Raw genomic sequence first — 230,686 nt, 5'->3', positions numbered from 1 at the left:
GAAGGCTTTCCGGTAAGCCATCACCACGATTTAGCATTAGGAATAGCCATACATCACCTGCCTATCGCTATTATTTTGACTACGTTTTTCATTAACGGAAATCTCAATAAAACGGCCATCTTTTTCTTCATGATCACTTTTTCGGTCATGACACCTTTGGGCACCTTTTTATCGGATTACCTGCCTATTTTAAATCAGTATTACGCCGAGCTAACCGCCATTGTGATCGGAATTTTATTTCACATTTCCTCCACCATTATTTTTGAAAGTAGCGAGGGCCACAAATTCAATATCGCCAAGGTTTCCATGATTGTAATTGGTATTGCATTGGCATATTTTTTATAAATTTACAAGGTGGGCGTGCCCGCCAAAAAAAGGCGGTCGGGCTATCCGTTGCAATCTTTTTTCATTTCGCTACCGCTGCATGATAAAAGGATTTCCGCTTTTATCCCTCACGCGCGACCCGAATCAATAGAAAATTTTGTGCTTTGGCACTCAAAATATAGTAGCAATGGAATTTACAAAAACCACCGAACAAGCCTCCAAATACGACCATTTAGAAAAAATGTCGGTTCAGGAATTGTTAACCAACATCAACCAAGAAGACCAAACCGTACCACAAGCAGTGGCAAAATCCATCCCGCAAATAGAAGCGTTAGTTCAAGAAATTGTGCGCAAAATGCAGCAAGGCGGGCGTTTGTTTTACATAGGCGCAGGAACATCCGGCCGATTAGGAGTAGTTGACGCCTCCGAGTGTCCGCCTACTTTTGGAGTTCCATTTGATTTGGTTGTAGGTATCATTGCAGGTGGCGATGCTGCGATACGCAAAGCCGTTGAAAACGCCGAAGACAATGCCACACAAGCTTGGCTTGACTTACAAGCTTTCAAAATCAATAGCAACGATGTCGTTATCGGAATCGCTGCTTCAGGCACTACGCCCTACGTAATTGGTGGTTTACAGGCTTGCAACCAAAATAACATAACAACCGGAAGCATTTCGTGCAATGCCAACAGTCCACTTTCTAAAACCGCACAATTCCCAATTGATGTGGTTGTAGGTCCTGAATTCGTAACCGGAAGTTCACGCATGAAAGCCGGAACAGCGCAAAAACTAGTGCTAAACATGATTTCGACTACAAGCATGATTCAGCTCGGAAAAGTAAAAGGAAACAAAATGGTTGATATGCAACTCAGCAACAACAAACTTGTTGATCGTGGCATTAAAATGATCATGGACGAAATTCTAGTTACCTATGAGCAAGCATCTGCCTTATTGTTGGAACATAAAAGCGTAAGACAAGCGGTGTTGAATTATGTTGCATCAAAGTCGTAGATAGCTTCCTGTATCCTGCAAAATAATCAATTCAAGAAACTAAAACAGCGATGAACGAAGAATTTATCACATTTGAAAAATTTAATGACCAAAATTCCGCAAAAGAATTTGGCGAATTGATAGCTGGACAAAATATTGAATTTGTATTAGTAGATAATTCTTTAAGTTTCGACCCAACTTTTGCCAACAATGGCTTTGGAAAAGAATACTGTATCAAGCTCAAGAAAAATGACTTTGAAAAAGCTAACAAGATACTTGCAGATAAATCGGAAAACGAAACAAATGAAATAGATAAAGATTACTACTTATTGAGTTTTAACGACGACGAATTAATTGAAGTTATTACAAAAAGTGATGAATGGAACAAGTTTGACATTTATCTTGCTAAAAAATTACTTAAAGATAAAGGCAAAGAAATTACGCCAGAAAAAATTGAAGAAATAAAAAGGCAGAGAATTATAGAATTATCAAAACCAGAAGAAGGACAAAAAGGATACATAATTTTGGGATATATAACTGCTTTTTTAGGCGGATTATTGGGAATTTTTATTGGGTGGCATTTATTAACTTATAAAAAAACATTGCCTAATGGAAACCGAATTTATGCTTATTCAGAAAATGACAGAAAACAAGGAAATCGCATTTTAACAATTGGATACATATTTTTGGCGTTTTGGTTAATAATTAGAATTTTGATATAAACAACATAAAACGACAACTGTTAATACGCAATACCAACGATTTCCTTTTTCAAATTAACGAAAATATTGTTTTATGTTTAAAAGTTGCAAAAACTAAGACCTCAAAATTACAAACTGCAAAAACTATCACTATGAGCACCAACAGAGTACTTTTATCCAAAGGAGTTAAATATTTAGCGGGTTCGTTGCCGTTACTATTTATAGGACCGTCCTTGATTTACAATGCCTTCATGAACCAAGGAAATGTTTGGCATTATTTAATTCTTGCTATAGGTATTACAGCCTGCGGTGCCGCGATGTACTGCATGTTTAAAGGCCTAAAAATAATCATGCAAAGCTTATTTAACGATTAATGGAAGAGTTACTCTATTTTCAGAAAAAATTCGATAAAATCGTGCTGCCTTCTTACAAACTCACCAACCGTGAATTTGAAGATTGTGTTTTTACTAACTGCGACTTCTCTTCAAGCAATTGGTCACAAACCACTTTTATGGATTGTGAGTTTATCGATTGTAATTTAGCACTAATTCAAACCGCTGGCTGCAGTTTAAAAAACGTACAATTTACCAATTGCAAATTGCTAGGCATTGCTTTTGACCAATGTGCTGATTTTTTGTTTCAAGTTAGTTTTCAGGATTGCAATCTAGATTACGCCTCTTTTGCCAATAAAAAAATGCCGAAAACTAATTTTATTGCCTGTTCCCTCAAGGAAGTTAGTTTTGTTAGCAGTACTCTTACGAGCTCTAGTTTTGAAGACAGTATACTGGAAGGCGCAATTTTTAACAATACGCAACTAGCCTCGGTAGATTTTACCAAAGCAAGCAATTATAAAATTGACCCCGAATACAACCCTATGCGCAAAGCCAAATTTTCGGCGCAAGGAATTGTGGGATTATTGGATAAATATGATATCAAAATAGTTTAATTTTACCCCAGATGGCAGTGAAAACAGGGTTGCTATTTTTTGCGTTCTTTTTCTTGGCCAAAAAGAGCGACCAACGGAAGCTCCTTTTGGGACAGTAGAAAAAAAGCAAAAAACGCAGCACGTTGTAACGAACAGCTGGAATAGGTTCTAAAAAAAATTAAGAATGAAAAAAATTATTGCATTAGTAAGTATTTTTATGTTGGCTTCCTGCTACGAGCAAGAACGCAATTGTAAGGATTTTAAAACTGGAAAATTCAAGTTTGAATACGAGGTAGATGGCGTTAAAAAAACGACTGTTTTTGAGCGCAACGACAGTATTGAAATTGAAACTTTTGAGGGAAAAACAGATACAGCTAGTATTAGATGGGTGAATGATTGCGAATATGTTTTGCTCAAATTGCATCCAAAAAATATGGCCGAAGAAAAAGCGATTGGTATGAAAATTTTAACCACTACTAAGGATTCTTACACATTTGAATTCGGGATGGTAGGCTCCGATGCTAAGCAACGCGGTACGGTAACTAAAATTAATGATTAAAGTAGACTTTTAAACACTATAAAATGGAAGTATTTTTGAACCCAGATGCTTGGGTAGCCTTATTAACGTTGACTTTTCTTGAAATTGTATTAGGAATTGACAACATTATTTTTATTTCGATTGCAACGGGTAAATTGCCAGTAGAACAACGCAAAAAAGCCACCAAAATTGGTATGTTTTTGGCCATGTTCATGCGTATTGCACTATTGTTTGGTATCAATATTTTGATTCAAATGAAAGAGCCTTGGTTTCATATTGATTTGCCTTGGTTTTCGGCAGGAATTACAGGACAGAGTTTGATTCTGTTTGGCGGTGGATTGTTCTTAATTTACAAAAGCACCAACGAAATTAGAGAGAAAGTGGACGAAAAAGGCCATGAAGAAAAAGAGCTTGGAAAAGCGGCTACTAAATCGTTTCAAAATGTAATTTTTCAGATTATTTTAATTGACCTTGTCTTTTCTTTTGATAGTATTTTAACTGCCGTGGGAATGACCAATGGCGTTGAAGGTGCTCTTTATATAATGATTACTGCTGTAGTAATTTCGGTACTTATAATGATGCAGTTTGCAGTTCCTGTTGGGAATTTTGTAAACAAACATCCGTCGATTCAAATTTTGGGATTGTCATTTTTGATCTTAATTGGGATGATGCTACTTACTGAAAGTGCGCATTTATCTAACGCTTTGATCTTTGGAAGTCATGTGACTCCTGTGCCAAAAGGTTACTTGTACTTTGCGATTTCGTTTTCATTATTAGTAGAAGTACTGAATATGAAAATGAATAAAAGTAAAAGTAAATCGTGAGAAGTGAATCGTGAGAGTGAGTTGTGAGAAGTGAATGGTGAGTTGTGAATGGTGAGTTGTGAGAAGTGAATTCGAATTCATTTATTAATAGAATGCCCCCAAGTAGTGTAACACTGTTTGGGGGCATTTTTTATGGAGAATAAATTAATCTAAACTCATGGTGATTTGACCATCATCGTCAAGTTGTACCGGACCGGCGTCTTCATCGCTTAAAACAGCTGTTTCAGGAACCTCTTCTACGGGTTCTTCATACGGCAGTGGATCTAGCAAATTGACTTGTTTTAATTTATCAGTAGTCAATTGATTACCCTGTGCTTTGAATCCTTTTACGGCGATAAAAGCCTCTACGTCTACAATTTGATTTTCTTTTTGAACGCCTTTTACCTTTGCAAAAATCAATTCAGCCACGGGTCTATAATCGGTTGAAACAATTTCGAGTCTGGAATTAGCATGCTCTGAGATGAAAGCTTCTTCTTTGTTCTCGGTTTCTACTAAAAAGCGTTTGATGTAATAGCGTTCTTTTTCGCCGTCGTAATAAATAGCCGAGATAGGTTTTTTAGGATTCCATTTCTCTAAAACAATCATGTCTTGATCAAAATGTGTGGTTAATTCAGGTGTAATCACTTTTAATTTACCTGATTGCGACACGATTAAAATTTTGTCTGAAGGTCTGAATTCACCCAGTAATTCGCCACGTCCGTCTACATTTAAACGTTGTACCGTATCGTCAAACCAGACTTTACGAGGCAACAAAGTAGAAATTCCTTTTTCTTTCAGTTCAATCTTTTTGATTGGGTATTTGGTGACTAAATTTCCTTTTGAACTTCGCCCTTTGATGGCTAAGTTAGCAAAGTCAATATCAAATTTTAATTTTTTGATCGTTCCCACCTGACGCAACAAAATGGTAATTACCTCAGCCTCTCCGTTTGGATTGCATGAAAAGTATACTATTTGAGATCCGGCAGTTTCATTGGTTAAATCATACGCTTTATCACGCGTAACGCCCGATACATTAAAACGTTTGATGTACGATGGACCCGATTTTCCGTCGCGGTAAATCAAGTTGTAAATCGTACGCTTGTCGCTTTTGTCAAAAATAGCTACGTGAATAATATCTTTTCCTACGAAAGTCTTTGCATCGACTTTGGTGATCATCATTTTTCCATCGCGCATAAACACAATAACATCGTCAATATCAGAACAATCAGTAACGTATTCGTCTTTCTTTAAACTCGTACCCACAAAACCTTCTTCGCGGTTGACATACAGTTTGGTGTTGCGTAAGACTACTTTTGTTGCTTCGATATCATCAAAAATGCGCAATTCGGTTTGGCGTTCGCGTCCTTTACCGTACTTCTCTTTTAACTTTGTGAAATAAGCAATTGCAAAGTCATTTAAGTTCGCTAAATGATGCTCTACTTCTTGCATTTCAGCTTCTAACTTGGCAATCATATCGTCAGCCTTATCCGAATCAAAGCGTGTAATACGAATCATCGGAATTTGCGTTAAGCGCTGTAAATCGTCATCATTAATTTCTCTGACAAATGATTTTTTGAAAGGCTCAAAACGATCGTATAAGTATTTGTAAAGCGATTCTCTATCCGAATACAATTTGAAATCGATGTACATTTCTTCTCGAATAAATATCTTTTCGAGCGTAGAAAAATGCCACTTATTTTTTAATTCTTCAAGCTGAATTTCGAGTTCTTGTTTTAATAAATCAACTGTTCTGTGTGTTGAAATACGCAACATTTCAGACACTCCAATAAACAAAGGTTTGTTATCTTCAATCACACAGCCCAAAGGCGCAACTGATGTTTCGCAAGCTGTAAAGGCAAACAAGGCATCAATGGTTTTATCTGGAGAAACTCCTGGAAAAAGATGAATTAAAATTTCAACTTCGGCAGCAGTATTGTCTTCAATTTTTTTGATTTTAATTTTGCCTTTTTCATTAGCTTTCAAAATACTATCAATCAAAGTAGTCGTATTGGTCGAAAACGGAATTTGAGTAATCACCAACGTATTCTTATCCAACTGGGCAATTTTAGCACGAACGCGTACACGTCCGCCACGCATTCCGTCATTGTAATTCGATACATCAGCAATACCTTGCGTCAAGAAATCTGGATATAAGGTAAATGATTTTCCTTTTAATATTTTAACCGAAGCATCGAGCAATTCGTTGAAATTGTGCGGCAACACTTTCGTGGAAAGTCCTACAGCAATACCTTCTGCTCCTTGTGCCAAAAGCAAAGGGAACTTTACCGGAAGATTGTTTGGTTCTGCACGACGACCGTCATACGAAACACCCCAATCGGTAATTTTTGGAGAATACAAAACCTCCAAAGCAAACTTAGACAAACGCGCCTCAATGTAACGCGAAGCCGCAGCACCATCACCTGTTAGGATATTTCCCCAGTTTCCTTGGCAGTCAATCAACAAATCTTTTTGACCAATTTGCACCATGGCGTCACCAATACTCGCATCTCCGTGTGGGTGATACTGCATGGTATGCCCTACTACATTGGCTACCTTATTATAACGACCGTCATCCAACTCTTTAAGCGAGTGCATGATACGGCGTTGAACGGGCTTGAAACCATCTTCAATAGCTGGTACGGCGCGTTCCAGAATTACATACGAAGCATAATCCAGAAACCAGTCTTTGTACATGCCCGTAACCTTGGTTATGGTATCGCCTTCTTCGTTATTGTTTTCGTAAAAATGCTGCATGCCACTCGAGGTTTTTATGTCTTCGAAACCAGATTCACTCGTGGTCTCATTCGACTGTTCGTTATTCTCGTCTTCGTTTGGAATGATGTTATCGTCTTCTTCGTCTTTCATTTATTGAAATATTTTCTAATGGAAGTTGGAACTTTCACATTCCATAAATTTTCGTCGAGATGAAAAGCGTGAAATGTATTTTCATTTGTATTTTCATCAGGAAATAATATGTATTTTTGGTTTGATAAATCGTCAAAATTCACATGAAAACTAGCTCTTTTTCTTAAATCAAAAATTGCGAAATCAAGCAAATCTTGTGATTCTTCATCCGTAGTTAATAATTGTGATTCACCACTTTGTGCAAGTATTAAGGTTCCATTATTTTTTCTCCTACCATGTTTTGTATAATTTGGATTGAAATTCCTTTTTGGCAATTTTGAATTTATAAAAGACCATACTTGTTGAGCATTATTGAATTGACCTATTTCCTCATTAACTGTTTTTGAAAAGTTAATATTGATTTTATTATCTTCATAAATAAAATTTTCAACACCTTCAAATTTACCAAAAACATCTTTTATTTTATCTTTAAATCTTGGTTTGTAGTTATCCCCTTCAATATTTTTCATTGCATCTTGGAATGCTAATTTGTTATAAAATGTTTGAATATTTACTTGGAGAGGCACTTCAAACAACATCTGAAAATTTTTGATAGTTTCAATATCCAATCCTTCAGTAAAAAAAATATCATCTATATAAAACACAAAATTATGCTCCATTATTATAAGTCAAATAAAAAGTCAGTATCAATTGTACTTTGATCAAAAAATCCTTCTGGTGCAAAGCTAATTCTTCCACCTTCTTTCACTTCCACTTTATTAGCTACAGAACAATGATAATTTTCATCTCTTTCAAATTGATAAATACTAACATTATCTTTATCTATTCCTCTTTTAGTCTCTTCGAATAATTTAGATTGCACTAAAATTCCATTAATAATGTGATCCGAATGTGTTTCTATAATAATTTGAATGCCTGCTTGCGATGCCAAACATATCAATTCATTAAGTTTTGAAATTCCTTTTGGATGTAAATGTGCCTCTGGATTTTCGATGATAATTAGAGCACCTTTCTTGGCTGAAAGGATAGCTACTAGAATAGGTAGAGTGTAAGAAAGTCCGAAACCAACGTTAGATGAAGAAAACTCTTGTGTTTGCCCATAATCTGGCACATCAAAACTGTATCTAATTTCATAATTCTCCCCAACTTTTTTAGGCAGAACATTTACCCCCTTACTTATTTCTCTTTCCCAAGCCGTAACCTGACTCAATAAGTATGGGTCGCTTTCTGACCAATGATGTAAATCTTGATTTACTTTTAAATCTTTTTGATATTCATATAAAAAGTGGGCAGTCAGTTCTCCCTTTCCTAACCTGATAGAAATTTGTTTATTGGATGAAACTTCGTAATCATCTGACTCATATTCAGCTATTCTAGCAGCACTTATATATTGAAAATCATTGGTAAACAGTGAAAGATTTTCATAACCAGAACTATCATCAATATCATTTATTCTATTCAAAAAGTCATACTCTTTTGAAGCATCAAACATCCAAGAATATTCCTTATTTTCATCTGCTATAACAAAAACAATTTCATTCTTGTTTTCGCCATCATTAAACTCGTGTAAAGCATCTTTTGTTTTTCCGATATCGCAAAGAGGTTTATTTAGGCTCAAATGTTCTTGCAACTTACTTTTATTATGTGTTTGCTTTAATAACAAAAGACTTTGAATTAAGGAAGATTTTCCTACACCATTTTCTCCACAAAATACAGAGAGATTTTTTAATTGAACCGTTGTATCTTTATGCGATTTAAAATTTACTATTCGTAATAAATTAATCATTTTCTACTGTTTCTTTAATAATTCTTTCAATGTCGGAAAATCGTTGTGTAACCAAATCTTTTTGTGCTGTCCCCTGAGAAATGGATCGCACAAACTTTCCGTCTTTAGCATTATGAAGTTCAATTAATTTTTGCTTAAAAATATTTTTTTTAGCCTTAATTATTTCTCGATTACCTAACGATAATTTTGCCAAATTAACACTTAAAACCTCAAAAAGTGCTTTGTTTATTGGCTTTCGCTTATCTGTTTTACTAAATCTTTTTCGGAAAGCATCATTGCCAAAAATATGATAAGCTAAATTCATAGCACTTTTAAAATCGAATTTTAAATTTTCAATCTCCGCTTTATTTAACTCTTTTATTCTTTCCATTCCTTTATTCAAAAAAGAATCTAAATCTGGTTTGTATTCTTGATATGGAATAAGATAAAAAGCAACAAATCTTGTTACAAAATCTCGATCTTCCATTCGTGTTGAGTTAATTCGATTTTCTGTTACTTTAACAAATGCTTTGCCTTCGTCCGTTGCTTTTAAATCTACAACTGTTCCGTCGCTATTTTTTCGAATACGAATTGCTCCATCTGAAGTGTTGTTATTTACACCTCTAGCCAAATCAGCAATTAACTCTGCGGGTATTCCTTGATTTATGGCATGGCGTATTTCTTGTGGAGTCAGCATTAAACCTCCGGTATTTACCCTTTTAAAAATATGAAATTTTACCTCTACGGGAGTTGTTTTCTCGATGATATAAATTGTTATACCAAATCTTGTAATCCTTTTTTGCAACGGATTCGGTAAATCGTCAAATTTAAAACCATTATATTCTGTCAAAAATTCTAAACCTGTTAGAACAAGATTCTTCTCAACCAAAAAAGCATATATAGTGCTTATACGCTGCAATCCATCAATTACTTCCCAGTTATTTTCTTCTTTTTCATTAAAATAAAATGTTGGAATTGGTAAATTTAAAAGTAACGATTCTATAAATTGACTCTTTTTTTCATTATTCCATAAACCCGGTAATCTTTGAAATTCAGTATCTAAATCAATCGTTTTATCTTCTAAATCTTGTACAATTTGTCCAACAGAATAAGACTTTGTTACTACTTTAATTTTGTTTGGATCAAAAGGAATTTCGATAATAACATCTTCATTTCCTTCTTCAACTTCAATATCGCTTTCTAATTCTTCTTTATCTAAAATCATAATTATAAATTTTATTTATTTAATTTTCAAAACCCATTTGAAACAAAAATAACATACTAAGATCTTAAACCTCCTCTACCAAAGCATCCAGCTCCACCTTCAAGTTCTTAATAATAAAATCTTGTCGGTCTGGTGTATTTTTACCCATGTAGAAAGACAATAACTGCTCAATCGACGTATTTTTATCCATCATAATAGGATCTAAACGAATGGTTTCTCCAATAAAATTCTTGAACTCATCTGGCGAAATTTCTCCCAAACCTTTAAATCGGGTGATTTCTGGTTTTGGTTTTAGTTTTTCGATGGCATCTTTTCGCTCTTCTTCAGAGTAACAATAAATGGTCTCCTTCTTGTTTCGAACTCTAAAAAGTGGTGTCTGCAAAATATACAAATGTCCTTCTTTGATTAATTCTGGGAAGAATTGCAAGAAAAAAGTAATCAACAACAATCGAATGTGCATTCCATCGACATCTGCATCGGTAGCGATGACAATATTGTTGTAACGCAACTTTTCGAGACCGTCCTCGATATCCAAGGCTGCTTGCAGTAAGTTAAACTCTTCGTTTTCGTACACAATTTTTTTACTCATTCCGTAGGAGTTCAGCGGCTTTCCACGCAAACTAAAAACCGCTTGCGTATTCACATCACGCGATTTGGTAATGGATCCCGAAGCCGAATCTCCCTCAGTAATAAAAAGTGTACTTTCTAAGTTTCTAGGATTTTTAGTATCCGGCAAGTGCGCACGACAATCTCGTAATTTTTTATTGTGTAGATTGGCCTTTTTAGCACGATCTGTAGCTAGTTTTCTAATTCCAGATAACTCTTTTCGCTCACGCTCTGCCTGCAAAATTTTACGCAATAACGCTTCTGCAGTGGGTGGATTTTTATGTAAATAGTTATCTAACTTATTCTTGATAAAATCGTTTACAAACGTACGAACAGAAACTGGCGGCGTGCCATCATCTGATCCCATATCTGTGGAACCTAATTTGGTTTTGGTCTGAGACTCAAAAACGGGCTCCATTACCTTGATACTAATGGCACTCACAATCGATTTTCGCACATCCGATGCTTCGAAGTTTTTGTTGTAAAACTCACGAATGGTTTTTACAATGGCTTCTCTGTAAGCTGCCAAGTGCGTTCCTCCTTGTGTTGTGTTTTGCCCGTTTACGAACGAGTGGTATTCCTCACTGTATTGCGTTTTACTGTGAGTAAGCGCAATTTCTATATCGTGTTCCTTGAGGTGAATAATTGGGTATTCTTGGTCTTCGACATTGATTGTTTCTTCTAATAAATCGCGAAGCCCGTTTTCCGAAATGTATTTTTCGCCATTAAAAATAATCGTCAAGCCATTGTTCAAGTAACAATAGTTTTTGACCATTTTGATCACATATTCCATTCGGAATTTGTAATTTTTAAAAATGGTTTCATCAGGCATAAAAGTTACTTTAGTTCCTTTACGCTTGGTGGTATCAATTATATCTTCTTCAAGGACTAAATTTCCAGCCGAAAACTCAGCGGCTTTTTGCTTGTCATCTCGAACTGATTCTACCCTAAAATAATTCGACAAAGCATTGACAGCCTTGGTACCCACACCGTTCAAACCAACCGATTTCTGGAATGCTTTCGAGTCGTATTTACCACCCGTATTCATTTTCGAAACCACATCAACGACTTTCCCTAACGGAATTCCGCGGCCGTAATCACGCACCGAAACCGTTTTGTCGCGAATAGTTACCTCAATCGTTTTGCCCGAACCCATGACAAACTCATCGATACAGTTGTCAAGAACTTCTTTTAATAAAATATAAATACCGTCATCTGGCGAGGAGCCATCACCTAATTTCCCGATATACATCCCGGGACGCATACGGATGTGCTCTTTCCAGTCGAGTGACCGAATATTATCTTCGGTATATTGATTTTGATTGGACATGGTAAAAATTGTGGATTTTAACTTCGTTCAGTTAGGCCTTCGCTATCCGCCTAGCCCTCGAAAGCGCTAATATAGCGCATCTCAAACTATATAAAAAGCAGATGCTGGCAAAGTTATTAAAAATGATATTGACAACGAAACCCCACCAACAATTTTGAAATCAGGGCCTGAATTTACTTCACTCTAAAAGTCTTGCTTTTTTTCATTTAGGACCACCAAAATCCTCCTTTCAAGACACTCTCTCCCGCCATTCGCTATATCTTGTGCCGGTATAAATGCCACAGGCACAAGGATGCCGCTGCTGTCGGGGGTAATGAGACGAGTATATTTTTTTTTTGCTATTTAGCCAGCGGTTTGCAATTAAAAAAGAAAAATCAATTTTCTCAATTCCAAATCCAAATCTTCATTTTTAATCACGCCTTTTTCAAGATCGAAATTATCATTAAAACTAGGCAACGAGAAAGTTGCTTTCACATCAGCGCCGTAGCGCGGAAAAGCATTTTTAGCAATTTCTAAAACCGAAGCACCACCGCGTGCTCCCGGCGAAGTAGCCAGCAATAGCATTGGTTTGTCTTGAAAAACTTTGGGAGTAATTCGAGAACACCAATCGTAAATATTTTTGAAGGCCGCCGAATAATTGCCATTGTGCTCTGCCATTGACACCACCAACAAATCAGCTGTAGAAACCGTTTGTAAAAAGGCTTTAGCCAATTCATGTTGGCCAATTTCGGCTTCTAAATCAATGCTAAAAAGCGGCATTTGATAATCGTTTAAATCAATAACTTGAACTTCAGTTGCACCAAAAAAACTTGCTGCATAAGTTGCCAAGTGTTTATTAATTGAGTTTTTACTGTTGCTAGCGCCAAAAGCGATTATTTTCATAGGATTGGTTTATGTGTGAATAATGTAACTATTACTTATTTGATTTTTTAAACACTTCATCTGATTTTAACCTTTTTAAGTTAATGAAGGTTTTGAATTCATTTCTTGTTGGTTTTGCCAAATACGTTAAAGAATCAATAGGAATTGATTTAACCTGAGTTAGCGAATCCATTCGTCTCACATCGTCTTTGGTGCCCATTGTTTTCCAATGCAGCGCATTTTTTGCTATATCAATTGTACTTACTGCCCAGTACAATGAATCCTTGTAGTTCAGTACTAATTTTCCATTAAATCTTTTTGCTTTTTGTGTATTTGAGAATACAAAAACAGTATCCATTTCCGTGTGCATAAACTCAATAGAATCACCAATGTTTTTGGAAATAAAAGCACGGTTATCGTCTTTAAAAAAGTATTTGTCGTTCTTTAAATCAAATTCTTGTTTTAAAGAGTCCAACTCGGTTTTGTGAATTCTAAATTTTCTATCAAATTCTCTAAGGATCATTTTTTCAGAAATCGTTAAGTGTACAGAGTCTGAATTTACAAAAACACCTCTAAACTTTAATGGAATTTGAGTTAATTCAGCATCATGAATTGGCTGTGGTTGTTCGTAATACAACACATTCTCATCTGCTGGCGAATTTGCTTTTTTGCAAGAAAAAACAAGGAAAGATATTGCTATTAAAAGAAATTGCTTCATTTGAACCGCTTAAAATTAAAGTCAATTTACACTTTTTAATTGAATCGGACTTACAAAGATTACAAAATTACCCCCGATTGCTGCGGAAAGCTTTTTTAGCTAAAGTTACTATTTTTTCTTGCACTAAAAGAGCGACCACCGGAAGCTCCTTTTAGAGCTTAGAAAAAGTGACTTTAGCTGAAAATCTTGAAGCGGAAAGCGGGATTAGGTTCAAAAAAAAGTCGAAAGCTATTTCTAACTTTCGACTTTTCAATTTTGACTTTTGACTAGTTAAAAACTAGACGTTAAATCTAAAGTGCATGACATCACCATCTTTTACAACGTATTCCTTACCTTCAACTTTAAATTTTCCAGCTTCTTTACATTTAGCTTCTGAACCATAAGTTACATAATCCTCATAAGAAATCACCTCGGCACGGATGAATCCTTTTTCGAAATCAGTATGGATTACTCCTGCTGCCTGCGGTGCAGTTGAACCAATATTAATGGTCCAAGCGCGAACCTCTTTTACACCTGCAGTGAAGTAAGTTTGTTGTTTTAGCAACTTGTATGCAGCACGAATTAAAACAGATGCACCTGGCTCTTCAAGTCCCATATCTTCAAGAAAAACCTGACGCTCTTCATAGCTTTCTAATTCGGTAATATCAGCCTCGGCTCCTACTGAAAGAATAATCACCTCAGCATCTTCATCTTTTACTAATTCTTTTACTTGGTCTACATACTTGTTTCCGTTTACGGCTGAATTTTCGTCAACATTACAAACATATAATACTGGTTTTGCAGTGATTAATTGAAAAGCTTCCATTAAAACCTCTTCGTCATTGCTTTGAGGAACGATAGTACGTGCTGATTTTGCTTGTAATAAAGCTTCACGAATACGATCTAAAAGTGCTTTTTCAGTTTGCGCTTCTTTGTTACCTGTTTTTGCAGCACGATTTACTTTTTCTAAACGTTTTTCAACTGTTTCTAAATCTTTTAACTGCAACTCGATATCAATAGTTTCTTTATCGCGAATTGGGTTTACATTACCATCTACGTGGACAATATTATCATTGTCAAAACAACGTAAAACGTGAATAATAGCATTACACTCTCTAATATTTCCAAGAAATTGATTTCCTAAACCTTCCCCTTTACTTGCTCCTTTTACCAAACCTGCAATATCAACGATATCTACAGTTGCCATTTGCACGCGTTCTGGTTTTACCAATTCTTCTAACTTGTTAATTCTTGGATCGGGAACGTTCACCACACCAATATTTGGTTCGATGGTACAAAAAGGAAAGTTAGCACTTTGCGCTTTTGCGTTTGACAAACAATTGAACAAAGTTGATTTTCCTACATTAGGTAACCCTACAATTCCTGCTTTCATGTGTAAATACTTTTTCTATAATAAAGAGACTTGCCACTTGTTATTGGCAATGTCATTAATTGATTTTACTCTTTTAGACCACGTTACAAAAATAAAGAAGATGGACTGTTGCTAAAAGTTGGCAAATATACCATTTTAAAATAGGTTTTCAATACCCAATTGAAGGCTTAAAACTACTAGAACTGTTAAATTCTAAAAAAAATTAAAATTTGATACTAATGTTTTGTTAAAAGATATATATCTTGCAACCAATTTCTAATCAAACCAAAAAAATCACAACTTATTATGAAAAAATTCGCATTTTTATTAATTCTATTAAACATCTCCTTTGCCTTCGCACAGAAGCAGGTTTCGGGAGTTGTAAAAGACAACAGCGGCAACACACTCCCAGGAGTAAATATTGTTGAAAAGGGAACGCAAAACGGAGTATCGACAGATACTGATGGTTCGTACAAGATCAAAGTAAAAGATGGCGCAACTCTTGTATTTAGTTACGTGGGCTTTAATAAAGTAGAACGAGCCGCCACTGAAGCCACAATTAATGTTGTAATGTCTGAAGAAGGTGGACAAAATTTAAATGAAGTGGTAGTAACAGGAACCAGAACAGCTCCTCGAAGCAACACTACTTCAGCATTACCTATTGATGTATTATCTTCAAAAGACTTAACTTCAACAGGACAAGCCACTTTTGATAAAGCTTTACAGTACAAAATACCTTCATTTAACACAGTGCAAACTCCTGTTAATGATGCAACTTCATTACTTGACCCGTATGAGATTAGAAATATGGGACCAAGTAGAACGTTGATCTTAATTAACGGTAAAAGAAAAAACTTAAGTTCTTTATTATATGTACAGACTTCTCCAGGACGCGGTGAAACAGGATCTGATATCTCAGCGATTCCAACTGACGCAATTGAAAAAGTAGAGATTTTACGTGATGGTGCATCTGCACAATACGGCTCTGATGCAATTGCTGGTGTAATGAATATCATCTTAAAGAAAAACACAAATGGCCCATCGGTGACTATGAGAAGTGGAATGACTTCAGAAGGTGATGGAGAAATGATCGGTATTAGTTTAAATAACGGTTCTGAGGTAGGTGAAAAAGGATTCATCAACTACACAGTAGATTTTTCTAAAGTAAACCTTGCTAACAGACCTGGTAAAGTAGATGCAGCTGGAGAAGCAGCTGATTTTGGAGCATCACTAGCAGATGTACAATCGTTTTTAGCATTAAAACCAGATGCAGGAAACATCAATGGATCCCCTGAAACCGCTGCTGCTAAATTTTTAGTAAATGGTGGATTTGGATTATCTGATGACACTTCATTGTACTATAATGCTGCTTATGTTTACAAAAAAGTAAATTCATTTGCCAACTACAGAACACCATATTGGAGAACTTTAGCTGATTATCCTTTCTTAGCTGATTTCTTCGGAAACGGAACTGCAGCTTCTTACAAAGGTTATGTACCTACTTTCACAGGAGATTTGAACGATTACAACGCAACATTAGGTTACAAAGCCGTGAAAAATGGTTGGAATACTGACGCAAGTATTACTGTTGGAGGAAACTCTCAGACGTACAGTGTAGAAAATTCATTTAACCGCTCTGACATTCAAGATGAGGATGGTAACAATGTTTACTTAGAGAATAGCCCTATCACATTCAAGCCTGGAGGAACTTCTTTCAATCACATTGTGGGTAACTTAGATATTTCTAAAAACTTATCTGACCAAGTTAGTATTGGATTTGGATCAGAAATTAGAACAGAAACTTTTGAAGTAACAGAAGGTGACAAAGCTTCTTGGGACGGAATTGGAGCTGACTCATTTGCAGGAAACAGACCTGAAAATTCAGGAAAATGGAACCGTTACAATTTAGGAGCTTACTTTGATTTAGCTTATGACGTTACCGAAGACTTCTTAATTAATGGAACACTTCGTTACGAAGATTATAGCGATTTTGGTGGAGCTACGGTTTGGAAAATTAGCTCTAGATACAAATTCCTAGACGATAAGATTACTTTGAGAGGATCTGTGTCTACTGGATTTAGAGCACCAACTTTGCACCAGATTTATACGCAAAAAGCACAATATTCTTTTGTAGCTGGTCAAGGAATTCAAGTAAGTGGTATCATTAATAACGTTTCACCACAAGCACGTATTTTGGGTGTACCTCAACTAGATGCTGAAAAATCAACTAACATTACTGTTGGTTTTGGCGCTAAACCTTCTAAAAACTTTAGCCTTACGGTAGATTACTACAATATTAAAGTGAAAGACAGAATTGTTTTAGGTGACAGACAAGACACTCAATTTGGTAACATCGCTTACTTCTCTAATTCATTTGATTCAAGAACAGCAGGTTTAGATGTCGTAACAAACTACAGTAACATTCTACTAGGAGAAGGAAAATTAGGATTCAATTTATCTGGTAACGTGACTTTCCAAAATGAAAGAATTTCTCCTGTAACAAATAATTCATTTGGAGCAACTTTAGATGCATTGATGTTCACTTCAAGACCAGAAACTAAATGGATTTTAGGAGCAAACTATGAAATTGGTAAATTTGGTTTTTCTTTGAATAACACCTATTTCGGAAAATCAACTTTCAAACAAGATGGTATGAATGCAAACTTAAGAACAGAGTTTACACCAAAAATTGTTACTGATTTAGGAGTTACGTTCTCTGCCACTGATAAATTGACTTTATCTTTAAATGTAAATAACCTTTTGAATGTTTTACCAGAATGGAATTTCAAAGCTGAAAATGCAGCTGGTGTAGCGATCTTAAATGACCCAGCACAAGTTAAAACACAATCTAACTTGATCACATTTAACCAACGTTATTCTCAAATGACTTATGATGGATACCACTTTAGTCAATTAGGAACGATGTTCAATTTATCTTTGAACTACAAATTCTAATTTTAGAATATCCAAATAACAAAAAAAGGACTGTCGCAAGATGGTCCTTTTTTTCTGCACATTCTCAAAATAATAATCACAAAAAAACCTGAGAATATCTCAGGTTTTTTTGTGCTTTAAAATAAAAAGCTGTTATTCGTTATGTAAAAAAGCTTGTCTGTTTAACAATGTTTCTTCACTTTCTACGTGGTTATCATCAGGCACACAACAATCAACAGGACAAACTGCTGCACACTGTGGCTCGTCATGAAATCCTTTACACTCAGTACATTTTCCAGGAACTATGTAGTACACCTCGTCTGAAATTGGAGTTTGAGCCGCCTCAGCATCAACCTCAGTTCCATCAGGAAGAATAATCGTACCCGATAGTTTTGTGCCGTCCTTGTACCTCCAATCATCTGCACCTTCGTAAATTGCTGTATTTGGGCACTCTGGTTCGCAGGCCCCACAATTGATGCACTCGTCTGTTATAATAATTGCCATGATATATAATTTTTAAAGTCTGACGGTCTGCTGGCAACGATCAATTTCTTTTGAACGCTAGACCTTTGACTTTAGACATATTTATGCTTATTTTTGTGCAAAATTACAATCAAAACAATTCATAAGCAAACATTATGACATTAGAAACAAAAAAAAGTATTTTTGTTGCATTAGGTGAATTTCTCGGACAATTTACAGCCAACAACACCTCAAAAAATGATGCAGTTTTGCATAACGATACTTTTTTTGACTCGTTTCATGATTTGATTCATTTGTCGCAAAGCCATAACGGCTGGTATACTCCCGAGAATGTGTACTATGCCATTAATTCATGGGCACAAGCATTAACTCCTGAGAATTTAGATCAGTGGTTAAAATCCTATGAAATTGAGCAGCAACAACCAAAAACTATTGCCTTAATATTGGCAGGTAATATTCCGTTGGTTGGTTTTCATGATTTTTTATCAGTGTTAATTTGCGGTCATAATGTAGTTATTAAAACCTCTTCAAACGACCAACATTTATTACCCTTTTTAGCCAAATACCTCATTGCAATTGAGCCTGAATTTGCCACTAAAATTACTTTTGTAGAAGGCAAATTAGAAAATTTTGACGCTGTAATTGCCACCGGAAGTAACAATACAGCACGTTATTTTGAATATTATTTTAAAGACAAACCCGCTATCATTAGAAAAAGCCGCAACTCGGTAGCCGTATTAACGGGTAACGAAACTGCTGCACAACTCCATGCATTGGGCGAAGACATTTTTAGATATTTTGGTTTAGGCTGCCGCAACGTTTCTAAACTTTTTGTTCCAAAAGATTACTCGTTTGTTCCGTTTTTTGAAGCGATTTTTGCCTACCAAGATGTGATTCATTACGAGAAATACGCCAATAATTACGATTACAACAAAGCCGTTTTCTTGATGAGTAATTTTAAATTGCTTGATAATGGCTTTTTGACCATCAAAGAAGATGTGAGTCATGCCTCGCCAATTTCGAGTGTGTTTTATGAATATTACGACAACCTTGATGAGCTCAAAAATCGTTTAGAAAACGAAAAAGACCTACTACAGTGCATTGTATCAGATGATTTGATTGAAAACAGTATAGCCTTTGGCGAAACTCAAAATCCGCGATTGTGGAATTACGCAGATAACATCGATACAATTTCATTTTTAACAAGTTTGCTGTAGAAAAAAGTGTAATTATTCCGAATTAAATAGTCCTTATTAAGCAAGTATTGCCGAAATTTGCACTTTAATTTTTTGGATATAAACTACACCATGAAAAAACACAACTACAGCGCAGGACCTTGCATTTTACCGCAAGAAGTTTTCGAAAAATCAGCACAAGCCATCCTTAATTTTAACGACTCTGGACTTTCACTTTTAGAAATTTCACACCGAAGCAAAGACTTCGTAGCAGTGATGGACCAAGCAAGAGCCTTGGTACTTGAATTGTTAGGCCTTGAAGGGAAAGGATACCAAGCCTTATTTTTAGCAGGAGGAGCAAGTTTAGAATTTGTTATGGCTCCTTATAATTTAATGAAAGTAGGCGGAAAAGCTGCCTATTTAGATACTGGTACTTGGGCAGCAGGGGCAATCAAAGAAGCCAAACTATTTGGTGAAACAGTAGTCGTAGGATCATCAAAAGACGATAACTATAATCACATCCCAACCGATTACAGCATTCCTACTGATGCCGATTATTTTCACTGCACGAGCAACAATACCATTTTTGGTACACAAATGAAAACTTTTCCAACTACTGAAGTGCCGGTAGTTTGCGATATGAGTTCGGATATTTTCTCGAGAGTATTAGACTTTTCTCAATTTGATTTGATTTATGCAGGCGCACAAAAAAACATGGGACCTGCTGGAACTACCCTTGTTGTTGTAAAAGAATCAATCCTAGGAAAAAGCGGACGCGAGATTCCAAGCATGTTGGATTACAGCAAACATATTAAAGCAGAAAGTATGTACAATACGCCGCCTGTTTTCCCGGTGTACACCTCATTATTGACTTTGCAATGGTTGAAAAATTTAGGTGGAATTGCAGCCATTGAAAAGCAAAATAACGCGAAAGCGGATTTATTGTATTCAGAAATTGATCGTAACCCATTGTTCAAAGGCGCCGCTGCAGTTGCGGATAGATCAGCGATGAATGCTACTTTTTTATTGAATGATGAGGCGCATGCCCCAATTTTTGATGAAATGTGGAAAGCAGCAGGTATATCTGGACTACCGGGTCACCGCAGCGTAGGTGGTTACCGTGCCTCTATGTATAACGCATTACCTCTTGAAAGCGTACAAGTTTTAGTTGATGTGATGAAAGCTTTAGAAACGAAAGTGTAAAAACCAAAAAAACGAACTACAAAAGCAATAGGCTCTAGCCCCGATTGTAATGGAAATCCTTTTATGTTTTTTCTTTAAAAACATAAAAGATTGCAATGGAAAGCGGGAAATAGCTCCTGAAAAAACAAATAACTAGAGGATCGTTTTGGATTCTTAAAATTTAAAAAAATGAAAGTATTAGCAAACGACGGAATTTCAAAAAGCGGAATTCTTGCCTTGGAACAAGGCGGATTTGAAGTAATTACAACCAAAGTAGCTCAAGAGCAAGTGGCTAATTTTGTGAATGAAAATAATGTGAGCGTTGTTTTGGTGCGTAGTGCAACCAAAGTTCGTAAGGATATTATTGATGCTTGTCCGGGACTAAAAATTATTGGTCGTGGTGGCGTAGGAATGGATAATATTGATGTGGATTATGCTAAAAGCAAAGGCATTCATGTGATAAATACACCAGCATCGTCATCAGAATCGGTTGCAGAATTGGTATTTGCACATTTATTCTCTGGAGTACGTTTCTTGCATGATTCGAACAGAAATATGCCACTTGAGGGCGATACCAACTTTGATGGACTTAAAAAAGCATACGCAAATGGTATTGAACTTAGAGGAAAAACATTAGGAATTGTTGGTATTGGTCGCATTGGTCAAGCTACTGCAAAAATGGCTTTGGGCTTAGGCATGAAGGTAATTGCAGCAGATAGTTTTATTCCTCAAGTGGATGTTACTGTATCGTTTTTTGACGGTCAATCAATTACAACTACTATCGTATCTCAAAGTTTAGAAAGCGTATTCAAAGAAGCTGATTTCATCACCCTTCACGTACCTGCACAAGACGGCTATATTATTGGTGAAAAAGAATTGAGCATCATGAAAAACGAAGTGGGCATTGTAAACTGCGCGCGTGGCGGTGTAATTGATGAAGTAGCTTTGGTAAAAGCCTTGGATAGCGGCAAAGTATTGTTTGCAGGATTAGACGTTTTTGAAAGCGAACCAACTCCTGAAATGGCCATTTTAATGCACCCGAAAATTTCGTTAACACCGCATATTGGTGCAGCAACTGGCGAAGCACAAGACCGCATTGGTACGGAATTGGCACAACAAATCATTAGCCTTTTGGCATAACAAAATACGATTTTAGGCCTAACTTGAAAAGGATTTATTTCAATGAAATAAATCCTTTTTTTATTTAGCTTTGGTATCTAAACAAAACCAAAAACCTATGTTAGAACAATTAACCCAATTAGCAAAACAATTTGGACTAGAATCAGTTGTAAACAACAACGCAATTCCAAATGAACAAAACGATGCCGTAATTCAGGAAGCTAGCGGCTCTATATTTTCTGGCTTACAAAAAATAGCTTCGGAAGGTGGTATAGAACAATTAGCATCACTCTTTCAAGGCGATGCTGCTCAAAACGCATCTAATCCGGTGGTTCAGAAACTGACGGAACAACTCACAGGAAGTTTAGGTCAAAAATTCGGTATCAGTAGCGAAACCGCCGCCGGCGTAGCAGGAAATTTGATTCCGCAAATCCTTGGTTCATTAGTAAACAAAGCCAAAGATCCAAATGATAGTAGTTTTCAAATTTCGGACATCATTGCTGCCATATCTGGAGGTGGAGCAAACGGCTCTAGTATTATGGATGCAGTTTCTAAGTACGGTGGCCAATTTGGACTAGATCAAAATGCAGACGGAAAAGTAGACGTAAGTGATGCAATGGCTGCTGTTTCAGGAAAAAGTGGCGGATTAGGAGGCTTCCTCGGAAAACTATTTGGAAAATAAAAACATTAAAAATCACTCAATTGGGTGATTTTTTTTTTGTTAAATATTTAGTAGTAGGTGTTTTTATATTGTACTTTTAAAATAAAAATCATGACGATCAAAAACACCTCTTGGATTTTGCTTGTATTTGCACTCGTTATTTTTAGCTGTACCGCTGTAAAGCCAAATGATACAAGTTTTAAAAAGCCAACCGCAACAGTAGGCGATACCGTTCGTATTGCCAATGAAGAGTTAGAATACGAAGTGATCATTATTGAACCTGGTTTTAATACTTGGCTGACATCTGTAGCTCTGCCTCGAAATTACCATTCACAGTCGTTTTTAGAAAGCAAAAATTTCATGTATGTAACTGAGTGGAATAACCGTGCCAGACAGCCAATGCGATACAATCCTAATTTATACGAAATGCCTATTAATTACGATCCAAATATAAACTACGGCTACGAAGTGAATTATCTTATTTACAATTACATGATTTATTTTCAAAACACATACAAACAGCAGCTCTATGGTTTTGTTCCAGTGAGATAATGTCAGTATATTTGTATAGATTTTTAAAGAAAAATGAATAAACTCAAACAGCGTTGGGGTGTTACTAGCAATTACCAACTAACGATAATTTTTATTGTTTTCGCTATCACGGGCTCTGCCTCTGCATGGCTTTCTAAGCCTCTGTGCGTGTGGATAGGCATTACCAAAGAAACCCTTGGCTTGGGTTATTATCCGCTAAGATTCTTGTTAGTATTTCCTATTTATCAGGTTTTGTTGGTATTAATAGGTTTTATATTCGGGCAATTCAAATTCTTTTGGACATTTGAAAAGAAAATGCTTCGCCGTATTGGCTTGGGATTTTTATTAAAAGAATAAAAAAAACGCCTTATTGGGCGTTTTCCTTTTTGATAACATATTTATAAAGCCAAGCTAGTGTAAAGGTGGGCACAAAATCAGAGAATGGCAATACCTCTTCGACAAATGCCAAAATACCACCAACTTTTCCTAATGTTCCTTTGTACATCCGAGTCATTAAAAAACCAGCGAATGGCGCCCAAATCACATCTGAAAACTCGCCAAGAAATGGAATTGTAAAAGACAACATTCCAATAGCATCAAATAAAATACTCAGAGCCAAAAGACGCATTTTGGACTGGGTTTCAGGAATAGCAACAGGGTTATTCATTTGTATTACTTTTTAATATTTCACAAAGCAGTTACAAATCTAATGCCAATTATTTTTTGAGCTTGTCTTTGTACATTTTTTGCAATTTCTCAATTTTAGGAGTAATCACATAACTGCAATAACCTTGCGTTTTATTTTGATTGTAATAATTCTGATGGTAATCCTCAGCAACATAAAAAGCAGTAGCAGGAGAAATTTGAGTTACAATAGGCTTTCCAAAAGTATTTTCGCTAGTCATTAACGCAATATAATCCGTTACTAATTGCTTTTGAGCCTCATTGTGGTAAAAAACCTCGCTACGGTATTGGGTTCCTGAATCAGCACCCTGACGATTCAATGTTGTTGGATCGTGTGTGGCAAAAAATATTTCTAGCAATTCGCCATACGATATTTTTTTTGGATCAAATGTAATTTCAATCGCCTCGGCATGGCCTGTCATACCGCCGCTTATTTCTTGATATGTCGGATTCAATGTTCGACCGCCAATATATCCTGAAACTACTTTAGTTACGCCATCTAGTTGTAAAAATACCGCTTCGGTACACCAAAAACAGCCACCTGCAAATGTGGCTACATCCCAATCTTTTTGAATTTCCATATTATTTTTTTCTATACTTTTAGGTACTATTACTGTTTTTTCTTTGGCACAAAATGAAAAAGGAAGTAATGCCAAAAAAACACCTATCATTTTTTTCATAGTGTAATTTTTAAATCAAAGTTACAAGATATGCAACAGTCCAACCATCGCCATTAACTAAAGTTTATCGTTTGTTAATCTAAAATTACGAAGGATCTATTTAATAATACTTAAAATCTTTGTTTCTTTGTCAAAACAGTTTCAAAAAATGATCCAAGCTACCAATTTGCATAAATATTACGACCAATTACACGTTCTAAAAGGAGTCGATTTACATATCAAACAAGGTGAAATCGTCTCAATTGTCGGTGCATCAGGAGCCGGAAAAACCACTTTACTGCAACTATTAGGTACTTTAGACAAACCCACTGTTGCGGCAAGCAAGCATCATGCAGCTCCTGGCGAATCCTCATTACTTATCAACGGGCAAGATATCACAGAAATGAACGACATGACTTTGTCGCAATTCAGAAACCTCAACCTGGGTTTTATTTTTCAATTTCATCAACTTTTACCAGAGTTCACTGCTTTGGAAAACGTATGCATACCCGCTTTGATTGCCAAAAAATCAAAAAAAGAAACCGAGGCCGAAGCAATAAAACTCCTCACCTATTTGGGTTTAGCGCACCGTATTCATCATAAACCGAACGCACTTTCTGGCGGAGAGCAGCAGCGTGTGGCAGTCGCTAGAGCTTTAATCAACAAACCAGCTGTGATTTTTGCCGATGAGCCATCAGGGAATTTAGATACCGCCTCAGCCGAAAATTTGCACCAGTTATTTTTTAGATTACGTGACGAATTCGGCCAAACTTTTGTCATCGTAACACACAATGAGGAGCTAGCCAATATGGCCGACAGAAAATTAATTATGGTAGACGGGCAAATTAGTAATTAGGAGCTATTTAGCTCCGCTGAATCTTCGATTTCCAGCTATCCACTATATTCCCGATCAAAAAAACTACGGCCGAAAAAGCCTTGTTTTTTTTTTAAAATCGGAAGCTGCCGTTCATATCTGGGCTAGGAAAACTGCTCCAAACATGCGTAATTAATTTCATTAAGCTACCTCTTAACCATGACTTCAACTGAACTCAAAGACTTTTTAGACGAAAAAGTCATACAATACAACACTCTTGATTTTATTGACAGTGACCCCGTTCAAATTCCGCATCTTTTTTCACAAAAAGAAGACATTGAAATTGCAGGCTTTCTGAGTGCTACTATTGCATGGGGCAACCGCAAAATGATCATTCAAAATTCACATCGCATGCTCGATTTAATGGGTAATGCACCTTTTGATTTTGTAATGTCGCACAGCGAAAGCGATCTAGAACGCCTCAATAATTTTGTGCACCGCACCTTCAACGGGCAAGATTTCATGGGCTTCATAAAATCATTGCAATATATTTATAAAAACCACGGTGGACTTGAAGCTGTTTTTGCGCAAAATCAGGAAGCTCAATCCATGCAAAAAAGCATATCTGAATTCAAGAAAACTTTCTTTTCAATTCCGCATTTGCCACGCACACAAAAACACATCTCTGATCCTTTGAATAATTCGGCAGCCAAACGGATCAACATGTACCTACGTTGGATGGTTCGACAAGACAATAAAGGAGTGGATTTAGGCATTTGGAAAAGCATTTCGCCTGCTGCCCTATCTTGCCCTCTAGATGTACACTCTGGCAATGTAGCACGTAAATTGAGTATTTTAAATCGAAAACAAAATGATGGCAAAGCCTTAGCCGAGCTAGATGCCAAGCTAAGAGAATTTGATCCCAATGATCCTGTAAAATACGATTTTGCTTTGTTTGGGCTGGGTGTTTTTGAAGGCTTTTAATCCAAAACAAACTGCCTTTGCCACATTCCTTGTAAAAAGACTATCTTTGCACAAAATTTAAGCAAATGAGTACTTTCGAACAATTCAAACTCCCTAAATCTGTACAAAAAGCAATTGATGATTTAGGATTTACCACTCCAACTCCGATTCAGGAAAAAACTTTTTCTGTAATTATGTCAGGACGTGATATGATGGGAATTGCACAAACAGGTACTGGAAAAACATTTGCCTACTTATTACCACTACTAAAGTTGTATAAATTCACGCCCGGCCATACGCCAAAAATCGTGATTTTAGTTCCTACACGTGAACTGGTTGTACAAGTAGTTGAAGAAGTTGAAAAGCTAACCAAATACATGTCGGTTCGTACTATAGGTATTTTCGGTGGTGTTAACATCAATACCCAAAAAACTACTGTCTACCAAGGATGTGATATTCTTGTGGGTACTCCTGGACGTATCATGGACCTTACTTTGGACAATGTGATCCGCTTTGAGGAAATGCAAAAATTAGTTATTGACGAGTTTGATGAAATGCTCAACTTGGGTTTCCGCACTCAACTAACTGCAATTTTGGCCATGATGCCTAAAAAACGTCAAAACATTCTCTTCTCGGCTACAATGACAGACGAGGTAGATGCTATTTTGAATGATTATTTTGATAATCCTGAAGAAGTTACTCTTTCAGCATCAGGAACACCACTTGAAAACATTACACAAATTACGTATCACGTACCAAATTTTAACACCAAAGTTAACTTATTAAAACACTTACTTTCGACAACGGAAGATATGAGTCGTTTGTTGGTATTTGTAAACAATAAAAAAATATCAGATCTCTTACACGAGCGCATTGAGGAAGATTTTGAAGGTCAATTTGGGGTAATTCACTCTAATAAGTCTCAAAATTACCGTTTGAGCACTATGGCTTCTTTTCAAGAAGGCAATTTACGTGGCTTGATTACTACTGATATCATGGCAAGAGGACTTGACATTTCTAACATCACCCATGTTGTAAATTTTGAAATGCCTGAACTACCTGAATTGTACATGCACCGTATTGGTAGAACTGGTCGTGCCGATGCAACAGGTACAGCAATAAGTTTTATAGCTCCTCGCGAAGAAGAAAAGAAAATTGAAGTAGAATTATTAATGAATATGGAATTGGCTTTAGAACCTTTCCCAGAAGTAGTTGAGATTTCTAGCAAATTAATCGAACCTGAAAAAGATAGACAACCGATTAAGTTTTTGATGAAAAAACAAAAACTAGCCGGCGATGGTGCTTTTCAGGAAAAAAGCAAAAAAAACAAAAAGGTAAATCTTGGAGGTCCTGGTGTAACAAAGAAAAAAACACACGGATCCGTGAATAGAAACATGCTCAAAACGCGAGCTAAAAAGAAGAAAGACAGTAATAAATAATACTTTTATTAGTTACATAACATTAAAAAAGGCTAAAAATGCAATTGTATTTTTAGCCTTTTTTGTTTCTTTAAACTATTTACTGCTTTGTAAAAAACAAACAAACTGGTGCGCATAAAGAGATCTTCTTACCCGTTGCTGTTAAACTTCCTGTTTTTTTATTTCGTTTAAAAACAACAACTTCATTCGTATATTGGTGCCCGACTAGTAAAAAATTACCGCTAGGATCAATCACAAAGTTGCGAGGCCCTTTACCTAATGAGCTTTGATGTTCTTGCAGTTTTAATAAACCGTTTTTTTCGACTTTAAAAATCGAAATGGTATTGGCTTCTCCACGATTTGAGGCATATAAAAATTTTCCATCCGGAGAAAAATGCAAGTCGGCTGCACTAAAACTACCTTTAAAATCTGGAGGAAGTAATGAAGTTTCTTGAATTAATTTTAATTGACCGTTTCCATATTCAAAAACGGACAAAGCAGCAGTAAGTTCTTGTAATAAATATATGTATTTCCCATCAGGACTAAAGGTTAAATGCCTTGGCCCGCTGCCCGATTTTATAGCAACAACAGCAGTTTGTGTTAAAACAATCTTTTCTGAATTAGGATTGTAAGCATAGAGCGTCACAGTATCAGTACCTAAATCGGTTGCTAGCACATACTTTTTATCCGGCGAAAAATGTAACATATGTACATGAGGTCCCTCTTGTCGCTGGGTATTTGGACCTTGGCCTTTATGAGAAATAATTTGATTGGCTGCGGAAAGACTTCCATCGGATTTCTTTTTAAAAACAGTAATACTACCACCACTATAATTGGCCACCATTACATTTGGGCCGTCTGTAATTATATGACAAGGATCAGCTCCTTCTGACGGCTGTATATTAAGTAATTGCAACTGTGCAGAACTCGCATCGTAATTAAAAGCACTAACGCTACTTTTACTTCCAAATTCGTTTACCGCATAAACAAACTTTTGGTCACTGGAAACTGTTAAAAAACTCGGATTCACAGTTGGATCCGAAGTGCTTTTCAATTTAAAATCACCTGTCTTGCTATCAAAATCGTAGACATAAATTCCCTTACTATCGCAGCCCTGAGTGTAGGTACCTATGAGTAAATTCAATTTGTTTTTTTGTGCATGAGTAGCCGATATAAACAGAAACGCAACGGTACATAAAACTATTTTTTTCATGTTCGAAATGGTATTAAGTAGCTAAAATACACATTATATGTGTACGTTTAACACTTTGAATCAAGCACCGAAAAATAAAAGCGCAATACCATTAATCTGTTCACAAATTTGTATTTTTGATTCCGAAAAGTAAACAAATGCCCTTGCAATTGACTTGCAAAGCTTTAAACACCGCTTACGAATGCATTTTAAACATCCTGAATTTTTATATTTCCTGTTTTTGCTCCTCATACCCATAGTGGTGCATCTGTTTCAACTTAGACGATTTAAAAAAGAATATTTCACCAATGTTCGCTTTTTACAAGCACTTTCTATTCAATCCAGAAAAAGCTCCACCCTAAAAAAGTGGTTGCTCTTGGCTTGTCGTTGCTTGCTTTTAACAGCTTTAATTTTGGCTTTTGCCCAACCTTTTTTTGAATCCAAAGACAGTAAAAATGCTAATAACGAATTGTACATCGTGCTTGACAATTCTTACAGCATGCAAGCCAAAGGCAAAAAGGGAGAATTATTAAAACGTGCCGTGCAAGATTTATTGGAACACGCACCGGAGCAAACTACGTTTTCATTACTTACCAATACAGAGAGTTTTTGGAATACCGATATTAAAACGATTACGAACGCTTTGCAAAATTTAGAGTACAGCGCAACACCTTTTAATGTTGAAGCTCTTTTATCACAAATCAAAGCCCGAAAATCAGCTTTCAAAAAAGATATTGTCATTATTAGCGATGCTATAGATTTAGATGTAAAAGCACTTAAAAGTTTATCGAAAGACTTAACTCCATTGTTGATAATTCCGGAGGCAGAGCAAAAAACTAACGTATCTATTGATAGTGTTTTTATCAAAAAAGCGGTTTCCAATTTCTATGAGATTAGTGTTGAGATTTCAAACTATGGTTCAGACATGGATCGTATTCCAGTAGCTTTATACAATGAAAACAAATTGATAGCCAAAACATCAGTAACACTAAAAGGCAACAAACAATCCATTCCGTTTACTATTCCCAAACAAGCTTTTCATGGTTATGCTTCTATCAGCGACGATGGTTTAGCTTATGACAATACCTACTATTTTAGTATTGCTGAAATGAAAAAAGTAAATGTGTTGAGCATTGGAGATGAATCAAAGAGCGAATTTTTATCCCGAATTTACACCGCTCCCGAATTTAGTTTTCGCAATAGCGCACTTTCTGCTTTGGACTATAACAGCATCGAAGAACAAAATGCCATTGTCTTAAATGAAATTGATGCCATTCCACAAGCATTGAGTACAACATTACAATCATTTATTAACAAGGGAGGGAGTGTTATTCTTATTCCTGCAGCAAATGCACAGGATACGAATCCATTTTTAGCAAAAACGTCTAACATACAGTTGACTGATTGGGCTGCGAATGAAAAACAAATTACCAAAATCAATTTTGACCATCCAGTTTTTAATGCGGTTTTTGAAGAGAAAATTACCAACTTCCAGTTTCCTAAAACCAAAGCCAGCTTTAAGCTATCAAGTAATAATCCTGCGGCTTTGTGGTATGAAGATCAATCGGCATTTTTAACAGCAGTTATCAATCCAGTTGGTACTTTGGGTGTATTTGCAGCGCCTTTAAATACTGAAAATTCTAATTTTCAGCAATCGCCTTTAATTGTTCCCACTTTTTACAAACTCGCTACTTTACAGCAATCCAATGGTAGCTTAGCTCAGACTATCGGAAACGATCAACCTCATATTACACCCGTAACCTTATCAAAAGATGCTATTCTTGAAGTAAAAGGTCCTGGCGAACCCTTTATTCCTGTGCAACAAATTTTGAGTAACAAAGTCAAAATGAGTTTTACAGAATATCCGCAACAAGCCGGAAATTTCAGGATTTACAATAAAAAACAGTGGATTGAAAATATCAGCTTTAATTACGACAGAAACGAAAGCGACCTGTCTCAAACCAACCAAAATGCTGCGTCGGATTTTGACACCGAATCATCTATAGAATCCTTTTTTGATGCCCTACAAACCAACAGAACCGATAATCAAATATGGAAATGGTTTGCTATCTTTGCGCTATTGCTAGCACTGACTGAAATGGCGATAATTCGATTCGTAAAATAACAACACACACCTTGCTTAACTTTATACAATCATGAAATTAATCATCAGAAATGCCAAGATTATCGATCCTACAAGTCCATTCCACAACCAGACTACTGATCTTTTAATCGTTGATGGTTTCCTGCAAAAAATAGAAACAGCATTAACCAATCCTGATAAAATTGAAGAACTCCAACTAGAAAATTTACACGTTTCTCAAGGTTGGTTTGACAGCAGCGTTTCTTTAGGAGAGCCTGGTTTTGAAGAAAGAGAAACTTTAGCCAATGGGCTTTTAGTAGCTGCCAAAAGCGGATTCACAGCCGTGGCTTTACAACCTAACACCAACCCTGTTGTTGACAATCAGTCACAAATCAACTTTGTACTTTCGAAAGCTAAAAATACAGCCACTGAACTCTACCCGATTGGCGCATTGAGTAAAGCAAGCGAAGGAATTGATATGGCTGAAATGTTCGATATGAAAAATGCGGGTGCAATTGCGTTTGGAGATTATAACAAAAGTATTTCGAATGCAAACTTGCTGAAAATCGCTTTGCAATACGTACAAGATTTTGATGGATTACTCATCGCTTTTTGCCAAGACAACACACTCAAAGGACATGGTGTAGTGCATGAAGGTATTGTTTCAACTCGTTTAGGTCTCAAGGGAATACCAAGTATAGCTGAAGAGTTGCAAATAGCACGAAATTTATATTTATTGGAATACACAGGTGGAAAGTTGCACATTCCTACCATCTCTACCCAAAAATCGGTTGCCTTAATTAAAGAAGCTAAAGCAAAAGGATTGCAAGTTACTTGTAGCGTTGCAGTACACAACTTAGTTTTGACTGATGAAAAGCTCGATGATTTTGATACCCGTTTTAAAGTTTTGCCACCGCTGCGTAGCGAAACTGACAGACAAGCCCTCTTGGAAGGTATTCACGATGGGACCATTGACATGATTACATCTGACCATAATCCGATTGATATTGAACACAAAAAAATGGAATTTGACGGCGCAAGATATGGAACGATAGGTTTAGAAAGCGCTTTTGCAAGTTTACTAACTGTGCTTCCACTAGAGCTAGTTATTGAAAAATTAACCGCTGGAAAAGCAACTTTTGGCATCGACTCGCAAAGCATAACTGAGGGAGCCAAAGCTTCACTTTGCTTATTCAATCCTGATGGAGATGCTATCTTTAAAAAAGAAAACATACTATCAAAATCGAAAAATTCTGCTTTTTTAGGTAGTGCTATCAAAGGAAAAGCATACGGAATTGTAAACCAAGGACAATTAATTTTAAACAAATAATGACACCAACAAATCAGTCTAATTCAGGAAAAACAGCCGCGATTACAAGTTATATTTTAGGGATTGGCGTTTTTATTGCAATGTCAATGAACTCCGAAGATAAAAGTGCCTTTGCTTCCTTTCACATCCGACAAGGGCTCGGACTCACACTTACTTTCTTTTCACTTGGGCTTATCATTAGTAACTTTGATAGTATGATGATCTCCGCGCCAATGTGGATTTTTATTTTAGTTTTGTGGTCGTATGGGATTACATCTGCCATAAGAGGCGAAATGAAACCATTACCGCTCTTAGGTAACTTATATCAAAAATGGCTTTCTAATATTTCATAAACGAAGTTAGAAGCCACTATTTAACTAAAAAAAACAGGATTTCAATATTCCTTAAAACACACATCATGAATTTATCTTTAGAATATAAAATTAGAGAGCCCAAAAAAATTGAAGCTCAAAATCCGTTATTGTTATTATTGCATGGTTACGGCAGCAATGAAGCTGATTTATTCTCTTTTGCAGAAGAATTGCCAGAAGAATATTATGTGGTTTCTGCAAGAGCTCCGTATGATTTGCAGTATGGTAGTTATGCTTGGTACGCCATCAACTTTGATGCAGACGAAAATAAATTTTCAGATGTTGGTCAAGGACAAGAATCTAGAGATCGTATCAAAAAATTTATTGAAGAGTTAATTGAAAATTATCCAATCAATAAGCATGATGTTTCTTTAATCGGTTTTAGCCAAGGAGCAATTTTAAGTTATGCCGTAGCTTTATCGTACCCAGAAACAGTGCAACGAATTGTTGCTATCAGTGGTTATGTAAATCTTGAAATGGCAACCGCTGATTACTTAAAAAACAGTTTTAACAACTTAAAAATATTTGCCTCACATGGCACGGTAGACCAAGTAATCCCTATTGATTGGGCCAGAAAAACACCTGCAATAATCGAAAAATATGGTATTCCTATAACCTACAAAGAATATGCTGTTGGCCATGGAGTAGCACCACAAAATTTTTATGACTTTAAAGCTTGGTTACAAGAATAAAAAAATAAAAAAATCGCAGTAGGAATTAAATTCTTTACTGCGATTTTTTTTGATTTTTACTTCTGATAAATAAACGACTGGTTTACTTCAAATGAAATACTGTCATCTTCATTGGTAAAGTATTTCAAAAGAACTTCGCCCCAACGTTCGCCATCACTATAATCTGCAATAATCCATCGGTGGTTTAAAATTTTCACTTTATTAATCACAAATTTATTAGCTCCAATTTGATCCTGACCTGTGTAAGGATTCCCTTTTGGATTAGAGTTAAAGTCTAATAATTTTTCAGTAACCACAGGAATTAACTTTTCGTATTGAATGGTTTTATCAGGAAAACTAGCTTCTAAATAATTTTGAGCATTTTCATTTTTGTTTAACGAAAAATAATCAGCTTCTGCCAATTGATTAGTTACTAAAGTTAAACTATCACGTAATTTTTTAGTTGTTTTTTCGTAGCGCTTTTGCTCAAAATTTACTTGATTACTCAAAAACATATAAGTAAAAAGAGTTGATAAAACGGCCAAAATTGTAAGATAAAGCAAGAAAGAATTTTTCATTTTCTAATTTTTTAAATAGTAATTTCTAGGGTATCAAATGCAAAAAAAACATTAGGTGGTAATTTTTTTTGTACCTCCTCATGAAAGCCCATCATATGACTAATGTGCGTTAAATAAGCCTGTTCTGGCTGTACCAAATTTATGAAATCTAAAGCTTCTTTCAAATTGAAATGTGTATCATGTGGCTCTTCGCGCAAAGCATTCACCACCAATACTTTTACTCCTTTTAACTTTTCAATTTCGGCTTTTTCAATCGTTTTTACGTCTGTTAAATAAGCAAAATCGTCCACTCGGTAACCAAAAACTTGTAAGTTTCCGTGTAGCACATTGATCGGAATAATTGATTTTCCGCCTAAAACAAATGGAACGTTATTTTGAACCGGAATTGTACGTACCGAAGGAGCTCCGGGATATTTGTTTACAGTTTCAAAAACATAAGCAAAACGCTCCTGCAAGTTATCTAAAACTCGCTGATGTGCATATACTGGAATTTCACCTTGTTTGAAGTTAAAAGGACGAATATCATCTAAACCAGAGGTATGATCTGCATGTTCGTGAGTTAACAAAATGCCGTCTACTTTTTGACAATTGGAACGCAACATTTGCTGCCTAAAATCGGGGCCGCAATCAATTACGAAAGAATGTTGCTCCCATGCCAACCAAATGGATACGCGCAACCTTTTATCCTTACTATCAGTACTTTTACAAACAGGGTGATCGCTACCTATTACGGGGATGCCTTGTGAGGTGCCAGTTCCTAAAAAATTTACCTTCAACTTTATCGCTTTTTATTGCAAAAATAGGGTTAATTCTCTTTCTTTGATAACCTATTTCATTAACTTTGCAACATATTAGCCATAGTAAACAAAAATGGATACAGCAATTAAATTAAAAGGTGATAAAATCATCGAACAAATACCTTCGATTAAAGACAAAGCACTTCGTATCAATTTGAACGAAAATATATACGGAACTTTTGCTGAAATTGGTGCTGGACAAGAGACAGTGCGTCATTTTTTTAGAGCTGGTGGATCATCTGGAACTATTGCAAAAGCAATGTCAGCTTATGATAAAGACTTTAGTGATGCCGTTTATGGTGTAGAATCGGATGGGCGCTATGTAACTGAAAGTCGACTCAAAAAAATGTTAACCCACGAGGTCAATTTGATTGAAAAACGTTTGAGCAGAGAAAAGCATCCTAATAAAATGTTTTTTAGTTATGCCAACACTGTAGCTACTATCGATTTTGCGAAACAATTTAAAGGCCACGGTTGGGTAGGAATTAGTTACCAAATTGAACCTGACGAAGACTACAACGAAATTATACTGCATATCCGTTTTAAAGAAACCGATGTGCGTTTACAACAAGAAACTTTAGGTATTTTAGGTGTTAACTTAATTTATGGCGCCTTTTACAAATACAATGATCCAAAGCGTTTATTGCGTTATCTGTACGACCATTTAGACAAGGACCAACTCGAAATTGATACCATTAACTTTTCGGGACCTCGCTTTGCTGATGTAGATAACCGTTTGATGAGTTTACAATTGGTTAAAAACGGAATGACTGATGCGGTGATGTTTAATCCTGATGGGAAAAATATTTTACCTGCTGCCATTTTGTACAAGAAAAACATTTTGGCTTTTAGAGGAAGTTTTAGACCGGTTACCAAGGTAAACATGGACATGTATGAGAAATCATTAAAAATGTTCCTGAACGAAAACAAAGTAAATAAAGACAATACCTTGGTGGTTTTTGAAATAACACTTTCGAATTTGCGATCGGATGGTGAAATTGACGAACGAGATTTTATGGATCGTGCCGAATTACTTTGTTCTCTTGGACAAACGGTAATGATATCGAACTTTCAAGAATATTACAAAGTAGTTGAATATTTTGCTAATTATACCAAAGCCCGCATGGGATTGGCACTAGGTGTAAACAATTTGGTTGATATTTTTGACGAAAAATACTATCGCCATTTAAGTGGTGGAATATTGGAAGCCTTTGGTAAATTATTTTACCGCGATATGAAGGTATTTTTATATCCTATGATGGGCGAAGATGGTGTGATCATCAACTCTGACAACTTAAAAGTACATCCTAGAATGAAGGAGCTTTACAAGTTCTTTAAATTTAATGGTAAAGTAGTAGATATTGACGACTATGACCCTACAATTTTGGAGGTGTTTTCTCGTCAAGTATTGAATATGATTAACAATGGAAAACCAGGTTGGGAAACTATGCTTCCTTCAGGTATTGCAGAAATTATCAAAGAACACCAATTGTTTGGTTACGACCCAAATAAAATTTTAAAAGAAGTCAATTAAAGATCTCCTTTTAACGATATAAAAAAACCTTGTTAGCATTTACTAACAAGGTTTTTTGTTTTCACCAAACGAAGCAATAGTTGAAGTTAACGGCTTTGCTGAAATGTATATGTAATTTTTATTTCAAAATTTGAGCAGCGTGCGCTTTAGTTTTTACATCTGCAATTACCTCATCGATAATTCCGTTTTCATCTATAATAAAGGTGGTACGGTGAATGCCATCGTACTCTTTACCCATGAATTTTTTAGGACCCCAAACTCCGAAAGCCTGAATTACAGATTTGTCTTCGTCAGCTAATAAAGGGAAAGGAAATTCATACTTGTCTTTGAACTTTGCTTGTGCTTTTGCCGAATCAGCGCTTACGCCTAATAAAGCATAGTTATTTGCTTGAAAACGCTCAAAATTATCTCTTAAATCGCAAGCCTCAGCGGTACAACCCGGTGTATTGGCTTTTGGATAAAAGAAAACTACTAATTTTTTACCAGCATAATCAGCTAGTTGATGGGTATTTCCGTCTTGATCGGTTCCTGTAAACGCTGGAGCGGCATCGCCTTTTTTTAATGTTGTCATGGATTGTGGATTTTACTTCTATTTGTGTTTTTTATTGAGGTATGCCCCAGATGGTAATGGAAAGCCCGGACTGAAAAACACTATTTTTTTCAGGATGCTAAAGAGCGACCGGCAGGAAGCTCCTTTAGCATTCTAGAAAAAAAAGTGTTTTGAAGGAGGACTTGCAATGTACAGCTGGATTAGGCTCCTCTTAAAATTTTTGTTAATTTTACCTGAGTTAAAAGTACGAAAATGAACAAACAGGAACGTGTAACTTTTGTTATAAATACGTTAAAAGAATTATATCCTACCATCCCAATTCCGCTAGATCATAAGGATCCTTATACACTATTAATTGCAGTTTTGCTCTCGGCACAGTGCACCGATGTTAGGGTCAATCAAATTACACCTTTACTTTTTGCGAAGGCAGATAACCCGTTTGACATGGTGAAAATGACCGTTGACGAAATTAAAGAAATCATTCGACCTTGTGGCTTATCGCCAATGAAATCGAAGGGAATTCATGGTTTATCTCATATTTTAATTGACAAATATAATGGCGAGGTACCGCAAAGTTTTGAAGCCTTGGAGGAATTGCCTGCGGTGGGTCATAAAACTGCGAGTGTGGTAATGTCACAAGCTTTTGGTGTACCTGCTTTTCCGGTTGATACGCACATTCATCGCTTGATGTATCGATGGAATCTAACGAATGGTAAAAATGTGGTTCAGACTGAAAAAGATGCCAAACGCCTTTTTCCTGAAGCTACTTGGAACGACTTGCATTTGCAAATCATATGGTACGGACGTGAATATTCACCGGCTCGTGGTTGGGACTTAGAGCGCGACATTATTACCAAAACTATTGGCAGAAAAACAGTTATTGATAGTTTTTACAAAGGGAAATAAGCATAAAAAAACCACTTTCATCGACTAGAAAGTGGTTTTTTTATACTTATTAAAAATCCATAGAGAATTCAAGCCATTTAATTAGCTATTATCAGAAATTTTTGATCTTTGGTTTGCAATAAATGCAAGGCTTTTGAATAATTGAGTAAAAAAGAAATTGTTTCTTTTTTGGGTTTCATTACAGCACTTGTCTGCAATTTTTTAGAGTAAATTTTTGCCATAGAATACAAGATTTTGTTTCTATGATAACGCTTTACTTTCTCTATTATTGCTAAGCCGTTAAAACTATTTGATGTTTATCAATCACTTTACGTAAATTGAGTAAGGCATAGCGCATGCGCCCGAGAGCAGTATTGATACTAACCCCAGTAGTTTCGGCTATTTCTTTAAAGCTCATGTCCTGATACATGCGCATAATCAAAACCTCTTTTTGATCATCAGGTAGTTCTTCGATTAATTTTTTGATATCTAATTGCACTTGATCAGCAATAATTTGATTTTCTACCGTTAATGATTCATCAGTCATGATCGAAAAAATAGAGAATTCTTCGGTTTCTCTAAAAAGCGGCATTTTTTTAGATTTACGAAAATGATCAATGATTAAATTGTGAGCAATACGCATGACCCAAGGCAAAAATTTACCTTCTTCGTTATACGAATTAGACTTAAGGGTGTTGATGACTTTTATGAAAGTATCTTGAAAAATATCGTTGGTAATATCGCGATCTGGGACTTTTGAATAAATAAAACCGTAAATCTTAGATTCGTGTCTTTTGATGAGCTTTGCTAGTGCATCCTCATTACCGGCGATATAGTCTTTGATTAATGACGCGTCAGGAAGTTGTATACTAACCATAATAGTACTTTTTAGGTGTAATTAATTGGGGATAACGTTCTAAAAAGTATTGTTCTGTTATAGGCAGTATGTTTTGAGGTAAATTATAAATCAAAAATAGCTAATTTTTTTTTTAACTTACAAGTAAAATCAAGAAAAGTTAACATTTTGATGGCAAAAAATGTTAAATTTCAAAACTTGATTTAACTTTGCGCGCTTAAAAGCAAAGATGTAAGACCTTGTATTTCATCTCTTCAAAATTATTTGACATTTCAACTCTATTCAAATAAAAAGCTGTTGCTCGTAAAACGAACAACAGCTTTTATTTTGTGAAGCTATTTTTAAAAAGAAAAAAGCATGAACTCATTTCTTCAAAAATTTAAATTGATTATTGATAAACTCTGATATAATCGATCACAAATTCTTGTGGTAAGATGGTATCATCAACTGCAGGTCCACCAAAATTGCCACCTATTGCCATATTTACAATTAGATAAAATGGCTGATTGTAAGGCCAAGTTGCTTCCGTTTTTTGCTCTGGTTGAAAGGTATACACCAATTGATCGTCTACGAAAAAATCCATTTTGTCCTTTGTCCATTCTACTGCATAGATGTGAAATCCCTTTTCAATATTTTCAAACTTTGTTTTTTTAGTATTGATTGTATTGCTGTGACTTGCCTGCGTGTGTAACGAAGTGAAAACCATGTGAGGCTCTTTGCCCACGTATTCAAGAATATCAATTTCACCGCAAAGTGGCCAACCTACTTGTTTGATATTAGATCCTAGCATCCAGAATGCTGGCCAAACTCCTTGTCCGACTGGCAATTTAGCTCGGGCTTCAAAACGTCCGTACTGAAATTCTTTTTTACCTTGCGTAGTAATGCGTGTGGAAGAATAGTTGTTACCTTCTTTTTTGCCCACAATAGTCAATTGATTGTTAGCTACTTTATGGTTTGTTTTCGTGTACAATTGGCGTTCATTATTGCCCCAGCCACAGTTTGGACAACCATCACCGAGCTCAAAATTCCAATCTTTTTCATTCAAACTTGACCCGCTAAAATTCTCTTCCCAAACTAACTTTCGTTGCTGTTGTGCAAAACTATATTGCACAATCAATATCAAAAAAAGGATATATTTTTTCATCTTAACTTACTTTACAAATTGAAAACTACTTTCTAAAACCGTCGCGGAACTTCCGCCTACAAATACTTTAAAATCGCCCGCTTCGGCCTCCCATTTACGGTTAGCGGTAAAATATTCGATGGTTTTTTCATCAATAGTAAAAATTACTTTTTTCGATTCGTTAGCTTGAAGTTCAATCATTTCAAAACCTTTCAATTCTTTAATAGGACGTGTTGTACTACCAATTAAGTCACGAATATACAATTGAACCACTTCTTTCCCAGCTACTTTACTGTTATTTTTCAAGGTAACTGACACTTCAATTTTTCCGTTTACACCAAAAGAACTAGAACTTAGTTTTAAATCGGAATATTCAAATTTTGAATAGCTTAAACCATGTCCAAATGGATACAAAGGTGTAATTTTCTCATCAATAAAATGCGACCAAAACACACTTTCAGGTTCGTTCATTGTAGGACGTCCCGTATTTTTATAATTGTAATACAAAGGCAACTGCCCTACACTACGTGGAAAAGTCATTGGTAACTTACCACTTGGATTGTAATCACCATAAAGCACTTGCGCAATAGCATTACCACTTTGAGTACCCAATTGCCAAGCCTCTACAATTGCTGGAATATTTTCATCTGCCCATGGTAGCGCTAGTGGGCGACCGTTGTTGAGTACCAAAACAACATTAGGGTTTGCTTTGTACACTTCTTCTAATAATTCTTGTTGTACTCCCGGTAAATCGATATTGGCCCTACTGCGTCCTTCCCCTGATTGCAAACCGTGCTCGCCTAAAACCATTACCACCACATCAGCTTTTTTTGCAGCAGCAACCGCCTCAGGAAAACCACTTTTGTCCGTCATGTTAATATTAGTTTCCCAAATAAACTGCGTTCTTCCCACAGCGACATCAGCACCTTTAACGTAGGTAATTTGATTTCCGGTATACTTTTGCATCCCTTCCACGACGGAAACTGCTGTGTTATCATCAGCAGCAATGCGCCAACTTCCTAGCGGACTTGTTTTATCTGCCGCAAGTGCGCCAATAATGGCAATTTTTTGACCTGATTTTTGTAAAGGCAACAAGTTTTTTTCATTTTTTAATAAAACGATAGACTTCTTAGCCACATCTAAAACGCCATCATGAAACTCTTGCTTTCCAACTGTTGTTTTCTCACGATTTTCATCACAATATTTGTACGGATCATCAAACAATCCCAATTCGAATTTTACTTTCAAAATTCGTCTTGCAGCATCGTTGATTGTCGCTTCTTTAACCTTGCCTTCTTTAACTAATTGAACCAAATGATCCACGTATGCTGAAGATTCCATATCCATATCAGAGCCTGCGTTGATAGCTAATTCAGCGGCATGTCTGCTGTCTATTGCAAATCCGTGTGGAATCATTTCGTTAATAGAACCCCAATCAGAGACTACGAATCCGTCGAAATTCCAATCTTTTTTCAAAATTTCTCTTTGCAGGTAAGCACTTCCCGTTGCAGGCACACCATTTAACTCATTGAATGAATTCATGAAGGTACGCACGCCAGCATCAGCTGCAGCTTTGAACGGAGGAAAAATAGTGTTTTGCAAAACTGATTCGCTGATATCAACTGTATTATAATCGCGCCCTGATTCTGCGAAAGCATAACCTGCAAAATGTTTTGCACAGGCCAAAATTGTATTGGTCGCTGCCAAATCCATTCCTTGAAAACCTTGCACACGAGCTACTGCGATTTTACTTCCTAAAAACGGGTCTTCGCCAGCGCCTTCCATCACGCGACCCCAACGGGCATCTCGCGCTACATCAACCATTGGTGCAAAAGTCCAATTTAAACCTACTGCAGCAGCTTCTTCGGCTGCAATTGCCGCTGATTTTTTGATCGCTAGTAAATCCCAACTAGCTGCTTCGGCTAACGGAATTGGGCTGATTGTTTTGTATCCATGAATGACGTCAAACCCAAAAATTAGGGGAATACCTAAACGAGTTTCTTCAACAGCAATTTTTTGCAAGGCACGTACATCCTTCACCCCTTTTACGTTGAGCATAGATCCTACCAAACCCTTTTTTAAATCGTCGTATTTTTTGGCTGCTTGACCTTCTTTTGGCGTAGGCCCAGTTATATCCCAAAAACCATTGTACTGATTGAGTTGACCTACTTTTTCAGACAGCGTCATTAAATTTAAAACAGAATCAACCTTACGGTCTAATAGATTGGTCGTTTTCATAGTTACTGGAGCTTGCAATGTTTGCTTACTACAAGCCACCGCAACGCTTACACAAACTGCCAGATATATAAATGAATATTTCATTTTTAGTCTTTTTTAAAAAACAAAAGGCAGGTAATGACACCTACCTTTTATTGATTGATTTATAAATATACCGCTATTGGTAAACTCGAACGTAGTCCACCTCCATTGCTGATTGTACGAAAGCAGGATCAATTGCACCACCAAAAGTACCACCCATTGCCACATTCATTATCAAGAAAAAATCCTTATTGAATGGTAAACTACTTGTGTTATTTACGGAGTGTACCAAGGTATCATCAACATAAATTTGTACCGATGTAGGAGTCCAAAGAGTTTTGTAAATATGAAACTCTGTCGAAACATTAGGAATTGTTTTTTTTGCTGTATTCGCACTACCTCCAAAATTACCTGGATAATGGAAAGAACCATGAATTACATTTTGTTCGTTTCCTCTGTGTTCCATATAATCAATTTCACCACAGGCAGGCCAAGGATTGGTAGCATAATTTTCACCAAGGGACCAGATAGCAGGCCAAGTTCCACGCCCGATAGGTAATTTGGCTCTTACTTCAATTTTACCGTAAGTAAATTCAAATTTATTTTCTGTTTTGATACGAGCAGATGTATAACTTGAACCTACTTTTTTAGCAGTAATTTTCAAAGTTCCGTTTGACACCACAACGTTATCGGCTGCACTTGTGTAACTTTGAGATTCGTTATTACCCCAACCGTTTGTACCAGTACCTAAATCGTAACCCCATTTTGTTGGATCTGGAGCACCATCTACGTTAAATTCGTCTGAAAATTTTAACACAGTATAATCCGTTACAGGCGTTGGATTCACTACTGAACCCGCTGGCGATGTCGTAAAAGTATGGTACCAAGCTAGGAAAGGATTTCCTGATTGAATTACACGAACTGTCATACGATTGTCAGTAATACTTAAAATTTCGTAAGAGCTAGCTCCAACAAAATAACCCATGAAACCGCCATCAGCAATATTAATCACAGTTCCTCTTGTTTGTGTTTTCGCATCCGGATTTTTAGAAACAAAAGATTCTGATTTACTTAAAGTTACTGTTTTTAGACCACTTGTATTTAAAGGTGCGCAAACATCATCTCCGCCGCCTTTAAAAGCACCGTTATAGTATGTTTCACCTTTGTTATCCAATTCAAATTTCATTTGTTGACCAACAAGTGAGAATGTCATTACACTTTTGTACAAACATGTGGCAGATTTTTCATTGGCTGCTGCGCTATAGAAAGCTGGGTAGTAATTTTGCATACCAAAAGTAGGATCAGCCCAAGCTACATTCGGCCCTACACCTAAATGTCCTGGCTCGCTTTGTGCCCAATACCATTTTCTAGATGTACCACCTGTAAGACGTTGTACTGCAATTTCATCCTTAAAATCACTAAAAACAGTTACTTCAATAGTACTACTTGAACTAACTCCACCTGCTCCAGAGGCAATCACTGTTACTGTGTAAGTGTTGGTGCCCGGTGTTAAAAACGTATTTTCGAAAACGCCACTAGGAACATTTTTAGAAGTACCATCACTAAAAACATACTGGTATGAAATGGCATTATCAGCTTTGCTTATAAACTTTACTTTACCTGATCCATCACCGTTAGGCAAAGCAGCCGTTTTACCAACTAACTCTACAGTTACTTGTAGGCCTGAAGGCGCATCAATTTCGCCAAAACCTAGGTTATCCTCTTGACAATTGACCATCAATAGAAGGGCAAAAAGAGCAACAATGTTTGATATTAATTTTTTCATTTTCTTATTATTTTAAATCTGATTTCGATTTAGTTATGGAAATAAACATTATCAACATGAACGGTTGTATTTCCGGATGGAACTCCAACATAAATTAGTTGTGCAATATGAGCTCTCGTTGTTAAGCCTGTAAACTGAGTCAATGGAATATCAAGGCTTACCCAAGTATTTTTTGCAGGTGATGTAATGGCTACTTCATGTTCAACATCGTCACCACCACCGAAAACACCATTAGCACCAAAATCTACTAACTTAATTTTGAATTGTGTAAAATCAGACGACCATACATCTGTATGAAAATGTGTCATATTAGTTGCATTGATTGGCGCACTAGTAGTTTCGATACCCACGAAATCAAGATTACTGTATTTTTTTGCAGCGTTGCCACTAATACTTACATCTGTTAATGTAGCGCTAGACCAAGAAGTTCTCCAAGTATCAACTGCTACATTGGTGTAAACATCACTAAACATAGAGATTACTTTGGATGCTGGTAAAGTAGGGTTTGGCGAAGCAGTAATTGAGCCTGCTAAATTGTAAAAGAAGACATTATCAACATACACTGTATTATTTGAAGCTGGTGCTCCAACTAAAATCAATTGTGCAATATGACTACGAGTAGTTAAACCAGTAAAATCACTCAAAGGTAGATCTAAACTTACCCATTGTTCCCTTTTTGGGTTGGCAATTGTAATTTCGTGTTCTCTATCATCACCTCCAGCAAAAACTCCATTGGCACCAAAATCGACTAACTTCACTTTGAATTCAGTTAAATCTGCTGACCAAATATCGATATGGAAAAAAGTCATCGCTGATGCATTTATAGGAGAAGATGTAGTTTCGATTCCAACAAAATTCAACGCGCTGTATTTTTTAGTAGCATTCCCACTAATATTAATATCCTCAAGGGTTGCTTGTGACCAAGATGTTCTCCAAGTATCAACTGCAACATTTGTGTAGCTGTTGCTAAACATAGATATTACATTTGCAGCAGGAATGGTAGGAGCCGGAGCGGCAAATAAGTTAGTTACAGTAACACTTTCTGTTTTTTCAGCTTTTGCTGTACCACCGCTAAGTGCCACCACTCTTACTTGATAAGTACCTGCTGCTTTGTACGTATGAGCAACAACATCCCCTTGCATAAAGTCAACTGGTACTTCGTTAGCAACATCTCCAAAATAAACTTGAAAGAAGGTTTCCAATTCCGCCTCGGCAGAAACTGTAATTCCTAGATTACTTCCGATTCCTACTTTAGTAACTAAATTGCGTGGCGCCAAGAAAGAAACCATAACTTCTTGAGTAGTTTCTGTCCTTTTACCATTTAAAGTCACACCAACAATACGAGCATTGTATTTCCCCTCCTTGTATTTGTGTGTGTATGTCTCACCAGCTCTCAAAAACACTGGAGCTGTAGTTGTGTCGCCAAAATAAATTTCGAATTGCGTCACCCCATCACCTTTCGGCAAAAAGGTAACATTACCCGTATTGTCCTGCGTAATCGTTGTTAGTGCTGAGACATTGGATGGAGCAGCGATGCTGTCTAAATCAACATCGTTATTTTCCTCTGAGCACCCAAAAGCGAATGTCAGTACAAAAACACTTAGTATTAATTTTAACTTTTTCATATCTAGATAGTATTAGTTTTTAGTATCCTGGATTTTGTGCCCAATTTCCGTTAGCAAACTGAATTTCTTCGATTGGAATTGGAAACAATTCGTGCTTATTTGCTGTAAATCCTGTAATTTCTTGAGCCGCTTTTCCGGTACGAACTAAGTCAAAGAAACGATGACCCTCTCCTGCTAGTTCCACTCTTCTTTCTGCCCAAATAAAATCTGTTAAAGCCGCTCCCGAAGAAGAAATATCATGATTTAAATCTCCAAACGCACGACGACGCACTAAATTTAAATAGCCTCTTGCTTTGGCATCATCTATGTTTCCACGATTTAAAGCCTCAGCAGCCATCAATAATACATCAGCATAGCGAATGGCTCTGTAATTGTTTGGATTGGTTAAGTTCAAATCTCCTTGGGCATTAGTACGTCTTTTTCTTGGAATGTATTTTCTGTTAAAAAATCCAGTGTGCTCGTATCCTTTACCAAAAGTAGCACCTGTACTTGCTGCCCAAGCTTCAATATCTAAAATAGCAACTGCTTTTCTGTTATCACCCGCTTCAAAAGCGTTTACAATTTTTTGTGTAGGAACATTAAAACTAAATCCAGAGCTAAATAAATCACCTGTATAGTTACGTGGTCCGCTAAAACCAACAGCTACGTTTCCTTCACTACATTGCAAACAGCCAAAACCAGCACCTTCGGTATCGGTGTATTGAACTTCGAAAACTGATTCTACACCATTTTCACCAGCTTCTTCAAAAATAGAATTGTAATTAGCAACTAATGAGTATGCTGAAGAATTTATTACGCGCTCTAGAGCGGTAGCAGCAGGTGCAAATTTACTTTGATACAAATATGCTTTACCCAAAAGTGCTAATGCCGCACCACGAGTTACACGTCCTTTTTGGGTAGCTGTAACTGGTAAGTTTTCAGATGCAAAAATCAAATCTGCCTCAATAGATGCATACACTTCTGCTGGAGTCGATCTTTTAATTGATTTTTCATCACCTGGACTAAAGCGGGCGTCCCCTTTCATAGGAATACCTCCAAACCATTTTACTAATTCAAAGTGAAAATAGGCTCTTAGAAAACGAGCTTCAGCAATCACTTGATTTTTTCCTGTAAAATCAGTTTTGTCTTTGAACTCTAGGATATAGTTGGCACGTTGTACTCCTGCAAACATATAATCCCAAAGATTTTTCAAGTTACTATTTACTGGTGTATGAATCATATCATCAATCTGCTGAAAACCAGGAGTATCTAATTGACTTTCTCCACCTGCTAAGGTATTATCCGAAGCAATTTCTCCTAATAAAACATTCAGGTAAGTTGACTGTAAAATATCATAGGTTGCAATTAATGCATTGTCATAATCCGATTTTGAATTGAAATAATTCTCTGAATCGATTGAATACTGAACCGGTCTGTCTATAAACTCATCGCTACATGAAACGATTAAAGTAGAGCTAACAGCAACCGAAAGTAAACTAATATAAATATACTTTTTCATTGGGTGTAGAATTAAAAATTAAGATTTAAACCTAACAAATAGGTTCTTGGAATAGGGTAAAAACCATTGTCAATACCTCCACCAATTGGAGCTCCATTTGAAGCACCTGGATCATAACCACGGTACTTTGTAAATGTATAAAGGTTGTTTACCGCTGCGTATAAACGTACTTTCGAAATACCCGCTTTTTCTACAAAACTCGGTTTTACTGAATAGCCTAACTGAATATTTTGAATTCGTGCATAAGATCCGTCTTCTACAAAATAGCTTGAGAAATTTGAATTTCCAGTAGCTCCAGTAGTTACTCTTGGAATCGAGTTTGTACTTCCTTCACCTGTCCAACGGCCTAAAACGTAGTTTAATCTATTGACATCTGTAAGGTTTCTTTCGTAGTTACGAGCAATATCATTACCAACGGAAGCAAATGTATACATGGCAAAATCAAATTGCTTGTAATTCATTTGAATATTGAAACCCATTGTTGCTGTTGGAATAGGATCACCGATGTTGGTTCTGTCTTTGTCGTCTAAAGTACCATCACCATTAACATCTACAAATCGTAAATCTCCAGGACTAGCTTCAGCACCAAGTGCTAATTGAGATGGATGTGCATCGACCTCAGCTTGATTTTGGAAGATTCCGTCCGTTTTATAACCGTAAAAATATCCGATTGGCAAACCTACTTGCATTCTTGAAGGTGCTTGTTGACCTACCCCGAAAGATCCACCTGGTATAAATGGTACTCCATTTGTGCTAAGAACTTCATTTTTAATAAAAGTAACATTGTACCCTAAATTAACTGAAAAACTATCCGAGAATTTATTTTTATAATCAACAGCAAACTCCAAGCCTGAGTTTCTCACTGTACCTCCATTTATTGTTGGTGAAGACGCTCCTGGCGCTGCGGTTCCATTAATACCAGAAACTGGTATATTAGTGATCAATAAATCAGCTCTTGTGTCAATAAAATAATCAGCCACAATTGAAACTTTGTCATTTAGTAATCTCAAATCTAAACCAACGTCAAATTTCCTAGCTTCTTCCCATTTCAAATTTGGATTAGGAATTTGTCCCGTAGCCAAACCGTTAATTAAAGTTCCATCAAAAACATAAGTTGCCTCACCAGTTAATTGAGAAATGTATCCATTATTTTGAATTTGGTCATTACCCAATGTTCCATAACTTCCTCTTAATTTCATAAAATTAACAAGTTTGTCTTTTCCAAAAAAACCTTCATCAGAAATTACCCAACCCGCAGTTAATGAAGGGAAATAGCCCACTCTGTTACCCGGACCAAATTTTGTTGAAGCATCTCTTCGAATCATAGCGGAGAATAAATACTTTCCTTTATAATCATATTGTCCTCTTGCAAAGTAAGACAGTCTGCGCTCATCGTAAACATAAGACCCAACTGGAATCGTACCTTCCGGCGGAACACCTCTTGTTAGAGTAATATCAGCAAATTCCCATGAATTATAGGGCACATCATATCCTGTTGCAAACAAACCATTACCAAACGACTTGTAAATGGTGTTACCTACTGTTGCAGTTACATTATGATTTTCACCAAATTTGTTTGAGTAAGTTCCGTATAAATCGAAAGAATAATCGTTATCATTAATCGCATTTTGAGATACTGAACTACGCAATACATCAAAAACTTTACCACCATAGGATACTTGCTTTGCAAAAGATTTTGCTTCACTGTTCGCTGTATTGAAACCAATGGTACTAGAAATCACAAAATTTTTAAATGCTTTGTACTCTAAACCAAAATTTCCGTTAATTTTTTTGAAATTGTAGTCATTGTAAGTATTAGCCATTTGCTCTAGAGGGCTGATAATTTCAAAACCCAAACCTGCTGGGCTTGGCACTTTGGTAAAATTGCCATTTGCATCATAAGGCGCAAGTGTTGCTGGTAAATTCAAGGCATTGAATAAAACTGAACCTAGTCCGTTTTCATTTAAAGATTTTCTATTAAAGTAAGTGTAAATTACATTGGTCTTCAATTTCAGTTTATCAGTAACATCTGCACTTAGTCCAATTCTGGCAGTATTTCTTAAAAAACCTGATTTTGCTCGACCGATAATTCCCTCTTGATCAATGTGTGAACCACTCACAGAATAAGTAATTTTATCAGAACCACCTGAAAAAGACAAATCATGACTTATAACTGGGACATTGGTGCTAAAAATTTCTTTTTGCCAATCAGTACCTTTACCTAAACCTGATACATTAGGAAAAGGAATGGCAGCACCACCATTAGCATAACTTTCATTTAAAAGTAAAGCATATTCAGTTGCATTTAATGTAGGTAGTGATCTTGATGTTTCTTGAAAACCAGTGTAAGTATTATAGCTTAATTTGCCTTTAGAATTCTTTTTACCTGACTTTGTTGTAATTAGGATAATACCATTCGCACCAATTGTTCCATAAATGGCTGCTTGAGCATCCTTCAAGACAGTGATCGATTCAATGTCATTAGGATTTAATAAGCCCAACTCTCCTACATAACCGTCAATGATTGTGGTAGGTCTGTTCTCACCATTGGTAGCAATACCTCTAATTCTGATATCTAATGAAGCTCCTGGAGCACCTGATGTAGTAGTTACATTCACTCCCGAAACGGTACCTTGAAGGGCTTGCTCAACACGAACGGGCTTTAATGTTTCAAGAGTTTTACTGTCCACTACTGAAACAGCACCAGTTACTTCACGCTTTTTTTGACTTCCGTAACCAATCACGACTACCTCGTCAAGTACTTTTGAATCCTCTTGCATCACAATATTTAATGCATTATTTGTAGAGGTAACTTTAAATTCAAGGTTTTTGTATCCAACGTATGAAAACACTAAAGTTGCTCCTGCTGGCACGTTTTTAATAGAGAAACGCCCATCCATGTCTGTGGATGTTCCTGAGGTTGCATTTTTAACTTGAATGTTTACTCCTGGAATAGGTAAACCAGAACCTGCTTCTTTAACAACTCCTCCTACATCATTTCCTTGGGCAAAACCAAAGGAGGTCAGAAATAGAAAAAGAATGAGTAGATAGTTTGACTTCATAATTTGTGTTTTTTGTGAATGATAAAATTAGCAGTAACAACTAATAATAAATCAAAAAGAACCTCAACAAAAAACATACAATGCAAAAAAACATCTAATTAATTTAGAATCTCCAAACATACATTGAAAAGCGAGCCTTTTTACAGAAAAATATCCCCCACAAAAATGTTAAACCATCCAACAATAACGTTAATGTTGTGGTGATGTATAGGTAATATCCATTAAATTCGACTTACCTATACAGCTAAAATATACTCAACAAGTCCTTGTTCATGTGATAATCCCATCTTTTTACGCAAACGATATCTTTTAATTTCGACACTTCGAACAGAGATGTTTAACAATGGAGCAACTTCCTTAGACGAAAGATTCAATCGTAAGTAAGCGCACAAGCGTAAATCGTTTGGAGTTAAATTTGGATGTGCGTCTTTTACTTTCTTCAAGAAATCTTTATCAGCATTATCAAAAGCTTCTTTAAAAACGCTCCAACTATCGCCTTCAGAAATGTTTTTATTGATTGTAGAAATAACAGATTTAATGCTTTTACTTCCCTCTTCGGAAGTTTTCTTTAAATCTTCTTTTATAAAAGCGAGCAATTCGTTTTTACTGTTTAAACTCATGGTTGACACCGCTAGTTCCCTGTTTTTGGTATCTACATCGCGAGAAAGCTGTTCGTTGCGCACGCGCATGAGTTCTTGTTCATTTTCTAACTCTTTAATCTCCAACAAAAGATTATTTTCTTCAATTAACTTAAGCTCTTTCTCTTGGTAATATTTTTTGTATGCTTTGTGGATGAATCTAGCTGAAATGACAAAGAGAACGAAATAAATCAGCAAAGCAAGGTTAGTTAAATACCAAGGTTTTTTTACCGTAAAACTATAACTTACACCCTCATCAAGCGTTCCATTAGCATATTTGGCACGTACTTTTAAAACATAATCACCTGGTGGTAAATTTTTAAAATTAATAGACGTTTTAGAATTCCATTCGCTCCACTCTTCTTGAAAACCTGTCAGAAGATATTGAAATTCTGTATTGATGTACTTATTGTACTCCGGAACGGTGTAATTTATCGTAATGTTGTTTTCATCATATTTAAAAAGACCTTTGCCCTGAATTTCTTGATTTTTATTAGCCTCGTTCTGTTTGTTGATTGTAACTGATGTAATAGCAACTTTGTAGTTTTTAAAAGTCAAATCATTCAGATTTAAAATGTAGTAACCGTCTGTTGTTCCTATTAAATAATTTGCATTAGAAATTTGAGTTATGTTTTCATATCCTAACATCGAATTGGTTAAAAATGCAGGTATTGGAATTACATTTTGTTTTAGTTGACTACTTAATTTGCCAATTGAAAAATAGTGGATGTAATTTTTAGAAAAAAGCCAGATTTTGTTCGACTCGTCTACAATTAACTTACCTGAGGTGTATTCGTCTTTGGCAAATACATTACTTAACAAACTGTCTTTAGCAAATTGATTGGTTGCTACATTCAATTTATATATCCCTTGCTTGTTAGCGTAATAAATAGCATTATTAAATTGCGTTAAACTGGCATGTTTGCCTTTGCTCGGAGATTGATACGTGTATAAAGATGTAATTTTGCTCCAGTTAGCGTCCACGTTTAAGCGATAGACTCCTTTATATTCGTGGCTTATAAAAATTTGATTTTTCGCTGTAGCTTCAAAATATTTTGAAGAATTATTAAAGCCCGCGATTTTGTTTTTAAAACGCCAACCAGAAGCAGTTTTTTGTAGCACTGAAATTCCGTAATAATTTCCTTGAAGCAAGAGGCCCTTTTGGTTAGGAACAGACTCAAATTTCCATGTTCCTGAGGCCGAAAAAATAGATTGAGCTACTCCTTTATCAACAACAAAAGTACCTGAGTCATGGCCACAAAATAAAGTATTATCAAAAGTGAATAACGACCATACTTGCCCCTTAGTCCCTGGAATGAACTTAAAAGAATCATTACCACCATATTTCTTGTAAAACAAACCTTGGTTGGTACCAATGTACAGGATTCCTTTGTACAATTTTGAAGCGTAAACTGTTCCTAAAGTACCCGTATCGTCTACATAATTTTGAACAGGAGATTGCAAGTTGATACAATTGATACCGTTATCGAGGCCAACCCATAAATTTTTATCATCATCCTCAAATAATGAAAGTGCAGTATTGTTACTTAATCCTTTGTTTTGAGTGATATGATATTGAAATCGACCAGTAGAACTAATAATGTAAATTCCGTTAGACACTGTTCCTAGTGCAAAACTTCCATCAGAAAGCCGTTGACTACTATACACGCTACTGGCCGCCAATTCAGCATCTACTTCGGTGCTAAACTTAGTTACGGTATTTCCAACCAGCTTGTAAAAACCATTTAGCTGCGTTTGAATCAGCAAACCATCCGCATCTGAAAAAAGATTTACAATTTTATTATTCTGTAAAATCGGACTGTTCGAAACCAAACGAGCTTTGCCATTCTCTATTTCAAACAAACCTTGATTAACTGTTTGAAAAAAGATGCCGTTCTTGGTCCAAAATGACTTCGAAATCGTATTTTTAGGACTAATAATCTTAAAACTATTTAATTTTGAGTCGTAAATATAAATCCTGTTTAACGATTGAAAAACAACCCAATGCTCGTATTGCAAGATGTTCCAAAACTGTTCGTCATCTAAAATTTTTGATTTTATCTTTTTACTTAACGAATTGTACTTCAATTTTCCGTTCGCTTGCCTTGACCAAAAGCCAAATTCCATGTAACAACCAGTGTAAACTTTATTGCCTATCACTTTAACCGAACGTAAAATTGTTTCGTTTGGCGAAGGATACAACTCCCAACTAGCGCCATTATATTCAAGTAAACCCTCATTGTTTGCAAAAAAAACAAAATGATTTTCATCTTGCGCAATCATCCAGTTTTGATTTCCCGCACCATAAGTTGCCGAGTTATACTTTACAATAGGTGGCAATTCCTGCGAAAATGCAACAGAATAACAAAATAGAATTAGGAAGTAAATAGGTGTTTTCAAGGTTCAAAAGTTTATTTTTTCAAAAGTAAATCTAAAAATAGTATTTATTACACATATCAGCCTCATAAAATTGGGATGACGTATTAAACCTGTCAGAATACCTGTTTTAAATATTATTTGTGAGTTGTTCACGCTCAAATCTCTGTTCAAAAATGCTTACTTTTGTAAAAATTATCATTTGTATGCAAATTGACCTTTCTCAGCTAGATCCAAAGAAAAATATTATTATCAAAGGAGCTCAAGTTCACAATTTAAAAAATGTGGATGTGGCCATACCGCGTAATAAATTAGTTGTAATAACGGGACTTTCAGGCTCAGGAAAATCTAGTTTGGCATTTGATACGCTTTATGCAGAAGGACAGCGCAGATATGTAGAAAGTTTATCATCGTATGCACGTCAATTTCTCGGTCGTTTAGACAAACCAAAAGTAGAATATATCAAAGGTATAGCTCCTGCAATTGCGATTGAGCAAAAAGTGAATACTACAAACGCGAGATCAACAGTTGGTACATCAACCGAGATTTATGATTATATGAAATTGTTGTACGCTCGTATTGGTCGTACATTTTCACCAATTTCTGGTCAAGAGGTTAAAAAAAACACTGTTACTGATGTTGTAAACGAAGTAAAATCGCTTCCATTAGACAGTAAATGGCTACTCCTTGCCCCGATTCATCTCGAAGAAGGCAGACTTCTCAAAGACAAGTTAAATGTACTTCTGCAGCAAGGTTTCGCAAGGATTTTGGTGGACAACGAAATGGTTCGACTTGATGAATTACCAGATAATTTAGATAAAAAAACGATCTTTTTAATTGTTGACCGAATTGTAGTCAAAGACGAAGAAGAATTCTTAAACCGATTGGCTGATGCAGTTCAGACTGCCTTTTTTGAAGGGAAAGGAATTTGTTATTTGCAAGACTTAACCGGCGATAAAAAGTACTCTTTCTCAAACAATTTTGAGTTAGATGGCATTGCTTTTTTAGAGCCCAATGTACATCTATTCAGCTTCAATAATCCATATGGAGCTTGTCCGGTGTGCGAAGGCTACGGAAACATTATTGGTGTAGATGCTGAATTAGTTGTGCCTAACACTACCTTATCCGTTTTTGAAAACGCTATTTATCCGTGGCGAGGTGAAAGTATGGGATGGTACAGAGATGAATTGGTTAATAAAGCCTATAAATTTGATTTCCCTATTCACAAACCTTATTACCAATTGAGCGACGAGCAAAAAGAGTTGTTGTGGACTGGAAATTCTTATTTTGTTGGTTTGAATGCCTATTTTAAAGAATTAGAAGAGAAAAATTATAAAATACAAAACCGAGTAATGCTTTCGCGTTACAGAGGTAAAACAAAATGTACGGCATGTAAAGGCAAACGCCTTCGTGTGGAGGCTTCTTACGTTAAAATTAACGGCAAAACTGTTTCTGACTTAGTTGACCTTCCAATTAAGCATTTAGTTACCTTTTTTAAAGACATTCAACTAGATACTTATGAGCAACAAATTGCTAAACGATTGCTAGTTGAAATCAATAATCGATTGTCATTTTTAACACAAGTAGGTCTCGATTATTTGACTTTAAACCGAAACTCGGCCACGTTATCAGGCGGTGAGTCGCAGCGAATCAACTTAGCAACTTCTCTAGGTAGTAGCTTGGTAGGATCCATGTATATCTTGGACGAACCTAGTATTGGTTTACACCCAAAAGATACCGAACGATTGATTCAGGTATTGCTTTCATTGCGTGATTTAGGTAACACCGTAATTGTAGTAGAGCACGACGAGGACATCATGAAAGCTTCTGATATGATTATTGATATTGGTCCCCAAGCAGGAACATTAGGTGGAAATTTGGTGGCGCAAGGTACTTATCCAGAAATTCTGAAAGCCGATTCGCTTACAGCCAAATACCTGAACGGAGATTTAGCCATTGAAGTGCCTAAAAAAAGAAGGTTGTTTAAAAATCATATCGAAATAAAAGGAGCTCGAGAAAATAATTTACAAAATATAGATGTTACTTTTCCATTAGATGTTCTAACTGTTATTACTGGAGTTTCAGGAAGTGGAAAAAGTACCTTGATAAAAAAGATTTTGTTTCCTGCCATGCAAAAAAAGCTGGAAAATGTAGGAGACAAAGCAGGACAATTTAGCGAAATGACAGGTTCTTTTTCGCAAATAAAACACATTGAATATGTAGACCAAAACCCAATTGGTCGCAGTTCACGGTCAAATCCTGTTACTTATATCAAAGCATATGATGATATTAGAGATTTGTACGCTCGAGAAAAACTCTCTAAACTGAGAGCATACCAAGCCAAACATTTCTCGTTCAATGTGGATGGCGGACGCTGCGAGACTTGCAAGGGAGAAGGCAGTATTAATGTAGAAATGGTTTTCATGGCAGACGTACAATTACCTTGCGAAACTTGCCAAGGGAAACGCTTTAAAAAGGAAGTGCTAGAAGTAACTTTTGAAGGCAAAAACATCCATGAAATATTGAGTTTAACCATAGATGATGCTCTTGCCTTTTTTGCCGCTCACAAACAAACTAAAATCACTCAAAAACTACAGCCATTACAGGATGTAGGTTTGGGTTACGTACAATTAGGACAGTCCTCTTCTACCCTTTCTGGTGGTGAGGCACAGCGAATCAAATTAGCTTCATTTTTAGTCAAAGGAGCCACAAAAGATAAAGCTTTGTTTGTGTTTGATGAACCAACTACAGGATTGCATTTTCATGATATTAAAAAGCTCCTAGCCTCATTTGACGCATTAATTGACAAAGGACATTCTATAATTGTAATTGAGCACAATTTGGATTTAATTAAGTGCGCCGATTGGATTATTGATTTGGGTCCAGAAGGAGGCGAAAATGGCGGCCAATTGCTCGCCGTTGGTACGCCGGAACAAATTGTAAAAAACAAAAAATCAATTACTGCAAGTTATTTGAAAGCAGTTTTATAAAAGCAAAAAGCCGATTCTTATCCAGAATCGGCTTATTTTTATTCATATACTTTCTTTGCTTAAAATCGGTAACCGAAACTCAAACCGCTACGTATTCCGCCCCAAGGACCACTAACTTTAATGGTTGCACCACGAGCGGTAACTGTTGAAGTCACATCAGATAAAGGCAACTCAATATCGTCTAATTGGTTGCGCAATTCATTTTGCTCAAAAGCATTCAAATCACGATTTGTAACACCTTGAAAATTTCCATCAGAAGTTCCATAATGAGGTCCCACAATCCACCAATCTAAAATAAAATGCTTGCCTAAGTTAAATTGTGCTCCCAATTGTAACCCGAATGAATTGGCAGTTAATTTACCTCCAACAGCCAGATTTTCTTGTGTAGCTCCAACTTGACTTGTATCAAACGTAAAATTTATATTTGAAATATCATACTTCACATTTCTGTAAAAAGGAGCAATGTAAAATCCTTTTCCGTATCCTTTTCCAAGATAAAATCGAACCTCAGGAGTTATCGCTGTATAGCCTAAAGTAGCATTTTCAAAAATCCCTTGTGTATCTTGATTATCAGATGCGAATTCATTAATTGTTTTTTGGAATGGTAAGGCACCTGAGGGAATAAAACTGTAACCTAATACAATTCCGATTCGTTTTGAAACACTTCTTTCGTATTGAAGTTGAATGTTTTTGAATGCCAAACTTGTCAAACTAATTTTAAAATTGTTTTTCGGTATTACAATTGAGTCATTTTTTGTTTGTGCAACAACTGGCGCAATGGCCAAAAGTAGCAATGCTACTAAAAGGATACTTTTTTTCATAGGTTTGGGGTTGTTTATGGACCCAAAAATAGTATTTTTTACGCCATGTAGCAATTTTCTTCAAAAATATTACCGTCCTCATCAATCGCAATAATAATCTCCCGCGGCTTCGCGCTTACTCTTGCATGATACAGCCAAACAAATGACCATAACCCCAATGTAATACAACATAATACAAAATTAAATAAGTGATCAATTTGTTGTTTTTCTCTGCGTAGAACAATGTAAGGCAATTTGTCATTTTGTTCTAAAATAACAAAACCATCTGCAATCTTATTTTTTAAGGTAAAATAGAAATTCTTTTTTTGAACTTCTGAAACGTCTTGAAGTATAATTTCTGATTCCATACTTGGTTGTAATTTTTTTTGATTTGCTAAAAATTAACTCCGCAAATTTACCTCCAAAATGCAGGACTGGCAATACCAACTTTAGGTGATATTTACACCATAAAAAGAAGTGCTTTATTACAAAACCGACTTTAGAACGAAAAACGTAATTAGTTACCTGTACTAAGAACGAATTTTCAACTTAACTAGAACCATATCAATAGCATTGTTAATCTCGGGAGAAATAACTAGTTTATAGTTAACACCTATGTAAACAACTGTAATTAATATCGATTTTAACATGATATTTAAAATTGGCACAAATGAAAAGTCCCAAAAATAAAACAACAAAAATAGTAAGAGCGTAATTCCTAAGGAATACACAGTTTGTTTTGTAAATGGATACAAATGCATTCGTTTAACAACAAAAAGTAATTTAGCCAAACTATATAAAGTTATAGATAAAAGCGTAGCGACTGCAGTTCCTGTAATTGCAAATCTTGGTATAAAAAACATATTTAACCCAACTGTCAAAAAAACAAGCAATAATCCTAAAAACAAGACCATGCGATAGTATTTTGAATTGAAAATAATCGCATTATTATTTCCCAAAATCAAATCAAAATATTTAGATATACCAATCAAAAATACCACAAGAATTCCACCGCCATATTCTTTTGGAACCATAACATAAAGCTGATTGATGTTAACAAAAATACACAGCATTACAAAACCACCAACCACTTGCAGATTAATAGAAGTCTTTTTATACAAATCATTTAATTCATCATGCTTGTTCTCATGCATCAATTTAGCAGTTATTGGATAGGTGATCTGATGCATTGCACGACTAGGAACAGCAATCACTGAAGCAATGTAAGTAGCAACTGAATAATAGGCTATATTCTCAATTTTAATATACTGATTCAGCATAATCTTATCAATATCCAGTAACATAACTGCTACACTACCTGACAAAATAATGAAAAAAGTATACACTAAAACATCTTTCACATTTTGCGGAATAGAGTACTGGAACACAGGTTTTTTTATACGGAAAGCATAAAGCATGGTAATAATAAAAGCCAGAAAATAAATAATAGCAGTGACATAAATAAATTCAACAACAGAAATCCATCCGTAATAAACTCCAATCAAAGCAAATAAAGAAAATAATCTTAGGCCAACCTCTTTAACAAAATTGCCAAAAACTGAATGCATGTGTACTCTAGCCCAAGCATAAAAAATCTCGAAGTAAGCCATACTGAGGCCGATAAATGGAATAAGCCACAAATAGTCTTTAACAACAGGGTTTTCTTTACTCAAGTATAGCGAAATGGGTTCAAAAAAGAACAATCCTATCAATCCTAACGGAACACACAACAATAGAGGAATTAAAACAGTAAAAGATAAAAAACGAGAGCGTTCCTCCTCTGTTTCATATTGCGTATAAAACTTTACTAAAGTGTTTTGCATCCCAAAGGCTAACAAAGGCATAATAATATTTGCCCAAGAAAGTATGTAATTAGTTAGAGCATAAAATACAGTTCCTAAAAAAAATGGATATAAATAAAGTGTATTAATTGCACCGATACCAAAACCTACATAGGTAATTATTGTATTTTTTAAAGATTGATTAAGAACTATTCCCATTGTGATTTTGTGTAAAGTGTTTCTTGCCTTACTTTTATTTTTAAACCTTTTTTAATAAAATTGCTAGTTCTTGAGTTAAATTCTTACGTGAATATTGCTGTAAACCAACGGGATGCGATTGTAATTTCCCTTGCAAAAATTGGTTATAATAGTCCAAAATTACACTTTTCAACTTCACTTTATCTGAATATTCAAAAAACACTCCCGTATTAGTCTGCGTAATAATTTCGGCAAAATCAGAATCTTTCGGACCAATTGCGATTATTGGCCTGTTGGAAACCATATATTCAAATAATTTACCAGGAATAATACTTTTGGTGTCAACTGAATCTATTTCGATAAGCAGTAGTACTTGCGATTTGCGTTGGTGAGCAATAGCTTCTTTATGCGACACATAACCTAAGTTGTTCAAGTAGGAATTCAAGCCAACTCGCTCTATAGTTCCTAAAACCTCCTGACTTACAGCTCCGATAAGCTTTATTTCCAAATCTGATTTGAATGTGGCGTATTCTTCACATAATTCTACCAAACTTTCCCATAGTGCCAAAGGGTTACGTTCTGATAAAAATGAACCAATATGCGCCAATGAAAACTTACTATCCAAAACTTGTGCTGACACCTCTTCGCTGTCATAGCCATTGGTAATTACTGTGATTGGTTTTGAAGTGATCGCTTCAAACTCAGCTTTGGTAGTTTTGCTGGTAACCAAAATCGAATCAGCAGCATTTAGAACTTGTTTTTCTAATTTTTTGTGAGTCGATGCTGCAAAATTAGACAACCGTAATGCCTTATGATAACCAATAGTTGTCCAAGGATCTCTAAAATCAGCAATCCATTTCACAGCCAATCTTTTCTGTAATTCCAATCCAATAAGATGCAAACTGTGTGGCGGTCCGGATGTTACAATTGTATCAATTTGATGTTCTTTTAGGTACTGTTCTAAAAAGTTCACAGAGGGTTTTACCCAAAAAACGCGTGCATCTGGTATAAACAAATTACCTCGTATCCATAAAAAAGCTTTGTCTAGAAATGATTGCTTTTTTTGGTTAGGAATAATTCCCGAATTCATCTTTTTCGTTTTATTCTTAGATAAAAATGATGCCAATTGATAAGGTTCAAAAATCTTATTTCGAATAATAACAACCTCATTAGAAACTTCTTCTACCAATTGCTCATCAATGATGGGATAAGTTGGGTTTTCAGGAATATAAACAATTGGTTGTACACCGAACTCAGGTAAATATTTGACAAATTTTAACCAACGTTGCACTCCTGGTCCTCCTGCCGGCGGCCAATAATACGTGATAATAAGTACCTTTTTTTGAGACAAAATGTGTTTTTTTTTAAACTTTATACGCAACAACAAAATAAACAAGATTAGTTCAACAGTGTTATTGAAAATTCTAACGAAAATTTCGATTTATTGGTTTGCTGTTGCAATCTTTTTACGTTCAAAATAAATTCCTGCCACAATCAAAAGCAAGATAACAATAGAACTGATAAGCGTTATAGTACTCCCGGTTTTTACCACTTGAGGTTCGAATTTAAACTCGATAATGTGATTTCCTTTTGGAACCATTAGCCCACGTAAGGTATAATCTACTCGCAAATGATCAACTAATTTATTATCAATGTAGGCATTCCAACCATCGGCATAATACATCTCTGAGAAAACAGCCAAGCCATCGTTCGCATTCACAGATTTATACTTTAATGCATTCGGCTTATAACTCTCTAACGTAATACTAGCGCTACTATCTTTTGCGAAAGCCACTGTAGGAACTTGAAACTCCTTCTGGTTTACAATAGCTACTTCTTTAGAGTTTAAATTTGTCAACGCTTTCATTTCCTCATCAGGAGAATTTACTTTTTTAACTTGGCTCACAAACCAAGAATTTCCATTTGCATCTGGATTTGCAACAACAAAATCATTGTCTTTTTCATCCTTTTGAATCACGTAAACCACATTAAGCATATTGAGTACTTCAATATTATTTTTGGCTATTTGATAATCCAATAATTGCTGCATACGTCTTGGTCGTACCGCACTATAACCTCCAATTGATTTGTGGAAATAAGAAGTACGCGAACCCATAACATTTGCTACTTCAAATACTCGGAAATTGGCAGTATCCTTTAAAATCTGGCTATCAACTGCTGTTTCTTGAAATGGAACTTCTACTTCGTATTTACTAACAAAATCCTTAGCTGAAACGTATTTTTTATCTACAAAAAACAAGTCGAAAATCATAAAAAGTCCAACTAGAATAATTGCAGTACGTTGCACAAAAAAGTTTTTAATAAACAACCATAATACACCTGCAGCAACCAAAATAAAGAATCCAGATCGAAGCAAATCTGCAGTATACAAATTCATACGATCCTGCTTTAATGCAGTTATAAATTCAGGACCGAAATTTTTAACAAAAAGTGCATCCGATGGACCTGAGAAATTAAACATTCCTTTGCTCAAAAATAAAATAATGAGAATACCTGCACTTAAAATTGTTGTCTCATAAAGTGCTTTCCATTGCGCTTTTTTATCTGCTAAAAAGAAGGCTTGCAACCCCATAATTGCCAAAACAGGGAAACATAATTCTAAAACCACTTGAATCGATGAAACGGCTCTGAATTTATCGTACAAAGGAACGTAGGAGATAAAAAAGTCAGTGATTAGGCTAAAGTTCTTACCCCAAGAAAGAATTAATGCTACGGCAGCACCACATGCAAAAACGTATTTAATTTTTCGTTTATCAAGAAACAAAGCTAAAATGGCAAGAAAAAATACAATTGCGCCAATATAAGCTGGAGCAGCCACAATTGGTTGGTCGCCCCAATAAGTTGGCATGGCATCTACAAACTCTCGTACTTGATCTTCTCGAGCTCCTTGACCAATTAAATACTCGTAAACATTGCTATCTGTGCCTACTGCTTCACTATTTGATCCACCAAAAAGCCTTGGAGCAATTAAGTTAAAACTTTCTGTTATGCCGTAACTGTACTCGGTTATATACTCTTTCGACATAGCCGAAGTAGTTTCATTTTTACTGCCATCCGGATTATAAGTCAACTCGCTTTTACCACGAATACTATAATCGGTATATTCTTTAGTTGCTAAAAGACTTGTAGCGTTGGCCCCAAGAGACAATATTCCAGCAATCAAAAGCACTCCAAAAGCGATACCTAAACCTTTGTAATCTATTGACTTGATAAATTGATAGGAATAAAAAGCAACTACGAATAATAACAAAAACAACAAATAATACGTCATTTGGAAATGGTTCGCATTGATTTCTAAAGCCGTAGCAATCAATGTTAATAATCCACCCAAGATGTACCTTTTTTGAAAAACTAGTATAAAACCAGCTACAACTAGCGGCATATAGGCAATGGCGTGCGCTTTGGCATTATGTCCAACACCCAGAATTACGATTAAATATGTAGACAAACCAAAAGCTAAAGCACCAAAGAATGCTTTAAGCGGATCTACCTTCAGCACTAACATCAATCCGTAAAAACCTAGGAAATATAAAAATAAATAATCGGCAGGACGCGGTAAAAAACGCAAAATATCATCTAAAACTCCCACGTAATCATGCGGATATTGTGCTCCTAATTGGTAAGTTGGCATACCACCAAAAGCAGAATTAGTCCAATACGGTTCTATATTTTCAGCCGCTCTGAAGTCGTTTTGCTCCTTTGCCATTCCGGTATATTGAACAATATCCGACTGAAATATCTGTTTACCTTGTAAAACAGGGTAAAAATAAAGAACAGAGACCAAAACGAATCCCAGTAAAGCAAGAGCGTGCGGATAGAACTTTTGTACTTTTTTCAATGTAAAAAGAATTTGAATTAAATAAATCTAATGCTAAAAAGCGCAAATTTAGTCTATTTCTTCGTAATCCACATACTCTCCTACTTTTTTGGTCTCACGAGGTTTTTTCACATTTTCGGTATTGTATACAACATCCTCATTAGCGCGTGACTTATTCCAATTATTTTGTTGCTGGTATTGCTGTTGCTGCATATTTTGACCTGCTTTTTCAACTACTTTTTTCACAACAAGAGGTAAAAATAATTTAGCTAAAAAACGAAAAATATAATAAAAAGCAATCATGTAAAAAATCGCTCTGATAAATCCAGAAAATGAAGCTGTTTGCATATTGGTATATTTTTTTTCAAAATTACTAAATCCAAAGTTCAAAAGTAAGTTATCAATCTTAAATAAATAATAAAAAATAGTACATTTGAAGAGCCTTGTTAATTTTAAACTCAAAAAACAATGAAGCATTTAAAACTCTTTCTATCTTGCACAATGATGGCCTTTTGCAGCATCAATTACGCACAACATACTGATGAAATCAACTCAAATCGTCCTGGAGAAACTATGTCTGCTTTTTCAGTCGGTAAATCTGTTATTCAAGTAGAAACGGGAGTATACGGCATTCGTCAAAAGCATTCTATTTTAAATTATGAATCAAATGGCTTTGGCGTAGACGCTGTGTTGCGTTGGGGAGTTTTTTCAGAAAAATTAGAACTTATTGCCGATTTGCAGTATCAAAACGAAACAATCAATAGTTTATTTAGCTCAACAAAAATATCTAATTTAAAACAAACCGTACTTGGTGCTAAATACTTGATTTACGACCCGTTCAAAAACTATGAAAAAAAGGTAAATGTCTACAGCTGGAAGGCCAATAGAGCTTTTAATTGGAGACAATTAGTACCTGCAGTTTCCTTTTTTGCTGGCGCAAATATCACTATGGCAGACAATCCTTATGCTTTTGATTTACAATCGAGTATTTCACCAAAAATCATGCTGATTACTCAAAACCATTTGGGGGATGGCAAATGGGTTTTTGTCACTAACATTATTGCTGATTATATTGGCACAGAATTTCCAAGTTATGGCTACGTACTTACTTTAACCAGAGGCATTACACAAAAATGGTCGGGATTTGTAGAAAATCAAGGGTATAAAAGTGACTTTTACAGTGATGCCATTGTTCGAGGTGGAGCCGCTTACTTACTAAATAAGGACATGCAAATTGACGCATCAATTAGTACGAGTTTAAAAAACACACCCTCTATTTTTTACGGAGGACTTGGTTTTTCTTGGCGATACGATGCTAATTACAAAGAGGTACGCATCAATATCGATAGCCCAAAATCGGCATCAAAAAAATCCAAAAACAACAATACATCCAAAACGGGATCAAAAAATTAACACTAGACTTTTTTTCATAAAATGATTACAATACACGAAGCGATTACCAAAAAAGAATTAACTGATTTTATTAAGTTCCCTTTTACCATTTACAAAAACAACGAAAACTGGATTCCGCCACTAATTGCTGATGAATTAGAAGGTTTTGATAAAAAAAACAATCCGGCTTTTGAAAACGCTGAGGCGTATTTCTACGTTGCCAAAAGAAATCAAGAAATAGTAGGACGAATTGCTGCTATAATTAATTGGAGTGAAGTAAACGATCAAGACAAACGCAAAGTACGTTTTGGCTGGTTTGATGTAATTGATGATATCGAAGTTACAAAAGCACTATTAGAAAAGGTTTACGAATTAGGTAGAAAGCACCAAATGATCTATGCTGAAGGGCCGATGGGTTTTTCAAACCTTGACAAAGTAGGTGTTTTAATCGAAGGTTTTGATCAAATTGGTACGATGATTACTTGGTACAACCATCCCTATTATGCCCAGCATTTTGAACAATTAGGCTTTATAAAAGAAAAAGAATATATCGAAAGTACCTTTCCTTTTGTTAATGTAAAACTTGAGTTTTTTGAGAAAGCGAATGACTTGGTTCGCAAGAGATACCAACTTAGCCCACTTAATTTTAAAACTACTGCAGAGGTAATGCCTCATGTAGATAAAATGTTCGATTTATTTAACAAGTCTTACGCATCGTTATCGTCGTTTGTAGCAATTTCAGATACTCAAAAAGAATATTTCAAAAAGAAATACATTAGTTTTATAAATCCTGAATACATCAAGTTTGTAGAGGACAAGGACCACAATATCGTTGCTTTTAGCATTGTTATGCCTGACTTTGCTCCTGCTTTAAAAAAGGCAAAAGGAAAGTTATTCCCATTTGGATTCATCCATCTTTTAAAAGCCAAAAAACAGAGCAAAAATGTCATTTTTTATCTAATTGGTGTTTTACCCGAATACCAAAACAAGGCAGTAACCGCCATCATCTTTAAGGAATATTATGAAACTTTTAAAAAGTTGAATATTCAAGATTGTTTTAGAACACCTGAACTTGCAGACAATGCGGCTAGTTTGAATTTATGGAAACATTTTGATCCAAAAATTCACAAACGCAGATGTACCTACAAAAAAGATTTGTAGAACTAGTGATGAAACTAATAGACGACACTATAAAAAAAGGAGTAAAACAATGTTTTACTCCTTTTTTTATTTATCGCCAAGAACTTAAAATAGTTAACTTCTGGAGATTATTATTTATAATTCACTACTGAATTATGCTTCCATATCTACAGTAGTGGTTGCTGCAATTTGTTTGTAAGTTCCGTTTACTAATTTTTCGCGGATAGCTTCAAAAGCTGCTAAAGTTTCATCGATATCGGCTAAAGTATGTGAAGCAGTTGGAATCATACGCAATAAAATAATTCCCTTTGGAATTACTGGATACACAACAATTGACAAGAAAATGCCATAGTTTTCTCTTAAGTCGTTTACCATCACCATTGCTTCAGGAATACTTCCTTCTAGGTAAACAGGAGTAATACAAGTGTTCGTATCTCCAATATTAAAGCCTTTCTCTTTTAATCCGTTTTGCAACGCATTAACATTCTCCCATAATTTATCTTTAATCGCAGAAGATTCACGCAATAATTGTAAACGTTTTAACGAACCAATGGTTTGAATCATTGGCAATGCTTTTGCAAACATTTGAGAACGCATGTTGTATTTCAAATAATCAATAATGTCTTTATCTGCTGCTAAAAAAGCACCAATATTAGCCATTGATTTTGCAAAAGTCGAAAAATACACATCAATTCCGTCTTGACAACCTTGCTCCTCACCTGCACCAGCACCGGTTTTTCCTAAAGTTCCAAAACCATGCGCATCATCAACTAACAAACGGAAATTGTATTTTTCTTTTAAAGCAACAATCTCTTTTAATTTACCTTGTTGTCCACGCATTCCAAAAACACCTTCGGTAATGAACAAAATCCCGCCGCCAGTTTCAGTAGCCATTTTAGTAGCACGCTGCAGGTTTTTCTCCATACTCTCGATATCGTTATGCTTGTATGTAAAACGCTTACCACTGTGTAAACGTACACCATCGATGATACATGCATGCGCATCAACATCATACACAATAATATCGTTTCTTGTTACAAGAGCATCAATTGCTGACATGATTCCTTGGTAACCAAAATTCAATAGATAAGTTGATTCTTTCATTACAAAAGCAGCCAATTCTTGTTCTAATTGCTCGTGATATTTGGTGTGTCCACTCATCATACGTGCACCCATTGGGTAAGCAGCTCCAAATTGCACAGCGGCTTCAGTGTCTGCTTTACGTACTTCAGGGTGATTCGCAAGTCCTAGGTAGTCATTCAAACTCCAATTCAAAATATTTTTTCCACCAAACTGCATTCTTGGTCCTAATTCACCTTCTAATTTTGGAAAAACAAAATAACCTTCGGCTTGAGAAGCCCATTTCCCTAAAGGTCCTTTATTGTTTTGAATCCTTTCGAATAAATCTTTTACCATAATATATCAAGTAATAATTTTAATTTTAAGAAGTTGCAAAAATAATTATTTAATTTTATAAAGGACTTGAAAATAAATTTATTTTTTTTGGTTATAAACAGCTTAAAATCATTAGTAATTACAGTAAACAAGTAAAAACTTTACAAATTATGAAAGCAATTTTCGACCTATTAATAATAAGATAGATTACATTTTTCATAGTATCGGTGCCATTTAAACTTTGTATATTTGGCTGCAGCTTGTTAAAAAGTAATACATCATGTCACAAAACACTAAAGAATTAAAATTAGCCGTATTAATAGATGCCGACAATGTGCCTTACAGCAACGTAAAAGGTATGATGGAGGAAATTGCCAAATTTGGCACACCCACTACCAAACGCATTTATGCAGATTGGACCAAACCAAATGCGGCAGGTTGGAAAAGTGTTTTATTAGAGCACGCCATAACTCCAATTCAGCAATACAGCTACACTGTGGGTAAAAACTCTTCAGATTCAGCAATGATTATTGATGCCATGGATTTATTGTACTCTGATAAAGTGGATGGCTTTTGTATTGTATCCAGCGATTCTGACTTTACTCGTTTAGCCATTCGCTTGCGTGAATCAGGCATGAAAGTAATTGGAATTGGCGAACAAAAAACACCAAATTCATTTATTGTGGCATGTGACCGATTTGTTTATATCGAAGTTTTGGATGGCGCAACTAAAAAAGTATCTCCTAAAAGAGCCAACACGGATACGAAAAAGACAGTAACCAAAAGCTTAAATAAAATTGATTTGCAAACCATTGAACTTATTGAAGCAACTATCGAAGATATTGGTGACGAAAGCGGTTGGGCCTTTCTAGGTGATGTAGGCAATTTAATAGTTAAGAAAAAACCTGAATTTGACCCCAGAAATTATGGATATACTAAACTCACACCCATGTTAAAATCACTGACTGACATTTTAGAGATTGACGAACGTGACTCCGATAAAAAAGGAATCAAACATGTGTATGTACGCTTGCGTTTTAGCTAAGCAATCGCTGTACAATAGCAAATAAAGTTTCTTTTTTAATTGGTTTTGTAATGTAATCATTCATACCAATTTCTTTAACTCGATCTCTGGTAGTTTCCATTACATCCGCGGTAACGGCAACAATTGGCACATTGGTATTTTGCAATCCGGCATCACCTTTTCTAATAGCAATTGTAGCCTCGTAACCATCCATAACAGGCATTTGTAGGTCCATTAATATCAAATCATAAGTGGTTTCCAAAAGAAAATCCAAAGCCTCTTGCCCATTATTTGCGTAGGTCACAGTGGTGTTTAGCCATTTTTTTGTGATCATTTTTATAACCATCTGATTAATAGGATTATCCTCTACAACCAAAATAGATTTACCCGATAAATCATATTCAATCGCGATTTTACTTGCTTCTACTATTTCAATAGCTTTTAAAACAGGAAAGTCAAGAGCAATAACGCAGGTTGTACCTACATCAACTTTGCTAACAATTTGAACCTGTCCTTTTTGCATATCAACCAAGGTTTTAACGATATACAAGCCCAAACCTAAACCACCAAATTTTCGTTTATTATTGATATTATTTTGGGAAAAAGAATCAAAAATACTACCGATCTTTCTTTTTGAAATTCCAATCCCAGTGTCCGAAACATTCAATACAATATGAGCCTTGTCTCCCTCGGTAAGTTCACAACTTACAACAAATTTGACATGACCTCGACCTGTAAATTTTATAGCATTATTAAGCACATTATTTACAATTTGTACAAATCTATTTACATCTCCTTCCACACGATCCGGAAAAGTACCACTTTGTACAAACTCAAACTCAAGTCCTTTGTCTTTGGCCCGATAAATGGCATTGTTTTTTAAATTATTTAAGACTTCAAGGGGATTAAACGGACTTTTATCCAGTTTAAGTTCTCCTTTTTCAATTTTAGAAAAGTCTAAAATATCGTTTACAGAACTCAGTAAACTATGTGAAGAGTATTTGATAATTTGACAATTTTCTCGGATTTTGTCATCTTGAACCTCTGTTGAAATGTTTTCAATTAAATTTAAAATAGCATTCAAAGGAGTTCGCAATTCATGACTAATATTCGATAAGAAGTAAGATTTCAAATCATTCATTTCTTCAGAACGAACCAAAGCAAGACGATTCAATTCGTTTTTTTCGTTTTTCAGATTTCGAATTAGATTAGACATTGACAACGACAGAAAAATTACCTCAAGTGCAGTACCTAATTTAGAGCTGTTTTGTGTAAAAAAATTAATAGGTAACAATCCAAAATTGTATAAAATAAATACACCAAAACCTAAAATCAAAAACAAAATTCCAGTCGTAAAATAGGAATCAACAGGCTTTTTCGTGTAATACAAAAACCCTATCGAATAAACAATCAGCAAAAGAAAAACTAAAGTTAAAACATTAACTAATATGTAGGAAAACAACAATATGCTTGGCAAGAAAATTACTGAAAATAGGAGAAAAATCAACAAACCATACGCAACCTTAAAAAGTTGGTAAATTGTTTTACTATTTTCTTTAATTCTCAGGTATAACTGACTGTACATACCCGACATGAATACGGCGACAATTGCAATGAGTAAAATGGCATGTTTAGAAAACCAACTACCATCTGAAACTACTAGTTTATAAAAGAAACCATCTAGAGAAAACTGCAATAAACCCACAGAAGTTACATACAAACTGTAAAAAAGAAAAATTTTCTCTTTTAAAGCGAGATAAAAAAAGAAATAAATTACCGCAACTATAAGAAGCATGCCGTAAAAGACTCCAAAAAACAAATTTTCCTTAGACATCAGGGCAATGTAACTTTCAGTCGAATAAATAAGCATTGGGATTTTAACCACTTCGCCGTCGCTCTTCAAATGCAAATACAAATCGAACTGCGCTTTTGGAGGTAGAGTTAGCTCAAAAATTGATTTTCGACTGGTAAAATCACGATCCTCGAAAGGCTTAGCATCGCCACTAATTTTTTTGGTTATTTTACCCGTTGCACGATTAACAATAAACAACTCAACCACGTCAGTCATCGGTCTAGCTGTTTCCATATAATAGTGAAACTCTACATTTGTAGCATTTACTAAACCCGTTTTTGCCCAAAAATGATGTTGCGAAAAACCTAAATCGTCATTTTCAGATTTTAAAGGAACAGGTTTAAAACTATTAAAACCTTTGATTGCTTGCTCAATTGTTAAAACACGATCCTGCACATCAATTATAGAGGTATACTCGTGTAATGAAAATGTATTTAACGAAGTGTTATTTTTTACAATAAATTGTGCCCGGGAATTGACAGAAAATAAGATAACTAAAACCAAACCCAAAAAAGCGAAATTATTTTTTGTCTTTTTTTCTCCCATACTGCTATTCTACTTAAATTCCTGTATTCTTATCTACGTGCAGAGCGCACATTTGGTTTTACATCACAAGATAAAGTTAATCATAAAATGGAAGCAAAAATAAGATTTAATAAAAGGTTTTAGTAAAAAACACCATTTAAAAACAAAATGAAATTAATTAGTGAATATACTGTCCTGCTATTAAAACAAGAAAGTAATTTACAAGTAAAGACTATCGAAGCCTCCTTCAAATTATTATCTTTGTTTAAACGAAATATAACTCATGAAAATAGTTTTTGCCTCCAACAACCCAAATAAAATCACCGAATTACAAAGCATGATGCCAGACAGCATTACGATAATATCACTTAAAAGTATTGGCTGTCATGAGGAAATTCCAGAAACAGCTGACACTATTGAAGGTAATGCCATTTTAAAAGCCAATTACGTAACACAAAACTATGGCTACGATTGTTTTGCCGATGACACAGGTCTTGAAGTAGCTGCCTTGAATGGCGAACCAGGATTTTACAGCGCCAGATATGCAGGTGAACAACGCAATGCTGATGATAATATGAACAAACTTTTAAGAGCACTTACAACCAAAAATGATAGAAGTGCTCAGTTTAAAACAGTTATTGCACTTAACCTTAACGGAGAACAGCATCTTTTTACAGGAATTGCAAAAGGACAAATAATAACTGAAAAAATTGGAAATCAAGGTTTTGGCTATGACCCTATTTTTCAACCCGAAGGATATCAAGAAACGTTTGCTCAATTACCACTGAGCTTGAAAAACAAAATCAGCCACCGAGGTAAAGCTACACAGCAATTGCTTGATTTTCTTCATGAAAAAAGATAGCACCGCTCAAGCATAACATTTTTACAACAATTCTACACTAAACAAGTCATAATTTAACACATTAATTTCACAAAACTCTGTAACCTTTTGAATAACAAAAGATAACTTTCTGATAATCAAATCGTAATAAAACCACAAATCTTGAGATTGCATTAGTTTATATGGATATTTTAGAGTAATTTTGCACCCTATTTTAAAAATACATATGAATAAATTTGAACAATTAGGATTGAGTGAATCGTTACTGAAGGCGGTTTTAGATCTAGGATTTGAAAATCCGAGCGAAGTACAGGAGAAAGCGATTCCCCTATTATTGGAAAAAGATACAGATATGGTTGCGTTGGCTCAGACAGGGACAGGGAAAACGGCAGCTTTTGGTTTTCCAGTTATCCAAAAAATTGATGCTAACAACAGAAACACACAAGCATTAATTTTATCTCCAACGCGCGAGTTGTGTTTGCAGATTACCAACGAACTTAAAAACTACTCTAAATACGAAAAAGGTATTAATGTGGTAGCAGTTTACGGTGGAGCTAGCATTACAGAACAAGCTAGAGAAATAAAGAGAGGCGCACAAATCATTGTGGCAACTCCAGGAAGAATGCAAGATATGATTAACAGAGGTTTAGTAAACATCACTGGAATCAACTACTGCATTTTAGACGAAGCAGATGAAATGCTAAACATGGGATTCTACGAAGACATTGTTAACATTTTATCTACAACTCCAGACGACAAAAACACTTGGTTATTCTCTGCAACTATGCCTGCTGAAGTAGCACGCATTGGAAAGCAATTTATGACCGATCCAGTTGAAGTAACTGTAGGCGCTAAAAACTCTGGTTCAAACACAGTATCACACGAATTTTACCTAGTAAACGCACGTGATCGTTACGAAGCTTTAAAACGTTTAGCTGATGCAAATCCCGATATCTTTTCAGTTGTTTTTTGTCGTACCAAAAGAGACACACAAGCAGTTGCTGAAAAATTAATTGAAGACGGATACAGCGCCGCAGCATTGCACGGAGATTTATCTCAAGCACAACGTGATGGCGTTATGAAATCGTTCCGTGGTCGTCAAATTCAAATGCTTGTTGCTACTGACGTTGCCGCTCGTGGAATTGACGTTGATAACATTACACACGTAGTAAACTATCAATTACCTGACGAAATTGAAACTTATAACCACCGTTCTGGCCGTACAGGTCGTGCTGGTCGTTTAGGTACATCAATTGTTATTGTTACCAAAAGTGAATTGCGTAAAATTTCTTCTATTGAAAGAATTATCAAGCAAAAATTCGAAGAAAAAGTTATTCCATCAGGAATCGAAATCTGCGAAATTCAATTGTTGCACTTAGCTACAAAAATAAAAGATACTGAGGTTGATCACGAAATTGACAACTATTTACCAGCTATCAACAGTGTTCTTGAAGGTTTATCTAAAGAAGAGTTGATCAAGAAAATGGTTTCAGTTGAATTCAACCGTTTCATCAATTACTACAAGAAAACAAGAGACATTTCGTCACAATCTGGAGAAAGACGTGAAAGAAGCGATGACAGAGAACCGAGAGAAAACAACAATGGTGGAGCAACTCGTTATTTTGTAAATATCGGATCAAGAGATAACTTTGATTGGATGTCTTTGAAAGATTACTTGAAAGAAACATTAGACTTAGGTCGTGATGACGTTTTCAAAGTAGACGTAAAAGAAGGTTTCTCTTTCTTTAACACTGATCCAGAACACACTGATAAAGTAATGGAGATATTGAATAACGTACAATTAGAAGGACGTAGAATCAATGTTGAAATTTCTAAAAATGACGGTGGCGGAAGACGTGATCATAACGGAAGAAATTCTGGTGGTGGTTTTGGCGGAAGAAGTTCAGCTCCAAGAAGAGAAGGAAGTTTTGCACCAAGAAGAGAAGGTTCTGGCGGATTTAGAAGCGACAGAAGTGCTGCTCCAAGAGAAGGCGGATTTAAAAGTGATAGAGGCGGTTTTTCTTCAAGAAGAGAAGGTGGTTTTTCATCGGATAGATCAAGAAGCGAAGGCGGATCTGACAGAGCACCAAGACGTTCTGAAAGTTTTGGAGACGCTCCTAGACCAAGAAGACCAAGAAGAGACTAACGTTTAGTTAATTTTCTTATAATTATAAGAGAACTACAAAATATTTAATCTTGATTTATTACTTTTAAAGTCTTAAATCTAAGTATGAAATATTTTGTAGTTTTTCTATTTATAACACTTTCAATATCTGCTTTTTCGCAAGTTAGAGAGCCATCGCAAAGAGTAGAAGGAATCATCCTGAGTAACACGACCAAGCAACCGCTTTCGAGCGTAAACATCATCAACGTCAATAAAGTACGAGGAGCCACAACTGATGAAAGCGGCCACTTTGAACTTGATGTACAAGTAAATGACACTTTACACATTACTAGTCTAGGATTTCAATCTTTGCGCGTGCGCGTTACCAATGACTGGATCAAAAACAGAACCACTAAAATTCAATTGACAGAAAAGGCTATTGCACTTGAAGAAGTTGTTATCAGACCTTTCAATTTAACTGGATATTTAGAGGTAGACAGCAAGATAATCCCTGTAAAAGAAAACTACCGCTACAGTATTTCAGGCTTAACACAAGGCTACGAAGCCGGGCAATACTCTCCAAACGCATTTGGAAAAGTTTTAGGATCGATATTCAATCCCGCCGATTTACTTTATAATTTCTTTGGTAAAAACCCCAAGGAATTAAAGAAATTAAAGGAGATGAAAAAAGATGATACAGTACGCAAATTACTAGAATCTAAGTTTGACCGAGAAACCATTGCCGTTTTACTTGGCATTGATAAAAACGAAATTCCTGAAATATTACAACGTTGCAACTACTCTGAATCGTTTATTAAAACTGCTAACGATTTGCAAATTATGGATGCCATAAGTGCTTGCTACGAAGATTATAAAGTCCTAAAAAAGAAATAAAATAAAATAGAATAAAGTTACTTATTGATAAAATCCTCTTTTGATAAAACAAAAAGAGGATTTTTTATTTAAAAGAATTTCAAACAAAAAAAACACTCCTAAAAGAAGCGTTTTCAAAAAGATTTTATGACAATCTGCAGCTCCTAATTTCATCAAGAACTGCGGTCAAAAATTATTTTATTTAAGAGGAATATTAGCCAATATTTCAACGAAGAATTTCCAAAACTTTTGAGAAGATGAAATGCTCGCTCTTTCATCTGGCGAGTGTGCTCCATGAATCGTTGGCCCAAACGAAATCATATCCATATCTGGATAATTTGTTCCCAAAATACCACATTCTAAACCAGCATGACAAGCAACAACTCGTGGTTTTTCGCCATTTTGCTTTTCATAAAGCGGCACCAAAACATCTAAAATTTCAGATTTAGAATTCGGAGTCCAACCCGGATAAGAACCTGAAAACTCCACCTCGCAACCCATTAATTCAAATGCAGATCGCAAACCATTAGCCAAGTCAAACTTAGCTGTTTCAACAGAAGAACGAGTTAAACATTGAATGGTTAATTGTCCCTCTCCTAACATCACTTTTGCAATATTATTTGAAGTTTCAACCAAATTATCAAAGTCGGCACTCATACTATAAACTCCATTGTGTGCCGTGTACATAGCTCGCACAAAATAAAATTGCGCAATTGAAGGCATAACTTTAGGAGGAGTAGCCTCTAACTTTTCAAAAACAACTTCTAAATTAGGCTCGGTAGTTTTTAATTCGGTTTTGATTTCGTTTACAATTTGCTGCATGTCAAAAACAAAAGCTTCATCGTAAACTTCGGCAATGATTACTTTAGCCACACTTTCTCTCGGAATAGCGTTGCGCAAGCTACCACCTTTTATTTCAGCAATTTGCAATCCAAAATTATCAAATCCGTCAAATAACAAACGATTCATAATTTTGTTAGCATTGCCTAATCCCTTGTGAATATCCATACCAGAGTGCCCACCATTCAAGCCTTTTACCGTAACAATGTAGCCTACTGATCCTTCAGGAGTATCCTCTTCGTCATATTCGGCAGTCGCCGTAACATCGATACCACCTGCACAACCTATGTCAATTTCATCATCTTCTTCAGTATCCAAGTTCAATAAAATTTGCCCTTGCAAAATACCACCTTGCAGGTTTAACGCTCCCGTCATACCTGTTTCTTCATCAATGGTAAACAAAGCTTCAATAGCTGGATGCGCAATTGTAGTGCTCTCCAAAATAGCCATAATTGCTGCTACTCCTAAACCATTATCGGCACCTAAAGTTGTTCCACGCGCACGAACCCAGTCGCCATCAACATACATATCTATACCTTGCGTATCAAAATCAAATACGGTGTCTCCATTTTTTTGATGCACCATATCCAAATGTCCTTGAAGCACAATAGGTTTGCGATTTTCCATTCCGGCAGTGGCAGGTTTACGAATAATCACATTGCGGATTTCATCTTCAAAGGTTTCCAAACCAAGGCTTTCGCCGAAGTTTTTCATGAAAGCAATTACGCGATCTTCTTTTTTTGAAGGTCGAGGTACTGCATTCAAATCTGCAAATTTATTCCAAAGCGCTTTTGGCTCTAGGTTTCTTATTTCTTGACTCATGTCGTATATTTAGATGTTTACATTATTGAAAGTTCAAAGTTACAAAGTTTAAAATCGATTACGATAGAATTGATATTGTAATTATATTTACGGGAATAAAAAAAATACTCGTGCGCAAATCCTACTTCTTGTCCCTTTTTCTATTATCTCAAATTGTACTATTACAAATTCTGCCGTATTTCCCAAAGATGGTCGAAACAAGATACAGCCAAACGTTATACCCTATTATTTCGCGATTTTTAAGAAGTAGTTTGGGAAAAATTCCTTTCTCAGTGGGAGATGTTCTCTATTTTATTTTGATATTGTTTTTAATACGATGGGTTTGGAATTTAAAAAAATCTTGGCTTTCCAATCGAAAGAAAACCATTCTGGGAATACTAAACTTTTGTTCGGTGCTTTATTTTTGTTTTCACTTTTTGTGGGGATACAATTATTACCGACAACCTTTGCACGAAAAGCTACAGCTTCAAAAAGAATACACCAACGAAGAGTTACTGCTTTTCACAGAAAAATTAATCGTTAAAACCAACGCTATTCATCATCAAATTACGGGAGTAAAAAACAAAAAAGTGATGATACCTTATAGTGCGGCGGCTATTTTTAAAATGAATCAAAACGGTTACGACAACTTAGCAAAAGAATTTCCCTTCTTGAAATACGAAAAAGCGAGCATAAAAAAATCGCTTTGGAGTACACCCTTAACTTATATGGGTTTTGGTGGTTATTTGAATCCTTTTACGAATGAAGCTCAAGTAAACTCGCTAGGACCGATGTATAGTTTTGCCATGACTACCAATCATGAAATGGCGCACCAAATAGGATATGCAAGCGAAAGCGAATGCAATTTTATAGGATTTATGGCTTCTACTAAAAATACGAATCCTTACATCAAATATTCTGGCTACAGCCTTGCGCTGAGGTATTGCTTGGCTAATTGGCAGGCTCGTGATGGAAAACAGTACCAACTTTTACTAAAAAAAATAAATCCTGGAATCATTCAGAATTACAAAGAAAGCATTGCTTTTTGGGAACAGTACGACACTTTTATCGACGCTGTTTTTCACGCATTTTACGATCAATTTTTAAAACTCAATCAGCAACAAGATGGCTTGAATAGTTATAGTAAATATGTTGATTTGATGGTGAACTACTACAAAGACAAACCGCTGTAACAAAACAATAAATTCGGCATATTGAACAGAAAAAACAAGCTACATTGGACTACATTTCATCAGTCGTAAAAGTAGTAAAACTTCTTTTTTTGTAGGGTCTAATGATTAAGCGGCCTTCTCGATCAAATCGGATGTAGTTGTACACCCAATTCAAGAAAACAACAGCTCGGTTTTTAAAACCAATCAATGCAAATAAATGCACAAACATCCAGACGAACCAAGCAAAAACGCCATGAAAATGATATTTTGGTAAGTCGACTACCGCTTTGTTCCTACCAATTGTTGCCATGGAGCCTTTGTCATTGTATTCAAAAGCTTTCATGGGTTTGTTATGCAGGAGTTGCACTAAATTTTCGCCCAATAAATCTCCTTGCTGTAAAGCAGGCTGTGCCATCATAGGATGCCCTTGCGGAAACAATTCTGACTCCATAGTAGCGATATCACCAATGGCAAAAACGTTATTAAATCCGCGAACTTGATTGAATTCGTTGACTCTAATTCTAGCTGCTTTATCCACGAGTTCACTCCCTTTGATTCCGGCTAGTAAAGCACCTTGTACGCCCGCTGTCCAGATCACAGTAGCGGTTTCAAATTGCAGGTCAGAATTGGTAGTAATTGTTCGACCATCATAATTGGTCACACGTACATTTTTCCAAATCACCACACCTAAGCTTTCTAGAAATTGTTGCGCCGCCGCAGATGATTCTTCGCTCATAGTATTTAAAATGCGATCACCACTTTGGATTAGATTAATTTGCATTTTGCCCATGTCTAAATCGGGATAATCCTTTTGCAAAATGGCTTTTTTCATTTCGGCCAGAGCACCCGCTAATTCTACTCCCGTTGGGCCGCCGCCTACAAGAACAAAGTTCATCAACGCTTTTTGTTCTGTAGGATCTTGTGTGAGCACCGCTTGTTCAAAATTTTCAAGAATCAAACTGCGAATATTAAGCGATTGCGGTATGGTTTTCATTGACATACTGTTGCGTTCAATTTCTTTATTGCCAAAAAAATTGGTTTTAGAACCAGTTGCAATCACCAGATAATCATAGGTTAAATCACCAATTTCGGTACTGATTTTCTGGTTTTGCCTATCAATTTCTTGTACATTGGTTAACCTGAAATAAAAGTCGCGGTATTCTTGAATCACTTTTCGAATGGGATATGCAATCGAGCCTGCCTCTAAACCTCCCGTGGCCACTTGATACAACAAAGGCTGAAACGTATGGTAGTTGTGTTTGTCAAGCAACACGACTTGCAAATTTTTGTTTTTGAGTTTTTTAGCAACTGCTAAACCAGCAAATCCGCCTCCAATGATAACAACGCGCGGCAAAGTAGATTTAGGAATATTCATAGTATTAAAAATGAAAATGGTGTATTCAAAGGTACATTTATTTTGAAAGTAGCAGTATCAAAGCAGTAAAAAGCAAAATTAAAATTATTAGTTTTTTGAAAATTACTCGACTTTAGAGCCCCGATAGCAGCGGCATCCCTCGCCTTTTTTTTGGCGAGGATACAGCGGAGAGCGGGACTAGGCGACTTCATGGAAAGGAAAAATTCCTGCTCCTAGAAAAAAAACAGCAGTTTTGTAACAAAATCCAGAAGCGCAGTACTAACGTAAATATGAGTACACAATTAGAACAATCCTTTGTGCAGCAATTGCAAGAAAACCAGAATATAATCCACAAGATTTGTAGGTTGTATACCAATGGTGACGATGCGCATAAAGACTTGTTTCAAGAAATCACGATTCAATTATGGAAAGCGTATCCTAAATTTAGAGGAGATAGCAAGTTTAGTACTTGGGCCTACCGAGTGGCCTTAAACACAGCCATTACGCTTTACCGCAAGACCAAACGCTCAATAAATACCGTTGAATTTGAAGGAAGGCAGCATTTTTTAAATGAGGTGGAGTACAATTATGAAGAGGAAGAACAATTAAAATTAATGTATGCTGCAGTGTACCAATTGAATGATATTGAAAAGGCGTTAATTTTTATGTATTTAGAAGATAAAGATTACCAAGAAATATCAGAAACATTGGGGATTAGCGAAGTAAACGCAAGGGTAAAAATGAACAGAATTAAAGGGAAATTAAAAAAAATATTAAATCCATTAGGATAATGAAAGAACTGGATTTACTAAAAAAAGACTGGCAAAGGAGTGAAAACTCTTTCGAACAAGTGAGCGCAGACGCTATCTACCAGATGATTCACAAAAAATCATCATCGGTAGTGAAATGGATATTGATTGTAAGTATACTGGAATTTGTACTATTGAATGGTCTATCGTTTTTCATGAACAGTAAAGAGTACGATGCTTTTGTGTTGGCACATCCGATTATCAAAACGATTGAGATCATCAATTACGTTGTAATTTTTGGTTTTATTGTATTGTTTTTCAGGAACTACAGATTAATATCCACCCTAACCTCGGCTAAAGAACTCATCAAACAAATTTTGACCACACGTAAAGTCGTTAAATTTTATATTTTGTGGAATATAGTGTTTGGTGGACTCACAGGTACCTATACAGCAATAGAAGGTTTCAATGAAGGGCAAAAAGCAGCAAATTCACAAGCAGAGCTTTTAGATAGCGAAAACATACTTGTAATATTGATTTTTGCACTGATTATCATGGGTTTAATTTGGTGTTTTTACAAGCTCATTTACGGTAGTTTCTTGTCGAGATTATCAAAAAATTACACTGAATTGAAAAAAATTGACTTATAATATGAAGTTATGACCTCAATGAAATACAAACAGACAAAGTTTTTCATTATGGAGATTCACTTAAAAAATAAAAGTTCGTAAGCACGGAAAACGTTTTATAAAACCAAGGAACCAAAAAACAATCGCACTGTTTTTTGGTTCCTTTTTTTATGTGAAATTAGAGTATAAATAGTTTCAAATAAAATCTGATTTATATTTACTTCCACAATCGCATCATTTACTGAAACAAACCTAGGCCAACTATTGCTTGTGTTTTTGTAAAGGGCTATATTTGCAGTATAAAACTATCAAACAATGATTAAGATTACTTTGCCCGACGGGTCAATTAGAGAGTTTGCTCCAGGAGCGACTCCCATGGATGTTGCTAAAAGCATAAGCGAAGGATTTGCAAGAAATGTAATTTCGGCTTCTTTCAATGGTACCACTATTGAAACCACCACTGCATTGACCACCGACGGAAGTCTAACATTGTATACTTGGAACGATGCGGAAGGAAAGAAAGCTTTTTGGCACTCGACTTCACACGTAATGGCTCAGGTTTTAGAAGAAATGTACCCAGGTATAAAGTTAACTTTAGGACCAGCTGTTTCTAATGGATTTTATTATGATGTAGATTTTGAAAATCATAAAATTACTGATGCTGATTTCAAAAAAATCGAAAACAGAGTTTTAGAAATATCAAGAGGAAAACACGAATTTAAATTGCGTCCGGTAACAAAAGCAGAAGCACTTGAACTATACAAAGACAACGTTTACAAAACTGAGTTAATTACTAATCTGGAAGACGGAACGATTACGTTTTGTGATCACGATACTTTCACAGATTTATGCCGTGGTGGCCATATTCCGAATACTGGAATTATTAAAGCCATGAAAATCATGAGTGTGGCCGGAGCTTACTGGCGTGGAGACGAGAAAAACAAACAGTTGACTCGTGTTTACGGTACCTCATTCCCGAAACAAAAAGACTTGACTGAATACTTAGAATTGCTTGAAGAAGCGAAAAGACGCGACCACAGAAAACTAGGTAAAGAGTTAGAGCTATTTGCTTTTTCACAAAAAGTTGGACAAGGATTACCATTGTGGTTACCAAAAGGAGCTGCATTGAGAGACCGTTTGGAGCAATTTTTGAAAAAAGCGCAGAAAAAAGCGGGTTACGAGCAAGTAGTTACGCCACATATTGGTCAAAAAGAATTGTATGTAACATCAGGTCACTATGCAAAATACGGAGCTGATAGTTTTCAACCGATAAACACACCTGCTGAAGGAGAAGAGTTTTTATTAAAACCGATGAACTGTCCGCATCACTGTGAAATTTACAACGTTCGTCCTTGGTCATATAAAGATTTACCAAAGCGTTACGCTGAATTCGGAACTGTATATCGTTACGAACAAAGTGGAGAATTGCACGGTTTGACCCGAGTACGTGGATTTACTCAAGATGATGCACACATTTTTTGTACACCAGAACAATTAGACGAAGAATTCAAAAAAGTAATTGACTTGGTTCTTTACGTATTTGGATCACTTGGTTTCGAGAACTTTACCGCTCAAATATCATTACGCGATAAAGAGAACAGAGACAAATACATTGGTACAGATGAAAATTGGGAAAAAGCAGAAAATGCCATCATCAATGCCGCAGCAGATAAAGGTTTAAACACTGTTGTGGAGTACGGCGAAGCTGCGTTTTACGGACCAAAGTTAGATTTCATGGTGAAGGATGCTTTAGGAAGACAATGGCAGTTAGGAACCATCCAAGTAGATTACAACCTACCGGAGCGTTTTGACTTGACTTACAAGGGTTCTGATAATGAATTGCACCGTCCGGTAATGATTCATAGAGCACCATTTGGATCGATGGAACGCTTTATAGCTATTTTATTAGAGCACACAGCAGGAAATTTCCCGCTTTGGTTAATGCCTGAACAAGCTATAATATTGTCTTTGAGCGAGAAATATGAAATATATGCGAAAAAAGTTTTAGATTTGCTAGAAAATCACGAAATTCGCGCCCTCATTGACAACAGAAATGAGACTATCGGTAAGAAAATTAGAGATGCCGAGATGCAAAAAACGCCGTTCATGTTAATTGTAGGTGAAGAAGAAGAAAAGAACGGAACCATTTCAATTCGTCGTCACGGACAAGAAGGAAAAGGTAATGTTACCGTTACAATAGAAGAATTTGCAGCTATTGTAAATGAGGAAATTAGCAAAACATTGAAAGTATTTACAGTTTAACTTAAATTATAAAGTCATAGCAATAAGAAGCAACAGAGGTTACCAACCTCGCGTAGAAAAAAAAGATGCACACAGAATAAATAATCTTATTCGTGGTGTACAAGAAGTGAGGCTTGTAGGAGAAAACATCGAACCAGGTGTTTTTAAACTAGCAGAAGCATTGCGTTTAGCCGATCAGTTTGAACTAGATTTAGTTGAGATCTCGCCAAATGCAGAGCCGCCAGTTTGTAAAATCATGGATTACAAGAAATTTGTTTACGAGCAAAAGAAACGTGACAAAGCGCTGAAAGCGAAATCTACACAAGTTGTGGTAAAAGAAATCCGTTTCGGACCTCAAACAGATGAGCATGATTATGAATTTAAAAGAAAAAATGCTGAGAAGTTCCTAAAAGAAGGAGCTAAATTAAAAGCGTTTGTATTTTTCAAAGGACGTTCAATCATTTATAAAGACCAAGGTCAAATTTTGTTATTAAGATTAGCAACAGATTTAGAAGAATTTGGTAAGGTAGAAGCGATGCCAGTTTTGGAAGGAAAGAGAATGATCATGTTCATTGCTCCTAAGAAGAAAAAATAAGTCTTAAAGGCAAAAGTCTTAAAGTCAAAAGTAAACAACTTTCGGTTTTAAGACTCTAAAACTTTACGACTATGCAATATAAGTAAGTAAGAATAAATTAAAAACACTAGGAAAAAATGCCTAAAATGAAAACCAAATCTAGCGCCAAGAAACGTTTTAAAGTTACTGGTTCTGGAAAGATTAAAAGAAAGCATGCTTTTAAAAGTCACATCTTGACTAAAAAATCTAAAAAACGTAAATTAGCTTTGACACACTCAGCGTTAGTTCACAAAACAGATATGAAAAGCATCAAACAACAATTAAGAATTATCTAATAAGTCCAAAGTTAGAAAGTCTTAAAGTCTAAAGTTCACACTTTCGACATTCGGCTTTTGACATTTGACTAAAGATTTCTTTAGGTTAAAACAATTTCAATAACCTTGGAGTATGGCCTTTAAGTTCTCTTGATTAAATTCGGGACGCCTGCTACAAAAAAAAATTAAAAATTATGCCAAGATCGGTAAATTCAGTTGCTAAAAGAGCAAGAAGAAAAAAAATAATGAAGCAAGCCAAAGGTTTCTTTGGTAGACGTAAAAACGTTTGGACAGTTGCAAAGAACGCAGTAGAGAAAGCAATGTGCTACGCTTACCGCGATAGAAAAGTGAATAAGAGAAATTTCCGTTCATTATGGATTCAGCGTATTAACGCAGGAGCTAGATTAGAAGGAATGTCTTACTCACAGTTTATGGGTAAAGTAAAAGCTAACGGTATCGAATTGAACCGTAAAGTTCTTGCTGATTTAGCGATGAATCACCCAGAAGCTTTCAAAGCAGTACTTAATAAAGTAAAATAAACGTTTTATCAACTCAATTTAGATTACTTACTTATAAAAAAACCCCATCCACATTCGTGAGATGGGGTTTTTTAATTGTTATAAATGGAAGAATTAGAAGATTAAAATTGTTTTGATTTTAAAATAAAATAGGTATTTTCGTGATATGAAATACCACAAAATTTCCAACCTTTTTTTATTGTTTACAATTATATTTATCTCTTTTTCTTGCCAAAAAGAGAAAGTAGATCCTGCTTTTAAAAAGAAAAAACTAGCAGAGATTGAAAAACTATTTGAACGTGGATATTCTGTTTTCGATGAAGCCAAGCACGACAGTGCTTTTTACTATTTTAATAAAGCCAAAAACTTAGCCGAGCAAATTCAAGATACTTCTAGAATTGTTTATTCTTTGACTTGGATGGCGACAATAGAGCACAATCAAGGAGACTACGTCGGTAGCGAAGCTACAAGTACTGAAGCACTACCCTATTTAAGTGGACCAAGAAGATTCCCTTATGGAGAAACCAATATCTATGCTCACATTGGTTCAAATTACATCGCTACCCAAGATTATAAAAACGCTGTTTACTATTTAAAAAAAGCAATTAACTATAAAACTGATGAATTATTTAAAGGAACGATTTACAACAATATTGCGCTAGCTTACAAATATCAGGAGCTTTACAATCAAGCTGAGTCTATATTAAAACCTCTTTCTTCCAAAAAAATAATATATCAAGATTCATCCTTAGTAGCAACGATAAAAGATAATTTGGGCTTTGTGCAATACAAATTAAACAAACCCAATTCTCTTGTAAACATGATGGAATCCTTCAAAATAAGAGAAGCTATCAAAGATAATTACGGCTTACTTTCTAGTTACAATAATCTCTCTCTTTATCATGCTAATTCTGAACCTAAACTAGCAATAGCATATGCAAAAAAAGGATATCAAACAGCACTTAAAATTAGTCATCCTGATTCCGTTTTAGAGTTTTTAAAATTATTAATCCAAACCGATCCCGGTAAAGATCTTAAAAAACATGCAGATAATTACATTAGGATTAATGACAGTCTTGTTGGAGCAAGACAAAAAGCCAAAAATACATTTGCAAGGATTAAATACGACTCCAAGCGTGAAAAAGATGAAAATTTACGTCTTAAAAACGAAAGTATTCAGCAAGCACAAAAAATACAAAAACGCAATATAACCATTGTCCTCACCATTGCGACAATGACCCTGATTGGATTTTTTATCATTAAGAAAATCCGACTAAATAGCAAAAAAGAAAAAGTAAATGCTGCCTACTCTACTGAAGTACGATTGTCACAAAAACTACATGACGAGTTGGCGAATGATTTATTTCAAACTATAGCATTTGCCGAAGGTCAAGATTTATCAACAAAAGAAAATAAGGAAACACTCATTGCTAACTTGGATATAATATACAATCATACTCGAAATATTTCACGAGAAAATAATAGCATAGAAACTGAAGCGAGTTATTTGCCCAATTTAAAAGGACTGTTTTTTGACTTTAACACGCAACAACAGCATATTATTACCGTTGGACTAGACATTATAAAATGGAACAGTATCGAAAACCATACAAAAATTACTATCTTTAGAATCGTACAAGAACTATTAGTCAACATGAAAAAGCACAGCAATTGCTCTGTTGCTGTGTTTACTTTTGAAACCAATTCAAATCAATTATCACTCTCGTATAATGATAATGGAGTAGGATTACAAAATAAATCACTTCACCGAAAAAACGGATTATTAAACTTAGAGAACAGAATACAGAGCATTGATGGTACCGTTATTTTTGAAACGATGAATACCTCCGGTTTTAAAGCACAATTTCAAATTCCGATATAAATTACTTCTATGTTTAATAAAGTTTTAATTGCTGAAGATTTAGACACGATTGCTCTTTCACTCACAGCCGCTCTAAAAGAAATTGGAGTTCACGAGATTCAGTATACAAAGCATTGTGACGACGCCTATTTGCAAATTAAAAAAGCATTAAATGATAAGAAACCTTTTGAACTTCTTATCTGTGATTTATCATTTAAACCAGATCATCGAGAAATTAGAATTAAATCTGGAGAGGAATTACTCGTTGCTATTAAAAAACTTCAAAAAAACATCAAAACCATTGTCTTTTCAATAGAAGACAAGTCTTATCGCATACAATCATTATACAAAAACATTGGTATTAATGCTTACGTGCTTAAAGGTCGCGATAGTATACCTGAATTAAAGAGGGCAATTGAGCAACTTTATAACAACGCAACATATACCCCAACTAGTTTTGTATCAAACGCTTTACAAGAAAAATCTATTTTTGAAATCGACGTATACGATATTGAATTATTAAAGGCACTTGCTGACGGTTGTACAATTGAAGAAATAGCGCTACTATTCAAACAATCAGACCTTACACCCAACGGGCATAGTAGCATTGAAAAAAGAATAAACAAACTAAAATTATCTTTTAAAGCCAACAATAATGTACAGTTAATAGCCATTACCAAAGATTTAGGCTTATTCTAATTTCGTTTTCGACCATTGTATTTTGCTTTTGAACTGATATAATTAACCAATAATCGTTTTTTTAACAGTTTTTCTACCCATTTAGACCAAAAAAAAGTGAGCCTTTACGGATTCCCGTAAACTTTTGTTTTACAAAGATGGTACGTTTGTACCCGAAAACTTTAAGACAACAAATAATGGCACTTTTTACTACTAAAGATTTATCTTATTCAGGTTATTCACAATCAATTATAGATAGTACTCATCCTGATGCTATCACTGTTTTGCAGGGTGACTATGTTGACAAATCAGAAGAAGCCGAGGTCGTTAATTTTTGCAATCAATTTCTTGAAAAATATAAAGTTCCAAAAACCAAAGCTAGTTTTCAAAAGGTAGAACATTTTTTACATCACGAAGCACTAGAAAACGAAATACATAGAAGTCAGTTACAAGATTGGATTGCTACCAATTGGATCAAACTTTAGTAGTCCTTTTAATGCTTAAATAGCCCTCCCTACTGTTATTGCAATACTACTTTCTCCAGTTCCTGTTTTCTTTAGGGATTTGGTTACTAATTTAATGTTGTTTACAAACATAAAACAATAGGCGAATTATTTTCAAGCATACTCTTTTTCCTTGTAAATCAAAAATTATCAACTAGACTGCTACAACCATAGAAAATGAAAAAAACACTTTGGATTTTGTGCTTAGTTTTAATTATTATCTTTTCATTACCTGCAAATCAAATACACATTGAAACACTAAAGTCCGATTATACAAACTCTAATACAATTTTGTTCAAGCAGCACTTCAAAGAAAATGATGATTTCAAATTACCCTCTGATGACATCAACAACGCAAATCGAACAAAAGGTGATCCAAAACATCGTACTCGACGTAAAAAAGGAAAGATTATTTTCGAGAATCCTGTACTTTTGCAATCGGAATCAAGAAATGATTTTAAAACCAAAAAATAGCCGAATGACTACTATTACAAAGGGCGTAAATCCCTTGTATTTGAAAATTATTTAACTGTAGCACCACTTACTAGTTTGAAAAGATTTATACCTCTATTGCTGCTATTTTTTATTTCATTTTACACTTTTGCTCAATTAAGAGTAGCCTCGTGGAATATTGAAAATCTTGGTAAGTCAAAATCTGCAAACGAAATCCTTTTCATAGTTAATACCGTAAAAGATTTTGATATTATTGCCATCCAAGAAGTAGTTGCTGGACCCGGAGGAGCCCAAGCTATCGCTCAACTAGTTGACAACCTCAATCGAAAGGGAAAGCAATGGGATTATGTTGTTAGCGATCCTACAAGTAGTAGTGCCTATAAAACCGAACGTTATGCTTTTATTTGGCAAGTATCAAAAGTTAAGAAGCTAGGAAATACTTGGCTTGAAAAAAAACACAATAAAGAAATTGACCGAGAACCTTTTTACTGTACATTCAGATACGGGAATAAAACCTTTACTTTGGTAAATTTTCATGCCATAACCAAGCAACGTCAACCCGAAACAGAAATCAAATTTTTTAAATTATTACCCGAACAATACCCAAATTTAAACTTGGTATTCCTGGGCGATTTTAATTGTCCGCAATCTCACAGCGTATTTAATCCTTTAAAAAAAATGGGGTATGAACCAGTTTTTAAAGGCCAAAAAACTTCGTTAAAAAAGAAATGTGTAGCAGGAAATTGTTTAGCATCAGAATTTGATAACATTTTTTACAACAAAGCAAGGGTAAAAGTAGATCAAAAAGGCGTATTGCCTTTTTATACAAGTTTCACCACGTTACTTGAAGCAAGAAAAATTTCAGACCACATTCCTATTTGGTTTCAATTTTCATTGCTCTAATTAAAAAAAACATTCTTTACCTGTCTCACACTCTTTATACAATATCAAGAATGATTAAGATTTTAAACCGACTTAATTTAGGTTTTTAACTTCTTTTTCTTTGCAGCAGGAAATAAAACATTGTTCAAAATTAATCTGAAACCAGGAGAATTAGGATGCAAATCTAACACGGTTGGCGCATCACCCACTTGATGTTGGTAATCTTCAGGATCATGACCTCCGTAAAAAGTAAACATTCCTTTGCCTTTTTGCCCATGAATGTAACGTGCTTCGTTGTTGAGTTCACAGGATCCCATGACCAAAACATTAGACTTAATCAAACTAGAATCATAAGCAGTGGTTTGCCCCATAAAGCCTTTTACTAACTGCGTATGATTTTGACACAACATACTTGGAATAGGATCCCATTTTGCAGAAAATTCCATTAATGTAAAATAGTCTTTATCCATCGGAATACGACGTTTAGAAGTCATGTCAATATCTGAAAACTCATACTGTTCCGGTTTACGCTCTAAAGTAAAATCCTTGAAAGCGAAAGCGCCCGTGTAATTCAATTTTGATTGATAATTGGCCTCACTAGCATCGCCATCAAACATAGTTTCGCAAATGTCTAATCCATCAGCTGCCAATGCAATATCAAAGCTGTCAGTTGCTGAGCACATAGCAAACATAAATCCACCACCAATTACAAAATCTCTGATTTTTTTTGCCACAGCACCCTTTTCTTCTGAGACTTTTGCATAACCTAAAGAGGAGGCCAAAGTTTCGGCTTCTTTTTTTTGCTCAATGTACCAAGGCGTATTTTTATAAGCACCATAAAACTTGCCATATTGCCCCGTAAAATCTTCGTGATGTAAGTGCAACCAATCATATAAAAGCAATTGATCTGTCAAAACCTCCGAGTCATATATGGCTGTAAAAGGAATTTCGGCATACGTAAGCACTAGCGTTACCGCATCATCCCAAGGTTGTTTGCCTTTTGGGGTATAAACCGCAATTTTTGGGGCCTTTTCGAGGAGAACAGCTTCCATGTTTTGCGACGGACTATTAATTTCATTTAAAATTGTTTGTTGCTCGTTATCTGAAATTACTTCAAAACTCACTCCACGAATTTGACATTCTTTTCTAATTTCATCAGCATCAGGTAATAAAAAAGATCCACCACGGTAATTTAAAAGCCAGCTAGCTTTGTAACTTTTTTCTATACACCAAAAAGTGATTCCATAGGCTTTAAGATGATTTTTCTGCGAGCTTTCATCCATTGGCAACATAATAAAAGAAGCTTTTGCCTGTATCGAAAGGAACACTACCACTAAAAAGAGAAGTCGCTGCATCATAGGATATTTTTTTTTTGCTATTTCAAAGATAGAAACTAAGGAGAATAGTAAATCTAATTTTAACTATAAAATGACTCTGCACATAAAATTTACTTCAAAACACGTAAAAACACGTACAAATGGTTTACAGTCTAGTACTAAATTCGCAAGTAGTTAAAACCAAAACTATGCGAACCTTAGTAATGATGCCAAACCCAAACAACTCACCATTAAAAATGTTGACACTTTTAAAAAAAATAGGAATTATTGTGCTAATTGGGAGCATAGTGTTATTCTATATTTTGTGCTTCCAGTTTTTAAGCCAGTAACTAAATTTAATAAACACTTTTTCTTTTGAAAAATTACCACGTCAATATCGCCCAAGAAATGCTTTCTCTTGCTCAAAAAGGCGGCGATAGCAGTGCGCATCGCAGACAACTATACTACATTCGAGCATTTAATCTTCAAAATAGTCTAACAACCGATTGTTTAAAAATTGTATTTTGGCTCAATTTATACAGTGCTTTTTACCTACTACAACAAAATGAGATTACAAAAAATAAGGATTATTATAAACTAAAAAAGATCAAAGTAGCTCGATCATTACTTTCTTTACATGATATTGAGCACGGCATTTTAAGAAAAACAAAACTAAATGTAGGTTTCGGGTATTTAAAAAATCCTTTTTACTCTCAGTCCATTAAAAATATGGCTGTTGATCAATTGAATTACAACGTGCATTTTGCCTTACAACACATCAAAACAAACTCCAGCGCAACAATAATCTATGATGTAGAAAGCTTACAAACGCAGCTAAAAAACATTGCCATTACACTGTTACAAGAGCAAACGCAAGAAAACGCACAACACACTATACTGTTTACCCCTTCTTTTTTACGTCAATATGCAGGTGATTTTGGTGGATTTGGCAGTATCAAAAATATACTGCAATTAATTTTAAACAAGGATTTACAAAAACATCGGTTGCGATTTAAAAAATTCACGGTCTAAAAAACATCCCCTTCCTATAAGTCGTAGATCATTAAGTCATTTTGAACTGCAAAAACTACTAAGCCTGCAATATTTTTAGATTCTGTTTTCAAAAGTAAATTATTTCGATGTCCTTCAACAGTTCTAGGACTTATAAAAAGAATCTCAGCAATTTCTGCTGTACTTTTTTGTGCGCAAATTAATCTTAAAACTTCTAATTCACGAGTGGTCAAAAAATTGGCATCAAATACAGATTTTGCTTTTTTAGAATTAAAACCATCTTCTTGAATAATTTTTAACACATCGTCTGTGTAATAAAATCCTTTTTCAGCAACTTCATTTATTGTAAGTAAAAGTTCTTGCGGAGTAGCATTTTTGATTAAATAAGCCACGGCACCAACAGCAATCATATTTGCTATAAAAGATTTAGTGTGGTAACTTGTAAGCGCTATTATTTTTATATTTGGAAAAGTGCTATGAATAATTTTAGTTGCCTCGACCCCATTTATTTCAGGCATTTTAAGATCCATTATTATGACATCTGGCAGTTTTACATTTTGATCATGTAAGGCATCTAGGAGCTCTTGTCCGTTTGCTGCTTCAAAAACAACGTTGATATTTTCTTCGCGGTCTAATAAAAATAATATTCCCTTGCGAAATAAAATTTCATCATCTACAAGCGCAATTTTTACATCGTTTTTCATTTTTTAAAAATTAAAATTTACTTTTACTCCTTCATTAATTCCTGATTGCAATTGCAAATTTCCATTCAAAAAAGCCACACGGCTCTCGATGTTTTTCATTCCCAGTCCTTTTTGATTCTCAAATGACTTTTGATCGAAACCAACTCCATTGTCACTATAAAAACCGTGTTGTTTTCCATTTTTTTCTTCTAACACAAGATTAATTTGAGTTGCTTTACCATGACGTAAAGAATTATTCATTAATTCTTGCAGAATTCTAAAAACATGTAAATGTCTATCAATTTCGGCAAGATCAAAACTAGTGTTACAAGTAAAATTTACCTTAACTGCTTTACTACTACTGAACTCCTCACAGAGCTCTTCGATTCCTGCTTGCAAACCAAATTTCTCCAAAACTGGAGGCAGTAAGTTATGAGCTATTTTTCGCGAATTATCAAGTGCTTTACCTGTTAAGTCAATAATAGTAGTTGTAATTTCCTTGACTTGTAATTCTGATAATTTTGGCGTGTTAAGCAAATGACTATTCAAGGAAACAATATTCAATTTAGAACTAATATCATCATGTAAATCTTGTGCAATGCGTTTTCTTTCCTCTTCTTGGGTAAGAATTACAGCACTAAGTAGCTCTTTTTGGTATTGAATTTCTAGATCTTTTTTTTCCAATTCTTTTTGAATAATTTTCTTTCTTGAAAAATAAAAAAACAAGACCAAAACAATTCCCATCAGAATAAATGTAACGCAACTATAGATAATAATCTCTATTATTTCATTTTCAGCAAGGGTGTTTGGTTTCATAATTCGTCCTTTATTTCGTTGTTTGAAAATCTTGTTTTCCAATCGACCAAAATAATTATTTGATACAACAGATACATAAAACTATTCAAAACCCATGGTATTTTATTAAATTCTGCACTCAACGACGTCATTAAATTACCTACCAGAAATAAAATAGTACTTCCTAATAAATATACTAGAATCCCTATGTTCACGTAATAAAATTCTTTTTTTTCATTTAATAAATTATAAAAATGAAAACTTGCCAACACAACTAATACAATTGAAGTAATTACAATTTCTAATAAATTGAACCTAAAAAACAAAGTGTTATCAGAAGCAAATTGCACGCCTAAAATCAATAAAACAACTACGAAACAAGCTATTACAATTTTATTTTGCATACCATCTTGTTTTAATATTTGCTTGTAAAACCCACTTAACAAGATGAATTGTCCAATAAAATAAAAATGAGAAAGGAATAAATTACTACTCTTTTGCAAAATTAAAAATTCAGCCCACACTTGAATAATAAAGGAGAGCGCGAGATAAATTGTAAAGATTTTATAGGCCTTGGTTTCTTTAAAAAATTGAGTAGAAAAAAGCATTAGATTAAGAAATAAAACAAAATATCCTGTGTATGCGAGAATTTTAATCATTTCTATTTTTGTAATAATGGACTACTTTCATCACATACAGTTGGACAGGGTCTGGTAAAATCATAAATATCGTCTTCGCCTTGACCAACACCATCAACGCCAACAGTAATCATGTCAACGTATGTATTTGTTGCTGCATTAAACTTAGTGCCTACAATCATTAATTTTTCTACATTATTATCATCAACTCCAATATAAGCCCTTACCGCATCAACACCCTCGGCCAAAACTTCAAGCAAGTCCTCTTTTGGAATTAAAAATGCATTTAATCGATGGTGCTTGTTATAATCACCTTCTTTTTTAGACCAACGTTTGGCCCATTTTTGAGCAGTTTTTAATGAAATTGAATTTGGTTTTTTACTCTTAATACTTTCTTTTGAATTGGTTTCTTTATCCATTATTTTAAAATTAGTTGGTTTCTATTGGTTCGAGAATAGATAGGCTAAACTAACGTTTTTTTATTATTTTAACAAAAAGAGTATAATTTTACAACTTACTAAAAAAGCCTAAACTTTTTGAAATTTAGGCTTTTATATGATTCAAATATTTTTTTCGACCAATTTAATTAAAACGGAACATCACTATCGTCTTCATCATCATTAAAATTACTACCAAAAGCCTCATTTGCTGATGGTAAATTTTTAGTAATAAATGGATTATCTTCTTGATTCATACTCGAAGGCAAATCATCATATCCTCCGCTGTAATCTTCCAAGTTATCAAATTTACCTAGATGTCCTAAGAATTTTAAACGAACGTTCTCGATACTACCATTACGGTGCTTGGCAATCATAATTTCGGCTTGACCTGCCGTTGGCGCTGCCTCGTCATCATCCCATTCATCAATTTTATAATATTCCGGACGGTACAGGAACGATACAATATCGGCATCTTGCTCAATCGCTCCAGATTCACGAAGGTCAGAAAGCAATGGTCTTTTGCTTGAACCACGAGTTTCTACGGCACGAGACAACTGCGAAAGTGCAATTACTGGCACATTTAATTCTTTTGCTAAAGCCTTCAAGTTTCGCGAAATTGTCGAGATTTCTTGCTCACGATTTCCTCCTCCTTTTCCGCTACCTCCAGCAGTCATTAATTGCAAATAATCGACAATGATAATTCGAATTCCATGCTGCGAAACCAAACGTCTGGCTTTGGCACGCAAATCAAAAATAGATAGCGATGGAGTATCATCAATAAAAAGCGGTGCTTTCTCTAAATTTTTAACCTTGGTACTCAACTGCTCCCATTCGTGTTTTTCTAACTTTCCGGTACGTAATTTTTCTGAAGACAAACCTGTTTCTGACGATATCAAACGTGTAATCAATTGCACCGATGCCATCTCGAGCGAGAATAAAGCTACTGGCATTTTAAAATCGATTGCCATATTACGAGCCATAGACAATACGAATGCCGTTTTTCCCATCGCAGGTCTCGCAGCAATGATAATTAAATCACTAGGCTGCCAACCAGAAGTTACTTTATCTAATTTGTCAAAACCAGTGGCTACACCACTCAAGCCTTCTTGACCAGCAATTTCTTCGATTCGCTTTTTAGCTTGTAAAACCAAACTTTGTGCTGTTTCAGAACTACGTTTGATATTACCTTGAGTAACTTCGTAGAGTTTAGATTCAGCTCTGTCTAATAAATCAAATACATCTGTAGTTTCATCGTAAGAGTCTTCGATAATTTCAGTTGAAATTCGAATCAAGCTACGTTGAATGAATTTTTGCAAAATGATTCTCGAGTGAAATTCAATGTGAGCCGAAGATGATATTTTTTGAGTCAGTTGAATTAAATACAAATCGCCACCAGCAAGTTCTAATTTTGCATTCTTTTTTAATTGTGCCGATACAGTCAACAAATCAATAGGTTGTGTATCAGTAAACAATTGCGTAATTGCTTCAAAAATATGCTTGTGGGCTTCTTTGTAAAAAGCATCAGGTTGCAGAATATCAATAACATCATCTACTCCTTTTTTATCAATCATCATGGCGCCAAGTACAGCCTCCTCTAATTCAATAACTTGAGGTTGTAATTTTCCTTTTTCTAGGCTTATAATTGTCGATTTATCAACCTTCACTGGATTGATGTTTCTGAAGTTTTCCATAGCACGAAAGTAACAAAATTATAAAAAAGATTAAGCCGGAGTTATTACAAATAAATGTTCATAAGTAACTATTTTTTGTTTATAACCCCAAAAAAAACCGTCTCATAGCAGTACGAGACGGTTAGGTAAATATAAGTTTGGAGTGCTTATTCCTTGTACTCTCCCATTTTGCTGTATTTCTCCATTCTTTGCGCAATTAAATCAGCTGTTGATAAGTCTTTCAGCTCATTATAACCTTTCAAGATGTATTGTTCTACTGTTTTAAACGTAGTTTCTTTGTCATAGTGCGCTCCTCCGAGAGGTTCTGGAATAATATCGTCAACTAATTTTTGTTTTTTCATATCAGCTGATGTCAATTTCAAAGCCTCAGCAGCTTGTTCTTTGTATTCCCAACTTTTCCATAAGATTGAAGAACAAGATTCAGGTGAAATAACAGAGTACCAAGTGTTTTCCATCATGTAAACTCTATCTCCCACTCCTATTCCTAGTGCACCACCTGATGCTCCTTCACCCACAATGACAGTAATAATTGGCACTTTCAAGTTAACCATCTCAAAAATGTTTCTCGCGATAGCTTCTCCTTGTCCGCGCTCTTCAGCCTCAAGACCTGGATAAGCACCGGGAGTATCAATAAGGGTAACAACTGGAATACCAAATTTCTCAGCCATTTTCATCAAGCGCAATGCTTTTCTGTAACCTTCAGGATTTGCCATCCCGAAATTACGGAACTGACGCATTTTAGTATTAATCCCTTTTTGTTGACCAACAAACATAAATGATTGCCCATTTATTTGGCCTAAACCACCTATCATGGCTTTATCATCTTTAAATGCTCTATCCCCAAAAAGTTCTAAAAATGTACCTTTTGTAAGATTAGTGATGTGTTCTAAAACATAAGGCCTATTTGGGTGCCTTGAAAGTTGAACACGTTGCCAAGCGGTAAGATTTTTGTAAATATTTTTTTTGGTTTCTTCTAGTTTTTTATTGATTTGTTTGCAGGTATTTGTAACGTCTACATCTGATTCAGCACCAATAACAAGACATTTTTCTAACTGCTCTTCTAACTCTTTTATAGGAAGCTCAAAATCTAAATATTCCATAGGATTTTTGCGTTTTTGTTTTTATTTCGAAGCGCAAATATAAAATTTTAAATCGTTCGAAAAGGTAATTATTGTGTTAATGTATATTTTTTTGAATGATTTGAACGAGTATCTATTCCTTAATTTTTGCTTTTTGATAGTGTTTGATTACCCCATTTAACAGCACGGTAAGCACAATAATGACAGCACCAACATAAAACTCGAAACTCATTTTTTCTTTTCCGCCCAAGATAAAATAGGCCAAGACAATTCCGTACACAGGTTCTAAATTGGTAGTTAGCATAACAGTGTATGGAGTAAGTTTTTGCATTACTTTGACCGACGCTGTAAAAGCATAGGCTGTACAAACTGAAGCCAAAACTAAAATCAAAATCCAATTTTTGGTAGTTAACGTAAAAAAGTCAGGAGTAAAAACGCCTTGGTACAACAAATAGATCGAAATGAAGAAAACTCCAGCTACAAATTCATAAAAAGAAATTACAGCGGGATCGTGCTTGGCAATTAACTTTCCGTTCATTAAAGTAAACAAAACACCTAGCACTATCGAAGCTAATGCAAACAACATTCCGTTAATGTAATTTACCTCAACTTGCATGATCAAAGCCAAACCGGCAATGATAACTAATCCAAAAAATACCTCGTACCATAAAACTTTACGTCCATAAAAAAGCGGTTCTAGTAAGGAGGCAAAAAAGGCTCCCAAAGAAAATACAGAAAGTGTGATGGACACGTTTGAAACTTTTATAGCTTGAAAAAAGAAAATCCAATGCAAGGCTATTAACAAGCCAACAAAAAGTAGTTTGAAGAAAGATCGTAAAGGTACGCGAAACGATTTTTTGGTAGCCACAATAAAAAGTGCCAAAAACAATCCTGCAAAAAACATTCTGAACCAAACCAAAGCATCCGATTGAATGGTAATCAATGCGCCTAAAATGGCCGTAAAACCCCAAATAAAAACAATTAAATGAAGGTTTAAGTAACTTTTTAAATTATCGTTTTGCATTTCGTAATAAGTAAATGGCTAAAATTCCGAAGGCAATATTTGGCAACCAGACGGCTAATAAAGGAGGAATACTCGATTTTTCGGCCAGTACACCAAATATTTTATCAAAAAACACAAAGGCAAATGCTAGTGCAATACCTATTGCTAAATTGGTCCCCATACCGCCTCTACGTTTCATTGACGAAACCGCAACGGCTATAATAGTTAAGATAAAAGCTGAAACAGGAATACTGTATTTTTTGTACAACACCACCAAATACACATTGATATTTGATGATCCTCGTTCTCGTTCTTTGGCAATAAACGCGTTCAATTTACCCAAATTTAAGGTCTCTGCAATATAAACAACAGGAGTTAAATCTTCTAAGTCAAAAGCAAAATTGGCTTTTTTTTCAGGTAACTTCACAATAACATCACTTAATTTGCCTACGGTTCGTTTGGTGTAATCGAATAATGTGTAGGTACTGTCTTTTGGGTTCCAAGTGATTCGAGTAGCAGTTATTTTATGTTGCAACTTATTGTTTTTGAATTTCTCTAAAGTAAAACTATAGGCTGTTTTAGTATCTGTATTAAAGCTGTTTACGTAAATAAACTCATTGTCATTTAATTGGCGATAAACATCAGTATTGTCGCCACGCATGGCTTCTTTACCATTTCCTTTTAAGTAAGTGTACCTAAAATTGTTAAATCCTTCACTTGCTGACGGCACTACATAAAAACCCATCAACAAGACAAAAACCGATACAATAGAAGCACCAATCAAGTACGGACGTAAAAAACGAGTAAATGAAATTCCAGAACTCAAAATAGCAATAATCTCAGTATCATTGGCCAATTTTGACGTAAACCAAATCACCGACAAAAACAAAAAGATAGGAAACAGCGAATTAGCAAAATACACTGTAAAGTTGTAATAATACAGAGCTATTTCTTCAAACGGAACCTTGTTTTCGAGTAACTTATTAATCTTTTCAGATACGTCGACCACGATTCCGATTGGGATAAACAGCAACAACATGACCACAAACGTGGCCAAATATCTTTTCAGGATGTACTTGTCTATTATTGTAAGCATGTTTTTGTTTAAAGTTTAAAGTTTCAGGTTTAAAGTCAGCGCTAGAACGTTAAACTTGAAACCCTAAACATTTTTTTTACAAACGTTGACTCATGTTTTTTACCATCATTTCTTTCCATGGCTTGAAATCGCCTGCTAAAATATGCTTTCTAGCCTCACGAACCAACCACATATAAAAACCAAGATTATGTATTGTAGCAATTTGTTTACCCAAGTATTCATTAGCAGCAAACAAATGACGCAAGTACGCTTTGGTATACTCGGTATCCACGAAAGTGATTCCCATTTCGTCAAGTGGCGAAAAATCAGCTTCCCACTTTTTATTTTTAATATTGATGGTACCGTTGGCTGTAAACAACATTCCGTTTCTCGCGTTACGAGTAGGCATCACACAGTCAAACATATCAACACCTAACGCAATATTTTCTAGAATATTTATTGGCGTACCTACACCCATTAAGTAGCGAGGTTTGTCTTCGGGTAAAATTTCGCAAACCACTTCGGTCATGGCATACATTTCCTCAGCAGGTTCCCCTACTGATAAACCTCCAATTGCATTTCCTTGTTGATTTGAATTGGCAATATACTCCGCAGATTGCATGCGTAAATCTTTGTACGTACTACCTTGAACAATTGGGAAAAAAGTTTGCTCGTACCCGTATTTAAAAGGCAATTTATCCAAATGACTGATACATCTATCCAACCACCTGTGCGTCATTTTCATAGAGCGTTGCGCGTAGCGGTAATCACAAGGATAAGGCGTGCACTCATCAAAAGCCATGATAATATCAGCACCAATGGTACGCTGAATTTCCATTACATTCTCTGGTGTAAAAAAGTGGTACGAACCGTCAATATGCGATTTAAACTTTACACCCTCCTCTTTAATTTTACGATTTGCAGATAATGAATACACTTGATATCCGCCTGAATCGGTCAAAATATTACGGTCCCAATTCATGAATTTGTGCAGTCCGCCAGCTTTTTCAAGAATTTCAGTTTGCGGACGCAAGTATAAGTGATAGGTATTTCCTAAGATAATATCTGGGTTGATATCGTTTTTTAATTCGCGCTGATGCACTCCTTTTACAGAGGCTACAGTACCTACAGGCATAAAAATTGGGGTCTCAATCACCCCATGATCAGTAGTTATACTTCCCGCTCTAGCTTTGGATAGCGGATCTTTTTTTAATAAATCAAATTTCATCTGGTACTTCTATTTTTTCAGTCGCCTAAACATTCCGCAAAGACCTTTTTTAACAAAATCAGCCTGCGTAACGCCTTTCATGCGAACCTATTTCACCCGTTTGTTCGGCTGGCAAAGATAGGTTAAATAGAAATCCACATCAAAAAAAATATTTTAGTCCATTTTCACACTCATTTTATTGGCTACAATATTAACCAGTACCTTATTTCTTTGGGCGCGACCCCATTTCACTAGCGTTACAATTGGGGTCGGGCTATTCGTTGCAATCTTTTTTAATGTACAGCTGTTCGCTGTTCTCTAAAAAAGGATTTCCACTGCTATCCATCGCGCAAAAAAACTGTTTACAGCACAAAACAGCTACAAAACGAGGAATTACTTATTGAGTCACACTATCCATAAAACCAATCATTTCTTCAAATCTAGCGCTCCAAGGTTTAAAATATTGTACTACCATAGGAACATGCTTTTTCTTCAACCGAATGGTTTGCACCTCAGGTTGAAAAACTTTGATAGCTTTCTCAAAACGTTGGGTTCCCTCAATAATAGAGGGATAGGTTTTTGTACCAACATACAATAAAACTGGCGGCGTTTGGGCATTAACATAATAAATTGGCGAAGCTGCTTTCCATTGCTCAGGATCGGAAGTCCACGTGGCTAAATAATCATCCTGATTAGTAGGAGGATATTTTTCGAGATAGTTTTTCATATCGAGTCCAGCCGCATCGTTTAAAATAATTCCAGCAACACTCTTAGGTTGCACACCATATTTAGGATTCATAACCGCCAAGGCACCAAGATGCCCACCTGCAGAATGTCCGGTTACAAAAATTTGGTTCGCATTACCGTTGTATTGACCAATATTCTTTTTAGTCCACTCAATGACAGTTGCAATTTGCTGTGCCATAACATCATAATTTACCGCAGGACTCAAGCTATAATCTGGTATAACGGTTATAATTCCCCTTTTGGCAAAATTGCGACCTAGTAAATTATAAGTTTCCTTACGCCCGCTATTCCAATTTCCACCATGCACAAAAATCAAAACTTTAGCACCTGCTTTATTTACTTTTCGAGGAACAAAAATGTTTAGCTTGGGCGCTGTGCTTGCATTTTCAACCGTAGCTGGTTGGTAAACAATATTAGAAGTCTTTTTAGAGGCACAACTCGTTATCAGAAAAACCGATATTAAAACAGTAGGGATTTTAAACAAACGCATCATGTATTTTTTTTTTACGAATATACTATTTAAAAAAATCGTAGCCATTAGCAAGTCTCTAAAATAGACTCAACAATGCCTGTAGATATAAAGTTATTTTCTCTTTTGGTACATTTTAAATCAAAAAAACGGTCAATATCAAGGATACAAACCGTTTTTAATGAAGCTTATGATTTTCAAATAATAATCCATTACACTAATTAAACTGCGCAGACACGTATTCAATTAAACTTTGATCTGACATTTTATTTGAAGTGCTTTCTGTAGCTACTACATTTTTGTACTGTGGAGTTTCGTTCAAAAAATTTATAAATTGCTCCTGAGCAGTTCCTGTTCCTGTTACGTGCAATTCATCTACGTTTTGCATGTGAGCAGTAATACTTTTAAAAAGTTTTCGCAGCTGATCTCTCTCGGCATTGTTAGCAGCATTTTCACTAGTATTGTGACCTTGTCCGTCAACGGTTTCATGACCTAGTACTAAAAAATCTCCGGAATCTACATTTTCTCTTCCTACAATGGTAGCGTGATGGGTATCCATCCACACTCCAAATTGCTTTTTGCTGTTCTGTGACATGATTGTTTGTTTAAGTTATAATACCTTTTGTGTCAGCATTACTTTGCTGATTATTAGTATTCTTATAAAGGTAGCCTATCTATTTTTAATAAAGTTGTATTTAACAAAGTCTTATACTCTCTAAAAATTGAAGTCCAAATTCTTATTTCACAGAAACAGTTCTAAAAAATTCAATTTTAAAGCGGTAAAGTAGTTAATTAGTTGTCAAATAAAATACCATTTTTTTATAGATACTTCAGTAACACAGCAACAAACAAGACTCTAAAAACGGGAATTGTTTGTATCTTTACTAGCTCATTAAAAAACTACTATTTGTACGATGTACGAATCATTAATACGGTATATCCAAAGCAGAGCTGCAATAGAAAAAGAACAATTGGATCTCATTTGTTCCCATTTTTCTGCTTTAAAAACAAAACGAAATGAAATTTTAGTACGATACGACGAAATTTGCCAACACTACTATTTTGTAAACAAAGGATGCATTCGTCTTTTTACCATCAATAAAGAAGGAATAGAAACCTCTCGCTTTTTTGCTTTTGAAGGAAGTTTCGGAACTGCATTGCCTAGTTTTATTGATCAAAAACCAACTTTTGAGTACTTACAAACCATAGAAAAATCGGATCTACTTGTTATTTCTAGAGCTGATTTTTATCAATTAATAGATACCATTCCTGCTTTTGCAATGATTTATAGAGAAATTCTAGAGCTTGGTTTTATAACTGCTCAAAAACGAATCTATGGCTTTCAAGGGTTTGATGCTTTAGAAAAAGTACAATGGATTATTTCGAATCAACCTCAATTTTTATTACGTGTGTCCAATAAAATGGCTGCCTCCTATTTAGGAATTACGCCATCGACATTAAGCCGCATTAAATCCAAACTTTAAAAAACGTTGACATAGGACAATCTTTATAACGCCACTCATTTTTAATTTTGACAAAAAATTAATTATGAAAACAACCACTTTTTTATATGCACTGTTAATACCAATATTTGCAGCAGCACAAAACAAATCGCCAACTAACCCTGAGAGTAACCAACTGCCATTGCAGCAAGAACAACAGTTCACTAAAACAGTTACACAATTAACACTTAAAGCGGCCGTTGCCATTACTGAAAATGCAAGAACAGCTGCAACGGGTTTACAAAAAAATGTCACTATTGCTATCCTTGACCATTCAGGAGAAATATTGATGATTACTCGAGGCGAAGAGGTTGGCCCACACAATACGGAGGCCGCAAGACGAAAAGCGTACACGGCACTATCAACTAAAACGCCCACATTATTACTTTCTAGAAATGCCCGAAACAATCCCGATACGCAAAATTTGGCAACACTTCCTGAACTATTATTATTGGCAGGCGGCTATCCGCTTTGGCACAACGGGCAAGTCATAGGAAGCATTGGAATTGCCGGCGGAGGAAGTCCAGAAAATGACGATTTTATAGCTAAATCAGGAGCAATACCAAGTGCTCAAATCACCACCTATTAATTCACATAAAAATAAAAAAAATGAAAAATTTACTTTTTAGTTTTCTATTTCTAGTTGCAGCAACAGCAGCTTACGCGCAAAATAACAGCCATCAACTATCTAGTCATATCCTAGATATTTCAACAGGAAATCCCGCAGTAGGTGTTCCAGTGGTATTAGAAAAATACGATGAACCTACAAAAGTTTGGTCGTATGTCACTGAGAAAATTACAGACAAAAACGGACGTATAACCGATTTTTTACCTAACAAAGAAAGCAACAACGGAATCTATAAACTTCGATTTTTAGTTGACGATTATTTTAAAACTAAAAAAACAGCAAGTTTTTATCCTTTTATTGAAGTGGTATTCCAAATCAAAGATGCAAATCATTACCATGTTCCTATCACTCTTTCAAGCTTTGGTTATTCCACGTATCGTGGTAACTAAGTGTAAGAAGCAGGATTAATGTCCTTAGTAGTATTTAGAAATTTCAAACGCTACTTTTCAGTTTGAATAAAGTTTTATTTTTGTACCAATGAATTTTAGATTCGAAACAAGAATAAGCCCAATGGAAATAGCTCAAATTATTAAAGAAAAAATAGGAACCTTAATTAACGTTCGCTCTTATGCAGAATTTACTGGAGGTCATGTTGCAGGATCTTTAAATATCCCGCTTCAAGAAATACTACACAGAATACAGGAAATTCAGGAACTGAAAACGCCTTTAATTTTATTTTGTGCCTCTGGTAATAGAAGCGGTCAAGCACAAGTATTCTTAACTGCGCACGGAATTGAATGTTATAACGGAGCTTCTTGGTTGGATGTCAATTTTTTACAAGCACAAGCTGAATAACTGCTAATAAGATCACTAATTTCTATAAAATTATATTAGGCAAAAAGCCCGCTACTTGCGGGCTTTCTTGTACTTTATTGATGCGTCTCAATCAAATTTTTTAATAATCAAAAGACTTAGTCATTCAAAGCTGGATAATCTGTATATCCTTTAACTGTATCGGTGTAAAATGTATTCGGATCAGGTGTATTCAAAGGCGCATCGGTTTCATAACGTGCTACCAAATCAGGATTGGCAATAAAAGGAACACCATAAGCGACCAAATCAGCATCACCATCTTCCAAAACTTTAATACCTGTTTCCTTATTGAAGCCTTTGTTAATAATCAAAGTTCCTTTGTACAATGGTCTGAAATGTTTGGCTACTTCAGTTACTGCAAAAGGCACTTCAGAAACATCTGTAAAAGGTTCCGTTAAGTGAACATACGCTAATCCGTAATCGTTCAGTTTATTAACAATATATTCGTAGGTCGGAATTGTTTCTTCATCCAACATCATCCCTTGCGCATTATGCAAGGATGGATTCAAACGAACTCCTACTTTTGAATAGTCGATAACTTCTTTCAAAGCATCTAGAATCTCAAAAAGGATTTTTGATTTGTTTTCAATAGATCCGCCGTATTCATCGGTACGATGATTAGAATAACCGTTAAAAAACTGTTGCAACAAATAACCATTAGCAGCATGCAATTCAACGCCATCAAATCCTGCAGCAATTGCATTTTTCGCTCCATTTTTAAAATCTAAAACAGTTTGTTTGATGTCTTCGATTGTCATTTCCTTTGGCACTACGGTATCTTGAAAACCATCTTTGGTGTACGCTTGCGCAAAAGGATTCAATGCTGACGGTGCGTGCGGCAATTCACCATCGTGCAAATCAGGGTGCGACATGCGACCTGTATGCCACAATTGTGCAAAAATAGTCCCGCCATTTTCGTGTACCGCTTTAGTAACCAGCTTCCACCCTTCGGTTTGCGCTTCACTATAAATCCCTGGTACATTAATAAAACCTACTGCTTTTGTGCTTACAAAAGTTCCCTCAGAAACTATTAAACCTGCTGTTGCTCTTTGTGCATAATATTCTGCTGTAAGTGCTGTAGGAACGTTCCCTTCGTTATTTGAACGGCTACGAGTCATAGGCGCCATCACCATTCGATTTTTTAAAACACTGTTTCCTAAAGTGTAAGGCTGAAATAAAATTGATTTACTCATTTGATTTATTTTTTAGATAATTAAAACCGCAACTACATAAATTCAAATTATGCAGTAAAACGGTCAGTGAGAGAAGAAATTAAACTGACACACATTATTTTCTTAACGCAAGTCAGTTTAAATAAAAGTTCTATCTCCATTCTTTATCGTACAAAGGTAAATCAGAACCACAACTTATTTCGTTGACCTAGGACAAGAAACGACATAGATATAAAATTTTTTAGCTGCTAATTTTTCTCCGCACCCTACTAAGTGTAGCCGGAGTGCATCCCAAATAAGAAGCAATCATGTGTTGCGGAACTCTTTGTACAATATTGGGATAACGGTGAAGTAATTGAATGTATTTCTCTTCGACGGATGCAGTCAGCACACTGCTAATGCGCTCTTGATTGGCAACGTAGGCATTTTGCAAAAGCAAACGCTGGTATCTTTCAAATAAAGGCACTTGCTCCATTAAAGCCTCACGAGTGGCTGAAGTTTGCAATAATACCTCTGAATCCTCAAGAGCCTGAATCGTGTAAATAGAAGTGCTTTGCGTTAAAAAACTAGCTAAATCAGTAATCCACCAGCCTTCGACTGCAAACTGCATAGTGTGTTCATTGCCTTTTTCATCGACATAAAAGGATCGAAGTACTCCTTTTTCAACAAAAATATTATACTGGCAAAGTCCGCCAGAAACTTGTAGCATTTCTTTTTTTAACACTCTCTTAGGCACAAAATAAGTTTTACACAACTCACGCTCTGCTTCACTCAAATCTACCTTTTCTTGAATACTTTTAAACAATTGATCAAACATGTTTGCAAGTTACAAAATACTGTAAAAACAGTAGCGTAGCATTTACAACTAATAACAATTCAACCTTGATAACTAATGATAAATCTAAAAATGGAACCTTATATTAATCAAATTATCTGATTATATTTGCGGAGTCTAATTTAACACACAAATGAAACCAAACACACAACAATTAAAGGATTTAACAATCCAAGTTAGAAGAGATATTCTTCGCATGGTACACGCAGTCAACTCAGGACACCCAGGTGGTTCATTAGGTTGTGCTGAATTTCTTGTAGTATTGTACCAAAACATAATGGATCGCAAAGAAGGTTTTGAAATGGACGGAATAGGTGAAGATCTTTTCTTTCTTTCTAATGGTCATATTTCACCTGTATTGTACAGTGTATTGGCACGAAGCGGTTATTTTCCAGTTGCTGAATTAGCTACTTTCCGTTTGATCAATTCTAGATTACAAGGTCACCCAACTACACACGACCATCTTCCGGGTGTTCGTATTGCATCTGGTTCTTTAGGTCAAGGATTATCTGTAGGGATTGGTGCTGCTCAAGCTAAAAAATTGAATGGTGACAATCATATCATCTACACTTTACACGGTGATGGTGAACTACAAGAAGGTCAAAACTGGGAAGCTATCATGTATGCATCTGCTAAAAAAGTAGATAATTTAATTGCAACAATCGATTTAAACGGAAAACAAATTGATGGAACTACTGACGAAGTTTTAGCTATGGGAAGTATCCGTGCTAAATTTGAAGCTTTTGATTGGGATGTTTTAGAAATCGAAAAAGGAAACGATATCGAGGCTATTATTGCCGGTATGAACGATGCTAAATCAAGAACTGGAAAAGGAAAACCAGTTTGCGTATTGTTGCACACAGAAATGGGTAACGGTGTCGATTTTATGATGTACAGTCATGCTTGGCATGGTAAAGCACCTAACAACGATCAATTGGCTACTGCATTGAGTCAAAACGAAACTACCGGAGATAACTCAGATTATTAAGTATTAAAATTATGGAGTGCCAATTTCTGTCCGACGCAATGGCGAAATAGTTCAGAAATTTTAATCTTTCAATTTTTTAATCTTTCAATTTTAAAAAGCGATAATGAAAAAATATACAAATACAGGAAGTAAAGATACACGCTCAGGTTTTGGAGCGGGAATGACTGAACTAGGTCAAAAAAACGAAAATGTGGTGGCGCTTTGTGCCGATTTAATTGGTTCTTTAAAATTTGACGATTTTAAGAAAAACCATCCAGAGCGTTTTTTCCAAATCGGAATCGCAGAGGCCAACATGATAGGTATTGCAGCAGGATTAACCGTAGGAGGAAAAATTCCTTTTACTGGAACTTTTGCTAACTTTTCTACAGGAAGAGTGTACGATCAAATTCGTCAATCAGTTGCGTACTCTGAAAAAAATGTAAAAATTTGCGCCTCACACGCTGGTTTAACTTTAGGAGAAGACGGTGCTACACACCAAATCCTTGAAGATATCGGGTTGATGAAAATGCTACCTGGAATGACGGTAATTAACACTTGTGATTACAACCAAACCAAAGCAGCAACATTAGCACTTGCTGATCATAACGGACCGGCTTACTTGCGTTTTGGTCGTCCGGTTGTGCCTAACTTTATGCCAGCTGACGAACCATTCGTAATTGGTAAGGCAATCACGCTTACAGAAGGATCTGACGTGACGATTGTAGCTACGGGACATTTGGTATGGGAAGCGTTACAAGCTGCTGCAGCACTAGAAGAAAAAGGAATTTCTGCAGAGGTAATCAACATTCACACCATCAAGCCATTAGACGAAGAAGCGATTTTGAATTCTTTGGCAAAAACAAAATGTATTGTAACTGCCGAAGAGCATAATATCTTGGGTGGTCTTGGCGAAAGCATCTCGAGAGTATTAGCCTTAAACAGTCCGGCTCCACAAGAATTTGTTGCGGTAAATGACAGCTTTGGTGAATCAGGAACTCCAGAACAATTAATGGAGAAATACAAACTGAACGATCAAGCCATTATCGAAGCAGTAGAAAGAGTAATGAAAAGAAAATAATCTTTTCGATTTATTCCATAAAAAAAACCAGACTGCCTTAGCAATCTGGTTTTTTTATGCCTTTTAAATTCTAGTTACATTTAACCAAATGCCTTTTTATTCTTGCTGGATTGGTGACATTACCATCACAGCTTGGAATGTCAGCAAAAGGAATTAACTTGCCGTTAACTGTAATTTCAGTTCGTGTACTTACACCATCGCCATCATCATCAGTATCTAGGAAATTTGGAATTCCGTCTTTATCTGTATCATCTGCATATCGAACATTATCTGCTGGAGTAGTAGGATAATTAGTTGTATTAGCATAATTGTACATATAACCATCACCATCTAAGTCTTCTAAATAATTAGGAATACCGTCAAGATCGCTGTCAGTTCTATTAATTTCAAACAATTTGATACTAAAAATTAATGGTGCATAAGCAGGAATAGTATTTTGACCTTGTGAGTAATAACTTAAACCTGAAGGCAAGAACAAAATCCCGGCTCCGAAATCAGAATACGAAATCGTTCCATCAGGGTTTGATAAATAATTTCCTGTTTTAAATTCCGGAAAAGTCAATCCCCAACCCGAAATAGTAGTAGTTAAATTAAAAAAACTTTGAGGAGTGTTTGAAGCTTCAAAAAAAGTAGCCTCCAAGGTTTCTACATCTGCCACTTTTTTTCTAGACAAATATGATCCGCTATACGCAGCTAATACCTCATCAGTATTTGTTGGTCTTTGCCCTACTCCTTCACGCAATACCATGTAGTATACTTCATATTTTATATCGTGAAAGCTTATCTCTTTCATCAATAATTTAGGAAAGGAGGCATTATTTAAATAACTAAAAATGGATCTTTGTGTTCCACCAGAAGGAATTTTACTAATTTTAGTAACTACATCAGGATTCAAATCTTCGATATAATACGTTGTCAAGTATTCCTCAATATCTGCTTTTTCAGTCTTATACTGTGCAGCATACTCTCGTGGTGGTGTCAATGCCGCCGCTTCATCTTTTGAACATGAAAATAAAGAGACTGTTGTAATTAATAAAATAAAATAATACTTAAATTTGTTCATTATAGCTAAATTTTTTAAGTGCGCAAGATACAATATTGATTGATTTTTGTAAACAATTTAACGCTGATTTTAGAAAAATTATGAGAATAGATAAATATTTATGGTGTGTTCGTTATTATAAAACCAGAAACATGGTAACGGAGGCCTGTAAAAAAAACCATATTACAGTTAACGGCCAAGTAGCCAAAGCCTCCAAGGAAGTTTTCCCTACCGATAAAATTACCTTTAGAAAAGATCAAATAACGCAAACCATAACCGTTCTTGATATTCCTGAAAATCGTGTAGGTGCGAAATTAGTCGACATGTACCGCCGCAACGATACCCCTGCCGAAGCTTTTCAGCATTTAGAATTGCTGAAATTATCCAAGGAACATTACCGTAAAAACGGAACTGGTAGACCAACCAAAAAAGACCGTCGTGATATTGATGAATTTGGGAACGAGATAATCACCGATGAAGAAGAGGATTAAACCATAATTTCTCATCAAATAAAAAAATCATTTTTACAACATAATACTGCAAAACAACAACTTTATATAATGAGCAAAAATATCATCTTGAACAATCAAGAAATAGAACATAAAATAAAACGAATTGCCTATCAAATCTACGAAACCTTTGTTGATGAGCAAGAAATTGTGATTGCTGGCATTGCAAGCAACGGTTTTACATTTGCTAAAAAAATTGCAGCAGTTCTAGAAACTATTTCGCCACTTACGGTTACGCTTTGCGAGGTACAAATTAACAAACAACATCCGCAGTCGCCTATTGAGACCTCGATAACGCAAGAACAATACGCTAATAAAGGACTAGTTTTAGTAGATGATGTTCTCAATTCAGGCACTACACTGATATATGCTGTAAAACACTTTATTGATGTACCACTGAAAAAATTCAAAACAGCGGTATTGGTAGATCGAAATCACAAAAAGTACCCTGTAAAAGCCGATTTCAAAGGTATCTCCCTTTCTACCTCACTTTTTGAGCATGTACAAGTTGTGTTTGACGAAAACGGAGACAGCTACGCGTACTTAAGCTAACAAGGCAATAATTTCGGCAACCGTTTGTTCGATAGATTTCTCATCAACCACAATTTTATACTGTGCTTGATTATAGTAAAAACTTCTATCGAACAAATGTTTTGCTATAAATTCCCTCATTTCTTCTTCGTTTTTACTCGCTATAAGTGGTCGTTTGCTTTTATTTTGATTCAATCTTTGAAATAAAGTCTCAATCGAAGCTTTCAAATAGATCGAAAAAACGTTTTCTCCATTAAAAAATTCATGATTATTGGCATAACAAGGCGTTCCTCCGCCCAAACCGATGATCATTTCCTCGGTTGATTGCATCAAATTGGCAAAAACTTCGTGTTCTATTTTACGAAAATAGATTTCTCCGTGCTTTTCAAAAATAGCATTTACAGATAAATTGAGCTTTTTTTCGATCATTTCATCTAAATCTACAAAAGGGACTTGAATACTTTTTGACAATTTTTTAGCAATAGTAGACTTCCCGCAGCCCATATAGCCTAATAATATGATTTTTTTCATCTTAATAAAACCTTACAAATTAAGGTGTTGTGTTTTTTTTGTTTAAAAAAGACAAATTTATAATAAAAATGCTTGCAATAATCCGAAATTAGTTCTTATATTTGCACCCGCATTCAAGGAAAGAATATGACTCGATAGCTCAGTCGGTAGAGCACATCACTTTTAATGATGGGGTCCTGGGTTCGAGCCCCAGTCGGGTCACAAATTTAGTGATCAACACATAATTTTCTTGAAAGCAATGACTCGATAGCTCAGTCGGTAGAGCACATCACTTTTAATGATGGGGTCCTGGGTTCGAGCCCCAGTCGGGTCACAAAAGGTTGTTCGCCATCGCGAATGACCTTTATTTTTTTTAGGCCACGTGGAGAAACGGTAGACTTGCCATCTTGAGGGGGTGGTGCTCGTAAGGGCGTGTGGGTTCAAATCCCACCGTGGTCACTTTAAAATCATATTTTAGGGGCTTTACAAAGGTTTTAGTCAACATTTAGTCAACTAAGTTGAAAAGTGTAGATTAAAACCTTTTTTTATTACCTACGTTCAAAATCCTCAGACCACTTAAATATGCTGTTATTTTGAAACATAACGAAATGAAATCTTTTACAAACAAAAGATTCTGCTCAAATAAAAATACTTTTTTTACTTTTTTATCACTCTAAGTTTAAAAATTTAAATAGTTGATAAAAATAAATTATCAAATTAAAACAATGAAACGAAAGATTTAAAAAATAAAATCATATCGTAATCCGTTTTATCTTTTAAGAATATAATTCTGTTATTTCAAAATACAGATTTTAATAAATAATAGGCTCAAAGAACTTTTTTAGTGCAGTCTACTTACTTCTCAAATTTATTTATCTGAATTATAAAATAATGATCATAAACCAATAATTTGATCTGTTTTTAAAAACTTAGCTTGATATTAAATACAAAGTCAGTCTCACAAAAAAACTATATTTACAATTATATAACCTACTAAATTATTACCACTTTAAATAAAAAAAACCAGTTTCAATGAAACTGGCTCTCCTACTGCTTTAATCTTATTTCCACCCGCCGCCTAAATCACGGTATACGTGAACTACGGCATTAAGTTGGGCTTTTTTAGTTTCGATTAATTCGAGTTTTGACTCTAATGCGTCACGTTGTGTCATCAACACCTCAAAATAATCTACTCTGGCTGACTTGAATAAATCGCCAGCTACATCAATAGAGCGGTTTAACGCAGCTACTTGTTGGGATTTTAAACCATAGCTTTTTTCTAAGTTATTGATTTTAGACAACTGACTAGAAACTTCTAAATACGCATTCAAAATGGTACGTTCATAATTATACAACGCTTGTATTTGTCTCGCATTAGCAGAGCTATACTCGGCTTTGAGCGCATTTCTATTGATCAAAGGCGCGACTACATCTCCCACCAAAGAATAGAGTAAAGACTCTGGCATTTTAAATAAATAATTTGGTTTAAAAGCGTTAAAACCTACCGTAGCTGTAATATCTAAGGACGGATAAAACTCAGCGCGAGCCGTTTTTACATCCAGTTTAGCAGCTTCTAATTCTAATTCAGCTTGTTTAATATCCGGACGATTGGCAAGCAATTGAGCAGGAACACCAGCTTGAACTATGGCTGGCAAACCAGCATCAAAAACAACACTATCTCGTTTAATTTCCTGCGGATATTGTCCGAGTAAAAAGTTGATGGTATTTTCTGTTTCCTTGATTTTTTGAAGCAATTCAAATTCCATACTTCTAGAGGCCATGACTTCGGCTTGGAATTTCTGTACTGCTAATTCCGTACTTCTAGCGGCTTGTTTTTGAAATTTTACAATTTCTAGCGCATCAGATTGTAAAGCGATGGTTTGTTTTACAATTGCCAATTGATTATCTAAAGCCACTAATTCATAATAGGAATCAGCAACTTCAGCAATAAGACCAGTGATTACAAAATTCTTCCCTTCAACGGTAGCCAAATAGCGACTTACCGCTGCTTTTTTTGAATTGCGTAACTTTTTCCAGATGTCGACTTCCCAGTGTGCGTAGGCAGCAATTTTCAAATCACCTAGTGGATCTGGCATTTCTTTTCCGGGACTAATTTCGGTAGAAGCATCGCCAGCACCTTGACTGGTATAGCGACCTACTTTTTCGATTCCAGCACCAGCTCCTACACCTACTTGTGGCAATAAGGCTCCTTTGCGAACGCGAATGTCATTTTTGGCAATTTCAATTTCTTGCAATGTGATCAGTAACTCCTGATTGTTTTTCAGGGCCGTATCAATCAAATTGATCAAATTAGGATCTTTGAAATACGTTCGCCAAGGCGTAACGGCAATAGTATTCGTATCTGTACTTTTTTCAAATGATTCGGGAACCACTTTGCTTGCTGCTAATGGAGCTAGCTTAGGCGTACAACTTACCACCGCTAAGCATATGCCTAGCGGGATAAGATATTTATAAGGCTTACTTTTAAGCATGATTGTTATCAATTTCTTCGGTTAATGGATTTTCGTTTTCATTTTTAACTAATTTGTATTTTTCTGCAATGCGACCAAAAACGTAGTACAATCCGGGAATAACAAATACTCCACAAATGGTACCCAAAAGCATTCCTCCAGCAGCAGCGGTACCAATGGTTTGGTTACCAATTTTGCCCGGACCACTTGCAAAAACCAACGGAAGTAAACCCGCAATAAAGGCAAACGAAGTCATCAAGATAGGACGAAACCTTGCTTTTGCACCTTCCATTGCTGCTTCCAGCACTGTTTTACCAGCTGCGTGCCTTTGAATAGCAAACTCGACAATCAAAACGGCATTTTTACCCAGTAAACCAATAAGCATAACCATGGCTACTTGTGCATAAATATTGTTTTCTAAGCCTGTAAATTTCAGCAATAAGAAAGCTCCAAAAATACCTGCAGGTAAAGATAAAATCACCGATAAGGGTAAAATAAAACTTTCATACTGTGCTGCTAAAACCAAATAAACAAAGCCCAAACAAATTAGAAAAACCCAAATGGCCTGATTGCCCTGAGCCACCTCATCTGCAGAAATACCGGCCCAATCAATTCCAAAACCACGAGGTAATTTTGCTTGTGCCACTTCTTGCACTGCTTTGATCGCAGCACCACTACTGTACCCTGGAGCTGCTGCTCCACTAATTTCAGAGGAGTTGTACATATTGTGTCTTGTAATTTCCGACAGTCCGTACACTTTCTCTAATTTCATGAAAGCAGAGTAAGGAACCATTTCGTCCTTATTGTTTTTGACGTATAATTTTAAAATATCTTCGGGCAAAGCGCGGTATTCTGGAGCTGCTTGTACGATTACCTTATAATTAAAACCGTATTTGATAAAACTGATTTCATAATTACTACCAACCAAGGTCGAAAGAGTATTCATCGCATTCTCAATCGAAACTCCTTTTTGTTGGGCTAAATCATTATCCACTTTCATCATAAATTGTGGGAAACTGGCACTGTAAAAACTAAAAACGGAAGCTAACTCAGGTCGTTTGTTCAATTCCTTCACAAAATCAGCATTGACTGTTTCCATCTTTTTATAATCTCCAGAACCCGCTTTGTCAAGCAAACGAAGCTCAAAACCTCCTGCTGCTCCATAACCTGGCACCGCTGGTGGTTGAAAAAATTCGATATTAGCTCCGGGAATGTCTTTCGTTTTTTCCTCTAGTTCAAGCATAATTTCTTGTACAGAATGTTTACGCTCGCTCCAATCTTTCAAGTTGATCAAACAAGTTCCAGCATTGGCACCAGTACCTTCAGTCAAAATTTCATATCCTGCCAAAGCAGATACCGATTGCACACCATCTACCGTTTCGGCAATTTTTTGAAGCTTTTCAGCAACATTGTCTGTTCTTTCGAGAGAAGAACCCGGTGGCGTTTGAATAATTGCATAGAACATTCCTTGATCCTCATTAGGAATAAATCCAGAAGGAACCGTACTACTTACCAACCAAGTACCCACACAAAAGCCTACAAGTGCTACAAAGGTCACTACTCTTCTACTAACAATAGTTTTTAAAACTCTTTGATACTTGTCCGCAGTAGTATTAAATCTTGAATTAAAAGCATCTAAAAATCTGTTTACAGGAGTTCGTTTCTTAGCTTTTCCGTGATTATTTTTCAACATAATCGCACAAAGTGCCGGCGTAAGCGTTAAGGCTACGATACCAGAAAGTATAATAGCTGTTGCCATTGTTATGGAAAATTGGCGGTAAAAAATACCTACCGGTCCAGACATGAATGCCACAGGAATAAACACAGCTGCCATCAAGAAGGTAATCGCGATAATAGCTCCTGCAATTTCATGCATGGCTTTTTTAGTGGCTTTTAAGGGCGAAAGATGCTCTTCCTCCATCTTGGCATGCACCGCCTCGATGACTACAATGGCATCATCGACGACGACTCCAATGGCTAGTACTAAGGCGAAAAGCGTAATTAAGTTTAAAGTAATACCAAATAACTGCATGAACATAAATGTTCCTACTAACGAAACTGGTACGGCTATGGCTGGAATAATGGTTGATCGCCAATCGCCAAGAAAGATAAATACGACTAGACCTACTAAGATAAAAGCTTCGACTAAAGTGTGAACAACTTTCTCGATAGAAGCATCTAAGAATTTAGAAACGTCATAACTGATTTCATATTCCATTCCTTTCGGGAAAGAGTTTTTCTTAATTTCAGCTAACTTTAATTTGACATCCTTAATTACTTGACTCGCATTACTTCCGTAGGACTGCTTCAATACAATAGCTGCAGACGGTTTACCATTCAAATTAGAATAGATATCGTACATGGAACTACCAAATTCAACATTGGCAACATCCTTTAATCGTAAAATTTCGCCATCAGGATTCGATCTCAAAATAACATTTCCATATTGCTCTTTGGTCGTAAATCGTCCTGAATACTTAAGTACATATTCAAAAGCTTGAGATCTTTTACCAGAACTTTCCCCTGTTTTTCCTGGTGAAGCTTCGAGACTCTGACTCGCTAGGGCCTCCATAACTTCATCTGTAGAAATTTTATAGGCTAACATTCTGTCAGGTTTCAACCAAATACGCATCGCATATTCACGATTCCCCAATACATCAGCAAATCCTACTCCATTTACCCTTTTCAATTCTGATAAAATATTGATTTCAGCAAAGTTGTATAAGAATTTTTGATCCGTATTTTTATCTGTACTGTATAAGTTCACATACATTAACATACTGGATTCTTCACGGGTAATCTTGACTCCTTCACGAACTACTAATGGTGGCAATTTGTTTACTACCGAAGCTACTCTGTTTTGTACATTGATCGCTGCTTGATTAGGATCTGTACCCAAATTAAATACAACTTGAATACTCGCTTCTCCGTCATTTCCAGCATCTGAAGTCATGTATTTCATTCCGGGAACACCATTCAAGGCTTTCTCTAAAGGAATAATTACCGATTTAATCATCAACTCTCCATTAGAGCCCGGAAAAGCTGCCGTAACATTCACCCTTGGCGGGGAAATAGAAGGGAATTGAGTCACTGGCAAATTCAGTAATGCCAATACTCCTAAAAAGACAATTATGAGCGATATCACTATCGACAGCACAGGTCTTTGAATAAATTTATTAAACATAATATGAGGTGTTTTTTAGGATAGAACCCAACTGAAATTGGATTCATCCCATGCATTTTAGTAAAAAAAGTTTTTTATCGCAGTATGCAATCTAGTAGAATACTTTATTCGGCTTTTAAGCGCAAATGAGTAATGACTTCTTTAGGCGAAACATAATTGTACTTAATTTTTTCGTCGTCCTTCACTTTTTGAACTCCTTCTAGTACAATTTTGTCATTCTCAGTAATACCGCTGGCAATTACAAACAAATCTGGAATTTCGCCTGTAACCTTAATCTCTTTAGACTCTAAAACATTGTTTTTATTGACTACAAAAACATATTTTTTATCTTGAATTTCGTAAGTAGCTTTTTGAGGAATTACAATTGCATTTCGCAGAGGAACCAACATTTGCACTGATCCTGTTTCGCCGTGTTTTAGCAACTTTTTTGTATTAGGAAATCGAGCACGAAAGGCAATATTTCCAGTCTCATTATTAAATTCACTTTCAATTACCTCAACATTTCCTTTGGATTGGTAAACCGTATTGTTCGCCAATAGCAAGCTCACATTTGTATTTGCACGGTCTTTGATATTGGTTTGATAATCTAAATATTCAGGCTCTGAAACATTGAAATAGGCAAACATTTGACTGTTATCTGAAAGACTAGTCAATAATTCTCCTTCTTCAATAAGACTTCCTAATTTTTTTGGAATTCGGTCAATAGTTCCGTCAAATGGAGCTCTAATTTCAGTAAACGATAAATGCAGTTGAGCCAAGGCCACTTCAGCTCTTGCTTGCTCTAATTTAGCGAGTGCTAAAGCTTGTTCATTTTTAGAGACAATATTTTTGTCTGCCAGCATTTTTGCATTTTGCAGTTCAATTTCAGCTCCTTTTGCTTCTGCCTTTGCTCGAAGTAGCTCCGCTTGGTACATTCCTGGCATAATTTTAAACAAGAGCTGGCCTTTTTTTACAAACTGACCTTCGTCAACATATATATTTTGCAGAAAACCTTTTTCTTGAGCACGAATTTCAATGTTTTGAATCGAGCGAATTTGGGAGACATATTGCTTGGTAAACGAAGTATCAATTTTTATCGGATTGGTAACCGTGAAAATTGCAGCTTCTTCTTTTTCTTCTTTTTTTGTGGTACAGCTTGTAAAGCATAAAACGGCGATTAAGCCTGTAAATACAAGAAATTTATTCATGATGTAAAATGGTAATTAAGCGATTAAATACTTGGAATTGACAATTCCTAGGGACGTGAGAAGTCAACTGCTTACACAAAATTTGAACAAAAAAACATACCTGAAAAAAGTCAAAACTTGTTCAGATTAGTCTTTCATCAAAAACGTAGAAACAGATTTTAGTATTAATCAAATACGCAATACCTGCAGAATAATGTATATGGGTTTGGATGGGCCGTAAAATGGCGCGAAGATTGTATTTTTTTTATCGCAGTGACATAATTCAGTGGCACAAGAATAACGATGATACCACGTTTGAGGTAGAAAATCATTAACGTACGAAACCCTACTACTTGGATTTTTGAAATTTTCACTACTTGAGAGTTCTTCTTCTAAATCAAACTCAGCAGTTGTCAGCGACAGCGTATGAGAAATAGATTGAAAAAGATGAGCCTGTTTACTGCTGGATTCAAGAGATTGCATTGCACTGTTATTTTCATGCGAAAAAGCATGAACAACATTTCCAAAACTTAGCATTTGGAAAAACAGATACAGAAAAAATAATCTTACTCTCATTTAGAGGTCAAAAGTAAACAAAGTACCAAGAGAAAAAAACAATTTAAATATTGTTTAACACGTAATGGCGCACTACATCGTTTTCTCTTGTACAAACCTAAAAGTTTTCGATCGGCTTTATGTTTATTTGCTGTTCATTGTGTTTTTTTAAAAACGCCACAATTCGACCTTCTCAAAAATCAATTCTAGGTAATCCATTCAAAAACAGTGGTAAATCTTGAAATTGGCTAAAAAACAAAATCTTTGTTTTTTTTATGATGTAAACCTGGCAATAAAGAAGAGCTAATTTCGTTGTATATTTCTACAAAAAGTGATACTTTTATTTTTAGAAAAAAAACAAAAAACGCAATAAAAAAACCTTCCCTATTTAACAAAAAAACATGAAAAAAATATTTTTACTTGCCATTTTATTAAGTTCCTACGTAGGCTGGAGCCAAGATCCTGCTGCTTATGCCTTGTTTGACAAAGCCATCAAAAAAGCAGAAGCAGGAAATTCAAAAGGAGCCATTGACGATTATACAAAAGCCATCAAAATTGATCCTTTGTTTGCCTCGGCTTATCTCAACAGAGCACTTTTAAAACAAAAATTAGGAGACATAAATGGAGCTTTGAGCGATGTGAACATAACTATAAAAATAGAACCACAACGTGCAGATGCCTTTACCACTCGTGCTGATATAAGCTATAAAGCAAAAGACTATAAAACTACTATTCAAGATTGTACCACTGCAATAAACATGAATGCGAAAGATTTTATTGCATACAACTTGCGCGGTTTGGCAAACTACCATTCTAAAAACAATAAAAACGCTTGTGCTGATTTTACCAAAGCTATTCAGCTTGGTAGTCAGAGCGCAGTGAAAAACAAAAAAACCTTTTGTAAATAAACTTTCAAACGCGTCCTTTTAAAAATGACTTGCTTAATGGTAAGTCATTTTTTTTATTAAAAAATAAAAGGAAAGTATCTTTTTTAACTGATTCAATTTTCTATTATTCTCGCTGTTAAAATTTAACAATTGACTTTTTTTTTATTTTAAAGGAACAAGTACTTTTGCACCATCAAAATACACACTTTGAAAAAGTTCAGTATCTACATACTTTCTTTTATTTTACTACTACCTACTTTTGGCAGCTCATTTACGTATTTGAACTTTAAACTCCAACAAGAAGAAATTGCCAAAACCATTTGTGTGCAACGTAAAATGGTTTTTAATAGTTGTAACGGCCGATGCGAACTGCAAAAAAGTCTAAAACGATACACCGACAACGAAAAAAGCATGCAAAACACCCTCAAAGAAAAAGTTGATGTAGTGTACGTGCAAGAACTACTTACTGCCTCATATGAGTTGGTACAACCAATCATCATTTCAACAAAAACCGAAACTGTTGTAAACCGCAAACCGGTTTCATTTTCGGCTTACACCTTCCGTCCTCCCGCTTATTTCATTTAAAAAGATCAACCTAATTTAGAACGAAAGGCAAATTATGTTGCCTATTTCGTTTTACAATATTGCGTACGTATCAACCGCGTCTTGATCTTTCGTGCTTTGTTTGCTGCTCTTTAATCTTGCAAACAATTCAAACTTTCACTGAAATAAGATTTTTACACCTTTCAAAAAAAATGAAAAAATTGATTTTTGTAATGCTTTTGGCGTTACAATATAACTATGCACAAAAAAATGTTGCAACAGATAGTAGCGCCGTAGAAAACCTAAACGAAGTAGTAATTACCGCCAACCGTGGCAAGGCAAAACGAAGTGAGGTGCCAGTGGCAATTTCTAAACTATCTACAAAACTCATACAAGAAACTAAAGCGACTTCTGCTTTCGAAATTGTGAATAAAACGCCTGGGGTAATGATGACAAATCTAGGCAACGAGCAACACGGAATGTCCATCAGGCAACCTATGGGTTTGAGTCCGTATTATTTGTATCTCGAAGACGGTTTGCCCATTCGACCACTCGGCGTTTTCAACCACAATGCGTTGCTTGAAATAAATCCGTTTAATTTACAAAATTTAGAAGTGATCAAAGGACCCGCTTCATCACTTTACGGTCCAGAAGCTGTGGGCGGAACCATAAATTTTATTACCGTAAAACCAAGCCGCGATCCCGAGTTTAAAGTAGGGATTCAATCAGATCAATACGGCTACCGCAACCTGCAAGCCTTTGGTAGCGCTACCGTAGGTAAATTTTCGTTTGCCATTGCAGGCGCAAGCACTGACCAAACTAACAGTTGGCTCACTTTTTCTGATTACAACAAAAACAATTTGAACGCTAAATTCCAATACAATTTTAGCAACAGTCTCCGCTTGATTAGCAGTACTTTTTATGGGCAGTATTATTCGGACATGACGGGAAGCGTGAATGAGCAAGATTTTAATAATCGTTCGTACAAAAGTACAACCGATTTTACCTACCGAAAATCAGAGGCCTTACGCAGCCGTTTAACACTTGAGAAAGAGTGGTCTGAAAACAGTCAAACCGTTGTAACAGTTTACCACCGAGACAATAAATTAGGACAAAACCCAAGCTACGGCATTCGATGGAATCCTACGCCATCAGCAACCAACGATCCTACAAAAGCAACTGGCGAAATCAATTCGAACAATTTTAAAAGTTACGGTGTAGTGGCACAGCACACGCAAGGATTTTCGTTTTTAAACTCTAAACTAATTGCCGGTACTACTTACGATAGGTCCCCAAACGATTATTTTTCGCACCAAATTAAACTACAAGCCAACCGAAATCCTGATGGAAAGACAGTAAACAATTATCAAATTTTAGAAGTCCGACCAGACTTACGCATTTCAAATTACAATGCCACCATTTATAACAATTCAGGCTATGTGCAATACAACTTTCAACCGCTTTCAAAAGTAACAGTAACCACAGGGGCGCGCTACGACTACATAAAAATTGATTACATCAATAACATCAATGCTACTTCGGGAGCCAAAACCTACGATCAGCTTACCTTTAAAGCAGGTGTCAATTACAATCCGCTAACTAATGTTGGGTTTTATGCTAATTATTCTCAAGGATTCTCTCCACCTTCGGTGACCACTTTATTCCGTCCAAAACCTGGAGTTACACCCGTACAATTTTACACTGATCTCGATGCGGCAAATTTTTCAAACTATGAAATTGGAGGTTATAGCACTTTGCTAAAGAACAAATTGACATTAGATTTTGCCTTGTATGTACTTGATGGTCGCAATGAATTATTGAGCATTCGTCAACCTGACAATTCAACCGATACCCAATCAGCTGGAAAAACAAGCCACAGAGGAATTGAACTTGGGTTACAATACAATCCGTCCTCACAGCTTGCATTTCGCCTTGGCGGAACCTACGCGCGCCACGAATTTATCGACTTTACCGTTTCCAGACGAAGCACCGATGCAGTTCAAAAACTCGACGGCTTTGAAATGCCTAGCGCACCACGATGGATTGCTAATTCTGAGCTTAATTACTACCCAAAATGGTTCCCAAACTTCCGTGCAGCACTAGAATGCCAGTACGTATCAAGCTGGTTTCAAAACCAAATCAACACTGTTTCCTACGCGGGTTACACCCTTTTTAATGCTCGATTAGGCTACCGCTACAAACAAGTTGAATTTTTTACCAATATCATGAACCTGACCGATAAATTGTATGCTACCAATGTTTCTCGGGGCAATGCCACAATTGATCAGGCTACGTATACCGCCGCCGCACCTCGAATTTTCATGATGGGATTGCAGTACAACTTATCATTAAAAAAATAATTATCAGGAGCTTATCCGGCTATCCGCTTTATCTTTTTTGAGGCCAAAAAAGGCCTCAAAAAAGGATATCGCTCCTATCCGGGCTAAAAAACACACCAAATGAAAAAAGAAAATCAAAAGGCATCTACACGAAAAAAAGATTCCAAATGGATCAAAAAAATCAAGCAGCACGTCTACACGTGGCACCGAACTTTGGCCATTATCACCATTATTCCGGTTATCTTTTGGACACTTTCAGGCATCATGCATCCGTTTATGGCGCATTTTTTTAAACCAGAAATCGCTAATCAAGAACTTCCACAAACCATCATCAAGCCGGGTCAATTACCATTGACGTTAAAAGAGGTCCTACAAAAAAACCAACTCAAAACGTTCAAAAACTTTCGCCTTGTAAACCTGAGCGATAAAACCTATTATCAAGTAAAAACCGAATCAGGAGCCCTACTCTATTTTGACACAGCCACGGCTGAAAAACTTGAAAACGGCGACCAAAAATACGCCGAAGTTCTGGCGCGTTACTTTTTACAAGATAGCACCAGCAGCATTTCAAACAGCAAAATTCTCACTGAATTTACAACGCAATATAAGTACGTCAACCGCTACTTGCCCGTGTACCAACTGAGTTTTAATCGTTCCGATGAAATGCAAGTTTACGTAGAAACCGCCTCAAGTAAACTAGCGACTTTCAACCCGAAATCGCGTCAAATTTTCATTTGGTTCTTCGATACCTTTCACAATTGGTCTTTTATTGATGCGATTTCAAATAACAGCTTGTGCATCATAGTCATGATAGTACTTTTGTCTGTGATCTCCTTTTCAGCAATAAGCGGACTCTTGATTTATGGTTTTTTCTGGAAACAATTCAAAAAAAGCGATGCGCTCGCTCCCAAAAAAGGCTTCCGCCGTTACCACCGACAAATCGGGATTTGGATTTCATTATTTACCTTAACCTTTGCTTTTAGCGGCGCCTATCACGCCACTACCAAATGGGACCCGTACACGCTATCGCAAATGGTGTACGAACCTAGCTTTAAAACCGAAGCACTTACAACTTCACTTTCTGATTTAAAATTAGATTGGAGTCGGTTTGAAAATGCCAGTGTAGTAGCTTTTCAAGACAGTTTGTACTACCGCTGCCAAATGCTTCCTAAGCAAGTAACAAAGACCAATACAGCCATCAGCGCACCCGAATCAAAATGGGCGAAGAAAGACAAACAACCACTAGAAATTGTTTACATCAACGCACAAACCAATCGCATTTCGGCCAATCTAGATGTGAAATATGCTGAATTTTTAGCCCATTATTTTACAGATGGTGCGCCAAAAGCCGCTTGTTGCGAAATGATTCCTGAAACTGATGAACCTGAAACTTCTTTACAAAGCGCAAAATTGGTTGAAACGAAAACCATTTACGAATTTGAAAGTCGTGAGTATGGTTTTGTGAACAAGCGCCTTCCTGTGGTAAAATTGGCTTATGACACGCCTGAAAATACTACTTATTTTATAGAAACAGCTACCTCAAGATTAGCCGCAAAAGTAGAAAACGCAGACAAAAGAGAAGGTTATTCCTTTGCCATTCTGCACAAATTTTTGTTTTTAGATTGGGCAGGCAAAAATGTACGTGATGCTGCAATGGTTCTGGCCGCACTTACAATTTTAATCGTGAGTGTTTTAGGATTGATTTTGTTACTAAAGAAAAAATAAAAGCCAAAAAAAAAGCGTCATAAACAAGAGTTCATGACGCTTTACTTTTTTATGACAACAATTATTTTATCAATTGCTGTAAAGGCTTGAGCTGTTTCATATCAATTTTTGATTGTTGCAGCACACTCATCATGGTCATAATGTGCGTCGGGTTCATGTCTTTGCCCAAAACACGTACAACTACAAAACCGTTTTCTTTTTTGTTACCGTACAAAATAAACTCATCGATGTGCTCGTCAGTACCCACAAAACTCACCGAAGCACCCTCTTTTCCTGAGCCAAATTTCATCAATTGCTGGTACTTTTTGTCTTTTAAAATCAAATCGACTTTGGCACGCTCTGTTTCAAACTCGGCTTTATTGGTCGCATTTGCCTTAAAGGCCAACACATTCATTTTGTCAAAAGATTTTAATGCTTCCGTCTGAGCGACTGATAACTTGCTCGCATCCAGATTCAAGATATCAGGCGAAACATCTAAGGCAACAAAGTTTTTGTTTTCGGCATGCTCCACAAAATATTTTTGTAAAGACGGCTCATTGTTACAACTTACCAAAAATAACGCCAGTAGTGCGGGAATTCCGTATCGCAATTTCATCTTACTTTCTAGCTTTACTTGCTTTTTTCAAATCATCGCCACCTGGAATACGCATTTTATCGGTCAACACTGAAATTTCATTCAAATCAAAGTTTCCAGTCAATGACATTAAAACAGTATCTTCGTTTTTGGCTCCTTCAATAAACATCAACAACTCACGTATCTGTGTATCTCCAGCACCTGATTTTACAAGAATTTTTACATTTCGGCCATTCTCGTTCACGCGCATTAACTCTTCAAGACCTGCAGTTTTAACATATTTTTCAGCTGCAAGTTTCATTTCGCCCTCTATACGAGTGCTTTTGGTTGTAAAAACTCTCAAGTTATCTAACTTTTTGATCAAAGCCAAGTAACGCTGCGTGTCTTTATCGGAGGTATCCATTTTAACTTTGCTCATTAGGTCTAACATTTTTTTGTTGACAATAAAAGACTTTACTTCAACTTGATCTTCAAATTTATCAAACGTCGATTGTGCAAAAAGCGAACTTGTAGCCAAGAACAAGGCCAAAGTGAGCGCTATTTTACGAAACGATTTTTGAATTGAAACTCCATTTTTTGCGCTAACTAACGCTTTTTGATTGATTGATTTCATGATATAATTGGGTATTTGTGATTACTTATTTTTAAATGATAATTATTGATTAACTGCCACGCTGTTTCGCAACAGGCTTTTTGAAAACTTTATTTTTTGCAATTTGATACTCTTCAACATACTGTACACTTTCTATGCCAACATTTACTTGAGTAGACAACATTGATAATGCCTTTTGTGTTGCTTCAAATGCTACTTTAGGATCTTCATAAGTCCCTAAATCTGATTGCTCAGATGCTGTTGTTTGTAAAAAAGCAAAAGTACTCCAACCTACAAGCACCACTATAGATGCCGCCACTGACCACCACAGCATTCTATTACGAACTGGTTTTACAGTTCTAAAAATTGGCAATTGTTTAGGGCACTCCTCTAATTTTGCTTGATCGAAATAACCAAAAAATGATTGGTATTGTTTTAAATGTGGCGCAGGAACTTGCGTGGAAAAATAATCACGCAGTTGCTGCTCTTCGTTCAAAGAAGTTTCTCCGTTAAAATATTTCTCTAAAAGACTATCTATCTCGTTCCATTCCATAATTGTGTGTTTTTGTCATATTTTCTCGAATTGTTTTACGTGCTCTTGATAGCGCTACGCGAATGGCACTTTCGCTCATGTTCAAAATCTCGGCCATTTCGTCAAATTCATATTGTTCAATGTCTCTCAACTGAATTATTACCCTCTGTTGTTCAGGCAACTGCAACATTATTTTGTTAACCCATTCTAGGCTATCACTATCTTCAACTGTTTGTTCAACTCTCGCTGCTCCGTCAGTATAATTGGTATGAACCAGTTGCATGTTGCCAGAACGCTTTGCTTTTAACTGATCTAAGCAATAATTTTTGGTCATGGTCATAGCTATCGCCTCTGTACTTTTGTAGGTTTGTAAGTTATCGCTCTTAGTCCACAACTTTACCAAAACTTCTTGTGTAGCATCTTCAGCTTCTTCGGTACTCACCAACAATCTTTTGGCCAATCGAAAGAGTTTGTCTTTGAAGGGTAAAACGACTGTTAAAAATTCATTTTGGTTCATACTAAGGGTGCTGTTTGACCGTTTATAAAAAGAAGACGATTCACATTTATTTTTGCAACAAAAAAATGTAAAATAAAACTAAAGGTATTATTTTTACGTTAATTAAAGAATTAAACCAAATTTATGAAAACCTACTTTAAACTATTACTCGTAGCTCTTGTTACAACTTTTTTTGTTCAAGGCTGTCAAGACAATGACGATATAGTACCACCAGCAACTCTTGAAATTCAAGATTTTATATGGAAAGGAATGAATCAGTACTATTTATGGACGGACGAAGTCGCTAATTTAGATGAGAATAGATTTCCAAATCAAGGTGCTTTGAATTCATTTCTACAAAACTACAATAAACCAGAAGATTTGTTCGCGGCTTTACGAGTAAGTTCAGATTTAGACAAATTCAGTTGGATTGTTGATGACTACTTGGAGCTTGAAGGACAATTTCAAGGGACAACCAACAACAACGGCGTTGAATTTGGTTTGGGCAGAATATCAGCTGGATCATCGGAAATTTTTGGTTTTGTAAGATATATTATTCCAGGATCAAATGCATCAACTAAAGATATTAAACGTGGTGACATTTTTACGGGAGTAAACGGAACACCACTTACCATAAGCAACTATATTTCATTACTTTACGGAGCTAACAATGATTACACATTGAACATGGCTAATTTGGTAGGAAACACGCTAGTTGCAAATGGGAAAAATATTGCTTTAACTAAAACGGTTTTGACAGAGAATCCTATCTTAGTTAACAAAGTAATTACTGTTGGATCTCGCAAGATTGGTTATTTGATGTATAATGCTTTTACCGCCACATTTGACACCCAATTAAATAACGCTTTTGGAACTTTAAAAGCACAAGGGATTACTGAACTAGTTCTTGACTTGCGTTATAATGGCGGAGGATCAGTGCAAACTGCAACTCGATTGGCGAGTATGATTACAGGTCAATTTACAGGCAAAATATTTGCAAAACAGCAATGGAATAAAGCTATTAATGATTATTTCGAAGCTGAAGATCCAAACGCATTAAACAATTTTTTTACCGATAAAATTGAAAGTACTCCAATTAATAGTTTGAATTTAACCAAGGTTTATATACTTACCTCATCTAGCTCAGCATCAGCGAGTGAATTGGTAATTAATGGCTTGAAACCTCACATTACAGTTGTTCAAATTGGAGATGTAACTGTAGGTAAAAATGTGGGTTCCGTAACTTTATACGACTCACCTACTTTTGGTACTGAAAACAGAAATCCAAAACATCGTTATGCCATGCAACCAATTGTACTTAAAATTGTCAATTCTTTAAATTTTGGAGAGTATCAAAGCGGCTTAAGACCAGACGTTTCTGTAATAGAATCAATAGGGAATTTGGGCGTTTTAGGTGACGAAAATGAGCCATTATTGCGTGCTGCTATTTCACGAATTACAAATAATGCTCGATTGATACCGCAAAGTAAAGTCACGAACTTTCAAGCAGTAAGTAACCCTATGGAAAACAACGGCTTTAACCAAATGTATCTTGAAAAAGCGCCGGAAGGTTTATTAAAAGCTTTAGAGCAAAAATAAGTTTCAACCGCAAACAAATTTAAAATGCCACAACAAGAAAGGAAACATCCTTTTTTGTTGTGGCATTTTTGATTTTGAATAACTTGGAATTGAAAATTTTTAAAGTCGAAAAATAAAAATAATGATTCACGGTACAATAAATAATACTTTTTGTAAGTTTATAAATACTAACATCAAAAAAACATACCTATGAAAAAAGCAATTCCGTATTTTGTAGCTTTAACTGCATTACTAAGTGTAGGCTTTACGCAACCTAACTTCAATAACAACAAGCAAATTCACGTAGTTATTGATGCCGGGCATGGAGGAAGCGATTTTGGAGCAAGCTCTATTCTTTATAAAGAGAAGCAAATTGTTGCTGCTATATCCCAAAAAATAAAAGCATTAAACCAAAATCAAGACGTAATAATTCATTTTACAAGAGAAGAGGATGAATTTTTATCCTTAACAGATCGAGCCAAGATGATTAGTGACATCAAGCCTGATTTAGTGCTCTCACTTCACGTGAATCAAAGTGACAATATTGCGAAATCCGGAATGGAATTTTATGTGTCAAATACTTCAAAAGACAATGATGCAACGCACACTATTGCCCAAGCGCTGCAAGAAAAATTCAAAAAAGACAACACTATCAGCGCAACAGAAATCAAAAAAGCACCTTTTTTCATTTTAAAAAAGTCAGCAGCACCAGCCGTTTTAATCGAATTAGGATACCTTTCTAATACTGCAGACAGAGCAATGCTTACCGATGAAAAACAGCAAGAAAAAATTGCCTCCACGATTCTATCTTTCGTTTCAGAATTAAAATAAAAAAATAAAAAAGCGAGATCATCATTTCTGAGTCTCGCTTTTTCGTTTCCAATTCAAACAGAATCTATTTTATAATCTTAAAATAAGAAATTCAAACCTACTTTAAAGTTTCGACCTCTGGTAGAATACCCTCTAGTCTCAACAAAATCACGATCAAAAATATTATCAACGGCTCCAAAAACTTGAAGTCTATTTTTTAGTAAATCATAACGTGCATTAGCATGCACTAATTGGTAATCTTTCAAAATTTCTGAATTTAGCACCGGATCAAAAGTTGGCGCAGGATAAGTTGTGTATTCAAAAACCCTGTCCGAAACAAATTGATACACCATATTAAATGCTAATCTAGAAGAGGCTTGATAATCAAGAGTAGCGTTTACTTTGTGTTTTGGATTTAGAATTCGAGACTGTCTTTCTAATTCTGTGAAGGTATAGTTAGCAGCGGCTTTTAATTTATCTGAAAAAGCAAAAGAAACCATAGTCTCTAGTCCGCGCGCTTTATTTTTACCAAGTACATTAAAATATTTATAATCGATTAAATCAAACCCGATAGCATCCTCCTCTTCACGTTGAAAAGCAACAGCATTAAGTACTAATTTTTTGTTTAAAATACTAGTTTCAAAACCCAATTCTGCAGTAGCATCTTTCTCTGGTGCTAAATCTAATTTTCCGTATTCAGAGTACAATTGGTACAAACTTGGAGTTACAAATGCCGTACTAAATGAAGCCAGAACTTTAAAATTTGAACTCACGTTGTAAGACGGATTAAAGTTGTAAACCAGATTATTGCCGTACTCATTATGCATGTTGTAACGCGCACCAGCATTTATGTTCAGTCCGAATTCAGCGTTATAAACCAAAGTAAAATAAGGATCAATCATGTTGAATTTTGCCAATTCAGTTGGAATTACAGCAAACTCACTTTCGTTTGACATTTCATGAAACTGAAATTGCACACCAGTTACCAAGAAAAATTCAGAGCTGAAATTGTATTTGTTGAATAAATCAGCATTGATATTTCTTGATTTGTAATTGCTTAAGCTCCCGAAATTAAAAATTCCTCTTTCAATCAAGCCTGCACTAGCATTCAAAACTAATTCGCCTTTAGCATATTTCAATTTCGGTGTAAACCCAACTCTGAACTGCTCAGAAACGCTAAAATTATCTTTATTGTCTGCAAATGAACCTGAATCAAAATCGCTTTTCAAACGATCATAATTAGAGAAAAAATCTAATGAAAATGCTTCATTTGCTTTAAAGCCTACTTTTACCACTGCATTAACGCGGGAAAAAGCATCATTTTCAAAAACATCAGCATTTGATGCTGGTCGTGCCTCAGAAATACCAGTTGTTTCAGTGCTATTTAGTGCCGTGAAGTAACTGAATTTTTTAGATCTACCGTTTACTGCAATACCTTGATTAAAATCTTGCAAACTATAATCAACAATTTTAGCAGCCGTTTGCGAACCCATATTCACGTAGGCATTTCCAGCGATTTCTTTTTTAGCTGCTTTTTTAAGTGTAATGTTGATTACTCCTGTCGCAGCTCCAGAACCGTACAAAGTACTTGAGGCTCCTTTTAAAATCTCGATGCTTTCGATTTGTTCAACCGGCAAAAGACGTAAGTCGTAAGACAAACTAATTCCAGAAGCATCCGTTACCGGAACTCCATCGATCATAACTAAAACTTGGTGATTGCGTCCGCCACGAATGTAAAGTCCTAAATCTTTACCCATTCGGCTTTGGTTTCCGTTGATTTCAACACCAGCAACAGTACTCAAAATGGAGGCTACTGACTGTCCCGCTCTTTTTTTAAGATCTTCGGCGGTGATTTTAACAATTACTTTTCCTGATTTTTCTTTAGCCAAAGTAAATTTTGAATCAGATACTACTACCTCATCTAGGTTTTGAGGCTCTTGTTCTTGTGCAAACGCACCCATTGCAAAAAATAATGCAAGCGCACTGAAGCGAATGAATTTTTTGTTCATTTTAAAAATGTAAAATTTTAATAACTGGGAGAAAAGCACAGAATTACCCATACCCAAACCTTTTTTCCCGAAAGTTTGATACTCGATGTAATGGGCAGGTCTCCTGGCTTGCGTCTTGTTGTTGACCTTCTCATCCGCCACGGCGGACAATGGTTTTGTAGATAACAACAAGCTTGGTAGCTTACAGTTGCGGGTACAGCTTAGGTTTTGAACCTAATTCCCTTTTAATGCTATTGGAACAAACTGAACCAATAACAACCTCAATACTGGCGCAAATATAGAATTATAAAAGTTTACAATGCAACAGAAATTTGATTTTTATATTTCAAGCCGAATAACTTGACCAAAATCGACCTTGTTTTGAAAAGCATCTTTCAGCGGTAAATTGCTGTACGCACATAAAATACTTCGAATTACGCCGGCGTGTGCGACGATTACAATTGGTTTTTGCGATGATTGGGTTAATTCTGTTTCAATAAAAGACAAAACACGATCATGCAAATCAAGAAAAGATTCGCCATTAGGAACACGAACCGAAACAAAATCAGCCATCCAAGGTTGTAAAACGGCTTCATCAATCGCATTCCATGGTTGAAGTTCCCAATCGCCAAAATTCATTTCGAGCAATCGATCGTCGTGCTTTATTTGAGGGATAGCAGCATACTTTTGAATAAATGTTGCCAAAATACGGCAGCGTTGCAACGGACTAGAAAACAAGTCAAAATCAGAAGGCAATTGTTTTACTATTGCTTCAAAGACAGATTCGTAAGGTGATTGAATCTCGACATCGGCTTGACCGTAGCAGACTCCTTTTTCGCAAACAGTTTCGGTGTGGCGAACTAAATAAATTTCCATATTGCAATATTTGAAAGATAAAAAACAACTTCACATACTTGTTGAGTAGCACCCAAACAATCGCCTGTATAACCGTCAATCCATTTTTGGAAGTAGCGCGCCATAAAAATTCGCGATACCGTTACAGGAACAATAGCTAACAAAAATAGAGGTTGTTGGACCGTCAATAAAACCATAGGTAGCAATCCAAAAAAACAAGCTCCTACTACTTCACGCCAAGTAAAATTTTGAGCAATTGGTTTGCTTTTACTTGTGGCGTCATCTCGTGAATATTGGTGGGTAAATACAATTGAAATCGCCGCAAATCGACTCAAGGCATGACCGCAAATAAAAAACAAAGCAATCCAATAAAATGAAGTGCTATCGACTGCAACTAGCTCGTGTAAAGCTAAAAATTTAAGTAAAAAAAGTAAGACTACCCCAATGGCTCCATAGGCTCCAATAGCACTATCTTTCATGATGAGTAAGATTTTTTCTTTGGTCCAACCGCCTCCGAAACCATCACAAACATCAGCAAAACCATCTTCATGAAAAGCTCCTGTGATCAAAATGGAAGCAATCATGGACAAAACCAAAGCTATACTTTCATTAAAAAGCTGGCTGCCCAAAAAGTAAATAGCAAATGAACCGCTGCCAACTATCCAACCAATCAAGGGGAAATAACGAGATGCTTTATTGAGAGAATCAGCATCATGATCGATGTTTTTGGGACAAGGAATCCTGGTGTAAAACATCAAGGCAGTAAAAAACAAGTGTATTTCTTTTTTCATTTGTAGTGTATTAAAAATCATTTCCTTCTCTCGGAAATTTTTAAATTAGGATTAAATTTCTTTCGAGTTTACTCCGGCACTTTCAAAACTGGCCATTTCATTCAAAAAAGCTACAGCCGATTGCAGCAAAGGAAATGCTAGCGCACAGCCCGTTCCTTCGCCCAAGCGTAAATCCAATTGTAACAAAGGACGAACGCCTAAGTAGTTTATGATTTTTTGATGCCCTTGCTCAGCTGATAAGTGACAAAAAATCGCGTTGTGCAAAACAGCAGCATCTTTTTTATAGGCTACCAAAAAAGCAACCGTAGCTATAAAACCATCCACGAGTATCAACATATTTTGTGCTTTTGACTCTAGCATGGCTCCCGCCATTTGCATGATTTCGAAACCTCCAAAGTAGGCCAATTGACTATCTAATGTTTCAGGACCGGTATAATTATTCAGCGCTTTTTTAGCAATTTCTAGTTTAAATTGGAGTTTTTCATTGGCAATTCCTGTTCCTAAACCGATACATTCTTCGATGGGGATTTGCAGCAAGACACTCATCAAAACAGCTGCTGTTGTGGTGTTCCCAATTCCCATTTCGCCAAAACCAATACAATTGCAATTAGTTTGCGCTATGGTACGAACAATTTCGGCTCCTTTTGAAAAACACAATTGCAACTCGGTACTACTCATGGCTGGATCGTTCAAAAATGAAGCCGTGCCCTTCCCTATTTTAGCAGCAATTAAGGCTGTGTTTGTCGGGAAATCGTAGTTTACACCAGCATCTACAATAGACAGTTCAATGTTGTGCTGCTTGCAAAAAATATTTATGGCGGCGCCACCATCCAAAAAGTTAGTCACCATTTGCCTAGTAACATCTTGCGGATAAGCGCTAACGCCATGGTTGGCAATGCCATGATCTGCGGCAAAAACAAACAAATGTGGCGCGATAATTTTTGGTGAATCAGTTTGGAAAACCAATGCTATTTGCTTCGCCAAAGTTTCCAAAATACCTAATGAGGCAGTAGGTTTTGTTTTTTGATCTATTTTGAACTGAATCGCTGCTTCAAAAGAGAGATTTTTTGATTGTTGTTGCGGAACAGCAGGATTAATTATATCCTCCAAAGGGTGTAAAAAGTCAATGGTTGTCACCTGCGCAGCGGACTGTTTTTCTCGCCATTCCATTTGTTGCAACATGGGTTGCTTGCCATAATCCGTAGCCGGTTTGCCAACGCAAAAATAGCCCAAAGGCTCAATATGTTCCGGTAATCCGAGTAGTTGTTTGAATTGATGATAATTTAAAATCGACACCCATCCCATAGAAAATCCTTGCTCTGTGAGCGAAAGCCAAATATTTTGTGCTGCGCAAACCGCACTAAACTTGATTGACTCATTGCTGCCCACGGTGCCAATGGTAAACGAATTTAGCACCGAACGATCATAGGCAATTACCAAGCCAACAGGCGCCTCCTCTATTGCTTCTAATTTCAAGGCTTTGTAGGATTGCTCTTGTTCTAGATTGTCAGTTTGGGCAATGGCTTTCGCATCATAAGCCACAAAGAGTTTTTTTATTGCTTTTTTTACCTCAGCAGAATGAATCGTGTAATAGCGCGTAGCATCAGTTAAACCTACAGATGGCGCATAGTTTCCGGCTTGTAAGGCTTTTGCCAAAACATCATCCGGAACAGGATCTGCGGTAAAATGACGGGTATCGCGACGCGATTGCATGATTTTATCTAAATGTGTCATTTTGCTTTTTTAATTTCAACCGGAATTCCTGAAACCATCAGCACCACATTATCGGCTTTGCTCGCTATGTATTGATTCATCCAGCCCTGCAATTCGGTAAACTTGCGTCCAACCGCAGTTTCGGCGTGAAGTCCCATTCCGATTTCGTTTGTAACTATGATAATTGTAGCATTTTCTTGTTTTACTAAAGCATCAATTTCATCTTTGGCTTGTTCCAAACATAAGGGTACATCATTTTTTGTATCGACAAAAAAGTTAGTCAGCCAAAGCGTCACGCAATCTACTACTGCTACTTTGCCAGAAAAATCAATCTCGCTCAAAAATTTCTCTTTTTCGATATTGATCCAACGTTCGTCTCTGTCTTTTTGATGTCGGTCAATACGCTCTTGAAAATTAGCATCCCACTTTCGCGCAGTTGCAACATATAAAGGTTGTTCTACTAACTTTTTCGCGAGATTTTCGGCATAGGAACTTTTGCCTGAGCGCTCACCACCTGTAATTAAATACATCATTTGAAAATCATTTAGATGCCAGACTAAAAACTAAAAAGTACTATCGCCTGCATTTTTTTGAGGGGTAAAGATAGTGTTTGTTGATTTTTTTACTGCAAAAAATAAACAAGAAAATAGATTAATTTGGGCTACCTTTGCCGTGATTTTAAATTTACCTCATGAGAATTTCAGTACCAAATTTACTTATGCTCCTTGTTTTTGTTGCTTTAAGCTCTTGCAAAAACGAGGTAAAGTCGGATAAAAGAATCACCCAAAAAAGTCAGAATAGCATTTTGTATGCCAGTGGTTTATCAATTGTATCCTATGATGGTTATGACGTAGTAACCGTATCTGATGCTTGGCCGCAAGCCAAAAAAGATTTCACCTATGTGTTAAAAGAAAACCAAGCTCAAATTCCAGATAGTTTGTCTGAATATGAAACTATAAATGTACCCTTAAAAAGTATCGTAGTTACCTCAACTACCTCGATTCCGTTTTTAGAAATGTTGGGTGTTGAAAAAAAATTAATTGGTTTTCCGCATACAGATTATGTTTCATCAGTTAAAACGCGTCGACTCATTGATGCTGGAAAAGTGACTAATATTGGGCAAAATGAAAAGCTAAATATTGAACAATTAATTGCATTATCACCTGATGCCATAGTGACTTTTGGTATTGATAATTCAAATCCTGTTCTGGATAATTTACAAAAAAGTGGTTTAAAAGTATTGATTCAAGCCGATTGGATGGAACAAACTCCTCTTGGAAAAGCAGAATGGATCAAATTGTATGGCGCTCTGTTTGGAAAGAAAAAAGAAGCTAACACACTTTTCAATACTATTGTAAAAAATTATAAAGAGGCGCAACAAATGGTAGCTACTAAAAAACCTTCAAGCACAGTTTTATATGGGTCGATGTACGCAGACACTTGGTACGTTGCCAAGGGAAACAGTTGGGTAGCACAATTTATGAAAGATGCAAAAGCCAATTACCTTTGGTCAGATGTGGCCGGCTCCGGAAGCTTGAATTTACCATTTGAAAAAGTTCTTGAAAAAGCTCAAAATGCAGATTATTGGATTGCCACTGGAGCGATCAAAAGCAAAACTGAATTTGAAAAAAGTAATCCGCATTATGCTCAATTTACAGCCTTACAAAAAAATAAAGTTTTTACTTTTGAGGCCAAATTAGGAGCCAAGGGCGGCACGATTTATTATGAAACCGCTGCCAGTAGACCTGATTTAGTTTTGAAAGATTATATTAAAATTTTTCATCCAGAGGTGCTGCCAAATTATAATTTTACCTTTGCGGAACAATTGCAATAATCGCAAAACATCTTTTAAAAAATAACTTTTCAAACAAAATCGACCAAAAATAAATCTTCAAAAACATTGAGTTCAAGCAAGAGAAATAGCTTTTTATTTATAATCCTAGCCCTTGGGTTAGTAGTGCTGTTTTTTGTAAACATCAGTTATGGCGCAATTCAAATTCCTGCGGAAGATATTTATCACAGTCTCACAGGAGGACATGCAAGCAAAACAACTTGGGAATATATCATCATCAACTACCGCTTACCAAAAGTAATTACAGCTATTTTGGTAGGTGCTGGATTATCAATTAGCGGTTTATTGATGCAAACCTTGTTTCGAAATCCGCTGGCAGGACCGTATGTTTTGGGTTTAAGCTCAGGAGCGAGTTTGGGAGTAGCCTTTGTAATTTTAGGGGCTGGTTTATTGCCTTCATTTTTAGGTACCCTCATCACCTCGCCTTACGGAATAGTATTAGCGTCGACCATTGGAAGTTCATTGGTTTTATTGGCCGTATTGGCCGTTTCACAAAAGCTGCGAGACACTATGACTATCTTAATTGTTGGATTAATGTTTGGTAGTTTTACAAGCGCTATTGTTGGTGTTTTAACTTATTTTAGTTCGGCAGAACAACTACAAAAATTCACCTTTTGGTCAATGGGAAATTTAGGAAACCTATCTTGGACTTCAATTGGACTGTTGACTTTTTGTGTGCTTTTGGGAATTTTTATTAGTATATTCAGCATCAAACCATTGAATGCGTTACTTTTAGGCGAAAATTACGCTCGCAGTATGGGTTTGAATTTTAAACGCACTCGAAACATAATCATTTTAGCCACCAGTATTTTGGCAGGAAGCATTACCGCATTCGCTGGTCCTATAGCCTTTGTTGGCTTAGCCGTGCCACACATCGCTAAATTGGTTTTTCAAACTAGTAATCATGCTGTTTTATTTTGGAGTACCCTACTATTTGGTGCAGCAATACTTTTATTATGTGATATTTTAACGCAACTTCCTGGCTTAGAAGTCATGCTCCCAATTAATGCTATTACCTCGATTATTGGTGCACCAATTGTAATTTGGTTATTGGTACGCAAACAAAAAATGATTGCCTAATGAATGCAAAAACACTTATATCAGCAACTGATATTAGCATAGGCTACACGCACAAAAAAACAACAATTACCGTTGCTTCAAAGGTGAACGTGCAACTTGAAACTGGCAAACTTGTTGCTCTTGTTGGTGCCAACGGAATTGGAAAATCTACATTGCTAAAAACGCTTACGGGAATACAAAAACCGCTGCAAGGAACTGTTTTTTTGGAGGATAAAAAAATCGATACCTACAACCCGTTGGAACTTGCGCAGAAATTAAGTTTAGTTTTAACCGAAAAATTACCACCAAGCAATCTTATTGTTTTCGAATTGATTGCATTGGGACGTCAACCTTACACCAATTGGATAGGCACATTGACCTCAAACGATATTACCAAAGTAAATGAAGCGATGGAGCTCACGCAAATTAGTCATTTGGCACACAAAAAACATTTTGAAATTAGCGACGGTCAACTTCAAAAAGTACTGATCGCAAGAGCATTGGCACAAGATACGGAGCTGATAATTCTCGACGAACCCAGTACACACCTCGACTTGTTGCATAAAGTGGCTCTTTTTAAATTGCTTAAAAAGTTAACCTCGGAATTAGGCAAATGCATTTTATTATCAACACACGATATTGATATGGCCATACAATTGAGTGACGAAATGATCATCATGACGCCAGAAGCTACTTTTCAGGACCAACCTTGTAATTTTATTTCGAAGGGGACCTTTAGCACACTTTTTAAAGATGACCACATCGCTTTCGATGCTGACAAAGGAAAATTTGTAATCACTTAAACGCAAATTAAAAAAGCTGTAGAAACTTATTTTGATTTCAAATAAAGCTGTCTTTTAGCCTCACCTACAACAAATGCTACGGAATTCGCAATATTAAAACTTCTGATTAAGGGCGACATTGGAATTTTTAATTGATTTTTTTTATCGAATAAATTCAAGACTTCTTGGCTTAAGCCAACACTTTCTTTACCAAAAACCAACCAATCTTCGTCTTGAAATTCGATATCTAAATACGAATTTTCGGCATGCGAACTCATCAAAAAAACACGTGATTTATCAGGAACCTGATCGAGCCACTCGCTTACATTTTGATATTCGGCTACATCCAAGTGTACCCAATAATCCAATCCTGAACGTTTTAGATTTTTATCATTGATGACAAAACCAAAAGGATGAATTAAGTGCAAACGACTTTCTGTACCTACGGATAACCTGCCAATGTTTCCGGTATTATTTGGGATTTCAGGTTCAACTAAAACGATATTTAACATTTTATACTTTATTATAAGATTGGAAAATTAAAAGATTAAAAAACTAGTACTACCTTTTAAATTTCTATTTGAAAATTTTCTACTTCAATTACCTCTCCTGCCTGCAAATCGTTGAGATTTACATTTCCTATTCGCACACGAACCAATCGCAACGTAGGAAAACCAACTGCAGCAGTCATTTTCCGCACTTGTCGAAATTTGCCTTCGTTGACGGTGATCGATGCCCATGAAGTGGGACCATGACGCTCGTCTCTAATTTTTTTTCCGCGCAGTCCGAAATCGGGTGCTATCTCAAGTGCATTCGCTTTGCAAGGCTTGGTTAGATATTTCGTACCATTAAACCCAATTTCAACACCTGCTTTTATTTTCTCGATAGCTTCCTGAGTGATTAGCCCATCAACCTGAACAAAATATTCCTTTTCTACTTTTTTACTTCTGATGCGTTCACTCTCTTTTCCGTCTGTGGTTAACAGTAATAAACCTTCAGAATCCTCATCTAAACGACCAATAGCCATAGTGCCTTCTGGAAAATCATACAATTCACCAAGTAAACGTTTCTTTCGCTTTAGCTCGTAAATAAACTGGCTTAAATAACCGTATGGCTTGTGAATGATGAAATGGCGGTGCATGAATTATTTTATTTTTTGGCAAATATAGTGGGTTAATGTGCCACTTTGAGATTTTTTTTAGCTAGTAAAATCACAATTAATTAACAAATTCAACAATAAAAACATATTTTTTTACGGATTTAGCATTGCTATAAACAAAATATAGCTAACTTAGACTCAGAAAATAACTATCAAAATTTTGCTAAATAGAATTGTAAAAAAAACGATACACATTTAAATTGAAAATATTAAAAAAATAAGTCACTGTAAAATAGCGCTTTACTAACAAAAAAAAGTGTAAAAAAAAAGAAAATAAAGTTCTGAAAAGTATTCTTGACGAAATTTACATGCTACTTAAAAAAAATATGTACCGTGTTTAGATTTTCACTGGTAAAATTTAATCGATAAGAGTAATCTTTACTGTTGTAAGATGTGAATAAACTTAAACAACAGATAGCATACCTATTTTATTTTTATAAAAGAACAGGTAATTATACGCAGTTTTGGGTTAGTTATTTCAAATAAATTTGTTACAAAAAAGACAAATTAAACAATAGTTAATAAAAATAAGATTATCAAAAAACCTAAAAAACTAATATTAACATTTAAAACTAAAATTATGGAAGATGAATTAATGGGAACCATTAAACTTTTTGCAGGTAATTTTGCTCCTATGGGTTATTTTACTTGCGAAGGGCAAATATTACAAATTAAAGAATACACTGCATTGTTTGCAATAATTGGAACCTATTATGGCGGAGATGGTATAAACACTTTTAAATTACCTGATTTGCGTGGCGCTTTTCCAACTCAATGTTCAAATATCTCAGGTGAACATTTAGGAGGCACTTATGTACTGGGGCAGACTGGTGGAGCGCAAGCTGCGACTATTACAGCTTTAAATATGTCCACACACTCTCACTCAAAATTAGAAGAATCAGCAACTAGTACAACTGAAAATATATCCGCAACCACAGCATTGCAAGCAAACAATAGTGATGGAACTAATTCTAATACCCCTGCGATCAATGATGCTTTTGGTAAAACAGTCGATACCATTAGCAATAGTGACCCTACTAGTTTGCAACAGGCATCATGGGGATCTAACCAAGCTCCATTACCAACGGTACCACCATTTGTTGCAATGCAATATATAATATGCTATCAGGGAATCTTCCCTTCAAGACCATAAAAAATTAAAAGACGGACTGTTTTTCAACAGTTTATTTTTTTTTTAAACACTTAATAATAAACACATTAAACTAATTATGATAAAAAAACTACTTTTCTTGGGATGTTTTCTAAGTTTGTTAACATCCTTAAACGCCCAAACCACTTTATCAGCAGGAGATATTGCTATTATAGGTACTAATTACGATGTTATCCCTTATGAAATGACTATCGTAAATCTTGTTCCTATTTCAGCAGGTACTGTTATTAGAATAACAGATTATGGATATGATGAAGCTACTGGTACTTTCGGAACCACTTCTGTAACAAATACTGCGGAAGGCTCGATTACTTGGACGCTAACCGCTGCAATGCCAGCTGGAACCGTAACTAAATTTTCAATTACTGGTGGAACAACGCCTAGCGTTTCTGGGTTACCAGGCATAGTTAACGTCATAGGCTGGACACTTACAAATCCTGCAAGTTGTCCAATTCCTGGTGGAGGAGATAACTGGTTTATTTTTCAAGGAAGTTCACCTACATCTGTAAGTCAATATGTATTTGGATTCATGAACACATTTGGTACCACTTTCAATGGTGTAAATCAACCTGCAGGACAATTTCTAGTAACTGGTTCTGGTCTACAACCCAACAATAGCAATTCGTATTTACCTCCATCTCTTACACTGGGATCAAGTGCTATTGCAATTAATAGAGATCCAAATTCTGGGGGATACCATGGTGACAATAATGTTTATACCGGTATAAGATCGGGTACAAAAGCAGCTATTCTTGCTGCAATTTGCTTAAATACCGGTGATCGTAATACGGATAATTGGCTTTCTGATGAAATCATAACATATGACATCAATCCAGGCGGAGCTTACTTCCCTGGTACTAATCCAATTTTTACTGTTATAGCACCTTGTGCTTTGAGTCTTACCGCTGCAGCACAAACTAATGTTTCTTGCTTTGGAGGTACTACGGGGTCTGCTTCGGTAAATACAGCTACAGGCGGAAGCGGAGATTATACTTATAACTGGACACCAGGAAACCCAATAGGTGACGGAACCGTTTCAGTTACTGGATTAAGTGCAGGAAATTGGACTTGTACCGTAACGGATAATATAAGCGGATGTACAACTACACGTGATTTTACAATTACTCAACCGACGGCACTTTCGCTTACTCCAGCATCTCAAACCAATGTTGCCTGCAACGGAGGTTCTAACGGAGCTGCAACTGTAAATTCAGCAACTGGTGGAGCAGGTGGATATACCTACAATTGGACACCAGGAACTCCAACCGGAGACGGTACAACTTCTGTAACTGGATTATCACCCGGAAGTTGGACGTGTACCGTAACCGATGGAAACGGGTGTACAGCAACTAGTACTTTTACAATTACACAGCCAACGGCTATAGTAGCAACTGCAGCATCTCAAGCAAATGTTTCTTGTTTCGGCGGTTCTAATGGAGCTGCCTCGATTAATATTCCAACAGGAGGAGCTGGTGGATACACCTATAATTGGACACCGGGTAACCCAACAGGTGACGGAACTACTTCTGTTACAGGTTTAACAGCTGGGACTTGGACCTGTACTGTGACCGATGCTAATGGTTGTACCAGAGCGCAAAATTTTACAGTGACACAACCACCTGCTATTTCAGTAACACCTGCTTCACAAACCAATGTATCTTGCTTTGGAGGTTCAAATGGTGCCGCTGCTATCAATACACCAACAGGAGGAGCTGGTGGATACACCTATAATTGGACACCGGGTAACCCAACAGGTGACGGAACTACTTCTGTTACAGGTTTAACAGCTGGGACTTGGACATGTACTGTGACCGATGCTAATGGTTGTACCAGAGCGCAAAATTTTACAGTGACACAACCACCTGCTATTTCAGTAACACCTGCTTCACAAACCAATGTATCTTGCTTTGGAGGCTCAAATGGTGCCGCTGCTATCAATACACCATCAGGAGGAGCTGGTGGATACACCTATAATTGGACACCGGGTAACCCAACAGGTGACGGAACTACTTCTGTTACAGGTTTAACAGCTGGGACTTGGACATGTACTGTGACCGATGCTAATGGTTGTACCAGAGCGCAAAATTTTACAGTGACACAACCACCTTTTATTTCAGTAACACCTGCTTCACAAACCAATGTATCTTGCTTTGGAGGCTCAAATGGTGCCGCTGCTATCAATACACCAACAGGAGGAGCTGGTGGATACACCTATAATTGGACACCGGGTAACCCAACAGGTGACGGAACTACTTCTGTTACAGGCTTGACAGCTGGAATTTGGACCTGTACTGTGACCGATGCTAATGGTTGTACCAGTGCGCAAAGTTTTACAGTGACACAATCACCTGCTATTTCAGTAACGCCTGCTTCTCAAACCAATGTATCTTGCTTTGGAGGTTCAAATGGTGCCGCTGCTATCAATACACCAACAGGAGGAGCTGGCGGTTACACCTACAATTGGACTCCGGGAACACCAACTGGTGACGGAACTACTTCTGTTACAGGTTTAACAGCAGGAACTTGGACATGTACTGTGACCGATGCTAATGGTTGTACCAGAACGCAAAATTTTACAGTGACACAACCAACTGCTATCAGTACAGCAACTGCTGCGCAAACAAATGTGTCGTGCAACGGTGGATCTAATGGTTCAGCTTCTGTAACTCCTTCTGGCGGAGCTGGTGGATATACTTACTCATGGTCTCCTGCTGGTGGAACAGCTGCAACAGCAACTGGGCTTTCCGCAGGAACTTATACAGTAACAGTAACAGATGCTAATTCTTGTACAGCTACTCGAAACTTTACAATTACACAACCAACTTCTATCAGCACGTCAACTGCTGCACAAACAAATGTGTCGTGCAACGGTGGATCTAATGGTTCAGCTTCTGTAACTCCTTCTGGTGGTGCTGGTGGATATACTTATTCATGGTCTCCTGCTGGTGGAACAGCTGCTACAGCAACTGGACTTGCTGCAGGAACTTATACCGTAACAGTAACAGATGCAAACGGTTGTACCGCAACTCGTAACTTTACCATCACACAGCCAACTGCTATCAGTACGGCAACTGCTGCACAAACAAACGTATCCTGCAACGGTGGATCTAATGGTTCGGCTTCGGTGACTCCTTCTGGTGGTGCTGGTGGGTATACTTATTCTTGGTCGCCTTCGGGTGGAACGGCTGCTACAGCTACTGGATTAAGTGCTGGAACGTATACCGTAACAGTAACCGATGCTAACGCATGTACAGCTACTAGAAACTTTACAATTACACAACCAACGGCTATAGTAGCAACTGCAGCTTCTCAAACCAATATTTCGTGCAACGGAGGTTCTAATGGTGCTGCCTCGATTAATATTCCAACAGGTGGAGCGGGTGGATATACCTACAACTGGACTCCAGGTACCCCAACAGGTGATGGAACAAGATCAGTAACAGGATTAAGCGCTGGAACTTGGACTTGCACTATAATGGATGCAAACAGTTGTACTACTACTGTTAACTTTACAATCACGCAACCAACTGCTATCAGTACGGCAACTGCGGCGCAAACAAACGTATCTTGTAATGGAGGTTCTAATGGTTCTGCTTCAGTGACTCCTTCAGGAGGTGCTGGTGGATATACTTATTCTTGGTCTCCTTCAGGTGGAACAGCTGCTGCAGCTACCGGATTAAGTGCAGGAATATATACTGTAACTGTAACCGATGCAAATTCTTGTACAGCTACTCGTAACTTTACAATTACTGAACCAACAACAATTAGTACGGCAACTGCTGCGCAAACAAACGTTTCTTGCAACGGTGGATCTAATGGTTCGGCTTCCGTTACACCTTCTGGTGGTGCTGGTGGATATACTTACTCATGGGCACCTTCGGGTGGAACGGCTGCTACTGCAACCGGATTAAGTGCAGGAACATATACTGTAACGGTAACCGATGCAAACGCATGTACGGCAACTCGTAATTTTACCATCACACAACCAACAACAATTAGTACGGCAACTGCTGCACAAACAAACGTATCTTGTAATGGAGGATCTAACGGTTCGGCTTCGGTAACTCCTTCTGGTGGTGCTGGTGGATATACTTACTCGTGGGCGCCAGCTGGTGGAACAGCTGCAACTGCAACCGGATTAAGTGCTGGAACTTATACTGTAACGGTAACCGATGCTAACGGATGTACCGCTACTCGAAACTTTACAATTACCCAACCAACGGTTATCAGTACGGCAACTGCTGCACAGACAAATGTTTCTTGTAATGGAGGATCTAACGGTTCTGCTTCGGTGACTCCTTCTGGTGGTGCTGGTGGATATACTTATTCTTGGTCGCCTTCGGGTGGAACGGCTGCTACAGCTACTGGATTAAGTGCAGGAACATATACTGTAACGGTAACCGATGCTAACGCATGTACGGCTACTAGAAACTTTACTATTACACAACCAACGACTATCAGTACGGCAACTGCGGCACAAACAAACGTGTCTTGTAACGGTGGATCTAATGGTTCGGCTTCGGTGACTCCTTCTGGTGGTGCTGGTGGATATACTTATTCTTGGTCGCCTTCGGGTGGAACGGCTGCTACAGCTACCGGATTAAGTGCAGGAACATATACTGTAACGGTAACCGATGCTAACGCATGTACGGCTACTAGAAACTTTACTATTACACAACCAACGACTATCAGTACGGCAACTGCGGCACAAACAAATGTGTCTTGTAACGGTGGATCTAATGGTTCTGCTTCGGTGACTCCTTCGGGTGGTGCTGGTGGATATACTTACTCATGGGCACCTTCGGGTGGAACGGCTGCTACTGCAACCGGATTAAGTGCAGGAACATATACTGTAACGGTAACCGATGCTAACGCATGTACGGCAACTCGTAATTTTACCATCACACAACCAACAACAATTAGTACGGCAACTGCTGCACAAACAAACGTATCTTGTAATGGAGGATCTAATGGTTCTGCTACGGTAACTCCTTCTGGTGGTGCTGGTGGATATACTTACTCGTGGGCGCCAGCTGGTGGAACAGCTGCAACTGCAACCGGATTAAGTGCTGGAACTTATACTGTAACGGTAACCGATGCTAACGGATGTACCGCTACTCGAAACTTTACAATTACCCAACCAACGGTTATCAGTACGGCAACTACTGCACAGACAAATGTTTCTTGTAATGGAGGATCTAACGGTTCTGCTTCGGTAACTCCTTCTGGTGGTGCTGGTGGATATACCTACTCATGGTCACCATCTGGTGGAACTGCTGCTACAGCAACGGGATTGAGTGCTGGAACTTACACTGTAACGGTAACAGACGCTAACGGATGTACGGCTACTCGTAACTTTACAATTACACAACCAACGACTATTAGTACCGCAACTGCTGCGCAAACAAATGCATCTTGTAATGGAGGATCTAATGGTTCTGCTTCGGTAACTCCTTCAGGTGGTGCTGGTGGATATACTTACTCATGGTCACCTTCGGGTGGAACTGCTGCTACAGCAACAGGTTTGAGTGCAGGAACTTATACCGTAACTGTAACCGATGCTAACGGATGTGTCGCTACTCGAAACTTTACAATTACACAGCCAACATCAATCAATTTCACAACAACTATTTTGCCTGGTTATGATTACAATACTGGATATAGTCAGACTATAGTAGCTTCAGGAGGTACAGGTTTTAAAACGTACGCCGTTACAACGGGAAGTTTGCCTTCTGGTTTTTCATTATCAACAGCTGGACAATTAACAGGTATTTCAACTCAAATTGCTGATAGTAATTTTACGGTTACTGCTACTGATGCTAATAATTGTACTGCTACATTTAATTATGTACTGAAATTAAATCAAATCCCAGTTACTGTAACTGCAACACCTTCTCAAACTAAAGTATATGGTGAAAGTGATCCTGTTTTAACTTATACAGTGTCACCAAGTTTGCTTTCAGGAGATTCATTTACTGGTTCTTTAACAAGAGTTAGTGGCGAAAATATTGGTACTTATGCTATCAACCAAGGTTCGCTTTCAGCTGGGTCTAAGTATTTAGTTAATTATGTTGGTACTGACTTTGCCATTGCCGCTAAACCAATTACAGTAACCGCAACAGCCGGACAAACGAAAGTTTATGGAGCAACAGATACAGTTTTTACTTATACAGTTTCACCAAGTTTAGTTGGTAGTGATTCCTTTACAGGAGCCTTAACAAGGGTTGGTGGGGAAAATACAGGAACTTATACTATAAACCAAGGAAGTTTAAGTGCCGGAACTAATTACATCATAAGTTACGCAGGTGCTAATTTTACTATTACTGCAAAACAAATTACAGTAACAGCAACTCCATCACAAACAAAAGTTTATGGAACAACAGATCCTACTTTTACTTATACAATTTCGCCAAGTCTTGTAGGTACTGATGCCTTTACAGGAACTTTAACTAGAGCTGCAGGAGAGAACATCGGAAACTATGCTATTACACAAGGAAACTTAAATGCAGGTTCTAATTATAACATTACTTATGTAAGTAGAGATTTTAATATTACGGCAAAACCGATCACAGTAACGGCAGACGCTTCACAAACTAAAGTATATGGAAATACGAATCCAGTTTACTCTTACACATTCTCACCAAGTTTAGTAAGTGGCGATGCTTTCATAGGAGCTTTAACGAGAGCCGCTGGAGAGAATATCGGAAACTATGCAATCACAATAGGTAACCTAAGTGCAGGAGCTAACTACAACATTACTTATGTAAGTAGAGATTTTACTATTACGGCAAAACCGATCACAGTAACTGCAAATGCATTACAAACCAAGGTATATGGTACAACGAATCCAGTTTACTCTTACACTGTTTCACCAAATTTAGTAAGTGGCGACTCTTTCACTGGTGCCTTAACAAGAACTGCTGGAGAGAACGCTGGGACCTACCCTATTACACAAGGCACCTTAAGCGCTGGTGGAAATTATACCATTACTTATAACGGCTCTAATTTTACTATTACTAAGGCCGATCAGCTAATTACTTGGAATCAGACGTTAGGATTTGGTTGCAATGGAGAAACTAATGTTGTTTTAACTGCTGTTACAAATAGTGGTTTAGCAGTAAATTATACTTCTTCAAATTCTAATATTGTTACCATTTCAAATAATTCATTATTATTCCAAAATTATGGATCTGCAACTGTTACAGCATCTCAGCCGGGTAACTTGAATTACAATGCAGCTCCAACTGTAGCTTTACCAGTTGTAGTTAGTCAGCCTAACTTAATTAGAAAACAATTTGAAAATGTTATATTCTTTGACAACAGTTCGAAGAATTTCAAATCGTACATCTGGTATAAAAATGGAGTTTTAGTTCCTGGACAAACTTCACAGTATTTCAAAGAAAGTGGGGCTCTAAATGGAACTTATTATGCAGTTGCGACAAAACTAGACGGTACATTAATTACAAGCTGTCCGTTAACTCTCTCGCCAACTGTTGAAGAGGAATACATGAGAGTTGTTCCAAACCCAGTAAAAAGTAATGCAAGTTTTCAGTTAATAACCAACATTAGCGCGAGCAGAATACAAAACGCACGTGTTGAACTATTTAGCTTAACAGGAAACTTATTAACCACTGTCAATACAAGTCAAAACACTGTTGACTTGTTAGCTCCTAGTGCTGAGGGTATTTACATTGTAAAAATAACTTTAGCAAATGGTAAGTATTTTACTAAAAACCTTTTAGTAAAAAATTAAAATAATTTACAGAATAGGACATCCTCATTTTCATGAATGAGGATGGATTATTCAAATAAAAAAGATGTATGAAATCGCCAATATCAACAATTTTACGAGAACAAAAACTTAAATATAAAAAGGCAACAACATACAAGACCACTAAAATAAATTTTACACCTATGAAATTCAATCTTAAAAACATAATTGGAACAACCGCTTTTTTGATTTCGCAAGGAATAGCCGCACAGGTTTATGTAGGAATACAGTCTGGAGTAGGTAATATCCAGAGTGATATCGCTGGCATAAAAACAGGTAATCGTCTTGGAGCAGCTATCAAAGCTGGTTACGTGTACTCTTTAAACTCGCATTTCGGAATTGGTACAGGGATAGAGTTCTCTCAATACAAACAAGAAGTTTCGTTTTCTCAGCCTACTGCAACGCTTTCAAATTTTGAAGTTGATATTTCAACTTCAGCCTTTGTTTATAACATGACTACAAACAATTATAGAGAAAAACAGACTTTACAAGCAGTACAAATTCCTCTTTTTGTGCAGTATAGAAAAAGTATAAATACTGGCATTGATTTTAATTTTAGAGCTGGTGCTAAATATTTTTTACCTGTAAACTATAAAATTAATGCAATTGCTGATTATGCAAATGGTACTGCTTATTATCCAGATGTCAACCTTACCATTATTGACTTACCAGAATATGGTTTTGGTCAACAAAATAATTATTCCGCATCAGGAGAATACAAAACAAAAGGAATTATAATGAGCTCTTTTGAATTAGGATTTACATTTGATATGGGAAAGAAGAGTTCTTTGTATGCGTCCATGTTTCTTGAAAATGGATATAGTACCATCTTAGACCAAAATCAAAATGAATCCTATATTAGCTATAACCCTACATCAGTAACTGACAGAAAAACTAATGGTTTATACAGTACTGATAAAGATGCTGAAATTAAGCCGGTAGCTTTCGGATTAACACTCGGATGGAATTTTAAATAATTTCATTTTTTAAAATAATACCAAAGGTCTTGACTCATAATCAAGACCTTTTTTTATGGAAAAAAATCTCTTTCCCAAAAATTCGTTTAAACTGAATCTGCCTTGCTTGAGATGTTTACCTCGATTGGCCAATTTGATTCAACAAAAAGTAACAATTTCCACAATCTTTCAATGTAGAGTGGTTGTTCAAAGTTTATATGAAGTTGTGAATCATATTGACTACTATTTGATAATACGAGATCGATAACTAAAAAAATCATATATTAATAAATAAAAATGATATGTATCGTTATTTTTGATAGAAATATCTTTTTAAAATAATCTCGTTACAGACTTATTCCAGTTCCCAAATTTATTACTTCCCCGAAAGATCCTTGTAAACTTCTTTTTACATAGAACTCCTCTCTACAAAATTTACGAACGTTTTGTCAATTTATAAACCTTTAATGCTATCATACCTATCTCACCGGAGTATTTTTGATATGCTTTATATCTCTTAACTCATTTGGATAACTTTCTTTTTCAAAGCTTTGTAAAAAATTTCGGAAGGTTATTCCCTTAAATATAAAATTATTATTGTCAACGAAACTTTTACAATCAAATAATTGGCAAATTCATCCCAGAAATTCTCAAAAAAGACAAATATAATATTGACTTAACCTTAGGAATTCTATTTTTGTGCCCACTTAATTAATTGTTACCCTATGAAACACAATTACGCATTTAAAACCTTAGCGTTTTTCTTATTAGTACTTCTGGCATTCAGCTGGAATATCTCGGCACAAGGTACACAGCCAACCCCTCAAGCCTTGCCGTTTTTACAAAATTTTAATGCTCTTGATGTTGCATCAACTACTTATCCAGACGGATTTCAAGGATGGACAGCCAGTACTTCACCTGGAAGCAGTTACAACACATCGGCAACTATAGTTGGTGACAGAGTTTTGACAGCAAGCAGTACTGCTGCAACAACTAGTGGAAATGTACACAACTACAACGGTAAAATTGGTTTTTTAAACACAGGTTCATTAGATCTAAGCATTGGCTTGGCTATAAAAACTACAGGTAAATCAGGAATTTTTGTAGAATATGATGCTATGGTTATTCGTAACCCATATAACGGATCGACCAATACCCGCATCAATGATATGATTTTACAGTATCGCGTAGGAACCACAGATGCTTTTGTAAACTTACTTACCACTGCTTACGCAAATAATACTACTCCGCAATCAACAGGAACAGCAGAGCAAAATCTACAAAAAATAAGAATACAATTACCTGCTGATTGCGAAAACAAAGATATTGTTCAACTCAGATGGATTTCAAAACAAACATCAGGAGTAGGTGCAAGACCATCATTTGCAATCGATAACATCAGCATTACAAACGATACCGAAGCCCCAAAATATGCAGATGGTTTTCCAAAAATAAACAATATTCTTTCAGAGGGATTTGACTTTGCTACACAACTTAATGAAAACGGAAAAACTTTTTTTGTCGTTTTACCAGCTGGAAGCCCTGCCCCTAGCGTTGTGCAAATTAAAGCAGGAACCGACTCTAATAATTCGGCTGCACTTAAAACAGGAATTCTTGTGATAGCCGATCCTGCTGTTGTTTACACTGCTGCGGTGAGCGGATTAACATTAGGAACAAGCTACAATGTTTACGCTGTATCTGAGGATACTTCAGGGAATTTACAATCTGCAAGCACCTTACTAAATGTAACTACTTCGAATGTTGCAGTACCTTCAATTACTACCACTGTAAATGAATTGAACTTTAGTTTTGTGGAACAAAATACTTCAAGCTCAATTTTAAACTACGGTATTCAAGGACAAAATTTAACCCACGCGGTTACAGTTACTGCTCCTTCAGAATTTTTAATTTCAAAAACAGAAAGCACTGGTTTTCAAAGTAGTTTAAGCTTTGAAGTTAGCGAATTCGCAAACAACGCTATTCCAAAAGTGTTTGTACGATTTAACCCAACAACAACTGGGGTAAAATCTGGAGTAATTACACTTGCAACTGCAGGTGGCTCATCAAAAACAGTAGCTGTTAATGGAGTAGGAATCAACCCGTACACCCAAGATTTTAACGATATAAATGTATTGACTAATAGCGGTTGGACCTCATACAGTGTAGCTGGAGATAAAGTAAAATGGAGTAGTACAACTTCTCGTTTTAACAGTTCACCTGCAGCAGTACAAATGAATGGATTTACAGAAAATGGACCAAGTAAAGATTGGTTGATTTCGCCAGCGATGCGTTTAAATTCATTTGATAAATTTCCATTATTATCTTTTTTCAGTAGAAAATTCTTTTCCGGAACTACTTTAAAATTAATGGTCTCTACCAATTATGATGGAAAAAGCAATCCTGAAACAGCTACATGGACTGCTTTAAATGGTGATTTTCCAACTACAACAGGAACTTTCAAACAGTCGCAATTTATCAATCTAGAAGCCTATAAATCAAACAGCACCTATGTTGCATGGGTATATGAATCAGGTTTGAATGGAGCTACAGACAGTGCTGAGTGGACACTTGATGATGTAAAAATTACAAATGAAGCTGCTTTCATCGCAACAATACCAACTTTAAATTTTGGTGAAATCGCCCCAAATACAGTTTCTGCCAGTCAATCGTTTAATTTCATGGCTGGAGGATACGGCGCAATAACTGTAACAGCACCCTTGTACTATCAATTAAGTTTGGATAATACTAACTTTCAAAACAACGTACAAGTAACTGCTGAACAAGCATTGGCTGGAATTACGCTTTATGCTCGTTTTGCTCCAACCACAAAAGAGTTAAATAGTGCTGGACCATTGCAATTAAATGGAACAGGATTGAACCAACAATTAGGTATGTTAAATGCTTCATCTTTAACTAAATCTGAAACTTTTGATATCGTTACTTACAATTTAGAGTTTTTTGGAACTGATGTAAAAGATACTAGCGGAGCTGAATTTGGCCCAACAGATGACGCACTACAAATAGATAATGTAGCAAAAGTAATGAACACTTTAAATGCTGATGTATACGCTGTACAAGAAGTATCTGATGATGCTGCTTTAGAGACTTTGATTACAAAAATAAATGTGAACGGAAAAACTTTTGCAAAAGCAGTTTCTCCTGTGTGGTCACGCTCTTACCAACCAGCCGATCCTAATTTTCCACCTCAAAAGTTAGTTGTCTTGTACAATACTCAAACTACTTCTGTTAAAAAGACACGTGTCATGTTTAGCAAATTGTACGATGATGTTCGTGCTGGGACAACTACTTTACCTAATTACCCAAGTACTGGTGAAAGCTTTTATTCATCTGGTCGTTTACCGTACATGGTAGAACTTGAAACTAATATTGGTGGTATTAAAAAAGACCTTAAAATAGTTAATTTACACGCTCGTGCTAATAGTGGTACCGACATTACACGTTACAATATGCGTAAATATGATGCTGAATTACTAAAAGACAGTTTAGATACTCAATATCCTGATGCTAATATTATTTTGTTAGGTGATTACAATGACGACGTAGATGTCTCTGTAATTGCAGGTAATCCTTCATCATACCAAAAATTGGTTGAAGATACCGCTCGTTACAACGCTTTGACATTAGACATTAGTAAAGCAGGTGCTTTTAGTTTCTTATCTTCTGGAGGATTTTTAGATCACATCTTAATCTCGAATGAGTTAAATGACGAGTACATCGCGAATTCTATTCAAGTGTACGACCCACGGCCAGAAATTACAAATTACGTTAACACTACTTCAGACCACGGACCGGTTATTGCTCGTTTTGAATTAAAAGCAGATACTACACTTGGATTATCTAATCCAGTAACCAATATCACTGCTGTAAACGGTTATCCAAATCCAGTGAACGATATTTTTACCGTAAATGTAACTACTACTGATAGCGAAAAAACTAGTGTACAATTCTACGATCTTCTTGGCCGTAAAGTAGGAAAACCAGTTATTTTAAAAGCTACTTCAAATGGTAGTTCAGCTGCGATTAATGTAGACCAATTACCTACAGGCATTTACATTTATACCGTAACAAGCGGTGAAAAGGTAATTTACACTCAAAAAATAATTAAAAAATAAGCTTTAAAAGCAACGCTAAAAAGCCAGATTTCATCCTTCTGAAATCTGGCTTTTTTTATGGTGTAAAGCGATAAAACACGACACTAATTTGTTTGTCGTAATCAAAACCTAGAATCTTTTCCTTACTTTTACCAACTGACAAATATTTAATTTATGACCAACCTACTCACATTCTTATTCGTTTTTATTGTAGCCCTAGGCATTGGAATTTTTATCGGGAAATTGCTTTTTACCGCTCAAGCAAAAGGCGAAAAAATAAGTTTGGAAGAAAAAATTCTTGCTCTTACGCAACAATATTCACAAGTAAAAGAGCAGGCAAGTATAGAAAAGCTGCAATTTGAAAAACGAATTGAAGTAACTAACGATGAGAAAGAACGCATCAGAAACGAGAAAGACAGCCTAGCTATTCAACTCTCCAAAAAAGAAGTCGACTTTGAAAATCTTTGGGAACGCAACAAGGAGCAAAAAGAAGAAGTGGAACAACTACAAGCTAAATTCACTAAAGAATTTGAAAATTTAGCCAATAAAATTCTCGAAGAAAAATCGAATAAATTCACCGAACAAAATAGAGAAAACATGAAAAATATCTTGTCACCGCTACAAGATAAAATTCAGTTGTTCGAAAAAAAGGTAGAAGATACCCACAAGGAAAGTATTGATTATCATGCCGCTTTACGCCAACAAATTTTAGGCTTACGTGAAATGAATATTCAAATGAGTAAAGAAACTATCAATCTAACCAAAGCTTTAAAGGGCGATAGCAAAATGCAAGGCAATTGGGGTGAATTAGTTCTGGAACGCGTTTTAGAAAAATCAGGACTCGAAAAAGGACGAGAATACGAAGTGCAACAAGCTTTTACAACCGAAGAAGGTAATCGTGTTTTTCCTGACGTAGTGATTAACTTACCTGATGGCAAGAAAATGATTGTCGATTCAAAAGTATCCTTAACTGCCTACGAAAAATACAGCAACGAAGAAGATGACACCATTAGATTAGGTTGGCTAAAAGAACATGTAAACTCGATAAAACGCCACGTAGAACAATTAGGAAACAAAAATTACCACGATCTATACCATATTGAAAGTCCTGATTTTGTACTGCTATTTATCCCTATTGAACCGGCATTTGCTGTTGCATTAAATGAAGACAACAGCCTCTACAATAAAGCTTTTGAAAAAAATATTGTCATCGTCACGCCTTCTACATTACTGGCTACCTTGCGCACCATCGATAGCATGTGGACCAACCAAAAACAACAAGAAAATGCCCTTGAAATTGCAAGACAAGCAGGCGCACTTTACGATAAATTTGAAGGATTTGTTAATGATTTGATCAAAATTGGCAAAAAAATTGATGAAAGTAAAACGGAATACGCAGCCGCAATGAACAAATTAGTGGAAGGAAAAGGAAACCTAATAACTAGTGTCGAAAAATTAAAGAAAATGGGCGCAAAAGCTAAAAAAGCATTACCCGAAAGTATCATAAATCGAGCAGAAAAAGACGAAAACAAACTATTAAACTAAGTACAAATGAGAAAATTTTTAATGATCACTTTAGCAGTAATCGTGTTAGGACTAGTTTCCTATTTCACTTTTTTATATAATGCCACTTACAGCGAGGGAGTGCGCTCTGGTGAATTAATTAAAGTGAGTAATAAAGGAGTTATTTTTAAAACTTGGGAAGGCGAAATCAGTCAAGGTATCTCTGGTGCACAAATATTTTCATTTTCTGTTTTAGACAGCGAAGCTGAAGTAATTACACAATTGCAAGAAATGGAAGGCCAATACGTTCAAGTAAATTATGTTGAAAAATACCGTACTTTCCCATGGTGGGGTGACACGCGTTACTTTATCACTTCAGTAAAAAAAGTAAATTCTCCTTTCAAAATCAAGTAGATGAAAACTTCGTATAAAACCGTGGCGAGTTCAGATATTAAAATTTCTGAATTGATGCTTCCATCCCATACCAATTTTAGCGGAAAAATACATGGCGGCTACATTTTATCCCTTTTAGATCAAATTGCTTTTGCATGTGCTTCTAAATTCTCAGGACATTATTGTGTTACGGCATCAGTAGATACAGTCAATTTTTTACGCCCCATTGAAGTGGGCGAATTAGTAACGATGAAAGCCAGCGTGAATTACGTAGGCAATAGCTCTATGATTGTAGGCATTCGTGTAGAATCAGAAAACATTCAAACAGGCGAAATCAAACACTGTAACTCCTCTTATTTTACAATGGTAGCCAAAGACAACAGCGGCAAAAGTATAGCCGTTCCTGGTTTGATTTTGTCTACAATGAATGATGTTCGACGTTGTTTTAATTGCATCAAACAAATTGCCCAAAAAAAGGAAAAGAACCTTCACGAAGAAATATTCGATTACAGTTCACCCGAAGCACTCGCCAGCTTAGATCAGCACAATATTAAATTAGACCTTCGTTAAGAATAGCTTTAGAAAATAAAAACTTCGAAGGAGTTCTTAATTTGTAAATAGAATACGTTCTAGAGTATAATTTGTGAAAGAATTACATTATTTACTTAAACAGTTACGCAAGGCTCCTTCAAGGTTTTTGAATTGAAAACGAAAACCAGCAGCTTCAATTTTTTGAGAAGAAACTCGGCGACCTGTTAGTACTATTTTAGACATTTCGCCCATTGCTAGCTTAATAACAAACTCGGGCACAGCTGGCAACCAGATCGAATAGCGATAGACACATGATAGGGTTTTAGAAAAAATAGCATTATTGGTGTCATCCTGAACCGCTGCATTATAGGCACCTTGCATTTCATTATTTTCTAGTGCCATAGCATACATCTCACACAGATCATCTATATGAATCCATGGCATATATTGCTTACCGCTGCCAATGATAGCACCCAATCTGTACTTAAATAAGGGAGCCAATTTAGACAAAAAACCATCTCCTTTTCCTAGAACCAAACCAGTTCGGATTTTTACAGTTCGAATATTTCTGTTTTCAATAAAATCTAAAGAATCCTCCCATTTCTGGCAAGTATAACCTAAAAAATCATTTGCAGGAAGCATTTCCTCTGTACAAATTTCAGGACCATTTACAGCACCATAAATACCAATTGCTGAAGCAGATACAAAAGCCTCAAGCTTTTTATTTTGTTTTTTAATTATAGAATACAGCAAAACCGTTGATTGCTCTCTACTTTCGATAATTGCCGCTTTACGTTTTGCAGTCCAGCGTTTGTCAGCAATGTTTTCACCAGCAAGATGTACAATAAAATCAGCCTTGGCAACAGCCTTTTCATCTATAGTTTGCTGAGCTACATCCCATTTAAAATAAAAAACATCTGGTTGATTTGGTTTTACACTCCTAGTTAAAATAGATACAGAGTACCCTTTTTTTAACAATAAATCCGTTAGATGTTTTCCAACAAATCCAGTACCGCCGCTAATTAATACATTCTTTTTCATAATACTGTAAAGCTAGTGATTTTTTAATGGTATAAAATTATATTAAATTTTGTTTAACTTTATTAATATATAGTTAAACATTTACTACCTTTATACCTTAATTTGAAATACACACGAAATGGCTACTAAAAAAACAGCAATTACAAAAGATAAAATAGTTTCTATGTACATGGATCACGTACTAGAGCACAGCGAAAAACCTAAATCAGTATACAATTTCACCAAAACTAACGGTTTCACCGAAACGGAATTTTATGCGTTTTTTGGAACTATCGAAAGTATCGAAAAAGAAATTTTCAGAATGTTCGTTGAAAAAACAATTGAACTTTTGCACAAAAATAGTGAATATGAGACCTACGACATGAAAAGCAAAATGTTGAGTTTCTATTTTACCTTCTTCGAAATCCTAACAGCTAATCGCAGTTATGTTGTTTTGGTTTTAAAGGAGCACAACAATCAACTGAAAAAATTGAGTTTACTAGCTGGTTTGCGTGAGCGCTTTAAAGAGTACTTGACGGAAGTGATTGAAGATGATTTTAGAACACAGCAAGAGCGTTTTCAAAATTTTCAAGAAAAAGCATTTCAAGAAACTTCATGGATTCAGTTATTACTTACACTTAAATTCTGGTTAGATGATGCTTCACCCGCTTTTGAAAAAACAGATATTTATATCGAAAAATCAGTAAAAGCAACTTTCGAATTAATGAACATTGCTCCTATTGATAGCCTAATTGACTTTGGAAAATTCATTTTCAAAGAAAAAATATACAAAAAATAATGAAAACGATAGATTATATACCTACTTCAAAAATTGAAAGAGCATCAAAATTAGTGCAAACAGGCGCTAAAATTGGTGTGAATTATTTGAAGTACTACGGCGAAAAAATGGTCAATTCTGATTTGACTCGCGATAAATTAAACGAAGACAATGCCGAGGACATCTACGATGGCTTGAAAAGCTTGAAAGGAAGCGCCTTGAAAGTAGCTCAAATGCTAAGTATGGATAAGAATTTCTTGCCTCAAGCTTACGTTGAGAAATTTTCATTGTCTCAATTTTCGGTTCCGCCTTTGTCTGCGCCGCTGGTCTTAAAAACATTTAAAAATAATTTTGGTAAAACGCCAACTGAAATTTTTGATGATTTTAATGCTAATTCAGTTAATGCTGCTAGTATTGGCCAAGTGCACGTGGCACACAAAGACGGTAAAAAATTAGCAGTAAAAATTCAGTATCCTGGAGTTGCGAACAGTATTTCATCTGACTTAGCAATGGTAAAGCCAATTGCGATTCGCATGTTTAACCTTCAAGGAAAAGACTCTGATAAGTATTTCAAAGAAGTCGAAGACAAATTAATCGAAGAAACGAATTATCTACTAGAGTTAGAGCAAAGTACCGAAGTAGTTACTGCTTGTTCTAAAATTGACAACTTGGTTTTTCCTAGTTATTACCCGGAATATTCATCAGAAAAAATCATCACAATGGATTGGATGACAGGCAAACACTTGTCTGAATTCACTAAAATCAATACCGATCAAGAGGCTGCAGATAAAATAGGCCAAGCCCTTTGGGATTTTTACATGTATCAAATTCACGTGCTAAAGAAAGTACATGCCGATCCGCATCCTGGGAACTTTTTAGTGGATGGCAACAATAACTTAGTTGCACTCGATTTTGGTTGTATGAAAAAAATTCCAATGGATTTTTACATCCCTTATTTCGAACTTATTGACAAAAAGGTAATTAATGATGCCGCTTTATTTCACGATAAATTATTGGAATTAGAAATTCTTCGCCAAGACGATACTAAAGAAGAAATGGCTTATTTCACAGGTATGTTCCACGACTTATTGTCATTATTTACCAAGCCTTTTCAGGAAAAAACTTTCGACTTTTCTGATGAGAAATTCTTTCAAAGCATAGGCGAATTAGGAGAGCGTTTTTCTAAAGATACCAATCTTAAAAAGATGAATGGTAGCAGAGGCTCGAAACATTTTATTTACATGAACAGAACTTTCTTTGGTTTGTATAATTTGATGTTTGATTTGAAAGCGAAGATTGTAGTAAACGAATTTGAGAAATACACCTAGTGAAAAAAGAACATTTACCCACCAAAATGTGTTTGGTATGCGATAGGCCCTTTGCTTGGCGCAAAAAATGGGAAAAAGTTTGGGATGAAGTAAAATATTGTAGCGAAAAATGCAGAAGAAACAAAAAGGTTTAGTTTGGTTTAGAAATGATTTACGTGTTCATGATAATGAATCGCTTCATCTTGCAATTAAAGAAAACGAAGCGGTTGTGGCCGTTTACTGCTTTGATCCAAGACATTTTGCGAAAACAAAATACGGCTTCAAAAAGACAGAGAAGTTTAGAGCGCAGTTTTTACTTGAATCAGTTGCTAACCTTCGTAAAAATCTCAAAGAACTTCACATCCCTTTGTTTGTGTATTTTCAAGAGCCTGAAAATGTTGTGCCCGCAATGATTGAAAACCAAGAAATCACCAAGGTTTATTATCAGGAAGAATGGACGACCGAAGAGCTGGCTGTAGCCAAAGCGTTAAAAGCTAAAGCTACTGATAACGTAATATTCAAAGCCACTTACGGACAATTTTTGTTTCATCCAAATGCAATTCCGTTTACGATTGAATCGATTCCAAATGTATTTACGCAATTCAGAAATCAATGTGAAAAGAAAGCAAAAGTAAGTGCCGAATTTAAATTAGGTTCACTCACAGCTGCTAATTACCAAGAAACGAATACGTCTTTGCCCACTTTACAGGAGCTCGGATTTGAAGCTTTTGAAAAAGATACGCGAACTGCATTCCCTTTTAAAGGTGGAGAGCAAGAGGCGTTACGCCGAATGGAAAATTACTTTTGGAATACTGAAAAACTAAGTTCTTACAAACTCACGCGCAATGGACTAGTTGGTACCGATTATAGTTCAAAATTTTCGCCTTGGCTAGCTAATGGTTGCATTTCGGCAAAAAGAATTTACTGGGAAGTGGCACAATATGAAAGAGAAGTAGAAAAAAACGAATCGACTTATTGGTTGCTATTTGAGCTGATATGGCGTGATTATTTCAAATACATTTCACTTCAAAACGGTACTGCTATTTTTAAAATTGGAGGCATTTTGGAGCGTGATTACGAATGGAAAAACAACAAATACGCCATCAACAAATGGATTAACGGTACTACAGAAGAACCTTTTGTAAATGCCAACATGATCGAATTACAGCAAACGGGCTGGATGAGTAATCGCGGCCGACAAAACGTAGCTTCTTATTTTGCTAAAGAAATGTTGATGGATTGGCGCATTGGCGCTGCCTATTTTGAAGCCATGCTTCTGGATTATGATGTACACTCTAACTACGGTAATTGGATGTATGTATCTGGCGTAGGCAACGATCCTCGAAACCGAAAATTCAACATCAAATTGCAAGCAAGTAATTATGATGGACAATCGAAGTTTCAAAACTTGTGGTTACAACAACAATTATTCTAAAAAAACATGACGACCAACAAACCAAAGATTAATGTAGTATGGCTCAAAAGAGACCTTCGTTTGCAAGATAACGAGGCGATTTTTAACGCCACAAGAACTGCTATTCCTACTTTGTTGCTGTACGTTTTTGAAAAATCGCTAGAGCAAGACGCACATTATAGCAGCAGACATTGGAATTTTATCAAACAATCAATCGTTGACCTAAATAAACAGCTAGCCCCTTGCAATACCAAAATTTTAGCCGTTTCATCTGAGGTTATTCACGTATTTAACATCCTTGAAGAAAGCTATAAAATTAATGCCGTATTCTCACACCAAGAAACTGGGCTTCGCATTACATACGAGCGCGACAAAGCATTCAAACGCTTTTGCAAAAACAACTTTATCACTTGGACAGAAAATATAAATAACGGCATTTTTAGAGCGTTGAAAGACCGTAGCAATTGGGTACAAAAATGGGAAGATTACATGAATCAACCACAATCCCAGTTTGATTTTACACCATCAAAATACCTTAATCTAGAGGAAATTGCAGCTCTTGAAACCTCTTTGGACGTTCAAGATTTAGAAACCCTACCGGATGCTATTTTCCAAAAAGGAGGATCAACTATGGGTTGGAAATACATGAATAGTTTTTTAAATGATCGCTACCACAATTACAGTGCGCACATCTCTAAACCAACGTTGGCTCGCAAAAGCTGTAGCCGTTTGTCGCCGTATATTGCGTGGGGTAATTTATCCTCAAGACAAGTCTTGCAAAAAGCAGCGACTTTTCGATTGACTTGTAATAATCCAAAACAAATCGATTCGTTTGTATCGCGTTTGACCTGGCAAGCCCATTTCATACAAAAATTTGAAATGGAAGACATCATGGAATTTGAAAGTGTGAACAAAGGCTTTCATTCTTTACAGAAAAAAGTGAACGAAAACTATATTGAAGCCTGGAAAACGGGTCAAACAGGCTTCCCGCTGATTGATGCGTGTATGCGATGCCTGAACGAAACGGGTTATTTAAACTTTAGAATGCGTGCCATGTTGGTATCGTTTTTTACCCATAATTTATGGCAACCTTGGCAGGAAGCCACACAGCATTTGTCGCAAAAATTTTTAGATTTTGAACCTGGTATTCACTTTCCACAATTGCAAATGCAAGCGGGTGAAACAGGAATTAATATGTTGCGTATTTACAACCCAATTAAAAACAGTTATGCGCACGACCCACAAGGGGAATTTATTAAAAAATGGGTACCTGAATTGCGCAATTTACCAACCAACTTTGTACATGAACCAAACAAAATGACCTATTTGGATCAAAAATTTAATGATTTTGAAGTTGGTGTGCATTATCCAAAACCCATAGTAAATATGGAACGTACCCGAAAATTTGCAAGTGACTTTTTGTGGAAAATGAAAAAAAATCCGCTTGTGAAGGAAGAAAGCAACCGAATCCTGCGCCTGCATACCATGGCCGATATTGGTGATTCAGATGCCTAACATATTTTAGAAACCATTTACGAATATAATAACCGTTGACCGTGACTACAAAAAGAGAATTAACCGACCTTGAAAAAGACAGAATCATAGAGATGGCCTGGGAAGACCGTACTACTTTTGATGCGATCCTGAGACAATTTGGACTTAAGGAACAAGAAGTGATTAACTTGATGCGTACCGAAATGAAACCTTCTAGTTTCAGAATGTGGCGTGAGCGTGTACAAGGGCGCAAAACCAAACACGAAAAACTGCGCGAGTTTAGAGAAGGTCGCTTTAAATGCAGTATGCAAAGACAAATAAACAACAATAAGATTTCCAAACGATAAGCTCAAGAGCAGCAACATATTTAATAACTGATTGAACAAAACACATGAAAAACATCGTAATCATTGGTGGCAGTAAAGGAATTGGAAGCGCCATTTTGTTGCAACAACTAGAGACAAATATAGTGTACAACATCAGCAGAAATGCACCTGAAATCACGCATCCCAACTTAAAACATTTTTCAGTAGATGTTTTGCAAGACGCACTCCCTGATTTGGAAGCTGTTGATACCTTGATTTATTGTCCGGGATCAATTAACTTGAAACCAATTGGCAGTTTGAGTATTGACGATTTCAGAAACGATTTCGAAATCAACGTGATTGGCGCAGTAAAAGCTATTCAAAAATACTTACCCCTTTTGCGTAAAGGAACCAATCCTTCTATTGTACTTTTTAGCACAGTAGCAGCAAAACTCGGAATGCCGTTTCACGCTAGTATCGCTACAGCAAAAGCTGGAATTGAAGGTTTAGTAAAATCGCTTGGTGCTGAATTGGCATCGGTAGTTCGCATCAATGCTATTGCGCCAACAATTACCGAAACTACGCTTGCGGCAGGCATTTTGCGCAACGATCGCATGAAAGAAAACATGATCGAAAGACACCCAATGAAAGGGTATTTGAAACCAACAGAAGTAGCCAATATGGCCCATTTTTTAATATCAGATCAAGCAAAATCTATTTCAGGACAAATTTTTGAAATGGATTATGGCATTGTCTCTTTTAAAATCTAATACAATAAATTACATATATAGAAAACCGAAACCCATGATCAAAGAAATGAAAAGTTACGAGAAAATCGAACAATACGACACCGAAATTACTTCAGCATTAGCGGACAACTATAAAACCATAATTGACAATTTAGGTGAAGATGTGACTCGTGAAGGACTTGAAAAAACACCAGAGCGCGTGGCTAAAGCCATGCAATATTTGACTCACGGGTACGGATTGGATCCTTTAGAAATACTTAAATCAGCTATGTTTACTGAGGATCACCAGCAAATGATCGTTGTAAAAGATATCGAAGTGTACTCTATGTGCGAGCACCACATGTTACCGTTTTTTGGAAAAGCGCACGTGGCTTACATTCCAAACGGAAAAATTGTAGGTTTAAGTAAAATACCACGCGTAGTAGATGCATTTGCACGCAGAATGCAAGTACAAGAGCGTTTAACTGACCAAATTAAAAACTGTATTCAAGATGCTTTAAATCCGCTAGGTGTAGCCGTAGTAATTGAGGCACAGCACATGTGTATGCAAATGCGCGGGATTCAAAAACAAAATTCGGTTACTACAACCTCTTCTTTTACAGGTGCTTTTACAAAAGACAAAACAAGAAAAGAATTTATTAGCCTAGTTTCGAATAAATTAAGCTAACTTTATGTAGTTAATCCAACATTAATAATTGCCACGAAGGCGCAACAATACAAAGTCATACTCTCCTATTTTAGATTGTCACCTTTGCCATTGTTGCGCCTTTTGGTTTAAAACAGAGGCACTATGAAAATTCTACTAACAGGAGCTACGGGATATATTGGCAAGCGACTTTTGCCAATGTTAGTAAATAATGGGCATGAGGTAGTTTGCTGCGTTCGGGACAAAAACCGATTTTACTGCCCAATCGATTTACAAGATAAAGTTCAAGTTGTTGAAGTAGATTTTCTAGATGAAGATTCATTAGTTGCCATCCCAAAAGATATTGATGCTGCGTATTACCTCATTCATTCGATGTCTGGATCAGCCTCTAATTTTGATGATTTAGAAAGCTTGTCTGCACACAATTTTGTCGAATATTTGAATACCACACAAGTAAAACATGTTATTTATTTAAGCGGAATCGTAAATGACAGTGCACTCTCTAAACATTTATCATCAAGACTGCGCGTTGAAGAAATTTTAAGATCTGCGAATTTTGCAACCACTACCCTACGCGCCGGAATTATTGTCGGCTCCGGCAGTGCCTCCTTTGATATCATTCGTGATTTGGTGAATAAATTACCTGTAATGATTACTCCAAAATGGCTCAACACACGTTGCCAACCCATTGCAATTCCTGATGTTTTAGATTTTATGTACAAATCCCTATGCAATCCGTTGACGTACAACCAAAGTTTTGATATCGGCGGACCCGATATACTCACCTATAAAGAAATGCTTTTGGGATTTGCCAAAGCCAAAAACCTAAAACGGTACATTTATACCGTTCCGGTGATGACTCCCAAATTATCATCGTATTGGCTGTATTTTGTAACCTCAACTTCGTACCGCTTGGCATCGGCATTAGTGAGCAGTATGAAAGTAGAAGTCGTGTGCCAGGATAATCGAATTAATGATTTATTGGGCGTGCAACCCATGACCTATCAACAAGGTTTGTCACGTGCATTGATAAAAGTAGATGAAGATCAAGTGGCATCGAGTTGGAAAGATTCGTTGGTAAGTGGTCGCTTCAACCGTAATCTATCACCATATTTAAAAGTCCCGAAGAAAGATTGCTATATTGATCGACGTAAAATGGAAATTATTGATCGTGATTTCACCATACGCCGCATTTGGTCAATTGGTGGCGAAACGGGCTGGTATTATGGCGACTGGCTCTGGGATTTACGCGGATTTATTGATAAACTATACGGAGGTGTTGGCTCACGTCGCGGACGCACCAACCGACATGACATACACGCAGGCGATGCTCTGGATTTTTGGCGTGTTTTGTACGCTAATAAACAAGAAGGAAAATTGATTTTGTTTGCCGAAATGAAACTTCCCGGTGAAGCTTGGCTCGAGTTTAAAATTATCAATAATACCTTGTACCAATCGGCTACGTTTAGACCGCGCGGCATTTGGGGCAAATTGTATTGGTACTCCGTTTTGCCTTTTCACGGATTCATCTTTAAGGGAATGCTCGAAAAATTAATTCGGTAATTTCAAATACAATTAATTTCAAAAATGATCAGTAACAAAAAAGGCTCGAAATGAATTCCGAGCCTTTGTCTTTTGATATAAAAGTGATTTTGGTCTATTTTAAAATTCCCGCTTTGTATGTCGTAATAGCGCGATCGCGGGCCATGGCGTGCTCCACCATTGGTTTTCCGTAACCTAAATTGAATTCTTTAATCCAGGTGCGGATGTAAGCTCCTTTCTCATCGAATTTCTTCTGCTGGATATCCGGGTTAAAAACTCTGAAATAAGGCGCTGCATCGCAACCTGTGCCTGCTGCCCATTGCCAATTGCCTACATTGGCTGACATGTCATAATCCAACAGTTTTTGAGCAAAATAGGCTTCTCCCCATTGCCATTCAATCAACAAGTGCTTGCATAAAAAACTCGCTACCACCATACGAACACGGTTGTGCATGTAACCCGTTTCGTTAAGCTGACGCATGCCTGCATCTACCATAGGATAGCCTGTTTTTCCATCGCACCAGCGTTTAAAATCGTCTTCATTGTTACGCCATTGAATGCCGTCATACGCCGACTTAAAATTTTTATTAGCCACTTTAGGAAAGCTGAATAAAATTTGCATGAAGAACTCCCGCCAAATTAACTCACTTAAGAAGACATCGTTTTTGTGAAAGGCCCAATTTATTAATTTGCGTACGCTTACCGTTCCGAATCGCAAATGCGGCGACAAGTACGAAGTTTTGTCCATTGCTGGAAAGTCACGTGTGTCGTGATAATTAGCTATGAACTTTAAATTATGCGGTTTTACTTTGATTGGACTTGGTTCAAATCCAATTGCTGAAAGCGTCAAAATTTCTCCCTTATGTTGGTACAACTTGCTAAAATGTGAGGCCGTATCCCACTCTTGAACAGGCGCCAATGTTTTGTACTTTTCTAACCATTTGTTTTTAAATGGCGTGTACACCGTATAAGGTAAACCATCCGCTTTTACGATTTCTTTTTCTTCAAAAATAACTTGGTCTTTGAATGGAGAAACGCTTACTCCACGCTCTTTCAGCAAAGTTGTAATTTGTGCGTCGCGTTGCAGTGCATAAGGTTCGTAATCTTTGTTATAAAATACTTCTTTCACATCAAACTCTTCCAAAAGCGATTCCCAAACATTGGTAATTGCTCCGTGGCAAACACGCAACCCACTAGAATGCTCCTGTAATTGGGCATGCATTTGCTGCAGATTTTCATGTATGAAACCTAATCGAGCATCGTTTTTAGGAAGTTTACTCAAAATAGCTTCGTCAAAAATAAATATAGGAAGCACCGGATAATCGGATTGTAAGGCCTGGTACAAACCTACATTATCTTCAAGGCGTAAATCACGACGAAACCAAAAAATAGAAACAGCTGCTTTGCTCATTACTTCGAATTAAAAAGTTCGTCTACTTTTTGTACGCGGTATTCAAATATGGATTTCAATTTGTTTTTTACCACCAAAGCATTCATGATACGACCAATAAAACCAAGCGGCAATCCGTAATGAACAACATCAGTCATTTTAGTTCCGGTGGCGGTAGCTTCAAAAAAATGTTTGTGATGCCAAAAACTGTACGGACCAAATTTTTGCTCATCGATGAAATAACTATTTTCTTTTACTGCAGTAATTAAAGTCATCCAAGAAAGTGTTACCCCAAAAAGTGGTGTGACTTTATATTGAATAATTTGTCCGGGATACATTGATTTTTGATCAAAATCAGTGATTTGGAATCCCATGTCTTGAGGTGTTATTTTTTGAAGATTTTTAGGATTTGAAAAGAAAGCCCAACATTCCTCTACCGTTGCATTGATGTGTTGCACGGTTTCTTGTTTGTATATTTTCATGGTATTTTATTTAGGGTATTTAGCAACGGTCCGCGTGAGGGACAGCAGTGGAGCTCTTTTTTAGAGCCCTTTTTTTGGGCGAAAAAAAAGCGGGAGCGGATTGCCCGACCCCGCTGTAACGCTAGTGAAAGCGGGGTCACGCCCCAAAAAACTTTATATTTTATAGTATTTGAATGGTACGAAAAGCATTCCGAAACATTCGCCATCCTCTTTACCGAGGTGTTTATGGTGTACTTTGTGTGCTTTACGAAGACCAATTAAGTACTTGTTGTTTGTGTGTTTGAACCACTTGAAACGCTGATGAATTAACACATCATGGATCAAAAAATAACATAAGCCGTAGAACATGATACCAAGGCCGATGAAAAATCTGTAATTCAAGCCGCCCTCTACTCCGTAGTAAAATAAGGCGATGCTTGGCGCTGCAAAAATGACAAAAAAGATGTCGTTACGCTCAAAGATATTGGCATATTTAGGTTGGTGATGATCGGCGTGGAAATACCACATAGAACCGTGCATCACGTATTTGTGTGTACACCAAGTTATGCCTTCCATGGTTAAAAATGTACCCAAAAAAATCAAAAAAAAGATCATTTTATTATAGATTTAAGTGAAAATTAAAGGAATGAATTAAACTAGTTTTAGCTTGTACGATACAAAAGATTTGGCCAAAAGACCTGCTTTGGTGTAATTAGAAACGCGAATACGGGCGCTTCCTATTTCGTGACAAGGTGTGTTCTCTAATTTTTTGAGTAGTTTGCGGTAGTAGACATACGCCGTGTATACACCAAACTTAGCTTCCATAGGTAATTTTACAATACCTTCGTAGGCTACTCTAAAATCTTCTTCGATTTCGTTTATGATGGCTGTTTTGGCCTTTTCATCGAACGAATTCAAGTCGACACCCGGGAAATAATTGCGGTTGAGTACTAAGTTATCATCTTTCAAATCGCGTAAAAAGTTTACTTTTTGAAAAGCTGATCCCAAACGCATGGCCTCGTCTTTGAGTTGCTCGTAACGTGCATTATCGCCAGCCACAAAAACTTTAAGACACATAAGCCCTACCACATCGGCCGAGCCATAAATGTAAGCATCGTACTCTTCTTTGCTGTGATAATCGGATTTTATAAGATCTAATTTCATGCTTCGTAAGAAGGCCTGAATTAAATCGTCACCAATATTGTACTCTTTCACCGTTTGTTGGAACGAATTCAAAATAGGGTTTAAACTAATACCACGATCGTAGGCTTTGTAATACTCGTCTTCAAATTCGGTGATTAAAGTTTCTTTGTCGAAACCGTGAAAAGTGTCGACAATTTCGTCAGCAAAACGCACAAAACCGTAAATACTGTAAATTGCCTCGCGAATAGTTGGCGATAACATATACACCGCGAGTGAGAAAGATGTACTGTAATTTTTAGTAACTAACTTACTGCATTTAAAAGAGACATCGTCAAATAATTGCTTCATATTATTGTTCTGAAAATTGCTTATTAATTAATTCCGACACTAATTTTCCAGAAATCAGTGCAGGCGGTACTCCAGGTCCAGGAACGGTTAATTGTCCTGTGAAATATAAATTCTTTACTTTTTTGCTCTTTAGTTTTGGTCTTAAAAATGCGGTTTGCAATAAGGTATTGGCCATACCGTAAGCGTTCCCCTTGTACGAGTTGTACTCGGACACAAAATCATTTTTACAAAAAGATTCTTTAAATATAATATTATTTTTGACACTTTGCTGTGTTAAAGTTTCGAAACGGCTGATAATTTTTTCGAAGTACTCTTCACGCAATGCCTCGGTATCATTGATTCCAGGCGCTAATGGTACAAGGAAAAACCCAGATTCCATTCCTTCAGGAGCTGCAGTTGCATCAGTAACCGATGGAAAGTTGGCATAGAAAAGCGGTTCTTTTGGCCACTGTGGCTCATCATAAATGTCTTTCGCGTGTTGGTAAAAATCAACATCAAAAAACAAAGCATGATGCGAAATGTTATCTAACTTTTTATCAAAACCAACATAAAACAACAAGGACGAAGGCGCAAAAACGCGTGAGTCCCAATATTTCTCAGAATAAGCGCGGTGCTTTTGATCGAGTAAAGTTTCGGTATGATGGTAATCGGCACCGCTCAAAATCAAATCAGAAGCAACTATCTTTCCGTTTACTTGAATGGCAACCGCCGTTTTATTTTCGACAATAATTTTTTCAATATTTGCATTGGTTACAAATTGAACACCTAGTTCAGTTGCCAAGTTTTCCATGGCGCGCACTACATCGTGCATACCTGTTTTTGGGTGCCAAGTTCCAAGACCAAAATCGGCGTAGTTCATAAAACTGTAAAAAGAAGGCGTGTCCGAAGGTTTTGCTCCAAGGAATAAAACAGGAAATTCTAAAATTTGAATCAAACGTTCGTTCTTGAATTTCTTGCGAACATCTTTGCTAATGTTAGAGAAAAACTCTCCTACTTTTAATGCTGTTTCAACAGTAATTAATTCAAGTGGCGAAACACCTGGACGATAAACCAAATCCTTGATGGCAATATCATAATTGCTTTTGGCGTGATCCATAAAAGCTTGCAACTTAGCGCCACTTCCTTTTTCGATGGCCTCAAAAGCCGCAACAATTTCCGGAAGGTTGTCTGCAATGGCTATAAAATCATCAATACCGTAATACACGCGGTAGGCAGGCGATAGTTTTACTAACTCATAATAATCGGTTGTTTTTTTGCCAAAATCAGCAAAAAAGCGTTCAAAAACATCAGGCATCCAGTACCAACTTGGTCCCATATCAAAGGTAAAACCTTCGCGTACTAAGCGACGTGCGCGACCGCCAACAGCGCTGTTTTTTTCATAAACGGTAACTTGGTGACCGCTCTTAGCTAAATAAGCCGAAGCCGCTAAAGCAGAGAAACCCGATCCTATAATGGTAATTTTTTTTACTTCCTTCATTTGTTTAGCAAATATACAAAATCTTTAAACAATTATTTTTAAATCCAATCGACTAATTCCGTGATAGAATTAAAAATGTTTATGCGCTCGGCTAGCTTTTCTCTATCGATGTGTTCGACCATTCGACCAATAAGCCATAGCTCAGTTGTATCATCTAATAGTTGATCCGACATTTGCTGTACGTATTCGTCTAGGATCCCTTTTTCAGGTTGAACCGTCATGTAAGAAACATATACGATCGAATCAAAATGTTTTTTAAGATCTCTTAGGTTTTCTATCGGCATACTTTCGCCAAGATAGATGGTTTTATAACCGTGTAAAAGTACTTCGTAATTTAAATACATCAATCCCAATTCATGAATTTCATTCATTGGTAATGAAAGTACAAAAACTTTATCGGTCTTGGTTTGTTTTAAAATTTGTAATTTTTCAGTGTTAATGAGCAATTTTTGTTTGATCAAATAACTGATAAAATGCTCGTGTGCTGGAGTAATGGTATCTGATTGCCATAACAATCCCAACTCGTTCATTAATGGAATGAATACTTGATGGAAAATTTCTTTAAACGACTTCTCGGCGATAAGCCAATTATAGGTATTAAAAAAAAGTTCTTGATCAAAGTTCATCATTGCCATTTTAAACTCACTTATGGCGTGACTTTTGGCTGTTTTATTTGATATAATTTCACGAACCAAAGACGGGATTTTCTCCTGTGGATAGGTCGCGATTTTAGATATTTTATAACCGTAATCGTGTAGTAACGTGATATTTAAAAGCTTTTGCAAACTCGGCAAATCATACAAACGAATGTTAGTATCGGTACGCATGGGCTGCAGAATATCATAGCGTTTTTCCCAAATTCGTATCGTATGCGCTTTGATTCCTGAAAGGTTTTCAAGATCCTTGATACTGAATACATTTTTTACATTGTTCATCGTTTCTGAAAATTTATTGAACAAATGTAAAATAAATTTAGATATAAAACGACCTAAACCGTTGTAAAAACGCTATTTTTCTTTAAAATCGACTTTTTGATAACTGTTTAACAAATCTAAGTGTAAGATTGTCTTGGAGTTCGATTCATTTCGGGTGTACATCGAATCGAATTTAGCGCCATAAACTACTTCATCAAAAGTATAAGACGTTCGTGTAGCCACTGTATTACTGAACATATCGTCAAAAGCAGTCAGGTGCACAATAAACTCTCCGTTGATAGAAGTGAAATCTTCAGCTGAAAGACTATACAACGGGCTTTCAGGAGTTATAGGGTGTACAAGTGTCCAACTCAAACTAAGTACATTAATGCGATCGAGTTCTAAATCTAAAGCAAAAAAGCGATTGGTCATGGCACCATTTTCATTATCACTCCTGCGCATCGTAATTCTTGCGAAAGCATCGGTCAAGTCGGTATTTTTAAAAGGAGTCAATCGCAGCATCAAAGCCGTTACCTCGCGGTAAGGCCCAATCAGGGCATTGTCTGAAAATTTGATAAAAGCAGTGGGTTTGCTAAAACGCCCAAAAAACAATCCGGTTGCAATGGCAAAACTGAGTAATCCAATTAAGGCCTCGGCGGCAGAAAGCGCGCTAGCCAAAAAACCAACGGGACTGATGTGCCCATAGCCCACAGTTGTAAAAGTTTGCGCACTAAAAAAGTAAGCCTGCCCAAACTTACCCAATTCGGTACCCGAAGGATCGATACCGTTTAAATGTTCGATACCAATAGAAAAATACAAAAGTGCAAAAATGAAATTCATTCCCATGTAAAACAGCAAAAGTGTCAATAAAAATCGCCACTGCGGCATGGCAATCATGGTGTGGTACCAACTAATACGACGCAGTAAAAACATCCCTCGTTTTTCTACATTGGCGCTGCCGTCTTTATTGATGAATCGGCCGCCGTAATTGCTGGCATTGGTTCCAAAACCTGTATTTTCTTGTGATTTCCCTGCTGTGTTCATACTATTTTTACGTTCTATTCCACCCACCGTTATTGCCTAAGCTGTGCTTGGATTTAAAATTCAAAAATAAAACTATTATGGTAACGTAGCACTATTAATTCGAGGAAGATGATTGTTTGGTTTCACAAGGTTCTCGATACACTTTGTTTTCCATTGCATTGCAAACAAAGCACTCGAACTGACGAACTCTCGATACCCAAATTTGTCATTACGACGAAGGAGGAATTCAAACAAATTACTCACCGAAAGGAGATGCTTCGTACCTCAGCATGACAAAATAAGGGCAAAAAAAATAGTAAAGCGCAACAGTAAAGAAGTCTCAAAACTATTACTTATCTTAGTACCAACTAATTCAAAAAAACATGACCAAAATAACCAAAGAAGACATCAGCCAAGAAGTTTTTGACCTTTATGACGATTACGCACACAATAAAATTGACCGTCGTGCCTTTGTTGAAAAACTATCCCTATTTGCCGTGGGAACCTTAACCCTACCCTCGTTACTGAGTTTTATGTCACCCAATTATGTTGACACTTTACTAGTTTCACCCAACGATCCACGACTGAAAACGGGTTTTATCACCTACGATTCGCCCAAAGGTGGTGGCGCTATCAAAGGTTTATTATCGCAACCTGTGGCTAGTAAAAAGAAACTTCCGGGAATTATTGTCGTTCACGAAAATCGTGGCCTCAACCCTTATATTGAAGATGTGGGCCGCCGAGCTGCGCTAGATGGTTTTATCACCTTGGCTCCAGATGCCTTGTCGCCATTAGGCGGTTATCCCGGAAACGATGATGCGGGTCGCGAACTACAAAAAAAACGTACTCGCGATGAAATGCTCGAAGATTTTATTGCAGCCTACAACTACCTAAAAAACCATAAGGACTGTAACGGACACATAGGCGTTGTTGGTTTTTGTTTTGGAGGTTGGATTGCCAATATGATGGCGGTAAAAATTCCAACTTTGCAAGCTGCCGTGCCATATTACGGAGGTCAACCAACCGCTGCCGAAGCAGAACTAATTAAAACTCCGATTCTCGCCCAATACGCTAGCTTAGACACGCGTGTTAACGAGGGTTGGTCTGCCTACGAAGCTATTTTACAAAAAAACAAGGTACCGCACACAGCACATTTTTACGAAGGCGTGAACCATGGTTTCCACAACAACACCACACCGCGTTACGACGAAAAAGCCGCTACCCTATCCTGGGAACGCACCATTGCTTTTTTTAAACAAGAGCTCAAAAAGAAATAAGCGCATTGCAAAATGATAAGAAAGTGGAAATGAACGTTTCCACTTTTTTTATGTTAAATTTCCTAATTTCTGGTTTTCCGTATAGTTTTAAAGATTGGATTTTGTAATATTATCAAATGAAAGAAAATAGCATCATAGACGTGACTTGCGCATTGATATTTTTGGGAAATAAAATACTTGTTACTCAAAGAAGCGAAAAAATGAAACTACCATTAAAATGGGAGTTTCCGGGTGGTAAATTAGAAGAAAATGAAAGTGAAGCAGATTGCATAAAAAGAGAAATATTAGAAGAAATTAATATTGAAATAGAAGTCGTAAAACAATTATCAAATAGTGTTTATGATTACGGAAGTTTTAAAATCAATTTAATTCCTTTTATAGCCAATTATGTTTCTGGAGAAATCATTTTATCCGAACATAAAGATTATAAACTATTAGAAAAATCAGAACTACTGAATTTAGATTGGGCAGAAGCAGATTTACCGATCGTTGAAGAATTTTTAAAACTTGAATTATGAACCAAGGATTGTACGAAGAATTAGTAACCAAACTAATCAACTATAAATTAAACGAACTAGATAAAGATACTTTTCAAGTTAAAAAAACCTCAATTGACAAAGCAGAAGCAGCACAATTATTATCGCAGCATATTGGTAGAACAATAAAACAAGCTTTTAACTTGATTAAAGGCGAAGATATTCTTGAAACTCAAATTGAAATTGCTAATAAGATTATTCTTTTTTTGAGAGAAGAATTGAAAAAGGAAGAATTTGAAGATGACTTAATTGAAACTGAAGGAAAAATATTAAAAGCAGTTTTCACTAAAGTTGACAGTCATTTTACAGATTTGGATTTACATTTAAAAGAAATCACACCCTACACAAGATTAATTCACAGTGAACTTTTTACAGGTGGAAATTCAGGAACAACTTTAGAAAGTGAATTAAGAAAAGAAATTTTATCATCGGATGAAATTGATTTGTTGGTTTCTTTTATCAAATGGAAAGGAATTAGAATTTTAGAACGTGAATTAAAAGAATTTACAAATAGAGGCGGAAAACTAAGAATAATTACAACTACATATATTGGTGCAACTGATGCGAAAGCAGTTGAGTTTTTATCGTCATTAAAAAACACTGAAGTCAAAGTTTCTTATAATACAGGAAATGAAAGGTTACATGCAAAAGCCTATTTATTTCAAAGAAAAACAGGTTTCCACACAGGATATATTGGCTCTTCAAATTTTTCTCGTTCTGCATTAACAGATGGATTAGAATGGAATTTAAAAATAACAACCAAAGAAGTTGGTCATATTATTGATAAATTCAAGAAAACATTCGAAGCATATTGGCAAAATTCTGAGTTTGAATTATATGATAAAAATATTCATTCTGTAAAGTTAGTTGAAGCTTTAAAACAAGGGAAATTTTCTAAAGAATATACTTTTATAACATCTTATTTTGATTTAAAACCGTTTCATTATCAAAGTGAAATACTAGAAAAATTAGAAGTTGAAAGATCAGTTCACAATAGATTTAGAAATCTTTTAGTTGCCGCAACAGGAACTGGAAAAACAGTTATTTCTGCTTTTGATTATAAAAATTTTAGAAATAATAATCAATCATCAAAGTTACTTTTTGTGGCTCATAGAAAAGAAATTTTGCAACAAGCAAAAGCAACTTTTCAAGGGATTTTAAAAGACAATAATTTCGGCGATTTATGGGTTGATGGAATAGAACCAAATTCAAATGAATATGTTTTTGCTTCGGTTCAAACTTTAAATAATCGACTTAAAGAAATTAAACTTTCACCGGAATATTACGATTTTATTATTGTAGATGAAGTACATCATATATCTGCATCAACTTATAGACCTATAATAAATTACTTTAAACCTAAAGTTCTTTTAGGGTTAACAGCGACTCCAGAGAGAATGGATGGTGAAGATATTTTAGAAGATTTCTGTAATCGTATTGCTGCTGAAATTAGACTTCCCGAAGCTTTAAATAAGAAATTATTAAGTCCGTTCCAATATTTTGGAATTACAGATAGTATTGACTTAACAAATGTTAAATGGGAAAAAGGAAAGTACGTTGCAAGTGAATTGACGAGTTTGTATACAAAAAATGATGTGCGTGTTGGTCAAGTAATTTCAAATCTTGAGAAGTACACCAATGACATAAACGATGTGCGAGCGATTGGATTTTGTGTTACAGTCGAACATGCAATATTTATGACCGAAAAGTTCAATTTAGCAGGTTTAAAAGCAGAATGTTTGACCCGCAAAAATTCAAGTGACAGAGATAGAATTAGAGCACAATTCAAGAAAAAAGAATTCAATTATTTGTTTGTCGTTGATATTTTTAATGAAGGCGTCGATATTCCCGAAATTGATACAGTTTTGTTTTTAAGACCAACAGAAAGTTTGACAGTTTTTCTTCAACAATTGGGACGTGGTTTACGTTTAGCAGAAGGAAAAGATTGTTTAACCGTTTTAGATTTTGTTGGGAATTCAAGACCAGAATATGATTTTGAAAGTAAGTTTAGAGCGTTAATTGGGAAAACAACAACTTCGGTTCAAAAAGAAATAGAAGATGATTTTCCACATTTACCATTGGGTTGTTCTGTTATTTTAGAAAAGAAAGCAAAAGAAACTATTCTTGAAAATATCAAGAAAGCAACGTCCTTAAATGTAAATCAACTCATTGCAAAGATTAGAAATTTTCAACATCAAACGACTTTACCATTATCTTTAGAAAATTTTATTAGTTTAAATCATTTATCAATTGAAACAATTTATAAAAAAGATAGTTGGTCAAGATTATGTCAAAAAGCAGGTGTAATAGATGATTTTGAATCAAAAAATGAAAAACAAATTTATTCAGCTATCGGAAAAAAATGGTTGTCTACAAATTCCACCAGTTATTTCAATTTCATTTTGAACATTGCAAAAAGTGGTTTTAATATTGACATCAATGATTTTAATGAAAATGAAAAAATCATGTTACTTATGCTACATTATGATGTATGGCAAAGCGCAGGTGGTTTTGATTCTTTAGAGCAAAGTATAAAGCAAATTGGGAAAAATAAAATACTAGTAAATGAAATTATTGAAGTATTAGAGATTTTAATTGATAAAATTGGATTTAAAGAAATTGACATTAAACTTCCTTACGAGCAACCATTAAAGTTACATGCTAGATACACAAGAGATCAAATCTTGGTCGCTTTTGGACTTAGTACATTTGACAAAAAATCTTCAAACCGAGAAGGAGCCGCTGAAAATAAAAGATTAAACACTGAAATTCTCTTTATCAATTTAATTAAATCAGAGGAAAATTTTTCTCCAACAACGATGTATGATGATTATGCAATTAGTGAAACATTATTTCATTGGCAATCACACAATGCTTATGGTCCAGAGACAGGCAAAGGATTATCATACATAAATCATGGTAAATTGAATAAAAAAATACTTCTTTTTGTTCGAGAAAAAGCTAATGACGAAAACGGAAATACGCTTGGTTATGTTTTTATCGGCGAAGCAAATTTCAGAGAAACAGAAGGCTCCAAACCGATGAGCATTAAATGGGAACTCAAAGAACCCTTACCCAATTATTTGTGGAAAGAATCTGCAAAAATGTCAATTGGATAAAATAATTTCAAATTCCTCTTAACAAAAAAGCCCCAAACGGGGCTTTTTCTATACAATTATGTTACATTTTATTTACTTAAGTACATTTTTCTACGAGAGTACAATTCGTAGAACTGATCGTCTTTAAGGTCATCAATAAACAAGATGCTTTCACCAGTTGATTTCATTTCAGGTCCTAACGCTTTGTTTACATTATGAAACTTACTGAACGAGAACACCGGCTGCTTGATGGCAAATCCTTTTAATTGTGGGTTAAAGTCGAAATCAGTTACTTTATTGTGTCCTAGCATAACTTTGGTAGCGTAGTTCACATACGGTTCACCGTAAGCTTTGGCAATAAACGGCACTGTACGTGACGCACGTGGGTTGGCCTCTATAATATACACGGTATCGTTCTTGATAGCAAACTGAATGTTGATTAAGCCCACTGTTTTAAGCGCCAAGGCAATTTTTTTAGTATGGTCTTTTATTTGTTGCATCACAAACTCACCCAAGTTGAATGGCGGCAAGGTCGCGTTACTATCGCCTGAGTGCACGCCACAAGGCTCAATGTGCTCCATTATCCCGATGATGTAAACGTTTTCACCATCGCAAATTGCATCGGCTTCAGCTTCGATAGCACCATCCAAATAGTGGTCTAAAAGCAATTTATTACCCGGAATGGTTTTTAACAAATTGATTACGTGCTCTTCTAACTCTTGTTTGTTGATTACAATTTTCATTCCCTGACCACCCAACACATACGAAGGACGAATTAACAATGGGAAATCCAATTGATCTGCCAACGCAGCGGCTTCATCAGCTGTTTCGGCAATACCAAACTGCGGGAACGGAATTTCTAATTCGGTCAACAAATCAGAAAAACGACCGCGGTCTTCGGCTAAATCGAGTGCATCAAAACTAGTTCCTATAATTTTAACTCCGTATTTAGATAACTTTTCAGCCAGTTTCAAAGCAGTTTGTCCGCCTAATTGCACAATTACACCTTCTGGTTTTTCGTGTTGGATGATGTCGTAAATATGTTCCCAAAATACTGGCTCAAAGTATAATTTATCGGCCGTATCAAAGTCCGTCGAAACCGTTTCAGGATTACAATTGATCATGATTGTCTCGTAGCCACATTCTTTGGCAGCCAAAACTCCGTGGACGCAAGAGTAATCAAATTCGATTCCTTGACCAATTCTATTTGGCCCAGAGCCCAAAACAATAATTTTCTTTTTGTCGGTAACAATACTTTCGTTGTCGACGTAGCGCGTACCATCTGCTTTTTCGATTTCAGCTTCAAAAGTAGAATAGTAATAGGGTGTTTTTGCTTTAAATTCGGCCGCACAAGTGTCAACCAATTTAAACACACGATTGATGTTTTGCTCGGTACGTAGGCTGTGTACTTCGCTTTCTACGCAGCCCATCATGTGCGCAATTTGTCTGTCGGCAAAGCCTTTTTGTTTGGCTTCAAGTAACAAATCTCTTGGCAAAGTAGCGATGGTGTATTTGGCAATTTCTTTCTCAAGTGTAAACAATTCCTCGTATTGTTTCAAGAACCACATGTCAATTTTAGTGATTTCATGAATTCTACTCAACGGAATTCCAAGCGCAATGGCATCGTAAATAACAAACACACGATCCCAGCTGGCATAGGTTAATTTCTCTATAATTTGTTCGTAATTAGTGTAGCCTTTTCCGTCAGCACCCAATCCGTTTCTTTTAATTTCTAATGATTGTGTAGCTTTATGCAAGGCCTCTTGAAACGAGCGTCCGATTCCCATAACCTCACCTACTGATTTCATTTGAAGACCTAATGTTCTATCAGCTCCTTCAAATTTATCAAAGTTCCAACGCGGAATTTTCACAATTACATAATCCAAAGTCGGTTCGAACAAAGCCGAAGTTGACTTGGTAATTTGGTTTTGCAACTCATCTAAATTGTAACCCAAAGCTAATTTTGAAGCAATTTTGGCAATAGGATAACCTGTAGCTTTTGATGCTAATGCTGAAGAGCGAGAAACACGAGGATTGATCTCGATGGCTACGATATCTTCTTTTTCATCTGGCGAAACGGCAAACTGCACGTTGCAACCTCCGGCGAAGTTACCAATAGAACGCATCATCAAAATGGCATAATCACGCATTTTTTGGAAAGTCGTATCCGATAAGGTCATTGCTGGCGCTACCGTAATCGAATCACCTGTGTGAATCCCCATTGGATCCATATTTTCGATAGAACAAATAATAACTACGTTGTCATTTTTGTCTCTCAGTAATTCTAATTCGTATTCTTTCCAACCCATCAAAGCTTTATCAATAAGCACCTCGTGAATTGGAGACGCCTCTAAACCGCGGGTTAAGAGTTCGTTGAAATCTTCTTTTTTGTACACAATTGCAGCTCCTGTTCCTCCTAAGGTAAACGAAGGACGAATTACTAGCGGAAAACCAAATTCCTGCGCAATCTCTTTACCACGTAGGTACGAGGTACAAATTTCGGCTGGAGCAGTTGGTACATTTATTTTTTTAAGTAATGCTTTAAATTGATCTCTGTCTTCGGTAATGTTGATGGCATTAACGTCAACACCAATTAATTTCACATCAAAATCCTTCCAAATTCCTTTCTCTTCAGCTTCCAAACACAGGTTCAAAGCCGTTTGTCCGCCCATCGTTGGTAAAACAGCATCAATTTGCGGATGCGCTTTTAGGATTTCGATAATCGATTTGGTAGTCAGCGGTTTTAGGTAAATATGATCGGCCATTGAAGGATCGGTCATAATGGTAGCCGGATTGGAATTGATCAAGATTACCTCGATTCCTTCTTCACGAATAGAGCGTGCAGATTGCGAACCTGCGTAATCAAATTCGCAAGCTTGACCAATTACAATAGGACCTGAACCTATTATTAAAACCGATTTTATTGATGTGTCTTTAGGCATGTTGTAGTGTGTTGTGTAGTTATGTGTAAATGTAAAGGTACTGAAAGGATGACTTTTAGGTCGATTTACAGTGATTTTTTTACCGAAAAGGTATAAAAAAAGGCGATACTAAAAAAAGTAACGCCTTAAATATGTTTATTCAAACATTATTTTTTGTGTCTTGGTTCGCTAGAAACAGTCAATTTATGTCTTCCTTTAGCTCTTCTACGCGCAAGAACTTTTCTTCCATTAGCAGAAGCCATTCTGTCCATAAATCCGTGCTTATTTCTTCTTTTTCTTTTCGATGGTTGAAACGTTCTTTTGCTCATTGCTTTGTATCTTTAAAAACTTATTTATATGTCTATTTAATTCTCAATAGTGGTTGTTCGAAAACCGAGTGCAAATATACAAAGACTTTTTTTCCTCACAAGTAGTTTTGTAAAAATATTTTCAATTCCTTTTACTATATTTGTGCTCTTAAATTAAACACGCTATGTTTCACAAAAATATCAAATTTATTATTGCCGGACTTATTATTGCTGCTGGCATTTGGCAATTTACTGAGAGTAACATCGGTAACGGAATTTTCCTATTAGTATTAAGTGCCATTCCAATATTTTTATACTTTAGAAATGAATTTATTTTACTTGCTTTCTTAAAACTGAGAAAACAAGATTTTGAAGGAGCCAAAAAATGGTTGTCGCATATTAAAAACCCTGAAACTGCTTTGATTCAGAAACAACAAGGATATTTTAATTACTTACATGGAATCATGCTGGCGCAAACCAACATCAATCAAGCCGAAAAATATTTCAAAAAAGCAATTGAATTAGGTTTATCAATGGATATGGATTTGGCTGTTGCCAAATTGAATTTGGCAGGTGTAGCAATGACACGTCGTCGTAAACTAGAAGCTACTGCTCTTTTGAACGAAGCTAAAAAATTAGACAAGCAAAACATGCTGAAAGAGCAAATTACCATGATGAAAGAACAAATGAAAAAGATTTAATTGTTTCAATTTTATATAACAGAAAGGGTCAAATTTATTTTTGACCCTTTTTTTTATGCTTTCAATTCAGATGTTCCTAAAATTAATGCAGGTAAATGCTCATTGAGCCATTTGTATTTATTTAAAATCATAATGTGTGTTCCGCCTTTTACAACAATACATTTATTAATGTATTGAATCGGAAAAACGTCATCTTGATCGCCATGAATGTGAATTACTTTTTCGTCAATTGCTACTCGATCCCACAGCACAACCTGTTCTACGGCCCAAGTTAGGTATCCCACATCACGAACGGATAAAAATTTCTTGTACAAATGCAAGCGTTCGTTAATTTTATGACCAAACGAAAACCGTGCTAAAGCATCTACATTTGCAATCAACCGCATGGGCAACAACTTATAAGCCTTGGTTGCCTTGGCTATTTTTAATCGCCTCGGAAACTGATTATTACAACGAACGCTTGATATAATGATTACTTTGCGAGTTGTAATAAACTGTGCTATTTCTTGAACTAAGATTCCTCCAAAAGAAACCCCAATAAGTACTGGATTTGCGTGTGTAATTTTAGCAGCCATTCGTGACGCATACTGCTGTAGAGATTCATTGGTTAATGGAATTTCCCATTCTAATAAATGCATTTCAAACTGCGATTCAGGCAAAGAAATACGTTCAAAAATAGCAGTACTTGCTGCTAAACCAGGCATGAAATAAACTGGAATTCTATCCATAATTGTTTTAACTATTTTATAACATCATTCGGATATATAATCCCGAAATTTGTTTAAAAATAATTCTTTTTTCAGAATAAGCACTTCTTTATAATTACATATTACCATTAAATTATGACTTCGCAACTTTATAAAGCAAATACAAGAGGTACTGCCGATTTTGGCTGGCTTCAGGCTAATTTTTCTTTTTCGTTTGGCAACTATTTCAATCCAGAACGCGTGCAATTTGGAATGTTGCGTGTACTAAATGACGATACCATTGCAGCAGGAGCTGGTTTTGGCACGCACGGTCACGCCAATATGGAAATCATCACGATTCCGCTTGAAGGTGGCTTGATGCACAAAGACAGCATGGGTAACGAAGGCGTTATTCGCTTTGGCGAAGTACAAGTAATGAGTGCCGGTAGCGGAGTAGAACATTCTGAAATGAATCCTAGCAAAACCGAGCGTGCAAAAACGTTACAGTTATGGGTTTTTCCCGATACAGAAGAAGTAACACCGCGTTACGACCAAAAATCATTTGACCTAGAACAACACAAAAACACTTTCGTAAACGTAGTTTCACCAAAGGATCACAACGATGGGAACGCGCTTTGGGTGCACCAAAAAACGTTTTTTAACTTAGGTGTTTTTGACGAAAATACTACGGTAAGCTACCCGATTCAAATTCCAAACAACGGAGTTTACTTATTTTTAATAGAAGGTGAAATTGAAATAAACAACCAAATTCTGACTGCAAGAGATGCAATCGGAATAACCGCGACAACTGCAATTGACATTAAAATTAATAGTACAGCTAAAATACTGTTGATTGAAGTACCAATGCAGCAATAATCCTCCTTATTTTTATGGAAATTAAAGACAATACATTTTCGAGACAATTTGAAACCAATAGCCCACAAGGTTTACTAGCTGTGGAGTATTCTTTTCAAGAAAAGAAAATCTTTCTCACCAAAATTCACAAACCAGAAGGATTTAATGATGAAGATTTTTTGAATGATTTTTTAAAAAGTATTTTAGAAAATGCGATTGAAAAAAAGTGGAAAGTAGTTCCTATTTTACCACGAATTGTACAGTTTTTTAAAAAATTCCCCCAATACAAAGAATTACTTCCTCCCGGAATTAGACTATAAACAAAAAAGCGACTGCATTATTCCTGCAGTCGCTTTTTTATTTTAGATCGAAAATTTTACTTTTCAATCTCACGCATATTTTCCATTTTCTTATTTGCTAAGAAACCGGTAATATCTTCAAAATGCTCTACCACACGTTTGTTTCCAAATTCAAAGACTTTAGTTGCTAATCCGTCAAGGAAATCACGATCGTGCGACACCAAAATTAAAGTACCATCAAAATCACGCAATGCATCTTTGATAATGTCTTTAGTTTTCATATCTAAGTGATTTGAAGGCTCATCCAGAATTAATAAATTCACTGGCTCAAGCAACAATTTAATCATCGCCAAACGTGTTTTCTCACCTCCAGAAAGTACTTTTACTTTTTTGGTCACATCGTCACCATGAAACATAAACGCACCCAAAATATTTTTGATTTGAGTTCGCACATCACCTACTGCAATGCCGTCAATTGTTTCAAAAATAGTAGCATTTTCATCTAATAAAGCCGCTTGGTTTTGAGCAAAATAACCAATTTGTGCATTGTGCCCAATTTCTACACTACCTGAATCAATACCAATTTCTTTCATGATGGCTTTAATCATGGTCGATTTACCTTCACCATTTTTACCCACAAAGGCAACTTTTTGACCTCTTTCGATTACCAAATTAGCATCTTTAAAAACCACATGCTCGCCATACGATTTTGACATTTCTTTTACAATCACAGGATATTGTCCAGAACGAGCTGCTGGCGGAAATTTCAAACGCAAGGCAGAAGTATCCACTTCGTCAACCTCGACAAGAACTAATTTTTCTAACATTTTAACTCGCGATTGAACGGCATCTGTTTTAGAGAAAGTACCACGAAACCTATCAATAAAAGCTTGATTGTCTGCTATAAATCGTTGTTGCTCATCGTATGCTTTTTGCTGATGAATACGACGGTCTTTACGCAATTCTAAGTAATGCGTATACTTTGCTTTATAATCATAAATACGTCCCATTGTTACTTCAATAGTACGGTTGGTAATATTATCAACAAACGCTCTATCGTGCGAAATTACCACAACCGCTTTAGCTGAATTAATCAAAAAGTCTTCTAACCATTGAATACTTTCGATATCCATGTGGTTGGTAGGCTCATCTAGTAAAATTAAATCGGGTTTTCTCAAAAGAATTTTAGCCAACTCGATGCGCATTCTCCATCCTCCTGAAAACTCAGAAGTTTGACGCGTAAAATCAGTACGCTCAAACCCTAAACCTGTTAGAATTTTTTCTACTTCAGCTTCATAATTTATTTCTTCGATAGCATAAAATTTCTCACTCAAATCAGAAACGCGTTCAATTAACTTCATGTACGCATCACTTTCATAATCAGTACGAATGGTTAATTGTTCGTTGATTTCGTCAATTTCAGCTTTCATGGCAAAAACTTCCCCAAAAGCTTTTGAAGCTTCTTCAAGCACAGTAGCTCCATCAGTTGTTAGTAAATGCTGTGGCAAATAAGCCACGACAGCCTCTTTTGGTGCCGAGATATTTCCTGTTGAAGGTTTACTTTGTCCTGCAATAATTTTAAGTAAGGTAGATTTACCCGCGCCATTTTTACCCATCAGGGCGATTTTGTCATTTTCATTAATGGCAAAAGAAACATCACTAAAAAGCGTTGTACCACCAAATTGCACTGAAATATCGTTTACTGTAATCATTATTTGAGTTTAAAGTTTTATGTTCAAAAGTGTAAAGGATTCCATATTTTATGAAACCGTTTTTTGAAGGTGCAAAGATAGATTAAATAAGGAATTGAGCAATTATTAATTTTTTATACCAAAAACTAAAAACCGCTAATTCACGAATTTAAAATTTGCGAATTAGCGGTTATTTAATGGCTTTATATTATTCAAACAAGAAGCATTTATTCTTTTCTCCACTTTTTAGTTTCCTCAAAAACATGTTCTAAAATGGCAGCTTCACGCTCATCAAACTCCATATTACGGCGACTCATCACCAAGCGTGCCGTTTCAAAAGCTTTTTTAGTGATATAAGTTGTAAAACCTGCAGCTCCACCCCAAGAAAAACTTGGTACAAAATTGCGAGGAAAACCGCTTCCAAAAATATTGGCACTCACTCCCACTACCGTACCGGTATTGAACATCGTATTGATACCGCATTTACTGTGATCGCCCATCATTAAACCACAAAACTGTAGTCCGGTTTTAGCAAATCCTTCGGTTTCATAACTCCATAGTTTCACCTCTTCGTAGTTGTTTTTAAGATTCGAATTGTTACTATCTGCACCGATATTACACCATTCGCCAAGAACTGAATTTCCTAAAAAACCATCATGACCTTTGTTCGAATATCCGAACAAAACCGAATTATTTACCTCGCCACCTACACGGGAATGCGGACCAACGGTAGTCGCACCATAAATTTTGGTAGCTAATTTTACTTGCGCATGATCGCACAATGCAAATGGACCTCTGATTACGGAACCTTCCATAATTTCAGCATCTTTTCCAATATATATAGGTCCAGTAGAAGCATTTAAAGTAACATATTCGAGTTTTGCGCCTTCTTCGATAAAAATGTTTTCAGGTGCAATCACATTTACACTTTTGGGAATAGGTTGTGACGTTCTATCTTCTGTCAAAAATTCAAAATCAGCACGAATTGCAGCATCATTTTTAGCAAAAATATCCCAAGTATGCGCCACTGTTAGGCAATCATCGTTGTACTCGATGATTTCGTAGGAGTCAAAATCAACCTCTTCTTGCTCGTCATTGGTATAAAAAGCAATGACTTCATCGCCTTTAAAAACTGCTTGATTCGGCTCTAAATTACTCACTATTTCCGCCAAAACCGGATTAGGAAGAAAGGAGGCATTGATCATTACATTCTCCTCTAATTCAACCATTGGAAATTTTTCTGACAGATATTCTTCTGTTAAAGTAGTTGTGGTCGAACCTAGGTAAAGTTCCCATTTTTGACGAATAGTCAAAATTCCGATTAAAATATCAGCAACAGGGCGTGTAAATGTAAAAGGCAAAAGTGCATTTCTGGCAGGTCCGTCAAAAAGTATGTAATTCATGGTGTAGCGTTTCAGATGTTATGAAGGTTCAAAGTTACAAAGTTTTGAATAGCAATAAAAATAAAAGGTCAACGAAGGAATTGCCTATAAACTTGTAACATTTTTCGTAACCATTAAGGTATTAAGAGAATTAAGGTTTTGAAAAATAAAAGGTCAACCAAAAAATTATCTAGTAAATCGTAATGTTTTTTTTAACCATTAAGAAATTAAGGTTTAGGAAAATAAAAGTAGTTTGCACCAATTTATAACGCAAACTTGCTATTAAATAAAAAGCCCCGCAAATTGCGAGGCTTTGGTATGATGTGAACAGTTAAAATTATTTAACGTGTTTCGCGTATTTAGTTTTGAACTTGTCAATACGTCCTGCAGTATCGATAAGTTTAGATTTACCTGTGTAAAAAGGGTGAGAAGTTCTAGAGATCTCCATTTTTACAACTGGGTATTCAACACCGTCAACTGTAATTGTTTCTTTTGCATCTGCAGTAGATTTAGTGATAAAAACTTCGTCATTTGACATGTCTTTAAATGCAACTAATCTGTAATTTTCTGGGTGAATTCCTTTTTTCATCTTGTAAATCTTTTTTTATTGATTGGTTAGTCCTTGTTTTGCAGCTTTTTCAAATACAAAAAAGGTATAAACGCCTACTAACTTTTTGTTTAATACTATTATTTTGAGTGTGCAAATTTACAATTAATTTTCAATAAACAAATCTTTGATTCACTTTTTTTACGCAATTCCAAAAAACGTTTTTTAGCGCTGTATGTATTGGGAATTGTTATCTTTGTGGATTAATTTTAAAACTAGCAAAAATGACTAACGAAATTGTTAAAAAGAACGGAATTACATTTGGAGTTGCAATTGGAATTGTTTCTTCATTAATTACTGCACTAATCTATGCTATTGACTTGAATTTGTTTACCGAATGGTGGATAGGAGTACTCAGCATCTTAACATATTTAGTTTTAGGAATTGTTTTGTTGGTTCGAACAAAAAAAGAATTAAATGGCGTTTTTACTTTTAAGCAAGCCTTTACGACTTATTTTATTGCCATCGTAGTTGGAATTTTAATATCTGTCCTATTTAACATCCTACTATTTAATGTAATTGATCCATCTGCAAAGGAGGCCGTTAATGAATTGATCATCAAATATACTATGAATATGATGCAAAAATTTGGCGCTCCAGCATCAGCAATTAATGAGGCTATTGCTAAAATGAGAGAAAACGATCCGTACTCACCTATTGAATTGTTGAAAGGATCCCTTTTCAGTATTGGTTTTAGCTCAATATTTGGTTTATTATTAGCCGCTATTTTCAAAAGCAAATCTACACAAGAATAAAAATTAATGAATTTATCTATACTAATTCCGCTTTTAAACGAAGAGGAATCCCTGCACGAACTCTACACTTGGATTATCAAAGTGGTTCAATCTCATAATTATTCGTATGAAATCATTTTTTTAGATGATGGAAGTACCGATAATTCTTGGGGACTAATTGAAGGCTTTTCAAAAGAAAATCCTCATGTAAAAGGTGTTCGTTTTATGAAAAACTTTGGAAAATCGCAGGCCTTGCATGCCGGTTTTGCAAAAGCACAAGGAGACGTTATTATTACCATGGATGCTGATTTGCAAGACAGTCCTGAAGAAATTCCGGGATTGTATGACATGATTACCAATGGGAAATACGATTTGGTTTCGGGTTGGAAAAAGAAACGCTACGACTCTGTTGTTGCTAAAAATTTACCCTCGAAACTATTTAATTGGGCGGCTCGAAAAACATCTGGAGTTGAATTAAATGATTTCAATTGCGGCTTGAAAGCGTACAAAAATATTGTTGTTAAAAACATTGAAGTTTCTGGCGAAATGCACCGCTACATTCCGGTATTGGCTAAAAATGCAGGTTTTGGTAAAATTGGTGAAAAAGTAGTGCAACATCAAGCCCGAAAATATGGTGAAACTAAATTTGGGATGGAACGTTTTATTAACGGATTCTTAGATTTAATTACCATTTGGTTTTTATCCCGCTTTGGCAAAAGACCAATGCACCTTTTTGGCGCCATGGGATCTTTGATGTTTGTTATAGGATTTATGCTTGCTGGTTACATCGGTATTTCAAAGTTATACCACATGTACAACGATATGCGTTATAGCCTAGTGACCAATAATCCGTGGTTTTATATTGCTCTCACTACAATGGTTTTGGGAACACAATTATTTCTAGCCGGATTTCTGGGTGAAATCATTTTACGAACAAAAAATAATGAAGAACGCTATAAAATTGCAAGTAGTGTAAACTTGTAGTTTTAAGAAAAACGACATACAATGGGACACACCCTAGCCCTGATAGCAGTGGAAATCCTTTTATTCGCCGCGGCGAATAAAAGATTGTAACGAATAGCAGGAAATAGCTCCTAAAAATTAAAAAATACATCAAATGGAAATTAAACAAAACATTTTAGATGCGGTCAATGAATGGTTGACTCCTACGTTTGATCAAGCCACGCAAGAGGCAATTATAGAATTAATGACCTCATCACCAAAGGATTTAGAGGAAAGTTTTTACAAGAACTTAGAATTTGGAACTGGCGGAATGCGCGGTATCATGGGTGTGGGAAATAACCGAATCAACAAATATACATTAGGAAAAAGTACACAAGGATTATCTGATTACTTGAAAACTGCTTTCCCGAACCAACCATTAAAAGCCGTTATTGCTTATGATTGCCGTCATGACAGTGATACGCTGGCAAAAGTAGTTGCGGATGTTTTTTCGGCTAATGGAATTGAGGTTTACTTGTTCTCTGAACTCAGACCTACGCCAGAATTATCTTTTGCAGTGAAGCATTTGGGATGTCAATGCGGAATTGTACTTACTGCATCGCACAACCCGCCTGAATACAACGGGTATAAAGTGTATTGGCAAGATGGAGGACAAATTGTGCCACCAGAAGACAAAGGAATTATTGAGGTAATTGAAAACTTGACTTACGATCAAATCAAATTTACAGCAAAAGAAGATTTGATTCATTACGTAGATACTGAAATTGACGCTGCTTTCATACAATCAACTATTGAGAATGCAAGTTTTGGCACTTCAGCTGAGGCCAAAAAAGACTTGAATATTGTATTTACTTCTTTACACGGTACTTCGATAAAACTTGTTCCAGATACTTTAGCGCAAGCGGGCTACACCCAAGTGCACATTGTTGAGGAGCAACGCGTGCCGAATGGTGATTTCCCAACAGTAAAATCGCCAAATCCTGAAGAGCCTGAAGCGTTGACAATGGCATTGGCGTTAGCAGATAAAACTAATGCCGATATTGTTGTGGGTACTGATCCAGATTGTGACAGATTGGGAGTTGCGGTGCGCGATAACGAGGGTAAAATGGTATTGTTAAACGGAAATCAAACTATGGTTTTGATGACGGCCTTCTTACTAGAGCAATGGAAAAAAGCTGGAAAAATTAACGACAAACAATTTATTGGTTCTACGATTGTATCAACTCCTATGATGATGGAACTTGCTACTAATTATGGCGTAGAATGCAAAATTGGTTTGACCGGTTTTAAATGGATTGCTAAAATGATCAAAGACTTCCCAGAACTAGAGTTTATTGGTGGTGGCGAAGAGAGTTTTGGTTACATGGTGGGTGATGCCGTACGTGATAAAGATGCTGTTGCAGCAACCCTTTTAGTTTGTGAAATGGCAGCTCAAGCCAAAGCCCTTGGAAGTACTGTATACCAAGAACTAATTAAATTGTATGTAGACAACGGTTTTTACAAAGAACACTTGGTATCGATTACTAAAAAAGGAATAGAAGGTTTACAAGAAATCACACAAATGATGATTGACTTACGTGAAAATCCTTTGAAAGAAATCAACGGCGAAAGAGTGATTATGGTAGAAGATTACCAAGCAAGTACAGCTAAAAATCTATTGGATGGTACTGAATCAGCCATGACAATTCCAAAATCGAATGTTTTGATTTACTACACCGAAGACGGTTCTAAAATATGTGCTAGACCAAGCGGTACCGAACCAAAAATTAAATTTTATATCAGTGTAAATACTACACTAGAGGCTATTGAAGATTTTGAAGAAGTAGAAGCAATTCTGGACCAAAAAATCGCCGACATTATTACTGCAATGCAATTGAACTAATGGATCAAAACATAAAAAAATTAATACCCTTTACAAAACCTTATCAATCACATATTGTATGGAACATTATATACAACATTTTGTATGCTTTGTTTAGTACAATATCTATGTTGACTTTGTTTCCTGTTTTGCAGGTACTTTTTGGAAAAACTGAAAAAGTATTCAAAGAGCCTGTTTATTCTGGAATTGGTAACTTAAAGGATTATGTAACAGAATACATCAACTTTAAAATTTCCTCTTTATCAGATAATGAAAGTACTGAAGTAGTATTGTTGTTTGTGGTAGCGATGGTTATCACTACATTTTTCATTAAAAACTTATTCAACTACCTAGCTTCCTATCACATCATGCACTTAAAAAATGGTGTATTGAAGGATTTGAGACGCTCGATGTATGCCAAAATTATCGAATTGCCTATCTCCTATTATTCTGAAAAAAGAAAAGGTGATATGATGGCGCGTATGCTAGGTGATGTCAACGAAGTTCAAAACTCTTTTTTCTCCATTTTAGAATTGGTGGTAAAAGAACCTTTGACTATTGTATTTGCATTAGGAATGATGTTTGCCATAAGTACCAAATTGACATTATTTGTGCTTATTTTTATGCCTATTTCGGGTTATATCATTTCTAAATTGGCTAAAAATTTAAGAAGCCAATCCAGAGAAGCACAGAAAGAAAGTGGCTCTTTAATTTCTGTTGTTGAAGAAACATTAGGCGGATTAAAAGTCATAAAAAGTTATAATGCTGAACCTTCTTTTAAAGGAACCTTTAACGCATCTGTAACAAGATTATTGAACTTAACCAACAGCATCGGAAGCCGTAACAACTTGGCTACACCATTGAGCGAATTTCTTGGAGTAACCACAATTGCTATTTTACTTTTTTACGGAGGAATTTTAGTTTTGAATGATAAAACGCTTGACGGCGCTTCGTTTATTGTGTATTTAACACTAGCTTTCAATATTTTAACTCCTGCCAAAGCCATTTCAAAAGCATCTTATTCTGTAAAAAACGGATTAGCTGCTGCCGAACGTGTTTTTGAGGTTTTAGATGTGGAAAACGAAATCACATCCAAAGAAAATGCTGTTCAAAAAGACACATTTGAATCGGATATTACCATTTCAAACATCAACTTTAAATACGAAGACGAAAAAGTTTTAAAGAACTTTTCGTTGCAAGTAAAAAAGGGACAAACGGTGGCGCTCGTAGGACAATCTGGAAGTGGAAAAAGTACTATTGCCAACTTACTAACTCGTTTTTATGATGTAAACGAAGGCACGATTTCTATTGATGGAATAGATATAAAAGATCTCGATTTGCAATCACTTCGCGGTTTAATGGGATTGGTTACGCAAGACAGTATTTTGTTTAATGATACCATAAAAGCAAATATTTCATTAGGAAAACCAAATGCTACCGATGAAGAAATCATTGAAGCTTTGAAAATTGCCAATGCCTTTGAGTTTGTACAAGATTTACCAAAAGGAATTCACACAAACATTGGAGACAGCGGAAATAAATTATCTGGAGGACAAAAACAACGTTTGTCTATCGCTCGAGCGGTTTTGAAAAATCCACCGATCATGATTTTGGATGAAGCAACCTCAGCATTGGATACTGAAAGCGAAAAATTTGTGCAAGTAGCGCTCGAGAACATGATGCAAAACAGAACTTCAATTGTTATTGCGCACAGATTATCCACCATTCAAAAAGCAGATGTGATTGTCGTGATGCAAAAAGGAAAAATTGTAGAGCAAGGAAACCACGAAGAATTGATTGCGCTGCAAGGTGTTTACAATAAACTAGTGAGTTTGCAATCGCTTGAGTAGTTAAAATCGACAACTCAGCATTGAAGTAAGACATTTCAGTATATATTTTTTAAAGGTTACGTAAGATAGCAATATATTTACGTAACCTTTTTAATTTAAAACATTCTGTTATGCTATTCAAAATTATCTTAGTGCTGCACATTCTTTCTGGATTTATTGGTTTACTGTTGGGTACCATTGTTTTAATTCGCAAAAAAGGCGACCGACTTCATAAAAAAATTGGCTTGATTTTTACCATAGCTATGGTCAGCACCGGATTGTGTGCTTTTTACTTATCCTACGTACATCCTAATTTATTTCTTTTTATAGTAGGCGTTTTTACAATTTACTTGACCATTTCGGGATACAGAATGATCCAATTAAAAAAAGCCCATTTGGGTCAGAAACCGCAAATTGGTGATGCACTGCTAACTATTGCCATGTTAATCTGCTCAATCATTTTTTATTACATTGGAATTCGTTATGTACTAGCTAAACAAGTTTTTGGTATCGTATTTCTACTATTTGGAACTGCTAGTTTACGATTGTGTTACACTGAATACAAAGCCTATACTGGCAAAGTAACTGATACTTTATACGGTTTGAAAAATCATATTGGCCGCATGACAGGTGCTTATATAGCAGCATTTACAGCTTTTATAGTGGTCAACAATACTTTTTTACCAGATGTATTAGCTTGGAGTTTACCTGGAATTTTAGGCGGTATTTTTATTTCAAGATCGATTAAAAAACTAAGATCAAACGCTAAAAATATTTAGTTATGAAACGAATTTTAGCAACAGCTCTTTTCTTGAGTATATCAATTGTCAATTACGCTCAAAACACAAAAATAGATACGATTCCGTTTAGCTTAAAATCAAGTTTACTGGTTTTTAAAGGGAAACTAAACGGAGTACCAACCGACTTTATGCTAGACACTGGTGCTGCATTGGGTGTGGTTCCATCAAGCAAAGCGAGTGCAGCCAACATCCAGATTTCTGCAAAAAAGAATATTACTGATAGCAACGAAAATCAAAACAGCATGCAATCAGCAGTTATTGAAACAGTTACTATTGGCACATTTGACATACATAACGTAAAGAGCATCGTGTATGACATGCCTCTTTTATCGTGCGCCGATACTTATTTACTTGGCGCTAATGCCATTAACAAACTAAATTGGAAAATTGATTTTGACAAAAAACTACTTTACGTTTCCAATGCAGTTTTTGAAACTAATACTGACATGTTAAGCATACCGATTGTTTACAAAAGCAACAGGCATTTTACCACGTTTTCAATTCAAGGTACACCCATAAAAAATTGTTTAATTGATACCGGTTACAATGATTTTCTTGAAGTTGACACAAATGAGTCTGCTTTTAAAAAATTAAAAAAAGACCCTAAAAACGAGATAATCACTGGTACTAAAATTGCCATGAGTTTGACAGAAATAAAAACTGTTGCTTTTGAAACCCTTTCATTTGATGGCTTGACACTTGGAAATAAAAGCTTTGAAAATGTAAAAATAGAGAGCAAACCTGGTACTGAAAAGAAGCTTGGAATATCCTTTTTTTCGCAATTAACATCGGTTACGATTATGAACAATAGTACATCAACCTATCATATGCAATTGTCAAACAAACCTATTTCTTTGCAATTGAATTTTGATGCTGATGTGTTTTTGAAAAATGGTAAATTAACAATCACCGGAAAAAGTAATCAAGAAGAAAATACAGCAAAAGACCTAACAATTGGAGAAGAAATTCTATCCGTTAACGGACTAAAAGCAGCCGACTTTAAAAATGAATGTGATTTTATTGCTTGGCGCACAGAAGCAAAAACGAAAGAATCTTTGGAGCTGGTAATGCCTAATAGCAAAAAAATAACGTTGAAAAAACAAGTTCTTAAATCATAAGTAAAAAAAATTGGTGAACTTTACACAAAAGCATTTCCTATAAATTGTAGTTATGTACGTTAACAACACCTCTATTAAACTTCCTCAAGATCCGAGCATAGTCGTTTGGAAATACCTCGACTTATCTAAATTTCTGGATTTACTGCTTTCGCAAAAGCTATTCATGTCACGCTCTGATAAATTTGAGGATCAATACGAAGGTACCTTTAGCGAGCCTACTTTTGAGGAAATCAAAAAGTTGTCTCAAGACAATCCTGATTTTTTAAATTATTACAAAAAGCATCGCGAAAAAGTAGCTATTAGTAGTTGGCACATTAATGAATACGAATCGTTTGCAATGTGGCAAATTTTTACACAAAACACCGAAGGACTTGCCATTCAATCAACTCTGGGACGATTACAAAAAGCGCTGCATTTAGAAAACGACCACAAGCAATTCATTGGTGAAGTCAACTATATCGATTACAAAAAAGAACACATTCCGTTTGATGATTCGTTTTTCCCGTTTTTGTTTAAAAGAAAAAGTTTTCAGTACGAGCGCGAAGTACGTATCATTACTGATATTGGCGAAAGTGAAAACAAATTAAACGAAGGACTTAAAATAAATGTTGAAGTTACTACTTTGATTGAAAAAATATACATTCACCCAAAATCTGAGAACTGGTACAAAAACCTAGTCATTCAATTGGTAAAACAATTGGGTTATGCTATTACCATTGAAAAATCAGATTTGGAAAGTGATATTTTGATTTAAATTAAAAAACTAAATTGGCTCGTATGCAGTAATCTTCCATTCTTTCGCAGTCAAATCGATATAATAATAGTGAACCAAATCATTTTTATCAAATTGACCATTTTTATTGGTATCCTCAACCGTTCTAAAATACAAACGATTGCGCGAAGCTAGAAGTTTCCAATCAATTAATTCCTCAAAGTCAGGCGAGATTTTAGTGAAACGCTCCCCGCTGATAGTACTTAAATGCAAGGATTTGATGTCGCTAGTTTCTAATTTACCATCTTTATTGGTATCCATATCGACCATAGTGTACACCATGATTTGATTTTTGGTTCTATCAGCAACCGTTTTTAAATACGTTGCTGTTTGTATCAAAACTGGCTTATCCGTTAATTTGGTTATGGAGTCTGAATCGATTTTTTGGAATTTAATATTTTGTAAAAAACCTGTAATTTCATATTCGCCATAATTTGAAATCGTAAAACTCAAATCATTCACACTTGATGAACCATAACGTGATTTTACGCCGCGATCACGAATACTCAAATCAGCAATAGGATGAATTAAATAATCAGTCCCTTCCATTTGCCAAGGTAAATCAGCTATTTGTATTTGGGTTGAGTCTGCCCTTACAATCGACTTTGCTTTATTAGCCGCATCATAAGTAACTTTTGGCGTTGCTGCATCCTCTTTACAACTTGCTAAAAATAGCAATGCAATTCCTAAACAGGTGATCTGTATTTTTTTCATGTGCTGATGGTATTAAAACTCAAATGTAATCATTTTTCAAAATAGCAAGTACATTCAACAACGGATTTAACGAATAAATAGAATTCAATTGGCTTTAGCTTGTAGCTTACAACTTCGCTGTCAACTTTATGTTAAAAACGCGTGTAGTCATATAATTTGGAATACCGTATTGGTTCTTAGAATATACGTCTCGCACCCAAGTGTTTGTAATAGCATTTTGATTGTTAAAAAGATTAAAAATCTCTAAACCTAAAGCTAATTCTTTACAATCTTTAAATATGCCTTTTACCTTTCCAGCATTGGTTTCATCTATAAAAACTTTAGAAAAACCTATATCTGCTCTGCGGTAGTCATTCAATCTATTTTGGTACAAATAAGGATCTGCATATGAGGGTGAACCACCAGGTAATCCTGTATTGTACACCAAATTCAAATACAATTTCACACTTGGAATATTAGGCATATAATCTTGAAAAAGCATCGCAAACTTTAAGCGTTGATCTGTTGGCCTTGCAATGAATCCTCTATCGTTGCCATTTTCCTCGGTTTTTAAATATCCAAAACTAATCCACGATTCGGTTCCCGGTACAAACTCCCCATTCAAACGCACATCCACACCTTGGGCGTAAGCTACTGCATTATTGTTGGCTGCATATCGAATTCGAACATTATCAATCGTATACGTATTTACATCAGTCAACGATTTATAATACAATTCAGAAACCATTTTAAAAGGTCGGTTCCACATGGTAAAACTATAATCATTTGCTAAAACCAAATGTACTGACTGTTGTGCTTTCACATTAGGCTGTACCGCTCCATTTGCAGCTCGTAATTCTCTGTAAAAAGGCGGTTGATGGTACAAACCACCCGAAAATCGAAACACCACATCGGCATCCCAATTGGGTTTAAGCGCTATTTGCGCTCGCGGACTCACAGTAAATTGCGATTTTCCGTCTGTGGTAGCGCCTTGCACCTGCCACTGATGAGCACGCACTCCTGCATTGTACCAAACTGTATGTGCTCCGATATTCGATTTTAAGCTCCACTGCGCATAACCAGAAAAACGATCTATTGAATTAAAATTTAAAGCACGAACTTCCTGAAAGGGTACTAAAGGTCCGGTATACGAGGTGTACGGTTGGTCATTTTTGGGCAAATCAATACGTGGTGGATTTAAAGAAAAACCAGCCGAATCAATCACTTCCCATTCAATAATTCGATCTCGGATAGATTCTCGTGTATATTTTACACCCCATTCGATTTGGCTTTTTTTCCAATCTAAAAAACCTTTAATTTCTGTATTTACAATTAAGGCATCCAGATCGTTACGTGCATGATTCAGCTGCGAACCTACGCCACGAGAAAAAGTAACCTCACCAAGTGTTTCAGAACCTATATTCGTATCTACTTCTCCTAAGCGATATTGTGCAAAAATATCAAAGTGCTCCTGCTCTATCGTATGAAAAACCGATCCAATAAATTTTAAGGTAAAATTGTCTGAAACATTATAAACTGATTTCATGGCACCAAAATAGGTGTCGTATTTGTCTTTTTCTTGGCCTTCATAAAACACAGTTAGCGCCATCGGATTGTCAATAGTACCAAAATTGGTCTGACGTGTTAGTGGTTGGTAATTGTATTTATTTTGCGAAATAGTTCCTAGAAAGCTCCATTGCCATTTTGCAGAAGCTTGATAATTGATGTTAGTTTGAATATCAGCAAACGAAGGCGTAAAATTAGTTTGCGTTTCTTGACTGTTTACCAAAAGGCTGTTGTTTCGGTAGCGAAGACCTGTTACTGCCGACCATTTTTTATTTTTAGAAACGGCATCAAATGAAAGGCTTCCGCCGAGGAAACTCGCTTCCATACTTGCACCAAATGCCACTGGTTTGCGATACGTTATATCCAAAACAGAAGAGAGTTTGTCTCCAAATTTAGCTTGAAAACCACCCGACGAAAAATCAATGTTTTGTACCAAATCTGAATTAATAAAACTTAATCCTTCTTGCTGTCCTGAGCGAATCAAGAATGGTCGGTACACTTCGATTTCGTTTACGTACACTAAATTTTCATCAAAATTTCCACCACGAACGGAATATTGCGTACTTAACTCGTTGTTAGAATTCACGCCAGGCAACGATTTCAAAATATTTTCGACACCAGCATTGGCTCCCGGAATTTTTCGTAACATTTCGGGCTCTAAACTTGTAATTCCCTGCACTGCTTTTCTATTATTAGCCTTCACCACAACAGCAGTCATTTGCTCCTCACGATCATTCATTACGGGGTTAAATTCTCGTTGATCATTAGGCTCAAGAAAAAAAGTAACGGTGATTTTTTTTAAAGAAACGTGCGTAAAAACCAAAGTCACATTTTGATTGGCAGGAACTTTCAGTTCGTAAAAACCATTGGAATTGGTAGCTGTACTTTTGTCTAAAAAACTAATATTTACGTTAGGCACCACTTTTTGGTTGGCATCTAAAACAACACCTCTAATTCGGGCAGTTTGCGCCGTTATTGATGTAGTTAGCAAGACCAAAAACAGGACAATTAGCTGTTTGATTGAGTTCAAATGATATGCTTTTAAGGTTTAGAATTTCTAAAAAAACGCGTCTCAAAGGTAGTTGAATTCCCCATATTATCCACCACTACTACTTTTAATTCATTGGCACCATCAGCAACCAATCCTTCGGTGAAAAAATGGGTTATTTTACGCGTTTTATTATCGTATTCAAACAAAACCCATTTCCCATTCAGATAACCGTTGTACGATTTAATCCCCGACAAATCATCAGCAATAGTGAGTTGTAAAGATTTTTGTTGACTGATCCATTTGCCGTCAATAGGAACTGCCATACTGATTCGTGGCGCTACCGTATCTGAAACTAAAGCGTAGGTTCCTAATACTTTTACTTTAGTTTGGAAAATATCATCTTTACGATAAGTTGCATTATAACTTATTTTTTTTCCATCGACACGACCAATAAACATTTTTTCGCGCTGTGCTACCGTTAAAGTTGAATCCTTAATAGTTATTGTAAAATTGGAATGTGCTGGCACGGTATCATCGTGAACAGTAAGCGTGTTGTTTTTTACCTTGAAATTCAAATTAAAATCGTCGTAAAAGGTTCCTGCTGGAAAAAAAACCGAAGCATTTTCCATTTCAAAATTACTATCCTTGGCGGCTTTTACTCGATATGGACCACTAACTTCTTCTTTAGCAATTCTAGTAGATGTTAAATCGTATTGAATAGGAACGTTAATCATTTTTTTATTACCAAAAAAATCAGCAACCTCAATGCGATACAACAAAGAAAGGTTGGGAGAAACGTTCAAGACACCTTTGGTTTCATCTGTTTGAATAAAACGCAAATTATACGGCGTTTTCATGAATAGTTTTTGAACTCGCTGCTGCGTTGTTTTGTACCGAGGATAATCGATCAAAGCATTGATAAATCGCATATCTTCGAAAGAATAGGTATTAAATTCATAGCCAAAATTTGGCTTTCCATTCAAAAACGTCTGTACTTTATACACTCCATTGTTATTGAATGAAACGTCATCCGTATCAAAAGCGGTAATCCCAAAACCAATTACACCATTTGCTATGACTTTATCTGAAAGATAAGAACCATCTTTTTGCAACGAAACATTTAAAAGCAATGGGCGTTTAGCATAATTTACCGTAGTATTCCCATCGAGAGGATAAACATACAATCCAGAGATTGTTGGTTTTTTTGTATCTTTTAACAACGAATCATATCCGAACAAAAGCGGATTGATTACAAATTCGCTGGCGGTATCTCGAAATTCAAAATGTAAGTGCGGCCCTTCGGATGCTCCTGTGTTTCCTGATAAAGCAATTATATCACCTTTTTTCACAGGCACTTCATCAGGCTTAAAAAAAAGTTCAACTTCGAAAGATTGTTCCTTGTATTGCGCTTTGGTAATTATATCGTGAATTGAACCTACTGCATTTTGCAAGTGGCCATAAACAGACGTATATCCATTGGGATGGTTAATATAAATGGTTTTTCCGTTTCCAAAAGTTGAAATTTTAATACGCGATACATACCCATCTGCCACAGCATATACTTTTAAGCCTTCACGCTGCTGGGTTTTCATATCAAAACCTGCGTGAAAATGATTTGGTCTTAATTCTCCAAAATTCCCTGATAATTGCAACGGAATGTCGAGTGGAGATCTAAAATAATCCTGGGGATAACTGGCTTGACCAAAAAGGGCTGCGGAGAATAGGAGTAAAAACAAAACAAATTTCATAAAAAACAATTTCTGCTAAGATAAAAAAAACATTTAAATACGACTCAAAGCAACAAAACGATAATCAACTGATCAAGTGATTATTACGCAATTTACTTGAAAAAAAATAATAAAATATTGGAAAATTAAAAAGGAATACTAACTTTGTATGATTATGTAATGAATTAAATCTATAATGAGTGTAATTGCAGAAATTATTGATATTCTTGAATATAAAGTCGAAAAACTTTTTGCTAAAACGAAAAGTTTAGAACAAAATAATCAAGAGTTAAAAAATGATTTAGTAAAAGCTGCTACTCTTATTGAAAGTCAAGCTCTAGAAATTGAAAACTTGAAAAAACAATATGAAACACTCAAAATGGCACATTCATTATTAGGCAGTGACGAAAATAAAAGAGATACAAAGCTTAAAATAAATTCATTAATTCGAGACATTGATTACTGTATAGCACAACTATCCGATTAAGGAAAATATGGACGAAAAGCTTAAAATAAAAATATCGATTGCAGACCGTGTATATCCGCTTAATGTAGATATGGCTCAGGAAGAAGGCTTAAGAAGCGCCTCCAAAAAAATTGATATTATGATTAAGCAATTTGAAGAAAATTATGCCGTGAGAGATAAGCAAGATGTTTTGGCCATGTGTGCCCTGCAATTTGCCTCACAAACAGAACAAAAACAAATTGATAATGCCATTGATGGCGAAGCAACGATTGAGAGATTAAAAAAAATCAATGCTAAGCTCGATCAATATCTCGACAAATAAACGTTCTTTACAAAAACTAAGATACTGCCTACATTAGTTCTTATTTGGTAAACTCAACACTAACAATTTAAGATGAGCGAATCGTCACTACTATAGCATGCCACGCTCCGGCGAGGAAACTTGAACAGTGAGTTAGCTCAAAACTTGTCTTTTCGAGTTTATACAATCCCACTAATGTAGGCTTTTTTATACATAAATTTTAATAAACATGGACAACATAATAACGATTATCACCTCAGGAATACTTGGAATTGCAGCAGGATTTGCTATTGCAAAATTAATTGAGAAAAGCAATATTTCTAATCTCATTAAAAACTCCAAAAAAGAAGCAGCATCGATTTTAAAGGATGCCAATTTAGAGGCTGAAAATATCAAGAAAGATAAAATTCTTCAGGCAAAAGAAAAATTCATTGAACTTAAAGCAGAGCATGAGCAAGTAATTTTGGCACGCGACAAAAAAGTAGCCGAAATTGAAAAAAGAGTTCGCGACAAAGAGTCTCAAATATCTAATGAACTATCAAAGGCTAAAAAAGTAAATGACGAATTCGAAGCTAAAAGCGCTGAATTCAAGGCTAAAATTGAAAACTTAGACAAAAAACAGGTTGAAGTAGACCGTTTACACAAAAGCCAGTTACAGCAATTGGAATTGATTTCAGGACTATCTGCCGAAGAAGCTAAAAATCAATTGGTAGAAGGTTTGAAAGCGGAAGCAAAAAGTAAAGCGATGTCACACATTCAAGACACTATTGAAGAGGCAAAACTTACTGCGCAACAAGAAGCAAAAAAGATCATCATCAATACTATTCAGCGTGTAGGAACTGAGGAAGCAGTTGAAAATTGTGTTTCTGTTTTCAACATTGAATCAGATGACGTAAAAGGTAGAATCATTGGTCGTGAAGGTAGAAATATCCGTGCACTAGAGGCTGCAACCGGTGTAGAAATCATTGTAGATGATACTCCAGAAGCGATTATTCTTTCTTGTTTTGATCCTGTTCGAAGAGAAATTGCTCGTTTGGCATTACACAAATTAGTAACAGATGGTAGAATTCACCCTGCTCGTATTGAAGAAGTAGTTGCTAAAACTACTAAACAAATTGATGACGAAATCATTGAAGTTGGTAAACGTACTGTAATTGACTTAGGTATTCATGGTTTACACCCAGAATTGATTAAAGTTGTAGGTAGAATGAAATACCGTTCATCATACGGACAAAACCTATTACAGCACTCACGTGAAGTTTCTAAATTGTGTGGAATTATGGCTGCTGAACTAGGATTGAACGTCAAACTAGCCAAAAGAGCAGGTTTATTGCACGATATAGGAAAAGTACCAGATGCTGAAAGCGATTTACCACACGCTTTATTAGGAATGCAGTGGGCTGAGAAATATGGCGAAAAAGAAGAAGTTTGTAACGCCATTGGAGCTCACCACGATGAGATCGAAATGAAATCATTATTGTCTCCAATAATTCAGGTTTGTGATGCCATTTCAGGAGCAAGACCAGGAGCAAGAAGACAAGTTTTAGACTCGTATATCCAACGTTTGAAAGACCTTGAAGAAGTAGCCTACGGATTTAGTGGTGTGAAAAACGCATACGCTATTCAAGCAGGTAGAGAATTACGTGTTATTGTAGAAAGCGAAAAAGTTTCTGATGATAATGCCGCAAGTTTATCATTCGACATTTCTCAAAAAATTCAAACAGAAATGACTTACCCAGGACAGGTAAAAGTTACGGTAATACGTGAAACGCGTGCTGTAAATATTGCAAAATAGAAATTAAAATATAGTGATAGAAAAAAGCTTCCGTTATTGGAAGCTTTTTTTATGAAAATAATTATCAAATTTGTTAAAAGGAAACGCAAAAAAGAAGAAACTTCTGTTGCTACAGCTAATTAATCTTAGCAAAAAAAATGAATTTTGAACGTAGATCCAACACCCTCTTCGCTTGTTACAGAAACAGTACCCTTCATTGATTCAATTTGATTTTTGGTAATATACAAACCCAAACCACGAGCATCTGCATGCTGATGAAAAGTCTTGTACAATCCGAACAAAGATTCACCATATTTCATTAAATTAATACCTAAACCATTATCGGTAATTGATAGGACCTTTTGGTTGTTATCAATTTCAAATTGATAAGTAATTTCCAGAGGTCGTTTAGGATCGGCATATTTGATAGCGTTTGTAGTAAAATTAAGCAAAACACTTTCTAAATACGCCGGATTGAAATCTACCTCAACATGCTCAGGTACTAGGTTGTGAATTTGAAATGAGATTTGCGATTGTGACGAATGAATAAGATCTAATGTTTTTACTATATATTTTTTCAAATTGAGTGCACTAACAGGGATATTGTGATTGTTTTGAATTGATACCAATTGCACCAAATTTCGAATTGTTTCGTTGAGATCGTTAGAAACAGTACGCAAATATGGGAGCATTTCTTGAATAGTACTTTCTTCTGCATCAGTATCAATTAAATCCAAAATGGATTTGATATTACCAGCCTGCGTATTCAAATTATGCGAAACAATATGCGAAAAATTTAAAAGTCTGCTATTTTGCTTTCGTACCAAATCAATCGCCTGCTCCAACTCTAATTCTTTCTCTTTTTGCGAAGAAATATCAGTGTGGGTACCAATTACTCTTAGTGGTTTTCCATACAAATCGCGTTCAATAACTTTCCCACGATCTAAAATCCACTTGTACTTTCCTTGACTAGTAAGTACGCGGTGGTGGTTTTCGTAAAAAGGAGTACGATCATCAAAATGATCTTGAATGTCTGAAAAATAGCGATTTAAATCATCTGGATGTACAATTTTATCCCATCGTTTTGGAGAGTCAAAAACATCTGCAACATCTTCATTTAATATTTTCATGGATTGTGCCGAATAAAACACTTCATCAGTAGCAACATTCCAATCCCACACACCAGCAGTAGATGCCTCGAGGGCAAATTTAAAACGCTCCTCACTTACTTTTAATCGATTTTCATTGTCTTTTAGTGTTGTACAATCCGAAATACGACCGTAAAAAGCAATACTCCCATCAGGATACAACTCTGGTTTTGCAGCAATTTTTAACCACCGCAACCCTTTTTGAGGCAGTTGAACTCTAAACTCGAATTCCCAACTAGTTAAATTTCGTTTGGCTTGTAGTAAAGATTCAAAAAAAGGAGCGCGGTCTGCCTCAACAATACGTTCATAAATTAGTGTTTTGTCACTATCTAGGAAGTGCGTAGCTGACAATTCGAAAAAATTATTAGCCGACCTACTCACCAAAGGAAATAGGTAGGTATTGTCAGGAGTAATTACAAATTCAAAAATTAAATCAGGAATTTCATTAAATAATTTATTGTAAAAATCATTTACCTCTTGACAATTTTCATTTTGGAAAAAATCAAAAACCATATGCTCGTATTAAATAGTCGAACTTTATTTCATTAATCAAATGTCAAGTTATAAAATAAAAGATGAAGAAAATGTGTTGTAGTCTTTTTTTTTGTTGAAAAAAACAAAAATAATGACAAGTATAAAGTATTTCTTTCTTTAGCAGCAATCTAAAAAATAAAGTTTACCTTATTATTTTTTTCTTGGATGAAAGGTGTGCAAAACATCGGTAAGAAAACTGCGATCTAAATGCACATAGATTTCTGTGGTAGTAATAGATTCGTGACCTAGCATTAATTGTATAGCTCGTAAATCAGCTCCATTTTCTAACAAATGAGTAGCAAATGAGTGACGTAATGTGTGCGGACTAATTGTCTTGTGAAGTCCTATTGATACCGCCAAATTTTTAATAATCGTAAAAATCATAGCACGCGTTAATTGCCTTCCTCTTCGATTTAAAAACAAAGTGTCATCAAAACCTTTTTGAATATTTAGGTGTATCCTAACGTGATCCTTATAAGTATTGATATATTTTTGCGTCAATTCACTAATGGGTACAAAACGTTGTTTGTTTCCTTTACCTGTAATTTTGATAAAACCTTCTTCAAAAAAAAGATCCGAGATTTTTAGAGCTACTAATTCCGAAACCCTTAAACCACACCCGTACAAGGTTTCTAGCATGGCCCGATTACGTTCGCCTTCGTTTGTACTTAAATCAATAGCTTCAATCAAAGTATCTATTTCGGCTACGGATAAAGTATCTGGAAGTTTACGCCCTGTTTTTGGAGTATCAATTAATTGCAATGGATCATCTTTGCGGTATTCCTCAAAAATTAAAAAATTAAAAAAACTTTTGAGGCCAGAAATAATACGTGCCTGGGAACGAGTATTAACCTCTTTTGCAACAGCGTAAATGAATGCTTGAAGTGTTTCATCAGTTATTGAAATTGGCGAAGCAGAAAGGTTATTTTGTTCAAGAAACAGGCACAATCGTTCAATGTCAAAGGTATAATTAAGAATGGTGTTTTCTGACAAACCCCTTTCAATCTTTAAATACGACTGGTATTCTTTGATGTACGTGCTCCAATTCATGCACCAAAGTACGCATTTATTTTAGCATTAAAAAAGAAAAATCGGCAACACTGCTACATATAAATAGTAACTTTAACGGACTAAATTACTTTGAGTTAACGCCAAAAAGAAAATAGAAACTTCAAAAAATAAGTACGCTACTCATTTTTGGACTAATTTTTGAACACGATATGTTATAACAACAAAGACAATATTTATACAACAAAGCTGTTTTACCTATTGTCTCTTATTGAATACTAACTTTTAAATAGAAAAAAATGAAAAAACTAATTTTAGCTGCCATCGTTCTATGCGGAACCACAATGAGTATGAATGCACAAAGTATTAAATTCGGACTAAAAGCGGGTATTAACTACGCCAATCAGTCTGGAAGTGATATTACTGTAAATAGCGATAACTTTGACAAGGAAGCCATTACGAGCTACCACGCGGGTTTAATTGCCGAAATTAACATTACAGAAGGCTTTGCTATACAACCAGAACTTTTGTACTCAACACAAGGAGCCACATACAAAAATGCAACCGAAGAGTTTAAAAATGAATTGGGCTACTTGTCTATTCCGGTTCTTGCAAAATTCAAATTAAGTAATGCTTTGAGTCTTGATTTAGGTCCGCAAGCATCATTTTTATTGAGCGAAAGAGAAAATGTAAATTTTAAAAAACCTGAAACTTTCGAATTTGGTGCAGCAGCTGGTTTAACAGTAAACCTTACAAAAAATTTATTTTTACAGGGGAGATATGTAGCTGGCCTTACGGAAGCTTCTAGAAATGCTGAAATCAAAAATTCAGTGGTGCAAGTATCTGCTGGTTTCAAATTTTAAACCAATCACAAAAATTAAATCCCTAAACCGTTCCTTCAATTGGAACGGTTTTTTTATTTTTACCAAAAAAGTTAAATCATGAAAATTTGTATTATCAACGGTCCGAATCTTAATTTGTTGGGTAAACGAGAACCTGAAGTTTATGGCAGTCAGTCTTTCGAGGATTACTTAACAATTTTAGAAAAAAAATATATGGACGTAGAATTCAATTATTTTCAAAGTAATATTGAAGGTGAATTGATTGGAAAAATACAAGATGTTGGTTTTTCATATGATGGCATTATTTTGAATGCTGGTGCCTATACGCATACCTCTATTGGTTTAGGTGATGCTATTAAAGCTATTTCAACACCTGTCATAGAAGTTCATATTTCAAACACCTATGCCCGCGAAAGTTTCAGGCATCAGTCCTATTTATCTGGTAATGCTAAGGGGGTTATCGTAGGATTTGGAATGAAAAGTTATGAATTAGCATTACTGTCTTTTTTATAATTTTTCAAAAAACTCAAAACGAAACGTTTAACAAATTATTAATAGCTTCTTGATAAAGTTCTGTTATTTTTGAGAAAGAAAAAACTTTCATGAAAAAACACTACGCTATCTTTTTGCTGCTCCTTTCTATTTGGAGTCACGCACAAATTAAAGGAACTATTGTTGATGAACAAGGCAAACCACTACCCTACGTTACTATCTTACAAGAAGATTCTTTTTACGGGACCACCAGCAATGATCAAGGTAATTTTGAATTCACTCTGAAAAAAAGCGAAAAACCCATACTGGTTTTTCAATTTCTTGGTTTTAAAACACAAAAAGTTACAATTGAAACTGCTAAGCTACCGTACTCTATTGTAGTTAAAATGATCGAGGAAACTTTTTCGTTAAACGAAGTGGTTATTAGCAGAAACGTCAATCCCGCGTTAGCTATTATTAAAAAAGCAATTGCCGCACGAAAACGAAATACGGAAAAAACCAACCGATTTACCGCCGATTTTTACTCCCGTGGTATTTTTAAATTAGAAAATGCTCCAAAGAAGATATTAGGTCAAAAAATTGGCGATTTAGATGGCGCACTCGACTCAACGGGAACAGGAATCATTTCCTTATCGGAAACATTTTCTAAAATTTCCTTCGATAAACCCAACAAATTAAAAGAAGTAGTATCAGCATCTAAAGTTAGCGGTAGCAACAACGGTTACAGCTACAACACAGCACGGTCGTCATTTTATGATTTTTATGACAATACTATAGATTTTGGAGTACCCATGATTTCACCAATTGCTAGTAGTGCGTTTAACTATTACAATTATAAGCTCGAGGGCACCTTTTTTGACGAAAACAATAATCAAATAAATAAAATTCTAGTTTCGGCCAAACGAGATAGTGAACCTGTTTTTGAAGGACATATTTACATTGTTGAGGATTCTTGGGCAATTTATGCAGTCGACCTTGATATAAAAGGGTATCGAATGAAAGAGGAATTTGTAGACATAATGACTTTAAAACAGAACTTTAGTTTTAACAAAGCAGCTGCTATTTGGGCAAAAAATACACAAAGTTTGGAACTTGTGGCCGGCGCTTTTGGCGTTAAATTTAAAGGAAAGTACAACTATGTTTATAATAATTACGATTTTATATCTGCCTTTGCACCTAAAACATTTTCAAGCGAAATTACCCGAATTGAAATAAACGCGAATAAAAAAGACAGTACTTTTTGGAACAGCAACAGACCAATTCCGCTTACTAGCGAAGAAAATCTAGATTATATCCGAAAAGATAGTATTTACAAAACACGTAATTCGCCCCGCTACCTCGACTCTATTGATGCGAAGAATAATAAATTCAGATTTCTTAAAATCCTGACCGGCTATACGTACACTAACAGCGTTAAAAAACAAAGTTTTGGTTATGATGGCTTATTGAATTTGGGTTCACTAAGTTTTAATACCGTTCAAGGTTATAATTTTGATACTGGTTTCAGATTTACTTCACGTAAAAATCAAGAAACCAAAGGTCAATATACCTCAATTGGTGCCAAATTTAATTACGGATTTGCCGAAGATAGATTACGCGCAACAGGTCAATTTACGCATCGTTTTAACAATCAAAACTATGCAACAATTTATGCAACTGCTGGTAGCGAAGTAAAACAATTTAATGCTAGTGAACCCATAAGCAAATTCATGAATAGCATCAGTTCATTGTTCTTTAAAAACAATTTTATGAAGCTGTACCAACTAGAATCGGTTGCAATGGGCTATAATCAAAATATTGCCAACGGACTCAATTTAGGCGTTCGAACTAGCTATGAAAAACGCAATCCTTTGTTCAACACAACTGATTACTCTTTCTTTAAAAAAGAAGATTTCTACAGTTCGAATAATCCACTAGATCCAACAAATGAGTTATCGGCACCATTTGAAACCCATCATTTGGTAAAAAGTAATTTGCTTCTGCGCATTAATTTTGGAAATAAATATGCTACACGTCCTGACGGAAAATTCAATATTCGCAACAGTGATTACCCCACTTTGTACTTTGGTCTTGAAAAAGCATGGGCAGCATCTGATAAAAAATATGAATTTGAACACTGGAATACGAGCGCTTTTTATGATTTAAAGTTAGGTAACAAAGGCCTTTTGGGTATCAATCTGAAGGCAGGTGTGTTTACCAATGCAAAAAACATTGCATTTACAGATTACAAACATTTTAATGGTAATCAAACCAGTATTGGCCAAAGTGCTCGTTATTTAAACACTTTTAATTTGTTACCGTATTATTCACAAAGTACGAACGATCGCTACTTTGAAGCGCACACAGAGTACAATGACAACGGATACTTGATGAATAAAATTCCGCTTTTGAACAAATTAAAATCAACTTTAATTTTGGGAGCGCACCAATTGTCAACGCCTTCGGCAAAATCCTATTCAGAACTTACTATTGGTTTAGACAACCTTGGTTTTGGAAAATTAAAATTGTTTCGTGTTGATTATGTTCGATCTTTTCAAAATGGAGTGTCCAAAGACGGAGTGGTTTTTGGTTTGAAAATCTTAGATGTCTTAGAGTAGCCTGACAAGCTTTACGCAATTCAATTAAAAAACACCCAATTGGGTGTTTTTTAATATCTATTTAATTGGGTTCAACGTGAATCAAAACATGACCTAGCTCTGGAATGCGCTCTCGCAAGGTATCTTTCAGTTGATGTGCCAAATCGTGACCTTCTTTTACTGAAATAGTCGAATCAACAATAGCATGCAAATCAACATGGTATTGCATGCCTGCTTTTCGAATAAAACATTTTTCAGTATCAATAATTCCATCTACTTGCTGCGCTACTTCACGTATTTGGGCAATCAAATCATCGTACAAGTGCTCATCCATAATTTCACCCAATGCAGGTCTGAAAATCAAATAACTATTGTACAAAATAAAGAAGGAAGCAAAAAGAGCCGCCCAATCATCAGCAGATTCGTACCCTTTACCTAAAAATAAAGCAATCGATATTCCTAAAAAAGCAGCTACGCTAGTAATAGCATCAGAGCGATGGTGCCAAGCGTCAGCTTTTAAGGATGAACTGTTAGTTTGAATACTGCGTTTCATTACCACACGAAACGAATATTCTTTCCATAAAATAATAGCGCCTAATACTATTAATGTCCAAGGTTTCGGTAAATCATGGGGTATACCAATGTTGACAATACTTTCATAAGCAATGATAGTAGCCGATGTAATCAAAAAACCAACTACTAAAAACGTAATTAAAGGTTCCGCTCGTCCATGCCCGTAGGGATGGTTTTCATCTGCAGGTTTATTGGCATATTTGATTCCGAACAACACCAAAAATGAAGCAAAAATATCCGTTGTAGATTCAATAGCATCAGCTATAAGTGCATACGAATTGCCAAAAAAACCAGCAATACCCTTGATTAAAGCCAACGTGGTATTGCCTATGATACTGAAATAAGTTGCTTTAATAGCCGTTTGCTCCCTTGACATATATTAAAAATAAAAATCGTTTAAGTAAATGCAGATCACTTGTATTATTTGCTATTTACTTAAACGAAAATTGTGGTAAAACTAGTATTTATGCGCGTACAATATTTGCACCAATCGCTCTTAAACGCTCGTCAATACGCTCGTATCCGCGATCAATTTGCTCAATATTTTGAATAGTACTCGTACCTTTTGCTGAAAGCGCTGCTATCAACAAAGAAATTCCCGCACGAATATCTGGCGATGACATGGTTGTTGCTTTTAATTGAGACTGAAAATCATGCCCCATTACTACAGCACGGTGCGGATCACATAACATAATTTTGGCACCCATATCAATTAATTTATCCACGAAAAACAAACGGCTTTCGAACATTTTTTGGTGAATTAATACATCTCCTTTTGCTTGAGTAGCTACAACTAAAACAATACTCAATAAATCAGGAGTAAATCCTGGCCAAGGCGCATCGGCTATTGTCAAGATAGAGCCATCAATATCTGTTTTCACTTCGTAACCGTTTACGTGAGCAGGAATATAAATATCATCTCCTTGACGCTCTAATGTAATTCCTAATTTACGGAAGGTGTTTGGAATAAGTCCTAGGTTATCCCAGCTTACATTTTTAATAGTAATTTCTGATTTTGTCATTGCTGCCAATCCAATCCAACTACCAATTTCAATCATGTCAGGTAAAATTCTGTGCTCACAACCACCAAGGCTTTCAACTCCTTCAATAGTAAGTAAATTAGAACCCACACCAGTAATTTTGGCACCCATAGAGTTCAACATTTTACATAATTGTTGCAAATAAGGTTCACAAGCGGCATTGTAAACAGTTGTAATTCCTTTGGCCAAAACTGCCGCCATCACAATGTTAGCAGTTCCTGTTACTGATGCTTCATCAAGTAACATATTCGTTCCTGTAAGTCCATCAGCTGCTTCTACACCGTAAAAATGATCCTCTCTATTATAACGGAATTTAGCACCTAGATTGATAAAGCCTTCGAAATGGGTATCTAATCTACGACGACCAATTTTATCTCCACCTGGTTTTGGAATATAACCTTTACCAAAACGAGCTAAAAGTGGACCTACAATCATGATTGATCCGCGCAATGAACCACCTTCTTTTTTGAAAGCTTCGGTTTCTAGATATTGTACATTTACCTCATCAGCTTGAAATGTATACGATCCAGAACCAATTTTTTGAATTTTAACTCCTAAATTTCCTAATAGGGTGATTAGTTTGTTGATATCAATAATATCTGGAATATTATTAATCGTCACTTTTTCAGGGGTTAAAAGAACGGCACATAAAATTTGTAACGCTTCGTTTTTTGCTCCTTGTGGCGTGATTTCACCTTTTAGACTAATGCCTCCTTCTATTTTGAAAATTCCCATTTTTTTACAGTTATGAGTTAAATATTAATTCTTATTTCGTTTCTCTTACAAAGCTTTCTTGTTTTTAAAAACAATCATGCTCAAACCTCTTGAAATTATTGAGGTTTTCTATTTTGATTTTTATGTGTAGGATTTAATTTTCCTGACTTTTGGTTTTTGTTACCCATAATTTTTGGCTGACCTTGAGGCGTAATTTTGTTCGACATACGCTTGTTGGTTCTCAGTAAATCAGTAGTATTAAGCAACTCTTCTGAACTTAGTATCAAATTTAATTTACCATCAGATAGCTCATACAAATGCTCAAATATCACCTCATCTTTAACGGTGTCTTTATTCCAACTTAAATATGATTTTTTCATGTGATTGGCAATTACTTTAACCAAAGCACTTTTCATTTCGCCCTCTTCCCACTTGTTAGCGACATCAATCATGTACTTGATGTTATTGCCATAAAAACGATATTTTGGAAAGTTTTGTGGGTATTGCAATACATCTGGTTTCAATTGCAAAACTTCACGCGATGGAATGGGATAAGGTGAATCAGCCACCAATCTAAAATCGGACATGATAAAAAGCTGATCCCAAAGTTTATGCTGAAAATCAGGCACATCTCTTAAATGTGGATTTAAGCTGCCCATAACCTGAATAATGTATTTGGCCGCTTTGTTGCGTTCTACATCATCTTTAATTTCGGTAGCCTGATCAATTAGTTTTTGTAAATGCCTACCATACTCCGGAATAATCAAGTGAGTTCGTTCAGCATTGTACTCCAAATGATGTACCACATCGTTGGCGTTTTCTTTGATATATTTTGGATTCATATTCGAATGTATCAATTTTTTATTGGTTAGCTTTTTTCGAAAATAAGATCTTTCGAAATAGCCTTCAAAAAAATTATAATGTTTATTTTTAAAGCGATACGATACCTTCGATCACAGCAACTTCTTGGTATTTACTTATAACTTGTTGTGCATCTGTCATCATCACATCAATAGAAACGCTTGTAAATTTACCTGTTTTGGATGCAGTGGTTTTAATAACAGCTCCTAAACCATCAAAGGACTTATGCACAAACTCAACATTATTAGCGGTTGTGGGTACAATAAATTTGAATAAATAAGCTGAAGGCCAAGTAGTACTCGACTCTAATTCGCCTTTTAATCGATCATAAAATTCTTCCGTCTTTTTGTCCATTTTCGGTATAAAAAATAAAAAGCAAAGATACAGTTTCAAACGTAAAATATGAATATTGAACTGTGAATTTTTGAAAGCTTGCATTTTAAATGGCTTGATTTTTTCAAATCCCAATAAGTTTAAGTAAATTTGCCCCTTATTTTTTAAAAGTGCAGAAAGAAATCATAGTTATCATTGGCGGTCCAGGAACAGGAAAGTCTACATTAATAGACGGTTTAGTAGAAAAAGGACATTGTTGTTACCCTGAGATTTCTCGGGAGGTAACACTCGAAGCCAAAAAGCAAGGAATAGACCAACTTTTTCTTGAAAAACCTTTACTTTTTAGCGAAATGCTACTGGAAGGACGAAAAAAACAATTTGAAAATGCTTCAAAAGAGCCACATGAAGTTGTATTTATTGACCGTGGAATTCCAGATGTATTAGCGTACATGCACTACATAGGCGACACCTATCCTGACAGTTTTGACGCAGCTTGCAAAGAGCACCTTTATTCTAAAATTTTTCTTTTGCCACCTTGGGAAGAAATTTATACAAGCGACGAGGCTCGTTATGAAAACTTTGAACAAGCTCAAATAATTTACAACCATTTGGTCGACACCTACCAAAAATACGGTTACAATTTGATTGAAGTACCTAAAGACACCGTTGAGAACAGGATTCAATATATATTAGAGCGCATATAATACTGATTTTTTGTTTCTTATCAATAAATACGTATCTTTTACTCCAATTAAACACCAATTAGTTGGTGCCAATGAAATTTGCCCTGTATGCAAGAATCAGTTGCTATTCTTCAAAAATATTGGAAACACGATACATTTAGGCCGCTACAAAGCGAAATTATTCAATCTGTCTTAAGCGGAAAAGATACTTTTGCGTTGTTGCCAACCGGTGGCGGCAAGTCGGTTTGCTTTCAAATTCCAGCTTTAGCACAAGAAGGTTTATGCTTGGTCATTTCGCCATTAGTGGCTTTGATGAAAAATCAAGTTGCCAATTTAGCCGAGCGCAATATTAAAGCTATTGCCTTGACAGGTGCCATTCGATCTGATGAGATCATCGATTTACTGGATAATTGTCAATATGGCAACTACAAATTTTTATACCTTTCTCCCGAGCGTTTACAATCTGATTGGATTTTAGACCGAATTAAAGGGCTACCTATAAATTTAATTGCCATTGACGAGGCACACTGCGTATCACAATGGGGTCATGACTTTAGACCTGCCTATTTGAAGATAAATATTCTAAAAACGTATTTCACCAAAACGCCTTTTATTGCACTTACTGCTACGGCTACCGCAAGGGTAAAAGAAGACATAATCAACCAATTAGGACTACAGCAACCCACTGTTTTTGAGCAATCATTTGCGCGCGCCAATATTGCCTACATGGTGTTTGAAGTTGCTGATAAATTTTTTCGAGTCGAACAAATTTTGACAAAAAATCCGCAAACAGCGATTATTTACGTGCGCAACAGAAAATCCTGTCTTGATATTGCTGCCCAACTTAATTCAAGAGGATTTACAGCTACCTATTATCACGGCGGACTTCACGCAAAAGAGAAAGACAAAAACATGCAAGCTTGGATGACCGAAAAAGTGCAAGTTATGGTAGCTACCAACGCATTCGGGATGGGAATTGACAAGGCCAATGTAAAAACGGTTATTCATATTCAACTTCCTGAAAACATGGAAAATTATTACCAAGAAGCTGGAAGAGCCGGCAGAAATGGAGACAAAGCGTTTGCTGTTTTACTCACAAGCCCTTCTGACACTGATCAGGCTCAAGGCCAATTTATAGCTGGCTTACCTGACAAGGCTTTTTTGAAAACCATGTACATTAAACTGTGTAATTATTTTCAAATTGCTTACGGTGAAGGCATACACGAAACTTTCCTTTTTAACCTCAATCACTTTTGCTTGCGCTATAACTTTCCTCCAGTACGTACCTATCAAGCGCTTCAGTTTTTAGATCGTCAAGGATTAATTAGTTTGTCACAGGAATTTTCAGAAAAAATAAATTTACAATTTTTGATTTCTTCCAAAGAGGTAATTCGCTACAACAGCTTGAACCCAAATGATGAAGAAATTATCTTAGCCATTTTGAGAACCTATCCAGGTATTTACGAAATGCCAATTGCATTTAACTTGGCACAGATCGCTAAAAAATCAAAACATACCGAAGCTCAGGTGCAAGCTGTTCTTCAAAAATTAAAAGAAAAAGAAATCATTTCATACCATGCCAAAAACAACGATGCGACTTTAATATTCAATGAAATTCGAGAGGACGAAAGAACAATTAGCAAAGTTGCCAAATATCTTGAAAGGCAAAACGAACTCAAAAAAGAACAGTTAAAAGCTGTAATAAAGTATGTGAGCAGCACCACTAGTTGCAAAAGCAATTCAGTTTTAGCCTATTTTGGCGAAGAAAACAAAACAAATTGTGGTATTTGCTCCTATTGCATTACCCAAAAAAAGCCTTCAAAAAAAAGTGATGCGCTTGATGCAAAAATACTGCATTTGCTGGAAGAGGGCGATAAGAGCTCGCGCGAATTGCAGTTTATGACGCAAAATAGAACTGAACAGCTTCTGCCAATTTTACAAGAATTATTAGAGAGTAATCATATTAAGATTTTACCAAATAACAAATATACCTTAGTTAAATAATGGAAAAATTACGAATCGTATTCATGGGAACTCCCGACTTTGCTGTGGGAATTCTAGATAGCATCAAAAAAAATGGGTTTGAAATTGTAGGCGTCATAACAGCTGCTGACAAACCTGCTGGACGTGGTCAAAAAATAAAATATTCTGCAGTAAAAGAGTATGCTTTGGCAAACGAGCTTCACTTATTACAACCAACAAACTTGAAAGATCCTGATTTCCTCACGTCTTTAAAAGAGTTAAATGCCAATTTGCAAATTGTTGTTGCTTTTAGAATGTTACCAAAAGTAGTTTGGGAAATGCCAAGTTTAGGCACTTTTAATCTGCACGCCTCACTCCTACCCAATTATCGTGGAGCCGCACCTATTAACTGGGCTATCATCAACGGTGAAAAAACCACTGGTGTTACTACCTTTTTTATAGATGATAAAATTGATACCGGCGCTATGATCCTGAAACGCGAAACCAACATCGAGCCAAATGAAGATGCAGGGACACTTCATGACCGATTGATGCATTTAGGAAGCGAGACGGTTTTAGAGACCTTAGAGAAAATAGCAAACAATGATGCCACTACTACAACTCAAGTTGAAGACAGCAACATCAAAACAGCATACAAACTAAATAAAGAAAACTGCAAAATAGATTGGTCAAAATCTGCAGTGGAGATTCACGATTTAATTCGCGGGCTATCCCCCTATCCAGCAGCTTGGAGTTATTTTGTAGATCAAGAAAACGAGTGGAATGTAAAAATTTATCAAGCAACTTTCCAGATTGAGCAGCATCAATTTGAAATTGGTCAAATAATCTGTACCAAAAAAGAAATAAAAATTGCTGTAAAAGATGGTTTCGTACAAATATTAAATTTGCAATTTCCTGGTAAAAAAAGAATGAACACTGCAGAATTCTTAAATGGTGTATCATTTTCAGAAGGTGTAAAAGCACAATAAACCCCGTAAAAACAAGGGCTTTAGCGTTTTTAGAAGATATTTATGAACAAAAAAAATAAGTTATTAACAAAACTAGCTAAATTAACACAAAAGACTTGCAAGGAACGTAAATCCTCCTAAATTTGTGTATTAACAATTTATATAACCAACAATTAATAACTATTTATTATGAACAAATCAGAATTAATCGATGCTATCGCTGCGGATGCAGGAATTACAAAAGCTGCTGCAAAACTAGCTTTAGAGTCGTTTTTAGGAAACGTAGGTGAAACTTTGAAAAAAGGTGGAAGAGTATCTTTGGTAGGATTCGGATCTTGGTCTGTGTCTTCAAGAGCTGCTAGAGATGGAAGAAATCCTCAAACAGGAAAAACAATCCAGATTGCTGCTAAAAATGTGGTAAAATTTAAAGCCGGAGCTGAATTAGAAGGTGCTGTAAACTAATCGTAATTAGCAATATATAATTAAAACCCTTCTTTTGAAGGGTTTTTTTATATATTTATTCGAAAAAATTTGGCATTATTATAATAAAAACCTTAATTTTAATAAAAAATCAAATCGTATGACTACAGATAAATTAAAAAAAGGATCGCTGCTCATTGCAGAGCCTTCGATAATTGGAGATGTATCGTTCAATAGATCGGTGATTTTATTAGCTGATTATAACGAGGAGGGCTCTATTGGTTTTATCATTAATAAGCCCCTGAAGTATACGATTAACGACTTGATTCCAGAAATTCACGCACGCTTCAAAATCTATAATGGCGGTCCTGTGGAACAGGATAACTTGTATTTTATTCATAATATTCCAGACCTAATCCCTAATAGTATTGAGATTTCTAACGGAATTTATTGGGGCGGCGACTTCGAGTTCACCAAAGAGCTTATCAACCAAGGAGCTATTAGCAATGAGAACATTCGCTTTTTTCTAGGTTATACTGGATGGCATGAAAAACAACTAGAGAGCGAAATGGAAAATAACTCTTGGATTATTACAACTAATACTTACGAAAACAAAATCATTGGAAAATCAGCCACCCACTTTTGGAAAGAACAACTCATTGAGTTAGGTGGCGATTATATTATTTGGTCTAATGCTCCTGAAAATCCATACCTTAATTAAAACTCGAAATCAATTCGTTTAATTTCAAGCTCAATTGCTCAGATAATTGTGTATCGAATTTCTTTTTTCGGTATTGTGTTATCGGTCGAACGCCTTGAATCACGTTAGTTAAAAATAATTCATCTGCCTTTTGTAAGTCAAATGGTGAAATAACCTCTTCCACCACTTCAAGTCCATCAATCTTCTTGGCAAGTTGAAAAATTTGCTTGCGCATGATTCCGTTTAAGCAACCTTCAGTTAATGGTGGTGTAATTAATTTGTTACCAACCCTCATGAATAAATTTCCTTGCAACGCCTCTACCACATTTTTACTATCATTAAGCAACAAGCAATTATCTAGACCATTTTCAGAGGCAAAAATACTTCCTGTGATATTGACTAGTTTATTTGTTGTTTTGATAGAAGAAAGCAACTGTTTTGTGATATAAAAATCTTTAAACAAATCTACTTCGTAATCTGATTTGTGAAAAACATATTGGGCATCATCTAAAGACGTTGCATGAATTAAATAGGATATAGTGTTTGTAGTGGGCAGATAAAATCCTCCGTCGTTGCGGCATACGGTGATGCGCGCTCGGGCCGACGAAAGAATGTCTTTCGCCTTTACTACTTCCAAAACTTGCTCTTCTAGAAATTCCATTGTAAAATTCATTGGGATCTCCATCCGAATCACACGCATAGAAGCCATTAGTCTGAAATAATGATCTTCGAGAAAAAGAATTTTTCCGTTACATATTTTAAGCGTTTCAAAAACAGCATCTCCGTATAAAAAGCCTCTATTTTGAGTAAGATCTGTTTTGTCTTGTGGTAGTAGTGTTCCGTTAAAATTAATCATAAAAAAAGCCCTAATTTAGATTTAGGGCAAATATAAGTTTAAAAATATGATTTTTTATACAGAACCAATAAGATGTTTTAAATCGGAAATTTGATTTTCCCAGAGTAGTTTCGCCTCATCAATTTCACCTTTTTCGGCAAAATCAACTACCATCAACGATACGTCTTTAGTTAGCTCATCAACTAAAATATGTAGTTCAAAAAAATACTCTGAATCCTTATTGCTATCGTCAACCCATTTGAATTTGACTTTTTCGCCTGTTTTTTTAGATGCCAAACGGGCTTTTTCTTGTGAGTCATTCCAAATAAAAGTAAAAAACTCTCCGCGTGAATTAACATTATCTGCAAACCATTCTGACAATCCAGATGGTGTAGAGATGTACTGATACAACAATTGAGGTGATGAATTGATAGGAAATTCGATTTCGTAACGTACTTTTTGATCCATGAGCTACTTTTAATTTTTTGGAAATATATAGAATATAACTACAACAAAAAAGCATTTTTAAAAATATTTTTTTTTCTTTAAAATATGCTTGCAGGGTCTAAAATAGTTCTTATATTTGCACCCGCATTCAGGAAACATTAACCACCTGAACATGGCGAGATAGCTCAGTTGGTTAGAGCGCAGGATTCATAACCCTGAGGTCCCGAGTTCAAATCTCGGTCTCGCTACCAAAGCAAACCCTTAAACATGAATTGTTTAGGGGTTTTTTATTGATGTTATATTTCGGAAATACTGACTTTAAAACGCTCAAGTGAGGAAAGGGAGTGAGGAAAGGGAGTGAGGAATTTTACGAATTGGTATTCAAATATCAGCCAATACAAAACAAAAAAGGTATAAATGAATTGTCGTTTTCATTTATACCTTTTCTGTTTTAGCCGAAAATTTTGATTTCTAAAGCCCCTTTTTCTATCGCAGTTAAAACCGTCGGATCAATATAATATTCTTGTAGGACACCATCCGTTGAATGAGATGACAAGATCTTTGTGTCCTTGTTCATAACTTGATTTACCCAGGTTATATAAGTCTTTCTCAAATTTTTTAGACTGATATCTTTTTTGATCCCTGCACCTTTTCGATAATGAGTAAATGCTTTAGACAACGTATTCATAATTGTAATAGCTGAAATATTCCTATCAGGAAATAAAATATAATCATGAGAATTCTTATTTTTTTCATATCCCATTTCTGCCAACAAGTTGACTAAATCTTCATTGATTGGTATATATTTGTAGTTACCTTCTTTTTTTTTGATTCGTTCCACTTTTATGTTTTTGATCCGAAAAAACTTTACTCCGCTTGCCGAAAAATAAATATCACTCCAACGCAAATTCACCACTTCTTCTCTCCTACCACCTGTCAATAAAAATAATCGGAATCCGTCTTTTAAGTAAGGCCTAAACATGCTTTTTCTTTGGCCTTTACCGCCAAGCTTAATTAATGGATCAACTGTGTCTACAGCAGTAAGAATTTGTAAAAACTCGTCCCTGCTAACTGTTTCGATACTTGATTTCACAACTTCTTTTATTACATATTTTCGAAAAGGATTTTTCATTTCAATATCCTCTACATCAATCAAAAATTCAAAAAAACATTTCAGAGCTGCCATGCACTTATTGAATGTTTTCTCCGCATAACGTGCCTCAGCCCAAGAGTAAAAATTTGAAACATCTGCTCTGTCTATCCTCGTAATTCTTGTCGTTTTAATATTTTTTTTCTTGTTCACATTTTTACAGAAAAAAGTACAAAAACGTATCAATTCATCTTTGTATGCCTTGCTAACATTCTTTTTTAAATGAGCATAAGTAGTTGCCCCTTCGAGATATTGATTGTACTTTAATAATGCATCAACAATTGAATAATCATTGCCCAAATCTTCTACTGTTGGGTTTTCCACCTTTGTACTCACACTAGTCGCAAAATCATTTATTTGTAATTCTTTTTCAAAAGCTATAGCTTCAATAACAGCATCATCATATTTTACAGCATCTAGCTTTTTAGTTTTAACTGTCCTTCGTGTGCCAGGTACATGAACCCTAACTCTATATACGTGTTTATCATAATGCTTGCAATCTATATTATCTCTATTGCATATTTTGCAATATATCTTTATTCCTTTATAACATTTTTTAGGAAGACGCAGCTTGCTCATGTAAATAATTTTTGATATAATTTTTGATCACTTTTACTTCTTACTTTAACCCTGGTAATCGGCTGAAAATTGATATCAACTTCCATCCTCAACATAATCAAATTAAACAATGCCTCATCCTTTATTGTCTTTTGGTAATAGGATTGCCAATGCTCAGGATACTTTTTTTTAAAATCTTTAATCTGTGGTAACATCATTGCGCAATCAAAATCGACTTTATAAACACAGGTCAATTTGCCCAATCGGTGAATTGTGATACTATTTCCATTTAACCATTTCTTTATGCATTCAATATCTTTTCGGTGAATTAGGTCCCCAACCTGCTTTAATGTTAGAATCGCTGCTGGACAATTCATTCCTTGTTTTAAATTTACATCCGTCATATTTATCATTGTATATGACTTATATCCCGATATATCCAAAAAGTTTAAAACTAGATGAAAAAAATTTCAATAAAATAAAAAATGTCACAAAAAATAATTTATTGGGTAATCTCAAGCTAATATAATCTACAAAGCAATACCCATCATCATGACTGTCAATAATTTAAATTATTTTATTTACAATAAAATTTATTTGATACATTATAACTTAATATTAAAAAATTACCTGTAAGTATGAAACAAAACGAAATAGATATCAAAAATATTTGCTCCCATCACAAAATTGAGAATTATTAAATTAACCCTGATAGATCTATTGATGTCGAAGAAAATGTTGATATGTCATCACAGAATATTTCCAAAATCCCATTGATTTATCGCAGAGTCATTACGAATTTTAATTTCCAAAATAATAAACTGACCACATTAAATAGTACACCGATTGCCGTTGGTTGTGATTTTAATTCCTTTAACAATCAGTTACTAATTTTATAGAGAAACGTAAGTGTGTTGAAGGGAACTTTACCAGCTATCATAATAAATTGTTGTCATTAGTAGGTTCACCCAAAGAGGTGATCGGTAATTAATATGTAAACTGAAATAAAACTTCGTCAAACTTAGTTGGTGCTACTCTTAAAATAAGAGGCCATTTTTCCTTTGATGATAGTTTAATTCTACTTTTTCTATTTAGGATAATATAGAATATGAAAGTAATTTTATTTTACACAGGGATTACCAAAATAAATCCCACGTAAATATAAAAGTACCTAATGAAATTAAAAAAAATATATACCTAATATAACTCATCTTAAAGTACCAACGATATTTTTATCTATGGAATGGTGATATATCTTTTATTAACAATTATTCGATATCCTGATTGAAGAATTTGAGGATGGTCAGGTGTAACTAAAGGCATTTTGATTATTGTTATTTTTTCAATTTAATTGATGAATATTATGAAATTTTTAAAGTGGATAAAGATAGGCTAATACTCTATAAATTTTAAAAAATCTTGCAAACAAATAGACTAATAATACATATAAGATATAGTTAAACAAATAACAATAAATAGACATCAACCTATTCGCTGCACTTGCTCAACTCGAAGTGGATAAGGTTAAGGAACGTACCACCAATGCATTGAATGCAATTAAGGATAATATTAAAAAGGATGGATATCACTTATCAAAGGCCGGGAATAAAATAACTAAGTTGGGTAATGGTAGTCATATCAGTGATGCTAATCGATTGTTGGGCCAAAAAGCAATTAAGGATAAACGTAAAAATAATCCCAATATAATCAAAGCCAAAGCATTTGCCGAATCATTAAAAAAAGGTGGGATGAATGCAGTACAAATCACAGCACAATTGAATGCGAATGGATTTTTGACCAGTACAGGTAAACCATATTTCCATACCTCTACACTTAGATTATTTAAATAGTAATTTTACTCTTATACACTCACACACTCACTTCACTCACTTCACTTCGTTACGTTCGGCCCCAATCATTCCAATCAATTACAATTATGTCACTTTTATCATATTCGCAATTTATTTGATGGTCCTGCCGGAAGCTGGGTCGAGAATGCATGTATGTGTTTTATTATATTATCAGTAATTGTTGATTTTTAATGAATATTATTTAACACATTGTATCGAAAATATAGTTTGTAATTATAATACAATAAAAAATATATGAATTGTATTTTGTGATGGTGGAGGAAATGGATTACTTTTGTATTAATAAAAAAAGAATAATAAAAAAAGAATAAACAAAAATCCTTTTTTGGGATATAATATAGGAAAAATAAAAATAAAAAAAGAAATGATGACAATAAAGGAAATTAAAGCAATCTGTGAAAATTATTACATTAAAAATTATTCAATTAATTCTGATGGTTCGATAGATGTTGATGGTGATGTGAATTTATCAGAACGCTATTTAACTGATTTGCCATTACGTTTTAATAGAGTAACTGGCTATTTTAATTGTACATATAATTCAATTACTACATTGAATGGTGCACCAATCAGTGTTGGTGGTGAATATGACTGTTCTAGTAATCATTTGATTTCATTAGAGGGTGTACCGGTTACTGTGAGTGGACATTTTTATTGTAGTAATAATCAGTTGACTTCATTAGAATATTGTCCTACTACGGTTGGTGGTGACTTTAGTTGTAGTGATAATGAGTTGACATCATTGGAATTCGGTCCTACTACTGTTGGTGGTGATTATTCGTCAACTAAAAATAAATTGACTAACTTGATAGGTTGTCCTACTACTATAGGTGGTACTTTTTATTGCATGTCCAATCGGTTGACTTCACTATATGGTGGTCCGGTTACGGTTGGTGGTGGATACGTGTGTTGTTATAATTACGGCATAGTGTCACTCGAAGGATTTCCTGAAAGTGTAGGTGGTGGCATCATAACCGGACTCGACCAAGCCCAACTTCGCTTACTCACTATTGATAATATGTTAGCATAATACAGCTACACACAATACACACAAAGCATCTAATAATACATCCGGTATAATTAGGTGTTTTTTTATTTTTAGTGTCTTATTCGCGCTATATTGAAGTTGTTATTTTTAATATATAACAAATGAAAAATAACAAACAATATTACAACCCATTACCAATTGATGGTGATAAAAACATTCAATATGATTACAACTTCGACCGAATGCATAAAATAATCCAATGGAACGAAAATCACTGTGAATACTGGAATGGTGTCGATTATCAAATAGAGGTACATCAAAAAAGTATAGAAAATTACGATGGAGGCATGGGTACTCTTGATTGGTATGATGATCTTAAATATGGGACCAGATAGAATTACAAATGTTGAAAATATATCGTAGAGATTTGGCCATTCGGAATATATTGGAATAATTTGGTATATTTGTGCTTATTTTAAATGTTAAAAATGTGTTAATATGATTAAGTAATGTGTTTTATTTATACATTTGCAATGTTGTTATACAATTGTATAAATACAAAGAAACCCAACAACTGCGAATTGTTAGGCTTCTTAAATTAAATGTTGACATAATTACGACTAACGACTTTCGTTAGAAGTGTAAGACCGACTTACTCTACCAAAGGAAAGGAAGTAATTTAGAAACAATCTCTACAATTGTTCTAATCACAAATCTTCCATCTTTCCACCAAGGTTTTACATGATCTTCCATAAAAAACAGATTTAGACTTCAATTATTTGTCATAGGCATAATTTTGGTTTTTAATCCGCTAATATATAAAAAAAAACAATAGTAAGAAATATTTTCTAATACAAAAACCCACTAAGCTTATTTAGTGGGGTTTTTACTTTCTCGATATTTTCGATTAATTGTATATCACAATCTTTATAATGAGGGATGTATTTATTTCCATTTTTATTTTGTTTTTAATGTGCATTTGAAATTCTTTTCTAAGAAAAATTCTTCCATTAATTGTTGTACCTTCTCAACCTCAGATGCTTTTACTCTCATACTATCATGTACTGGTAAGGTTGGTATCTTTTTGTTCGATAGCATATTGAAAATTCCATCAATCATAAGGTTAGATTCCCCTTTCTGTAATGCAATTGAAAAAGACTCATATCCATATTTATTTTTAAAGTCGGATATTGATTTCATCGTCACTGGAAATATTTCGTTTATTTTTTTCGGGTGGTATTTTGCCTCACCAAACATCACTACAATTAAATATTCCTTTACTTGTTCACGTGTCATCGACAATTTATCAATCAAATATTCATATAGTTGTCCATTCTGAGCTTTTTCGATAAATATATCATCAATATCGAAAATTGTTAAATTACTCATCACCGCAAATTGTGCATTTTTGATGTCTACTTCTTCTGTTTTTTCATTATCAAAAATTATATATGGCCAAAATTCTTTTTTTAGACCAGTACAATTGTAATCTAATCGGTTATTAGTGTCGTTTCTGTTAGCATAAAAATTTCAATTTTTTAATCTTTCGATTGCGCACGAATATGATATCTCTAATTCTACTCTTTTACGTTCAATGAATGATTTTGCACCCTCGATATAAAATTTATTATGGAATTTTATTAAAGCAATACCATTACGTGTCGCAACTTTAAGCCACCAAGGCAATGGTTTAGTGATGATTTTATTATCCATTTTTATTGAAATCATTTTGTTTTTTATGTTATTCCCGATTACGATAGTTAATAGTTCAGCCTCAACAACTTTTGGTATAGCTTGGTACACCGAAGGGTCAATCGATATTAATTCCAAATTCTTTTTTATTTTTTTGAATTTAACTCTATCATCTATTTTATTGATTCCTTTGAAAGTCGTAAAATGTATTGGGTTGTTATAAATCAAATTTTCGGAAAATCGATATGTTTTTGTATGTGCATTGTAATATTCACCATCTTTTTTTGTAAATCCATTACTATATGATTTTGATTCCTCGATTATTCCGGCATTTTTTAGCTCTCGTAATACGGTTGATACGTCAGCTGGGTTACTTATTATTTTTCGGAAATAATTAGAGTGAAAGCTCTTCATTTTGATGAAGTCTGCACCATCGCTTATTATCGTATTGAAAATGGCTTGTGCAAGATTTCGAGCTTGTTTCGGATGTCTTGGTTGGGGAAATGTAATTTGTGCTATTGCATCATAAATTGATGTAAGTAAAATGTCTTTCATTGGGTCTCTTTTATTTTTTAGTTGCCTCTTTTTTTAAGCAGAGAGACCCGCCGGGAAATTAGTCCGGCGAACTGCTATAGACCTTATATCCTTTTTTATACGATAAGTTTTCTATACACTATATATTAACTTTTTATATCGCTTTTTTGAAGGGTGGATTGTTTATAGAATTTGATATAATGCCTCGGCCTTTGGGTGGCCGGTCGTATTGCATAAATATCGTGTTAGCCCTTTATTGGTAAGACTTAACGCGAAAAGTGTACAACATACTATATAATAACCTTAAATGATTCTAAGAAAAATTTATTAAAGTTTAATTAATTAATAGATAAATAGATAAATATCGTGTTAGCCCTTTATTGGTAAGGCTTAACGCGAAAAGTGTACAACATACTATATAATAACCTTAAATTTATCTAAGAAAGATTATTAAAGTTTAATAAATAAATAAATAAATAAAATAGATACATAGATAAATATCGTGTTAGGCCTTTATTGGTAAGGCCTAACGCGAAAAGTGAACAACATACTACATATATAACCTTAAATGATTCTAAGAAAGACTTAATATCTTCTAATAGATAAATTTATAAATAGATAAATATCGTGTTAGCCCTTTATTGGTAAAGCTTAAAGTGAAAAGTGAACAACATACTTCATATAACTTTAAATGATTCTAAAAAAAGATTTAACATCTTCTAATAGATAAATATCTTGTTAGCCCTTTATTGGTAAGGCTTAACGTGAAAAGTGAACAACATACTACATATAACCTTTAATACTTTTAAGGTAGTTTTAATAAAGTTTTATAAATAAATTGATAAATATCGTGTTAGCCCTTTGGTGCTAGGGCTTGACGTGAAAAATGAACAACATACAATATAATAATCTTAAAATGTATCTAAGATTTTTTTTAATAAAGTTTAACAGCTGAATAGATAATTTTTAAATAAGCGGTAAAATATTATAAGTAAATTTAATACTTCACCGAAGGACCTTAGAGCCCGTCCCTCTAATCCAGTTGTTATCTACTTTCGTCCAACCGCCTCGCCCTTTATAAAATATTCGACCAAACAGTTGATTCGGTGGTGTGGCCACATCAACACCACCAGGAAAGAAATATATTGATTCACAAGCTACCACTAACACCAATTTTTTGTAAAATTTAAAGCTTTAGATGTTTACAAAAAAAAGTTGATACAACAAAAGGGGATTCTACCATACATTTTACTTTGTTCCGCCAATTCCCAAACGCATCCCCAGCGTTAAATTCTTGAAGAATTAAATACACCAAAAATTTTATTTACGGTATACTCTCTCACTTACAAAATAACTAATGTTATAACAGGTAAAATTCTAAAGTATATTTGTTAATTAAATTACTTCATCACATTGTAACCTTTTGTGCTATTATATCCAAATTAGATCATATTATAGATACCTTTGATGTATTTACTTATAAAATATTTAATTTAGTTAACATAAAAACATTTTTGAGTAATACGTGAAAAAAATAGCAACTAAAAATAAAAAAAAGGATTCAACTTTAATCAAAAAGTCGAACCCTTTTTTAAAACTTACCCACTTTATTGTGATTATATCAATATCTAACTAAGTGATTCCATTTGAATGTATTTGACAGAAAATTTTTAAAATGCCTATTCTTCAGTTATTTTGAAACCATCCATATTAATTGGGAATTCTCGTATTTGAAGGGCACTTTCAAACTCATTTGCATCACCGCCGTGCTTATCTTTTAATTTCAATTCATCTGCGATAAAAGTTCCTAATTGCTTCACAAAAACTTTAACATTAGTCTTTTTTGAAATTTCAATTAAACTTTTAAACCATTCTATCTTAGCTTCGCGAAAACGATAATTTCCTGTTTTATTTCCACTTTCACCTCCTATTATCATCCACTGAAAATTTTCTTCTAAAGTTGAAGACAATTCATCTAAAGTTAATTCTCCGATAAGAGGTTCAGCCGAAATAAATCTAATATGAGCAGGAACTTTTGACAGAGTTTCAATGCGATGTTTTTCGTTATTACTTTCAACACTGACACCTAACCATACGTTAGGATATCCTTCTCCCCAATCACTAGGAAGATTATCTAAGATTCTCTCTGGTCTTTTGGTCAGAATTTGATAAATATGGTGAGGAGTGTCTTTGATTATTTGCCATGCTTCAGGTCTCCACTGGTCTGCTTCCTCAATAAACCAGTCTGACCAACTACAGGTAAATATTAATTGCGGCTCTGACCATTTGGTAGGTTCGTTAAATTTTGTTTTTGATCTCAAAACGTCTGTTGCCTTTTGTCCGTATCTTTCTTTGTCTCTAAACATGTAACAAAATTTACATCCAGCACTTACTTTTTTACATCCGTGCCAAGGATTCCAAGTCGCACCTGTCCATTGAATTTTTGATAATTCTACTTTTTTAAATTTTTCCATTTTCTTTTTTTTAAAATTTATGTTGTTAATCGATTTGATTACTACATATAGTCTGAGAAAAAAGAAAAGTTGAATATTTGGTGCGATTTTATTTAAAATTTTCTGTCGGCATTAAAAAATACGTTTTAACTTACAAACATTATAAAGGAAGCACTTTACCGTCATTATTTTAGATAATTTTGAACTGGAAGCATTTTATAGTCATATAACAATTACATTTTTAGAAATCATTACAGACATATATAATAAGAAGAGGTTCAGAAGTGTAACTTCAAAATTCCCGAAACAAGTCTTTTATGTAACCTTTAGAGCATTCAAGCTTAATTTTATATCTATACATTTTACTCAAAAAACCACAATCAAAACTTTACTTACTGTTATATACACTAACGTTAATTAAACTATGAGTATTCAAAAACCCAAAAAAGACGCAAGCGTTATTTACGTAATCCACATAATATTTAAAATTATCTTTCAAGTCAAATTCATTTTAGCACTCGTCAACCAAACATTCGGCACATAAAATACATCAATTATTTATTTTATTTAGTTAGAATTCGTAGTTAAATCTTGCACTACACCCCACTTCAATATTTTGGAATTTTTATAGCATTTTCTAATATGAGGAGATATATTCTTCTCTCTATTGTTAAACCCTCAGTAAATAACGGTTGGTAAAGTTCAATTTCATTTTTTTTTAATCCTACGACTTCATGGTTCATATTAACATTATACATCATAAATATTTTTTATTTACAGTTATATTCAAATCCTCACCAAAAGCTAAATAAAAAAACAATTAACTTGATTGTTCAAAATTAGACTATACCTATACGCAACACATCTAGCCTAAGATTAAATACAGTAATATCAACAAAACAAACTGTGCAAAATACACCATTCTAAATTTATACAATAAATTAATTTATACACCGTTTAAACTAATTATAATTATCAGTGCAAATGAAAAAAGCTCGTTATATTCGCCAAAGTACAAATCAGCAATCCAACCTTCGTCAACTTGCAAAAGCACACCCTGATGAAAAATTATTTGTTGACATAATAAGTGGATCCATTCCTTTTTGCGAGAGACCCGCAGGTAAAAAATTAATTGAAGCAATTGAAACTGGCGAAATTAACTATGTCAGTTTCCATGCTATAGACCGTGCTGGTAGAAATACCATTGACGTACTACAAACACTGAAATATTTTTATGACAAAGGTGTAATTGTTAAAATAGACAATTTAGGTTTGGAATCCATGATCAACGGCAAAGCAAATCCAGTATTTAATCTAATTACGACAATTTTATCAGAATTAAGTTCTCTAGAAAAAACTAGTTTATTGGAAAGGCAAGCAGAAGGGATTTTACTGGCAAGATTAAATGGTGTCTATAAAGGACGCGTAAAAGACACAAAAGACACCCCCGAAGAAACGCTATCAAAGCATAAAAAAACTGTGAAAGCACTTAAATCCAACCCAACATTATCACTCCGACAGATAGCAAAACTTGCATCGGATGCAGATTATAAAGTTTCGGCAAATACTGTAAAGAAGGTAAAAGAATTGATTAGTGCTTTAGTGTAAAAGTAACTGTGAGCCAATTAGTATTATAAAAGCAAACTCTAGTAAGAAAACCACGGAATACTATACAGAAAGATCTTTAAAATACATGATCAATCAAACAGAAATGTACCAACCCTCTCAAAAAATAATTTGAGAGGGGTACTTGTTTACAATCGTCAATAATAACATCTTAGAGTTATTTTGATGAGTAATATATTTTTGTGATTTCACCCCCTTCTTAATCATTCATAATCGTACAGCTAATTACATCATAAGAATATTTTGGTCTTTTTAATTTTCGCAATGTGGAAAGCCGTAAAGTAAACGGTATTTTATAGTTTAGATTTGTCACAATAGTATTAACCTAAATTTCACCATCAAATGAAAAAAATAACTCTAATTTTAATTTTTATCCTGTCACTTGTACCAAAACAGGCACAATCACAAAATGGCGGTGCTGCAGCTGCAGTAGCTGGAGGTCTCTTAGCCATCGGGGCAGGTATTGTTGCCGTAGAGGATATGAAAGAAAGAGCAGAATTAACCGCTACGCAATATATTTTAGAAAGTCACCCAGAGTTAAATAGTTTTTCATTAAAAACACTTGATTTTAATGGAAAAAAAACAAAAGACATGTCTGCTACCTCTGTCATTTCTTTTAAAATTCAAGAATTTAGTCCATCGGATAATCCAAAACTAGATGGTAAAAAGATGGTATTACTTGCTTTTACCAGCTTCGGTTGGATCAGCGATCAAGGGATTGACTTTAACAAAGTACAATGGTACTTGATTGACAGTAACGAATGGCTGAATATGATGGTAGCTTATGCTAAAGTAGCTTCAAAAGAAAAAAGCGATACAGTGCTAAAAGAGACCTTAACTAATGGCGTTGTCGTTAACAAAGGAATCAAAGCAAAAGGCAAGTCTGAAATTCCTTTTTTTAAGTTAGAAGGTGATATGTATTTGGTAACTGATTATTCTTCCGAAATGAAATTGGTTTATAATGAAAAAACACTCGGAATATTTTTAAAAAAAACAGGCAATTTAGTACAGATGGCAAGAGGTGCAGTAATTGATACGCACGAGTTCTTGTTTCAAAAAAATTAACTCCAAAAATAACCCGATATAAACAAGATCAACCTAAATAAATAAGCACTCCCCTTTTGGAATTTGTGTCTATGCTCAGGACTCAAAACCAATCAAACAGATCTGCAATACATTGTAATGGATGACAATAATGATAAGCCATTACAATGCATTGTCACTAATAAACGTGATGCCAATCTTGCACTGTTCAACTCCAAAACATATTCTTAAAACCACCTACATTGCTTCAGGAAACAAATACCCCATTTTCTGAACTTTAGACCAAATTCATCAAAACAACAAAATAATTCGGCTTCAAGAATTACAGTTTTATCTCGAGACAATATGGTAGAGAAATATCACTAAAAGTGGGTATGGTAAAGCACTTAAATTTTTTGTCTCTTTACAAAAATGAAATTAAATGAAAATGCAACAACATTCGCGTTACGGTTTCCCTCATTATTACTGCTGAAATAATCTATATTTTAGCCTTTGTAGCAAATAAATAAATTAAGGACTCAATCACAAAATATACAAACTAAAAAGCACATGTGCGCTAAATGCGCACACATAAGTCATAGTTTTGTACTGCAAACCAAATAAATGTTAATCTCATGGCTGATCAAACTTCTATTCAATGTCCTAATTGTGGAACCTCTATCAATGTAAATGATATTCTAAAACACCAATTAGAAGATAGTATCCGTAAAGAATATCTCAAAAAAGAAACTGAACAAGCTAAAGAATTAGCCGCTAAAAACGATGAATTAGCTAAGGCCCAAGCAGAATTTGAAGCAAAAAAGAAGAAGGAAAATGCCCTATTTGCAGAGCGTTTGGAAAAAGAAAGTAAAGCTGCTGAAAAAGAAATTACAGAAAAGCTAAAAAAGAAACTCGAAGAGGAAAGCAAGGACCGTGTTGCCGAAATGGAAAAAGAACTTGCAGAGAAATCGACCAAGTTACGTGAGTTAAGCAAAATGGAGGGTGAAGTTGCAAAACTACAACGAGAAAAATTGGAGTTAAAAGATACTATCGAAGCAGCTGCGCAAAAACAGTTAAATGAACAAATTGCTATTGAGAGAGAACGAATTCAAAAATCGGAAAAAGATAAAAGCGAACTCCGTGAAAAAGAATTGTTAATGCAAATTGAAGCCCAAAAGAAACTAACCGAAGAAATGAAACGCAAGCAAGAACAAGGTTCTATGCAATTACAAGGCGAAGTAATGGAATTGGCTATTGAAGAATGGTTGGCTTCCAACTTCCCGTTAGATACAATAGATGAAATAAAAAAAGGAGCTAACGGTGCGGATTGCTTACAAATTGTAAATACCAGAGAACTACAAAATTGTGGCACAATTTATTATGAAAGCAAACGTACAAAGGCATTCAGCGCAAATTGGATAGAAAAGTTCAAGAATGACATTCGTGCTAAAAAAGTAAATCTAGGGGTACTTGTTACCGAAGTTATGCCAATTGGAATGGACAGAATGGGATTTAGAGATGGCATTTGGATCTGTACATTTGAAGAATTCAAAGGATTAAGCGCTGTATTGCGTCAATCATTAATTCAAGTAAGTCAGGCGGTTCAATCACAAGAAAACAAAGGAGACAAGATGGAAATGCTGTATGATTTTCTAACCAGTAATGAGTTTAGATTACAAATGGAAGGAATTACAGAGGGATTCACTCAAATGCAATCCGACCTAGCAAGTGAAAAACGGGCTATGCAACGCATTTGGAGCCAGCGTGAAAAGCAAATTGATAAGGTAATTAACAATACGGTTCACATGTATGGCTCTATTAGAGGGATTGCAGGTAATGCAGTGCAAACGGTTAAAGCATTAGAGCTAGAGAGCGGAATATTAGAAATTGAAGAATGATCCCTGGCCAAGTGATCAAAATAGCTAAACTAAAGCAAGGAATTTGTATAATTTTAAAATCTGCACATTGATTTCGTAAGAATTATAAATTAAATTCGCACAGCATAAATCTAATATTGCACAAACAAAGTTTGATATAAATACTAAATGGAAAAAATAACAATACAGAATTTCAGAAAAATAAAAGAAACATGGGAACTTAATTTAGCTCCGATTACCTTTCTGACTGGAACCAATAACTCTGGAAAATCTAGCGTTATGAAAGCATTAATGCTATTGGATGGTTTTGGAAGTTCTAAAAATCATTTTGAATTAAATTTCAATCAAAAGCATTCCAGAAATCACAAAATTGATTGTTTTTCCAATGCAGTAAACAGACAAAATTTTAGAGAAAAACTTTGGGACATAAATTTTTCTATTGAAAACAAAGATTATTTTATTGATTATCATTTTTATCCTTTAGATAATAATGATAATAGATCTGAAAAAGGCAAACTCAAATCTTTGAAATTTAAAAGTAAATACGATAATTCATTATTCAGCATCACAAACTTAGCGGATGATGAATATAAATTAACGATTGATAACAGTTTTATAAATTTCAGAAATAATGATCCTGATATTTTTGACGAACAAGAAAACAAAAATGAATTGGATAGTTTCAAGATCGTTATTGAAAATGATTTAAAGGAAAGTGAATCAATTTTAAAAAAAATAGATAAAACCAGTATTGAAAGAGTACAGTTTTTAGACAAAGTAAAATCGTTAAAAGCTAAACTGAAAGAGGTAAACAAAAAAATAAAAGACCTTGAAAACAATAAAATCGAGGACGATTTACAGTTCAATCCAACTTTCAAATTAAGAGATTTTGGGGGCTCAGAATCTATAGATAAAATTATACGCGAAGTTTTAAGTAAATATTTTAGAGATAATGAAAAAGAAATTGGGCTAAGCAATACTAATCGTGATTTGTTTAGATTGTCGTCGTTAGGTGACATTGTTGTTGATGCATTGAATCTGAACGTTTCACACCTAACACCAAACCGAAATACACAAACCCGTTTGTATGTAAATGACAATGGGAACAATGATATCTATGATATTATTAAAAGTCTTTCCGAAAACCCTATTAAGAAAAAAAGTAAAGCAGATATTTTTATTAAAAAATGGATGTCAAAAGACTTCTTTGACATTGGCGAAGACTATAACATTAGACCTATAGAAGGTTTAGCATCAAAAATAGAAATTCAAGAAAATGGCGACGTGATAAACCTGGTTGATAAAGGGTTCGGTGCTGGTCAAATATTCACTATTTTACTTCGTATCGCTGATGTGATCAATGAAGAAAATCAATTAAAAGATCAAAAAAGGGATAGTAGTTTTATAAGCTCTAGTCCTTGCATTCTAATAGAAGAGCCGGAAGCTAATTTACATCCAGCTTTTCAATCCCTATTGGCGGAGTTATTTTTAGAAACATGGAAAGAATTTGGTATTCAGTTTATTGTAGAAACTCATTCGGAATATATTATCAGAAAATCGCAAGTACTGTTCGTTGAATATACAAAATCAGATATTAGTCAAGTCCCAGCTATGCGGATTCAATACAATCCTTTTTCAGTAATTTATTTTGATAAAGATGGTCCTTATGAAATGAAATATCGAAAAGATGGTAGATTCACAACTGAATTTGGAACTGGCTTTTTTGATGTAAATAGTAACTTAATTTTTGATTTACCTTAAATATGGATATTTACATCGATAAAGAAAATTTATTATCACTAATAAATTCCAAAGCTGAAAGTTTATACAATGATTGTATAAAA

General features: G+C 35.5%; 202 protein-coding genes, 4 tRNA genes and 1 riboswitch (2 of these 207 cut by a window edge). Of the genes, 112 read left to right on the top strand and 94 right to left on the bottom strand.

From position 1 onward, the window contains the following. From L1S34_RS05360 to L1S34_RS05330, 7 genes are all read left to right on the top strand, one after another. Window positions 1-345 carry the 3' portion of a ZIP family metal transporter gene (locus L1S34_RS05360; protein ID WP_166137448.1) on the top strand. Its footprint begins 324 nt before the window's first position, so 345 of the gene's 669 nt are visible here — the last part of the coding sequence; its start codon lies off the left edge, out of view; its stop codon occupies window positions 343-345. A 166-nt stretch (window positions 346-511) separates the two neighbouring features. After that, a complete protein-coding gene (murQ, locus tag L1S34_RS05355) occupies window positions 512-1,333 on the top strand; it encodes an N-acetylmuramic acid 6-phosphate etherase (protein ID WP_236363123.1) in 822 nt (273 codons plus the stop codon). Between the two features lie 50 nt (window positions 1,334-1,383). Beyond that, complete coding sequence (locus L1S34_RS05350) at window positions 1,384-2,034, top strand: hypothetical protein (RefSeq protein ID WP_236363122.1); 651 nt, start codon at window positions 1,384-1,386, stop codon at window positions 2,032-2,034. A 131-nt stretch (window positions 2,035-2,165) separates the two neighbouring features. Next, window positions 2,166-2,387 (top strand): DUF6095 family protein, encoded by a 222-nt coding sequence (locus L1S34_RS05345; protein ID WP_236363121.1) that lies wholly within the window; start codon window positions 2,166-2,168, stop codon window positions 2,385-2,387. Beyond that, the gene (locus L1S34_RS05340; RefSeq protein WP_236363120.1) at window positions 2,387-2,959 is read left to right on the top strand and encodes a pentapeptide repeat-containing protein; all 573 of its coding nucleotides are present in this window, start codon (window positions 2,387-2,389) and stop codon (window positions 2,957-2,959) included. Before L1S34_RS05345 ends, L1S34_RS05340 begins: the two co-directional genes overlap by 1 nt. A gap of 163 nt (window positions 2,960-3,122) precedes the next feature. Beyond that, a complete protein-coding gene (locus tag L1S34_RS05335) occupies window positions 3,123-3,497 on the top strand; it encodes a DNA topoisomerase IV (protein WP_166137433.1) in 375 nt (124 codons plus the stop codon). Between the two features lie 23 nt (window positions 3,498-3,520). After that, window positions 3,521-4,300, top strand: a complete 780-nt coding sequence (locus tag L1S34_RS05330) for a TerC family protein (protein ID WP_236363119.1) — start codon at window positions 3,521-3,523, stop codon at window positions 4,298-4,300. A gap of 144 nt (window positions 4,301-4,444) precedes the next feature. Here L1S34_RS05330 and L1S34_RS05325 read toward each other — a convergent pair whose 3' ends face one another. The 8 genes from L1S34_RS05325 to ychF form a co-directional block, all read right to left on the bottom strand. Next, window positions 4,445-7,144, bottom strand: a complete 2,700-nt coding sequence (locus L1S34_RS05325) for a DNA gyrase/topoisomerase IV subunit A (protein WP_236363118.1) — start codon at window positions 7,142-7,144, stop codon at window positions 4,445-4,447. Next, window positions 7,141-7,803, bottom strand: a complete 663-nt coding sequence (locus L1S34_RS05320) for a hypothetical protein (protein WP_236363117.1) — start codon at window positions 7,801-7,803, stop codon at window positions 7,141-7,143. The genes L1S34_RS05325 and L1S34_RS05320 overlap by 4 nt, the downstream gene beginning before the upstream one ends. 2 nt (window positions 7,804-7,805) lie before the next feature. Then, window positions 7,806-8,930 carry an AAA family ATPase gene (locus L1S34_RS05315; RefSeq protein WP_236363116.1) on the bottom strand — a complete coding sequence of 375 codons (1,125 nt, stop codon included), beginning with the start codon at window positions 8,928-8,930 and terminating at the stop codon, window positions 7,806-7,808. Next, window positions 8,923-10,134, bottom strand: coding sequence for a DUF262 domain-containing protein (locus L1S34_RS05310; protein WP_236363115.1), 1,212 nt, complete (start codon window positions 10,132-10,134; stop codon window positions 8,923-8,925). The genes L1S34_RS05315 and L1S34_RS05310 overlap by 8 nt, the downstream gene beginning before the upstream one ends. A 64-nt stretch (window positions 10,135-10,198) precedes the next feature. After that, complete coding sequence (locus tag L1S34_RS05305) at window positions 10,199-12,070, bottom strand: DNA topoisomerase IV subunit B (protein ID WP_236363114.1); 1,872 nt, start codon at window positions 12,068-12,070, stop codon at window positions 10,199-10,201. 360 nt (window positions 12,071-12,430) lie between these two features. Beyond that, a complete protein-coding gene (locus L1S34_RS05300) occupies window positions 12,431-12,952 on the bottom strand; it encodes an NADPH-dependent FMN reductase (protein ID WP_236363113.1) in 522 nt (173 codons plus the stop codon). A gap of 31 nt (window positions 12,953-12,983) precedes the next feature. Continuing rightward, window positions 12,984-13,649, bottom strand: coding sequence for a hypothetical protein (locus L1S34_RS05295; protein WP_236363112.1), 666 nt, complete (start codon window positions 13,647-13,649; stop codon window positions 12,984-12,986). A 277-nt stretch (window positions 13,650-13,926) separates the two neighbouring features. Further along, entirely contained in the window at window positions 13,927-15,021 is a 1,095-nt protein-coding gene (gene ychF, locus L1S34_RS05290) for a redox-regulated ATPase YchF (RefSeq protein WP_236363111.1), read from the bottom strand. 285 nt (window positions 15,022-15,306) lie between these two features. Between ychF and L1S34_RS05285 the strand changes: the two genes are divergently transcribed. Continuing rightward, window positions 15,307-17,955, top strand: a complete 2,649-nt coding sequence (locus L1S34_RS05285; protein ID WP_236363110.1) for a TonB-dependent receptor — start codon at window positions 15,307-15,309, stop codon at window positions 17,953-17,955. Between the two features lie 132 nt (window positions 17,956-18,087). Here L1S34_RS05285 and L1S34_RS05280 read toward each other — a convergent pair whose 3' ends face one another. Continuing rightward, window positions 18,088-18,438 carry a 4Fe-4S dicluster domain-containing protein gene (locus L1S34_RS05280; protein ID WP_166137409.1) on the bottom strand — a complete coding sequence of 117 codons (351 nt, stop codon included), beginning with the start codon at window positions 18,436-18,438 and terminating at the stop codon, window positions 18,088-18,090. Between the two features lie 134 nt (window positions 18,439-18,572). On the opposite strand from L1S34_RS05280, the gene L1S34_RS05275 reads away from it, so the two are divergent. The 6 genes from L1S34_RS05275 to L1S34_RS05250 all read left to right on the top strand — a co-directional run bounded on the left by L1S34_RS05275 (window position 18,573) and on the right by L1S34_RS05250 (window position 23,442). After that, window positions 18,573-19,634: an acyl-CoA reductase gene (locus L1S34_RS05275; RefSeq protein ID WP_236363109.1), complete on the top strand. Its 1,062-nt coding sequence runs from the start codon at window positions 18,573-18,575 to the stop codon at window positions 19,632-19,634. 90 nt (window positions 19,635-19,724) lie between these two features. Beyond that, a complete protein-coding gene (gene serC, locus L1S34_RS05270; RefSeq protein ID WP_236363108.1) occupies window positions 19,725-20,795 on the top strand; it encodes a 3-phosphoserine/phosphohydroxythreonine transaminase in 1,071 nt (356 codons plus the stop codon). A 168-nt stretch (window positions 20,796-20,963) separates the two neighbouring features. Then, window positions 20,964-21,914 carry a D-2-hydroxyacid dehydrogenase gene (locus L1S34_RS05265; RefSeq protein WP_166137400.1) on the top strand — a complete coding sequence of 317 codons (951 nt, stop codon included), beginning with the start codon at window positions 20,964-20,966 and terminating at the stop codon, window positions 21,912-21,914. 97 nt (window positions 21,915-22,011) lie between these two features. After that, on the top strand, window positions 22,012-22,575 hold the full coding sequence (locus L1S34_RS05260) for a DUF937 domain-containing protein (RefSeq protein WP_236363107.1): 564 nt from the start codon (window positions 22,012-22,014) through the stop codon (window positions 22,573-22,575). 90 nt (window positions 22,576-22,665) lie between these two features. Beyond that, window positions 22,666-23,106, top strand: a complete 441-nt coding sequence (locus L1S34_RS05255; RefSeq protein ID WP_255710711.1) for a DUF6146 family protein — start codon at window positions 22,666-22,668, stop codon at window positions 23,104-23,106. Window positions 23,107-23,139: 33 nt separating this feature from the next. Next, window positions 23,140-23,442 carry a DUF6787 family protein gene (locus L1S34_RS05250; RefSeq protein ID WP_236363106.1) on the top strand — a complete coding sequence of 101 codons (303 nt, stop codon included), beginning with the start codon at window positions 23,140-23,142 and terminating at the stop codon, window positions 23,440-23,442. Between the two features lie 10 nt (window positions 23,443-23,452). On the opposite strand, the gene L1S34_RS05245 is transcribed toward L1S34_RS05250, so the two are convergent. Both L1S34_RS05245 and msrA read right to left on the bottom strand, forming a co-directional pair. Beyond that, entirely contained in the window at window positions 23,453-23,752 is a 300-nt protein-coding gene (locus L1S34_RS05245; protein ID WP_166137391.1) for a hypothetical protein, read from the bottom strand. A 49-nt stretch (window positions 23,753-23,801) separates the two neighbouring features. Then, a complete protein-coding gene (msrA, locus tag L1S34_RS05240) occupies window positions 23,802-24,449 on the bottom strand; it encodes a peptide-methionine (S)-S-oxide reductase MsrA (RefSeq protein WP_370637570.1) in 648 nt (215 codons plus the stop codon). 148 nt (window positions 24,450-24,597) lie between these two features. Here msrA and L1S34_RS05235 point away from each other — a divergent pair, with 148 nt between their 5' ends. The 3 genes from L1S34_RS05235 to L1S34_RS05225 all read left to right on the top strand — a co-directional run bounded on the left by L1S34_RS05235 (window position 24,598) and on the right by L1S34_RS05225 (window position 27,644). After that, on the top strand, window positions 24,598-25,284 hold the full coding sequence (locus tag L1S34_RS05235; protein ID WP_236363105.1) for an ABC transporter ATP-binding protein: 687 nt from the start codon (window positions 24,598-24,600) through the stop codon (window positions 25,282-25,284). Window positions 25,285-25,461: 177 nt separating this feature from the next. Continuing rightward, entirely contained in the window at window positions 25,462-26,226 is a 765-nt protein-coding gene (locus tag L1S34_RS05230) for a TIGR02757 family protein (protein WP_236363104.1), read from the top strand. A 65-nt stretch (window positions 26,227-26,291) separates the two neighbouring features. Next, window positions 26,292-27,644 carry a DEAD/DEAH box helicase gene (locus L1S34_RS05225; protein ID WP_236363103.1) on the top strand — a complete coding sequence of 451 codons (1,353 nt, stop codon included), beginning with the start codon at window positions 26,292-26,294 and terminating at the stop codon, window positions 27,642-27,644. 79 nt (window positions 27,645-27,723) lie between these two features. On the opposite strand, the gene L1S34_RS05220 is transcribed toward L1S34_RS05225, so the two are convergent. Beyond that, entirely contained in the window at window positions 27,724-28,836 is a 1,113-nt protein-coding gene (locus L1S34_RS05220) for a lactonase family protein (protein WP_236363102.1), read from the bottom strand. 181 nt (window positions 28,837-29,017) lie between these two features. On the opposite strand from L1S34_RS05220, the gene L1S34_RS05215 reads away from it, so the two are divergent. The 4 genes from L1S34_RS05215 (at window position 29,018) to L1S34_RS05200 (ending at window position 33,270) form a co-directional block, all read left to right on the top strand. Beyond that, window positions 29,018-30,940 (top strand): vWA domain-containing protein, encoded by a 1,923-nt coding sequence (locus tag L1S34_RS05215; protein ID WP_236363101.1) that lies wholly within the window; start codon window positions 29,018-29,020, stop codon window positions 30,938-30,940. Between the two features lie 31 nt (window positions 30,941-30,971). After that, window positions 30,972-32,228 (top strand): dihydroorotase, encoded by a 1,257-nt coding sequence (locus tag L1S34_RS05210; RefSeq protein WP_236363100.1) that lies wholly within the window; start codon window positions 30,972-30,974, stop codon window positions 32,226-32,228. Then, entirely contained in the window at window positions 32,228-32,560 is a 333-nt protein-coding gene (locus L1S34_RS05205) for a hypothetical protein (protein WP_166137366.1), read from the top strand. Before L1S34_RS05210 ends, L1S34_RS05205 begins: the two co-directional genes overlap by 1 nt. A gap of 65 nt (window positions 32,561-32,625) precedes the next feature. Beyond that, complete coding sequence (locus tag L1S34_RS05200) at window positions 32,626-33,270, top strand: alpha/beta hydrolase (RefSeq protein WP_236363099.1); 645 nt, start codon at window positions 32,626-32,628, stop codon at window positions 33,268-33,270. A gap of 56 nt (window positions 33,271-33,326) precedes the next feature. On the opposite strand, the gene L1S34_RS05195 is transcribed toward L1S34_RS05200, so the two are convergent. Beyond that, complete coding sequence (locus L1S34_RS05195) at window positions 33,327-33,827, bottom strand: hypothetical protein (protein WP_236363098.1); 501 nt, start codon at window positions 33,825-33,827, stop codon at window positions 33,327-33,329. Between the two features lie 11 nt (window positions 33,828-33,838). Then, entirely contained in the window at window positions 33,839-34,603 is a 765-nt protein-coding gene (locus tag L1S34_RS05190; RefSeq protein WP_236363097.1) for an MBL fold metallo-hydrolase, read from the bottom strand. A 94-nt stretch (window positions 34,604-34,697) separates the two neighbouring features. Here L1S34_RS05190 and L1S34_RS05185 point away from each other — a divergent pair, with 94 nt between their 5' ends. After that, window positions 34,698-36,158: a TonB-dependent receptor gene (locus L1S34_RS05185; RefSeq protein WP_236363096.1), complete on the top strand. Its 1,461-nt coding sequence runs from the start codon at window positions 34,698-34,700 to the stop codon at window positions 36,156-36,158. A 118-nt stretch (window positions 36,159-36,276) separates the two neighbouring features. Here the strand turns inward: L1S34_RS05185 and bcp are convergent, their stop codons facing one another. Continuing rightward, a complete protein-coding gene (bcp, locus tag L1S34_RS05180) occupies window positions 36,277-36,729 on the bottom strand; it encodes a thioredoxin-dependent thiol peroxidase (protein WP_236363095.1) in 453 nt (150 codons plus the stop codon). 231 nt (window positions 36,730-36,960) lie between these two features. Between bcp and L1S34_RS05175 the strand changes: the two genes are divergently transcribed. Further along, complete coding sequence (locus L1S34_RS05175; protein ID WP_166137349.1) at window positions 36,961-37,614, top strand: endonuclease III domain-containing protein; 654 nt, start codon at window positions 36,961-36,963, stop codon at window positions 37,612-37,614. Window positions 37,615-37,691: 77 nt separating this feature from the next. On the opposite strand, the gene L1S34_RS05170 is transcribed toward L1S34_RS05175, so the two are convergent. The 9 genes from L1S34_RS05170 to L1S34_RS05130 form a co-directional block, all read right to left on the bottom strand. Next, window positions 37,692-37,835 (bottom strand): hypothetical protein, encoded by a 144-nt coding sequence (locus L1S34_RS05170; RefSeq protein WP_236363094.1) that lies wholly within the window; start codon window positions 37,833-37,835, stop codon window positions 37,692-37,694. A 50-nt stretch (window positions 37,836-37,885) separates the two neighbouring features. After that, entirely contained in the window at window positions 37,886-38,470 is a 585-nt protein-coding gene (locus L1S34_RS05165) for an RNA polymerase sigma factor (protein ID WP_236363093.1), read from the bottom strand. 367 nt (window positions 38,471-38,837) lie between these two features. Next, window positions 38,838-39,593, bottom strand: a complete 756-nt coding sequence (locus L1S34_RS05160; protein ID WP_236363092.1) for a glycoside hydrolase family 16 protein — start codon at window positions 39,591-39,593, stop codon at window positions 38,838-38,840. 6 nt (window positions 39,594-39,599) lie between these two features. Further along, window positions 39,600-41,894 (bottom strand): beta-glucosidase BglX, encoded by a 2,295-nt coding sequence (gene bglX, locus L1S34_RS05155; protein ID WP_236363091.1) that lies wholly within the window; start codon window positions 41,892-41,894, stop codon window positions 39,600-39,602. A 73-nt stretch (window positions 41,895-41,967) separates the two neighbouring features. After that, complete coding sequence (locus L1S34_RS05150; protein WP_236363090.1) at window positions 41,968-43,617, bottom strand: glycoside hydrolase family 16 protein; 1,650 nt, start codon at window positions 43,615-43,617, stop codon at window positions 41,968-41,970. A 29-nt stretch (window positions 43,618-43,646) separates the two neighbouring features. Continuing rightward, window positions 43,647-45,242: a hypothetical protein gene (locus tag L1S34_RS05145; RefSeq protein WP_236363089.1), complete on the bottom strand. Its 1,596-nt coding sequence runs from the start codon at window positions 45,240-45,242 to the stop codon at window positions 43,647-43,649. A gap of 19 nt (window positions 45,243-45,261) precedes the next feature. Continuing rightward, entirely contained in the window at window positions 45,262-46,740 is a 1,479-nt protein-coding gene (locus L1S34_RS05140; RefSeq protein ID WP_236363088.1) for a RagB/SusD family nutrient uptake outer membrane protein, read from the bottom strand. 11 nt (window positions 46,741-46,751) lie between these two features. Beyond that, on the bottom strand, window positions 46,752-49,802 hold the full coding sequence (locus tag L1S34_RS05135; RefSeq protein ID WP_236363087.1) for a SusC/RagA family TonB-linked outer membrane protein: 3,051 nt from the start codon (window positions 49,800-49,802) through the stop codon (window positions 46,752-46,754). Between the two features lie 236 nt (window positions 49,803-50,038). After that, window positions 50,039-52,840, bottom strand: coding sequence for a helix-turn-helix and ligand-binding sensor domain-containing protein (locus tag L1S34_RS05130; protein WP_305070425.1), 2,802 nt, complete (start codon window positions 52,838-52,840; stop codon window positions 50,039-50,041). Between the two features lie 182 nt (window positions 52,841-53,022). On the opposite strand from L1S34_RS05130, the gene uvrA reads away from it, so the two are divergent. After that, window positions 53,023-55,806, top strand: a complete 2,784-nt coding sequence (gene uvrA, locus L1S34_RS05125; RefSeq protein WP_236363086.1) for an excinuclease ABC subunit UvrA — start codon at window positions 53,023-53,025, stop codon at window positions 55,804-55,806. Window positions 55,807-55,865: 59 nt separating this feature from the next. Here the strand turns inward: uvrA and L1S34_RS05120 are convergent, their stop codons facing one another. The 6 genes from L1S34_RS05120 to L1S34_RS05095 form a co-directional block, all read right to left on the bottom strand. Next, complete coding sequence (locus L1S34_RS05120) at window positions 55,866-56,627, bottom strand: hypothetical protein (RefSeq protein ID WP_236363085.1); 762 nt, start codon at window positions 56,625-56,627, stop codon at window positions 55,866-55,868. A gap of 38 nt (window positions 56,628-56,665) precedes the next feature. Further along, window positions 56,666-56,974 (bottom strand): hypothetical protein, encoded by a 309-nt coding sequence (locus tag L1S34_RS05115; RefSeq protein ID WP_205729861.1) that lies wholly within the window; start codon window positions 56,972-56,974, stop codon window positions 56,666-56,668. Window positions 56,975-57,136: 162 nt separating this feature from the next. After that, window positions 57,137-58,606: a lipopolysaccharide biosynthesis protein gene (locus tag L1S34_RS05110; RefSeq protein ID WP_236363084.1), complete on the bottom strand. Its 1,470-nt coding sequence runs from the start codon at window positions 58,604-58,606 to the stop codon at window positions 57,137-57,139. Window positions 58,607-58,646: 40 nt separating this feature from the next. Continuing rightward, window positions 58,647-59,936, bottom strand: coding sequence for a glycosyltransferase family 4 protein (locus L1S34_RS05105; RefSeq protein ID WP_236363083.1), 1,290 nt, complete (start codon window positions 59,934-59,936; stop codon window positions 58,647-58,649). 90 nt (window positions 59,937-60,026) lie between these two features. Continuing rightward, the gene (locus tag L1S34_RS05100) at window positions 60,027-62,444 is read right to left on the bottom strand and encodes a YfhO family protein (RefSeq protein WP_236363082.1); all 2,418 of its coding nucleotides are present in this window, start codon (window positions 62,442-62,444) and stop codon (window positions 60,027-60,029) included. 48 nt (window positions 62,445-62,492) lie between these two features. Continuing rightward, a complete protein-coding gene (locus L1S34_RS05095; protein WP_166137311.1) occupies window positions 62,493-62,771 on the bottom strand; it encodes a DUF4834 family protein in 279 nt (92 codons plus the stop codon). 120 nt (window positions 62,772-62,891) lie between these two features. On the opposite strand from L1S34_RS05095, the gene L1S34_RS05090 reads away from it, so the two are divergent. Then, window positions 62,892-63,836: a transporter gene (locus L1S34_RS05090; protein WP_236363081.1), complete on the top strand. Its 945-nt coding sequence runs from the start codon at window positions 62,892-62,894 to the stop codon at window positions 63,834-63,836. 21 nt (window positions 63,837-63,857) lie between these two features. Next, window positions 63,858-64,976, top strand: coding sequence for a GTP cyclohydrolase (locus tag L1S34_RS05085; protein ID WP_236363080.1), 1,119 nt, complete (start codon window positions 63,858-63,860; stop codon window positions 64,974-64,976). A 132-nt stretch (window positions 64,977-65,108) separates the two neighbouring features. Here the strand turns inward: L1S34_RS05085 and L1S34_RS05080 are convergent, their stop codons facing one another. Then, complete coding sequence (locus L1S34_RS05080) at window positions 65,109-66,371, bottom strand: aminotransferase class I/II-fold pyridoxal phosphate-dependent enzyme (protein WP_236363079.1); 1,263 nt, start codon at window positions 66,369-66,371, stop codon at window positions 65,109-65,111. A 259-nt stretch (window positions 66,372-66,630) separates the two neighbouring features. Here L1S34_RS05080 and L1S34_RS05075 point away from each other — a divergent pair, with 259 nt between their 5' ends. Then, window positions 66,631-67,395: an NYN domain-containing protein gene (locus L1S34_RS05075; RefSeq protein ID WP_187038256.1), complete on the top strand. Its 765-nt coding sequence runs from the start codon at window positions 66,631-66,633 to the stop codon at window positions 67,393-67,395. Here the strand turns inward: L1S34_RS05075 and L1S34_RS05070 are convergent. After that, complete coding sequence (locus L1S34_RS05070) at window positions 67,388-69,772, bottom strand: hybrid sensor histidine kinase/response regulator (protein WP_236363078.1); 2,385 nt, start codon at window positions 69,770-69,772, stop codon at window positions 67,388-67,390. The two genes, L1S34_RS05075 and L1S34_RS05070, sit on opposite strands and share 8 nt — an antisense overlap. Window positions 69,773-70,034: 262 nt before the next feature. Between L1S34_RS05070 and L1S34_RS05065 the strand changes: the two genes are divergently transcribed. The 3 genes from L1S34_RS05065 to L1S34_RS05055 all read left to right on the top strand — a co-directional run bounded on the left by L1S34_RS05065 (window position 70,035) and on the right by L1S34_RS05055 (window position 73,590). Then, entirely contained in the window at window positions 70,035-70,613 is a 579-nt protein-coding gene (locus tag L1S34_RS05065; protein WP_236363077.1) for a non-canonical purine NTP diphosphatase, read from the top strand. Between the two features lie 205 nt (window positions 70,614-70,818). After that, window positions 70,819-72,738, top strand: coding sequence for a DEAD/DEAH box helicase (locus L1S34_RS05060; protein WP_166137293.1), 1,920 nt, complete (start codon window positions 70,819-70,821; stop codon window positions 72,736-72,738). An 84-nt stretch (window positions 72,739-72,822) separates the two neighbouring features. Further along, entirely contained in the window at window positions 72,823-73,590 is a 768-nt protein-coding gene (locus L1S34_RS05055; protein WP_166137290.1) for a carboxypeptidase-like regulatory domain-containing protein, read from the top strand. A gap of 177 nt (window positions 73,591-73,767) precedes the next feature. Here the strand turns inward: L1S34_RS05055 and L1S34_RS05050 are convergent, their stop codons facing one another. After that, a complete protein-coding gene (locus L1S34_RS05050; protein WP_236363076.1) occupies window positions 73,768-75,231 on the bottom strand; it encodes an aminoacyl-histidine dipeptidase in 1,464 nt (487 codons plus the stop codon). A 188-nt stretch (window positions 75,232-75,419) separates the two neighbouring features. On the opposite strand from L1S34_RS05050, the gene L1S34_RS05045 reads away from it, so the two are divergent. Next, window positions 75,420-76,403 (top strand): DUF3810 domain-containing protein, encoded by a 984-nt coding sequence (locus tag L1S34_RS05045; RefSeq protein WP_255710722.1) that lies wholly within the window; start codon window positions 75,420-75,422, stop codon window positions 76,401-76,403. A gap of 49 nt (window positions 76,404-76,452) precedes the next feature. On the opposite strand, the gene L1S34_RS05040 is transcribed toward L1S34_RS05045, so the two are convergent. Further along, a complete protein-coding gene (locus tag L1S34_RS05040; protein WP_236363074.1) occupies window positions 76,453-77,757 on the bottom strand; it encodes an NAD(P)/FAD-dependent oxidoreductase in 1,305 nt (434 codons plus the stop codon). Between the two features lie 269 nt (window positions 77,758-78,026). Here L1S34_RS05040 and L1S34_RS05035 point away from each other — a divergent pair, with 269 nt between their 5' ends. The 11 genes from L1S34_RS05035 to L1S34_RS04985 all read left to right on the top strand — a co-directional run bounded on the left by L1S34_RS05035 (window position 78,027) and on the right by L1S34_RS04985 (window position 87,159). Further along, entirely contained in the window at window positions 78,027-78,527 is a 501-nt protein-coding gene (locus L1S34_RS05035; RefSeq protein WP_166137278.1) for an RNA polymerase sigma factor, read from the top strand. Then, complete coding sequence (locus L1S34_RS05030) at window positions 78,527-79,135, top strand: hypothetical protein (RefSeq protein ID WP_236363073.1); 609 nt, start codon at window positions 78,527-78,529, stop codon at window positions 79,133-79,135. Before L1S34_RS05035 ends, L1S34_RS05030 begins: the two co-directional genes overlap by 1 nt. A 294-nt stretch (window positions 79,136-79,429) precedes the next feature. Continuing rightward, a complete protein-coding gene (gene thrS / locus L1S34_RS05025; protein WP_236363072.1) occupies window positions 79,430-81,376 on the top strand; it encodes a threonine--tRNA ligase in 1,947 nt (648 codons plus the stop codon). Window positions 81,377-81,392: 16 nt separating this feature from the next. Then, window positions 81,393-81,950: a translation initiation factor IF-3 gene (gene infC / locus L1S34_RS05020; RefSeq protein WP_370637578.1), complete on the top strand. Its 558-nt coding sequence runs from the start codon at window positions 81,393-81,395 to the stop codon at window positions 81,948-81,950. 116 nt (window positions 81,951-82,066) lie between these two features. Beyond that, entirely contained in the window at window positions 82,067-82,264 is a 198-nt protein-coding gene (gene rpmI / locus L1S34_RS05015) for a 50S ribosomal protein L35 (protein WP_022827375.1), read from the top strand. A 173-nt stretch (window positions 82,265-82,437) separates the two neighbouring features. Then, window positions 82,438-82,782, top strand: a complete 345-nt coding sequence (gene rplT, locus L1S34_RS05010) for a 50S ribosomal protein L20 (RefSeq protein ID WP_086453231.1) — start codon at window positions 82,438-82,440, stop codon at window positions 82,780-82,782. A 178-nt stretch (window positions 82,783-82,960) separates the two neighbouring features. Beyond that, window positions 82,961-84,643: a tetratricopeptide repeat-containing sensor histidine kinase gene (locus L1S34_RS05005; protein ID WP_236363071.1), complete on the top strand. Its 1,683-nt coding sequence runs from the start codon at window positions 82,961-82,963 to the stop codon at window positions 84,641-84,643. A gap of 9 nt (window positions 84,644-84,652) precedes the next feature. Further along, window positions 84,653-85,321: a response regulator transcription factor gene (locus tag L1S34_RS05000; protein ID WP_236363070.1), complete on the top strand. Its 669-nt coding sequence runs from the start codon at window positions 84,653-84,655 to the stop codon at window positions 85,319-85,321. Between the two features lie 176 nt (window positions 85,322-85,497). Beyond that, window positions 85,498-85,785, top strand: a complete 288-nt coding sequence (locus tag L1S34_RS04995; RefSeq protein ID WP_236363069.1) for a hypothetical protein — start codon at window positions 85,498-85,500, stop codon at window positions 85,783-85,785. A 195-nt stretch (window positions 85,786-85,980) separates the two neighbouring features. Further along, a complete protein-coding gene (locus tag L1S34_RS04990) occupies window positions 85,981-86,277 on the top strand; it encodes a hypothetical protein (protein WP_166137260.1) in 297 nt (98 codons plus the stop codon). A gap of 75 nt (window positions 86,278-86,352) precedes the next feature. Continuing rightward, window positions 86,353-87,159, top strand: coding sequence for an endonuclease/exonuclease/phosphatase family protein (locus L1S34_RS04985; protein WP_236363068.1), 807 nt, complete (start codon window positions 86,353-86,355; stop codon window positions 87,157-87,159). A 77-nt stretch (window positions 87,160-87,236) separates the two neighbouring features. Here the strand turns inward: L1S34_RS04985 and L1S34_RS04980 are convergent, their stop codons facing one another. Then, a complete protein-coding gene (locus L1S34_RS04980) occupies window positions 87,237-88,493 on the bottom strand; it encodes an asparagine synthetase B (protein ID WP_370637577.1) in 1,257 nt (418 codons plus the stop codon). 336 nt (window positions 88,494-88,829) lie between these two features. On the opposite strand from L1S34_RS04980, the gene L1S34_RS04975 reads away from it, so the two are divergent. Beyond that, window positions 88,830-89,486, top strand: a complete 657-nt coding sequence (locus L1S34_RS04975) for a DUF547 domain-containing protein (protein ID WP_236363066.1) — start codon at window positions 88,830-88,832, stop codon at window positions 89,484-89,486. A 14-nt stretch (window positions 89,487-89,500) separates the two neighbouring features. Here the strand turns inward: L1S34_RS04975 and L1S34_RS04970 are convergent, their stop codons facing one another. From L1S34_RS04970 to L1S34_RS04920, 11 genes are all read right to left on the bottom strand, one after another. After that, window positions 89,501-90,169, bottom strand: a complete 669-nt coding sequence (locus L1S34_RS04970; protein WP_236363065.1) for a response regulator transcription factor — start codon at window positions 90,167-90,169, stop codon at window positions 89,501-89,503. A 3-nt stretch (window positions 90,170-90,172) separates the two neighbouring features. After that, the gene (locus tag L1S34_RS04965; RefSeq protein ID WP_236363064.1) at window positions 90,173-90,964 is read right to left on the bottom strand and encodes a sensor histidine kinase; all 792 of its coding nucleotides are present in this window, start codon (window positions 90,962-90,964) and stop codon (window positions 90,173-90,175) included. Then, entirely contained in the window at window positions 90,961-91,602 is a 642-nt protein-coding gene (locus tag L1S34_RS04960) for a hypothetical protein (protein ID WP_236363063.1), read from the bottom strand. Before L1S34_RS04960 ends, L1S34_RS04965 begins: the two co-directional genes overlap by 4 nt. A 2-nt stretch (window positions 91,603-91,604) precedes the next feature. Beyond that, window positions 91,605-92,000, bottom strand: coding sequence for a hypothetical protein (locus L1S34_RS04955; RefSeq protein ID WP_236363062.1), 396 nt, complete (start codon window positions 91,998-92,000; stop codon window positions 91,605-91,607). 167 nt (window positions 92,001-92,167) lie between these two features. Then, window positions 92,168-93,712 carry a replicative DNA helicase gene (gene dnaB, locus L1S34_RS04950; protein ID WP_236363061.1) on the bottom strand — a complete coding sequence of 515 codons (1,545 nt, stop codon included), beginning with the start codon at window positions 93,710-93,712 and terminating at the stop codon, window positions 92,168-92,170. 146 nt (window positions 93,713-93,858) lie between these two features. After that, complete coding sequence (locus tag L1S34_RS04945; protein ID WP_236363060.1) at window positions 93,859-94,812, bottom strand: acetyl-CoA carboxylase carboxyltransferase subunit alpha; 954 nt, start codon at window positions 94,810-94,812, stop codon at window positions 93,859-93,861. 112 nt (window positions 94,813-94,924) lie between these two features. Further along, window positions 94,925-95,815 (bottom strand): DMT family transporter, encoded by an 891-nt coding sequence (locus tag L1S34_RS04940; RefSeq protein ID WP_236363059.1) that lies wholly within the window; start codon window positions 95,813-95,815, stop codon window positions 94,925-94,927. Then, on the bottom strand, window positions 95,802-96,890 hold the full coding sequence (locus tag L1S34_RS04935; RefSeq protein ID WP_236363058.1) for an LptF/LptG family permease: 1,089 nt from the start codon (window positions 96,888-96,890) through the stop codon (window positions 95,802-95,804). The genes L1S34_RS04940 and L1S34_RS04935 overlap by 14 nt, the downstream gene beginning before the upstream one ends. Window positions 96,891-96,966: 76 nt before the next feature. Continuing rightward, a complete protein-coding gene (gene tgt / locus L1S34_RS04930) occupies window positions 96,967-98,097 on the bottom strand; it encodes a tRNA guanosine(34) transglycosylase Tgt (protein ID WP_166137227.1) in 1,131 nt (376 codons plus the stop codon). A gap of 376 nt (window positions 98,098-98,473) precedes the next feature. Continuing rightward, complete coding sequence (locus tag L1S34_RS04925) at window positions 98,474-99,361, bottom strand: alpha/beta hydrolase (RefSeq protein ID WP_236363057.1); 888 nt, start codon at window positions 99,359-99,361, stop codon at window positions 98,474-98,476. 148 nt (window positions 99,362-99,509) lie between these two features. Then, a complete protein-coding gene (locus L1S34_RS04920; protein ID WP_236363056.1) occupies window positions 99,510-99,887 on the bottom strand; it encodes a hypothetical protein in 378 nt (125 codons plus the stop codon). Between the two features lie 319 nt (window positions 99,888-100,206). Between L1S34_RS04920 and L1S34_RS04915 the strand changes: the two genes are divergently transcribed. The 4 genes from L1S34_RS04915 to L1S34_RS04900 all read left to right on the top strand — a co-directional run bounded on the left by L1S34_RS04915 (window position 100,207) and on the right by L1S34_RS04900 (window position 102,217). Beyond that, complete coding sequence (locus L1S34_RS04915; protein WP_236363055.1) at window positions 100,207-100,776, top strand: Crp/Fnr family transcriptional regulator; 570 nt, start codon at window positions 100,207-100,209, stop codon at window positions 100,774-100,776. Between the two features lie 64 nt (window positions 100,777-100,840). Next, entirely contained in the window at window positions 100,841-101,383 is a 543-nt protein-coding gene (locus L1S34_RS04910; RefSeq protein WP_236363054.1) for a GlcG/HbpS family heme-binding protein, read from the top strand. Between the two features lie 20 nt (window positions 101,384-101,403). Further along, window positions 101,404-101,811 carry a hydroxyisourate hydrolase gene (gene uraH, locus L1S34_RS04905; protein ID WP_236363053.1) on the top strand — a complete coding sequence of 136 codons (408 nt, stop codon included), beginning with the start codon at window positions 101,404-101,406 and terminating at the stop codon, window positions 101,809-101,811. Between the two features lie 121 nt (window positions 101,812-101,932). After that, window positions 101,933-102,217 carry a rhodanese-like domain-containing protein gene (locus L1S34_RS04900; RefSeq protein WP_236363052.1) on the top strand — a complete coding sequence of 95 codons (285 nt, stop codon included), beginning with the start codon at window positions 101,933-101,935 and terminating at the stop codon, window positions 102,215-102,217. Between the two features lie 116 nt (window positions 102,218-102,333). Here L1S34_RS04900 and L1S34_RS04895 read toward each other — a convergent pair whose 3' ends face one another. Beyond that, window positions 102,334-103,428, bottom strand: coding sequence for an alkene reductase (locus L1S34_RS04895; protein ID WP_236363051.1), 1,095 nt, complete (start codon window positions 103,426-103,428; stop codon window positions 102,334-102,336). A 220-nt stretch (window positions 103,429-103,648) separates the two neighbouring features. Next, window positions 103,649-104,224 carry a Crp/Fnr family transcriptional regulator gene (locus L1S34_RS04890; protein ID WP_236363050.1) on the bottom strand — a complete coding sequence of 192 codons (576 nt, stop codon included), beginning with the start codon at window positions 104,222-104,224 and terminating at the stop codon, window positions 103,649-103,651. A 151-nt stretch (window positions 104,225-104,375) separates the two neighbouring features. Between L1S34_RS04890 and L1S34_RS04885 the strand changes: the two genes are divergently transcribed. After that, window positions 104,376-105,230, top strand: a complete 855-nt coding sequence (locus L1S34_RS04885; protein WP_166137210.1) for a transketolase — start codon at window positions 104,376-104,378, stop codon at window positions 105,228-105,230. Window positions 105,231-105,333: 103 nt separating this feature from the next. Continuing rightward, window positions 105,334-106,287, top strand: a complete 954-nt coding sequence (locus tag L1S34_RS04880) for a transketolase family protein (protein WP_236363049.1) — start codon at window positions 105,334-105,336, stop codon at window positions 106,285-106,287. A 70-nt stretch (window positions 106,288-106,357) separates the two neighbouring features. Here L1S34_RS04880 and L1S34_RS04875 read toward each other — a convergent pair whose 3' ends face one another. Next, window positions 106,358-107,350 carry an FKBP-type peptidyl-prolyl cis-trans isomerase gene (locus tag L1S34_RS04875; RefSeq protein ID WP_236363048.1) on the bottom strand — a complete coding sequence of 331 codons (993 nt, stop codon included), beginning with the start codon at window positions 107,348-107,350 and terminating at the stop codon, window positions 106,358-106,360. A gap of 80 nt (window positions 107,351-107,430) precedes the next feature. Between L1S34_RS04875 and L1S34_RS04870 the strand changes: the two genes are divergently transcribed. Beyond that, entirely contained in the window at window positions 107,431-107,820 is a 390-nt protein-coding gene (locus tag L1S34_RS04870) for an RNA-binding S4 domain-containing protein (protein ID WP_236363047.1), read from the top strand. Between the two features lie 69 nt (window positions 107,821-107,889). Further along, window positions 107,890-108,390, top strand: a complete 501-nt coding sequence (locus L1S34_RS04865) for a phosphoribosyltransferase domain-containing protein (protein WP_236363046.1) — start codon at window positions 107,890-107,892, stop codon at window positions 108,388-108,390. On the opposite strand, the gene L1S34_RS04860 is transcribed toward L1S34_RS04865, so the two are convergent. Then, window positions 108,382-108,900, bottom strand: coding sequence for a shikimate kinase (locus tag L1S34_RS04860; protein WP_236363045.1), 519 nt, complete (start codon window positions 108,898-108,900; stop codon window positions 108,382-108,384). The genes L1S34_RS04865 and L1S34_RS04860 overlap by 9 nt on opposite strands. Window positions 108,901-109,028: 128 nt before the next feature. Here L1S34_RS04860 and L1S34_RS04855 point away from each other — a divergent pair. The 3 genes from L1S34_RS04855 to L1S34_RS04845 all read left to right on the top strand — a co-directional run bounded on the left by L1S34_RS04855 (window position 109,029) and on the right by L1S34_RS04845 (window position 109,338). Continuing rightward, window positions 109,029-109,101 (top strand) — tRNA-Lys (locus L1S34_RS04855). 39 nt (window positions 109,102-109,140) lie between these two features. After that, window positions 109,141-109,213 (top strand) — tRNA-Lys (locus L1S34_RS04850). A 42-nt stretch (window positions 109,214-109,255) separates the two neighbouring features. Continuing rightward, window positions 109,256-109,338 (top strand) — tRNA-Leu (locus L1S34_RS04845). Window positions 109,339-109,940: 602 nt separating this feature from the next. Here the strand turns inward: L1S34_RS04845 and L1S34_RS04840 are convergent. The 3 genes from L1S34_RS04840 to L1S34_RS04830 form a co-directional block, all read right to left on the bottom strand. After that, window positions 109,941-111,371 (bottom strand): TolC family protein, encoded by a 1,431-nt coding sequence (locus tag L1S34_RS04840; RefSeq protein WP_236363044.1) that lies wholly within the window; start codon window positions 111,369-111,371, stop codon window positions 109,941-109,943. After that, window positions 111,364-114,534, bottom strand: coding sequence for an efflux RND transporter permease subunit (locus L1S34_RS04835; RefSeq protein WP_236363043.1), 3,171 nt, complete (start codon window positions 114,532-114,534; stop codon window positions 111,364-111,366). Before L1S34_RS04835 ends, L1S34_RS04840 begins: the two co-directional genes overlap by 8 nt. Window positions 114,535-114,638: 104 nt before the next feature. After that, window positions 114,639-115,721, bottom strand: a complete 1,083-nt coding sequence (locus L1S34_RS04830) for an efflux RND transporter periplasmic adaptor subunit (protein WP_236363042.1) — start codon at window positions 115,719-115,721, stop codon at window positions 114,639-114,641. Between the two features lie 935 nt (window positions 115,722-116,656). On the opposite strand from L1S34_RS04830, the gene L1S34_RS04825 reads away from it, so the two are divergent. The 4 genes from L1S34_RS04825 (at window position 116,657) to L1S34_RS04810 (ending at window position 121,749) form a co-directional block, all read left to right on the top strand. Then, window positions 116,657-117,163, top strand: a complete 507-nt coding sequence (locus tag L1S34_RS04825; RefSeq protein WP_236363041.1) for a tetratricopeptide repeat protein — start codon at window positions 116,657-116,659, stop codon at window positions 117,161-117,163. Between the two features lie 186 nt (window positions 117,164-117,349). Next, window positions 117,350-117,727 (top strand): hypothetical protein, encoded by a 378-nt coding sequence (locus L1S34_RS04820; protein ID WP_236363040.1) that lies wholly within the window; start codon window positions 117,350-117,352, stop codon window positions 117,725-117,727. Window positions 117,728-117,897: 170 nt separating this feature from the next. After that, on the top strand, window positions 117,898-120,045 hold the full coding sequence (locus L1S34_RS04815) for a TonB-dependent receptor family protein (protein WP_236363039.1): 2,148 nt from the start codon (window positions 117,898-117,900) through the stop codon (window positions 120,043-120,045). 99 nt (window positions 120,046-120,144) lie between these two features. Continuing rightward, entirely contained in the window at window positions 120,145-121,749 is a 1,605-nt protein-coding gene (locus L1S34_RS04810) for a PepSY-associated TM helix domain-containing protein (protein WP_236363038.1), read from the top strand. A gap of 61 nt (window positions 121,750-121,810) precedes the next feature. On the opposite strand, the gene L1S34_RS04805 is transcribed toward L1S34_RS04810, so the two are convergent. The 4 genes from L1S34_RS04805 to L1S34_RS04790 are packed head-to-tail and all read right to left on the bottom strand — an operon-like array spanning window position 121,811 to window position 123,964. Further along, window positions 121,811-122,344 carry a DUF4252 domain-containing protein gene (locus L1S34_RS04805; RefSeq protein WP_236363037.1) on the bottom strand — a complete coding sequence of 178 codons (534 nt, stop codon included), beginning with the start codon at window positions 122,342-122,344 and terminating at the stop codon, window positions 121,811-121,813. A 1-nt stretch (window position 122,345) separates the two neighbouring features. Continuing rightward, entirely contained in the window at window positions 122,346-122,936 is a 591-nt protein-coding gene (locus tag L1S34_RS04800) for a DUF4252 domain-containing protein (RefSeq protein ID WP_236363036.1), read from the bottom strand. A 49-nt stretch (window positions 122,937-122,985) separates the two neighbouring features. After that, entirely contained in the window at window positions 122,986-123,468 is a 483-nt protein-coding gene (locus L1S34_RS04795) for a hypothetical protein (protein WP_236363035.1), read from the bottom strand. Then, entirely contained in the window at window positions 123,446-123,964 is a 519-nt protein-coding gene (locus tag L1S34_RS04790; protein WP_236363034.1) for an RNA polymerase sigma factor, read from the bottom strand. The genes L1S34_RS04795 and L1S34_RS04790 overlap by 23 nt, the downstream gene beginning before the upstream one ends. Before the next feature lie 123 nt (window positions 123,965-124,087). On the opposite strand from L1S34_RS04790, the gene L1S34_RS04785 reads away from it, so the two are divergent. Further along, a complete protein-coding gene (locus L1S34_RS04785) occupies window positions 124,088-125,542 on the top strand; it encodes a S41 family peptidase (RefSeq protein WP_166137153.1) in 1,455 nt (484 codons plus the stop codon). A gap of 189 nt (window positions 125,543-125,731) precedes the next feature. Continuing rightward, a complete protein-coding gene (locus L1S34_RS04780) occupies window positions 125,732-126,352 on the top strand; it encodes an N-acetylmuramoyl-L-alanine amidase family protein (RefSeq protein ID WP_236363033.1) in 621 nt (206 codons plus the stop codon). Window positions 126,353-126,429: 77 nt separating this feature from the next. Here the strand turns inward: L1S34_RS04780 and L1S34_RS04775 are convergent, their stop codons facing one another. The 5 genes from L1S34_RS04775 to cobU all read right to left on the bottom strand — a co-directional run bounded on the left by L1S34_RS04775 (window position 126,430) and on the right by cobU (window position 132,211). Next, complete coding sequence (locus tag L1S34_RS04775; RefSeq protein ID WP_236363032.1) at window positions 126,430-128,340, bottom strand: TonB-dependent receptor plug domain-containing protein; 1,911 nt, start codon at window positions 128,338-128,340, stop codon at window positions 126,430-126,432. Window positions 128,341-128,416: 76 nt separating this feature from the next. Continuing rightward, a riboswitch (cobalamin riboswitch) is annotated at window positions 128,417-128,608 on the bottom strand. 50 nt (window positions 128,609-128,658) lie between these two features. After that, the gene (gene cobC / locus L1S34_RS04770) at window positions 128,659-129,195 is read right to left on the bottom strand and encodes an alpha-ribazole phosphatase (protein ID WP_236363031.1); all 537 of its coding nucleotides are present in this window, start codon (window positions 129,193-129,195) and stop codon (window positions 128,659-128,661) included. Then, entirely contained in the window at window positions 129,180-129,965 is a 786-nt protein-coding gene (locus tag L1S34_RS04765; RefSeq protein WP_236363030.1) for an adenosylcobinamide-GDP ribazoletransferase, read from the bottom strand. The genes cobC and L1S34_RS04765 overlap by 16 nt, the downstream gene beginning before the upstream one ends. Window positions 129,966-130,016: 51 nt before the next feature. Next, the gene (gene cobT, locus L1S34_RS04760) at window positions 130,017-131,699 is read right to left on the bottom strand and encodes a nicotinate-nucleotide--dimethylbenzimidazole phosphoribosyltransferase (protein WP_236363029.1); all 1,683 of its coding nucleotides are present in this window, start codon (window positions 131,697-131,699) and stop codon (window positions 130,017-130,019) included. Continuing rightward, a complete protein-coding gene (gene cobU, locus L1S34_RS04755; RefSeq protein WP_236363028.1) occupies window positions 131,696-132,211 on the bottom strand; it encodes a bifunctional adenosylcobinamide kinase/adenosylcobinamide-phosphate guanylyltransferase in 516 nt (171 codons plus the stop codon). Before cobU ends, cobT begins: the two co-directional genes overlap by 4 nt. A 158-nt stretch (window positions 132,212-132,369) precedes the next feature. On the opposite strand from cobU, the gene L1S34_RS04750 reads away from it, so the two are divergent. From L1S34_RS04750 to L1S34_RS04740, 3 genes are all read left to right on the top strand, one after another. Further along, window positions 132,370-133,512, top strand: a complete 1,143-nt coding sequence (locus L1S34_RS04750) for an ABC transporter substrate-binding protein (protein WP_236363027.1) — start codon at window positions 132,370-132,372, stop codon at window positions 133,510-133,512. 66 nt (window positions 133,513-133,578) lie between these two features. Next, complete coding sequence (locus L1S34_RS04745; protein WP_236363026.1) at window positions 133,579-134,610, top strand: FecCD family ABC transporter permease; 1,032 nt, start codon at window positions 133,579-133,581, stop codon at window positions 134,608-134,610. Next, on the top strand, window positions 134,610-135,392 hold the full coding sequence (locus L1S34_RS04740; protein WP_236363025.1) for an ABC transporter ATP-binding protein: 783 nt from the start codon (window positions 134,610-134,612) through the stop codon (window positions 135,390-135,392). Before L1S34_RS04745 ends, L1S34_RS04740 begins: the two co-directional genes overlap by 1 nt. Window positions 135,393-135,418: 26 nt before the next feature. On the opposite strand, the gene L1S34_RS04735 is transcribed toward L1S34_RS04740, so the two are convergent. Both L1S34_RS04735 and L1S34_RS04730 read right to left on the bottom strand, forming a co-directional pair. Then, complete coding sequence (locus L1S34_RS04735) at window positions 135,419-135,883, bottom strand: tRNA (cytidine(34)-2'-O)-methyltransferase (protein WP_236363024.1); 465 nt, start codon at window positions 135,881-135,883, stop codon at window positions 135,419-135,421. 56 nt (window positions 135,884-135,939) lie between these two features. Continuing rightward, window positions 135,940-136,512, bottom strand: a complete 573-nt coding sequence (locus L1S34_RS04730; RefSeq protein ID WP_166137120.1) for a pseudouridine synthase — start codon at window positions 136,510-136,512, stop codon at window positions 135,940-135,942. A 598-nt stretch (window positions 136,513-137,110) separates the two neighbouring features. Here L1S34_RS04730 and L1S34_RS04725 point away from each other — a divergent pair. The 7 genes from L1S34_RS04725 to L1S34_RS04695 all read left to right on the top strand — a co-directional run bounded on the left by L1S34_RS04725 (window position 137,111) and on the right by L1S34_RS04695 (window position 153,006). Further along, complete coding sequence (locus tag L1S34_RS04725; protein ID WP_236363023.1) at window positions 137,111-137,683, top strand: phage tail protein; 573 nt, start codon at window positions 137,111-137,113, stop codon at window positions 137,681-137,683. Between the two features lie 76 nt (window positions 137,684-137,759). After that, complete coding sequence (locus L1S34_RS04720; RefSeq protein WP_236363022.1) at window positions 137,760-145,454, top strand: MBG domain-containing protein; 7,695 nt, start codon at window positions 137,760-137,762, stop codon at window positions 145,452-145,454. 68 nt (window positions 145,455-145,522) lie between these two features. Next, the gene (locus L1S34_RS04715) at window positions 145,523-146,449 is read left to right on the top strand and encodes an outer membrane beta-barrel protein (RefSeq protein WP_236363021.1); all 927 of its coding nucleotides are present in this window, start codon (window positions 145,523-145,525) and stop codon (window positions 146,447-146,449) included. A 704-nt stretch (window positions 146,450-147,153) separates the two neighbouring features. Continuing rightward, window positions 147,154-150,561, top strand: coding sequence for a T9SS-dependent choice-of-anchor J family protein (locus L1S34_RS04710; protein WP_236363020.1), 3,408 nt, complete (start codon window positions 147,154-147,156; stop codon window positions 150,559-150,561). A 153-nt stretch (window positions 150,562-150,714) separates the two neighbouring features. Beyond that, complete coding sequence (gene rmuC, locus L1S34_RS04705) at window positions 150,715-152,085, top strand: DNA recombination protein RmuC (RefSeq protein WP_166137105.1); 1,371 nt, start codon at window positions 150,715-150,717, stop codon at window positions 152,083-152,085. Between the two features lie 6 nt (window positions 152,086-152,091). Beyond that, window positions 152,092-152,457, top strand: coding sequence for a 6-phosphogluconate dehydrogenase (locus tag L1S34_RS04700; protein ID WP_166137102.1), 366 nt, complete (start codon window positions 152,092-152,094; stop codon window positions 152,455-152,457). Further along, on the top strand, window positions 152,458-153,006 hold the full coding sequence (locus L1S34_RS04695; protein WP_236363019.1) for an acyl-CoA thioesterase: 549 nt from the start codon (window positions 152,458-152,460) through the stop codon (window positions 153,004-153,006). A gap of 87 nt (window positions 153,007-153,093) precedes the next feature. Here the strand turns inward: L1S34_RS04695 and L1S34_RS04690 are convergent, their stop codons facing one another. Next, window positions 153,094-154,008, bottom strand: a complete 915-nt coding sequence (locus tag L1S34_RS04690) for a TIGR01777 family oxidoreductase (RefSeq protein ID WP_236363018.1) — start codon at window positions 154,006-154,008, stop codon at window positions 153,094-153,096. A gap of 118 nt (window positions 154,009-154,126) precedes the next feature. Here L1S34_RS04690 and L1S34_RS04685 point away from each other — a divergent pair, with 118 nt between their 5' ends. From L1S34_RS04685 to L1S34_RS04645, 9 genes are all read left to right on the top strand, one after another. Continuing rightward, window positions 154,127-154,786: a TetR family transcriptional regulator C-terminal domain-containing protein gene (locus L1S34_RS04685; protein ID WP_166137093.1), complete on the top strand. Its 660-nt coding sequence runs from the start codon at window positions 154,127-154,129 to the stop codon at window positions 154,784-154,786. Beyond that, window positions 154,786-156,093 (top strand): ABC1 kinase family protein, encoded by a 1,308-nt coding sequence (locus L1S34_RS04680; protein WP_236363017.1) that lies wholly within the window; start codon window positions 154,786-154,788, stop codon window positions 156,091-156,093. Before L1S34_RS04685 ends, L1S34_RS04680 begins: the two co-directional genes overlap by 1 nt. Next, on the top strand, window positions 156,093-156,227 hold the full coding sequence (locus L1S34_RS04675) for a DUF2256 domain-containing protein (RefSeq protein WP_166137087.1): 135 nt from the start codon (window positions 156,093-156,095) through the stop codon (window positions 156,225-156,227). The genes L1S34_RS04680 and L1S34_RS04675 overlap by 1 nt, the downstream gene beginning before the upstream one ends. Further along, window positions 156,203-157,507 carry a DASH family cryptochrome gene (locus tag L1S34_RS04670; RefSeq protein WP_236363016.1) on the top strand — a complete coding sequence of 435 codons (1,305 nt, stop codon included), beginning with the start codon at window positions 156,203-156,205 and terminating at the stop codon, window positions 157,505-157,507. Before L1S34_RS04675 ends, L1S34_RS04670 begins: the two co-directional genes overlap by 25 nt. 6 nt (window positions 157,508-157,513) lie before the next feature. Next, window positions 157,514-159,001: a cryptochrome/deoxyribodipyrimidine photo-lyase family protein gene (locus L1S34_RS04665; protein WP_236363015.1), complete on the top strand. Its 1,488-nt coding sequence runs from the start codon at window positions 157,514-157,516 to the stop codon at window positions 158,999-159,001. Window positions 159,002-159,042: 41 nt separating this feature from the next. Then, window positions 159,043-159,327 carry a TIGR03643 family protein gene (locus L1S34_RS04660; protein ID WP_210789287.1) on the top strand — a complete coding sequence of 95 codons (285 nt, stop codon included), beginning with the start codon at window positions 159,043-159,045 and terminating at the stop codon, window positions 159,325-159,327. Between the two features lie 44 nt (window positions 159,328-159,371). Beyond that, on the top strand, window positions 159,372-160,055 hold the full coding sequence (locus L1S34_RS04655; RefSeq protein WP_236363014.1) for an SDR family NAD(P)-dependent oxidoreductase: 684 nt from the start codon (window positions 159,372-159,374) through the stop codon (window positions 160,053-160,055). A 34-nt stretch (window positions 160,056-160,089) separates the two neighbouring features. Beyond that, window positions 160,090-160,701: a GTP cyclohydrolase I FolE gene (folE, locus tag L1S34_RS04650; RefSeq protein ID WP_225872928.1), complete on the top strand. Its 612-nt coding sequence runs from the start codon at window positions 160,090-160,092 to the stop codon at window positions 160,699-160,701. A 123-nt stretch (window positions 160,702-160,824) separates the two neighbouring features. Then, window positions 160,825-162,243: an SDR family oxidoreductase gene (locus tag L1S34_RS04645; protein WP_236363013.1), complete on the top strand. Its 1,419-nt coding sequence runs from the start codon at window positions 160,825-160,827 to the stop codon at window positions 162,241-162,243. Between the two features lie 94 nt (window positions 162,244-162,337). Here the strand turns inward: L1S34_RS04645 and L1S34_RS04640 are convergent, their stop codons facing one another. The 7 genes from L1S34_RS04640 to L1S34_RS04610 all read right to left on the bottom strand — a co-directional run bounded on the left by L1S34_RS04640 (window position 162,338) and on the right by L1S34_RS04610 (window position 168,999). Then, complete coding sequence (locus L1S34_RS04640; RefSeq protein ID WP_236363012.1) at window positions 162,338-163,633, bottom strand: cryptochrome/photolyase family protein; 1,296 nt, start codon at window positions 163,631-163,633, stop codon at window positions 162,338-162,340. Next, entirely contained in the window at window positions 163,633-164,094 is a 462-nt protein-coding gene (locus tag L1S34_RS04635) for an SRPBCC family protein (RefSeq protein WP_166137066.1), read from the bottom strand. The genes L1S34_RS04640 and L1S34_RS04635 overlap by 1 nt, the downstream gene beginning before the upstream one ends. Before the next feature lie 153 nt (window positions 164,095-164,247). Then, window positions 164,248-164,688, bottom strand: coding sequence for a sterol desaturase family protein (locus tag L1S34_RS04630; RefSeq protein WP_236363011.1), 441 nt, complete (start codon window positions 164,686-164,688; stop codon window positions 164,248-164,250). 36 nt (window positions 164,689-164,724) lie between these two features. After that, window positions 164,725-165,564, bottom strand: a complete 840-nt coding sequence (locus L1S34_RS04625) for a phytoene/squalene synthase family protein (protein ID WP_210789295.1) — start codon at window positions 165,562-165,564, stop codon at window positions 164,725-164,727. Between the two features lies 1 nt (window position 165,565). Then, on the bottom strand, window positions 165,566-167,041 hold the full coding sequence (locus L1S34_RS04620) for a phytoene desaturase family protein (protein ID WP_236363010.1): 1,476 nt from the start codon (window positions 167,039-167,041) through the stop codon (window positions 165,566-165,568). 38 nt (window positions 167,042-167,079) lie between these two features. Next, complete coding sequence (locus tag L1S34_RS04615) at window positions 167,080-167,976, bottom strand: MerR family transcriptional regulator (RefSeq protein WP_210789297.1); 897 nt, start codon at window positions 167,974-167,976, stop codon at window positions 167,080-167,082. Window positions 167,977-168,048: 72 nt separating this feature from the next. After that, window positions 168,049-168,999: an ion channel gene (locus L1S34_RS04610; protein ID WP_236363009.1), complete on the bottom strand. Its 951-nt coding sequence runs from the start codon at window positions 168,997-168,999 to the stop codon at window positions 168,049-168,051. Window positions 169,000-169,361: 362 nt separating this feature from the next. Between L1S34_RS04610 and L1S34_RS04605 the strand changes: the two genes are divergently transcribed. The 3 genes from L1S34_RS04605 to L1S34_RS04595 all read left to right on the top strand — a co-directional run bounded on the left by L1S34_RS04605 (window position 169,362) and on the right by L1S34_RS04595 (window position 173,910). Then, the gene (locus L1S34_RS04605) at window positions 169,362-170,255 is read left to right on the top strand and encodes a dienelactone hydrolase family protein (RefSeq protein ID WP_236363008.1); all 894 of its coding nucleotides are present in this window, start codon (window positions 169,362-169,364) and stop codon (window positions 170,253-170,255) included. 116 nt (window positions 170,256-170,371) lie between these two features. Continuing rightward, a complete protein-coding gene (locus L1S34_RS04600; RefSeq protein ID WP_236363007.1) occupies window positions 170,372-170,773 on the top strand; it encodes a (deoxy)nucleoside triphosphate pyrophosphohydrolase in 402 nt (133 codons plus the stop codon). A 161-nt stretch (window positions 170,774-170,934) separates the two neighbouring features. Beyond that, window positions 170,935-173,910 (top strand): DEAD/DEAH box helicase, encoded by a 2,976-nt coding sequence (locus L1S34_RS04595; protein WP_236363006.1) that lies wholly within the window; start codon window positions 170,935-170,937, stop codon window positions 173,908-173,910. A gap of 68 nt (window positions 173,911-173,978) precedes the next feature. Here L1S34_RS04595 and carB read toward each other — a convergent pair whose 3' ends face one another. Next, on the bottom strand, window positions 173,979-176,831 hold the full coding sequence (carB, locus tag L1S34_RS04590; protein ID WP_236363005.1) for a carbamoyl-phosphate synthase large subunit: 2,853 nt from the start codon (window positions 176,829-176,831) through the stop codon (window positions 173,979-173,981). 146 nt (window positions 176,832-176,977) lie between these two features. Next, window positions 176,978-177,139 carry a 50S ribosomal protein L34 gene (gene rpmH / locus L1S34_RS04585; RefSeq protein WP_008464848.1) on the bottom strand — a complete coding sequence of 54 codons (162 nt, stop codon included), beginning with the start codon at window positions 177,137-177,139 and terminating at the stop codon, window positions 176,978-176,980. Window positions 177,140-177,303: 164 nt separating this feature from the next. Between rpmH and L1S34_RS04580 the strand changes: the two genes are divergently transcribed. Continuing rightward, the gene (locus tag L1S34_RS04580; RefSeq protein WP_236363004.1) at window positions 177,304-177,819 is read left to right on the top strand and encodes a DUF2892 domain-containing protein; all 516 of its coding nucleotides are present in this window, start codon (window positions 177,304-177,306) and stop codon (window positions 177,817-177,819) included. 53 nt (window positions 177,820-177,872) lie between these two features. Here the strand turns inward: L1S34_RS04580 and L1S34_RS04575 are convergent, their stop codons facing one another. Then, complete coding sequence (locus L1S34_RS04575) at window positions 177,873-178,547, bottom strand: alpha/beta hydrolase (RefSeq protein WP_236363003.1); 675 nt, start codon at window positions 178,545-178,547, stop codon at window positions 177,873-177,875. 114 nt (window positions 178,548-178,661) lie between these two features. Here L1S34_RS04575 and L1S34_RS04570 point away from each other — a divergent pair, with 114 nt between their 5' ends. Together L1S34_RS04570 and L1S34_RS04565 are read left to right on the top strand one after the other, a co-directional pair. After that, on the top strand, window positions 178,662-179,381 hold the full coding sequence (locus L1S34_RS04570) for a pirin family protein (protein WP_236363002.1): 720 nt from the start codon (window positions 178,662-178,664) through the stop codon (window positions 179,379-179,381). Window positions 179,382-179,395: 14 nt separating this feature from the next. After that, window positions 179,396-179,680 carry a GNAT family N-acetyltransferase gene (locus L1S34_RS04565; RefSeq protein WP_236363001.1) on the top strand — a complete coding sequence of 95 codons (285 nt, stop codon included), beginning with the start codon at window positions 179,396-179,398 and terminating at the stop codon, window positions 179,678-179,680. A 56-nt stretch (window positions 179,681-179,736) separates the two neighbouring features. Here L1S34_RS04565 and L1S34_RS04560 read toward each other — a convergent pair whose 3' ends face one another. The 3 genes from L1S34_RS04560 to L1S34_RS04550 all read right to left on the bottom strand — a co-directional run bounded on the left by L1S34_RS04560 (window position 179,737) and on the right by L1S34_RS04550 (window position 183,321). Further along, window positions 179,737-181,371: an ABC-F family ATP-binding cassette domain-containing protein gene (locus tag L1S34_RS04560; RefSeq protein WP_236363000.1), complete on the bottom strand. Its 1,635-nt coding sequence runs from the start codon at window positions 181,369-181,371 to the stop codon at window positions 179,737-179,739. A gap of 206 nt (window positions 181,372-181,577) precedes the next feature. After that, window positions 181,578-182,753: a GlmU family protein gene (locus L1S34_RS04555; RefSeq protein WP_236362999.1), complete on the bottom strand. Its 1,176-nt coding sequence runs from the start codon at window positions 182,751-182,753 to the stop codon at window positions 181,578-181,580. A gap of 316 nt (window positions 182,754-183,069) precedes the next feature. Continuing rightward, window positions 183,070-183,321 carry a type B 50S ribosomal protein L31 gene (locus tag L1S34_RS04550; RefSeq protein WP_166138340.1) on the bottom strand — a complete coding sequence of 84 codons (252 nt, stop codon included), beginning with the start codon at window positions 183,319-183,321 and terminating at the stop codon, window positions 183,070-183,072. Window positions 183,322-183,563: 242 nt separating this feature from the next. On the opposite strand from L1S34_RS04550, the gene L1S34_RS04545 reads away from it, so the two are divergent. The 7 genes from L1S34_RS04545 (at window position 183,564) to L1S34_RS04515 (ending at window position 191,398) form a co-directional block, all read left to right on the top strand. Next, window positions 183,564-184,094: a DUF4199 domain-containing protein gene (locus tag L1S34_RS04545; RefSeq protein ID WP_166138343.1), complete on the top strand. Its 531-nt coding sequence runs from the start codon at window positions 183,564-183,566 to the stop codon at window positions 184,092-184,094. Between the two features lie 6 nt (window positions 184,095-184,100). Then, the gene (locus L1S34_RS04540) at window positions 184,101-185,057 is read left to right on the top strand and encodes a glycosyltransferase family 2 protein (protein WP_236362998.1); all 957 of its coding nucleotides are present in this window, start codon (window positions 184,101-184,103) and stop codon (window positions 185,055-185,057) included. A 133-nt stretch (window positions 185,058-185,190) separates the two neighbouring features. Next, window positions 185,191-186,918 carry a phospho-sugar mutase gene (locus tag L1S34_RS04535; RefSeq protein WP_236362997.1) on the top strand — a complete coding sequence of 576 codons (1,728 nt, stop codon included), beginning with the start codon at window positions 185,191-185,193 and terminating at the stop codon, window positions 186,916-186,918. Next, the gene (locus L1S34_RS04530; protein ID WP_236362996.1) at window positions 186,918-188,747 is read left to right on the top strand and encodes an ABC transporter ATP-binding protein; all 1,830 of its coding nucleotides are present in this window, start codon (window positions 186,918-186,920) and stop codon (window positions 188,745-188,747) included. Before L1S34_RS04535 ends, L1S34_RS04530 begins: the two co-directional genes overlap by 1 nt. 110 nt (window positions 188,748-188,857) lie before the next feature. Next, window positions 188,858-189,505 (top strand): DUF2306 domain-containing protein, encoded by a 648-nt coding sequence (locus tag L1S34_RS04525; RefSeq protein WP_236362995.1) that lies wholly within the window; start codon window positions 188,858-188,860, stop codon window positions 189,503-189,505. Window positions 189,506-189,507: 2 nt separating this feature from the next. Further along, a complete protein-coding gene (locus tag L1S34_RS04520; RefSeq protein ID WP_236362994.1) occupies window positions 189,508-190,644 on the top strand; it encodes a retropepsin-like aspartic protease in 1,137 nt (378 codons plus the stop codon). A 52-nt stretch (window positions 190,645-190,696) separates the two neighbouring features. Beyond that, a complete protein-coding gene (locus L1S34_RS04515) occupies window positions 190,697-191,398 on the top strand; it encodes a hypothetical protein (protein WP_236362993.1) in 702 nt (233 codons plus the stop codon). A 9-nt stretch (window positions 191,399-191,407) separates the two neighbouring features. Here L1S34_RS04515 and L1S34_RS04510 read toward each other — a convergent pair whose 3' ends face one another. The 3 genes from L1S34_RS04510 to L1S34_RS04500 form a co-directional block, all read right to left on the bottom strand. Further along, window positions 191,408-192,130, bottom strand: a complete 723-nt coding sequence (locus L1S34_RS04510) for a hypothetical protein (protein WP_236362992.1) — start codon at window positions 192,128-192,130, stop codon at window positions 191,408-191,410. Between the two features lie 106 nt (window positions 192,131-192,236). Next, complete coding sequence (locus tag L1S34_RS04505; RefSeq protein WP_236362991.1) at window positions 192,237-194,705, bottom strand: TonB-dependent receptor; 2,469 nt, start codon at window positions 194,703-194,705, stop codon at window positions 192,237-192,239. A gap of 11 nt (window positions 194,706-194,716) precedes the next feature. Then, complete coding sequence (locus L1S34_RS04500; RefSeq protein ID WP_236362990.1) at window positions 194,717-196,414, bottom strand: M23 family metallopeptidase; 1,698 nt, start codon at window positions 196,412-196,414, stop codon at window positions 194,717-194,719. A 175-nt stretch (window positions 196,415-196,589) separates the two neighbouring features. On the opposite strand from L1S34_RS04500, the gene L1S34_RS04495 reads away from it, so the two are divergent. The 3 genes from L1S34_RS04495 to rny all read left to right on the top strand — a co-directional run bounded on the left by L1S34_RS04495 (window position 196,590) and on the right by rny (window position 198,955). Beyond that, on the top strand, window positions 196,590-196,880 hold the full coding sequence (locus L1S34_RS04495; protein ID WP_166138374.1) for a hypothetical protein: 291 nt from the start codon (window positions 196,590-196,592) through the stop codon (window positions 196,878-196,880). A gap of 7 nt (window positions 196,881-196,887) precedes the next feature. Continuing rightward, window positions 196,888-197,181: a cell division protein ZapA gene (locus L1S34_RS04490; RefSeq protein ID WP_236362989.1), complete on the top strand. Its 294-nt coding sequence runs from the start codon at window positions 196,888-196,890 to the stop codon at window positions 197,179-197,181. Window positions 197,182-197,389: 208 nt separating this feature from the next. Beyond that, window positions 197,390-198,955 carry a ribonuclease Y gene (rny, locus tag L1S34_RS04485; protein ID WP_236362988.1) on the top strand — a complete coding sequence of 522 codons (1,566 nt, stop codon included), beginning with the start codon at window positions 197,390-197,392 and terminating at the stop codon, window positions 198,953-198,955. 125 nt (window positions 198,956-199,080) lie between these two features. Here the strand turns inward: rny and L1S34_RS04480 are convergent, their stop codons facing one another. Together L1S34_RS04480 and xerD are read right to left on the bottom strand one after the other, a co-directional pair. Beyond that, entirely contained in the window at window positions 199,081-200,595 is a 1,515-nt protein-coding gene (locus L1S34_RS04480; protein ID WP_236362987.1) for a sensor histidine kinase, read from the bottom strand. A 171-nt stretch (window positions 200,596-200,766) separates the two neighbouring features. Continuing rightward, the gene (xerD, locus tag L1S34_RS04475; protein WP_236362986.1) at window positions 200,767-201,666 is read right to left on the bottom strand and encodes a site-specific tyrosine recombinase XerD; all 900 of its coding nucleotides are present in this window, start codon (window positions 201,664-201,666) and stop codon (window positions 200,767-200,769) included. 257 nt (window positions 201,667-201,923) lie between these two features. Between xerD and L1S34_RS04470 the strand changes: the two genes are divergently transcribed. The 3 genes from L1S34_RS04470 to L1S34_RS04460 all read left to right on the top strand — a co-directional run bounded on the left by L1S34_RS04470 (window position 201,924) and on the right by L1S34_RS04460 (window position 205,555). Beyond that, a complete protein-coding gene (locus tag L1S34_RS04470; RefSeq protein ID WP_236362985.1) occupies window positions 201,924-202,487 on the top strand; it encodes a porin family protein in 564 nt (187 codons plus the stop codon). A 78-nt stretch (window positions 202,488-202,565) separates the two neighbouring features. Beyond that, window positions 202,566-202,979, top strand: a complete 414-nt coding sequence (gene aroQ / locus L1S34_RS04465; protein WP_236362984.1) for a type II 3-dehydroquinate dehydratase — start codon at window positions 202,566-202,568, stop codon at window positions 202,977-202,979. A gap of 89 nt (window positions 202,980-203,068) precedes the next feature. Then, complete coding sequence (locus L1S34_RS04460) at window positions 203,069-205,555, top strand: DUF5686 and carboxypeptidase regulatory-like domain-containing protein (protein ID WP_236362983.1); 2,487 nt, start codon at window positions 203,069-203,071, stop codon at window positions 205,553-205,555. 61 nt (window positions 205,556-205,616) lie between these two features. Here the strand turns inward: L1S34_RS04460 and L1S34_RS04455 are convergent, their stop codons facing one another. From L1S34_RS04455 to L1S34_RS04440, 4 genes are all read right to left on the bottom strand, one after another. After that, window positions 205,617-206,483: a cation diffusion facilitator family transporter gene (locus L1S34_RS04455; protein WP_236362982.1), complete on the bottom strand. Its 867-nt coding sequence runs from the start codon at window positions 206,481-206,483 to the stop codon at window positions 205,617-205,619. 88 nt (window positions 206,484-206,571) lie between these two features. Further along, window positions 206,572-207,882 carry a UDP-N-acetylglucosamine 1-carboxyvinyltransferase gene (murA, locus tag L1S34_RS04450; protein ID WP_166138400.1) on the bottom strand — a complete coding sequence of 437 codons (1,311 nt, stop codon included), beginning with the start codon at window positions 207,880-207,882 and terminating at the stop codon, window positions 206,572-206,574. 95 nt (window positions 207,883-207,977) lie between these two features. Beyond that, window positions 207,978-208,703, bottom strand: coding sequence for a DUF4290 domain-containing protein (locus L1S34_RS04445; protein WP_236362981.1), 726 nt, complete (start codon window positions 208,701-208,703; stop codon window positions 207,978-207,980). 88 nt (window positions 208,704-208,791) lie between these two features. Further along, entirely contained in the window at window positions 208,792-209,076 is a 285-nt protein-coding gene (locus L1S34_RS04440) for a DUF493 family protein (protein WP_166138406.1), read from the bottom strand. A gap of 149 nt (window positions 209,077-209,225) precedes the next feature. On the opposite strand from L1S34_RS04440, the gene L1S34_RS04435 reads away from it, so the two are divergent. The 5 genes from L1S34_RS04435 to L1S34_RS04415 all read left to right on the top strand — a co-directional run bounded on the left by L1S34_RS04435 (window position 209,226) and on the right by L1S34_RS04415 (window position 213,809). Next, window positions 209,226-209,759, top strand: a complete 534-nt coding sequence (locus L1S34_RS04435; RefSeq protein WP_166138409.1) for an AAA family ATPase — start codon at window positions 209,226-209,228, stop codon at window positions 209,757-209,759. A gap of 87 nt (window positions 209,760-209,846) precedes the next feature. After that, on the top strand, window positions 209,847-211,742 hold the full coding sequence (locus L1S34_RS04430; RefSeq protein WP_236362980.1) for a RecQ family ATP-dependent DNA helicase: 1,896 nt from the start codon (window positions 209,847-209,849) through the stop codon (window positions 211,740-211,742). Beyond that, window positions 211,742-212,689, top strand: a complete 948-nt coding sequence (fmt, locus tag L1S34_RS04425) for a methionyl-tRNA formyltransferase (protein WP_236362979.1) — start codon at window positions 211,742-211,744, stop codon at window positions 212,687-212,689. The genes L1S34_RS04430 and fmt overlap by 1 nt, the downstream gene beginning before the upstream one ends. 168 nt (window positions 212,690-212,857) lie before the next feature. Beyond that, entirely contained in the window at window positions 212,858-213,130 is a 273-nt protein-coding gene (locus L1S34_RS04420; RefSeq protein WP_166138418.1) for an HU family DNA-binding protein, read from the top strand. A gap of 118 nt (window positions 213,131-213,248) precedes the next feature. Then, the gene (locus L1S34_RS04415; RefSeq protein WP_166138421.1) at window positions 213,249-213,809 is read left to right on the top strand and encodes a YqgE/AlgH family protein; all 561 of its coding nucleotides are present in this window, start codon (window positions 213,249-213,251) and stop codon (window positions 213,807-213,809) included. On the opposite strand, the gene L1S34_RS04410 is transcribed toward L1S34_RS04415, so the two are convergent. Next, entirely contained in the window at window positions 213,802-214,644 is an 843-nt protein-coding gene (locus L1S34_RS04410) for an aminotransferase class IV (RefSeq protein ID WP_236362978.1), read from the bottom strand. The genes L1S34_RS04415 and L1S34_RS04410 overlap by 8 nt on opposite strands. Before the next feature lie 54 nt (window positions 214,645-214,698). Beyond that, window positions 214,699-215,091: an START-like domain-containing protein gene (locus tag L1S34_RS04405; protein ID WP_166138427.1), complete on the bottom strand. Its 393-nt coding sequence runs from the start codon at window positions 215,089-215,091 to the stop codon at window positions 214,699-214,701. 153 nt (window positions 215,092-215,244) lie between these two features. Between L1S34_RS04405 and L1S34_RS04400 the strand changes: the two genes are divergently transcribed. Beyond that, a tRNA-Met gene (locus tag L1S34_RS04400) sits at window positions 215,245-215,321 on the top strand. Window positions 215,322-215,521: 200 nt separating this feature from the next. On the opposite strand, the gene L1S34_RS04395 is transcribed toward L1S34_RS04400, so the two are convergent. Continuing rightward, window positions 215,522-216,799: a tyrosine-type recombinase/integrase gene (locus L1S34_RS04395; protein ID WP_236362977.1), complete on the bottom strand. Its 1,278-nt coding sequence runs from the start codon at window positions 216,797-216,799 to the stop codon at window positions 215,522-215,524. After that, window positions 216,796-217,182 (bottom strand): hypothetical protein, encoded by a 387-nt coding sequence (locus tag L1S34_RS04390; protein ID WP_236362976.1) that lies wholly within the window; start codon window positions 217,180-217,182, stop codon window positions 216,796-216,798. The genes L1S34_RS04395 and L1S34_RS04390 overlap by 4 nt, the downstream gene beginning before the upstream one ends. Window positions 217,183-218,292: 1,110 nt before the next feature. Between L1S34_RS04390 and L1S34_RS04385 the strand changes: the two genes are divergently transcribed. The 3 genes from L1S34_RS04385 to L1S34_RS04375 all read left to right on the top strand — a co-directional run bounded on the left by L1S34_RS04385 (window position 218,293) and on the right by L1S34_RS04375 (window position 220,032). Then, window positions 218,293-218,628, top strand: coding sequence for a hypothetical protein (locus L1S34_RS04385; protein WP_236362975.1), 336 nt, complete (start codon window positions 218,293-218,295; stop codon window positions 218,626-218,628). A gap of 385 nt (window positions 218,629-219,013) precedes the next feature. Beyond that, a complete protein-coding gene (locus L1S34_RS04380) occupies window positions 219,014-219,679 on the top strand; it encodes a hypothetical protein (protein ID WP_236362974.1) in 666 nt (221 codons plus the stop codon). Between the two features lie 119 nt (window positions 219,680-219,798). Beyond that, window positions 219,799-220,032 (top strand): hypothetical protein, encoded by a 234-nt coding sequence (locus tag L1S34_RS04375; protein ID WP_236362973.1) that lies wholly within the window; start codon window positions 219,799-219,801, stop codon window positions 220,030-220,032. A 562-nt stretch (window positions 220,033-220,594) separates the two neighbouring features. On the opposite strand, the gene L1S34_RS04370 is transcribed toward L1S34_RS04375, so the two are convergent. The 3 genes from L1S34_RS04370 to L1S34_RS04360 form a co-directional block, all read right to left on the bottom strand. Then, window positions 220,595-221,026 carry a hypothetical protein gene (locus L1S34_RS04370; RefSeq protein ID WP_236362972.1) on the bottom strand — a complete coding sequence of 144 codons (432 nt, stop codon included), beginning with the start codon at window positions 221,024-221,026 and terminating at the stop codon, window positions 220,595-220,597. 141 nt (window positions 221,027-221,167) lie between these two features. Then, a complete protein-coding gene (locus L1S34_RS04365; RefSeq protein ID WP_236362971.1) occupies window positions 221,168-221,884 on the bottom strand; it encodes a hypothetical protein in 717 nt (238 codons plus the stop codon). 1,658 nt (window positions 221,885-223,542) lie between these two features. After that, window positions 223,543-224,337 carry a DUF5131 family protein gene (locus L1S34_RS04360; RefSeq protein ID WP_236362970.1) on the bottom strand — a complete coding sequence of 265 codons (795 nt, stop codon included), beginning with the start codon at window positions 224,335-224,337 and terminating at the stop codon, window positions 223,543-223,545. 963 nt (window positions 224,338-225,300) lie between these two features. On the opposite strand from L1S34_RS04360, the gene L1S34_RS04355 reads away from it, so the two are divergent. The 5 genes from L1S34_RS04355 to L1S34_RS04335 form a co-directional block, all read left to right on the top strand. Continuing rightward, window positions 225,301-225,924 (top strand): recombinase family protein, encoded by a 624-nt coding sequence (locus L1S34_RS04355; RefSeq protein WP_236362969.1) that lies wholly within the window; start codon window positions 225,301-225,303, stop codon window positions 225,922-225,924. A gap of 360 nt (window positions 225,925-226,284) precedes the next feature. Beyond that, the gene (locus tag L1S34_RS04350; RefSeq protein WP_236362968.1) at window positions 226,285-227,007 is read left to right on the top strand and encodes a hypothetical protein; all 723 of its coding nucleotides are present in this window, start codon (window positions 226,285-226,287) and stop codon (window positions 227,005-227,007) included. 593 nt (window positions 227,008-227,600) lie between these two features. Next, the gene (locus L1S34_RS04345) at window positions 227,601-228,863 is read left to right on the top strand and encodes a DUF2130 domain-containing protein (protein ID WP_236362967.1); all 1,263 of its coding nucleotides are present in this window, start codon (window positions 227,601-227,603) and stop codon (window positions 228,861-228,863) included. Window positions 228,864-229,010: 147 nt separating this feature from the next. Next, complete coding sequence (locus tag L1S34_RS04340) at window positions 229,011-230,603, top strand: AAA family ATPase (protein WP_236362966.1); 1,593 nt, start codon at window positions 229,011-229,013, stop codon at window positions 230,601-230,603. A 2-nt stretch (window positions 230,604-230,605) separates the two neighbouring features. Beyond that, window positions 230,606-230,686, top strand: the 5' end (the start) of a protein-coding gene (locus L1S34_RS04335; protein WP_236362965.1) for a hypothetical protein. Its footprint extends 894 nt past the window's final position; the window shows 81 of its 975 coding nt (coding positions 1-81); its start codon is at window positions 230,606-230,608; its stop codon lies beyond the right edge, outside the window.

This window comes from Flavobacterium sp. K77 (assembly GCF_021608205.1).
GTDB lineage: Bacteria > Bacteroidota > Bacteroidia > Flavobacteriales > Flavobacteriaceae > Flavobacterium > Flavobacterium turcicum.
Note: the sequence above shows the minus strand (reverse complement) of the source record. Positions and strands in the feature narration are given on the sequence as shown.

Bases quoted from the DNA above. Each gene is read 5' to 3' on its own strand.
- murQ (WP_236363123.1), top strand. From the start codon at position 512: ATGGAATTTACAAAAACCACCGAACAAGCCTCCAAATACGACCATTTA.
- L1S34_RS05350 (WP_236363122.1), top strand. From the start codon at position 1,384: ATGAACGAAGAATTTATCACATTTGAAAAATTTAATGACCAAAATTCC.
- L1S34_RS05345 (WP_236363121.1), top strand. From the start codon at position 2,166: ATGAGCACCAACAGAGTACTTTTATCCAAAGGAGTTAAATATTTAGCG.
- L1S34_RS05340 (WP_236363120.1), top strand. From the start codon at position 2,387: ATGGAAGAGTTACTCTATTTTCAGAAAAAATTCGATAAAATCGTGCTG.
- L1S34_RS05335 (WP_166137433.1), top strand. From the start codon at position 3,123: ATGAAAAAAATTATTGCATTAGTAAGTATTTTTATGTTGGCTTCCTGC.
- L1S34_RS05330 (WP_236363119.1), top strand. From the start codon at position 3,521: ATGGAAGTATTTTTGAACCCAGATGCTTGGGTAGCCTTATTAACGTTG.
- L1S34_RS05325 (WP_236363118.1), bottom strand. From the start codon at position 7,144: ATGAAAGACGAAGAAGACGATAACATCATTCCAAACGAAGACGAGAAT.
- L1S34_RS05320 (WP_236363117.1), bottom strand. From the start codon at position 7,803: ATGGAGCATAATTTTGTGTTTTATATAGATGATATTTTTTTTACTGAA.
- L1S34_RS05315 (WP_236363116.1), bottom strand. From the start codon at position 8,930: ATGATTAATTTATTACGAATAGTAAATTTTAAATCGCATAAAGATACA.
- L1S34_RS05310 (WP_236363115.1), bottom strand. From the start codon at position 10,134: ATGATTTTAGATAAAGAAGAATTAGAAAGCGATATTGAAGTTGAAGAA.
- L1S34_RS05305 (WP_236363114.1), bottom strand. From the start codon at position 12,070: ATGTCCAATCAAAATCAATATACCGAAGATAATATTCGGTCACTCGAC.
- L1S34_RS05300 (WP_236363113.1), bottom strand. From the start codon at position 12,952: ATGAAAATAATCGCTTTTGGCGCTAGCAACAGTAAAAACTCAATTAAT.
- L1S34_RS05295 (WP_236363112.1), bottom strand. From the start codon at position 13,649: ATGAAGCAATTTCTTTTAATAGCAATATCTTTCCTTGTTTTTTCTTGC.
- ychF (WP_236363111.1), bottom strand. From the start codon at position 15,021: ATGAAAGCAGGAATTGTAGGGTTACCTAATGTAGGAAAATCAACTTTG.
- L1S34_RS05285 (WP_236363110.1), top strand. From the start codon at position 15,307: ATGAAAAAATTCGCATTTTTATTAATTCTATTAAACATCTCCTTTGCC.
- L1S34_RS05280 (WP_166137409.1), bottom strand. From the start codon at position 18,438: ATGGCAATTATTATAACAGACGAGTGCATCAATTGTGGGGCCTGCGAA.
- L1S34_RS05275 (WP_236363109.1), top strand. From the start codon at position 18,573: ATGACATTAGAAACAAAAAAAAGTATTTTTGTTGCATTAGGTGAATTT.
- serC (WP_236363108.1), top strand. From the start codon at position 19,725: ATGAAAAAACACAACTACAGCGCAGGACCTTGCATTTTACCGCAAGAA.
- L1S34_RS05265 (WP_166137400.1), top strand. From the start codon at position 20,964: ATGAAAGTATTAGCAAACGACGGAATTTCAAAAAGCGGAATTCTTGCC.
- L1S34_RS05260 (WP_236363107.1), top strand. From the start codon at position 22,012: ATGTTAGAACAATTAACCCAATTAGCAAAACAATTTGGACTAGAATCA.
- L1S34_RS05255 (WP_255710711.1), top strand. From the start codon at position 22,666: ATGACGATCAAAAACACCTCTTGGATTTTGCTTGTATTTGCACTCGTT.
- L1S34_RS05250 (WP_236363106.1), top strand. From the start codon at position 23,140: ATGAATAAACTCAAACAGCGTTGGGGTGTTACTAGCAATTACCAACTA.
- L1S34_RS05245 (WP_166137391.1), bottom strand. From the start codon at position 23,752: ATGAATAACCCTGTTGCTATTCCTGAAACCCAGTCCAAAATGCGTCTT.
- msrA (WP_370637570.1), bottom strand. From the start codon at position 24,449: ATGAAAAAAATGATAGGTGTTTTTTTGGCATTACTTCCTTTTTCATTT.
- L1S34_RS05235 (WP_236363105.1), top strand. From the start codon at position 24,598: ATGATCCAAGCTACCAATTTGCATAAATATTACGACCAATTACACGTT.
- L1S34_RS05230 (WP_236363104.1), top strand. From the start codon at position 25,462: ATGACTTCAACTGAACTCAAAGACTTTTTAGACGAAAAAGTCATACAA.
- L1S34_RS05225 (WP_236363103.1), top strand. From the start codon at position 26,292: ATGAGTACTTTCGAACAATTCAAACTCCCTAAATCTGTACAAAAAGCA.
- L1S34_RS05220 (WP_236363102.1), bottom strand. From the start codon at position 28,836: ATGAAAAAAATAGTTTTATGTACCGTTGCGTTTCTGTTTATATCGGCT.
- L1S34_RS05215 (WP_236363101.1), top strand. From the start codon at position 29,018: ATGCATTTTAAACATCCTGAATTTTTATATTTCCTGTTTTTGCTCCTC.
- L1S34_RS05210 (WP_236363100.1), top strand. From the start codon at position 30,972: ATGAAATTAATCATCAGAAATGCCAAGATTATCGATCCTACAAGTCCA.
- L1S34_RS05205 (WP_166137366.1), top strand. From the start codon at position 32,228: ATGACACCAACAAATCAGTCTAATTCAGGAAAAACAGCCGCGATTACA.
- L1S34_RS05200 (WP_236363099.1), top strand. From the start codon at position 32,626: ATGAATTTATCTTTAGAATATAAAATTAGAGAGCCCAAAAAAATTGAA.
- L1S34_RS05195 (WP_236363098.1), bottom strand. From the start codon at position 33,827: ATGAAAAATTCTTTCTTGCTTTATCTTACAATTTTGGCCGTTTTATCA.
- L1S34_RS05185 (WP_236363096.1), top strand. From the start codon at position 34,698: ATGGATACAGCAATTAAATTAAAAGGTGATAAAATCATCGAACAAATA.
- bcp (WP_236363095.1), bottom strand. From the start codon at position 36,729: ATGACAACATTAAAAAAAGGCGATGCCGCTCCAGCGTTTACAGGAACC.
- L1S34_RS05175 (WP_166137349.1), top strand. From the start codon at position 36,961: ATGAACAAACAGGAACGTGTAACTTTTGTTATAAATACGTTAAAAGAA.
- L1S34_RS05170 (WP_236363094.1), bottom strand. From the start codon at position 37,835: ATGGCAAAAATTTACTCTAAAAAATTGCAGACAAGTGCTGTAATGAAA.
- L1S34_RS05165 (WP_236363093.1), bottom strand. From the start codon at position 38,470: ATGGTTAGTATACAACTTCCTGACGCGTCATTAATCAAAGACTATATC.
- L1S34_RS05160 (WP_236363092.1), bottom strand. From the start codon at position 39,593: ATGAAAAAATATATCCTTTTTTTGATATTGATTGTGCAATATAGTTTT.
- bglX (WP_236363091.1), bottom strand. From the start codon at position 41,894: ATGAAATATTCATTTATATATCTGGCAGTTTGTGTAAGCGTTGCGGTG.
- L1S34_RS05150 (WP_236363090.1), bottom strand. From the start codon at position 43,617: ATGAAAAAATTAATATCAAACATTGTTGCTCTTTTTGCCCTTCTATTG.
- L1S34_RS05145 (WP_236363089.1), bottom strand. From the start codon at position 45,242: ATGAAAAAGTTAAAATTAATACTAAGTGTTTTTGTACTGACATTCGCT.
- L1S34_RS05140 (WP_236363088.1), bottom strand. From the start codon at position 46,740: ATGAAAAAGTATATTTATATTAGTTTACTTTCGGTTGCTGTTAGCTCT.
- L1S34_RS05135 (WP_236363087.1), bottom strand. From the start codon at position 49,802: ATGAAGTCAAACTATCTACTCATTCTTTTTCTATTTCTGACCTCCTTT.
- uvrA (WP_236363086.1), top strand. From the start codon at position 53,023: ATGCAAATTGACCTTTCTCAGCTAGATCCAAAGAAAAATATTATTATC.
- L1S34_RS05120 (WP_236363085.1), bottom strand. From the start codon at position 56,627: ATGAAAAAAAGTATCCTTTTAGTAGCATTGCTACTTTTGGCCATTGCG.
- L1S34_RS05115 (WP_205729861.1), bottom strand. From the start codon at position 56,974: ATGGAATCAGAAATTATACTTCAAGACGTTTCAGAAGTTCAAAAAAAG.
- L1S34_RS05110 (WP_236363084.1), bottom strand. From the start codon at position 58,606: ATGGGAATAGTTCTTAATCAATCTTTAAAAAATACAATAATTACCTAT.
- L1S34_RS05095 (WP_166137311.1), bottom strand. From the start codon at position 62,771: ATGCAAACAGCTTCATTTTCTGGATTTATCAGAGCGATTTTTTACATG.
- L1S34_RS05090 (WP_236363081.1), top strand. From the start codon at position 62,892: ATGAAGCATTTAAAACTCTTTCTATCTTGCACAATGATGGCCTTTTGC.
- L1S34_RS05085 (WP_236363080.1), top strand. From the start codon at position 63,858: ATGATTACAATACACGAAGCGATTACCAAAAAAGAATTAACTGATTTT.
- L1S34_RS05080 (WP_236363079.1), bottom strand. From the start codon at position 66,371: ATGGTAAAAGATTTATTCGAAAGGATTCAAAACAATAAAGGACCTTTA.
- L1S34_RS05075 (WP_187038256.1), top strand. From the start codon at position 66,631: ATGTCACAAAACACTAAAGAATTAAAATTAGCCGTATTAATAGATGCC.
- L1S34_RS05070 (WP_236363078.1), bottom strand. From the start codon at position 69,772: ATGGGAGAAAAAAAGACAAAAAATAATTTCGCTTTTTTGGGTTTGGTT.
- L1S34_RS05065 (WP_236363077.1), top strand. From the start codon at position 70,035: ATGAAAATAGTTTTTGCCTCCAACAACCCAAATAAAATCACCGAATTA.
- L1S34_RS05060 (WP_166137293.1), top strand. From the start codon at position 70,819: ATGAATAAATTTGAACAATTAGGATTGAGTGAATCGTTACTGAAGGCG.
- L1S34_RS05055 (WP_166137290.1), top strand. From the start codon at position 72,823: ATGAAATATTTTGTAGTTTTTCTATTTATAACACTTTCAATATCTGCT.
- L1S34_RS05050 (WP_236363076.1), bottom strand. From the start codon at position 75,231: ATGAGTCAAGAAATAAGAAACCTAGAGCCAAAAGCGCTTTGGAATAAA.
- L1S34_RS05045 (WP_255710722.1), top strand. From the start codon at position 75,420: ATGGTCGAAACAAGATACAGCCAAACGTTATACCCTATTATTTCGCGA.
- L1S34_RS05040 (WP_236363074.1), bottom strand. From the start codon at position 77,757: ATGAATATTCCTAAATCTACTTTGCCGCGCGTTGTTATCATTGGAGGC.
- L1S34_RS05035 (WP_166137278.1), top strand. From the start codon at position 78,027: ATGAGTACACAATTAGAACAATCCTTTGTGCAGCAATTGCAAGAAAAC.
- L1S34_RS05030 (WP_236363073.1), top strand. From the start codon at position 78,527: ATGAAAGAACTGGATTTACTAAAAAAAGACTGGCAAAGGAGTGAAAAC.
- thrS (WP_236363072.1), top strand. From the start codon at position 79,430: ATGATTAAGATTACTTTGCCCGACGGGTCAATTAGAGAGTTTGCTCCA.
- rpmI (WP_022827375.1), top strand. From the start codon at position 82,067: ATGCCTAAAATGAAAACCAAATCTAGCGCCAAGAAACGTTTTAAAGTT.
- rplT (WP_086453231.1), top strand. From the start codon at position 82,438: ATGCCAAGATCGGTAAATTCAGTTGCTAAAAGAGCAAGAAGAAAAAAA.
- L1S34_RS05000 (WP_236363070.1), top strand. From the start codon at position 84,653: ATGTTTAATAAAGTTTTAATTGCTGAAGATTTAGACACGATTGCTCTT.
- L1S34_RS04995 (WP_236363069.1), top strand. From the start codon at position 85,498: ATGGCACTTTTTACTACTAAAGATTTATCTTATTCAGGTTATTCACAA.
- L1S34_RS04990 (WP_166137260.1), top strand. From the start codon at position 85,981: ATGAAAAAAACACTTTGGATTTTGTGCTTAGTTTTAATTATTATCTTT.
- L1S34_RS04980 (WP_370637577.1), bottom strand. From the start codon at position 88,493: ATGCAGCGACTTCTCTTTTTAGTGGTAGTGTTCCTTTCGATACAGGCA.
- L1S34_RS04970 (WP_236363065.1), bottom strand. From the start codon at position 90,169: ATGAAAAACGATGTAAAAATTGCGCTTGTAGATGATGAAATTTTATTT.
- L1S34_RS04965 (WP_236363064.1), bottom strand. From the start codon at position 90,964: ATGAAACCAAACACCCTTGCTGAAAATGAAATAATAGAGATTATTATC.
- L1S34_RS04960 (WP_236363063.1), bottom strand. From the start codon at position 91,602: ATGATTAAAATTCTCGCATACACAGGATATTTTGTTTTATTTCTTAAT.
- L1S34_RS04955 (WP_236363062.1), bottom strand. From the start codon at position 92,000: ATGGATAAAGAAACCAATTCAAAAGAAAGTATTAAGAGTAAAAAACCA.
- dnaB (WP_236363061.1), bottom strand. From the start codon at position 93,712: ATGGAAAACTTCAGAAACATCAATCCAGTGAAGGTTGATAAATCGACA.
- L1S34_RS04945 (WP_236363060.1), bottom strand. From the start codon at position 94,812: ATGGAATATTTAGATTTTGAGCTTCCTATAAAAGAGTTAGAAGAGCAG.
- L1S34_RS04940 (WP_236363059.1), bottom strand. From the start codon at position 95,815: ATGCAAAACGATAATTTAAAAAGTTACTTAAACCTTCATTTAATTGTT.
- L1S34_RS04935 (WP_236363058.1), bottom strand. From the start codon at position 96,890: ATGCTTACAATAATAGACAAGTACATCCTGAAAAGATATTTGGCCACG.
- tgt (WP_166137227.1), bottom strand. From the start codon at position 98,097: ATGAAATTTGATTTATTAAAAAAAGATCCGCTATCCAAAGCTAGAGCG.
- L1S34_RS04925 (WP_236363057.1), bottom strand. From the start codon at position 99,361: ATGGCTACGATTTTTTTAAATAGTATATTCGTAAAAAAAAAATACATG.
- L1S34_RS04920 (WP_236363056.1), bottom strand. From the start codon at position 99,887: ATGTCACAGAACAGCAAAAAGCAATTTGGAGTGTGGATGGATACCCAT.
- L1S34_RS04915 (WP_236363055.1), top strand. From the start codon at position 100,207: ATGTACGAATCATTAATACGGTATATCCAAAGCAGAGCTGCAATAGAA.
- L1S34_RS04910 (WP_236363054.1), top strand. From the start codon at position 100,841: ATGAAAACAACCACTTTTTTATATGCACTGTTAATACCAATATTTGCA.
- uraH (WP_236363053.1), top strand. From the start codon at position 101,404: ATGAAAAATTTACTTTTTAGTTTTCTATTTCTAGTTGCAGCAACAGCA.
- L1S34_RS04900 (WP_236363052.1), top strand. From the start codon at position 101,933: ATGGAAATAGCTCAAATTATTAAAGAAAAAATAGGAACCTTAATTAAC.
- L1S34_RS04895 (WP_236363051.1), bottom strand. From the start codon at position 103,428: ATGAGTAAATCAATTTTATTTCAGCCTTACACTTTAGGAAACAGTGTT.
- L1S34_RS04890 (WP_236363050.1), bottom strand. From the start codon at position 104,224: ATGTTTGATCAATTGTTTAAAAGTATTCAAGAAAAGGTAGATTTGAGT.
- L1S34_RS04885 (WP_166137210.1), top strand. From the start codon at position 104,376: ATGAAACCAAACACACAACAATTAAAGGATTTAACAATCCAAGTTAGA.
- L1S34_RS04880 (WP_236363049.1), top strand. From the start codon at position 105,334: ATGAAAAAATATACAAATACAGGAAGTAAAGATACACGCTCAGGTTTT.
- L1S34_RS04875 (WP_236363048.1), bottom strand. From the start codon at position 107,350: ATGAACAAATTTAAGTATTATTTTATTTTATTAATTACAACAGTCTCT.
- L1S34_RS04870 (WP_236363047.1), top strand. From the start codon at position 107,431: ATGAGAATAGATAAATATTTATGGTGTGTTCGTTATTATAAAACCAGA.
- L1S34_RS04865 (WP_236363046.1), top strand. From the start codon at position 107,890: ATGAGCAAAAATATCATCTTGAACAATCAAGAAATAGAACATAAAATA.
- L1S34_RS04860 (WP_236363045.1), bottom strand. From the start codon at position 108,900: ATGAAAAAAATCATATTATTAGGCTATATGGGCTGCGGGAAGTCTACT.
- L1S34_RS04840 (WP_236363044.1), bottom strand. From the start codon at position 111,371: ATGCTTAAAAGTAAGCCTTATAAATATCTTATCCCGCTAGGCATATGC.
- L1S34_RS04835 (WP_236363043.1), bottom strand. From the start codon at position 114,534: ATGTTTAATAAATTTATTCAAAGACCTGTGCTGTCGATAGTGATATCG.
- L1S34_RS04830 (WP_236363042.1), bottom strand. From the start codon at position 115,721: ATGAATAAATTTCTTGTATTTACAGGCTTAATCGCCGTTTTATGCTTT.
- L1S34_RS04825 (WP_236363041.1), top strand. From the start codon at position 116,657: ATGAAAAAAATATTTTTACTTGCCATTTTATTAAGTTCCTACGTAGGC.
- L1S34_RS04815 (WP_236363039.1), top strand. From the start codon at position 117,898: ATGAAAAAATTGATTTTTGTAATGCTTTTGGCGTTACAATATAACTAT.
- L1S34_RS04810 (WP_236363038.1), top strand. From the start codon at position 120,145: ATGAAAAAAGAAAATCAAAAGGCATCTACACGAAAAAAAGATTCCAAA.
- L1S34_RS04805 (WP_236363037.1), bottom strand. From the start codon at position 122,344: ATGAAATTGCGATACGGAATTCCCGCACTACTGGCGTTATTTTTGGTA.
- L1S34_RS04800 (WP_236363036.1), bottom strand. From the start codon at position 122,936: ATGAAATCAATCAATCAAAAAGCGTTAGTTAGCGCAAAAAATGGAGTT.
- L1S34_RS04795 (WP_236363035.1), bottom strand. From the start codon at position 123,468: ATGGAATGGAACGAGATAGATAGTCTTTTAGAGAAATATTTTAACGGA.
- L1S34_RS04790 (WP_236363034.1), bottom strand. From the start codon at position 123,964: ATGAACCAAAATGAATTTTTAACAGTCGTTTTACCCTTCAAAGACAAA.
- L1S34_RS04785 (WP_166137153.1), top strand. From the start codon at position 124,088: ATGAAAACCTACTTTAAACTATTACTCGTAGCTCTTGTTACAACTTTT.
- L1S34_RS04780 (WP_236363033.1), top strand. From the start codon at position 125,732: ATGAAAAAAGCAATTCCGTATTTTGTAGCTTTAACTGCATTACTAAGT.
- L1S34_RS04775 (WP_236363032.1), bottom strand. From the start codon at position 128,340: ATGAACAAAAAATTCATTCGCTTCAGTGCGCTTGCATTATTTTTTGCA.
- cobC (WP_236363031.1), bottom strand. From the start codon at position 129,195: ATGGAAATTTATTTAGTTCGCCACACCGAAACTGTTTGCGAAAAAGGA.
- L1S34_RS04765 (WP_236363030.1), bottom strand. From the start codon at position 129,965: ATGAAAAAAGAAATACACTTGTTTTTTACTGCCTTGATGTTTTACACC.
- cobT (WP_236363029.1), bottom strand. From the start codon at position 131,699: ATGACACATTTAGATAAAATCATGCAATCGCGTCGCGATACCCGTCAT.
- cobU (WP_236363028.1), bottom strand. From the start codon at position 132,211: ATGATGTATTTAATTACAGGTGGTGAGCGCTCAGGCAAAAGTTCCTAT.
- L1S34_RS04750 (WP_236363027.1), top strand. From the start codon at position 132,370: ATGAGAATTTCAGTACCAAATTTACTTATGCTCCTTGTTTTTGTTGCT.
- L1S34_RS04740 (WP_236363025.1), top strand. From the start codon at position 134,610: ATGAATGCAAAAACACTTATATCAGCAACTGATATTAGCATAGGCTAC.
- L1S34_RS04735 (WP_236363024.1), bottom strand. From the start codon at position 135,883: ATGTTAAATATCGTTTTAGTTGAACCTGAAATCCCAAATAATACCGGA.
- L1S34_RS04730 (WP_166137120.1), bottom strand. From the start codon at position 136,512: ATGCACCGCCATTTCATCATTCACAAGCCATACGGTTATTTAAGCCAG.
- L1S34_RS04725 (WP_236363023.1), top strand. From the start codon at position 137,111: ATGGAAGATGAATTAATGGGAACCATTAAACTTTTTGCAGGTAATTTT.
- L1S34_RS04720 (WP_236363022.1), top strand. From the start codon at position 137,760: ATGATAAAAAAACTACTTTTCTTGGGATGTTTTCTAAGTTTGTTAACA.
- L1S34_RS04715 (WP_236363021.1), top strand. From the start codon at position 145,523: ATGAAATCGCCAATATCAACAATTTTACGAGAACAAAAACTTAAATAT.
- L1S34_RS04710 (WP_236363020.1), top strand. From the start codon at position 147,154: ATGAAACACAATTACGCATTTAAAACCTTAGCGTTTTTCTTATTAGTA.
- rmuC (WP_166137105.1), top strand. From the start codon at position 150,715: ATGACCAACCTACTCACATTCTTATTCGTTTTTATTGTAGCCCTAGGC.
- L1S34_RS04700 (WP_166137102.1), top strand. From the start codon at position 152,092: ATGAGAAAATTTTTAATGATCACTTTAGCAGTAATCGTGTTAGGACTA.
- L1S34_RS04695 (WP_236363019.1), top strand. From the start codon at position 152,458: ATGAAAACTTCGTATAAAACCGTGGCGAGTTCAGATATTAAAATTTCT.
- L1S34_RS04690 (WP_236363018.1), bottom strand. From the start codon at position 154,008: ATGAAAAAGAATGTATTAATTAGCGGCGGTACTGGATTTGTTGGAAAA.
- L1S34_RS04685 (WP_166137093.1), top strand. From the start codon at position 154,127: ATGGCTACTAAAAAAACAGCAATTACAAAAGATAAAATAGTTTCTATG.
- L1S34_RS04680 (WP_236363017.1), top strand. From the start codon at position 154,786: ATGAAAACGATAGATTATATACCTACTTCAAAAATTGAAAGAGCATCA.
- L1S34_RS04670 (WP_236363016.1), top strand. From the start codon at position 156,203: ATGCAGAAGAAACAAAAAGGTTTAGTTTGGTTTAGAAATGATTTACGT.
- L1S34_RS04665 (WP_236363015.1), top strand. From the start codon at position 157,514: ATGACGACCAACAAACCAAAGATTAATGTAGTATGGCTCAAAAGAGAC.
- L1S34_RS04655 (WP_236363014.1), top strand. From the start codon at position 159,372: ATGAAAAACATCGTAATCATTGGTGGCAGTAAAGGAATTGGAAGCGCC.
- folE (WP_225872928.1), top strand. From the start codon at position 160,090: ATGATCAAAGAAATGAAAAGTTACGAGAAAATCGAACAATACGACACC.
- L1S34_RS04645 (WP_236363013.1), top strand. From the start codon at position 160,825: ATGAAAATTCTACTAACAGGAGCTACGGGATATATTGGCAAGCGACTT.
- L1S34_RS04640 (WP_236363012.1), bottom strand. From the start codon at position 163,633: ATGAGCAAAGCAGCTGTTTCTATTTTTTGGTTTCGTCGTGATTTACGC.
- L1S34_RS04635 (WP_166137066.1), bottom strand. From the start codon at position 164,094: ATGAAAATATACAAACAAGAAACCGTGCAACACATCAATGCAACGGTA.
- L1S34_RS04630 (WP_236363011.1), bottom strand. From the start codon at position 164,688: ATGATCTTTTTTTTGATTTTTTTGGGTACATTTTTAACCATGGAAGGC.
- L1S34_RS04625 (WP_210789295.1), bottom strand. From the start codon at position 165,564: ATGAAGCAATTATTTGACGATGTCTCTTTTAAATGCAGTAAGTTAGTT.
- L1S34_RS04620 (WP_236363010.1), bottom strand. From the start codon at position 167,041: ATGAAGGAAGTAAAAAAAATTACCATTATAGGATCGGGTTTCTCTGCT.
- L1S34_RS04615 (WP_210789297.1), bottom strand. From the start codon at position 167,976: ATGAACAATGTAAAAAATGTATTCAGTATCAAGGATCTTGAAAACCTT.
- L1S34_RS04610 (WP_236363009.1), bottom strand. From the start codon at position 168,999: ATGAACACAGCAGGGAAATCACAAGAAAATACAGGTTTTGGAACCAAT.
- L1S34_RS04605 (WP_236363008.1), top strand. From the start codon at position 169,362: ATGACCAAAATAACCAAAGAAGACATCAGCCAAGAAGTTTTTGACCTT.
- L1S34_RS04600 (WP_236363007.1), top strand. From the start codon at position 170,372: ATGAAAGAAAATAGCATCATAGACGTGACTTGCGCATTGATATTTTTG.
- carB (WP_236363005.1), bottom strand. From the start codon at position 176,831: ATGCCTAAAGACACATCAATAAAATCGGTTTTAATAATAGGTTCAGGT.
- rpmH (WP_008464848.1), bottom strand. From the start codon at position 177,139: ATGAGCAAAAGAACGTTTCAACCATCGAAAAGAAAAAGAAGAAATAAG.
- L1S34_RS04580 (WP_236363004.1), top strand. From the start codon at position 177,304: ATGTTTCACAAAAATATCAAATTTATTATTGCCGGACTTATTATTGCT.
- L1S34_RS04575 (WP_236363003.1), bottom strand. From the start codon at position 178,547: ATGGATAGAATTCCAGTTTATTTCATGCCTGGTTTAGCAGCAAGTACT.
- L1S34_RS04570 (WP_236363002.1), top strand. From the start codon at position 178,662: ATGACTTCGCAACTTTATAAAGCAAATACAAGAGGTACTGCCGATTTT.
- L1S34_RS04565 (WP_236363001.1), top strand. From the start codon at position 179,396: ATGGAAATTAAAGACAATACATTTTCGAGACAATTTGAAACCAATAGC.
- L1S34_RS04560 (WP_236363000.1), bottom strand. From the start codon at position 181,371: ATGATTACAGTAAACGATATTTCAGTGCAATTTGGTGGTACAACGCTT.
- L1S34_RS04555 (WP_236362999.1), bottom strand. From the start codon at position 182,753: ATGAATTACATACTTTTTGACGGACCTGCCAGAAATGCACTTTTGCCT.
- L1S34_RS04550 (WP_166138340.1), bottom strand. From the start codon at position 183,321: ATGAAAAAAGGAATTCACCCAGAAAATTACAGATTAGTTGCATTTAAA.
- L1S34_RS04545 (WP_166138343.1), top strand. From the start codon at position 183,564: ATGACTAACGAAATTGTTAAAAAGAACGGAATTACATTTGGAGTTGCA.
- L1S34_RS04540 (WP_236362998.1), top strand. From the start codon at position 184,101: ATGAATTTATCTATACTAATTCCGCTTTTAAACGAAGAGGAATCCCTG.
- L1S34_RS04535 (WP_236362997.1), top strand. From the start codon at position 185,191: ATGGAAATTAAACAAAACATTTTAGATGCGGTCAATGAATGGTTGACT.
- L1S34_RS04530 (WP_236362996.1), top strand. From the start codon at position 186,918: ATGGATCAAAACATAAAAAAATTAATACCCTTTACAAAACCTTATCAA.
- L1S34_RS04525 (WP_236362995.1), top strand. From the start codon at position 188,858: ATGCTATTCAAAATTATCTTAGTGCTGCACATTCTTTCTGGATTTATT.
- L1S34_RS04520 (WP_236362994.1), top strand. From the start codon at position 189,508: ATGAAACGAATTTTAGCAACAGCTCTTTTCTTGAGTATATCAATTGTC.
- L1S34_RS04515 (WP_236362993.1), top strand. From the start codon at position 190,697: ATGTACGTTAACAACACCTCTATTAAACTTCCTCAAGATCCGAGCATA.
- L1S34_RS04510 (WP_236362992.1), bottom strand. From the start codon at position 192,130: ATGAAAAAAATACAGATCACCTGTTTAGGAATTGCATTGCTATTTTTA.
- L1S34_RS04500 (WP_236362990.1), bottom strand. From the start codon at position 196,414: ATGAAATTTGTTTTGTTTTTACTCCTATTCTCCGCAGCCCTTTTTGGT.
- L1S34_RS04495 (WP_166138374.1), top strand. From the start codon at position 196,590: ATGAGTGTAATTGCAGAAATTATTGATATTCTTGAATATAAAGTCGAA.
- L1S34_RS04490 (WP_236362989.1), top strand. From the start codon at position 196,888: ATGGACGAAAAGCTTAAAATAAAAATATCGATTGCAGACCGTGTATAT.
- rny (WP_236362988.1), top strand. From the start codon at position 197,390: ATGGACAACATAATAACGATTATCACCTCAGGAATACTTGGAATTGCA.
- L1S34_RS04480 (WP_236362987.1), bottom strand. From the start codon at position 200,595: ATGGTTTTTGATTTTTTCCAAAATGAAAATTGTCAAGAGGTAAATGAT.
- xerD (WP_236362986.1), bottom strand. From the start codon at position 201,666: ATGAATTGGAGCACGTACATCAAAGAATACCAGTCGTATTTAAAGATT.
- L1S34_RS04470 (WP_236362985.1), top strand. From the start codon at position 201,924: ATGAAAAAACTAATTTTAGCTGCCATCGTTCTATGCGGAACCACAATG.
- aroQ (WP_236362984.1), top strand. From the start codon at position 202,566: ATGAAAATTTGTATTATCAACGGTCCGAATCTTAATTTGTTGGGTAAA.
- L1S34_RS04460 (WP_236362983.1), top strand. From the start codon at position 203,069: ATGAAAAAACACTACGCTATCTTTTTGCTGCTCCTTTCTATTTGGAGT.
- L1S34_RS04455 (WP_236362982.1), bottom strand. From the start codon at position 206,483: ATGTCAAGGGAGCAAACGGCTATTAAAGCAACTTATTTCAGTATCATA.
- murA (WP_166138400.1), bottom strand. From the start codon at position 207,882: ATGGGAATTTTCAAAATAGAAGGAGGCATTAGTCTAAAAGGTGAAATC.
- L1S34_RS04445 (WP_236362981.1), bottom strand. From the start codon at position 208,703: ATGAATCCAAAATATATCAAAGAAAACGCCAACGATGTGGTACATCAT.
- L1S34_RS04440 (WP_166138406.1), bottom strand. From the start codon at position 209,076: ATGGACAAAAAGACGGAAGAATTTTATGATCGATTAAAAGGCGAATTA.
- L1S34_RS04430 (WP_236362980.1), top strand. From the start codon at position 209,847: ATGCAAGAATCAGTTGCTATTCTTCAAAAATATTGGAAACACGATACA.
- fmt (WP_236362979.1), top strand. From the start codon at position 211,742: ATGGAAAAATTACGAATCGTATTCATGGGAACTCCCGACTTTGCTGTG.
- L1S34_RS04420 (WP_166138418.1), top strand. From the start codon at position 212,858: ATGAACAAATCAGAATTAATCGATGCTATCGCTGCGGATGCAGGAATT.
- L1S34_RS04415 (WP_166138421.1), top strand. From the start codon at position 213,249: ATGACTACAGATAAATTAAAAAAAGGATCGCTGCTCATTGCAGAGCCT.
- L1S34_RS04410 (WP_236362978.1), bottom strand. From the start codon at position 214,644: ATGATTAATTTTAACGGAACACTACTACCACAAGACAAAACAGATCTT.
- L1S34_RS04405 (WP_166138427.1), bottom strand. From the start codon at position 215,091: ATGGATCAAAAAGTACGTTACGAAATCGAATTTCCTATCAATTCATCA.
- L1S34_RS04395 (WP_236362977.1), bottom strand. From the start codon at position 216,799: ATGAGCAAGCTGCGTCTTCCTAAAAAATGTTATAAAGGAATAAAGATA.
- L1S34_RS04390 (WP_236362976.1), bottom strand. From the start codon at position 217,182: ATGACGGATGTAAATTTAAAACAAGGAATGAATTGTCCAGCAGCGATT.
- L1S34_RS04380 (WP_236362974.1), top strand. From the start codon at position 219,014: ATGATGACAATAAAGGAAATTAAAGCAATCTGTGAAAATTATTACATT.
- L1S34_RS04375 (WP_236362973.1), top strand. From the start codon at position 219,799: ATGAAAAATAACAAACAATATTACAACCCATTACCAATTGATGGTGAT.
- L1S34_RS04370 (WP_236362972.1), bottom strand. From the start codon at position 221,026: ATGAGTAATTTAACAATTTTCGATATTGATGATATATTTATCGAAAAA.
- L1S34_RS04365 (WP_236362971.1), bottom strand. From the start codon at position 221,884: ATGAAAGACATTTTACTTACATCAATTTATGATGCAATAGCACAAATT.
- L1S34_RS04360 (WP_236362970.1), bottom strand. From the start codon at position 224,337: ATGGAAAAATTTAAAAAAGTAGAATTATCAAAAATTCAATGGACAGGT.
- L1S34_RS04355 (WP_236362969.1), top strand. From the start codon at position 225,301: ATGAAAAAAGCTCGTTATATTCGCCAAAGTACAAATCAGCAATCCAAC.
- L1S34_RS04350 (WP_236362968.1), top strand. From the start codon at position 226,285: ATGAAAAAAATAACTCTAATTTTAATTTTTATCCTGTCACTTGTACCA.
- L1S34_RS04345 (WP_236362967.1), top strand. From the start codon at position 227,601: ATGGCTGATCAAACTTCTATTCAATGTCCTAATTGTGGAACCTCTATC.
- L1S34_RS04340 (WP_236362966.1), top strand. From the start codon at position 229,011: ATGGAAAAAATAACAATACAGAATTTCAGAAAAATAAAAGAAACATGG.